The following is a 227,843-nucleotide window of genomic DNA, read 5'->3' on the forward strand; positions in this document are numbered from 1 at the left end:
GTGTCGGCGTAGACGCCGGCCGCGGCCCGGTTGGACGCGACGATCACCCGCGCCCGGATCACGGCCGGTCCTCCGGTCGGACCCACTCGCCGGTCTTGCCGCCCTCCTTGCGCAGCACCCGGACCGCCTCCACCGAGGCCGCCGGGTCGACCGCCTTGACCATGTCGACCAGGGCGAGACCGGCGACCGCGACCGCGGTGAGCGCCTCCATCTCCACGCCCGTCCGGTCCGCCGTGCGGGCGGTGGCGGTGATCTCCACGGTGTCGGCGGTCAACTGCAGGTCGACGGTGACGCCGTGCAGGGCGATCGGGTGGCAGAGCGGGATCAGCTCCGGCGTGCGCTTGGCGCCCATGATCCCGGCCAGCCGGCCGACCGCCAGCGCGTCGCCCTTGGGCAACCCGTCGCGGTGCAGCAGGTCGACGACCTCGGGCGTGGTCCGCAGTCGGCCCGCCGCGACGGCCAGCCGGCCGGTCACCGCCTTGGCGGAGACGTCGACCATGCGGGCCGCGCCAGCGCGGTCGACGTGGCTGAGCTGCGCGGGTTCGGTCACGGTCGTGAGCCTATCGGTGCGGTACGACGGCCTGGTGCTCGGAAGGAGCGGCGACCGAGTGCCGGCCGCGCCGGGGTGCTGTCGACGCACCGGCGGTACGCCGCTCCTCCCTCACCAACCCGCCGCCGAGGTCGCTGGGGGGACCTGGCAGCGGGCGAGTGTCGACGACCCGGTTCTGCCCACGGGCAGAACCTCCCCCGTTCGCCGATACGGCCGAGAAGCTACCGGGCCAGGCGATAAGAAATCGATAAGAGCCGTTCGGGCAGGTCAGTGGCCCACGTTCAGGGCGTTGTCACCCAGTTCGGCGAGGCGGCGCTCGGCGTCGAAGCACTCCGGCACGCCCATCCGGCGGAAGATCGCCAGGGCCCGCTCCCAGTGCCGTCGCGCCTCCGCCGGGTCGACGTGGGCAAAGTACTCGGCAAGCCCGGCCAGGGCCCTGCCCTGCTCGTGCGGGTGCGCGATCCGGGTCGCCAGCCGCAACGCCGCCTGGTGCATCTCGACCGCCTCACCGTCCCGCCCCTGGGCTCGCAAAGTACGACCGAGTTCGTTCAACGCCGCCGCCTCGACATGCCGTTCCCCCGAACCGACCGCCAGTTGCCGAGCCACCTCGTGCTCCTGCTGGGCATCCGCGAGACGGCCGAGGCCCCGGTAGGCGATCCCGAGGTCGTTGCGCACCTCCGCCTCGGCGTATCGGTGGCCGGTCCGGTCACGCAGTGCCAACGAGGCCATGAGGATCCGGATCGCCTGAGGAACGTCGCCCATACGCAGGCGTACCGCACCGATGTGGCTGAGGGCGTTGAGGATGTGGAAATCGTCGGAGTTCGTCCGGGCCCAGGCCAGGTGCAGGCGATGCATCCGCAACGACTCCTCGTAACGTCCCAACGTCGTCAGCGCTATGCCAAGGTTTGGCAGCACCATCGGCGCCCCGACGTTGCCGTAACCCTTGTAGTCACGCAGGCTCTCCAGACCAACCGCCACCGCCTCGGTCAGGTTGCCGCTCCACCAGTAGACCGCGGCGAGGTTGGCGCGGTACCGCGCCGTGTTCAAACGGTCCCGCGAGTTGCGCGAGATTGAGACGGCACGGGTCAGGTGGTCCAGTGCTCCCCGGTTGTCGCCGGTTCTTACGTAGGCGGAGGCCAGGTAGTTGTTCATCAACGCCATCGCGTCAACGTCCCCGGTGGCCTCCGCCGCTGCCAGCGCGTGCCGGTGGGTCAGGATGATGTCCTCGAAGTACCCACGGATGTAACAGAAACGCCAGAGGGCGCGGGCGAGTCGCCAGGAGTGCTGGTGAAAGCCCGACTCGTGCGCTGAGACCACCAGTGTCACCAGGTCCGCCCGCTCCGCCTCCAACCAGTCAACGGTCCGTTCACCGAGGGCCTTGACCAGCTCCAGCCGTGCGGACGGGGGCGAAGGGATCTGCGCTCTGACCCCGGGCTCCAGCGACTCGGCGACCCTCAGGGCCACCTCCAGCGTGAAATCGAAGAGATGACCCAGTGCCATCCTCCGGTCGCTCGGAGAATCTGAGCGGGAGCAGAGCTCGACGCAGTACTGGCGGACGAGGTCGTGCAGCCGGTATCGCCTGGAGTCCAGATCCTCCACCAGGTTCCGGTCTACGAGTTCGTCGAGAGCCGCGTGAGCTTCCGCCACCGTCAGGCCGGTTAGCGCTGCGACGGCCGGCGGGCTGAGCCGAGTGCCGGGATACAGACCCAGTAAGCGAAAGACTCGCCTGATCGACTCCGGGAGAGGCTCGTACGAGGCAGCGAAGGCAGCAGCCACGGTGCTCTCCCCCTGGGCCAGATGTGGCAGCGCTGGCGCACCTCCGGCCATCTGTCCGGCAAGATCCGCCAGCCGCCAGCCACGCCGATGGGCCAGCCGGGCTCCAGCCAGCCGGATCGCCAGTGGGAGGTGGCCGCATCGCCGGACCACCTCGGCGGCCGCCTCCGGCTCGGCCTCAACCCGGTCTTGGCCCACGCTGAAGGCCAGTAGATCCACGCTCTCCTGGGGTGTCATGACCGGCAGGGTCTGCGACGGCCCGATGTCCGGGTGGGCGAGTCGCCGTCGCGACGTCACGAGCACGACGGTGGTCGGCTCGGTCGGCAGGAGGGGCAGGATCTGATCGCTGCTGGCGGCGTTGTCGAGAACGATCACGGACCTTCTGCGGGCCAGCTCACGCCGCCACAGCTCGACTCGGGCGTCGAACTCGACCGGAACCCGCTCGGCCGGTACGTCAAGCTGACGAAGCAGGGCGACCAGGGCGGTGGAGGGCTCCACCCGGTTCCTCTCACCGTGCCCGCACAGGTCGATGTACAACGTGGCATCCGGGTATCGCTCGGACAACTGGCGAGCCAGGTGCACAGCGAGGGCCGTCTTACCACTGCCGGCCATGCCGTCGATGATGTGCACGGCCGGGACGCGATCCTCCACCCGCCGCGTCTCCGCCAGCAGGCTCGACAACACGTCCTCCCGACCGACGAAGTCGGTCACCGCTCGGGGGAGATGATCCACCGGGTCGGGTCGCCGTGATCCGTGGGGCATCGGGACACCCGCCGGAGCGGGTGCGCTCGGGGCGGAGAGCTCACCCCGGGCAGCCGGCTGGGATACGGAGCTGTTCGCCGGGTGCCGAGGCAGAGCCACCGTGACGATCGTGCCGTAGAGACTTTGCATGTCGGTCCCCGGGTCGACTCCGAGTTCCGCCGCCAGCCTCGTCCGGATCTCGTCGTAGACGATGAGCGCTCCTGCATGATCGCCCCGCTCGTAGAGCGCCCGCATAAGGAGGACGTACGCCGGCTCCCGCAGAGGGTGACGCACGACGACCTCTCGCAGCATCGGGATCGCCAGGTCGTCCCGTCCCGACCTCAGCTGTACGTCGGCGAGGAGTTCCACGGCCAACAACCGCTCCTCTTCGGCGGCCACGGTGCGCGCGGTGAGCACGGGCCCGAGCGGGATGCCGGCGAGCATCGGCCCCTGCCACCGCGCCACGGCACGCCCCAGCAGTTCCAGGGCGCGGTCCGGACGGCCGACCGTCAGGGCTTCCCGACCTGCGCGGCGTTCCATCTCGAAACGGAATACGTCGATCAGATCCGGCCTCAGGACGAGTCGGTAACCCGTTTGCTGCCGGACGATGACACCCCGGCCGGACTCGAAAGTCTCGAACGTCCGGCGCAGATTGGCGGCGTAGCTACGGACATTCGCAACAGCAGAAGGCGGCGGGCCGGCGGGCCACAACTCGTCGACCAGGTCGTTCAGTGTCACCAGTTGACCAGGCTGGACTGCGAGCATCGCAAAAACGGCCTGCTGTTTGGGTGTACCAAGGTGCACCTTGCGCGCGGGCACTTGCACCGAGAGGCCGCCCAGAAGTTGAATCTCCACTCGCCCCCCTGCTCCAGCGGAGTATTCAGTCGCTCACGCGACGAAGCTTACGGGCACCGAACGTAACGGGCCGATGCCAACCTGACGGGAACGTTCATCGATGGCAAACGACCCAGCCTGGCCAGCGCGCCGCAGGATGCCTACTGCAGGTTGCGGCTTTCGTACCCCAGCGCAAGCTGCAGGGGTACGCCTAGTTCCGGCCGGGCCATTGATTGCGCCTGCCCCGGCATTCCAGACGAGCACCACGCCCAACAGGTTGTTACCTCTGGCCGAACTCCAGATGCTGCAACAGGGGGGAAGCCGTCAGACTGGGGAGAATACGCAGACACAACCCATCGGATTCCAACCTAAGGCGGTGAGCAACGGCTCCTGATGGAAGTGTGAACCTCAACGGTGCGCTCAGGAGTGCGGACAGAACGTTACAAACCGTCTCCCAGTTGGCTAATGTTGCGCATAGAGACATATGACAGCCTGTACCGGGTTATATCTCCACTAGGCTATCCCCGTCAGCAAGTCGGTGCATTAATGGCGAATCCCTGAGTCGCTACTAATGCCTGAATGCTCGGGAGGTAGTCATGCGCGGCAACGAGTGGATGTGACAACGAGCGGGCCTGCCGCTGGCCCTTCGTCGTGCGCTACGGTGCCAGGAGCGAACCGGGCACCCTCGGGAGCGGCATGCCTTCCCAAGCGCAACACGACCAAGAAGATCATCGACGACTGACTCTGATCATTGGCGTCATCGTCGTTACGGCTGCGGCGGTCTGTGCACTGTCCCTGGTGGGAGCTTTCTCCGATCCACCGGCAACCGTTAACGAAGTCGCCACCGTCGTAGCACTCATCTCCATGATCGCCGTTGCCACCATGGTCAAGGCAAGGGTGAGAATCCGATCGACCACACACTCGATCACCTGGAATGAGGCGGCGATCGTCGTCGGGGTGGCAGTCGCTCCGGCGTCCTGGGTCGTGCTGTGCACGGCAGCTGGGGTGGCAGTGGCTTTCGCGGTCCTGCGTCTACCGGCGATCAAAATGGCGTTCAGCATCGGGAAGAACGCCCTCGTCGCCGCCGGTGCCGGGCTGACCCTCGTGGCGCTGGACTGGGCATGGCCCCCCTCGAGACTCATCGACCTTGTCGGCCCGGTAGCCCTCGCATACCTGACCGCCACACTGCTCGACGAGATCATCGCGATCCCGGTCATCGCGATAGCGTCCGGTAGCAGCGTTCGTCAGCAGTTCCGCGCCAACTGGGACCTGCGGGGCGTCGGTTCGGCGCTGCGGTTCCTCGTCGCCGTCTGCACCCTGCTCCTCCTTCGGGCGGACCCACGACTCCTGGTGGCCGTTCCGCCGCTCGTGCTCAGCCTGCACCTGGCCTACTCCACGAGAATCCGTTCCAGGACCGAGCAGCAGGCGTGGCAGCGCCTCGCCCGCACCACCGACGCGCTCAACGTGGTCGACCTCGACAACGTTCTCACCACCGCCGTCACCCAGGCCGCCGAGCTGTTCTCCGCCGACGAGGTCGAGATCGAGCTGCGCGACGGCGGCCGCACCGTACGCGGCGGCACCGGCGGCATCACCTTCGACGGCCCGAGCGGCACCCCCACCGACGTGGACGGCACCATCGTCCCCACGCCGCTGGAGGGGCACGACCGCTCAGCCGACATCGGCGTGCTGCGGCTGCGCTTCCGTGGCCCGGTGCAGCTCTCCGAGCGGGAGCAGTACACCCTGCGGACCTTCGCCTCCGCGCTCTGCACGGCGGTTCGCAACGCCCAGGCGTACGCCGAGCTGGCCCGGGTTGCCGACGAACACGCGTACGCGGCCGCGCACGACGCGCTGACCGGCCTGGCCAACCGGCGGCATCTGCTCGACCAGGGCACCGAGCATTTGAGCGCCCGGCACGCCGACGGTGTGACCGCGCTCGTGCTGATCGACCTCAACCACTTCAAGGAGGTCAACGACACGCTCGGGCACGCCGCCGGCGACCAGGTGCTGGTGCAGGTCGCCGAACGGCTGCGGGGCGCCGCCCAGGGTGGCGACCTGGTGGCCCGCCTCGGCGGCGACGAGTTCGCCGTCCTCCTGCGCGGGCTGCCGGCCCCGGCGGTGGCCGCGCACCGGGCCGAGGCGCTGCTCGCCACGTTGCACGAGCCGTTCGAGCTGGACGGCATGCGGATCAGCGTCGAGGCCAGCGGCGGGATCTCCGCCGCCCCGGCCAGCGGCGGCATGGCCGAGCTACTGCGCCGCGCCGACGTGGCGATGTACCAGGCGAAGCGGGCCGGGCAACGGATCTCCACGTACGCCCCCACCCGGGACACGGCCGACCTGGGCCGCCTCACCCTCGGCGGTGACCTGCCGCGGGCGGTCGCCGACCACGAGTTCGTCGTCAACTTCCAACCGATCGTCGACCTGGGCACCGGCGAGGTGACCAGCGTTGAGGCGCTGGCCCGCTGGCACCACCCCACCCACGGCATGATCGATCCGCTGCGTTTCCTGGAGGCGGTGGAGCGCTCGGGTCTGCTGCCGGCCTTCGCCGAGGCGATCCTCGACCAGGCACTGATCGCGGCGGCCAGCTGGCGCGACGCCGGCTTCGACGTGCCGGTCGCGGTCAACGTGTCCCCGCGCAGCCTCCTCGACGCGCGGTTCCCCGGCTCGGTGCTGGCCCGCCTGCGCGCCCACGACCTGCCGCCGGACCGGCTGGTACTGGAGTTGACCGAGACGTTGACGCTCAGCCAGCTCGACGTGGTCGACCGGGTGCTGAGCCGGCTGCGCGAAGAAGGCGTCCGGCTGGCGCTGGACGACTTCGGCACCGGCTACTCCTCACTCTCCCTGCTCTCCCGGATCCCCGTGCACGAGCTGAAGATCGATCGAAGCTTCGTGACGACGATGGAGAGCTCGGCGGAGGCCGCCGCCGTCATCCGCTCCACCCTCGACCTGGGCCGCAGCCTCGACCTCGACGTGGTGGCCGAGGGGGTGGAGAGCGAGCCGCAGCGGCGGGCCCTCTGGGAGCTGGGCTGCGCCGCCGGCCAGGGGCACCTGTTCGCCCGGCCAATGCCGGCCGGCACCCTGCTCGCCGCATTGCAGCGCGGCTCGGGTGGACGCCCGGGCACCCTCGCACCGCCCCTGCACGACGCCGGCGCGGTGATCCGACTGAGCCAGACCCGCCGCCAGAACGGCCGCGGCCGACCCGACCGCGTTCCGCACCTCCCCGCCTGACCCGACGGCCGGCCAGGGTGGTCTGCCAGACTGGCGCGCGTGATCGCCGACGCCCCGACCACCCTCCGTCGTCACTGGCGCAGGGTCGACTCCGCCGCCGACGGTCTCACTCTCGACCTCGGCCTTTACGCCGTCTCGGCCGTCTTCGCCGCGATCACCGCGGCCACCTCGACGCTGCTGCCGCACCGCGCCTGGGGCGGGATCGCCGCTGTGGGCTACCTGGTCGCGGCGGTGGCGGTGGGCGTCCAACTCCTGCTGCGCCGGCGCACCCCTCCCTCCCGGCTGGTAGGTCTGCCGGCCCGCTGGGCGGTCACCGGGTTCGCCTGGGCGAGCACTGCGCTGCTGCCTCTGCTGTGGCAGAGCATCGAGCGGGCCACCGGACGCACTGACCGGGCGCAGGAGGAGGTGCTGGTCGTGGAGCAGGCCGGCAACCGCCTGCTGGAGCACGGCACCCCCTACCTCGGACCCGACGCGATAGCCGCCCTACCGCCCGGCGAGCAACTGCTCGGCTACACCCCGTACCAGCCGGGCATGGCGATGTTCGGCCTGCCCAGGGCCCTGGTCGACACCTGGTGGACCGACGCCCGGGTCTGGTTCGCGGTGGGCACCGCGCTGGCGCTCGCCCTGGCGGTTGCCGCCCTGCGCGCCGCGCCAACCACCGCCCGCCGGGCACAACCGGCCACCTCCGCCGACACGGCTCACCGGCGGAATGCCGCGCTGCTGCGAGGCGTGCAGGCCGCCACCGTCCTGCCGATCTGCGCGCTCACCCTCGCCACCGGCGGCGACGACCTACCCGTACTCGCGCTCTGCCTGCTGGCCCTCGCGCTCGCCGCCGCCGACCGCCCCGGCCGGGCCGGCCTCGCGGTCGGCCTGGCCGGCGCGCTGAAGCTGTTCGCCTGGCCGGTCGCCCTGGTCCTGATCGTCTGGGGGCTCACCCGGCGGGCCGGCACCCGGGTCGCCGCCGGCGCGATCGGGCTGCCCGTCGCGGCGCTGATCCCCGCCCTCCTGGTCGACCACGACGCGCTGACCGAGAACGTGCTGCGCTTCCCGCTCGGCCACGGCCTGGTCACCAGCCCCGCGCAGTCCCCGTTCCCCGGTTACCTGATCGCCTCCGGGCTGCCCGCCGGCCGGCTGATCGCCGCCGCGCTGCTGGTCGCGGCCGGCCTGGCCATCGCCGTCCGGCTCGCCCGCCGTCCGCCCCGCACCGCCGTCGCCACCGCGCTGATCTGCGGGTACGGACTGCTCGTCGCGATCGCCCTGATGCCCACGACCCGGTTCGGCTACCTGCTGTACCCGCTGGCCCTGCTCACCTGGGCGCCCGCCCTGCACCGCGAGCCCGACGCGGCGACCGTCCCGATGCCCGGTGAACTGTCCGGTCGGACCACTTCGGCGTAACTGCCGGGCAGAACGACGCGGCAGGGCGTAGACCTGAAGGCATGACCACCTACCGCGACCGGGCCGAGGCGGGCCGGGTGCTCGCCGAGCGGCTCACCGCACTGATCGGCGAACCGGACGTCGTCGTCCTCGGTCTGGTCCGCGGCGGCGTACCGGTAGCCCGGGTCGTCGCCGAACGGCTCGGCGCACCCCTGGACGTGCTGGTGGTCCGCAAACTCGGCATGCCATGGGCCCGGGAGGTCGCGTTCGGTGCGCTCGGCCCGGGCGGCGTGCAGGTGCTCAACGACGCGGTGGCCGGCCGGCTCAGCAGCGAGGACATCGCCGAGGTCAGTCAGCGGGAACAGGCCGAGTTGGAGCGCCGGGAGCGGCTCTACCGGGGCGGTCGCCCACCGCTGGACCTCAACGGACGAACCGCGGTGATCGTCGACGACGGGCTGGCCACCGGCGCGACCGCGCGAGCCGCCGTGGAGGTCGCCCGCCACCTCGGGGCCCGCCGGGTGGTGGTCGCGGTCCCGGTCGGCGCGCAGGAGGCGTACGAACTGCTGGCCGCCGAGGCCGACCAGGTCGTCTGCGCCCAGCGCCCGCCGGATTTCGGCGCGGTGAGCGTCTACTTCGAGGACTTCCACGAGGTGTCCGACGACGAGGTGATCGAGTCGCTTACCGCGACCGCGTGACTCGACCGGGTACCTTCGGATGATGAGTCTCACCTGTCCCAAGTGTCATGGAGAAATGCGTCAGTACGAGCGCAGCGGCGTCGTCATCGACCAGTGCGGGGAGTGCCGAGGCATCTTCCTCGACCGCGGCGAGTTGGAGAAGCTGTTCGAGGCGGAGGCCAACTGGAGCCGCCAGCAGGCCGGCGGCGCCCCGCCGCAGCCCGCGCAGCAGCCGGGCGGCTACCCGCCGCCACACGCCCCGGCACAGCACCAGCCCGGCTACGGTGCCGTTCCCCCGCCGCCGCCCCCGCCCGCCCACGGCTACCAGCCGGCCCCGGCGTACGGCAGTCACGGTCAGCAGCACCAGGGCTACCACGGTCACTACCGTCAGAAGAAGCGCAAGGGCTTCCTCGACGAGATGTTCGGCTGAGCCGAGACCGTCAACCCGCCCGGGCCGATCCACGGGTCGGCCCGGGCGCATCGCCCACCGCCACCGTCGCCAACGGTTGGCGGGCGGAAGGGTCCGTGCGAGGCTGCATCGCATGACCGCGATCCAGCCGCACGAGGCGCTGGCTCAGGCGTACGACGGGATCACCGCCGTGGTCGACGGCCGGGACGACGCAGACCTGCAACGACCCACCCGCTGCCAGGGCTGGCTCGTCGCGGACCTGCTCTTCCATCTGCTCGGCGACGCGCAACGAGCCCTGGTCGCACTGGCCAGCCCTGCCGCCGGCCCCGCCGACGTGGACGACGTGAGCTACTGGCGCGGCTTCCCCGCTGGCGGCGTTGACGACGGCCGGCACGCCTGGTGGGTCCGCCGAGCGGCCGCCGCCTTCGACCGGCCGACCGGGATCGTCCAACTCTGGGCGGAGACCGCCCCGGCGGCGGTCCGGGCCGCCAGGGCGGCCGACCCGACGGGGTACGTGGCCACACAGGGCCACGTGCTGCGCCTACCGGATTTCCTCGCAACCCTGACCACCGAGGCCGTCGTGCACCACCTGGACCTGACGCCGGAACTGCCCGGCGCGCCGCCGCCCGGCCCACTGGCGGTACGGGTCGCGGTGACCGCCGTGGACGGCCTGCTGAGCGACGACACAGTGCGCCCCACCGGCTGGGACGACCACGAGTTCCTGCTGAAGACGACCGGCAGGCTCCCGCTCACCGATCGGGACCGGTTGGAGCTGGGCGAGTCGGCCGGCTGGTTTCCGCTGCTCGGCTGATCGCCGCGGGATGTGCCGCGCCGATCAGACGATGGCCATGTCGACGAAGCGGGACAGGTGCAGCTGGGCTGCGACGGTCACCGTGTCGGTGGGGCCGTTCCGATGCTTGGCGATGATGAAATCCGCCTCGCCCGCCCGCGGCGACTCCTTGTCGTAGTAGTCGTCGCGGTGGAGCAGGATCACAACGTCCGCATCCTGCTCAATTGATCCCGATTCACGCAAATCGGACAACTGAGGCCGCTTGTCGGTGCGCTGCTCGGGGCCACGGTTCAGCTGACTGACCGCGATGACCGGGCACTCGACCTCCTTGGCCAGCAGCTTCAGGCCACGGGAGAGGTCCGCGACCTCCTGCTGCCGGCTCTCGGTGCGCTTCGGCGAGGTCATCAGCTGGAGATAGTCGACCACGATCATCTTGAGGTCGTGTCGCTGCTTGAGCCGGCGGGCCTTGGCCCGAATCTCCATCAGGTTCATGCTCGGCGTGTCGTCGACGAAGAGCGGTGCCTCGCTGATCTCGCCCATGCACCGGGCCAGCTTGGTCCAGTCGTCGTCGGAGAGCTGCCCGCTGCGCAACACGTGCAGCGGCACCCGTGCCTCGGCGGAGAGCAGTCGCATGACGATCTCGACCTTGCTCATTTCCAGCGAGAAGATGGCGGCCGCCTGGTTGGCACGGATAGCAGCGTGTCGGGCGAAGTCCATACTTGCCGTGCTGTTATGCGTCGGGATCATGGCCCGGCCGGCCAGATACAAGTGATCGTCGTTGTCGACGGTCACGCACCGCACCGGCACGCTGGGAACCGGCCGGACGTCCACGATGAAGCGGCTCCCCGTTCGAGCGGTACCCTCCGCCCGCCGGCGCGCCGCGTGCGCCTCCTGCTTTCGGGCAAGCCCGAAGACCTCGTCCGTGGTCGTGAAGTTCAGGTTGTACGCGACCGACGTATCCAGCTTGCGCCCCCTGACCGCCTTGCGACTGACCGAGCAGCGGTAACCCAGACTGACGATCAGCTCGTACACACCTGCGGCCAGCCGCTCCGAGGTGGTGGTGAACTGCGCGTTCCCCGTGCTGGTAACAGTCCCGTCGGTGTCAAGCAGTCCCGCAAGCAGGGATCGGCGCTGCCCTTCGGACGCGCGCAGATAGGCACCGGGTATGTGCTTGAAGTTCAGAACTCCCAAGTTGCGCAGGCTTCGTGACAGGGAAGAAGGGCGGTTTCCGCATGCCACGCAGCCATTTCGACGCCTGTCGCAGACCGGGCAGCTCTTGGGCAGGATCGTGTAGAGGGTCGAGACAACGCTTGACTGCCTGATCTCGAAGCCGTCTTCTTCGATGCGCCGGAGGATACCGGGGTCAACGGTCGTGATCCGGCTGTCAGCGCTGGTGCCGTCACCCAACCAGGCGCCGAGAGTGTACGGCGGGATCGGGAGGAATCGATCGGGGAGGTTGAGGGGGGCGGCGTTAGCGACCGCGTGATTGAGGCGACGGTCTGCCGTCTCCGTGCGCAGCGTCGCCCGAATCTGCTCGGTCGTAAAGACGTCCCGCTGCACGTTGTCAGCGAGGTTAAAGGTCCACCGCTCAACTCGGTCGAGCAAGCTCCCATAAAGCGCTCGGGCGGGATACGCGCGCGCGGGCCGCGCACCTGGCCTGCCGCGCATCGTGTAGGAAACTCCCTGCGGCGTCTCGCGGGCGACCCGATGGGCCGTGTGCACAAGCTCCGCCCCAATGGAGCTAGCCAACTCGTGGATGGTGACGGTGTCCGTGGTCGAGGCGGTTGTGGCGGCGGAGCGCAGTCGTTCGACGGTCTCCGGGCGCCAGTGGTTGCGACGCCTGACGTCGCCCGCTCTGCGGCTCGCGCGGGTGGTGGTTTTCCACAGATGCTCAGCGTCGGCTACGAGGACTGACCCGTCGGAAAACTCGACCTCGTAGCAAGGGCGGTCGTGACGCACCTCGAAGGCGTGCGTGACCGTGGTGGGATGCCCGTTGGCGCCGATGAGCCTGTCGCCGACCTTGACGTCACCCATCGTGGTCCAGCCATCCGGAGTCGGCAGCGGGGTATCGAGCGCGAGCGCCTTTCCGAGACCGGGCCTGCCCGCCACGATGATCAACTGACCGGCGTGCAAGCCGTTGAGCAGCCGGTCCAGGTCGGTGAAGCCGGTCGGGACGCCGGTCATCATCCCGCCCTGCGCCCCCACGGCCTCGATCTCGTCCAGCGTGGGCTGCAACATGTCGGCCAGGACCGCGAAGTCCTCGCTGACCCGGCGTTCGGTGACGTCGTAGACGGCCTGCTGGGCGAGGTCCACGACGTCGTCGACGTCGCGGCTGCCGCCGTTGGCCGTCCCGTAGCCGAGCTGCACGATCTTGGTGCCGGCCTCGACCAGCCGGCGCAGCACCGCCCGCTCGCTGACGATCCGCGCGTAGTACGCGGCGTTCGCGGCGGTGGGCACGCTGGCGATGAGGGTGTGCAGGTAGGGCGCGCCGCCGATGCGGGCCAGGTCGCCCGAGTCGGTCAGTGCGGCCGCCACCGTGATCGGGTCAGCCGGCTCACCCCGGCCGTAGATGTCCAGGATGATGTCGAAGATGGTGGCGTGCACGGGCCGGTAGAAGTCGTTGGTCTTGAGGATTTCGACGACGTCGGCGATGGCGTCCTTGGAGAGCAGCATGCCGCCGAGGACGCACTGCTCGGCCGCGACATCCTGCGGCGGGGTCTTGTCGAACTGGCCGTCTCGCTGCGCAGGCGGCTGGCCGCCGGAGCGTGGCTCCGCCCGCATGTCGTCGGTGACCGACACGGGTCCCCCCTCCACTGCGCCGGATCCGATCCCAGCTCTATCGCCGGGGTACGACATTTCCGTCCGACCGGGCCGGTCGATCGGGGGGCATCGCGCCGGCGGTCGGGGGCCAACCATACGGACCCCGAGGTCAGCGACTCAACAACGCCGGTGGACGAGCCTCGGGACAACCTGTGGATGCTGGTGGGCAAGCATGTGCGCAGTGTGTGCACAGGCTGTGGACAACTGTTGGGGAATTCTCGGCCACACCTCGCTGACCTGGGGTTATGTGATCCCCAGCCTGTGGAGGAGAATATTTCGGTCGGGCCTGTGACACGATCGTCCCGTACTATCTCCAGCGAACGGCTTCACCTGGACAGCGGATTCCGCTTTCGGTTCAGAAGGGTCACACTCCGGCCGTGAGTTACCGGGACTGGGAGCGCGGGGAGGGCAGCCCGCGCGAGCGCCAGCCGACCACCTCGTGGGGTGAGCCCGCGCCGCCACTTCCGGTCGACCCGTACGACGAGGACGGGCGCTATCGCACCTCCAGTCGGCGGCGCGCGTTGGACCGTGGGCAGGATGAGCCGGTGGACGCCTACCTGCCCCGGTGGGCGCTGGAGTCGGGGGTCCGGCACGCGGACGGCGCTGGCCGGCACGCCGCGCCGGACGACGAGGTCGAGCCTGAGCGGCCGGGTTCCGGGGCCGGTTGGCGAGCCACTGATACGACGGGCAGCCGGCGACGGGTCAGCGAGACGAGTTGGCGGGAGCGGCCGGCGATCGGTGCGGCGCCCGATTCGGATCACACCCAGGAGTGGACGCTCGACCGTCCGCAGGAGCAGGGGTACGCCGGGCGCCGGCGCGCCAACTCGGCGGCGGAGGAGGAGCCGGTCTCCGGCGCGGTCCCGGACCGCCGTCCCCGCCGTGCGCCTGCCGGCCGTCCCCAGGTGATCTGGTCCGGCGGTGACCTGGAGGCCGCTCCGGCCGAGCCGGCGCCCCGACGGGATGCGGACCGGCCCACCCGGCGCAGCCGCCGGGCTGCGGAGGAGTCCTGGTCCCGGCCGGCGGTCGACCCGTGGGAGCGGGGGCCCGAGCGGGCGGTCGAGCCCGAGCCGTCGTACGCGCCAGCGGTGGACCCGTGGGACGCCTCGGGCGTGCACGCGTGGCCGCCGGCTGCCGGTGCGGACGACACGGACCTGAGCGGGCAGTGGTCGCAGGCGGAGAGCATCGGTGGTTGGGAGCGGTCCGACCGCACCGGTCAGTGGGAGCGGTCCGCGATCGAGGACGACCAGTGGGATCGGACGCTGCCGCCACGCTCCGACCGGTCGGTGGCGGCGGAGGGTTGGCCGAGCCGGGCCGAGGGGTTCTGGTCCGGCACCCGACTGGCTGGTGATGACCCCCGGTGGATGGATCCGGCGACGTCGGCACCCCGGTCTCCGGTGGTCGGGTACACCGCTCCGCGCCCGCGCAGCGCGCCCGTACCGCGTGGTGGTGGTCCACGGCGTCGGGCGGACCAGCCACCGGTCGGCACGGCATCGGTACGTCGGCGGGTCGAGTCGGCGGCCTCGGGCGCGTGGGCTCGGCGCCTGGAGGACGACCTGCTCGACCCGGATCCGGGTGGGCCCTTCCGGCCGATGCTGTACACCGCCGCCTGTTACCTCGTGCCGGCGATGCTGATCTTCGTCTGGCTGTTGACTCTGGACGGCCAGGCGCCGGCCGGCTGTGTCACCGACATCAGTGGGGGTGGGTGCGACTCGCCCCGGTCGCGTGCGTTGGAGTCACTGCTCGCTGGCTCGCCGCGCTTCGGGTTGGCGCTGGTGAGCAGTCTGGTGGTGGCGGTGCTGCTGCGTCGGGTCGGCACCACGTGGCGCTCGGCGACCATCGCGGTCGCCGCTGCGGTGGTGGGCGGCGGTCTCTCCACGGTGCTGATCAGCGCGGTGACCGGTCAGCCGATCGGCTGACCAGGCGCGGGTGCCACGACGGGTACGCACGAAGGCCCGTACCGAGCGATCGGTACGGGCCTTCGTGGTGGTGTCGCTGGCGTCAGCCCTGAACGACGTTCAGGTTGAACGACGCGGTCACCTCGGGGTGCAGCTTGATCTTCACCGGGTAGCTGCCGGTCGACTTGATGTGACCGGGCACCTCCAGCCGGCGCCGATCGAGGACCGGGCCGCCGGATGCCTTGACGGCGTCGACGATCTCGGCCGGAGTGACCGAGCCGAAGAGCCGCCCGCCGTCGCCGGCGCGGGCCTTCAGGCTGACCTTGAGACCCTCGAGCTGACCCTTGACCTCGTTGGCGTGGTCGAGGTCGCGGATCTCGCGGGCCCCGCGGGCCCGCTTGATGACCGTGACCTGCTTTTCCGCGCCCTTGGTCCAGGCGATCGCGAAGCCCTGCGGCAGCAGGTAGTTACGGCCGTAGCCGTCCTTGACCTCGACGATGTCGCCCGGGGCACCGAGGCCGGACACTTCCTGAGTCAGGATGATCTTCATATCGGTGCCTCCTCTCAGCGGGTGGTAGCCGTGTACGGCAGGAGCGCCATCTCACGGGCGTTCTTGACCGCACGGGCGATCTGCCGCTGCTGCTGCGAGGTCACGCCGGTCACCCGCCGAGCGCGGATCTTGCCGCGATCGGAGATGAACTTGCGCAGCAGCGCGGTGTCCTTGTAATCGATATAGGTGATCCCGTCCTTGTCGAGCGGGTTCACCTTCTTCTTCGGCTTGCGAAGTGCCGCAGCCTTGGCCATTGCACGTGCTCCTGGTTTGCGATCGCGGGCGCTCGGCGCCATTAGAACGGAGGCTCCTCGTCGAAGTTGCCGCCCGAACCGGCACGCGCGGGAGAGGGTGCGGCCGAAGCCCAGGGGTCGTCGAAGTTGCCTCCGCCGCCACCCTGGCTGCCACCACCGCCACCGCCACCGAAGCCGCCGCCACCGCCGCCGGAGCGGGACATTTTCTGCACCTTCGCCGTGGCGTAGCGCAGCGACGGGCCGATCTCGTCGACCTCAAGCTCGATGACCGTGCGCTTCTCACCCTCGCGGGTCTCGTACGACCGCTGACGCAGCCGACCCGAGACGATCACGCGGGCGCCCCGCTGCAGCGACTCGGCGACGTGCTCCGCCGCCTGACGCCACACGGTGCAAGCCAGGAAGAGCGGCTCGCCGTCCTTCCACTCGTTGGTGGTCTTGTCCATGAAACGGGGCGTCGAAGCGACCCGGAACTTGGCGACCGCCGCACCGGACGGGGTGAACCGCAACTCGGGGTCATCGGTCAGATTGCCGATGACCGTGATGGTGGTGTCTCCTGCCATGACCATCTCCTCGCGCACTCAGCGTCTCGTCGTACAGGCTCCCAGAGCCGTACGACAGAGCCGCGGAGGCTGATCCGGGCGAACCGGGTTGAATGCTTAGCGCATCTCCGGCCGGATGACCTTGGTGCGCAGCACGGACTCGTTGAGCCGGAGCTGACGGTCCAGCTCGGCCACGGCGGCAGGCGTGGCCTGCAGGTCGACGACGGCGTAGATGCCCTCGGCCTTTTTGTTGATCTCGTACGCGAGGCGCCGGCGGCCCCACACGTCGGTCTTCTCAACCGAGCCACCCGCGGTCCGGATCACGTTCAGGTACGTGTCGAGCGACGGGGCGACGGTGCGTTCCTCGAGGCTGGGGTCGAGGATCACCATGATCTCGTAATGACGCAAGACGTGCTCACCTCCTGTGGGCTAAGCGGCCACGGTCCTTCCGTGGCAGGAGGTCGTGCGTCGCTGCCCGCACGCGCCGGGGGAACCCGGCCGGACGCGGACAACCTGACCAGGATACCCGGTCCGAACGATCATGCCCGGGGTGGTCGGGTCAGCGCCCGGACGTGCCGACGGGGGCCCACCGTTCCGACCGTCACCGGTCGGTGGTGGACCCCCGTCAACGAGGCCGCGGGGCGTCCCGTCCGCATTCCTTGGGTGGGACCTGGGGAGGAACGACCACACCGATGAGGTTGGACCGAAGACGCCCCGCGGAGCTTTATCGTGTTGTTATCTGACGATACAACAGCTCTCGTACCTTGCCGGGGGAAAAAGCACAAATTTCCGAGATTCTTCATCGGTCGGAATCTGGTGTGTCGAGGGATCTCCCCCCGCCGCGCCGGGCCGCGCGGCGGGGGTGACCTCGCTGTCGGTCCGTCGGCCCCGGCTGCCGTTCGCGGCGCTCGCGCCGACGGCGGTACCGGGCGCTGGCCGCCGGTTCCATCCCATCAACGATCGTCGGTCCGTCCGGTGACGCGGCCAGCGTCCAACACCGCACCGGCCATCGCCCCACCCGTCGGGGTCGCGACGTAGGCTCGCTCGCATGCGTATCGGAGCCCATGTCGATTCGACCGACCCGCTGGCGGAGGCGGCCGCCCGGTCCGCCGACACCGTGCAGTTCTTCCTCTCTGACCCACAGGGGTGGAAGGCGCCCAAGCCGCGGGAGGACGCAGAGCAGCTACGCGCGGCCGAGATCGATCTCTACGTACACGCGCCGTACGTCATCAACGTGGCCACCCTCAACAACCGCATCCGGATCCCCAGCCGCAAGCTGCTGCTCGGGCACGCGAACGCCGCCGCCGCCATCGGCGCCAAGGGCGTGATCGTCCACGGTGGGCACGTCAACGCCGGCGACGACCTGGCCGTCGGCTTCGACAACTGGCGCAAGACATTCGCGTACGCGGCCGACTCCGGCGGCTTCGGCGTCCCGGTTCTGATCGAGAACACCGCCGGCGGCGACAACGCCTGCGCCCGCCGGTTGGACGCGCTGGCCCGACTGTGGGACGCCATCGGTGACCACGAGGTCGGCTTCTGCCTCGACACCTGCCACGCGTACGCCGGCGGTGAGGAGTTGCTCGGCCTGGTCGACCGGATCAAGGCGATCACCGGGCGGATCGACCTGGTGCACGCCAACAACTCCAAGGGCGCGTTCAACTCCGGCCAGGACCGGCACGACAACCTGGGCGGCGGGACGATCGACCCGGAGTTGGTGGTCGCGGTGATCCGCGCGGCCGGAGCGCCGGTGGTCGTCGAGACGCCGGGCGGCGTGACCGGTCAGGCCGCCGACATCGACTTCCTCCGCCAGCAGTTGGGCTCGGCAGCATGACGACCGGACAGCCCGGGACCGGGAGCGCCCGGCCCACCCCCACCGGGGACACCCACATCCGACCGGCCACCCCGCCCGCCACCGGCACCCCCACCCCGGTCGTCCGCACCGCCGGCACGGCGTCCAACACAGCCACCTCGGGCGCCGTCGGCAACGTCGGGGCCAAGGACGGCGGCACGGACGCCGGGGCCAAGGACGGCAAAGCGGACGCCGCCTCCCGCATGGCCAGCGCGCCTTCGGACGCCGTGGCCGAGAACAACACGGCCAAGGACGACGACGTGCGGGCGGACGCCGCTCCCGACACCAGTGCCAAGGCCGCCACCGCGACGGACGGCGCATCCAAGCCCGATCCCGCCAAGGGCGAGACCGCCAAGGGCGAGACCGCTAGGGGCAAGACCGCTAGGGGCAAGACCGCTAGGGGCAAGACCGCTAAGGGCCAGACCGCCAAGAGCGAGACCGCCACGGAGGATGCCGCCAAGGATCCCTCCGAAAAGGACGACTCCGGGAAGAGCGAGGCGGCGGGAGATGGCGACGGCGAGGGGAAGCCGGTAGGACCTGAGCGTTGGGATGCGTTCGCGTCCGCGCCGGAGCCGGTGGCGACCCGCCGCAGCCGGGCGGCCCGGGCCGTCGGCCGGTTCCTGATCCACGAGTGGACCCTGGCCACCCTGGGCGCGCTGGCGCTGGCCGTGCTGATGACCTGGCCGACGCTGCGCTACCCGCGCTACACCCTCCCGCAGGACTACTGGGACCCGAGCCTGCAGGCCTGGCAGATGGCCTGGTCCGGGCACATCCTGCTGACCGACCCGGCGCACCTGTGGCAGTCCAACACGTTCTTCCCCGAGCTGTGGAGCTTCGCGTTCTCCGACACGCTCCTCGGCTACGCCCCCGCCGGGATGCTCGGCAGCGGCCCCGAGGACGCGGTGCTGCGCTACAACATCATGTTCGTGCTGGCGCACGCGCTCGCCACGCTCGGGGCGTACGCGCTGGCCCGGCAGCTCGGTTCGGGCCGGATCGGCGCCGCGGTCGCCGGGGTCGCCTACACCTACGCGCCGTGGTTGCTGGCCCAGGCCGGGCACCTGCACGTGCTCTCCAACGGCGGCATTCCTCTGGCGTTGGCCATGCTGGCGCGCGGGCACGGCTGGTCGCTGCGGCACGGCTACCGACCCGAGCGTCGGCACGACGGCTGGGTCTACGCCGGCTGGCTGGTGGCGGCCTGGCAGCTCACCCTCGGCTTCGGCATCGGCCTGCCGTTCGCATACTTCCTGGCCGGCGCGATCGTGGTCGCCGCAGTCCTCTTCTACGCGCGGCGGCTCCGGACCGGCCAGGCCCTGCCGTTCGGTCGTCGGCTGTTCGTCGCCGACCTGGTCGGCGGAGTGCTCTTCGCCGGGGTGGGTCTGCTGATGGCGATCCCGTTCTTCAAGGTGACCGAGCTGCACCCGAACGCCGAGCGCACGGTCGCCGACATCAGCATCTTCTCTCCGCCGGCGTCCGGCTTCGTGACCGCGCCCGCCGAGTCACGGATCTGGGGCGGGCTGCACGAGGGCGCCCGGGCGGCGCTGCCGTGGCACCCCGAGATGACCCTCCTGCCCGGCTTCGTGCTCTACGCGTTGGCCGCAGGCGGGCTGTTCTTCTCGGTCTGGCGACTACGGCACCGGCTGCTCCTGCTCGCCGGGGTGCTGGTGACCATGGCCTTCGCGATGGGCACCCGCTTCTTCGACGGCACTTTCACCTACATCCCGCTCTTCGAGCACGTGCCGGGCTGGAGCGCGCTGCGTACCCCCGGGCGGTTGATGCTCTGGACCACGCTGCTGCTCGCCCTGCTCGCGGCGGGTGCGGTCACCGCCCTCACCGACCGGGTCCGCGAGCTGGCCGCGCAGCGGATCCCGTCCTGGCCGGGCCCGTGGCTGCGGCTGGCCACCCTGTTGCCGCTGCTGCTGGTCACCATCGAGGGTTTGAACACCACCCCGCATCCGGTGGTGCCGACCCAGCCGGCCGCGCTCCGCACGGCGGAGGGGCCGCTGCTGGTGCTGCCCAGCAACCAGAGCCTGGACCAGCATGTGATGCTCTGGTCGACCAGCGGCTTCCCGGACGTGGTGAACGGCGGCAGCGGCTTCACCCCGCGCCAGCTCGACGACGTTCGCCGGGTGAGCCAGTCGTTCCCCGACCAGACCAGCGTCGACTACCTGCGCACGCTCGGCGTCCGCACGGTGGTGCTGCTGCGCGGGCAGGTGCCGGGCACGCCGTGGGAGATCACCATCGACACGCCGGTCGAGTCGCTGGGCATCACCCGGCAGGAAATCGACGACGCGGTGGTCTACCGGCTCTGACGCGGTTACGTACCGGGCGGGTTTGCGGGGGAGCCCGCGCGGTTCAGGTGGTGGCGGCGGGTTCGGGTGCGGGCTTGTTCGCGGGACGGCGCCATCGATCCAGCCAGGGCTCGTCGGGCGCGCCGTCGAGCACGCCGCCGTCCGGATCGTCGGCATAGGTGGCCCGTACCGCGTCCCGCTCGGGGTGCAGGATCTCCTGGACGACGAGCACGCAGAGCACCACCACGGTGGCCAACCGCAACGTCGATGCCAGCACGAACACACCCTCCGGGAACACTGGTCGGCTGGTCGCCGCGCCGAGCAGCTCACCGTAGAAGGCGACGAAGTAGCAGATCTCGGCGAACTGCCAGGCCAGGATGGCGCCCCACTTCGGCCGGGCCAGCACCACCAGCGGCAGCAGCCACAGCACGAACTGCTGGGACCAGACCTTGCTGAAGATGAGGAACGCGGCGACGACCAGGAAGGCGAGCTGGGCCAGCCGCGGTCGGCGTGGCGCGCGCAGCGCCAGGACGGCCACGCCGAGGCAGGCCAGCCCGAAGAGGGCGTACGAGATGGTGTTGAGGGTGGGGATGTTGACGTTGAGCCACTCGAACGGGCCGAGCCGGGTGGGGTCGCCGCCAACCTTGCCATCCAGGTAGCGCCCGATGTACCAGAGCGTTCCCCAGTCAATGGGCCGGGTGCTGTTCAGCTCGAAGAACCGGTCCCAGTTCTCCGGGTACGCCAGCGCGGCCGGCAGGTTCACCAGCACCAGGGCGGCAATGGCGCTGCCGACGGCGATGAGCGCGGCGCGTAGCCGGCCGGCCCGCAATGCCAGCACCAGGATCGGGCCGAGGATGAACAGCGGCCAGAGCTTCGCCGCGCCGGCGAGACCGAGCAGCACGCCAGCCAACGCTGGCCGTTTCCGAGCCCAGGCCAGCAGGCCGAACGCGGCCAGCCCGATGGCGAGCAGGTCCCAGTTGACGGTGGCGGTGAGCAGCAGCGCCGGGGCGAGCGCGAACAGCGCGGCGTCCCAGGGTCGTCGGCGGCGCAGCGCAAGGATCACCGCCACGGTGGCGACCGCGAGCGCACCCAGCACCAGTGCGTTGAGGTTGTAGAACCATTGACCCTGGTTGATGCTGGGGTCGCCGTCGCCGAGGGCGTGCACCGGCAGGCCCAGCGCCCCCATGAAGTACCCGGTCAGCACGGGATACTCGACCGGGTGGTCACGGTAGGGCACCTTGCCCTCGTTGAGCCCTTCGGCGTAGTAGAGGGCGAGCACGTCGGTGTAGCAGAACCGGGTGTACTGCTCGTTGTTCTGCCAGGCGCCGTCCTGGCACGGCGACTTCTGCACCCAGTGCAGGGCGAGGGTGAGGCAGGCCAGAGCCAGCACGATCCGGACGGCGGTCCAGAACCGCCGCTCCCCGCCGGCCGGCCGGTCCAGCGCCGTCGCGTGGTCGCCCAGCGGCCCGCCGATTACGCCGGAGATGCCGCGGACGAACCCGTCGGAGCGGGACGGGTGGTCGGTGGTTCCGGCGTCGTCGATGCCGGGCGTCGACTGGGTGCTCATGAAGAGGCATCCTGCCGTACGACCGGGGTGCTCGTCCCGTCCCGGCGCGCCAGATCCGGGTACGGAAACGCCGCCGCCGGCCGGACAGGTCGTCCGGCCGGCGGCGGCGTCGTGGAGCGGGGCGGGTCAGTCCCGATTGGTCGGTGGCAGGCTGGGCAGTAGCCCGCCACCGTTGCCGCCGCCGTTGTTGCCACCGTTGCCGCCGCCGTTGTTGCCGCCGTTGTTGCCGTCGGTGCGCGGGCAGAACGGGTTGGTCAGCGGGTCACAGGTCGGCGGGCCGGGCAGACCCGGCAGACCTCCCGGCGGGGTCGGGGGTGGCGGTGCCGCCTCGCCGTTGCCGGAGTTCGCGTCGCCGATATTCGCCGCAGGCGGGAAGTCGAGCTTGTCCTTGCCCTTCAGCGCCTCGTCCATGAACCGCTCCCAGATGTCACCCGGGAGGTTGGAACCGCTGACCTTGCGCTTGTCCTTGAGGATGAGTGGCTTCCGGTCCTTCACGTTGCCCACCCAGACCGCCGTGGCCAACTGCGGCGTGTAGCCGATCATCCAGGCGTCGCCGTTGTCGGAGCTGTCGCCCTTGAGTTCCCAGGTGCCGGTCTTGGAGGCGGCCTTGCGGCCGTCATCGAGGCGGTGGTTGACGGCGGCCGGATAGTCCTTCAGCACCGACGTCACGTCGGCCACCACGTCCTTGTCGATGCGTGGCTGGGAGTCGAGCTTCTCGCTGCCCTTAGTTATCTTCTCCCACTCGCCGGTGTTCGGGTTCTGCTTCTCCACCGAGTAGAGGAAGTGCGCCTTGTTGTAGACACCCCCGTTGGCGAAGGTGGCCACACCGTTGGCATGGTCCAGCACCGTGATCGGGTACTGGCCGTAGCCGACCACGTTGAAGAACGGCTCCGGCGTGATGGCCTTCGGGTCGGCCTTGGTCAGGTCGTACGCCTTCGCCGGGTTGGTGTCGGTGCGCCACATGGTGGTGACGCCGGCCTGCTTGGCCATGTCCACCACCTTGTCGGCGCCGATCTCTTCAGTGACGTGGTAGAACGGCACGTTCAGGGACTTGAGCGTGGACACCTTGAGCGTGCAGGAGTTGCCGCAGGAGGGGTTGTCGACGCCGGCGTTGCTGACCTTGAACTTGGTGCCCTCCGGGGTGAATGCCTTGCCCTTCCACCGGGACTCGAGCGCCTTGTCGGCCTTGAGCGCGGCCGCCAGGGTGTAGATCTTGAAGCTCGAGCCGGGCGAGTGACCGCCGCTGACCGCCCCGGTGGAGTCGGTGTTCTTGCCGGCGTAGTCGGTGCCCGTGCCGTTGTCACCGCCGTAGTAGGCGACCACCCGACCGTTTCGCGGGTCGACCGCGACCACTGCGGCCATGAGGTTGCTCGGCTGGCCGGCCAACTCGGAGCCCTTGGCCTTCCGCTGGGCCGTCTCGACCGCCGCCTGCTGCATCTTGGTGTCGATGGTGGTGCGGATCCGGTAGCCCCCGGCCATCAGCGCCTGGGAGCAGAGCGGCTTGGTGTCGGTCACCTGCGTCTCCTTGTCGACGCAGATGCCCCTGTCGCGCATCTCCTCCCGGACGTAGTTGATGACGTTGCCGTACGGCGTGTCCACGCCGAAGTCGACGCCGATGCCGCCCTTCTTCGGGGCCTTGATGTTCTTCGGATAGGCGGCGGGCCGCTCCGGCTTGCCGGCCACGCCCAGCCAGCCCTCCTTGACCATGCCCTCGATCACGTAGTTCCAGCGATCCTGGGCGGCGGTCGGGTTGATCGCCGGGTCGTACCCCTGGTGGGAGGAGCTCGGCTCCGGCTGCTTGATCAGGGCGGCGAGCACCGCACCCTCGTCGGGCTTGAGCGCGCTCACCGACTTGCCGAAGTAGGTCTGCGCCGCCGCCTCGATGCCGTAAGCGCCCCGGCCGAAGTAGATCACGTTGAGGTAGTGCTGCATGATCTGCGGCTTGGTGTACTCGTCGTTCAGCTTGGAGGCGAGGATCGCCTCCTTCACCTTCCGGGCGTAGGTGTCGTCCTTCAGGTTGTCGTAGGCGTTGCGCGCGTACTGCTGGGTGATGGTGGAGGCACCCTGCTTGTCGCCGCCGGAGAGGTTGTTCCAGCCGGCTCGGGCGATGCCCTTGTAGTCCACACCCGAGTGCCGGTAGAAGTTCCGGTCCTCGGCGGCAGCCACCGCGTCCTGCACCCACTGCGGGATCTGCTCGATGGTGACCAGGGTGCGGTTCTGATCGCCCACCTTGGCAATCGGAGTCTTGTTGTCGAACGCGTACAGGGTGGTCGCCTGCGGCGGGGTGATCTCGTCGGGCAGCACCACGTTGGTCGAGTAGTAGGTGAACCCGACCACACCGACACCGGCGAGCATGATGAAGACCGCGAAACCGGCGATCAGCAGGTTCATCCGCTTGCGCTTCTTCGCTCGGGCCGCCCCAACCGGGTCACCCGCACCGCGACCGCCCCGACCACCACGACCTGGACCGTTCGGCCCACCAGGGCCACCCGGGCCGCCGGAGACCGGTGAGACGCTCGCCCGCGCGACCGCGGCCCGGCCGCCCACCGAGGCGGAGCCGACGCTGGCCCGGCCCGCCGAGGCGGCGCCGACGGACGCCGCGCCGACCGTGGCCCGACCCGCCGGTGCACCCGGTGCCGGGGACACGGGCACCGAGGCCCGGCCGGCGCCGGCGCGACCCACACCCGGTGCCGGGGACACCGGCACTGAGGCCCGCCCGGCCCGGCCTGGCGTGGCCGAACCGACTGAGGCGGACCCGGCGGTGGTGCCGCGCGGCGGGACCGAGGCCGAACCACCAACCGAGGCCCGCCCACCGGCTGCCCGCGGTGTCACCGAGGCGCGACCGGGGGATGCCGGGGCCTCCGAGGCCGACCAGCCACTCCCGCGAGAGTCACCGCCCGGTCGGCGGTACGCGTCGTCCACGCCCCGTCCGGGGTCGCCGTCCGGGCCCGGGTACTGGGCCCGCCCGCGCGCAGAACTGGGATCGCCGTACGAGTTCATTCCTCACACCCTGCCGGTCGCGGTGGGGCGCGACTGCGCCGCCACCGGGTTGCCGTGAGTTGCTTCACCCGGGACGCCGGCACGGGGGTGCCGGTTCACCGGGGTCATTGCAGTATCAATCGGGCCAATCAGACCAACGAGCGGTCGGCCGTCCCGGGTCATGTCTACGGCCCCGGGGCCGGTCCAACCAGCTGAGATCACCGTTGCGCCTCTCGCCTCCGCCGACCGGTGCCTCCGGCACCTGCCGCGTCCTGCTCGCCGTCGCCGTCGCTGCTGAGACCGTCCCGACCGAGCAGGTACTGCTCGACGAGATGGTTCCAGTCACAGCCGAGGCACACCTCCACCACGAAGACCTGGAACTCACGCAGCGTCATCGCCAGCACGGGCAACTCGGTCAGTGTCCGAGCTTGGCCGGCGGACTGCTTGAGTTCGTCACCGTAAATGTAGTGGACGTTGGTCAGGTTCTCGCTGCGACAGATGGGGCAGCGTCGGTCGGTCGGCTCGCCGTGGAACCGGGCAGCGTTCTTCAGGTACGGGGATGCGTCGCAGACGTCGTACGTGCCGACCCGGCCGGCCAGGAGCTCACGCAGCACCGCTCGCTTCTGAAGCGAGTAGTCGACGACCTGGCGCTGCGTACGCATGCGGAGAAGGGTACGCGGTCCGGCTCGACCAGGCGACCACGGTCACGATCCGTGACAGCAGCATCTCGAAACGAGGGTTTGCCCTGACCCCCGCGACCCGCTAACGTGCGATGTATCGGTCCGATACATCGCGGCGGTTACCACTCCGCGCCGGGGGTAAAGAGAGGATGGCGTAGTGCTCGAGTTCGCCATCCTCGGCCTCCTGCAGGAGTCTCCTATGCACGGCTATGAGCTGCGCAAGGAGCTGACCGCCAAACTCGGCGCGATCCGGGCGGCGATCAGCTACGGCTCGCTCTATCCGACCCTGCGCAGGTTGCAGGCGGCCGGATGGATCACCGAAGCCGCCGAGACACCCGCCACCGCCGAGGAGGTTCCCGCGCTGACCAGCCGACGAGGTCGGGTGGTCTACAAAATCACCGCGGAAGGCAAGGAACGCTTCGCCCAGCTGATCGCACAGGCCGGGCCCGAGACGTACGACGACACGGGCTTCGGGGTGCATTTCGCGTTCTTCGCCCGGACCGACCAGGCGACCCGCCTGCGCATTCTGGAGGGTCGCCGCCGCAAGATCGAGGAGCGTCGCGAAGGGCTTCGTGACGTGCTGGGCCGGGCGGCCGAGCGCCTCGATGCGTACACCCTGGAACTACAGCGCCACGGCCTTGACGCCTGTGAGCGCGAGGTCCGTTGGCTGGAGGAGCTCATCGCCAACGAGCGCTCCGGCCGAGCCCCGACGGTCCCGAACATCGGGACGGCCGGCGGCCGACGAGAAGACAACAGCCCGCCTCCGCCTGGAGAGACCAGGAATGAGCGGCCGTGACAGAAAAGAAGGAGGCAGACGCTATGGGCTCCGTCCGCGTCGCCATCGTCGGTGTGGGTAACTGCGCCTCGTCCCTGGTTCAGGGCGTCGAGTACTACCGGAATGCCGACCCGAACGACCGCGTCCCGGGTCTCATGCATGTCGCCTTCGGCGACTACCACGTCTCCGCCGTCGAGTTTGTCGCGGCGTTCGACGTGGACGCCAAGAAGGTGGGCATGGACCTCGCGGAGGCGATCGTCGCCAGCGAGAACAACACCATCAAGCTCTGCGACGTGCCGCCGACCGGCATCAGCGTGCAGCGCGGTCCGACCTTCGACGGTCTGGGCCAGTACTACCGCGAGATCGTCGAGGAGTCCGACGCCACTCCCGTCGACGTGACGCAGGCACTGCGCGACGCGCAGGTCGACGTCGTCGTCTGCTACCTGCCGGTCGGCTCCGAGCAGGCCGCCAAGTTCTACGCCCAGGCAGCGATCGACGCCGGCTGCGCGTTCGTCAACGCCCTGCCGGTCTTCATCGCCTCCGACCCGGAGTGGGCGAAGAAGTTCGAGGACGCTGGCCTGCCGATCGTCGGTGACGACATCAAGAGCCAGGTCGGTGCCACCATCGTGCACCGCGCCCTGGCGAAGCTCTTCGAGGACCGCGGCGTCGAGCTGCTGCGCACGTACCAGCTCAACTTCGGCGGCAACATGGACTTCATGAACATGCTGGAGCGCAAGCGGCTGGTCTCGAAGAAGATCTCGAAGACCCAGTCGGTCACCTCGCAGATCCCGCACGAGATGAGCAAGAGCGACGTGCACATCGGCCCGTCGGACCACGTGCCGTGGCTGGACGACCGCAAGTGGGCGTACATCCGCCTGGAGGGCCGCTCGTTCGGTGACACCCCGCTCAACGCCGAGCTCAAGCTCGAGGTGTGGGATTCTCCGAACTCGGCCGGCGTCATCATCGACGCGGTCCGGGCCGCGAAGATCGCGCTGGACCGGAAGATCGCCGGCCCGATCCTGTCGGCCTCGTCCTACTTCATGAAGTCCCCGCCGGTGCAGTACGCCGACCACGACGCCCACCAGGCCGTCGAGGAGTTCATCGCCGGTGAGGTCGAGCGCTGACCCGCTGAGCACCAAGCACGGCCGAGGGCCGGGTCCGTACGGACCCGGCCCTCGCCGCGTTCACTGCCTCGTCGCCGCGTACGGCGACCGGCTCACTTCCAGCTCGGCGCCGTGGTCATGGCCTTGGCTGCCCGCTTCGCCTTGAGCTGCTCGGGCGACTCGGCGCCGCGCGCCATCGCGCCGGCGGACATCGGCAGGATGCCCGGGTTGACCGAGCCGACGCCGACCACGAACGCCACCACGTCGATGATGATGTGAGTGGTCCGGGCCGCGTAGACGGAGATCCAGTCCTGCTCGTAGCCGATGCCCGACATGAACGAGTTCGAGATCACCTGGTTGGTCAGGTAGTTGATCGTCGAGAAGTTCGTTGGGCGCGGGCCACCGTACGGGAAGATCTGCACGAAACCCGAGGCGACCGCGGTGGTCACGGTGAGGTTGCCGAAGAGGGCGTCCCCGAAGTGGACGAAGTCGCTCAGGTCGACGTGGATGGTCTGGCCGTCACGCAGGCGACCCGAGCTGTCCAGGGTGGTCGACGAGGCGTTCCTGATCCGCGTCCGCGACGATGCCGAGCGGGTGTCGATGAGCCGCTGCGGCGTGATCGGGACGATCTGGTTCGAGTTGCCGGTGGTGTGCACGTAATCGAGGTACCTGACGCCCTGGAAGTCGGCGACCACCTGAAGGTTGCCGTAGGCGTCCATGCCAAGCGAGCCGCCCAGCGAGTCGGGGTGCAAGTAGTCGCCGCTCGGCGTCAGCCGCAGCGCCGGCCGGGCCAGCACCGCGCCATCCACGTCGGTGGTGGTGCTCGTGTTCCCCAACTGCAGGGTGGGGCCAGCCGCAGTGCTGGTCAGCGTGGTGGTGGTGGCACCGGCGGCGTTGTTCGCGCCCTGGACCACCGGGTCACCGGGTGCGGCCTGAGCTGGCGCGGCGACGGCGGCGCCGACCACGGTGGTGCCGGCGACGCCTGCGGCGACGGTGCCAGCGCGGCGCAGCAGCCGGCGGCGGTCGACGGTCTTGTCCTGCTTTTCGGTCATCGGTCCCCCGCAAAGTCGGTGAAATGACGCCCGATCATGACGGTTGCGGAGGGGTGTCCGCATCGACCGATCGGACGATAAGCATGGCTCGGTTCGATTCGGCGGACGGGTCGGTCAGGACCATGCCTGTTGCAGGGCCACCCGGGCCTCCAACTCCAGCAGGTGCACCTTGCGCGGCAGGCCACCCCCGAAGCCGACCAGCCGACCACCGGCGCCGACGATGCGGTGACACGGGACGATGACCGGGATCGGGTTCCGGTTGCAGGCCACGCCCACCGCGCGGGCCGCCCCGGGGTCGCCGACCCGGCGCGCCACCTCGCCGTAGGTCAGCGTCTCGCCGTAGGGGATCAGGGTCATCTCCCGCCACACCGCCCGCTCGAAATCCGACCCGCGGGGGATCGACACCGGGACGGTGAAACCGGTCAGCTCACCGGCGAAGTACGCCCGCAGCTCGGCGATGGCCTGCCGGGACAACTCGTGGTCGGGCTCGTCGGCCGCCGCGTCGACCCGGCCGAAGTGCGCGCCGCAGACACTCGCCCCGTCGCTGGCCACGGAGAACTCGCCGATCGGTGAGTCGAGCACGGTCCAGCGCATCGACCCATTGTCCCCGACCCCGGCCGTGGATGGCCAACCCCGACCACCACCGTCTCGCCGCACGCCAGTCCACGCCGGCCCGGTGTCGCTGCGGGCCGCCGCAGAACCGGCCGAGCGGTAGATCATCTTCGCGTCCGGCCGAGCCGTTGGACGTTGCGCGACGTCGATACCGTGCTGGTCGTGGCCACGGGGACGCTCATCTTTCTGATCATCGGCGGTGCGGGCGTCGGGGTGCTGGCGCTCGCCCTGCTCGGCACCGAACTGTTCCACTTCGGGCACGCCAACGTCGACGGGCCGATCTCGACCGAGACGGTCGCCGGCTTCGCCGGGGCGTTCGGGTTCGGCGGGGCCATCGTCAACGAACTGGTCGGTGCGCGTACGCCGGGCATGATCGCGGGCGCGGCGGCCGGTGGCCTGCTCGCCGCAGTGCCCACCGGCTGGCTGGCGTCCCGGCTGAGCCGGGCGGCCCGGAACATGCGCACCGACCCCACCCCCACCCGGGACGACCTGGTCGGCGCGCTCGGCCTCGTCGTCACGCCGGTGCCGGTCGACGGCTACGGCGAGGTCCGGGTACGCGTCGCCGGCCAGCCGGTCAAGCTCAACGCCCGCGCCGACCAGCCGATCCCGGTCGGCGCCCAGGTCTTCGTCGTGCAGGCGCTCAGCGAGACCAGCGTGCACGTCGAGACCTACTGACTCCTCTTCGCAGACAGGACTCCTTATATGCCCCTGTTAATCGCCATCGGTGGCGCGGTCCTCCTCATCCTCATCCTGGTGTTCTTCGTGCTCTCCCGGATCAAGGTGGCCGGGCCGAACGAGGCGTTCATCGTCACCGGCCGCAAGGGCCGCACCACGCAGACCGCCGACGGTGGCCGGTCGACCGACATGTCCGGTCAGAAGGTCGTGCTGGGCGCCTCGGTGTTCGTGCTGCCCGTGGTGCAGAAACTCCAGTCGCTCGACCTGTCCAGCCGGCGGATCGACGTCGGCATCCGGGGCGCGGTGAGCAAGCAGGGCATCCGCACCGACCTGCACGGCGTGGCGATCGTCAAGGTCGGCGGGACCGAGGACGCGATCCGGGCCGCCGCCCAGCGGTTCCTGCACCAACAGGACGAGATCGACAACTTCACCCGGGAGGTGCTGGCCGGCGCGCTGCGCTCGATCGTCGGCCGGCTCACCGTTGAGGAGGTGATCCGGGACCGGGCGGCGTTCGCCAGCGCGGTGGCCGAGGAAGCCGAGCACTCGATGACCAACCAGGGCCTGGTGCTGGACACCTTCCAGCTCCAGGACATCCTCGCCGAAGGCTCCTACCTGCAGGACCTGGGCCGGCCCGAGGCCGCCCGGGTGCTCAAGGACGCGGCGATCGCCGAGGCGCGGGCCCGGCAGCAGGCCGAGCAGGAGCGGCTGCTCGCCGAGGAAGCCATCGCCGAGGCGAACCGGAACCTCTCCCTCAAGCAGGCCGGCATCCAGGCGGAGATCGACGCCGCCAAGGCGAAGTCGGCGGCGGCCGGGCCGCTCGCCCAGGCGGAGCGGGACCAGGCGATCCTCTCCGAGCAGCAGAAGGTGGCCGAGCGCAACGCCGAACTCAAGCAGCGCCAACTGGACACCGAGGTGCGCAAGCCGGCCGACGCCGCCCGGTACAAGGTGGAGCAGGAGGCCGAGGCGGCCCGCAACGCGGCGGTGCTGCACGCGGACGCACAGCGGCAGTCGGTCATCGCCGCCGCGCAGGCCTCCGCCGAGCAGGCCCGGCTCACCGGTGAGGGCGAGCGGGCCCGGCGCGCCGCGCTCGCCGAGGCGAACGCGATCGAGGGTGCCAAGGAGGGTGAGGCCGAGCAGCGCCGGCGCTCCGCGATCGCCGAGGCGGTCGAGCGGGAGGGACAGGCCGAGGCGGCTGCCATCCTGGCGAAGGGCCAGGCCGAGGCGGACGCGATGGCGCGTAAGGCCGAGGCGTTCGCCACGTACGGGGAGGCGGCGGTGCTGGACCTGCTGGTCAAGGTGCTGCCGCAGGTGGTGGAGGCCGCCAGCGCTCCGATCGGGGCGATCGACAAGATGACCGTCATCTCCACCGACGGTGCGTCGTCGCTGACCAGGTCGGTGGCCGGCAACGTGGCCCAAGGGCTCCAGCTCGGCAGCGACCTGACCGGGGTCGACCTGGCGGGCCTGCTGGCCCGGCTCAGCTCGGCGTCCACCCCGGTCGGCAACAGCACCTCGGCCGGCAAGGGCACCGCCTCGGTGGACGGGACGGCCGTCGAGACGCGCTGACGCCGTTACGCCGACGGGCGCCGCTCCCGCGATCGGGGGCGGCGCCCGTCGTACGGGTCAGCTCCGGTCAGTCGACCAGGCCCTCGGCGCGAGCCCACCGCAGCAGCTCCGCCTCAGCGGCGTCGCGGTCCAGCGGGCCGTGCTCCAGGCGCTGCTCCTTGAGGTGCTTCCACGCCCGCCCCACCACCGGTCCCGGCGGTACGCCGAGCAGCTCCATGATCGCGTTGCCGTCGAGGTCGGGGCGGACCCGGGCCAGGTCCTCCTCGGCCTCGATCCGGGCGATCCGCTCCTCCAGCGCGTCGTAGTCGGCGGCGAGTTGGGCTGCCTTGCGCCGGTTGCGGGTGGTGCAGTCCGAGCGGGTCAGCTTGTGCAGCCGGGGCAGCAGGTCTCCGGCGTCGGCGACGTAGCGACGCACCGCCGAGTCGGTCCACTCGCCCCGCCCGTACCCGTAGAAGCGCAGGTGCAACGCGACCAGCGCTGTCACCTTCGCCGTGACCTCCTTGGGGTACCGCAGCGCCTTCATCCGGGCCTTGGTGAGCCGGGCGCCGACCACCTCGTGGTGGTGGAAGCTGACCCGGCTGTCGGAACCGACCGCCTTGGTCGCCGGCTTACCCACGTCGTGCATGAGGGCGGCCATCCGCAGGATGAAGTCGCAGCCGTCCTCCTCGAAGGAGACCGCGTTCTCGACGACCGTCAGCGTGTGCTCGTAGACGTCCTTGTGCTGGGCGTGCTCGTCGATCTCCAGCTTCAGCCCGGTCAGCTCCGGCAGGAACCGCTCGGCCAGCCCGGTGTCGACCAGCAGCCGCAGCCCGGTGATCGGGTCGGCGCCGCAGAGCAGCTTGGTGAACTCGTCGCGGATCCGCTCGACGGTGATCCGGTCCAGGTCGGCGGACATCCGGCTCATCGCCGAGTGCACGTCCGGGTGCACGGCGAAGCCCAACTGCGCGGCGAACCGGGCGGCCCGCAGCATCCGCAGCGGGTCGTCCCCGAACGACTCACCGGGGGTGCTGGGGGTACGGATCACCTTGGCGGAGAGATCATCCAGCCCGCCGTGCGGGTCGGTGAACCGGTGCTCCGGCACGCTGACCGCCATCGCGTTGATGGTGAAGTCGCGGCGCTTCAGATCCTCGGTGAGGTTGGTGCCGTACACCACCACCGGGTTGCGGCTGACCTGGTCATACGACTCGGCGCGGAAGGTGGTGATCTCCAGCCGGAGGCCGTCGCGCTGAGCCCCGATGGTGCCGAACTCCCGGCCGGTCTCCCAGATCGACTCGGCCCAGCCCTTGATGATCCGCAGCGTCTCGTCCGGGTGCGCGTCGGTGCAGAAATCGAGGTCGTCCCCGAGTCGGCCGAGCAGGGCGTCCCGTACCGAACCGCCCACCAGGTGCAACTCGTGACCGGCGCGGACGAACCGGCGGCCCAACTCGTCGGCGACCGGGGAGACCCGGAGCAGTTCGGCGACGGCGTTGCGCTGCGCAGCGGTGAGTTCGCGGCGGTCGGCGGCGTGGGAAGCGGAGGCGTCGGACATGGGATCGCCAGCCTATCGGGCAGGGCCCGCATCCCGTCCGCCGGGCGCGGGTAACGGGTACCGGTTGACTATGGTCTGTGACGTGCGGGTCGGTGCCCGGCTCGACGTACCCCTTGGAGGCTGGAGATGAGCGGCGGGCTCTACCGCAGCGCGAACGCCGCGCACGACGGCGGGCCCGGGGCCGGCGGGCGCCCGGGGGACGGCGCCACGTTCATCTCCGCCGAGCCGCTGAACCAGCCGGCCATGGAGTCGACCGCGCCGCCGCAGGAGCAGGTGGCCGAGGCGAGTGCGGCGACCAACAGCGCGGTGATGGCGATCGGCAGCCTGGTCAGCCGGGGCACCGGCTTCCTGCGCACGCTGGCTCTGACCGCAGCGCTCGGCGGCGCGCTGGTCGGTGACGCGTACACCACCGCGCAGATCCTGCCCGGCATGGTCTACGAGTTCCTGCTCGGCGGCATTCTCACCAGCGTGCTGATCCCGGTGCTGGTCCGCCGGCGCCGGGCCGACGCCGACGGCGGCCAGGCGTACGCCCAGCGGTTGCTGACCCTCGCGGTGCTGACCCTCGCCGCGGCGGCGGTGGTAGCGGCGACGTCCGCGTCGCTGCTGACCAAGCTCTACGCCAGCGACAACACCGGGGACGAGTACCAGAGCCTGGTCACGGCGCTGTCGTACCTGATGTTGCCGATGATCTTCTTCACCGGCCTCAGCGCGCTGATCAGCGCGGTGCTCAACACCCGGGGGCACTTCGCCGCGCCGATGTGGGCGCCGATCCTGAACAACATCGTGGTGATCGCCACCGCGGGGTTGTACATCGCGATCTTCGGTGCGGAGATCATCCGCCCCGAGCAGATGACCACCGGCCGGATCCTGCTGATCGGCGGCGGCACGCTGCTCGGTGTCGCGATCCAGGCCGCCGGGCTGCTGCCCTCGCTGCGCAAGGTCGGCTTCCGCTGGCGGTTCCGGTTCGACTTCCGCGCCCTCGGGCTGCGCGAGCTGGGACGCCTCGGCGGCTGGATGTTCTGTTACGTCGCGGTGAGCCAGGTCGGCCTGATCGTCCTGTTCAACCTGCTCAACCGGGCGGGCAAGGAGAACGCCGCCGGCCCACTCATCTACAACAACGTGTTCCTGCTGCTGATGATGGCGCACGGCATCATCGCCGTCTCGATCATCACGGCGCTGATGCCCCGGATGAGCGCGGCCGCCGCCGACGGTCGGTACTCCGACGTCGCCGCCGACCTGTCCCGGGGCACCCGCACCGTCTCGGCCGTGCTCGCACCGATCGCGGTCTGCTACGCGGTGCTGGCCACTCCGCTGGCCGTGGCGCTGTTCCGCTACGGCGCGTTCAGCGACGAGAACGCGGCGGACACCTCGCTGGTGCTGCTGCTCGCGGCGCTAGCGCTGGTCCCGTTCGCGATCAGCCAGCTCTTCACCTTCGCCTTCTACGCCCTGCCGGACACCCGCACGCCAGCGCTGATCAACATTCCGGTGGTGGCGTTGCGGATCGGCGTGCAGGTGGTGCTCTACGTCGCCTTCGCCGCCCACTTCGCCGCAGCCGGCATGATGATCGGCAACGCCGTCTCCTATCTGGCTGCGGCATTCGCCTCCGCGTGGCTGCTGCGGCCCCGGATCGGGCGGATCGGGATGGGCGCAATCCTGCGCACCCTCGGCCGGGTGGCGGTCGCCGCGTTGGGTTCCGCGCTGGTCGGGTTGTTGGTGGTGAGCCTGCTGCCCGGTGGCGACACGCCGAGCTGGATGCAGGCCGTGGTGCAGCTCGTGATCGGCGGCGCGGTGATCGGCGGGACCTACCTGGGGCTGGCCACGCTGCTGCGGATCGGGGAGATCACCGAGGTGGTCGGCATGGTCCGCCGCCGACTCGGTCGCTGAGCGCAACAGTCCACACACGAAGAGTTGGCGTTGTACGGACCGTAACCGCGGATCATCAGGGCTGGGGACGCGCTTGTGGATAACTCCGCGATTCGCCGGTCAGCAAGCGGATCGGCCTGTGGATAACCAACCGTACGGCTGAGCGTGCCGGTCCGTTCGGTGGGAACATGGCGGTTGGCGGGAGCGCCACCCCGGGGCTCGGCCCCGGCGTCGGTCACTTGCGGTGAAGCCGTAGATTGGCTAGTACATGTGCCAGCAACGTGGCTGACAACGGTCGTAACCGGACGACTCTCCCGACTCCCGGCACCCCGCCGGGCACGGCGGGAAGATGACATGTCGGAGAGACGGGCAACCCGGGTAAGGTCGCTCTCGACGGGTACGGCAGGCGCCGACGCTGCGCGTCGACACCGGTCGGCCGGTTCCTTCGACGGCAGAGCGGGAAGCCACATGCCCAGCAGTTCGGGTCCATCGATCGGCACGATCACCGAGGGAGGACGGGTGACCCAGGTCGGCGAGGGTCAGGAGGCGGACGAGAGCGCTCCGCCGGTCATGACCTTCGGTGCTCCCACGGCCGGTGAAATCCTCGCCGAGCGGTACGAGTTGGTTGAGCACATCAACAACGACAGCGCGGGTCGGCTGGTCTGGCGCGGAGTCGACGTTATCCTGCGCCGCCCCGTCGCGGTGGTGTTGCGCTACCCGGGTGGCGACTCCGCCACCGAAATGCTCCAGGCCGCCGTCGCGGCCAGCCGGGTCATTCACCCCAACCTGGTCGGCGTCTACGACGCGATCGACGAGGCCGAGCGGGCGTACGTGGTGCGCGAGTGGGTGGACGGTCAGTCCCTGCGCGACCTGGCGACCGAAGGTCCGCTGGACCCGGCCCGGGCCACCGCGATCGGCAACGCCGTCGCGAGCGCCCTCGCCGCGGTGCACGCCACCGGAATGGTGCACGGCAACGTCCACCCCGGCACGGTCATGATCAGCGCCGAGGGCCGGGTAGTGCTGGCCGACGCGCGCACCGACGGCGCCGACAGCCAGGAGAACGACATCCGGGCGGTCGGCGGCATCCTCTACTTTGCCCTGACCGGGCACTGGCCGCACGCCGAGGCACCGCTGCGCGGCGCCACCGCCGGCCACGGCCGGGCCGCCATCCCGGACGCGGTCCGGGACGCCAGTGGCGGCATCGCGGCACCCCGCCAGGTCCGGGCCGGCGTGCCCGCGTACCTGGACGACCTGACCATGGACCTGCTCGACGCCGAAATCGCGCCGCCGTCGTCGGACGTGCTCGCCGCCGAGCTGGCGCGGCTGGACGTGCCGGCCGAGGAGGAGCACTACCTCGACAACAGTGGGCCGCTGCGGTTCGCCGCCGACACCGAGGAAGAGCCGTCTCCGCTGGCCGCGGCGGGCGGTCGCAAGGTCGCCGTGGGCATCGCCGGCCTGCTGGCGGTCGCCCTGGTCGGTCTGCTGATCGGGATCAGCGCGCTGGGCGACGACAAGGAGCCGCAGAACAACGCGGCGGCCACGCCCACCTCCACGGCCCCGGCCGGTGAGACGACCCCGGCCGCCGCCACGGTGCGCAAGTTGACCGTGAAGGGCGTCCGGATCATCGACCCGGACAGCAAGAACCGCAGCGAGGTCGACGGCGCCAACAAAGTCATCGACGGTGACGAGGACAAGGGCTGGGAGACGGAGACGTACAACCGCCCCAACTTCGGCAACATCAAGAAGGGCATGGGGGTCTGGCTCGATCTCGGCGAGCCGCACAGCGTCAAGTCGGTGCAGGCGGTGCTCTCCGGGACCGGTGCATCGGCCCAACTGCTCTCCGGCACTGCCAACCCGCCGTCCACGTCCAGTGGCGACAAGCAGCTCGTCGCGGGCTACAAGACGCCGATCGGGCAGCCGTTCGAGGAGCACGACGGCACCACCATGACGTTCAACGGCTTCGACGCCGACCAGAAGTACCAGTACCTGCTGTTCTGGATCACCGAGCTACCCCCGTCCGAGGGTGGCTTCAAGCTCGGGGTGCAGGAGATTACGGTCCAGGGTTCGTGAGCCGGGCAGCACAATCCGGGCACCGCATCCGCTGGACGCGGTGATGAACGGGCGCGACGCCGCAACGGACCTGGAGTTGCTGCGCGCCCACGTCGACGGGGACCGGGACGCCTTCGCGGTGCTGTTCCACCGGCACCGTGACCGGCTCTGGGCGGTGGCCCTGCGGACGCTCGGCGACCGCGAGGAGGCCGCCGACGCACTCCAGGACGCCCTGCTGTCCGCGCATCGGGCCGCCGGCCGCTTCCGGGGTGACTCGGCCGTCACCACCTGGCTGCACCGGATCGTGGTGAACGCCTGCCTGGACCGGATCCGACGCCGGCAGGCGCACCCCACCGTGCCGCTGCCCGACGGCACCCGGACCGAGGGCGGGTCGCGCACCGGGGGCGTGGAGCCGGCCGCACCGGCACAGGACCACGACACCGCGTTGGTCGTCCGCGAGGCGCTTGCCGCACTGCCCATCGAGCAGCGCGCCGCCCTGGTGCTGGTGGACGTGCAGGGCTACCCCGTCGCCGAGGTGGCCCGCATCCTCGGTGTCGCCGAGGGGACGGTGAAGAGCCGCTGTGCCCGGGGCCGGGCCCGGCTGGCGGTGCTGCTCGGGCATCTCCGCCCGGCCGCCGGCGTGGCGACGCCATCGGCCCACCCGGGCCCGACCGGCACGGTCGCAGACGTGCCCGGCGTCACCAAGGGGAACCCCCGCCCTGCGGAGGGCGTCGGATCGGGGTCGGGCCGGTTCCGGCGGGACGCCAATCAGGAGGACACGTGACGACCGAGGGGTTCAGGGAGGTCGACGACGACCTGCTCGCTGACTACCTCGGCGGGGCGTTGGACGGCACGTCGCAGCAGGCGGAGGTCGCTCGGCTGGTGGACGCGGACCCGGCGTGGGCCCAGGCGTACACCCTGCTGGCTTCTGCGGTGACGGAGGTTCGCGCCGACCTCGCCCGGTGGGCCGAGCCGTCCCCGGAGCTGCCGGCGGCGCTCGCCGAACGGCTCGCCGCCGCGCTGGCCGCGGCGGACCCGCTGCTCGACGGCGCAGCGGCCGACGAGGACACCACCGGCGGTACGCCCACGGTCGGGCCGGATCCGGACACCGCCACTCGGGTGGTCGTTCCGGCACAGGGCGGCAGCGGTTCCGGCCGCCGACCCAACGGCCCCTCCCCGACCCAGTCGGGGGGCGGCACACCCACCGGTCCCGGTCGCCGGCGGCGACGCTGGGCCCGGCGCGGCGCGCCTGCGGTGGCGGTCGCGGCCGTCGCCGTCCTCGCGGTGGGGCTGGGGCTCAATCAACTCTCGATGAACGCCTCGGACACTGCCGGCACCAGCGTCCTGAACCAGCCGGCCAGCGCGCCCGAGGGTGCGGCGGCGGCCGGTGCGGTACGCACCACCGGGCCTGCACTGCGCAGCGGTACGGACTACACGCCGCAGACGCTCGCCGATGCCGATGCCGAGCCGTCCGACGGTCAACGGACCAGCAGTGCTCCGGACGGGCAGCCCGGGGTGGCGGCCGAAGGTGGCCGTCGACCCACGCCGGGCGGCCTGGACCAACTGGCCCGGTTGACCGACGAAGCCGCGCTGACCACCTGCCTGGCCGACGTGGCCGCCGAGCACGGCGCCGCCCCGCTGGTGGTCGAGGTGATCGACTACGCGGAGTTCCGGGGCGAGCCAGCCCTGGTGATCCGGTTCACCGACGCGGCCGGGGGCCGTTGGGCCTGGGTGAGCGGCCCGGAGTGCGGGGTCCCCGGGTCCGGCTCGGACAAGCGGTATTCGGCGCGGGTAGGGTGAATCCGCGGTCACTGGCGGGATGACCGTCCACGTGACCTGACCCACCGGATGCCCGTCTCGGGAATCCCCGGTTCGTACGATGACGTTCTGGAAGTCAGTTCCGGCGACCCTAGGCGTCGGACTTGGATCGGCATCGGTGCGCGCCGAAGCCGAACACACACAACTCGGGAGACGGCAGTGGACGAGGTCCGCAACCTGATCATCATCGGCTCCGGGCCGGCCGGTTACACGGCGGCCGTCTACGCCGCCCGCGCCAACCTGAAGCCGCTGATCATCGAGGGCGCGCAGTCGGGCGGCGCGCTGATGACCACGACCGAGGTGGAAAACTTCCCCGGCTTCGCCGACGGCATCCTCGGCCCCGAGCTGATGGACAACATGCGCAAGCAGGCCGAGCGGTTCGGCGCCGAGTTCCTCACCGACGATGTGACCCGGGTCGAGCTGGTGGACACCGGCGACGCCGGCGCCGACGCGGTGAGCACCGTCTGGGTCGGCGAGACCGCCTACCGTGCCCGCGCCGTCATCCTCTCGACCGGTTCGGCCTGGCGCCCGCTGGGCGTCCCGGGCGAGCAGGAGTACCTCGGCCACGGCGTCTCCTCGTGCGCCACCTGTGACGGGTTCTTCTTCCGCAACCAGCACATCGTGGTCGTCGGCGGCGGCGACTCGGCGATGGAGGAGGCCAGCTTCCTCACCCGCTTCGCCGAGTCGGTCACCATCATCCACCGGCGCGACTCGTTCCGGGCCAGCAAGATCATGGCTGACCGGGCGCTGAACAACGAGAAGATCAAGGTTGAGTGGAACAGCACCGTCGAAGAGATCCTGGGCGCCGACGGCAAGGTCAGCGGCGTACGGGTCCGCAACGTGCACTCCGGCGAGACCAAGGTGTTGGACGTGACCGGCGTCTTCGTGGCCATCGGCCACGACCCCCGCAGTGAGCTCTTCCGCGACCAGGTCGAGATGGACGACGAGGGGTACGTCAAGGTCCAGGCCCCCAGCACCCGGACGAGCGTGCCCGGTGTCTTCGCCGCCGGCGACGTGGTCGACCACACCTACCGTCAGGCGATCACCGCGGCCGGCACCGGTTGTGCCGCCGCGCTCGACGCCGAGCGGTTCATCGCGACGCTCAGCTGAAACAACGAACACATCCCGGAGGAGGGGCATAGTGGGAAATACCAAGGCGGTCACGGACGCGAGTTTCGTCGCTGACGTGCTGCAGGCCGACAAGCCGGTTCTGGTGGACTTCTGGGCCGAGTGGTGTGGGCCGTGCCGCAAGGTGTCGCCGCTGCTCGAGGAGATCGCGGGCGAGATGGGTGACCAGGTCACCATCGTCAAGCTCAACATCGACGAGAACCCGGAGACCGCCCGGGCCTACCGGGTGATGTCGGTGCCGACGCTCACCGTGTTCAAGAACGGCCAGCCGGTGCAGTCGATCGCTGGCGCCAAGCCGAAGGGCGAGCTGGTCCGGCTCATCGAATCGGCCCTCTGACCAGCAGGAACTTCACCGAACCCCGTACCCGGTCGCCGGGTGCGGGGTTCGCTGTCTTCCGGGCCCACGCCGTCGGGAGTTTTTCCAGGCCGAGCCACCTCGCCGCCCCGGAACGCATAGCCTCAAGCCTGGGCCGCCCGGCCAGCCAGCATCGTGCAGAGGGGGTCGTGCGTGCGTCCGATCCGATCCGGTGACCGGGGAGCCGCGGTCACGGAGATCCGTACCATCCTCACCGGCCTCGACCTGCTCACCTCCACCGCCGACCCAGCCGTCGACGAGTTCGATCTCGACACCGAACGTGCGGTCCGCGCGTTCCAGCAGTCCCGCGGGCTCAGCGTGGACGGCCGGGTCGGGTCGGAGACCTGGTGCGCCCTGGACGCCGCCCGCTGGAGGCTCGGCGCCCGCACCCTCTACCACGCGGTCCCCGAGCCGCTCACCGGCGAGGACGTCCGGTCGCTCCAGGAGCGACTGCTGGAGATGGGGTACGACGTGGGCCGGGCGGACGCCATCTACGGCATCCGGACCTCACGGGCGGTCGCCCAGTTCCAGCGCGAGGTCGGTCTCACCCCGGACGGCTCGTGCGGGCCGCACACCATGAACGCCCTGCGCCGGATCGGCCGCAAAGTCGTCGGTGGCCGCCCGCAGTGGCTGCGCGAGTCCGACGCGATCCGGCAGTCCGGGCCGGCGCTGGTCGGCAAGACGGTCGTCATCGACCCCGGCCACGGCGGCACCGACCCGGGCATGGTCGTACCGGACGGGCCGCTGCGCTGGACGGAGGCCGACCTGGTGCACGACCTGGCCAGCCGGCTGGAGGGGCGGCTCGCCGCGTCCGGGGTGCGGGTGCAGCTCACCCGGGGTCCGGCGCCCGACAGCTGCCTGCCGGACACCGACCGCGCGCTGCTGGCCAACTCGCTCGGCGCCGACGTGTTCATCTCACTGCATCTGGACGGGCACGCCAACCCGGACGCCGAGGGCGTGGCGACCTACCACTACGGCACCAACAACGGTGTGACCTCAGCGACCGGCGAGCGGCTGGCCGGTCTGGTGCAGCGGGAGATCGTCGCGCGGACCGGGCTACGGGACTGCCGTACCCACGCCAAGACGTGGGACCTGCTGCGGCTGACCCGGATGCCGGCGGTACGGGTCGAGGTCGGCTACCTCACCTCGCCAGCGGACCGCGCCCGCCTGATCGATCCCCGATTCCGGGACCGGGTGGTGGAGGCGATCGTGGCTGCGGTGCAACGGATGTACTTCCCGATCGAGCTGGACGTGCCGACCGGCTCGATCGATGTGAGCGAGCTGCGGGCGGTGGTGACCGCCGGCACCGTGGTCGACTGAGACCGGTCGACACGGCGCTGCCGGCGGGCTCGGTCAGCCGCCCGTGGAGCGGGTTGCCGGGGCGGGGCGGACCGGACGGAGCAGGGTGTCCGGGCTCATCGAGCCGAGCAGCTTCTCCAGCGCGTACTCGACGTCGGACTTCCAGCTCAGCGCGGTGCGCAGCTCGAGCCGCAGCCGGGGAAACCGCGGATGCGGACGTACGGTTTTGAAGCCGACGGAAAGGAAGAAATCAGCCGGCGCTACGCAGCCGCCGGCAGGGTCGTCCGCATCGCCGAACTTGGCGTCGCCGAACGCCTCGATCGCCTTGATCCCCCGCTTGGTCAGGTCCCGGGCGACGCCCTGCACCAGCATCCGACCCAACCCGCCGCCAGCGAACGCGGCAACCACGTTGGCGGTCATCAACAGCGCCGCGTCGGCGGAGACCGGGGAGGTGGGGAAGGCCATCGAGCGGGGCACGTAGGCGGGCGGGGCGTACATCACGAAGCCCGCCGGCATCCCGTCGACGTACGCGAGCTTGCCGCAGGAGCCCCACTCCAGGAGCGTCTGGGAGACCCACGCCTCCTTCTCCAGGCCCGGATCCCCGGCAGCGCAGGCCCGGTCGGCGGAGACCGGATCCAGCTCCCAGTAGACGCACTGCCGGCACGGGCGAGGAAGGTCTTCCAACGTGTCGAGGGTCAGGCTGACCAGACGTCGCGACATATGGCGCATCCCCACAATAGGCTCGGTGGTAGACCGGCATGGAACGACAGCGCCGCCTTCCTGCCCCCGACGAGCGATCGTACGCCGCCGATCGACGGTACGGGAGGGGACGCGCAGATGCCCACCGCACCGGGGGACAGCGGGGATGGTCCGGGATGTGGGCGGTCCGTCTCCGCAGGCCGGCAGCCTGGCTCCGGCGGGCTAGGATCGACAATCGGTGTCCCCGCCGCCATGGTCGCCAGCGTCCGGGGTACCCGGGGCGGGAGCCACCCGAGCAGCGATCGAGGTGAGGTCATGACCGGCACGACACTCGACGACTACACCGACCGGTACGCCCGGCGGGTACGCGGGATGACCGCCTCCGAGATCCGAGCACTCTTCGCGGTGGCCAGCCGGCCGGAGGTCGTCTCGCTCGCCGGTGGGGCGCCGTACATCGCCGCCCTGCCCCTCGACGCGGTCGGCGAGATGCTCGGCCGGCTCGGCTCCGAGCACGGCGTGACCACCCTCCAGTACGGCATCGGTCAGGGCACCCTCGAGCTGCGCGAGCGGATCTGCGAGGTGATGGCGCTCTCCGGGATCGACGCCGGATGCGGCGCCTCACCCGAGGACGTGGTGGTCACCGTGGGCGGGCAGCAGGCGCTGGACCTGGTGGCCCGGCTCTTCCTCGACCCGGGTGACGTGGTGCTCGCCGAAGGGCCGACGTACGTCGGCGCGCTCGGGGTTTTCCAGGCCGCGCAGGCGCAGGTGGTACACGTCCCGATGGACGCCGACGGGCTGATCCCGGAGGCGCTGGAGACGGCCATCGCCGACCTGGGCCGGGCGGGCCGGCGGGTGAAGTTCCTCTACACCATCCCCACCTACCAGAACCCGACCGGCGTGACGCTCAGCGAGGAGCGCCGGGAACGCGTCCTCGACATCTGCGAGCGCGCCGGCCTGCTGGTGGTCGAGGACGACCCGTACGGCCAACTGGGGTTCGAGGGCGAGGCGCCGGCGCCGTTGCGCGCCCGCCGCCGGGACGGGGTCTTCTACCTCAGCACCTTCTCCAAGACCTTCGCTCCCGGGCTGCGGGTCGGCTGGATCCTGGCGCCGCACGCGGTCCGCGACAAGCTGGTCATCGCCAGCGAGGCGCAGATCCTCTGCCCCAGCGGCTACGCCCAGGCCGCGGTTGCCACGTACCTGAGCACCATGCCGTGGCGGCAGCAGCTCAAGGTCTACCGCGAGGTGTACCGCGAACGCCGGGACGCCATGCTCGACGCGCTGGCCGACCTGATGCCGGAGGGCACCAGCTGGACCACGCCGGCCGGCGGCCTCTTCGTCTGGGCCACCCTGCCCGACGGTCTCGACTCGAAGGCCATGATGCCGCGCGCCGTCGCCGCCAGGGTCGCCTACGTGCCCGGCACCGGCTTCTACGCCGATGGCACCGGCACCGGCACCATGCGGCTGAACTTCAGCTTCCCGCCGCCCGAGCGGATCCGTGAGGGCGTTCGCCGGCTCGCCGGCGTGATGGAGCAGGAGATCGCGATGCGCCGGGTCTTCGGGTCGCCCGGCGGCGCCGCCGGGCGACGTGGCAGGGCCGGTTCCGACGTGCCAGGACCCGACTTGGCATGATGCCGGCATGGGTACGACCGCTGCCGAGCGCTTCCTCGTGATCGATTCCCCCGTCGCGTCCGACCTGCACGTGCTGGTACTCGCCGGCGGGCTCTCCTACGAGCGGGACGTGTCGCTGCGTTCCGGTCGGCGGGTGCTCGACGCGCTGCGCGCCGTCGGGGTGGAGGCCGAGCTGCGGGACGCCGACGTGGCGCTGCTGCCGGCGCTGGCCGCCGACCCGCCGGACGCGGTGGTGATCGCACTGCACGGCGCCACTGGCGAGGACGGTTCGCTGCGCGGCGTGCTGGACCTGTGCGGCATCCCGTACGTCGGCTGCGACGCCCGGGCCTCCCGGCTCGCCTGGGACAAGCCCTCGGCCAAGGCAGTTCTCCGCGAGGCCGGCATCCCCACTCCGGACTGGGTGGCCCTGCCGCACGACCGCTTCTCCGAGCTGGGTGCGGTGGCCGTGCTGGACCGGATCGCCGACCGGCTGGGCCTGCCCCTGATGGTCAAGCCGGCGCAGGGCGGCTCAGGGTTGGGCGCCGGGGTAGTCCGGGACGCCGCGTCGCTGCCGGCCGCGATGGTCGGGTGCTTCGCGTACGACTCCACGGCCCTGGTGGAGCGCTACGTGCCCGGCATGGACGTGGCGGTCTCCGTGGTCGACCTCGGTGACGGACCTCAGGCGCTGCCGCCGGTGGAGATCGTGCCCCGTAACGGGGTGTACGACTACGCCGCCCGTTACACCGCCGGGCGGACCACGTGGCACGCCCCGGCCCGGCTGGACCCGGAGGTAGCCGCCACGGTGGCCGACGTGGCTCTCGCCGCGCACACCGCGCTCGGCCTGCGGGACCTCTCCCGGGTCGACGTGATCGTGGACGCCTCCGGTCAGCCACACGTGCTGGAGGTCAACGTCTCGCCCGGCATGACGGAGACATCGCTGCTCCCGCTCGCCGTACAGGCGGCCGGCCTGGACTTCGGTCGACTCCTCGGCTCCCTCGTGACCCGGGCCGCCACTCGCCGCACCACCACCTGATCTCGGCGACGCCGCACTCAACTGCCCCGCTGCGAGACCGACTGACCTGGTCATGAGGTTGGCGGGCAGCACACCCCCGGCGACCGCCGCCAACCTCCTGGCCAGGCCGACGATCAGCGGGTGGTGCGCACGTCCTTTGGTGCGCTACGGCCGTCAGTGGAACGGATATTGGCCGCCGGAGTGGCGGGCGGGGTGTCGACTGCCGCTGCCGTAACGGTGCGGCTGTCGGGGGCGGTCGGGTTTGCGGTGTCGTCCGACGGGCCGGAGTCAGTCGAGGCCGGTTTGGCGGCGTCGTCCCCGGAGTCGAGCACTGAATCCGCGGCCGGCATGGCAGCCGGGGCTGCGGCCGCGGGTGTCGGGACGATGCCGGCCGTGGGCGCGGCTGCGGGACCAGTCTCAGCGTCCGTGCCGCCGTCTGCAGGATCGGTGTGCGGGGTGGATCCGGGCGCCGGCTCGGGGATCTCCTCTGCCGCCTCGATGACCGAAACGGCCTCCGCCTCGGCTGCGGCGGCGTCCGCAGCGGCCGACTGGGCCAGCAGGCTTGACGGTGCCTGCCACTGGATGCGGGGCGGCTCAGCGAGCGGCCGCCCACCGAACTCAGCGAGCCAGGCGGCGACGAGCGCCAGATTTTCCCGCCACTGCGCCTCGGAGATCGGCGGCAGGATCGAGTCCCACAGAGACAGGAACGTGCCCCGCAGCTGAAGTCGGCCGTACGGCCGGGCGAGGAACCACATGTGCAGGTGGGCTGAGCCATCGCCCCACCGGTTGACATGCACCCGCGCCACGCCGTCCAGGGAACGGATGGCCCGCTCCAGACGTACGGTCATCACGCCCAGCTCGGCGGCGAGCAGGTTCGGCAGGTCACCCAGATCGAGGTGGGTCCGGGATTCCAGGATGAGCACCATGGGCAGGCCGGTGGGACGGTCCATGGCACGTACGCGCCACCGCTCTCCCACCCAGATGTAGGCGTCGTCGGGCGCATTGCAGGCGGTGCATTCCCGGAGGCCCTCGCCCTTGCGTGGCGGTTCGACCGGGACCGGATCGTCGAGCTGCTTCACGCGGAGGTCACCCTCGAAGGGGAACGAGGGCCACTGGGTGAAGTCCGGGACTGAGGGAGGGGTGTCGTGCACGACGCTGACCCTAACCGAGTCTGGCACCGCTGTCCCCACCTGTTTGATCGGTCTGGGCCACCCGGATCAGTGTTCATCGTCGATCGACGTACGGGGCACGGCCGCCACGATCCGGCGATATCCACAGGCTGCCGAGATCCTCAACACAGGCCGTCATCCACAGGCTGGCACCCGCTTTCACGCGGTGTTTCACGTGAAACGGGGTGTGCCTGTGGACAACCGGTGTGGATAACTTTTCGGCCCGTCAGTCGTTGCCCGAAAACCGCTCGGAGGTGCTGGCGAGTGACTTCGCCGACGTCGGCGTCGGGTCGGATGCCCGAGAGCCGATGGCGAGTTGGAACCGCACGGCAACCGACCCGGATCGGCGACGTTGGCGGGGTGCCGGAGAAGGCTTGGTCTACGGCGACCTGGAATGAGGCGGAGCCGCTGGCGCCCGGCCGTGGGGACACGCTCGGCGCCGGGGTGGCTCTGGCGGCAGGTCGTGATGAGCTTGCTCCGGTGTCCGCTCGCCAACAGGGAACGGGTTCGCCGGTGAGGCTCGCGCCTGTTCGGGTCTGCCCCGCCCTGCTCCCGCTCGCCGGTCGGCACTGGCCACAACTTCAGGGATGTTGTGGCATCGCGAGAGGTGGAGGCCACAACATCCCTGAAGTTGCGCGGATCTTGGCCTGGCGCGGCGGACGTGGGGCGAACGAGCGGGCGCGGAAGGACAACGGGGGTGCCGTTGCTGGGCGAGTCTTGCGACCTCGAACGGTCGGGGTCCTCGGGCGCAGTCCTCGGGCCGTCGCGGGCCTCGGGCTGTCGCGGGCCTCGGGCTGTCGCGGGCCTCGGACCTGTCACGGGCCTCGGACCGTCACAAACCTCGGGCCGTCACGGGCCTCGGACCTGTCACGGGCCTCTGGTCGTCTCGCACCTCGACTTGCCTGATCGATGCGCGCTGCCCTTCCCGAACGCCACGGCCTCGGACGGACACGCGGGCTTGGGCTCAGGCGGCGCCTTGCGGAAGACGCGGAGGTACCGGGCGGGGCGGAAGGTTCCAAGAGGCGCGAGCGGGCGGGCGGCGCGAACCGGCAAGCCGTCGGCGCGACCCGGCGGAGAATGGCGGGCGCTGAGCGCGCGCGCTGGCGGGACGTGTCGGTGTGACCCTCAGGCGCAGCGGAGCTCAGCCGGCGGGGTACCGACGCGCCGAGTCAGAGGCGCAAAGCTGGTCGCAGAGATGGAGTCCTAGAGACCGAGCGACGCGTGGGCGAGTCGCGGAGACAAGCGACGCATGGGCGGCAAGGCGGCCGGCGGGCCCGCCGGTTCCGGCACGACCCGCCCGGTCAGCACAGCCCCGCCGGTTCCAGCACGGCCCACTGAATGGCCGCACGTGGGCACGAGGCGCGAAGGGCCGGCGCGCGAAGGGCCGGCGCGCGAAGGGCCGGCACGCGAAGGGCCGGCACGCGAAGCACGCGGGTGAGGCAAGCGGGTAAGGCAAGCGGGTAAGGCAAGCGGGCGCGGCGCTGGGCACGTCGGGGCCGACCGCGAGGAGGTGACAGCACCACGGCGGCTACTGCAGAGGACAGGTCGACAGCCACAGCGACGATCAGGCCCGCTGGGCGGTTCGGCCCACCAAGACCACCAGACTCGGCGTCCAAGGCGGCAGCGGCCCGCTGAGCGGCGCGCAAGGCACCCTCCGCCGCCTGCCACGACGGCCCGGACGCAGTCGACGGTTTCACGTGAAACGGAGGCTCGGAACACCCCAGCGGGCGGCCAACGGAGATGGCGGGCCGTCCGGCGGCCGCGACGCGTGGTGGCGGAGGTCGGCAGCCCGCCGAGGTCGCCCGACGGGACCACACCCGTTTCACGTGAAACCAACGGGCCCGGATGCAGAACGGCCGCGCATCCCGAGGGGAAGCGCGGCCGCAGAAGGCGGGGCGATCAGTCCCCGGCCTCCTCCTGTTCCACTCCGATGATCCCGACGATCCGCTCCAGGTCGTCCACCGTCGCGAACTCGATCGTGATCTTTCCCTTGCTCCGGCCGATGTCCACCTTCACCCGGGTGTCGAACCGGTCCGACAGCCGGTCGGCGAGGTCGGTCAGGGCGGGCGCGTGCGGCTTCTGGCGCCGCTTCGCGGCCTGGCCCTTCGCCGGTCCGTCGTTCAGCGCCAGGGCCACGATTTCCTCGGTCGCCCGGACCGAGAGGCCCTCGGCCACGATCCGCAGCGCCAACTGCTCCTGTGCCTCCGCCTCGTCGAGGCTCAGCAGGGCGCGGGCGTGGCCCGCGGACAGGATCCCGGCGGCCACCCGGCGCTGCACCTGCGCTGGCAGGTTCAGCAGCCGAATGGTGTTGGAGATCTGCGGTCGGCTCCGACCGATCCGGCGGGCCAACTCCTCGTGGGTGGCGCCGAACTCCTCCAGCAGCTGCTGGTACGCGGCGGCCTCTTCCAACGGGTTCAGGTTGGCCCGGTGGATGTTCTCCAGCAGGGCGTCGCGGAGCATGGCGTCATCCCGGGTGTCCCGGACGATCGCCGGGATGTTCTCCCGCCCCACGGCCTGAGCGGCTCGCCACCGCCGCTCGCCCATCACCAGCTCGTACTTCTCGTCGTCGAGCTGCCGGACGACGATGGGCTGGAGGAAGCCGACCTCCTGGATCGAGGTCTTCAGCTCCTCCAGCGCGTCCTCGTCGAAGACCTGGCGGGGCTGCTTCGGGTTCGGCACGATCGCGTCGACCGGGATCTCGGCGAACCGGGCTCCCGGCACCGGGCTGAGCGTCGACTCCGGCTGCGCCGCGGTGCCGGTGGGCGTCGCCACCGGTACGTCAGCGACCGTTACATCGTCCACATGCCCGTTCTCCGGATCGGCCGTCACGGTGCCGGCAGCACCCGACGGCGGCCCGGTCGGGATGAGCGCCCCAAGGCCTCGACCCAGACCGCCCCGAGGACGGTTCTTCATGCCACGCCTCCCAGCGATTCGTCCGCACTACGCATTCCGGCCCACCGGCTCCTTGACGCCCCGCTCGGCGATCTCCTGGGCGGCCTCGAAGTAACTCGTGGCGCCCCGCGAACCGGGATCGTAGGTCATCACCGACTGGCCGTAGCTGGGTGCCTCGGACACCCGGACGTTACGGGGGATGACCGCCTGGAGAACCTTGTCGCCGAAGTGGTTCCGGACGTCCTGCTCGACCGCGTCCGCGAGGCGGGTACGGCGGTCGTACATGGTCAGCAGGATGGTGGAGACATCGAGCTTGGGGTTGAGGTGTTGCCGCACCAGGTTGATGTTGTTGATCAGCTGGTTGAGCCCCTCCAGCGCGTAGTACTCGCACTGGATCGGGATCAGCACCTCCTGCGCGGCGACCAGGGCGTTGACCGTGAGCAGGCCGAGCGAGGGCGGGCAGTCGATGAAGACGTAGTCGAACTGCCCCGGGTAGGCGGCGATGGCCCGGTCGAGGCGCGACTCCCGCGCCACCACCGACACCAGTTCGATCTCCGCGCCGGCCAGGTCGATCGTCGCGGGTACGCACCAGAGGTTGGGGATGCCCTCGACCGCCTGCGCCGCCTCGGACAGCGGCATGCTGTTGATCAGGCAGTCGTAGACGTCCGGGATGCCGGTGTGGTGCGGGACGTTGAGCCCAGTCGACGCGTTCCCCTGTGGGTCGAGGTCCACCACGAGCACCCGGTTGCCGTGCAGGGCGAGCGCCACCGCAAGGTTGACGGTGGTCGTGGTCTTGCCCACGCCGCCCTTCTGGTTAGCGACGCACATGACCCGGGTCCGGTCCGGTCGAGGCATGGTCACCTCGCCACTGGGATTCAGGATCTGCACGGCGCGCATCGCCTCCATAGCCAACGGTGGGTCATCCTCTTCGCGCGTCGGGGTTTCACGTGAAACGTACGTGGGGTCGGCCGCCACTGCGGCCAGCGAGTCGGCCGACGCGATCGGCACGTCGTCGACCACTGGCGTGGCGTCCCGGGCTCCCGCCGCGGTGGGCTGTTGCGGAACGGCCGGTTCGAAGCGGACCGCCGCGGCCGTGTTCCGCCGACCCGAGGTCGACCGCACCTCTGCGGAGTTGGCCGGACGGGCCGACCCGTCCGGTGCCCGACGAACAGCGGTCGGATCCGGGGTTTCCCGTCCGGCCGCCTGCCCAGCGGGGTCGTCGCGCAACACCAGCGGATCGCTGTCCGCCGGCCGAGGCGACGACCCGGGCGCGCCGGGCGACCAGCTTGGGTAGTCGGTTTCACGTGAAACAGAGTCGCTGGTTGACCCGGTCACGCGTGGATCGTCGTACCTGCCGTCGTCATGCACCTGTCATCCCTGCCCGCTTCGGATGGTCGGTCCGCGCCCCGGTCAACTTGGCCGCACCCGCGCTCGCACTCCGGAGCGTACGGCCCCTCGGGAGCGGTCGGAGACCTTCGACGCCGCCGCCCGCTCCACACTATCGACGCGCGATCAGCCTACGGCGGACGGGCGCGGCCGGTCCACGTCGGGTTCTCATCCCCTCGTCCATCCGTACCGGTACAACGAGGAAACCCACCGGCCGGACGCCCGATGGCGCGAAGCGTCAGCGGCGGCGGGGGCGTCCGGTCCGGGATCGCTTGTTGGTGGCCGGACGGGGACCGATCATCCGTTCACGGACGACCTCCACCACGGTGGTGGGTGGGTCGATCACCCCGACGCCGCAGAGGTGCAGGGCCGGTTCCCCACCGCCGAGCCGTGCCACGACGTCGGCGTGCTCCTCGATCTCCGTTGCGGCGGATGACCCCTTGAGCGCCAGCAGCCGCCCGCCGCGCACCGCCAGTGGCAGGCTCCACGCCGCCAGCCGGCCCAGTGGCGCGACGGCGCGGGAGGTCACCACGTCCCCGCTGATCGGCTCCCGGCCGCTCGATCCGGTGGCCGCCTCGTCGGCCCGCCCCCGGAACACCCGCACCGTCCGGGTCAGGCCGAGTCGCTCGACAACCTCGATCAGGAACGACGTCCGCCGGGCGAGCGGCTCAATCAGGGTGACCGTCAGGTCGGGGCGCGCGATGGCCAGGACCAGACCGGGTAGACCGGCACCGGAGCCGACGTCGAGCACGGTCGCGTCGGTCGGGATCCGCTCGGCGACCGCGGCGCAGTTGAGCAGGTGCCGGTCCCAAATCCGGGGCGCCTCCCGGGGGCCGATCAGCCCTCGGAGCACCCCGTCGGTGGCCAGCAGCTCGGCGTACGCGGCGGCCACGTCGAGTCGATCGCCGAAGAGGGTCACGGCGGCCGAAGCCAGGTCGGGCGGCAGCGCCGCGTCGGCCGGCGACGGGGTGCCGCCACCCGCGCCGTCCCGCGCGGTGTCGGTGTCGGTGTCCGGGGTTTCGGGCCGGACAGCGGACGGCCCGGGCGGCGTGCCGCCCGGGCCGGTCACGGCGTCAGCCGTGTTGTCGTCGTGGGTCACCCGGTCAGTCCGCCGGCCGTACGACGATGCGCCGGCTCGGCTCGACGCCCTCGGACTCGCTCTCCACGCCGGACATGGCGTTGACCACGTCGTGCACGCACTTGCGCTCGAACGCGGACATCGGCTCCAGCCGGACCGGCTCGCCGTACTCCTTGACCTTCTCGACAGCGTTCTTGGCGACCGCGGCGAGCTCCTTGCGGCGACTCGCCCGGTAGCCGCCGACGTCGAGCAGCAGGCGGCTCGGCGTCCCGGTCTGCCGGAAGACGGCGAGCCGGGTCAGCTCCTGGAGCGCCTCCAGGGTGGCCCCGCGCTGACCAACCAGGTTCTGCAGCCCGGAGCCGACCACCTCGACCACGGGGCGGCCGCCGGCGACCAGCTCGTCGATGTCGCCGTCGTAGTCGAGGACGTCGAGCAGCCCCTCCACGTAGTCGGCCGCGATCTCGCTCTGCCGGAACAGGTCGCCCTCGCCTGCCGCCTTCTTCGTACCGCCGCCGGCGGTGGCCTCGGTGTCGTCGTCGGTCTCCGGCTCGTCGGTCTCGGCGTCGTCGTCCACCGCGAGCGGCGCGGTCTCCTCCTCGTCCAGGGACTGTTCGGCGTGGGGGATGCTGGTCTCGGTCACGGTCTCATCTCCGTACTCGCTCGGCCGGACCGTCGGGTCCGCTGGTTTCCCGGGGCCGGCGGGAGGTCGCCGGTGCCCACGGGCACGTCTGTACGGGCAGTGTCGCCCGTGGCCGCGTCACGCGCGGTCGGTTCCGTCCGGCGCCGGCCATACGGCGGCTGCGCGGTGCGGAACGGGCCGCCGCCGGTTGCCCGACGACGGCCCGGACGAGTCAGCCCTGCCGCTTGGCGGGGCGGCTCTTCTTCGGGTTCACCGGCTTGGCGCCCGGCTTCGGCGCGGCCACCTTGGGCGCGGTCGCCTTGACCGGCGCCTGCGGGGCCGACTTGCCGCGCCCGAACAGGCCACCGGACTTGGCGGGCTGCACGGGGTTGCGGACGCCAGCGGGGCTGGTGGTCTTCTTGGCGGTCACCGGCGGCGGGAACTTGCGCAGCACCCACTGCTGCTGACCAAGAGTGAAGAGGTTGTTGGTGACCCAGTAGATGATCACGCCGATGGGGAAGATCGCGCCGGAGATCAGCAGCGACAGGGGGATGCCGTAGAGCATCAGCCGCTGGATCATCCGCTGCTGCGGGTCTTCGGCCCAGCCGGTCTTGAGGATCATCTGACGGCTGGTCAGGTAGGTGGTGCCGATCATGATCAGAACCAGGATGCCGGCAATGACCTTGACGGTGGTGCCGTTGGCGCCGAGGCGGGCCAGCTCGTCGGCGGTGGAGCCGAACTTGCCGGCGATCGGGGCGGTGAAGAGCTTCGCCTGCGAGGCGCTCTCGAACTGGTTGACGGTCCAGCCGTAGAGGTCCTTGCTCTGCTTGGCCGGGTCGAGCCGACGCAGCACGTGGAAGAGGCCGAGGAAGACCGGGATCTGAAGGAACATCGGAAGGCAGCCCATCAACGGGTTGGCCTTCTCCTTCTTGTAGAGCTCCATCATTTCTTTCTGGAGCGTCTCCCGGTCACCCTTGTGCTTCTCCTGCAGCTCCTTGACCTTGGGCTGCAACGCCTGCATCGCCCGCTGCGACTTGATCTGCTTGACGAAGACGGGGAACAGGATCACCCGGACGGTGACCACCAGGAAGACGATGGACAGGATCCAGGCGAAGTTGGTGCCGATCACTGCGCCGACCGGTACCCCAATGGCGTCCCAGGCAGAGTGCCAGGTCAGCAGGATCCACGAAATCGCGTAGTAGATCCAGTCGAGACTCAATTCGGGGCTCCAGTCACATCAGCACGGCGGCGGCCGCCCGGTTCCGGTACCGGGTCATGTCCACCAGGGTGAAAGGGGTGGCAGCGCAGCAGACGCCGCACCGCCAGCATGGCTCCCCGGAGCGCGCCGTGCCGGGCTACCGCCTCCTGGGCGTACGCACTGCACGACGGGTAGAACCGACAGCGGGCCGGCAGTGCCGGACTTATCCACCGACGGTACGCGATGATGGGCGCAATCAGCACCCTGGCACCGGTTGACGTCGGGCGCGGGGCGGTCGGGTCGGCGCTCATCGGGACCGCCGCTCTCGGGGCGACCGGGCAACCGCGATGGCGGCGTCCAGGTCGGCGGTGAGTCGGGGGTACGACGCCTCGGCCGCGGCGGGTAGCGCTCGGACGACCAGGGTGCTGCCGGCGGGCAGGGCGGCCAGCCGCTCCCGTACCAGCGCTCGCAGTCGGCGCCGGACCCGGTTGCGGACCACCGCGTTGCCAACGGCCTTGGACACGACGAAGCCGGCGCGGGCCGGCACGGAGGGCTGCTCCGTACCGATATGCCGCGCCGGCTCCGGCGAGGTCGGTGTGGTCAGGTCAGCGGGCGACGGCACGGTCAGGTGGACCACGACGGCGCCTCGTCCGGCGCGTCGGCCACCACGGACCGCTGCGGCGAAGTCAGTACTGCGCCGCAGTCGCTGTGCGGCGGCCAGCACGACTGCCCACGTCCCCTGGACCGGCCCGATCGGCTCAGGCCGACAGGGTGGTGCGACCCTTGGCGCGGCGGCTCGAAAGGATGGCACGGCCGGCACGGGTGCGCATGCGCAGCCGGAAGCCGTGGGTCTTCGCGCGCCGGCGGTTGTTCGGCTGGTAGGTGCGCTTGCTCACGTCAGGCTCTCCGTTTTCGTACGCGCCCCGCGCGACGGAATCGCCGGGGTCGTGGGGTGGTCCAGGCCACCTCGACGGTGGCCCCCGATCGGTGCTGCCCGGCGGAGCGGGACCTCGGCGATGCGGGAATGCGACCGCGGACAGCAAGCACTCATCACCCTAGCAGAGGGCGAAATTGCGGCCGCTCCAGCCTACGCAGGGGTGCAATGACCGTCAAACACCCCGCACCGGTGGTCATTGGGACGCGCCCGGGACCGAAGGGGCGGTTTTCGCTGATGCCGAGAAGGACCCGGCCGCGTCGCCGGTTGATGGCGCAGGGACAACGCTGTTACCGTGCCCGATTGCGGTGAGCGTCGGATGCTCCGGTCGTCGCGCGCAGGCAAGACCGGACAAGCTAGTGAATCGTTCGGCACGGTGAACCCGCTTCAGCGCCCATTCAGGCAGGGGCAGGTCCCACCCGCGTCCGGCGGGCGGCCACTATCGGTCGGTACACAGGTTGTGGATAACCTGTGGACGACCACTGGTCAACCGTCCGGGTGGGTGATGTTCCACCCGCGCACGCGGCGGGCCCGGGACGGCCGGCTGGCAGACAGCGGCGGCGGCCGGGAGCAGAGGCGAGGGGGTGGCACGACGGTGGCCGGTACGACCGACCTTGCCGCGGTGTGGTTAGCGGCGACCGACGAGCTCGCCGACGAGATCATCTCCGCGCAGCAGCGTGCCTACCTCCGACTGACCCGGCTGCGGGCGATCGTCGAGGACACCGCGTTGCTCTCCGTCCCGGACGCGTTCACCCGGGACGTGATCGAGTCACGGCTGCGCCCGGCGATCACCGAGGCGCTCACCCGCCGGCTCGGCCGGCCGATCCAGGTGGCGGTCACCGTGCGGGTGCCCGAGGACGCCGCGGGCCGCCCGGCCGGGACCGTCTATCGCAGCGCCCCTGAGCCGGGGCCGGTCGACGTCGAGGGTTCGCCTGCCGGGCCGTTCGACGACGACCCTGCCGGACGGCCGCATCCCGAGGGGCTCATCCCCGAGCAGCAGCACCCGGCGCGTACGTCCGAGCCGGGTCCGCCACAGGCGCCGGCCGGTCCGCCCCCCGCGTCGAGCCTCGACGGGCACCGGTCGGGGCTGATCCCGGCCAGCCGGGACGGGCAGGAGGCGCTGTTCAGCGCCGCGTTCGTGGAGCCGCAGCGGTCGCCCAGGTCGGGCCCGGACCGGCGCGGCTACGACGAGCAGACCGCCCGCCTGGACTCGCCCGGCCCGGACACGCGGCCCTACGAGCCCCGCTACCGGGAAGACGCGGCGTCGCCGCGAGACCAGCACGTGATCCGTTCGCTGCCCCGGGACAGCGGAACAGACAGTGGCCCGGGCCGCAGTGGGGTGGATCACCGAGCGGGTGGCCGCGACGATCGCCGGCTGCCCGGCACCGACACCGGCGGCAACCGGCTCAATCCGAAGTACATGTTCGAGACGTTCGTCATCGGTTCGTCCAACCGGTTCGCCCACGCGGCGAGCGTGGCGGTGGCCGAGTCGCCGGCGAAGGCGTACAACCCGCTGTTCATCTACGGCAGCTCCGGGCTGGGCAAGACGCACCTGCTGCACGCCATCGGGCACTACGCCACGACGCTCGGCAACGCGCGGTCGGTGCGGTACGTCTCGACCGAGGAGTTCACCAACGACTTCATCAACTCGCTCCGGGACGACAAGACCAGCGCGTTCCAGCGGCGCTACCGCGACGTCGACATCCTGCTGATCGACGACATCCAGTTCCTGGAGAACCGCGAGCGCACGCAGGAGGAGTTCTTCCACACCTTCAACACCCTGCACAACGCCAACAAGCAGATCGTGATCACCTCGGACCGGTCGCCCAAGCAGTTGGCGACGCTGGAGGACCGGCTGCGGACGAGGTTCGAGTGGGGTCTGCTCGCCGACATCCAGCCTCCGGATCTGGAGACCCGGATCGCGATCCTGCAGAAGAAGGCGGCGCAGGAGCGGCTCTACGCCCCGCCGGACGTGCTGGAGTTCATCGCCTCCCGGGTGTCGAACTCGATCCGGGAACTGGAGGGCGCGCTGATCCGGGTGACCGCGTTCGCCAGCCTGACCCGGTCGACCGTCGAGCTGTCGCTGGCCGAGGAGGTGCTGCGGGACTTCATCCCGGACGGCGCCGGCCCGGAGATCACAGCGGACCAGATCATGGTCTCCACGGCCGACTACTTCGGGGTGAGCCTGGAGGACCTGCGCGGTCAGTCCCGCTCCCGGGTACTGGTCAACGCCCGCCAGGTGGCCATGTACCTGTGTCGCGAGCTGACCGAGCTGTCGCTGCCCCGGATCGGGCAGGCGTTCGGGGGCCGGGACCACACCACGGTGATGCACGCCGACCGCAAGATCCGCCAGCAGATGGCCGAACGGCGCTCGCTCTACAACCAGATCGCCGAGCTGACCAACCGGATCAAACAGAACACCTGAGGGGTACGCCAGCCGAAACGACGGCGCGCGCCCCGGGACACGCCCGGCCGGATCTCCGGCCGGGCGTTCTTTTTGTCTCCGGCGGTGCTCTGGCTTGACCCTCGACATGGTCTAGACCACAGGATCGACGCCGTGTCCGCCTTGATACTCACTCGTTGTCCACAGCTCGTTGTCCACCGTCGGTGGATAACTACGGTCCGTCCTCCGCCGGTTACCCACAGGCTGTGGAGAAACCCTGTGTACGACGTTGTGGATGGCTGGGGACAACGCCGACGTTATCCACCGGCAACCGTCGCCCTGTGCACGACCTGTTGAAGGTTCTGGGGATGACGGCAATGGTGATCTTCTTGGTGGTCCACAGGCATGGGGAGAAAGTCGGTGGATTACCGGTGGACAACCGGTGGACAACGGTGGACAACCAGGCGCCGCGGCCGGCCTGTGGACGCAGAGGGCGGTTGTACCCCCGGTTCTCCACAGCTAAATCACCGGTGGATAACCTGTCTGAGCTGCGCAGACCCGAGTTCTCCACAGTTTGCACAGGTGCGATGAAGACGATGAGTTATCTCTTCTAAGAGAACAAAAACCAATCATCACCGTTGGGCTTTCTGTGGATCGGGCCGAGCGCTGCCGGATCAGCCGGTCAGCACCGACACGAACCACGGGGTCGGGCGCACAGCCGATGCCCCCGCGCCCTAAGGTGCGATGGGTACCCGCACGGTTGGGCGGGACGGTAAGCAGCGGTCGGCATGAGAGAGTTGTCGCTGACGTCGACGCGGAGGCATTGATGAAGTTCCGAGTAGAGCGCGACGCGCTCGCTGAGGCCGTGGCCTGGACCGCGAAGAGCCTGCCCAACCGGCCATCCGTACCGGTGCTCGCAGGGGTGATGCTCCGCGTCACCGACGGCAACCTGCGGGTCTCCGGGTTCGACTACGAGGTCTCCAGCCAGGTCACCGTCGAGGTGCAGGGTGACGCCGACGGCGCCGCGCTCGTCTCCGGCCGCCTGCTCGCCGAGATCACCAAGGCGCTGCCGGCCAAGCCGGTGGACATCGCCGCGGTCGGCGCCCACCTCGAGTTGGTCTGCGGCAGTGCCCGGTTCACCCTGCCCACCATGCCGGTGGAGGACTATCCCGCGCTGCCCGAGATGCCGCAGAGCGCCGGCACGGTCGACGCCGCGGCGTTCGCTACCGCGGTCGCCCAGGTGGCCATCGCCGCCGGCCGCGACGAGACGCTGCCGATGATGACCGGCGTCCGCGTCGAGCTCGCCGGCAGCACCCTGTCGATGCTCGCCACCGACCGCTATCGACTGGCACTGCGTGAGATCCAGTGGCGGCCGGACGACCCCGAGGTGAGCATCAACGCCCTGGTGCCGGCCCGCACCCTGAACGACACCGCCAAGGCGCTCGGCCCGCTGGGCGGCGAGGTCACCCTCGCCCTCGCCCAGGGCGCCGCGGGCGAGGGCATGGTCGGCCTCGCTGGCGGCACCCGGCGCACCACCAGCCGGCTGCTCGACGGTGCCAACTACCCGCCGGTGCGCTCGCTCTTCCCGGCCACCCACAACGCCGACGCCCGGGTGTCGGTCAGCACCCTCATCGAGGTGGTCAAGCGGGTCGCGCTGGTCGCCGAGCGGACCACCCCGGTGCTGCTCAGCTTCAGCGCCGACGGCCTGGTGGTGGAGGCCGGCGGTTCCGAGGAGGCGCGGGCCAGCGAGGCGATGGAGGCCACCTTCACCGGTGACGCGCTGACCATCGGGTTCAACCCGCAGTACCTCATCGACGGCCTGGCGAACCTGGGCTCGCAGACGGCCGTGCTGTCGTTCGTCGACGCCTTCAAGCCCGCGGTGATTTCGCCCGCCGGTGAGGATGGCGAGGTCATCCCCGGGTACCGGTACCTCATCATGCCGATCCGCGTGTCCCGCTGATCGCGCCCAGCGATACCCAGATCCACGGAGGTAGGAACACATGCAGCTCGGCCTGGTAGGACTCGGCCGGATGGGCGGCAACATGCGCGAGCGGTTGCGGGCGGCCGGCCACGAGGTGGTCGGCTTCGACCACAACGCGCAGCTGAGCGACGCGCCGACCCTCGCGGACCTGGCGGAGAAGCTCGAGTCGCCGCGTGCGGTGTGGGTCATGGTTCCCGCCGGCGTCACCGACGCCACCATCGATGAGCTCGCCGGGGTGCTCGGCGAGGGCGACATCATCATCGACGGCGGCAACTCGCGGTTCAGCGACGACGCCCCGCGGGCCGAGCGGCTCGCCGAGCGCGGCATCGGCTACCTGGACGTGGGCGTCTCCGGCGGCGTCTGGGGCCGGCAGAACGGCTACGCGCTGATGGTCGGCGGGGCCGAGGAGCACGTCGAGCGGCTGATGCCGATCTTCAACTCCCTCAAGCCGGAGGGCGAGTTCGGCTTCGTGCACGCCGGGCCGGTCGGCGCCGGGCACTACTCCAAGATGGTGCACAACGGCATCGAGTATGGCCTGATGCATGCCTACGCCGAGGGCTACGAGCTGATGGCCGCCTCCGAACTGGTGACCAACGTGCCGGGTGTGTTCAAGTCCTGGCGGGAGGGCACCGTGGTGCGCTCCTGGCTGCTCGACCTGCTGGACCTGGCGCTCGACGAGGACCCGGAGCTGGCCGAGCTGAGCGGCTACACCGAGGACACCGGCGAGGGCCGGTGGACGGTCGACGAGGCGGTCCGGCTGGCTGTGCCGCTGAACGTCATCACCGCCTCGCTGTTCGCCCGCTTCGCCTCCCGGCAGGACGACTCGCCCGCCATGAAGGCCGTCGCCGCGCTGCGCCAGCAGTTCGGCGGCCACGCCGTCCACAAGCGCTGAGCGGTATCCACACCCTGTGTACGTTCACCGGCTGGAACTGGTCGACTTCCGCTCGTACGAGCGGGTCGCCGTCGACCTCCAGCCGGGGGCGAACGTCCTGATCGGCGCCAACGGCGTCGGCAAGACCAACCTCGTCGAGGCGCTGGGATACGTGGCGACCCTGGACTCGCACCGGGTCGCCACGGACGCGCCACTGGTCCGGATGGGCGCCAGCTCGGCGGTGATCCGCTGCGCGGTGGTGCACGACGGCCGGGAGCTCCTGGTCGAGCTGGAGATCGTGCCCGGCAAGGCCAACCGGGCCCGGCTGGGCCGCTCGCCGGCTCGGCGGGCCCGCGACGTGCTCGGCGCCCTGCGACTGGTGCTCTTCGCTCCGGAGGACCTGGAGCTGGTCCGGGGCGACCCGGCCGAGCGTCGCCGCTACCTGGACGACCTGCTGGTCAACCGGCAGCCCCGGTACGCCGGCGTGCGGGCCGACTACGAGCGGGTGGTCAAGCAGCGCAACGCCCTGCTGCGTACCGCGTACCTGGCTCGTAAGACCGGCGGGTCCCGGGGTGGTGACCTCGGCACCCTCGCGGTCTGGGACACCCACCTGGCCCAGCACGGCGCGGAGCTGTTGGCCGGTCGGCTGGAACTGGTCGCCGCGCTGACCCCGCACGTTGCCAAGGCGTACGACGCGGTGGCCGCCGGTCGGGGCGCGGCCGCCATCGCCTACCGGCCCTCGATCGAGCTGGCCGAGCCGACCACCGATCGGGCCGCGCTGGCCGAGGCGTTGACCGCGGCCCTCGCCGCGTCCCGCTCGGCCGAGATCGAACGGGGCACCACCCTGGTCGGCCCGCACCGCGACGAGTTGGCGCTGACCCTCGGCCCGCTGCCCGCCAAGGGGTACGCCAGCCACGGCGAGTCCTGGTCGTTCGCGCTCGCGCTGCGACTGGCCGGGTACGACCTGCTGCGCGCCGACGGTATCGAGCCGGTGCTGGTGCTCGACGACGTCTTCGCCGAATTGGACACCGGCCGCCGGGAGCGGCTGGCGGAGCTGGTCGGCGGGGCGAGCCAGCTGCTGGTCACCTGCGCGGTGGACGATGATGTGCCGGCCGCCCTGCGCGGCACCCGCTACCAGGTCAGCGAGGGGACGGTACGCCGTGTCGGATGAGCCGGGCACCAACCGAGGCGACGCTGGCCGGGGTGACCGGCGGGCCAGCCCGGGCGACGCGGCTGCCGCGCGTACCCCTGGATCGAAGGCGGCCGGGGGCGGTACGGACGGCGGGCAGGCGGATGCCGCCAGCGGGCCGGAGCTGGCCCGGGCGGTGCTCGACGCGGCGCTGTCCCGGCGGCAGGCGGCGGCCCGCGCGCGGCGTACCCCTGGCGGTGGCGGGAGCGGCGACGGCGACTCGGGGCGGCGGCTGCGCGGCTACTCCGGCCCGGGCCCCGACCCGCGCGACCCGCAGCCTCTCAGCGCGGTGTTGAACCGGCTCGTGAAGGCGCGTGGCTGGCAGCAGCCGGCGGCCGAGGCCACGGTGTTCGGTGCCTGGGAGCGGGTGGTCGGCGCGGAGGTCGCCCAGCACAGCCGGCCGGTCAAGCTGGAGAACGGCGAGCTGACCGTGGAGGCCCGCTCGACCGCCTGGGCGACCCAGCTGCGGCTGCTGGCCGGCTCGCTGCTCAAGCAGATCGCTCGCGAGGTCGGCCACAACGTGGTGCGCAAGCTGCACATTCACGGCCCGGCCGCGCCGTCCTGGCAGAAGGGGCCGCGCCGGGTGCGTGGCCGAGGGCCGCGGGACACCTACGGCTGAGCGGGCGTCTCAGCTCCGCCGGCCGGCCTCCCGGGCGGCGCGCTTCCGTTCGCGCTGTTCCCTGGTGTAGCGCTTGCGCTCTTCCAGGTCGCGTTTCCACAGCTCGCGGGCCTCGGCCGAGCCGCCCTGCACCGCGCCCTCGACCTCGGGCGGGCCGGCCAGGTGCCGGAACGCCCAGCGCATGAAGCGGCCGCCCTCGCCGGGGGACCTGGTGGCCGCGCCGTCCTCGCTCATCTGCCGCCCTCTCCTGCGCCTTCATTCACCCGTCACCGCGGACGGACGGTTGGGACACCAATGGTTGGCGTACCAACTATCTGTACGATAGCGATCATGCATGGGGAGGGCAACCGATGAGCGAACGACCGGACGGCGTCGACCCGCTGGCGCTGGAACAGCAGGTCTGCTTCGCCCTCTCGGTGGCGGCGCGCAGCGTCGTGGCCGTCTACCGGCCGCTGCTGGAGCCGATGGGGCTGACCCATCCGCAGTACCTGGTCATGCTGGCGCTCTGGCAGCACGCGCCGCTGTCCGGCCGCGACCTCAGTCGCCTGTTGCAGCTCGACCCGGGCACGCTGTCACCCCTGCTCAAGCGGCTCGAAGCAGCCGGCTACCTGCGCCGTGAGCGCGACGCCGCCGACGAGCGCAGTCTCGCCGTCACCCTCACCGACAGCGGCACGGCGCTGCGCAGCCGGGCGGAGCTGATCCCGGCCGCGATCGTGCAGCGGCTCGGGCTGCCCGTGGAGGACCTGCAACACCTGCACGCCGTGCTCACCCAGGTGATCGCTGCGGCCAACCGGCCCGGCGGTGGTGACCCGCCCACCCCGGACCCCGGGGTGAGCGGTCAGGCGTCGGCGTAGACCGCGAAGCCGCGCTCGGCGCAGCGCCGGTAGAACGCGGCGAGCACGCCCAACTCGGCGCAGGTGAAGTTCCACTGCGGCGGGTCGCCGCTCTCGTCGCGGAGCGCGTCGAGTCGGCTCTCCAGCCAGCGCAGCTGCTGCTCGGCCAGCCGCCCGTCGCCGAGCAGCGAGCGCAGCACCGTGCTCACCGACTCGAAGGTGACCGCCTCGCCGTGCGGGCGGTGGCCGGCCACGAAGCGTTCGATGCCGCCGGCGATCCAGGCGCAGCCGTCCGGGTCGATCACCGGGTCCTCGTCCTCGGCCGCGGCGTCTGTGGCGTACAACACACCTTCCAGGCCGAGCAGCAGATCCACCAACTCGGTGTACGCGGTCGCCCGGACGGTGCCGGTCTTCGCGATCAACTCGGCCAGAGCCGCTGTCGGCGCGGAGATTCGCGGCAGGTCGACGATCTCGCCGAAGTCGACGAACTCGGCCGGCGCGACCGGATCGTAGAAGCGGCCGGTACGCGGCCAGTGCACCGCGACGTTGTCCAGCCCCATCTGTCACCTCTTAAAGAGCACGTGTCGGGTCGATTGGGTCGATCGTCCCGGTTCCAGCCCGTAAAGATCAAGGCCGCTGCCGGGGCGCCGCAAACGTACGGCACGGGCGGTCCGGCCGCGACCCCCGACCCGCCCGGCCGCGGGTCAACCCGTTCGGGGGCGGCGCGTCCGATCGGAGCCTGGCGTGTGGGGGGAGTCGTGGGCAATGGGGTTCTGCCGGCTACGGCTTTCTCAGCCGCCTCGTTGAGGGTGCCGAGTGGTGGTTCTGTCCTCCGGGCACAGTAGGATTGACGGTGAGACGAAGACCCGGTGCGGAGCGAGGGACGGGGCCGGTGGCCCCAGAAACATTCTCCACGTCGGGTCGAGCCGATCGCGATCCGCGGGCAACCGCGGCGACCGGCGCGTTCGACCCGCTGTCCGGAGGTCTCCGGCACCGGTCCGCGCGCCGACGTCGCGTCCTGTCCGCCGAACCCGCGCCCGAAGCGCCTTGCCGGCGCAGACGACGCGAGAAAGTGGCCGAGGGTGGCAGCGCAGGACAAGCAGGAGTACGGCGCGGAGTCGATCACCGTTCTCGAGGGGCTGGAGGCCGTCCGCAAGCGGCCCGGTATGTATATCGGGTCCACCGGCGAGCGCGGTCTGCACCACCTCGTCTGGGAGGTCGTGGACAACGCGGTCGACGAGGCGCTGGCCGGATACTGCGACACCATCGACGTGGTGCTGCTCGCCGACGGCGGGGTCCAGGTCACCGACAACGGCCGTGGCTTCCCGGTCGACCTGCACCCGAAGCTCAAGAAGCCGGGTGTCGAGGTCGCGCTGACCGTGCTGCACGCCGGTGGCAAGTTCGACGGCAAGGCGTACGCGGTCTCCGGTGGTCTGCACGGCGTCGGCGTGTCGGTGGTGAACGCGCTCTCCACCCGGATGGCCGTCGAGATCCACAAGTCCGGCTTCGTGTGGCGGCAGCAGTACAACAACTCCAAGCCCGGCCCACTGGACAAGGGCGAGCCCACCGACCGCACCGGCTCGACGGTCACCTTCTGGCCCGACGCCGACGTCTTCGAGACGGTCGACTTCGACTTCCAGACCATCTACCGGCGCCTCCAGGAGATGGCCTTCCTCAACCGTGCCCTCCGCATCCACCTGCTCGACGAGCGGGTGGCTGAGGAGGAGGACGGCCGGCAGCGTGAGGTGACCTTCTTCTACGAGGGCGGCATCGCCGACTTCGTACGGCACCTCAACGCCTCGAAGAGCCCGATCCACAAGACCGTGGTCGAGTTCGGTGCCGAGGAGGAGGGCATGTCGCTCGAGATCGCCATGCAGTGGAACGAGTCGTACGGCGAGTCGGTCTACACCTTCGCCAACACGATCAACACGCATGAGGGCGGCACCCACGAGGAGGGCTTCCGGTCCGCGCTGACCAGCGTGGTCAACCGGTACGGCGCCGACAAGAAGCTGCTCAAGGGCGACGAGAAGCTCTCCGGCGAGGACATCCGGGAAGGGCTCGCGGCGATCATCTCGGTCAAGCTGGCCAACCCGCAGTTCGAGGGGCAGACCAAGACGAAGCTCGGCAACACCCCGGTGAAGAGCTTCGTGCAGCGGGTCTGCAACGACCGGCTGGTCGACTGGTTTGACCGCAACCCGGCCGAGGCCAAGATGATCATCACCAAGGCGTCCCAGGCGGCGCGCGCCCGGATCGCCGCACAGCAGGCCCGCAAGCTCGCCCGGCGCAAGTCGCTGCTGGAGTCCGGCTCGATGCCGGGCAAGCTGGCCGACTGCCAGTCCACCGACCCGCGCGAGTCTGAGGTGTTCATCGTCGAGGGCGACTCGGCGGGTGGCTCGGCCAAGCAGGGCCGGGACCCGCGGACCCAGGCGATCCTGCCGATCCGCGGCAAGATCCTCAACGTGGAGAAGGCCCGGATCGACCGGGTGCTGAAGAACAACGAGGTCCAGGCGCTGATCACCGCGCTGGGCACCGGCATCCACGACGACTTCGACATCGAGAAGCTGCGGTACCACAAGACCGTGCTGATGGCCGATGCCGACGTCGACGGCCAGCACATCCAGACGCTGCTGCTCACGCTGCTCTTCCGTTTCATGCGCCCGCTGGTCGAGCTGGGGCACGTCTACCTGGCCGCCCCGCCGCTCTACAAGATCAAGTGGAACAAGAAGGGCGACGACGCCCAGTACGCGTACTCGGACCGCGAGCGGGACGGGCTGATCGCGCTGCGCCAGCAGAAGAAGCCCAACGCCAAGCCGGATGACATCCAGCGCTTCAAGGGCCTCGGCGAGATGAACTACCCCGAACTGTGGGAGACCACGATGAACCCGGCAACGCGTACCCTGCGTCAGGTCACGCTCGACGACGCGGCAACCGCCGACGAGTTGTTCAGCGTGCTGATGGGTGAGGACGTCGAGGCGCGCCGGTCGTTCATCCAGCGCAACGCCAAGGACGTCCGGTTCCTGGACATCTGACGGAGCACGGTGGGTCGGTCGGGCCACACCCGACCGACCCACCGATCCACAGAGTTATCCACAGCTTGGCCGGTATCCACAGCCGTTATCCACAGCACGAAAACGACTCTGAGTCTGATAAGGGTATACAGTGACCGATTCACCCGAGTCCACACCGAACGAGCCCGAGGTCCCCGAGGTCCTCGCCGCCGTGGTCGCGCACGACCGGATCGAGCCGGTCGGGCTCGAGGTGGAGATGCAGCGCTCCTACCTCGACTACGCGATGAGCGTCATCGTCGGTCGAGCGCTGCCGGACGTCCGGGACGGCCTCAAGCCGGTCCACCGCAAGATCCTCTACGCGATGTTCGACTCCGGCTACCGGCCGGACCGGGGCTACGTGAAGTGTTCCCGGGTGGTCGGCGACGTGATGGGTCAGTTCCACCCGCACGGCGACTCGGCGATCTACGACGCTCTGGTCCGGATGGCGCAGCCCTGGTCGCTGCGGTACCCGCTGGTGGACGGCAACGGCAACTTCGGCTCGCCGGGTAACGACCCGGCCGCCGCCATGCGGTACACCGAGTGCAAGCTCGACCCGCTGGCCATGGAGATGCTGCGGGACATCGACGAGGACACCGTCGACCTGCAGGACAACTACGACGGCCGGGCCAAGGAGCCCACCATCCTGCCGTCGCGGATCCCGAACCTGCTGGTGAACGGCTCCGAGGGCATCGCGGTCGGCATGGCCACCAAGATCCCGCCGCACAACCTGCGCGAGATCGGCGCGGCGGTGCAGTGGTGCCTGGAGAACCCGGAGGAGGACGAGGAGACCACCCTCGAAGCCCTGCTCGGCATCGTCAAGGGTCCGGACTTCCCGACCCACGGCCTGATCGTCGGCACCACCGCCATCCAGGACGCCTACCGCACCGGTCGCGGCTCGATCCGGATGCGCGCTGTCGTGGAGGTCGAAGAGGACAAGCGCGGCCGGCCCTGCCTGGTGGTCAGCGAGCTGCCCTACCAGGTCAACCCGGACAACCTGGCCGAGCGGATCGCCGAGCTGATCAAGGAAGGCAAGCTCGCCGGGATCGCCGACATCCGCGACGAGTCCTCCGGACGTACCGGAATGCGGATCGTGCTGGTGCTCAAGCGCGACGCGGTCGCCAAGGTGGTGCTGAACAACCTCTACAAGCACACCCAGCTCCAGGAGACCTTCGGCGCCAACATGCTGGCGCTGGTCGACGGGGTGCCGCGCACGCTCAACCTGGCGCAGTTCATCCGCTACTACGTCGAGCACCAGATCGACGTGATCCGTCGGCGGACCGCGTTCCGGCTGCGCAAGGCCGAGGAGCGGGCGCACATCCTGCGTGGTCTGGGCAAGGCACTCGATGCGCTGGACGAGGTGATCGCCCTGATCCGGCGGTCGCCGACCGTGGACGACGCCCGGCAGGGCCTGATCCGGCTGCTGGAGATCGACGAGATCCAGGCGACCGCGATCCTGGACATGCAGCTGCGCCGGCTGGCCGCCCTGGAGCGGCAGCGGATCGTGGACGACCTGGCCAAGCTGGAGATCGAGATCGCCGACCTCAAGGACATCCTCGCCAAGCCGGCGCGGCAGCGGCGGATCGTCTCGGAGGAGCTGGGCGAGATCATCGCCAAGTGGGGCGACGAGCGTCGCACGAAGATCGTCCCGTTCGACGGCGAGGTCTCGATGGAGGACCTCATCGCCCGGGAGGACGTGGTCGTCACGATCACCCGGACCGGGTACGCCAAGCGGACCAAGGTCGATCTCTACCGCTCACAGCGGCGCGGCGGCAAGGGCGTCAGTGGCGCCACGCTGCGGCAGGACGACATCGTCAGCCACTTCTTCGTATGCTCAACCCACGATTGGATTCTGTTCTTCACGAACAAGGGCCGCGTGTACCGGGCCAAGGCATACGAGCTGCCGGAGGCCAGTAGGGTAGCCAAGGGCCAGCACGTGGCCAACCTGCTCGCATTCCTGCCTGACGAGCAGATCGCGCAGATCATCGAAATCCCGAACTACCAGGTGGCCCCCTACCTGGTACTGGCCACGAAGAACGGCCTGGTGAAGAAGACGCGGCTCGAGGAGTTCGACTCCAACCGTTCCGGCGGCATCATCGCGATCAACCTGCGCGATGAGGACGAGCTGGTCGGTGCTGCGTTGGCTGCGCCGGACGACGACCTGCTGCTGGTCTCCAAGAAGGCGCAGGCGATCCGGTTCAGCGCCTCGGACGAGGCGTTGCGGCCGATGGGTCGGGCCACCTCGGGCGTGATCGGCATGCGTTTCACGGACGATGACGTCCTGCTGGCCATGGAGGTCGTTCGGGAGGGCCTGGACGTTCTGGTGGCCACCAACGGGGGATACGCGAAACGTACCCCGATCGAGGAATACCCGGTGCAAGGCCGGGGAGGTAAAGGCGTGCTGACTGCGAAGATCACCGAGCGGCGCGGTGGTCTCGTCGGCGCGGTTGTGATCGACCCGGACGACGAACTGTTCGCGATCACAAGCAACGGTGGTGTCATCCGGACTCCGGTGAAGCCTGTACGCCGTACGCGTGACCGGAACACAATGGGGGTCAAGCTGATGGACCTCCCGGACGGCGTGACTATCGTGGCGATTGCTCGCAATGCCGACGAGCCTGACGAACAGGACTAGTTGAATGACGGAGACACAGGCGAAGTCGGGGAACACGGGGACCTCGGCCAACCCGGTCGACGAGGAGGCCGCCAAGGGCGGCACACCAGCGACCGGCCGCGCTGCCGTGGGCCGGGCGACGGTCCCCGCCGACGCGCCTGCCCCGAAATTCACCCGGGCTCCCGGCATGACACCACCGCCGGACCAGCCCGGCGAGGACGGCGGGTCGGCCGACAAGTCCGAGGCCTCCGCTCCCGAGGCTCCGGCGTCCGCCGGCACACCCCCGGTGGCGGCCCCGGCCCCGGCCCGTCCGACGACCACCCAGCCGATCAACGTCCGGGCCGGTCAGGCGGCGTCGACCGGGAGCACGGGCACCCAGCCCCGGATCACCCCCGGCATGACCCAGCCGCAGCCGGACCCGGGGCGTACCGCCACTGCCGGCCGCCCGGCCAGCGGCGGTGGCCTGCCACCGGGCATCGGCAACGCGTCCGCCGTCGGGGCGGCCCGGGTCGGCGACGCGGTACGCGCCGCGCGTACCTCGGTCAGCTCGGCCGCGTCCCGCGGACCGCGCCGGGCCCGGCTGAACCTGAAGCGGATCGACCCGTGGTCCGTGATGAAGTTCGCGTTCGCCGTCTCGGTGGTGCTCTTCATCGTCGTGGTGGTCGCCACGTCGGTGCTCTACCTGGCGCTGGACGCGATGGGCGTGTTCCAGAGCGTCAACGACAGCCTGAGTGACCTGGTCAACGCCGGCGGTGGGCAGAGCACCGACGGTTTCCAGATCACCGCCAAGGGCGTGATCCTCAGCTCGGCGCTGATCGGCCTGGTCAACGTGGTGCTGTTCACCGCGCTGGCCACGCTGGGAGCGTTCGTCTACAACGTCTGCGCCGACCTGGTCGGCGGGATCGAGTTGACCCTCGCCGAGCGGGACTGAACGATCGGAGCGCCGGGGCGCCGCGAATAGCGGTCGCTCCGGCGCTCCGCACTCGGGTAGGTTCTGGAGGCGTCGACGACCCGGCTCGCAGGCCGGACCCCGATTTGGGGCCGGCCGAGCGGATGGGTTAATCTTGCTCGTCGCAACGCGGGGCTATAGCTCAGTCGGTTAGAGCGCAGAGCTGATAACTCTGAGGTCGATGGTTCGATTCCATCTAGCCCCACCGCATGTCGTCCGACGGTAGTCGAGCTTGAGGGGTTGCCCCATGTTCAAGAAGCTGCTGATTCTGGCTGGCGTCGTCGGCGTGGCCGCCGTCGTGTTCAACAAGGTCAAGGCGTCCAACGACGAGCGTGCCCTGTGGCACGAGGCGACCACCGCGCCCGACCTGCGCTGAGGTCAGGCCCGGCGCCGAGCGATCGGCGACGCCGCCCGCTCACGGGGCCCTAGCTCAACTGGCAGAGCACTGCCTTTGCAAGGCAGGGGTTAGGGGTTCGAGTCCCCTGGGCTCCACCAGCACTTTTCTTGGTTGATCTCGGTCCCGAGTACAGCCAAGCGGTCACGCCGTCCGCTCCTGGCCGAAAACCCGATCGATGGCTGAGGCAGCCTGACGAGCCCTCGCCGGCAGAACGTGGCCGTAGGTGTCGGCCGTCATTCGGATCGTGGAGTGCCCAGGCAGCTCCATTACTGTGCGCAGCTCCTCGCCTTGGTCGAGCAGGAACGTGGCGAACGCGTGCCGCAGGTCGTGACGATCTTCGACTGCCCGACGAGGAGATCCGCCCACATCCAGACCGCCCTAGATCGACCACCACACGTACATGTGCTGATCGGGAACGCAGACCTTCCGTGCCAGGTCACGAAGCCCGAGCACCGTGTCGTCGAGCTCACCTGGCTCCCACGGGCCAACCCATTCCTCCGCAGTCGCCCAGCGCGCCGCGACCGCTGCAATCCTCATGTCCGGCAATGCGGCCAGTGCCTGGACGAAACCGTCCGCGATCTGTACCAGGCCGGACGTCTGCTCCTCGGACAACGCCATCAATTGGTCGGAGGCATCGAACCGGTCGAGGTCGTACGGCAGCCGGTGGCCCTCCGGAACCGGCGCATCCTCGATGATCGCCCACAGGATGCTGCCGAGTACCGCCGGCTCCACCCACTTCATCTCCAGCGTCGGCACATCCTTGCCGGCCGGTCCCCACTCGGCGAGGGTCATGGCCCGCTCTGGGCTGGTAACGAAGTAGTCGGTGATCATGCCCACGACGGAGAACATACGCGAGGGGCTTGATAGAAGCTGCCCACGAGCGACGCGCGACCCGACCCGGTGATCTTTTCCTATTCCTCAGGCTGTTATGGGCAGCCGCCCACGGGCCAGTAGCCGCGAGGTCCAGCGGTCACGAGCGGGCACAGGTGGTAACCGGACCGGTCGCCGCGAGCAGGCGTTTCGCGCATTGCGATCGGTTGAGCGCGCTCTTCCAAACTGACGGTGCGATGCCGTTCAGCGTGGGTTCCGCTCAGGGCTTGGTCAACTCGCACCAGAGCCGCAGCGCCCGGTGCCGAATGATCTCGGTACGTTCAGGCGCATCTTTGAGGGACTGCAACGTGTCGCGGAACGGAGCGGCTGGGTAGCCGTCCTCAAGCCAGCCGAGTGCGAGGCTAGCCCAGTAGTCGGACCAGCAGGACAGGGCGTAACGGACAAGGTCATCCCAAGGAGGCCGATCGGAGGCTTGGTCGATGCTGAGGGTTGTGATGTCCTCGTGGCGCCGCTCCAAGAGTGGTAGCAGCGACTGGATGTTCTTTGCTGGTGTCCAGTGGCGGCCGTCGTTTGTCGAGAGGACTATCCAGTGCCCTCCAGGGTCAATGCCCAGCCTCAGTTCGTGCTTGCCGATCGCCATCACCACGCGGTTGCCGTCCGCCATCAGGTCATTGTCCAGGCGTCGCAGTACGTGGCTGTACAGCCATCCGTACAGCCAAGCGGTCACGCCGTCCGCTCCTGGCCGAAAACCCGATCGATGGCTGAGGCAGCCTGACGAGCCCTCGCCGGCAGAACATGGCCGTAGGTGTCGGCCGTCATGAAGCTCTCCGCGCCCACCGCAAGGGGCCTAGCGGCAGTCGGCGGAGCGTGAGCGCACGGATCTGCCGATGACAGCGCGCCGTCCATCCATGGCCGTCGGGGCTCCCCCGGGCCGTGGCCCGCAATTCCCTGCAGCAGGGGGAAGGCCATGGCATTATCGTTCGCCATGTGGGCCGACGACCCGAGGATGACCTTGCCGTTCCGCTGGAACTTGGTGACACCGGATCGACTGGGTTCGCTCTTGGACGGGGATTGCCGCCCCGATTTGTGGTTTGCGGCAGAGTTGGTGGATTGCTCGGCCAGGGTGTTAGCCCGTTCCGGTGGCGGCGCGTTGCACTTCGTCGGACGCTCGATGGATTCGATGTACGACCTGCTTACTGGAGTGCTGGCCGAGGACCCGAGGTTGATACGGTTGCCATTCAGCAGGTCTTCAGAGGGTTGGGTGCCGTGTGATGAGTGGCGCGACGAGGCTCGCGTCATCCTGACTCGATGTGGCGTGACGCCGTTCCGCCTGGCCCGCACCGGCGATCCTGTCTCGTTCGTCGACATTGTGTCCACCGGCAGGACGTTCGAGAGCCTGTATTCGCTGCTCCGCGACTGGGTCGAGGAGCAGCGGGAGCCGTGGGACGTCGTGCGCCGAAAGATTCGTTTCATCGGGGTCGTCGCCCGTGGTAAGACGAGTCCGAAGACGCGACGTTGGCAGCAGCACGCAGGCTGGACCGCGGACTTGCCGTCCGGCGCGGTCAGCAACGTATCGATGGATCCGTCGGTATATTCCTATCTGGCGGAGCGGCAGGAGAAGCTGACAGCGAGCTTCGGTCCGAGCCTTCGCGAGGAGGTCGGAATCCGACGCGACAGCCGCGTTCGATATGCCTTGGCGGAGGCCGTCGCCTTGGTGGCCCACGGCCGACGCCCCGAAACCCTGGCGACGTTGATCCGGAACCTGTCGACTCAAAAGCCATACCCGAAAACGTGGCTCGCCACGCTCACTCATGCGTGACGCTGCTTCGTCGTAGGTGCCGCTTCGCTCAGCGGCCGTTCGCGCTCAGCACACCGTGCACGCTCATGCCACGATCCGCGCGCTATGCAGCGTCACGCCGAGGTGGCTCGGTTGCCGTCCGGACGTGCCGATGACAATGCACTCGAGACGGCCGACGAAAGCGCTTCGGGGCAGTCAAATCGGGGCTGAGGTCGGTAGGGTGCCGTCGATGGGGTACCGGCCATCCCCGGATGTAGTCCTCGGCGTGACCCAAGTGACATCTACCGATTCGAAGGAAGCCCGGCATGAGCAGCCCACGCGAAACTTTCCTCCGACTGGTGAACGGTGTCTGCGACGGTCCGTACGAAGACTTGGCCGACCTATACGCCGAACAAACCCATGTCACGCATCCGTTCCACCCGCTCAACCCGCCGCCGCTGTGTAGCCGCAGCGAACTGCACGAGCACTTCACCGCGCCGCCTCCGGTCGCCCGGACGCTGAACCGTAAGCCGGTCGACGTGACGATTCATGAAACCGCGGACCCAGAGGTGATTGTCGCCGAGTTTGCCTATCAGGGGCGGGTCGCCGAGACAGGTGAGGCATTCACGGTGCCATGCGTCTTCGTGATGCGTATCCGCAATGGGCTCATCATTGAGTCCCGAGACTACATTGACCACGTCGCCAGCGCGCGGGCTTGGGGTCAACTCGACAGCCTTTTGACCGCACTCCGTCCGCAAGAAAGCACCACCATCGAGGGCGCAGCCCGACCCTGATTCACGCCCGACGCCCTGCGCACTCATCTGCCGCGATCCGCGCGGACGTCGCTGACCAGTTGGCGGACGACGTCGCAGACCACAGCGGCCAGGACGCGGTCGGCCAGGGTGGCCGCCAGGTCAGGACGTTCTCGAGCGAGTTCCAGGCGTTCATGCCCATCGACCTGACCGGACCAGAAAGCGAGGTGCCGATGAGTGAGTCGGCCGATCTGGACGCCCTGCGACGGCTCATGTCGCCGCCGGCGGACGGTGGTACGAGGGTCGACTGGGACGCTCTCGCCGCGTCCTGGGGCAGGCCGTTCCCGCCTGACTACCAGCGCTTCATGGAGGTCTACGGCGCTGGTGCGGTGCAGAACTACCTGTCGATCAACAAACCGGAAGCCAACGTCCCGCTGTCCGAGGCGCAGCGGGACGGGATGGTGATCGAGACGGCGAACGCCGAGGCTGACTGGGAGACCGAGGACAAGGCGCCCGAACTGGAAGGCACCTCTCCGGTGTTGATCAACTGGGGTGTCGACGCCACCGCCGACATGTTGTGCTGGGATGCCTCGGACGGCGATCCAGCCAAGTGGCCGGTCGTGGTCTACAAGCGGAACGGCTCGCTGTGGAGCCGCTACGACTGCGGCATGGTGGAGTTCCTCGCCCGGGTGCTGCGGGCTGACTTTCCCGAGTGCCCCCTCGGCGGCCTGTTCCTATGGGGCGTCAGTGAGGCGGCCTTCGAGAAGAGGGGCGGCTGACCGCGTCCCTGCTCCTGCACGGGAGGGTCTGCCGAAAACCCGATCTTGCGATCAACCTGACCCTTTGCGGTTATCGGGTGGGTGGAAGGAACTCGTCTCCCGTCCGTGGCGGTGTGCGAACCGTAGGACGGAGTCCGCCCATGGTGTTTCAGGTGGGCCGCTGACGTGTCGTAGCGATCTCGGCGTGGTGGTCGACGGCCCAGTCGGCCAGCGCGGAGAGCGGCTCCAGAAGGCTGACGCCGAGCGGCGTCAGCCGGTATTCGACGCTCGGCGGCACCGTCGGAAACACTTCACGTTCGACCAGGCCGTCACTCTCCAACGTGCGCAGCGTCCGGGTGAGCATGCGCGGGCTGATGCCCTCCACCGCCCGATGCAACTCGTTGAACCTGTACGGACGCCGGCCGAGCAGGGTGATCAGCAGCAGCGTCCACTTGTCGCTCACCCGCCGCAGCACGTCGGTGACCGGACAGCGCTCGTACTCGCCGATCGGAACGGGATTCGGCAACCGGTGGTTGTCCAGCGAGGCACGCACACCGGTGTCCCTTGTGGTCATGAAAGTGCCTTCTTTCGCTCCACTGGCCGTCTGCCCAGGATGAGCACGTCAGTGAAGAACGGTAACGGGGGGGCGACATGGGCGTTGTGGTGGTCAGTGGGGGCACGAACGGAATGGGACGTGCGTTGGCCCGCGGGCGGGCCGAACGCGGCGACCGCGTCCTGGTGCTCGGGCGCAACCGCGAACGCGGCGAGGCGCTCGCCGGCAGCGCTATCGACTTCCTTCCCGTCGACCTCTCCAGCATGGCCGAGACTCGGCAGGTCATCGAGCACATCCTCACCGAGTACCAGGTCGTGGACGCGCTGGCGCTGTTCGCCAATGCTCAAGCGCCGCGTCGCATCGTGACCGGCGAAGGCCTGGAGCGCACGTTCGCGCTCTACTACCTCAGTCGCTATCTGCTCAGCTTCGGCCTACGTCCGGCCCTGGACCGAGCTGCCGCACCGGTGATCGTGAACGTCGCTGGCGTCGGGGTCACCAAGGGCGGCGTGCGTTGGACCGATCCGCAACTGGCCTCGGGCTACTCCATGATCACCGCACAGTTGCAGGCCGGTCGAGCCAACGACCTGCTCGGCGTGGGCTTCGCCCAGCGGTCCGGCAGCCGTGCCCGATACGTGCTCTACCATCCCGGTTTCACCAAAAGCGGCGACCGTAGCCCGCTTCCGCTCGTACTCCGTGGGCTGCTGGCGGCGGCGTCGGTGGCGGCCCAACCCATCGCGGACGCCGTAGCGCCGATCCATCGGTTCCTGGACACGCCACCAGCCGCGCCGCTGACCGCCGTTGACCGGGACAAGCGACTCCCGCTCAGTTTCCCCACCCTCGACGCCGGGAACGCCGAGCGGTTGATGGACCTCACAGAAACGCTGCTCACCTGAAGCTCACCTCTCCCGTCCGCACGTCTCCGGCCCCGCGGCTCCCGACGAGCAGATCCGATTAGGACTGACGGCGCCCAAAGATGATCCCGCCGAGCGAGCTTTCTGCCGAGGTGAGAGTCATCTGTGCCTCGACCGTGAATCCGCCTTCGCGCAGCCATGCCGACACTTGGTCGGGCTGGCGACGGTGCACGTGAACCTTCATCGGGTGCCCGCCGTAGCCCTGCGTCTTGAGCCGTGATTCGTCGCCGACGTGGAAGCTGAGCAGCAGCGGGCTGCCGGGACGCAACACTCGCCGGAAGTGCGCGATGACGGAGCCGACCTGGCTGTCGGGGATGTGGATCAGCGAGTACCAGGCGATCAAGCCGGCGACCGAACCGTCATCCAGATCGAGGTCGGTCATGGAGCCCACCTCGAACCGTAGACCCGGATGATCACGCCGAGCCACATCGATCATTCCTGGCGATAGGTCAATTCCGAACGCCTCAACGCCGAGCTCATGCAGGTGGGCGGTGATGCGCCCTGGTCCACAGCCCACGTCCGCGACGGGCCCGCCACCAGCGGCGTGAACGAGGTCGGCGAACAAAGCCAGGGTCGCTCGTTCGTAGGGCGTTTCGGCCAGGAGGTTGCGCAGCAGGTCTGCATAACTGGCAGCGACTGTGTCGTAGGAGATGCGAGTGTCTGCTAACCAGCCGTCATCGTTCATGACGGCGACGCTAGATCAGGGACCAGACGGGCGATCCACGGGCCGGTAGCCGTGACGCGTAACGCGCTGGTCATCATCCTTGAATGGATGAACAGCCAGCCCTCGTCACCCTGCACCTGTACTGCCGGGTCGATGTGATCGTCACCGACCCCGCGGCCGTGATCGGTCACGCGGTCGCCGAGCTGCGCGCGGCCGACATCGACTGGTCCACCGAGGAGGATGACCTCGACACCGCGGTCGGCGAGTTGCAGACCGACCTCGCCGGCTCGCTGGCGAGCGTGGTGGACATCGGTCGGCTCGGCGACGGCGTCCCCGGCGTGGAGTTCCGGGGCGGCCTCTGCTGGGCGGAGCACGGCCCGCCCCGCGACGCTTTCCACGAGCGTGGGGATGGGGGTGATGTCTCCCGTCAAGCGTGATGACTCTGAGGTATCAATATGACTCTGGGTATCGCGCTTCCGAGTGTGGATGTGTCGCCATAGCCTGGACCGTCCGCCGGCGGCCAGGAGGGCGGTGCGACGGTCAGGCGGGCGGGGCGCCCGTGGACCCGCCCGCCCCGCCGTCGTCCGCCGCCGGCCGCGCCGCGGTGTCGGGCCGGGCCTGCGGCAGGTGCTCCACCAGCTTGGTGAGTGCGCCGTTGGCGAAGGTGGCGCCGAGCGCTGATCCGGCCCCGATGGTCCAACCGACCGGTCCGATCGGCGTGCAACCGAAGAACTGGCTCAACCCCGGTGTCTGCACGACCACGACCAGCGCCCCCAGCGACGCCGCCGTGGAAGCCAGCACCGCCGGGCTGGTGCCGCCAGCCAGGACCGTCTGGCCCAGCTGGGTGCCGACCAGGGAGACCAGCGCGACCGTGCCCGCCCGCCGACGGCGGCCGGTGTACCGGGCCAGCGTCCAGCCGGCGGTGGCGCCCAGCGTGGTGGCAGCCGCGCGCAGCCCGATCTCCTTGGTGAGGGTCTCGCCGAGCGACGCGTCCGGGCCCTCCCGGAGCAGGCTTTCGGTGCGGTCCGAGGCGGGCGGGCGGATCGCGATGGCCAGCGCCGGAGCCAGGTCGGTGAGCAGATTGACCAGGAGTAGCTGCCGTCCGGTGAGCGCGGAGCGGCCGGTCGCCGCGGCGGTGAGCACGCTGAATGCGATCTCGCCGAGGTTGCCGCCAACCAGGATGCTGAGCGCGTGCCGCACCGACGACCACATCGCCCGACCCTCGACCAGGGTGGCGATGATGGTCTCCAGCCGGTCGTCGGTGACCACCAGGTCGGCGGCGGCCCGCGCGGCCGGGGTGCCTCGTTGACCGAGGGCGATGCCCACGTCGGCCAGCCGGATCGCCGGGGCGTCGTTGGCGCCGTCGCCGGTCATCGCCACGGTCCGCCCGCACTTCTGCAACGCCTGGATGATCCGAACCTTGTGCGTCGGGGTGCAACGGGCCACCACGTCCGTGCGGACCAACCGCTCGGCGAGTGCCTCGTCGTCCAACTGGTCGAGCTCGCCGGCCGTGACCACCCGCTGCTCGTCGTGTTCGCTGATGGTGGCGGCGATGGCCTCGGCGGTCGCCGGGTGATCCCCGGTGATCATGATGGTGTGCACGCCGGCCTGCCGGATCCGGCGTACCGCCGGGGCGGCGCTCTCCCGGACCCCGTCCGCGAGGGCCAGGAAACCCACGAAGGTCAGCCCTCGGACGTCCCCGTCGGTCACCTTCGGGTCGTCCACCTGGCACTCGGCGACGGCCAGGATCCGGTGCCCCGCCCCGGCCCGGTCGGCGAGCACCCGGTGCAGCTCCGCGCGGCCGGCGTCGTCCAGCGGCTCCTGGCGGCCGTCGGTGCGCCGGGCCGAACAGCGCGGCAGCACCGACTCCGGGGCGCCCTTCACGCTCAACAGCAGGTGACCGTCGGTCTCCCCGACGCTCGCGTGGTACCCGCGGGACGGCTCGAACGGCAGCCCGCCGGCAGCCTGCCAGCCATGGGCACCGGTCTGCTCCACCACCCCCGCCGCCGCGGCACCCTTGCGGACCGCGCGGTCGGTATGCAGCGCCAGTTCCTCCGGGTTGGCTGCGGCAGGGGTGGCCCGCAACGCCGCGGCCAGCGTCATCCGGAGCCGATCGTCGAGCCGGTCCACCGGGGCGTACCGGTCGGCCACGCCGTCGCCGACCCCGGCGAGCAGCAACTGGCCCTCGGTGAGGGTGCCGGTCTTGTCGAAGCAGAGCACGTCCACCCGACCGAGCGCCTCGATGGTGCGCGGGTTGCGGACCAACGCGCCGTGCTCGGCCAGCCGCCGGGCGGCGGCCAGCTGTGCCGCGCTGACCAGGAACGGCAACCCCTCCGGCACCGACGCAACGGCGAGGTTCGCGGCGGTCGCCGCCGTCTCGACCAGGGGTACGCCCCGGAGCAGACCCGCGCCGGCCACCGCCACCGCCGAACCGGCGGCCAACGGGATGGCAAGGCTGGTCAACGAACCAAGTCGGGCCTCCACCCCACTGCTCGGAGGCGCCTGCCGGACCAGCGCCAGGCTGCGCCCGGCCTCGGTGTCGGAGCCGGTGGCCACCACCACGGCCGTGCCGTGCCCGGCGGCGACGGTGGTGCCCTCGTACAACATCGAGCGCCGGTCGGCGACGGCGGCGGCGACCACCGGTCGGTCGGTCTTGGCGACCGGCAGAGACTCGCCGGTCAGCGATGACTCGTCCGCCTCCAGCCCCACCGATTCCAGCACCCGACAGTCGGCGGGCACCGAGTCACCCGGCTCGACGGCGATGACGTCCCCGAGAACCAGGTCCTCGGCGGCGACCACCCGCTCAGCGCCGTCCCGGCGGACCCGGGCGGTCACCGCCGAACGGGACAGCAGCTCCGCCAGCGACCGTTCGGTGTTGCGCTCGTGCACCGCCCCGATCATGGCGGACCCGCCGACCACGCCGCCCACCAGCGCGGCGTCGACCAGCGAGCCGAACGACGCGGAGAGCACCGCCCCGGCGGCCAGCACCGGGGTGAGTGGGTTGGCCAGCTCGTCGACGAAGGCGCGCAGCAGGCCACCGTTTCCGGGTGCCTCGCCGCCGCTCGCGCCGTGCCCGTCGCGGCGACGCTGCGCCTCCGCGTTGTCCAGGCCGTCCGGCCCGGTGCTGAGCCGGTCGAACACGGCGCCGACCGGCATCAGGTGCCAGGCGGTCGCCACCGGTGCCGGAGTGTCCGACTGGTCGGGCAGCCGCCGGGCCCGCCACACGCCGTGTGCGAAGGCCAGCCCGGCCGCGCCGTTCACCGCGACCAGCGTTCGGACGGGCAACTGGGTTGGTGTGGCGGTGAACGCGCCCAGCGCACCGAGACCGGTGCCGGCCAGGCCCAGCCGGATGTTCTGCCCGGTCATTCGCCGGGCCACTCCGGTCGCCTCGACCATCAGAGCAGCCACCCGCAAATCCGCGCCGACCAGCAGGTGCGCTCCCCATGGAGGCAGCTCCTCCGGTCTGAACATCCCGAGGCCGCAGTCGGACGCACCGAGCGCCGGTCGGTCGGAGGACACCAGCATCACCACGGCGCCGTCGCGCTGCAACGCGCGTATCGACTCAGTCAGCTGGTCCCCGCCGGGCAGCATCGCGTCGGCGAAGCCGTACCGCTGCTCGTCACCGCCGGCCACGACCAGCCGCAGGCCGGCGTGGCGGGCGGCGGCCGGCACGCCGTTGACGCCCGGCGCGGGCTCCGGCTCGACGCGCAACAACGCGACGAGCCGGTTGTCGTGGACCAGGCCGAGTAGTTGGCCACCCGCCGCTCGCAACCGTTCCCGGTCCGGGATGTCACCCGGGTCGTCGGCGGGCAACTGGTCCAGCGGTCCGAGCCGCCAGCCGTCCACCGCCCGCGAGCCGGCCGGATCAGCCGGGTCGAACAGCGCGAACGCCCGCTCCGCCACCTGGTCGACGTCCGCTCCGGGCACCGGGGCGAGGTCGGCCAGCACGCCCCGGTCCGAGCCGAGCACCGCGGCGTCCAGCACCAGCGTGTCGATCCGGTCCAGTTCCCGCAGCACGCTGCGGTCCATGGCGATAACCCCGCGTCTGGCCAGGATCTGGCCGAGTTGGGCGGCGTACCCCTCGCGTCCGCTGCCTGGGGCCTTGGGCAACGCGGACAGGCCCAGCGCGGCGGCCCGCTTGTGCCCGGCGAACGGCACCGCCGCCGCAGCGGCTGCCGCGCCGGCGGCCAGCGACCGGTTGATGTACCGCTCGACCGGGCCGTCCGGCTTCGGCCGGGGGCGGTCGTTCCCCAGCCAGCGCGCGGTGGCGCGCTCCGGCTCACCGGTCAGCTGTGGCTCGGCCCGCTCCCACGCGGAGAGCTGGGCCCGCGCCTCGCCCCACTGCACGATCCGTTGGGCGCCGTCCACGACTATCCCCGCCCAGCCGCCCGCCAGACCCTGCACCACCGCTTCGGCGAGCGGAAAGAGAATGTCGGCGCGAGGGTCGGCGCGCAGCCCTCGGCTGGCGAACGCGTGCAGCTTCGGTTGCAGGTCCACCGCGCCGAGCAGCCCGACAACCTCTCCGGGCACCGGCGCGAAGGGCAGGATCCGGGTGGCCGCCGAGATGGTCAGGCCCAGCGCGTCCGAGGCGAGCCCTCCGAGGGTGCGTGGCGTCCGGGGCCCGTCCTCCGGTGGGTGTGGCGGCGGGATCTCCGGGTCAGGCTCGTGGTCGCAGGTCTGCTCGACCCGGGCGATAGTGGCGATCAGGTCGCGCAGCTTCGGCTCGGGATCCTGCACAGCGACCACCACCCGGCCGGACGGGGCGTTCACCCGGGCCCAGGCCACTCCGGGCACCTGCTCCAGCGCGCCCTCCACCTGCCGGGCCAACCGGTCGCCGCCGTCCTGGCAGACGCCGTGCACCTCGATGTGGTGGCGACCAGGTCGGGACCAGATCCGACGCCGGGTCAGCCCGGCCGTCCGGGCCAGCCGGGTCGCAGCCGAGCCCACGGTCCGGGACGCCTCGCTGACCAGGTGCGGCACGCCGATGGACGGCAGGAGGCGGCCGACCGCGCGACCCGCCGCCGTCATCGAGGCGTACGGCTGGACGGACGCCGGCCCGACTCCCTGCTGATACAGGTCCTGCCCTTGGCCATCTCGTCCTCCCACCGCCTCGCGTCCGGCGGCCTGGCTTCCCGACCTGGCATCCGTTATGCCCTCGGAGCAGGGGAACTTTCCGTCGTCGCCGTCGGATGGACGGGGGTGGGCGGTGGGATCCCCGACGAGAGCCGCGTCACCCATGATTGACATGAATCCGGGTTGAGGTCGCAGGCTCGGTCCATGCTGAGCCCATCCGCCACCGTCGTATCGGCCCCTCCGGGGTTGTTCGCACCCCGACTGCGGGCGATGACGGTGGGCAGCGTCGCGCTGATCTCGCTGCTCGCGTTCGAGGCGCTGGCGGTCGGCACGGCGATGCCGACCGTCGCTCGCAGCCTGGACGGGCTGGCGCTGTACGGGATCGCGTTCGGCGGCTCGTTCGCCGCGGGCGTGCTGGCCATGGTGATCTCTGGAATCTGGTGCGACGCACGAGGACCCCGGGCGGCGATGTGGCACGGCGTCGCCTGGTTCGTGGTCGGGCTGCTGATCGCCGGGACCGCCCCGGTGATGGAGGCGCTGGTCGTCGGCCGCGTGGTGCAGGGGTTCGGCTCCGGGCTGCTCTCGGTGGCGCTCTACGTGATCGTCGGGCACGCGTACCCGGAGGAACTGCACCGGCGGATCTTCGCCGCGTTCGCGGCGGCGTGGGTCGTCCCGTCGTTGGTCGGGCCGGCGCTGGCCGGCCTGATCGTGGAGCACCTGGGCTGGCGGTGGGTCTTCCTGGCGGTGCCGGCGGTGGCGGTGCCGGCGGTGCTGCTGGTCCACCCCGGCCTGCGCTCACTCGAACGGAGTGCGCCGACCCGGCCGCCGGCCGGCGCCGTGGCCCGGATCGGCTGGGCGTGCGGGGCGGGGGCGAGCGCCGCACTGCTGCACATCGGGGGACAGCAGCGCGGCGCGGCCGCCCTGGCACTGATCGCGCTCGCCGTGACCGGCCTGCTGGTCTGCGCCCCGCGCCTGCTGCCGGCCGGGTTCCTCCGGGCGGCCCGAGGGCTGCCCACCGTGATCGGGCTGCGGGGTCTGGCCTCGGCGGCGTTCGTCGGCGCCGAGGTCGTCATCCCGTTGATGCTCTCCCGGGAGCGAGGTCTGTCGCCGACCGCCGCCGGGCTGGTCCTCACCGTCGGCGCACTGGCCTGGTCGGTGGGCTCCTGGGTACAGGGCCGGATCCCGTTGCCGGCCTCCCGCGCCAGCCTGCCCCGAGCCGGGTTGAGCTGCATCACGGTCGGTACCGCCACGGTGGCGCTGGCCGTCTGGCCCGAACTGCCGGTGGCCGTCGCCGTGCTGGGCTGGGCGGTCGCCGGCCTCGGCATGGGGCTGCTCTATCCGTCGTTGTCGGTGCTCACCCTGGAGTTGTCCGCCCCCGGCGAGCAGGGCCGCAACAGCTCCTCGCTGCAACTGGGCGACTCACTCTTCGCGGCGACCGTGCTGGCGCTCACTGGGGCGGTGCTGGCGGCCGGTAGCGCGCCGGGCCCGGCCAGCTATGCGGCGACGCTGGTGGTCGCCGCCGGCCTGGCGCTGCTCGGTGCGCTGCTGGCCGGCCGGGTGGTGGTGGGCGGGAGCACGCGGCTGGGCGGGTGATCCGCAGGTTCGGCGGCGCCTGGCCCCGGTCGGCCGGGAGGATGGCGGGCGATGAGTTTCCTTGCCGTCCTGCCACTGGCCGTGGTGATGGTCGCCGGGACCCAGTTGGTCGTAGCGGTCTTTCTCGCCTCGTCCGACCGGCCCCGCGCGGCGTCGCTGGGCTTCCTCGCCGGTGCCGGGCTGGTGGTCGCCGTCGGGGTGACCGTGAGCTGGTTGCTCACCCGGTTGGTGGGCGGCGTGGCCACCGACGCCAGCGCCGTCGCCGGCCGGGTCGATCACGGCCCGGCCATCGACCTGGTGGTGCTCGCCGTGCTGCTCATCCTGGCCATGGTGGTCTGGCTGCGTCGGCACCGGTCCGGGCCGCCGCGGTGGCTGGGGAGGATCGGGCACGCCGACCCGGGCCAGGCGCTGCAGCTGGGCGCGCTGCTCTTCGTGGTGACGCCCACCGACGACCTGACCATGGCCGCCGTCGGGGCGAGCGTGGCCCGGCACAATCTGCCGTGGTGGCATCTACTGCCGTTCGTGCTGCTCACGGTGACCTTGCTGGCGCTGCCGCTACTGGCGTTGCTGGTGCTCGGGCATCGCGCCGCGAGGGTGCTGGCCCGGATGCGTGAGTGGGCCGAGGGGCACGCCTGGGTGGTCAACGAGGTGCTGATCGGGTTCTTCGCGTTGCTGACCGTGCTGGACCTGGTTCGTTCGGGGTGAGCCGCCGCACAACCGGTCACGGGTCGGCGCGGGGTGCCGTCATCTCCGGGTGGGCCCAGAGGCGGCGCGGACCGGGCGTCGGACGGATCGGTGGGCCGGCGTATGCCGTGGTTCGCGGCGGGACGGGAGGACGGGATGAGGGTTCTGGTCACCGGGGCGGGCGGCCACCTGGGCCACGCGGTGCTGGCCCGGCTGCGCGACGACGGGGTCAGCGTCCGGGCCACCAGCAGGCGGCCGCGTACCGGCTCCGGGGTGGAATGGGTGGTGACCGACCTGGCCACCGGGGACGGGCTGACCGAGGCGGTGGCCGGGATGGATGCAGTGCTGCACCTGGCCTCCTCGCCCCGGGGCCGGCAGACCTACCAGGTGGACGTGCTCGGCACCCGTCGGCTGGTGGTCGCGGCCGGCGCGGCGGGCGTCCAGCACCTGGTCTACACCTCGATCGTCGGAGTGGACCGGGTGCCGATCCCGTACTACCGGCACAAGCTCGCCGCCGAGCAGGTGATCGCGGCCGGCCAGGTGCCCTGGTCGGTGCTGCGGGCCACCCAGTTCCCGCAGTTCCTGGACGACATGCTGACCGCCAGCGCGCGGCTGGGGCCGGTGATCGGGGACCGGGCGGTGCTCGCCCAGCCGGTCGACCCGGCCGAGGTGGCGGCCCGGTTGGCGGCCCGGCTGGTCGCCGGCCCGCTGGGCTCGATCGAGGAGTACGGCGGGCCGCAGGTGCTCCGCTTCGACGAGGCGGTCCACGCCTGGCAGCAGGCCCGGGGTGCACGCCGACCGTTGCTGCCGGTGCGAATCCCCGGCCGCCTCGGCCGCGAGCTGCGCGCGGGTGGCCTGGTCACCGAGGCGTTGCCCCGGGGCGTTCGCACCTGGGCCGACCACCTCGCTGACACGTACGGGGGACCCCAGCAGAGATGAGAGGAAACCGGGTTCACATTCGCCTTACGGTGACGCCATGTTCGCTGTCGTTATCACCGTCATTCTCTACGTCGCCGGTTTCGTCTTCCTCTACGGCGTGATCCGGCTGGGTGTCCGGCACGCGCTGGAGGACCTGGAGTTGCAGCGGGCCAAGGCCCTGCGGGCCGAGGAACTGGCCGCTTCCCGTGACCGCACCTTCCTGCGCGAGAACGCGTTCCTCGCCGGTAGCTGAGCCGCCGGTCGGTTCGGCACGGACGGGTGGTCCGCGTGCCGGCTCGGGAGTCGCCAAGCGGTTCGGGCGTGGCGGGTGCGAGGATCGCACCCGTGATGGGAACGCTGAAGACCGAACCGGCCCGTGCCCGCCTCGACCTGCTCGCCCCGCCGGTGGCGACGGCCATCTCCGAGTGGCCGGCCGACGCGCCGGTGGACGTCGACGACGTGCTGGTCGCGCCGATCGACGCCGACCTCGCCGACACCGCCGCCTTCTGCGCGGCGTACGAGGTGGGGTTGGATGTGTCGGCAAACTGCGTCGTGGTGGCCGGCAAGCGCGAGGGTGTTGTCCGCTACGCGGCCTGCATCGTCCTGGCCACCACCCGGGCCGACGTGAACGGGGTGGCCCGTAGGGCGCTGGATGTTCGCAAGGCGAGCTTCGCCCCGATGGACGACGCGGTCGAGTTGACCGGCATGGAGTACGGCGGGATAACCCCGATCGGGCTGCCGGCGCAGTGGCCGATCCTGGTTGACGCGCGGGTGATCGCCACACCACACGTGATCATCGGTTCAGGCGTACGGCACAGCAAGATCGCGCTGCCCGGGCCGGCGCTGGGTGCGCTGCCCGGAGCGCAGGTGGTGGAGGGCCTGGCCAGGCCGGCCTGACCGGGCATCGACATCGATGCTGTTGCACGTGAAACATCACGTCGGTCGATGCCGGGGTGCCGTGGTCGGTCGCGGCCTGATCAGTGCGAGTGCGCCGCCGATTCGCGCTGCTCGACCTCGGCGAGCGCAGCGAGCAGCGTCTGCGTCTCCTGGGCGCCGCTGACCGCGTACTTTCCGGCCAGCACGAAGGTCGGCACGCTGGTGATGCCCAGGTCCCGGGCGGCGGCCAACGCGGCGGTGACGTCTGCGGTCCGCTGGTCGGAGTCGAGGAACCGGCGCACGTCGGCGACGTCCAGGCCGATCCCGCCGGCCACCGTGGCCAGCGCGTCCCGGGAGCCGACGTCGACGCCCTGGGTGAAGTACGCCTGGTAGAGCGCCTCGACCATCTCGGCCGCCAGGCCGTGGTCGGTGGCGTAGGAGACCAGCCGGTGCGCCTCGAAGGTGTTCGCGGTGACCGCACGGTCGAAGTCCAGCCGCAGCCCGTCACCCGCCGCGACCTCGGTCACGTGGGCGAACATCTGCCGCGCCCGCTCCGCACCGCCGAACCTGGCGGCCATGGCCTCCAGCAGCGGACGGGGCTCGGACACCGCCGACGGGTCGAGCTGGAACGGCCGGTAGCGGACGGTCACCTCGCCGTCGTAGCTGGCGAGGGCCTCCTCCAGCCGACGCTTGCCGATGTAGCACCACGGGCAGACGACGTCCGCGTAGATCTCGATCTCCATGATCGGTGCCAACTCCCAGCTCAGCCGAGTTGTTCCCGGACCTGCCGCTTGAGCCGGCCCAGGATCGCGGTGCCACCGCGTATCCGCAGCGGGCTGATCGCCTGTGCCAGCCCCATCCGCTGGTAGAGGTCGTCCGGCACGGCCAGCACCTCCTCGGCGCTCGCGCCGGCCAGCCCTTCGGCGAGGATCCCGGCGAACGCCCGGGTGGTCGGCGCCTCCGGCGGGCAGTCGAACAGCGTCTCGACGGTCTTTTCCGGCGTCACCCGGGCACGCAGGAAGAACGCCGTCTGGCACTCCGGCACCTGCTCCATGCCCTCGCGCTCGACGGCGTCGACCGAGAGCGGCGGGATGACGTCGGCGTACTCGAGCAGCATCTCCAGCACCAGGTCGCGCGGCGCGGCGGCGAATTCGTCGACGATCTCGGCCAGTCGGGCCGGCATGTCAGCCATGTGTCGAGGCTACCGCCGTTGGTAAGGGCCCCTTCCCGCTACCCGAGGCGATCAGAAGGGGCCTTGTTTGCGGTTCAGACGGTGGGAGACTGCTCGCTGATCTCGCTGAGGGCGCTGGTGGGGTCGAGCTGCATGGCCAGGTCGCCGAGCGAGACGATCCCGACCAGCTTGCGGTCGGTGTCGCAGACCAGCACTCGCCGGATGCCCCGGTCGCGCATCAGCGTCGCCGCCTCGCCGGCCGTGCAGTGCTGCTCGATCATGACCACCTCGCGGGTGACGATCGAGCCGATGGTGGTGGCAGTCGGCGAGCGGTTCTCGGCCACCGCCCGGACCACGATGTCCCGGTCGGTGAGCATGCCGGCGAGGCTGGCGCCGTCGGTGACCACCACGTCGCCGATGTCCGCCTCCTTCATCACCCTGGCCGCCTCGTCCAGGGTGGTCTCCGCCGACAGGTACACGACCTGCTTGGTCATCACGTCGCTGACCCGGTAACTGGTCATGAGAGCCTCCGAAGACGTTTGCACCGATCGAACTGCGGTACCCCGTGACGCGGTCGCTACACCAGGTTCCCACGTTCGCGGCGTACCTCGTGGACCAGTCGTTCCACCAGACCGTCCACGTGCATCTCGGTGCGCCCGTCGCCGGACCGCTCGCGCAACTCGACGTACCCGTCGGCCAGTCGGCGGCCGACCACGACGGCGCGCGGGATGCCGATCAGCTCGGCGTCGGTGAACTTGACCCCGGCCGAGACGTGCGTCCGGTCGTCGACCAGCACCCGCAGGCCGGCGGCGTCGAGCCGCCTGCCGAGCTCCAGCGCCGCGTCGAGTTGCGGTCCCTTGCCCGCCACGATCAGGTGTACGTCGCACGGCGCGACCGCCGCCGGCCAGACCAGCCCCCGGTCGTCGTGATGCTGCTCGGCGATCGCCGCGACCGCCCGGGACACCCCGATGCCGTAGCAGCCCATGGTCGGCCGGACCGGCTTGCCCGCCGGGCCGAGCACGTCGACCGCGAACGCGTCGGTGAATCGGCGGCCGAGCTGGAAGATGTGCCCGATCTCGATGCCCCGCCGGATGGTCAGCTCGCCGCGGTCGCAGTCGGGGCAGGGGTCGCCGGCCCGTACGTCGGCCGCCTCGATCGTGCCGTCGGGCGTGAAGTCCCGTCCGCAGACCACGTCCGTCGCGTGCCGGCCGGGCTCGTTCGCCCCGGTCAACCAGGCAGAGCCGGGCACCACCCGCGGATCGACCAGGTAGCGGATGCCCAGCTTGTCGAGCAACTGCGGCCCGATGTACCCGCGAACCAACTCCGGATGCTCGGCCCACTCCTCGAAGACGGCCACCTGGGCCGGGTGCAGCGCGGCACCGACCCGCTTCAGGTCGACCTCCCGGTCACCCGGCAGCCCCACCACCAGCGGCTCGGCCCGCTCCGCGCCCGGCTGGCGCACGCTCAGCACGACGTTCTTCAGGGTGTCGGCGGCGGTCCAGCCGTCCCGGCCGCCCAGTCGGCGGGCGTTGGCCAGCTCCACCAGGCTGGCGATCGTCGGGGTCTCGGGGGTGTCGTGCACCTCGACGGCCGGCTGCGCGGCCGGATCGCCGGCGGCCGGCGCCCGGGTGATGACCGCCTCGGTGTTCGCCGCGTAGTCGCAGGCGGTGCAGCCGACGAAGGTGTCCTCGCCGACCGGCGTCGCGGCCAGGAACTCCTCCGACGCCGAGCCGCCCATCGCCCCGGACATCGCGTGCACCACCGTGTAGTCCAGCCCCAGCCGGTCGAAGATCCGCCGGTACGCCGCCCGGTGCCGTCCGTACGCGTCCCGCAGCCCCTCCTCGTCCAGGTCGAAGGAGTACGCGTCCTTCATCAGGAACTCCCGGCCGCGCAGCAGACCGGCCCGCGGCCGCGCCTCGTCCCGGAACTTCGTCTGCACCTGGAACAGCGTCACCGGGAAATCCCGGTACGAGGTGAACAGGTCCTTGACCAGCAGCGCCGCCATCTCCTCGTGGGTGGGCGCCAACAGGTGCTCGGCGCCGCGCCGGTCGGCGAGGGTGAAGATGTCGTCGCCGTACTCCGCCCACCGGCCACTGGTCCGGTACGGCTCCGCCGGCAGCAGCGCCGGGAAGTGCACCTCCTGGTCGCCGATCGCGATCAGCTCGCCACGTACCACCTCGGTGATCCGGTCCAGCACCAGCTTGCCCAGCGGCAGCCACGTGTACCCGCCCGGTGCGGCGCGGCGGATGTAGCCGGCGCGCAGCAGCAACCGGTGGCTCGGCACCTCCGCGTCGGCCGGGTCCTCGCGCAGGGTTCGCAGCAGCAGGGTCGACATGCGTAGCAGCATTCGCGCAGCCTAGAGCCGTCGCGCCGGGACGGCGATCCAATTCGTTCCCGTGCGCGGCACGACTGTCGGGTCGGCGAGCGGCCGGAGCCGGCGAGCCTCCGGGACATGCAGATCATCAACGCGCTCGACTGACCGTCGGGGTGCGCGGGGTGGCCCGTACCACGGGGACGGGCCACCCCGTGTGTGACCAATGACCTCCGCCACGTCGTCCAAATCGGGGCACCGCCCACCGCGCCCCCGGTGACAGACTGGTCGCCGCAGGCAACGAGTGGCGTGAGGGAGGCGCGGGTGCGCTGGCGCAGTTATGTCGCGGTCGGGGACAGCTTCACCGAGGGTATGGACGACGCCTACCCGGACGGCACCTACCGGGGTTGGGCGGATCTGGTGGCGACCCGGCTCGCCGCCGAGGCGGGTCCCGACTTCCGCTACGCCAACCTGGCCATCCGGGGTCGGCTCTTCCCCGGTGTGGTCGCCGAGCAGGTGCCCGCCGCCGTGGCGATGAAACCCGACCTGATCAGCTTCGCGGCCGGTGGCAACGACGTGCTGCGCCGCACCTTCGACCCGGACGCACTGGTCGCCCGCTTCGACGACGTGGTCCGGCAGCTGCGCTCGGGCGGCGCGGACGTGCTGCTCTTCCGGTTCGCCGACGTGATGGCCCGGCTGCCCGGGCAACGCCTCGTGGCCCCCCGGGTGGAGCTGCTCAACCAGGCAGTCGGTGAGACCGCCGAGCGGCACGGCGCCATCCTGGTCGACCTGTACGCCGACGACACCTTCCTCAACCCGATGCTCTGGAGCACCGACCGGCTGCACCTCTCCGCTGCCGGGCACCGGCGGGTCGCCGGGCAGGTGCTGAACGCACTCGGGGTGGGCTGCGACGAGGAGTGGCTCCTGGTCCCGCCGCACCCGGCGCCGTCGCCGTGGCTGGCCGCCCGTGCGGCCGACCTGCGCTGGGCCGGTCAGCACCTGGCGCCGTGGATCAAGCGGCGGCTGACCGGTCGCTCCTCCGGCGACACCGTCACCGCCAAGCGCCCGCTGCTCGGGCCGATCGTCGACTGAGCGTGCTCACCCTGCACACCGCGCCGCTGCTGCGGCTCACCCCCGACGGCGAGCCGGTGCCGGACCACGCCGTGGTGGTCAGCGGCGACCGCATCGAGGCCGTCGGTCCGCTCTCCGAGTTGAGCGGGGCGTACGCCGGGGCGCGGGTCCGCCGCTGGCCCGGCACGCTGGGCCCGGGGCTGCTGCACGATGGCCCGCTGCCGGCGGCGCCCACCCCGCGCGAGCGGGTGTACGCGTTGCTGCGGCGAGGAGTGACGGCGGTGCTGGCCGAGCATCTCGCCGACCCGGCGCTACGGGCGGCCGTCGACCGGAGCGACCTGGCGGTGCTGCCCGCTGCCGTCGCGTCGGCGCTGAACCCGGGCCGGCGCGCCGACCTGGCGGTCCATGACGCCGACGGTGCCTGCCTGGTCACTGTGGTCGCCGGTCGGATCGCCCACCGTCGCGCCTGACCACCGTGACGTGCCCCCCGCCACATCCGCGGCTCCCGATCCCCGATGGCCGGCCGCCAGGTCGAATCGCGGCGTAACTTGGGGATCATGTCTGTGCCGAGCGATCCTGATCCCCGCCTCCAGTCGTACGCGGACCCGCAGCGGCTGGTCACCACCGAGTGGCTGGCCGAGCACCTGGGCGACGAGGGCCTCGTGGTGGTCGAGTCCGACGAGGACGTACTGCTCTACGAATCGGGTCACATCCCCGGTGCCGTCAAGGTCGACTGGCACCTGGACCTGAACGACCAGGTGACCCGGGACTACCTGGAAGCCACGAGCTTCGCTGAGATGTGCGCCGCCAAGGGCATCGGCCGGGGCGACACGGTGGTCTTCTACGGCGACAACTTCAACTGGTGGGCCGCATACGCCCTCTGGGTGTTCTCCCTCTTCGGCCACGCCGACGTGCGGCTGCTCGACGGCGGCCGGCAGAAGTGGATCGCCGAGGGGCGTGAGGTGACCCGTGACAAGCCGGCCCGCCCCCGCGCCGACTACCCGGTGCCGCTGCGCGACGACACGCCGCTGCGGGCGTTCCGCGAGCAGGTGATGGCGCACATCGCCGTGGGTCGGCCGCTGGTCGACGTCCGGTCCCCGGGCGAGTACACCGGCGAGATGCTGCACATGCCGGACTACCCGCAGGAGGGCGCGCTGCGCGGCGGGCACATCCCGGGTGCGGTCAACAAGCCGTGGAAGTCCGCCGCCAACGAGGACGGCACGTTCAAGTCCTCCGACGAGCTGCGCGCGATCTACGCCGACCAGCTCGGGCTCAGCCCGGACGACGACGTGATCGCGTACTGCCGGATCGGTGAGCGGTCCAGCCACACCTGGTTCGTGCTGCGGCACCTGCTGGGCTACCCGCAGGTACGCAACTACGACGGCTCGTGGACCGAGTGGGGCAACCTGGTCCGGGCTCCCGTCGCAAAGGGCGACCAGCCCGGCGGCCTCGCCGCCTGACCGGCACTGCCGCCTGACCCCCTGAGCACCTGTCCCCGCGCGACCATCCGGTTGCGCGGGGACAGGTGCTCAGCCGGCCAGCGCCACCATGCCGGTCAGGTCGCGGACCACGCCGGTGACCTCGCCGGTCTCCGGGTGCCAGCGCACCAGGCCGCCCGGTTGCAGGCGGAGCAGGACGGCACCGCGGTTGTCCCAGCCCAGCACCTCGCAGCAGCCCTTCCACCGGTCCCGGCCCAGGTCGAGCACGTGGGCCACCGCACCGGTCCGGGCGTCCAGTACGGCCACCCCCTCGGCACCGTCGATCTCGCTGCTGGTGATCCACGCCGAGCGGGCCAGGCGTTCGCCGTGCAGCCAACCCCGGCCGTAGAACTCGTTGACCTGGTACGGCGCCGGCAGCACGGCACCGGTTACCTTCTGTTCGGAGCGGATCGTGCCCTCGCGGGCGGTCCGGCTGCGCAGGATGAGGTTGTCCCGCATGCCGCTCACCTCGACCAGCGCCGCCTCGCGGCCGGCCGCCGGGTCGGGCGCGACCAGGTCCCAGAGCGAGACGTCGAGCTCGCTGGCCGCGCCGGAGACCCGGTCCACCGCGTACGTCCGGTCGTCGCCGCCGACCAACACCCGGTCGTTCGCCCAGACCACCAGTTCCAGGTAGCCCTGAAGCGGGATGCGACGCACGGTCGCCGTGGTGAGGTCGACCATGATCAGCTCGTTGGTCTGCGCGAATGCGGCCGACCGGCCGTCCGGCGACAGCACTCCCGACTTCAGGGCGGGCGCCTGGTTGCCGCCCTCGTCCCGGGTGGGCGCCGGAGTCACCACGTCGAGACTGCGCACCACGCCGTCGTCCCCGAGCACCCGGACGGGGCCGTCCGCGCGGTACTCCTCGAAGTCGATCGGCTGGAACAGCGCCAGTGCCCGTTGGACCGGCCGGGCGGAGAGCGGCACGGTCGCCGGGTCACCGAGCCGGGACAGCGGATCACGCGGAAAGGTCAGCTCGGCGGGGGCGCGCACCACCGGCCCGGCGTGGCTGGGCACGACGGTCGGCGCCACCGAGTGGTCCGGCGGCGAATCGGCGGGCGGTCGCATCGCGGCCACCGTGCCGCCACCGATCAGCGCCACGGCCAGGGCCGCCGCGCCGACGGACCGTCGGGTACGCCGGGTACGCCGGGCCCGCTCCCAGCCGGCCACCGCGGGGTGGCTGGGCCGGACGTCCTCGACGCTGACGGTCAGCAGTTGACGTAGGTCCTGCTCGTTCACGGGTTCACCTCCAGGCCGGTGGCCAGGTCTCCGGGAGCAGCCGGGACCTCGCCCGAGCGGGCGTCCCGAGCCAGGTCCGGGGCCACCTCGCGGAGCCGGCGCAGCGCCGCGTGGCACTGGCTCTTCACGGTGCCGACGGTCACCCCGAGCGCTTCGGCGGTGGCGACCTCGGTGAGGTCCTCGTAGTAACGCAGTACCAGCACGGCCCGCTGCCGGGGTGGCAACTGGCCCAGCGCGTGGTGCATCGTCAGCCGCAGCGTGCCGTCGCGGTCGGGCGCCACCTGCTCCGGCGGTGCGGCGCTGAGCCATTCCCGACGCCTGCGACGCCACCACGACACCGCGTCCCGGTACAGGATGGTTCGCACGTACGCGGCGGGGTCGCCGTCGCGTACCGAGGTCCAGCGCAGTGCCAGCTTCAGCAGCGCGTCCTGGAGGAGGTCCTCGGCCTGGTGCTGGTTGCCGCAGATCAGGTAGGCCGCACGCAGCAGCCGGTGCTGGTGGCTCTCCACGAAGGCGAGGTAACCCTCGCGCCCGTCGTCCGCCGCCGGTCCCATCCGCCCACCTCCCGGCCGTCGCGTTCCCGCGTCACCTGCCAGACGCACGGGGAGGGGGAAAAGGTTGGGTCAGTTCTCCGGCAGCCCGGTCAGGTAGCGCTGGAGGGTCGGTGCGATCCAGGAAACCAGCTCATCCGGATCCATGTCCACCATGGGCGGCAGACGGACGATGTAGCGGGTGAAGGCGAGGCCGAGGATCTGGCTGGCCACCAGGCCGGCCCGGCGTGCGGTGGTTGCCGGGTCGGTGCCGAAGGTGGCCACGGTCGCGATGAGCTGGCCGGCGAAGATGTCGCGCATGCGCTCGGCCGCGCCCGGATTGGTGCTGGCGGTACGGAGTAGTGCCGTCAGCGTCTCGTCGCCCTCCCACCGGGTGAGGAAATGCCGGATCAACATCTCGCCCAGTTGCCCGAGCGGCACGGCGGTCAGGTCGGGCAGGCGTAGGTCGAACTCAGCCGCCGCCGCGAACAGCCCCTCCTTGTTGCCGTAGTAGCGCATCACCATCGACGGGTCGATCCGGGCGTCGGCGGCGATGGCCCGGATCGTGGCGCGTTCGTACCCATCGGCGGCGAACCGTTCGCGAGCGGCCCGCAGGATCGCCGCCCGGGTGGCGTCCGAGCGGCGGGGAGGGGTCGGGCGGGCGGGCGCCGTCATGTCAACGACCGTATGCCAACGACTGTTGACTCACAATGAGCGGCGACCTAACGTTGCCAACAAGTGTTTGCCAACACGTGTTGGCAACGATCGTTCCGGAGGTGGCCATGCTGCCCACGAGTACGGACGTTCTGGTGGTGGGCGCCGGCCCCACCGGTCTCGCCACCGCGCTGACGCTGGCCCGACGCGGGGTCGAGGTGACCGTGCTGGACCAGCTGGCCGACCCGCCGTCGACCTCCCGCGCGGCCGTCGTACACGCGTACACCCTGGAGGTGCTGGACCGGATCGGCGCTGCGGCGCCGTTGGTGGCCCAGGGGGTGCGAGCGCCGCGCTTCACCGTCCGTGACCGGGACCGGGTGCTGCTGTCGGTGCCGTTCCACCAACTGCCGTCCCGTTTTCCCTACGCGCTGATGGTCTCCCAGGCGGTCACCGAGGCGGTGCTCACCGAGCAGTTGGCCGACCTCGGCGTCCGGGTGCGACGGCCGTGCCGGCTGACCGGCCTGAGCCGGAACGGCCACGGGGTGCTCGCGCAGATCGACGGGGAGGCGCTGCGCGCCCGGTTCGTGGTCGGCGCGGACGGCCTGCACAGCACGGTCCGGCGGTTGGCCGGTATTGGCTTCACCGGCCCGAGCGACGAGGAGTCCTTTGTGCTCGCCGACATCCGGGTGCACAGCAGCCTGCCCCGCGACGAGGCGGCGCTCTTCCTCGCCCGCTCCGGGCCGCTGATCTGGGCGCCGCTCCCGGACGGGGTGGTCCGGCTGGTCGCCGCCGTGCCGACGGCCCCGGCCGAGCCGGATCCGGCCTACCTCCAGGCATTGCTCGACGAGCGCGGCCCGGCGCGGCGACCCGACCGGGTCACCGAGGTGCTCTGGGGTTCCCGGTTCCGGGTGCACCACCGGATCGCCGACACGTTCCGGTCCGGGCCGGTGCTGCTGGCCGGCGACGCCGGACACGTGCACAGCCCCGCCGGCGGGCAGGGCATGAACCTCGGCATCTGCGACGCGGTGGCCCTCGGCACCGCGCTGGCCGACGTGCTGGACGGCGGCCCGGAGACGCTGCTCGACGACTACACCGCCCGGCAGCGCCCGATGGCGGAGGACGTGCTGAGCTTCGCCGCCGGGCTGACCCGGCTGGCCACCCTCTCCCCGGCCCGCCGGCCGGTCCGTGACGTGCTGCTCCGGCTGCTCGGTGTCGTGCCGCCGGCCCGTCGGCGGATCGCGCTGCGCCTGTCCGGGCTGTCCCACCGGGAACGGACGCCGGGCTAGGCTGCGCCCGTGGGTCAGGTCTGGCGGGACTGGGGCGATGTCCTGCGCGCCGTGCTGGCCGGGCTGCCGCTGTTGGTCCTGGTCACCGCCGCCCTCGCCCGGCTGCGCCGGGACGCGCCGGCCGGTCAGGCGTGGCGACGCAGCATCGCCGAGGTGGGCGCGGTCGCCGGCACCCTGCCCTGGGTGTGGATGATCCTCACCCCGCGCGACGCGCCACGGCAGGTCAACCCGGTGCCGCTGCGCGACCTGGCCGACCTGCTGACCGGACCGCCGACGACCGCGGTGGTTCAGGTGGTCGGCAACCTGCTGGTCTTCGCCGCCCTGGGCTTCTTCGCCCCGGTACGCCTCGCCGCGCTGACCAGCGTCGGTCGGCTCTTTCTGCTCGGCGCTGCCGGTTCGCTGCTGGTCGAGTCCCTCCAGTACGCGCTGGACCTCGGCCGCGTCTCCTCGGTGGACGACGTGCTGCTCAACGCGACGGGTGCGGCGCTGGGCGGGCTGCTGTCCCGCCGCTGGTGGGCGCGTCAGCCGGCGGCACCGGCCGCAGTGTCCACCACGCAGCGAGGGTGACCAGCGCGAACGTACCGGCCGCCGCACCCGCCACCGGCACCGTTCCGTACGCCGCGGCGACCAGCCCGGCGAGCGCCGCGCCGACCGGTGCGGTGAGCAGCCCGACCATCCGCTGGGCGGCACCCACTCGACCGAGCAGCCCGGCCGGCACGTGCCGCTGCCCGTACGACGCGCACAGGCTGTTCCACACCACGGTGCCGGCGGCGAAGACGGCCAACGCGAACGCGCCCGGCACCGGATGCCGGGCCAGCGCGAACCCGGTCAACGCGACGGTCTGCGCGGCGAGCACCGCGCACAGCGCGGGCACCGTGCCGAACCGGGCGGCGAGCCGACCGGCCCCGAGCGCCCCTGCCACGCCGCCGAGAATCGCACTGGCGGCGAACAGCCCGTACCCGGACGGCGGCACCCGCAACACGTCCAGCGCGTAGAGCACCAGCACCGCCAGCACGCCGCTGATCGCCAGGTTGCACGCCGCCGCCAACAGGGTGACCCGCCACAGTGTCCGGTGCGCGCGCAGCCACCGCAGCCCCTCGACGATCTCGCCCCACACCGACCCGCGGCGCGCTCCCGTCGCCAAGCGGGGAGCGGATGTTGGGGTGAGGGCCAGCACGAGCAGGGCGGCCACGGCGAAGGTGACGGCGTCGATGGTGAACGGGAGGGCGGGGGCGACAGCGAAGAGCACGCCGGCGGCGGGCGCGCCGAGGAAACCACCGGCCACCGCGGTACCCGCCTGGAGCCGGCCGTTAGCCCGGGGTAACGCCGCCGGAGGCACCAGTGCGGGAAGCAGCGCGAACGAGGCGGAGTCGAAGAGGGTACCCAGCGCGGCGAGGAGGAACGCGGCCACCAGCAGCACCAGAATGCTGGCCCGGTCGAGGGCGACCGCCGCGGCCAGCACCCCCACCACGGCCGCGCGGACCCCGTCCACCAGGGCCATCGTCCGCCGCCGGTCCCAGCGGTCCGCGTACACGCCTCCGAGCAGGCCGAAGAGCAGCGGCGGTAGCTGTCCGGCCACGGTCACCGCCGCGATGATCCGGGGGTCGCGGGTGAGCGTCGCGGCCAGCAGCGCCAGCGCCGGCGTCCGCAGCGCGTCGCCGAGCCGGGAGGAGACGGCGGCGGACCAGAGCAGCCGGAAGTCCCGACCGAGAGCGGAGGAGGTCATGCCGGTGACCGTGCGGGTTCGACCGGGTCGAGAGTCAAGCCGCCCGGGCGAAAGGGGGACGCGCTCGTCGGTGATCATCGGTACGGTGGGCGCCGGCATCCGGACCGGGGAGAACTCAGGCGTGGACCACACCTTCCAGGTCGACCTCCGTGGCGTGGTCGATCTGCTCAGTCATCACCTCTACGGCAGCCCGCGGGTCTACGTCCGCGAGCTGCTGCAGAACGCGGTGGACGCGATCACCGCCCGGCGTGCCGCCGAGCCGGACGCGCCCGCGCTGGTCCGCATCGAGCCGCCGGACATCACCGGCGACGGCACGCTGCGGGTGCACGACACCGGCATCGGCCTGACCGAGGCGCAGGTGCACGAGCTGCTGGCCACCATCGGCCGCAGCTCCAAGCGGGACGAGCTGGGCTTCTCCCGGCACGAGTTCCTCGGGCAGTTCGGCATCGGCCTGCTCTCCTGCTTCCTGGTGGCCGACGAGATCCAGGTGCTCACCCGGCACGGCGAGCACCCCACGGTCCGCTGGACCGGGTACGCCGACGGCCGCTACGCAGTGACGGTGGCGCCGCCGGAGGCCGCCCGCGCCGAGCCGGGCACCACCGTCACGCTGGTGCCCCGCCGCGACGCCGACCAGTGGCTCACCACGCCGACCGTCACCGACCTGGCCCGGCTCTTCGGGTCGCTGCTGCCGGTCACCGTCCGGGTCGGCGACGTGGTCACCACCACCGGCGAACCGCCGTGGCCGACCACGCCGGGAGCACCGGTCGACCGCGCGGCGCTGATCAGGTACGCCCGGGAGACGCTCGGCGTCGACCCGTTCGACGTGCTGCCGCTGGCCGTACCGGAGGCCGGGCTGACCGGTGTCGCTGTCATCCTGCCCACCCCGGTGAACCCGGCGGCCCGAGCCGGGCACCGGGTGTACCTCAAGCGGATGCTGCTCACCGAGAACGCCGACGGGCTGCTGCCGGACTGGGCGTTCTTCGCGCACTGCGTGGTGGACGCCAGCGAGCTGCGCCCCACCGCCAGCCGGGAGGCCCTCTACGAGGACACCCTGCTGACCGAGACCCGGGAGGCGCTCGGCGACCAGGTACGCGGCTGGCTGGTCCGGCTGGCGCGGCACGACCCGCACCGGTTGGCCGAGTTCCTCCAGGTGCACCACCTCGGCGTGAAGGCGCTGGCGCTGCACGACGACGAGATGCTCCGGCTGGTCGACCGGTGGTGGCCGATGGACAGCAACGTCGGCACGCTCACCCTCGCCGAGTTCCGGGAGCGCTACGGGGTGCTCCGCTACGCGGCGAGCCTCGACGAGTTCCGCCAGCTCGCCGCCGTTGCCGCCGCACAGGACCTGGCGGTGGTCAACGCCGGCTACACGTACGACACCGAGCTGATCGAGCGGCTGCCGGTGGTGGACCGCTCGGTGCTGATCGAGCGGCTGGAGCCGAGCGACCTCACCACCCGCTTCGAAGGCCTCGACCCGCACGTGGAGCTGGCGCTACGGCCGTTCCTCACCGCCGCGCAGCGAGCCGTCGAGCGCTCCGGCTGCGAGGTGGTCATCCGGGCGTACGACCCGGTCTCGCTGCCGGCGCTCTACCTGGTCAGCCGGTCCGCGGCGTTCAACGACCAGCTCGCGGCCAGCCGGGACCGGGCCGACGAGCTGTGGGGCGGGGTGCTCGACGCGCTCGCCGCCACCGCGCCGCCGGACCGCCCGCAGTTGGTGCTCAACCACCGCAACCCGCTGGTCCGCCGCGTCACCACGCTGACCGACCCGGAGCTGGTCGGGCTCGCCGTCGAGGCGCTGTACGGGCAGGCGTTGCTGCTCGGCCACCATCCGATCCGTGCGGCCGATGCCGCGCTGCTGAACGATTCCTTCCTCGGCCTGCTCGGCCGGGCCGTGCCGGGACAGGAGTGAGCATGGGCGACGAGGATCTGTGGCGGGTGCTGCGCGGCATCGGCGACATGCCGCACGGTGCGGGGCAGATCGCCGCGCTGGAGCAGCTGCTGCGTCGGGCGGACGCCTCCGACGACCGGCACCTCGCCTTCGCCACCCGAATGGAGGCCACCACCGGGTACATCTACGGCGGCGAGTCGGCGAAGTCCTTCGTGTCCTTCTCCTGGTGTCTGGCCGAGTTCGACCGGGACCCGCAGCCCTATCACCAGCGCCACATGCACCAGCTGCTCTGGCACTTCAAGTCCATGGTGTCCGGTCTGCTGAAGTTCCCGGAGGTGCCGCTGGACCGCACGTACGCGGTGCTGGACGACATGGAACGGCGCTATCGGGCTGGTGGGCACAGCCTGCAGGCCGTCCACAAGCACCGGTTCCGGGTCGCCTCCCACGTGGGCGACGCCGAGGCCGCCGCGCACTGGTACCGGCTCTGGCAGACCACCCCACGCGACGAGCTCTCCGACTGTGCCGGCTGTGACCCGACGAGCCAGGTGGCCTACCTCGCCGACGCCGGGCGGGACGCCGAGGCGGTGGCGCTGGCCGAGCCGGTGCTCGCCGGTCGGCTCACCTGCAGCGAGCAGCCGCAGGCGATCCTCACCGCGCTGCTCCTGCCGTACGTGCGTATCGGGCGGGGTGAGTCGGCGCGGGACGCGCACCGGGAGGCGTACCGACGGCTGCGCAGCAACCTCGCCGACCTGTGGGACATCGGCGACCACATCGAGTTCTGCACGCTGACCGGCAACGAGGCGCGGGCGGTGGAGCTGGTCGAGCGGCACCTGGACTGGTTGGACCGGCCGCCGTCGCCGGCTGCCGCGATGCACTTCGCGGCGACCGCTGCCGCCGCCCTGCGCCAGGCCGGTCGGGTCGGCGCGTCGTCCGTGTACCGACGGGCCGCCGAGGGCCAGCCGGCCGGGGAGGTGCCGGTGTCGGCGCTCGCCGACGAGTTGGCGGAGACCGCGACCGGGCTGGCCGCCCGCTTCGACGCCCGCAATGGCACCACCCACCAGTCGGAGTGGATCGCCCGGCGGATCGCCGTGCGGCCGGAGGGCGAGCACCTGCCGCTCTCCGCGAGCGTCCGTCGTCGCCCCGACCGCCCGACCCGCCCGGCTGGGGCCGAGCCGGCGGTCCCGCTCGACCAGGGTGCCGCACCGACCGTGGCCGACCGTGGCGGCCGGCCGCGGGCCGGTGCCAGCGAGCCGACGGTGACCCTGCCCGCCGGTGCCGGAGCGGACGAGCTGCTGGACCTCGCCGAGGAGAGTTGGGGCCGGCACGATCGGGCCACGTTCCGGGCGGCGCTGGTGGCCTACGACGACGGGTTCAGCGCCGCCGACCTGGCACCGCGCACGGTCGCCCACCGGATGGCGTTGCGGGCGGCCGAGCGTGGCGACCAGGACGACATCGACGGTGCGATCGAGATGAACCGGGCGGCACTGGACCTGTACCGGGAGGCGGCCGAGGAGTTGCCCGCCCAGGTGGTTGCCGGGCGGCTCGGCGTGCTGTTGACCCGGGCCGACGAGGGCGCCGAGGAAGGGCTGACGCTGGTCCTTGCGGCCGCCGAGGCGTTGGACCAGCTCGGCGACGCCCGGCAGCGGGCCGCCGGGCACGACCGGGTAGCGCTGGCGCTGCTGCATCGGGAACGGTGGGCGGACGCGCTCGCCGCGCTCGACCGGGCGCCAGCCGATGCGGGTGGCGACCGGCACCTGGCGGCCCGGATCGCGTTGCACCGGGCACACCTGTTGGAGCAGCTCGATCGCTTGACGGAGGCAGGCGCGGCCGCCGACGAGGCCCGCCGGATCGGCCGTGAGCTGGGCGTCGGCGAGCTGGTCACGGCAGGCTGCCTGACGTACGCCAGGACGGTGGACGACCCGGCCGACGCGGTGAGTGCCTGCGACGAGGCGTTGCGGGTGGCGCCGGCGGACGCGGAGCTGCCGGTCCGGGTCGCCCGGGCGCGCGCGCTGCTCGCCACCGGCCGGGCCGCCGATGCGGTGGACGACTTCGTCGAGGCGGTGACGCTCTGCGTGGAGCGGGGTGCGGAGGGGGACGCTTTCCTGCGCTGGGAGTTGGCGAACGCGTACCGGATGGTGGGCCGGCTCGGCGAGGCGGCCGAGGTCGCCGAGGAGGCTGTTCTCGGTCTGGACCGGCTCGGCGCCCAGGCGCAGGCGGACCGCTGCCGGCACATGCTGGCCGGTGTCTACGCCGGGCTCGGCGAGATCGATCCGGCGCTGGCCCTGCTGGAGCAGTTGGCCGGCAACCTGGACGGCCCGGACAACCTCCCGCTCCGCGCGCAGGTGCTGGAGGAGGCGGGCGGGATCCTCTACGACGCCAACCAGGACGCGGTGGCCGCCGAGCGGTTCGCCGCCGCCGCGACGGCGTACGGACTGGCCGACCTGCCGCTTGACGAGCTGCGGGCGCGCCGGCGGGAGGCGTACGCCTGGTTCTGGTCCTATGACATTCCGGAGGCGGTACGCGCCATCGAGGTGGTGGACGGGTTGGCGGCGACGTTGGCCGGGCAGCCGGAACAGTCGCCACCGGTGACGTACGAGCTGGCGATGGCGGCCGAGGCCGGAGCTCGGGTGCTGACCGAGGATGATCGACTGGACGACGCGCTGGACCGGCTCACCGGGGTGCCCGACCGGTTGCGGTCGATCGAGGCGTTCGGGGAGGCCACGCAGGTGGAGATTCTCGTCGGTGAGCTTTTGCTGCGTCTGGACCGTCCGGCCGAGGCGGAGCCGCTGCTGCGCCGGGTGCTCGGCGGGCTTCCGGCCGACTCCCGGCCGGTCCGCCAGACGGCCTGGCTGCTGGCCCGTGCGCTGGACCTGCTCGGTCGGCCTGAGGAGGCCACGGCGCTGCGGACGGAGCACAACGTCGACCCGGACGACTGACCCCGCCGGCGGGTCGCCCTTGCGAGCAGGTCGGGGAGGGGGCAACCGCACCGGAGGTGTGAGTAACCGAGCGGTAACCACCGCTCCACCGGAGGCAGATCGCGGTCTAGGCTTGCCCGGTGACGGTGGAGCAGCAGGCACGGGGTGCGGCGGGCGCGGGCCGGCGTCGGTCCCGCAAGGACGAGATCCTGGAGATCGCGGTCGGTCTGTTCGCCGCCCGCGGCTATCACGGTGTGTCGATGGACGACATCGGCGCGGCGGCGGGGGTCACCGGTCCGGCGCTCTACCACCACTTCGCCGGCAAGGAGGCGATGCTGGCCGCCGCGTTGATCCCGGTCAGCGACGGGCTGCTGGCCGGTGGGCGGGAGCGCGCCGCCGGGCACCCGGATGACCCGCGAGCTGCGCTGGAGTCGCTGATCGACTTTCACGTCGAGTTCGCGCTGGCCAACCCGGCGGTGATCGCGTTGCATCTGCACGAGCTGGACCGCCTGCCCGACGAGCCGCGGCGACGGATCCGCCGGCTGCAACGGCTCTACGTCGAGGAGTGGGTGACGGTGCTCACCGCGCTGCACCCCGGCATGCCCGACGGGGAGGCGCGGGTGCTGGCGCACGCCGCGTTCGGCCTGATGAACTCGACGCCGTTCCTCGGTGGCGAGGTGGACCGCCGACGCCGCGCCGAGCTGCTGCGCGACGCCACCCTGGCCGCGCTGCTCGCCTGAGCCGACTCGTCAGTAAGGCACCGGTCGTGGTTCCCTGACTACCGTCCCAACCCCTGGACGCTGGGAGGAAACATGATCGAGTCACTGCTGGTCGCCAATCGGGGCGAGATCGCCCGCCGGATCATCCGGACCGCCAAGCGGCTCGGTATTCGCGCGATCGCGGTGTACTCGGAGGCCGATGCCCACCTGCCGTTCGTCGCCGAGGCGGACGAGGCGGTCCTCATCGGTCCGCCGAACCCGGCGCAGAGCTACCGCAACACCGAGGCGATCCTCGCCGCCGCGAAGGCGACCGGTGCGCAGGCCATCCACCCCGGCTACGGCTTCCTGTCGGAGAACGCCGAGTTCGCCCGTACCGTCGAGTCGAGCGGTCTGATCTGGGTCGGTCCCGGCGCGGACGCGATCACCGCGATGGGCGACAAGATCAACGCTCGGAACCTGATGGCGGCGGCCGGCGTTCCGGTCGCGCCTGGCACCACCGACCCGGCCGCCGACCTGGACACGGCGGTGGCCGCCGCCAGCGAGATCGGTTACCCGGTGATGGTCAAGGCCGCCGCCGGTGGCGGCGGCATGGGCATGGGTGTGGCCGTCGACGAGGCCGCGCTGCGCACCGAGTACGACAAGGTGCGCGCGTTCGCCGAGCGGATGTTCGGCGATGGTTCGGTGCTGATCGAGCGGTACTTCCCCCGGGTGCGCCACGTCGAGGTGCAGATCCTCGGCCTGGCCGACGGCCGGGTGGTGGCCCTCGGCGAGCGGGAGTGCTCGGTGCAGCGGCGCAACCAGAAGCTGGTCGAGGAGTCTCCGTCCCCGGCGGTCTCGCCGGAGCTGCGTGAGCGTTTCCTGGCGGCCGCGGTGCGCGCCGGTGAGGCGGTCGGCTACCGCAACGCCGGTACGGTGGAATGCCTGCTCGAGCCGGAAACGAACGAGTTCTTCTTCCTGGAGATGAACACGCGGCTGCAGGTGGAGCACCCGGTGACCGAGTACGTCTACGGCGTCGACCTGGTCGAGGAGCAGTTGCGGGTGGCGTCGGGGCTGGCGCCGACCTTCGACCCGGACGCGCTGACCCCGCGCGGGCACGCCATCGAGATGCGGATCAACGCCGAGGACCCGAAGCGCTTCCTGCCCGGGCCGGGTGTGGTCCGGACCTGGGTGGAACCCGCCGGTGAAGGGGTCCGGGTGGACTCCGGCTACACCGAAGGCAACACCGTCACACCGTTCTACGACAGCCTGATGGCCAAGTTGATCGTCAGCGGCGACACCCGCGAGCAGGCGATCGCCCGCGCCCGCACGGCCGTGGCCGGCTTCCAGATCGAAGGCCCGAAGAACAACCTCCCCTTCTTCAAAGAGCTCCTGGAGAACGAGGAGTTCCTCTCCGGCGCCTACGACACCGGCATCGTCTCCCGCATGCGCTGACCCCCGACCCTGTTGATCAAGAGGTTTGCGTCAGGATCCCGGCCACGGATGACGCAAACCTCTTGATCAACGCCGGCGGTGGCGGGAGTGGCATGCTGGGGGAACTTCAGCACAGCACGACGTCACAGTGAGGTGACCCCTTATGGCGGACCTGCCGGATTTCGTCTCCATTCGCGAGGTTGGGCCACGGGACGGGCTGCAGAACGAGGACCCGATCCCGACCGACGCTAAGGTGCGCCTGCTCGACGCGCTCTCCGGCACCGGCGTACGCCGGATCGAGGCCGTGTCGTTCGTGCACCCGAAGGCGATCCCGCAGATGGCCGACGCCGACGAGTTGTGGCAGCGGGCGGTGCGGGCCGACGGGGTGCGCTACTCGGCTCTGGTGCCGAACACCCGGGGCGCCCAGCGGGCACTCGCCGCCGGGTTCACCGAGATCGAGGTGGTGGTCTCGGCCAGCGACACGCACAACCGACGCAACGTCAACCGGACCACGGACGAGTCACTGGACGACATCGCCGAGTTGATCGACCTGCTGCACGGAGCCTCCGCGCGGGTCGAGGTGATCGTGGCGACCAGCTTCGGCTGCCCGTACGAGGGGGACATCGACCCGGAGCGGGTGGCCGGCATCGTGGACCGGGTGGTCCGCGACGGCGCGGACCGGGTGGCGTTCGGTGACACCACCGGCATGGGCACTCCGCGCCGGGTCCGCGAACTGCTGACCGCGGTACGCGACCGCAACGCGAACGTGCCGGTGCTGCTGCACTTCCACAACACCAGGGGTACCGCGTTGGCCAACCTGCTGACCGCGCTGGAGTTGGGGGTGACCGAGTTCGACGCCAGCGTGGGCGGCCTGGGCGGCTGCCCGTACGCCCCGGGGGCCAGCGGCAACCTGGCCACCGAGGAGGCCGTGCACATGCTGCACGACATGGGCATCGACACCGGCATCGACCTGGCCGCCCTGATCGAGGCGGCCGAGTTGGCCGAGCACCTGCTGGGCAAGAAGCTCCCGTCCGGGGTGCTGCGCGCCGGCCCCCGTACCCGGTTGACGCCGATGCCGAGCTGACCGTTCAGGAACGCGGGGAGGGGCCGGCATCGTGCCGGCCCCTCCGTCGTGTCCGGTCGATCAGCCCACCGGGGTGAGCACGCTCGGCCAGCTGTCGCGGAAGATGTCCGCTCCGGCGCGGTCCGTGCTGCGCTCGGTGGCGAGGGTGCCGGCGAAGAGGTTGGTCACCCGGTTCGCCTCGGCGGTGCTCGGGTACGGGTTGGTGCAGCTGGTGCCGGCGCTGCCGCCGGACATCAGGAGCGAGCAGTTCCCGTTGTAGTTGTCCGGCAGGCCGAGGATGTGCCCGATCTCGTGGGTCATGATTCGCAGCACGCTGTACTGCGCGGCCTGCTGGGTGTCGATGTAGACCCGGCCGTTGCCGAGGCTGGTCCGGACGGCGTACGAGCCGCCGCCGGTGATCCGGTAGATCCGGAGGTTGGAGCCGCAGTTCGCCGAGAGCGTCAGGTTCGACGTGGCGTTGTTCCAGATCGAGGCGGCCTGGTTGGCGGTGCTGGCGTAGCTTCCCGCCTGGCTGGTGTTGTAGCAGATGGTCATGGCGGCGGACGCGGGCGACGGGTTGGCGACCGTGACGCCGAGGGTGGTGAGTGCCGTCGCGAGCAACGCGACCGCGAGCCGATTGAGTCGTGAGGTCATCGCTGACTCCAATCCGGGAGGAGGGGGTGTCAGGAGCCTAGCGACATACATCTATGTACTTCAATGCTTCTTTTGAAGGCGCGGCCGGGAGGTGGCCTCGCCCGCCGTCCGATCCGCCCAGCGGGTCGCCGAGCGTCGCACGGATGCGATAGCCTAACGATCGTTCAGTTCATTGCGGCGAGGGAGTCAGCGTGACGCTCGACGGTGAGGCGCTGGAGCAGCTCCGCAAGCGCGTGCGGGCCGGCGGCGCGGAGAAGTACCACGCGGCGAACGCCGCCAAGGGCAAGCTCTTCGCCCGGGAGCGGGTCGCGCTCCTGGTCGACGAGGGCTCCTTCGTCGAGGACGGCCTCTACGCCAACGCACTTGCCGACGGGCTGCCCGCCGACGGCGTGGTCACCGGCACCGCCACCATCGACGGCCGGCAGGTCTGCCTGATGGCCAACGACTCCACCGTCAAGGCCGGCAGTTGGGGCGCCCGCACCGTCGAGAAGATCATCCGGATCATCGAGCGGGCGTACGGCGCCAGCGTGCCGATGGTCTACCTGGTCGACTCGGCCGGCGCCCGGATCACCGACCAGGTCGACCTCTTCCCCGGCCGGCGCGGCGCCGGCAAGATCTTCTGGAACCAGGTTCGCGCTTCGGGCTCGATCCCGCAGGTGTGCGCGCTTTTCGGCCCGAGCGCCGCCGGTGGGGCGTACATCCCGGCGTTCTGCGACGTGGTGGCCATGGTCGAGGGCAACGCCAGCATGTACCTCGGCTCCGACCGGATGGTCGAGATGGTCACCGGCGAGAAGACCACCCTGGAGGCGATGGGCGGGGCAAAGGTGCACACCGCCGAGTCCGGCGTGGGGCACTTCCTCTGCCAGACCGAGGCCGACGCGCTCGACGTGGTGCGCCGCTACCTGTCGTACCTGCCAGCCAACTGGACCCAGGCGCCGCCGGCCGCCGAGGCGGTGGCCGCGCCCGCGAAGGCCGACCTGGCCGCGCTGGTGCCGGCCAGCGAGCGGCAGGCGTTCGACATGCGGCGGTACGTCAAGGGCCTGCTCGACGAGGGTTCCTTCTTCGAGATTCAGGCGCTCTGGGCCAAGGAGCTGACCATCGGCTTCGGCCGGCTGAACGGCGAGGTCGTCGGCGTGGTCGGCAACAACTCGATGTTCAAGGGCGGCGTGCTCTTCGTCGACTCGGCCGACAAGGCAACCCGGTTCGTGCAGCTCTGCGACGCGTTCAACGTGCCGCTGCTCTTCCTCAGCGACGTGCCCGGCTTCATGGTGGGCAGCGCCGTGGAGAAGCAGGGCATCATCCGGCACGGCGCGAAGATGATCACCGCGATCTCCGAGGCGACCGTGCCGAAGATCTGCGTGGTGGTCCGTAAGGCGTACGGCGCCGGCCTCTATGCGATGGCCGGGCCCGGGTTCGAGCCGGACGCCACCATCGCGCTGCCCAGCGCGAAGATCGCGGTGATGGGGGCCGAGGCCGCGGTGAACGCGGTCTACGCAAACAAGATCGCCGCCATCCCGGATGCGGACGAGCGGGCCGCCTTCGTGGCCGCGAAGCGCGCCGAGTACGAGCAGGACATCGACGTCGTCCGGCTCGCCAGCGAGCTGGTGGTGGACGCCATCGTCGAGCCGCAGGACCTGCGTACCGAGCTGGTGCGCCGGTTCGCCGCAGCGCGTACCAAGGATCGGCAGTTCTCCCGGCGCCGGCACGGCGTCACCCCGGTCTGACCCGACGACCGACCGAACGGCCACAGCGAACCGTCCCGGCGTCACGAGCGCCCGGCGGCCCCGTCCACACAGGAGGATGAGATGGACTTCCGGCTCACCGACGAACAAACGGCGCTGCGGGAGAGCGTGCGGGACTTCGCCCGCGAGGTGGTCGCACCGGTCATCGCCGAGCACTACGAGCAGCACACCTTCCCGTACGAGGTGATCCGGCAGATGGGCAAGATGGGCCTGTTCGGCCTGCCCTTCGGCGAGGAGCACGGCGGCATGGGCGGCGACTACTTCGCGCTCTGCCTCGCCCTGGAGGAGTTGGCCCGGGTCGACTCCAGCGTGGCGATCACGCTGGAGGCGGCGGTCTCGCTCGGCGTGATGCCGATCTACCGGTTCGGCACCGACGAGCAGCGCGCGACCTGGCTGCCGAAGCTGCTCAGCGGCGAGGCGCTGGCCGGTTTCGGGCTCACCGAGCCGGGCACCGGGTCGGACGCCGCCGGTACCCAGACGCGGGCGGTGCTGGACGGTGACCACTGGGTGATCAACGGCTCGAAGGCGTTCATCACCAACTCGGGCACCGACATCACGGCCCTGGTCACCGTCACGGCGGTGACCGGCACGAACCCGGACGGCTCGAAGGAGCTGTCGACCATCATCGTGCCCACCGGTACGCCGGGGTTCACCGTGGCGCCGGGCTATTCCAAGGTGGGCTGGACCGCCTCGGACACCCACGAGCTGACCTTCGACGACTGCCGGGTGCCGGCCGCCAACCTGCTCGGCGAGCGGGGCCGGGGCTTCGCCCAGTTCCTGCAGATTCTCGACGAGGGCCGGATCGCCATCGCCGCGCTGGCCGTCGGCCTCGCCCAGGGCTGCGTCGACGAGTCGATCAAATACGCCAAGGAGCGGCACGCCTTCGGCCGGCCGATCGGTGCCAACCAGGCGATCCAGTTCAAGATCGCCGACATGGAACTGAAGGCGCACACCGCCCGGCTGGCCTACTACGACGCCGCCGCCCGGATGCTGGCCGGCGATCCGTTCAAGCGGCAGGCCGCCATCGCCAAGCTGCACGCCAGCACGATCGCGGTGGACAACGCCCGGGAGGCGACCCAGATTCACGGCGGCTACGGCTTCATGAACGAGTACCCGGTGGCCCGGTTCTGGCGGGACTCCAAGATCCTGGAGATCGGCGAGGGCACCAGCGAGGTGCAGCGCATGATCATCGCGCGCGATCTGGGTCTCTGACCGGTCCCCGAGCCGGCCGGCGCCCGATCGGCCGGTCGCTTCGGGTAGGGGTGCCTGTTCGGCTGTCGGATATCGGCGAGGGGGCGTCGGCAGCCCGACGTTCGACTGCCGATGGTGGGAGTCGATCCGTACTCTTCGTGCCCATGACTCCCGATCATGATCGGTCGCGGAGCCCGGCGGGCCGTACCGGGCTGCCGGACCTGCTCCGTGGGCACCGGCGTACCGCCGGCCTGACCCAGGCCGAGCTGGCGTCCCGGGCCGGCGTGGGCGTGCGGACGGTGCGTGACCTGGAGCGTGGTCGGTCGGTCCGGCCGCAGCGCACCACGGTTGAGCTGCTCGCCGCAGCGTTGGACCTGACCGGCGCCACCCGGGCGATGTTCCTGGCCGCGGCCCGCAGCACCGCCAGCGGTGAGCCACCCCAGTCGGATGTCACCCCGGTGGCGCTCGCGATCACCGGCAGCACCGCGTCGACTGCCGAGCCCGCCGGATCCGGCCCGCAGGTCGCCCTTCCACCGCCGGTCGCGCTGATCGGCCGCGACCGCGATGTCACGGAGTTGGCCGGGATGCTGACCGCGGAGCGTGGTCCCCGGCTGGTGAGCCTGGTCGGGCTGGCCGGGGTCGGCAAGACCGCGCTCGCGCTCTCCGTGGCGCACGCGGCAGCCGGTGCCCACTCGGGCGGCGTGGCCGGGGTGCTGGTCGGCGAGGGCTCGGACGGACCGGATGTGCTCGCCGCCTCGATGGCCGTGCTCGGCGCGGCCCGGCTGCCGGAACTCGTCGCCCGGCTCGCCGGCCGGCCGGCGTTGTTGGTGATGGACGCGGTGGAGCGCGCACCGGGCCCGGTGGCCGAGACGCTGCACCGGCTGACCGGCGTGCTGCCCTCGCTGCGGGTGTTGGTCGCCGGGCGGCATCCGGTCGGGCTGCCCGGCGAGCGGGTCTGGCCGGTGGCGCCACTCGACGTGCCGCCGCCGGGCGCCGAGCGGCGTGGGCCGGCCACGCTCGGGTCGTGGCCGGCGGTCGCGCTGTTCACCGCCCGTCTGGCCCAGGTCCGTCGGGAGCCTCCCACCGCGGACGAACTGCCTGCTCTGGCCGCACTGGTCCGCCGGCTGGGCGGGCTGCCGCTGGCCATCGAGCTGATGGCCGCCCGGGGCAGGATCCTCGACCTCACCGAGCTGCTTGACCGGTACGGCGACCGGGTGCTCGACCTGGCGACCCCCGCCGACCCGGCGGTCCATCCCGGCTGGGACGGGCCCGACGCGACGGTCCGCCGCTCGGTCGGCGCGGACGACACCGGGGCAGTCGTGGCGGTGACCCTGCGGGACGCGGTGGAGACCAGCTACCGGCTGCTCGCGTCGGACGAGCGGGCCGCGCTGCGCAGGCTCGCCGTGTTCGGTAACCGCTGGTCGGTGGAGTTGGCCGAGGAGATGCTCGTCGACGAGGCCGACCGGGACGGCGCGGCGGCGATCGATCCCGTTTCGCTGTTGGACCGGCTCGTCGAACTCGGCCTGCTGAGCGTGCGCGGCACCGGGCCGTACCGGTTTCGGCTGCTTGACGCGGTACGCGACTTCGCCGCCGAGCAGGCGGCCGGCGGCGGCGAGCTGCCCTCCATCCGGCGTCGGCACGCGGTGGTGGTCGCTCGACTGGTGGCGCGGACCGCCACCGATCTGGTCGGTTCGCGGCTGCCCGAGGCGTTGCACCGGCTGGACGAGGTGACCAGCGACATCAGTTCGGCGCTGGCCCACGCCGCAACCGACGATCCGGTGACCGCGCTCCGTCTGGCGGCCTCCCTGACCCGCTGGTGGCGGTTTCGTGGCCGGGATGTCGCCGGCCGGCAGTGGCTGCGCCGGTTGTTGGCCGATCCGCGGACCGTCGACGCCGATCCCGTCCTGCGGGGCTGGGCCGCCCTCGGGGTGGCCCGGCTCGCTGCCGAGCACGGCGCGGGCGCCGACGAGCTGCCGACGGCGCGGGCCGCGTTGGACGCGTTCCGGCAGGCCGGCGACGTCAGTGGGGAGTTGGAGTCGCGGATCGTGCTGGGCGCGCTGCTGATCGGCGTTGGCCGGCGCGACGAGGCCCGCGAGCAGGCCGAGACGGTGCTCCGGCTGGCCGGCCGCAACGGCCGGATCCGGGACATGGCGGTGGCCCAGAACAGCCTCGCCTGGCACGAGATCCGGGTCGCCGACCTGGCTGCGGCGCACCGCCGGCTGGCCGCGGTGGACCGGCTCGCCGCCGAGTGCGGGGAACAGCGGCTGCGGGCGCTCTCCTGGGCCAACCGGGCCGAGGTCGTCCGCCTCGAGGGTCGGTACGCCGACGCGGTGGACCAGGGCCGACGGGCGGTGGCGGCGTTGTCCGAGCTGGGTGATCCGCGGCACCGCAGACGGGTGCTCGGCACGATCGGGTTGGCGCTCGCCCAGGACGGTCGCGGTGACGAGGCGGCCGAGGTGCTCACCGAGTTGCGCGCCGACGCCGCCGAGCTGGGAGTAGGCGTGCGGTCGCGGCCGCCAGCGGAGCGGGCCGGACCGCCGCGACCGCGTCTGCATGGTGCGGTGCCGGCCGGGGTCGGCCCGAAGGCGGCGATCTGTGCGTTGATCGAGGGAAACCTGGCGCTGCACCGGGGTGACCGGGAGTTGGCGGCCGAGTGGTTCGCCGCCGCCGCCGAGGTTGGTCAGGACCGGCGGGACGCGGTGGAGGCGCTGGTCGGGCTGGCCGCGAGCACTGCCGACGCGGCGATCCTCGACCAGCTCGACCGGGTCTGCCAGGAAAGTGGCATCCGCCTGCTGCCGCAGGAGTCGGAACTGCTCTACGCGCTGACCGCCACCCGGGGCGGGCCCGCCGAGCGGTAGTCGCGGCGGGTTGCCGGGTGGAGAGTGGCGCGGGCGAAAAGCCCCCTTTGTTGCTACCCCTCGCTGTTCGCCCGCGCCGTCACCCCCCGGTGAATCCCCGGTGGACGAAAGCCTGCCACCGCGATCGAGGCGGAAAGCCTGTTTCGGGCGGCATGTCGGGGTGGCAAGGTCAGTTCTGCCGGTCTTTCTGCCGGTAGCGCCGACACCGCTCCCGGTCGGTCGCCGACTGCCAAACGGGCGGCCGGCGACGGTCAGTGGGCAGCGCCGTCGACGGCGGCGATCTCCTGCTCGGTGCTGCCAGCGGTGGCTCCCGGATGCACGGCGTCACGGACCCGGCGCAGGCCGTCGAGCAGGGCCGCCAGAGCCTCGGGGTCGAGTTGCCCGGTGAACCACTGCTCGATGATCCGTAGGTGCCCGGGCAGCGTCTCATCCAGCCGCCGCATGCCAGCGGCGGTTACCACGGCGAACGAGCTGCGGCGGTCGGACGGGCAGGCCCGGCGGGTGAGCAGCCCGTCGCGTTCCATCCGGTCCACCACGCGGGTCACCCCGCTGGTGGACAGGGAGGTCTGCGCGGCGAGGTCCGACATCCGCAGTTGGTTGCCCGGTGAGCGGGCCAGTCGGGTGAGCACCTCGAACTCGACCACGGAGAGGCCCTGCTCGTCGAGTTGGGCAGCGAACCGGGCCGACAGACCGGCATGCACCTCGTAGAGCAGGCCGACGGCGGTGATCCGGGGGTCGTCGAAGACGTTGGTCACTCGTTCATCGTACCAGTACTTGACAGGGGGAATGTTGTTGCGGTTATATTTGCTCAAGCAGTCGTTGGGCTACTAAACATTCTCTGGAGGACATCAGCATGACCAGCAGCATCGATGCGGTTACCCGCGACTGGGACGGCCTCACCATCCCGACCCCCGGCACCTACGCGCTGGACGTCGCGCACAAGCGGGTCGGCTTCGTCGCTCGGCACATGATGGTCAGCAAGGTCCGTGGCGAGTTCAACGAGGCGACCGCCACCATCACCGTCGCCGAGGACCCGCTGCAGTCCTCGGTCGCTGCCACCATTCAGGGTGCCAGCATCGACACCACCCAGGCCGACCGGGACGCGCACCTGCGCAGCCCCGAGTTCCTGGATGTCGAGAACTTCCCGACCCTGGAGTACCGCAGCACCGGGGTCAAGTCCCGTCGTGGCAACGAGTTCGTGCTCTCCGGTGAGCTGACCATCAAGGGCGTCACCCGCCCGGTCGAGCTTGAGGTCGAGTTCGAGGGTGTCGGCCGCAGCCCGTTCGGCCAGGACATCTTCGGCTTCTCCGCGAGCACCGAGATCGACCGCGAGGAGTTCGGCCTGACCTGGAACGTCGCGCTGGAGACTGGCGGCGTGCTGGTCAGCAAGAAGATCAAGATCGAGATTGAGGGCGAGGCCATCCGCCAGGCCTGATCCTTCGGATCGCCGGTACGCCGGGCCCGCGCCGTACGTCGGCGCGGGCCCGGCGTCGTCTCCGTCGACCTCGTGGGAATTGTCACGAGTTGTTCGCACGGCTACCGGGTCCGGCCAGGCGCCGACGGGGTACAGATGGCGCCACGAGCGCGTCTGGCTCCGGTTGGTGACGGATCACCCGGCGCCGGCCTCTGGCCCCGGCCAGGCAAGCGCTCTTAACGTGGATGGTTCACACTGCGCTTTCCGGGACGGCAGGATCCCGACCGCGCCGGCGTCGGGAGGACACATGGGCAGGGACGTCTCGCAGGGCGCCTTCTCCCGGGAGGACCGCGTCCGCTACCGGCAGAAGGTCCGGCGCTGCCTAGACGTCTTCGCGCTGATGCTGGACGACTTCGGCTTCGACGCCGACCGGCCGATGACCGGGCTGGAGATCGAACTCAACCTGGTCGACTCGGCGGCCGAACCGGCGATGCGCAACGAGGAGATCCTCGCCGACATCGCCGACCCGCTCTTCCAGACCGAGCTGGGGCAGTTCAACCTGGAACTCAACGCCGAGCCCCGGCTGATCGAGGGCACCGGCTTCGCCGACTACGAACACGACCTGCGCGGCAGCCTCTCCCGGGCCGACGAGCGGGCGGCCAAGTCCGACGCGAAGATCGTCCTGGTCGGCATCCTGCCCACCCTCACCGAGGGGCACCTGGTCGAGGACAACCTCTCCACCAATGAGCGCTACCGGGTGCTCAACGACCAGATCGTCGGTGCCCGGGGCGAGGACATCGAGCTCGACATCCGCGGCGTCGAGCAGTTGCGGACGCACACCGACTCGATCGCCCCCGAGGCCGCCTGTACCAGTCTCCAGTTCCACCTCCAGGTGGCGCCGGACAGCTTCGCCGACTACTGGAACGCGTCGCAGGCCATCGCCGGGGTGCAGGTGGCGATCGGGGCGAACTCTCCCTTCCTGTACGGCCGGCAGCTCTGGGCCGAGACCCGGATCGCCCTCTTCGAGCAGGCCACCGACACCCGTCCGGACGAGCTCAAGGCACAGGGCGTACGCCCCCGGGTGTGGTTCGGAGAGCGGTGGATCACCTCGATTTTCGACCTGTTCGAGGAGAACGTCCGGTACTTCCCGCCGCTGCTGCCGATCTGCGAGGACGAGGACCCGGTGGAGGTGCTGCACGCCGGCGGTGTGCCCCAGCTCGGCGAACTGCGGCTGCACAACGGCACGGTCTACCGCTGGAACCGCCCGGTCTACGACATCATGAACGGCCGCCCGCACCTGCGGGTGGAGAACCGGGTGCTGCCGGCCGGCCCCACGGTGGTGGACATGCTGGCCAACGCGGCCTTCTACTTCGGGCTCGCCCGCGGCCTGGCCGAGGCGGAACGGCCGATCTGGAGCCAGCTCACCTTCAGCTCCGCCGAGGAGAACTTCCACGCCGCCGCCCGGCGCGGCCTGGACGCCGTGCTGCACTGGCCCCGGGTCGGCGATGTGCCGGTCACCAAGCTGGTGCTGGAGCAGTTGCTGCCCACCGCCGCAGCCGGCCTGGACGGGTTCGGTGTCGCCCCGGCGCAGCGCGACCGGCTGCTCGGCATCATCGAGCAGCGCTGCCGGACCGGCCGCAACGGTGCCGTCTGGCAGACCGAGGCGGTCTGGGCGGCGGAGCGGCACCGGGGCATGGACCGGCCCGCCGCGCTGCACCACATGGTCCAGCGCTACGCGGAACTCCAGCGCGGCAACGAGCCGGTGCACACCTGGCCGGTCGACTGACTCCGCGCGCCCAGCTCGCCCACCGCGTTGGCGGCTCGCCGCCGTCGAGGGGGCTCAGTCGGTGGCGGGTCGCCCGGACCGTCGCGGCGACCTGCTCCGTCGGCCACCCGTCGCCGCACCCTCCGCCGAGCCACCGTCCGCGGAATCGGTCGGATCGGCGAGGTCCGGGTCCGTGCGCGGTGCCGGCACCCGGGGTACGCCGGCGGTGCCCCGCTTCCGCGGAGCGGCCTCGGTCACCGGGGGTACGGCGCCGGCAGGGACCTTTCCGCGCCCGGTGGTGACCTCTGCCGAAGGGCTGACCGCCGCCGGCTCGGACTCGGCGGCCCGGGGCGAGCCGGGCTCGACGACGGTGTGCGGGCCGGCTGCGCCGGCCGCGTTCCGGTTCCGGTCGGCCCGCTCGGCGAAGACGGCGATCAGCACCGAGCCGCCGATGCCGGCGATCACCGCGTACGGGGCGATCAGTTGGGTGGACAGCTGTGCCGGACCCAGTGCCGACCAGCGCGGCACGGTGGTCAGGTAGGCGAGCGCGACGAGCAGTGGACCGGCCGCGCCGGAGGCCGCCGCGCCGACCCGGTGCCCGGGCGACCTCGCGGCCCGTCGGGCGGCCAGCGCGCCGATCACCAGTGCGGGAACGAGCGCCAGCAGCGCACCCGGCCAGTAGAGCTGGTCCCCGATCCAGTATCGAGGGTGATCCGGGTCGAGCTGCCAGGTGCCGAGCTGGGCGCCGGTCAGCCCGCGTCCGACGCGTACCCCGTCGATCACCGAGACCACCGCGAGCAGCCAGAGCCAGGCGGCCGTCGCGGTCACGTTCAGCGCGGCGGTACGGGAGCGCAGCGCCCAGACCGCGACGAGCACGCCGATCAGGATGCCCAGTCCCGCGTGTACGGCGGCCACCCGTTGCGGGGCCCCGGTGTCGGCGCCCATCGCGACCCGCGCAGGTACGGAGACCAGCAGCACGGTGACCAGCCCGCCGATCCCGGCACCGAGCGCCAGGGCGATCCGTCGCAGCAGGCCCCCGTCCTCGTTGGGCAGGGCCTCGGACGCCCGCGCCGACCGGTCGCCCGTCTCGGCCGCTCGGTCCGTCGTCGTGGGGCCGCTGTCGTCGACCGCAGTCGGACGCCCGGTCGCGAGCGCCGCCCGGTCCGGCCGGGCCGCCTGGTCCGACCCGTCCGCCGGTCCCGGCTCGGGCACGGCGGGAGGCGTCGGCTCCGTGTCGGTCACCCTCGGATCGGCCACCGGCGGCACGGCCCGCTGGTGCAGCCGCTGCGCACAGACCGCACCCAGCACGGTCGAGCTGGCGGCGAGCCAGGTGGCCCAGGCGAGGCCGTCCGGCCATGCCGTCTCTGTGGCTCCGGCATCGGTTGGCGTCCAGGTGATGACGCCGAGCCCGTAGCCGAAGCCCAGTTGCGCGGCGCCAGCGCCGGCAGCGACCCCGATCGCCGTCGCGATCGATACTCCCCAGCCCCGTCTGGCCATGCCGGGCAGCGTAGCGTCCCGTCGTCGGCGCGGCGAGTCGCGACGACCCGCCGGGGTTGGCCGGCGGCGCAGCGTGTTGGGCGGCGACGGGTACGGTCGCCGGTGATGAGGCGGTGGGCGGTATGACGGACGCGAACACGGGTCGGCAGGATTCCGCTGGCGACCGGGACGACGGCGGTCCTGGACGGACCAGCGTGCTGCTGGGTGGCGGCCTGGTCGCCGTGCTCCTCGCCGCCGTCGGTGCGACCGGCGGCTGGCTGCTGGCCGGCGGGGACGACGGATCTCCGTCGGATCCGCTGGCGGTGACGACCGCGACCGGTGCGCCGACCGACCAGGCCACCGCACCCCGGCCCAGCACCGGCCGGACCACGCCCTCCACCCCCCGGACCTCCGGCACTGCGACGAAGGGGACCGGGCTGACCGTGCCACCGGTCGTGGGCACCGACTTCGTGCAGGCCCGGGACATGTTGCGCAAGCAGCGGCTGGGCTGGCGGTTGGTCTTCGGCACGGGCACCGGTCGTACGGTCGAGAGCAGCTCGCCCGCCGTGGGTACCGAGGTCGCCCGGGGCGCCACGGTGCAACTCCGCGTGGCCGGGCCCGCGCCGGCCGCCGAGGTGCCCGATGTGGTCGGCGACAACTGCTCCGATGCCGCCGACGACCTGGTCGACGAGGGGCTCTACCCGAGCTACCGCAGCGGACGCAGCGGAAAGGTCAGCCGGCAGGAACCGGCCGAGGACGGCCCGGCCCGCTGGAACGACAAGGTCAGCATCTGGTGCGGGACAGCAGCGCCACCCACCCAGGCGAGCCCGGAACCCACCCCCTGATCCCCGGCCCAGCGATCGACCATCACCACCGACCGCTTCGTGGGTGCCAGAGATCGGGGCGTCCGACCGCCGACACCGGTTCGGGCCGGGCGGTTCGGGCCGCTGATACCCGCCGATGACGGTGCGGGCGGTTAGGTTGACGGTCGAGGGCCATGGCGCCGGCCCGGTTCGGGAAAGGACGGTGCGATGAGCGACGACCGCCAGGGGCCGCCCACCGGGGACCACGACGACGACCGGACCCGACCCCTGCCGCCCGCCGCCGACCGGCCGGAGCCGCCACAACCAGCCGAGCCCGCCACCCCACCCCGCGCCGCGGCGCCGGACGAGACCGTGACGCACGACCGCACCGCGCAGCCGGACGAGACCGCGCCGCAGGACCGCACCGCGCAGCCGGACGAGACCGCGCCGCAGGACCGCACCGCGCAGCCGGACGAGACCGCGCCGATCGACCGCACCGCGCCGGCCGGCCCCGCCGCCGACCAGACCATGCCGATCGACCGCTCCGCGCTGCCGCAGCCGGGCACGCCGGCCGACCGCACCACACGGATGCCCCCGGAGCGGTCGACCCCGCCACCGTGGTCCGGGCGGGCGGAGGTGCGGGCGCCGCGACCGGCTGAGCCCGCCGGCGAGTGGTACGCCGAGGAGCAGGGTGGCCGCCGCTGGTGGCTGCCGATCCTCTGGGGCGTGCTCGCGCTGTTGTTCGCGGGCCTGCTCGGAGCCGCCCTCTGGGTGGTGCTCGCCGCGCAGGACGACAACCCGGACGACTCGCGGACCACGCCGTCACTTCCGCCGGCCAGTGCCACCACTGCCGCCCCGACCAGCGCGGCCCCCACCTCTGCGGCGCCGACCAGCCCGGCGACCACCGCGCCGGCCGAGGTACCGGTGCCCCCGCTCACCGGGCTGCCGCAGGCAACCGCCGAACGGCTGCTGGACCGGCTCGGTCTGACCTACCGGGTGGTGTACCGCGCGTCCGAGTTGCCGCCGGGGATGGTGGTGGGCACCGAGCCGGAGGCCGGCACGACGGTGCCGACCGACGAGGAGGTGCTGCTGGTCGTCTCCCAGGCCCGGCCCTCGACCGGGGCCAGCCCGACCGCGCCGAGCCCGACGGTGACGAACACGCCGTGACGGGTGCTCACCACATTCGGCGGCGCGTGCCGACCATGCCGAGGCCGGCCAGGGAGATGGTGAGGCCGAAGATCCCGGACCAGAACAGTGAGCGGCGGACGTCCGCGGCGGTGTCCTGGGCGGGAGCCGCCTCGGTGATCGCCTGCCGGCCGTCGGACTGACCGCCGGCACCGGCGCCAGCCGCAAGGCCGGTCGGCTCGGGGCCGTCTTCGAGGGCGTCGGCACCGATCCAACCGGGTTCGTCCACGGGCGGATCGGCGTCGACCACGGTGATCTCCGGTGCCGGCACCGGAGTGGTCAGCCGGGTCGACGACAATGCTGGGTCGCGGACCAGGACCACGAGTGCGGTCACCGCCCCGAGCAGGGCGAGCAGTCCAACGGCGTAGGCGATACGGGAGCGGTGATGCCGCCGCAGGGCGGGCTGATTGACCATGACCATCCCAGGCTCAGGGCCCTGGACGCGCGGGTAAAACGGTGCCGGGGTGGGCGTACCAATTCTATGGCGATGGCACGCCCACTGGCGGCGGATCGCGGTGGTCAGCCCACCCGGACCGGAGTACGGATGACGGGTCGCCGGGTCCGTACGGTGTGCGGACGGGGCTCCGGTGCGGACTGCACCTGTTGCAGCCCTTCCCGCTGGACGAAGATCGACCGTCGGGTGACCGCGTCGCCCGCGCTGTTCAATTCGTAGCCGTCGAGCCAGAGCCAACCGTCGTACGTCGGCCAGTCGAGCACCCGGATCACCCGGTACTTGATGGGCCTGAGGAACTGGACACTCGCCGCGCGAGTCACGTGCAGTACGTCACCGGAGCGGGGAAGCACATGGGCTCCTGGGGAGGTCGGCCGGCGGGGTGCCGGCGGTGACTGATCGGGGGAACGTCACGGCCCGGTGACGGGGTCTCGCCTCGTGGACCGGTGTTGCTTATGGTGGTGGTCGGGCCGTACTCCGCTGGTGGCGTGCCGCCACCCGACCATCACCCGGCTGCTTCCGGGAACCGCGCCCGCCGCCGCAGCTTGCCGGCGTGCAGCGGCGGGGTCATCACCCGGAGCAGGTCTCGGTGTCGCTGGCCGGGCCCACGTCGCGTCGGCTCTCCCCGGATCGGTGGGATCACCACACCGGGGGACCGGACGGAGACGCTGAGTGATCCGTGCCATACGGACAGAGTGCATCAGGGACGTGCTACATGCAAGTTGCACGTCGACTTTTGCCGATACGTGAGTTGCTCATGTAAAGCGGCGCTTGAAGCCATCCGCGTCCGGACGGCACACTGAGGGCCGGTTTCGCCCGTCGCGGCCGGCCGATGACCGGCACCACCCCCTTGCCGCGAACGCTCGCCGGTCGACGGTCGCGCCCCCGGCGGGTGGCAGCCAGTGGCGCGTCGACCGGAGGTAGCCCGAGTGGGGTCGAGCAGCCAGCGGCGAGGATCAGTGACGCAGTGGTTGCGCCATGAGTGAGCGGCGCAGTCCGACCATCCGGCGGCGGCGGCTCGGTGCCGAGCTGCGCCGTCAGCGGGAATCTGCCGGGATCACCATCGAGGTGGTCGCCGAGCAGTTGGAGTGTTCGGCGTCGAAGGTCTCGCGGATCGAGACCGGGCACACCACGGCCACCCCGCGCGATGTGCGCGACATGCTGCGGATCTACGGCGTGGTGGGTGCCGAGAGCGACGAGCTCGTGCAGATCGCCCGGGAGGCCCGGCAGAAGGGCTGGTGGCACCCGTACAGCACGGTGCTGGTCGGGGCGTACGTCGGGCTGGAGGCCGCGGCGAGTTCGATCCGGGCGTACGAACAGCAGGTGGTGCCCGGCCTTTTGGAGACCGAGGAGTACGCCGGGGCGATGATCCGCGCCGCCCGGCCGGACTTCACGGCCGATCAGGTACATCAGCGGGTGCGTGTCCGTCTGGGCCGTCAGTCGTTGTTGACGCAGGACGATCCGGTCGATCTGTGGGTGGTGCTCGATGAGGCGGTGGTAAGCAGGCCGGTGGGCGGGGACGAGGTGATGCGCGGCCAGCTCAAACGGCTGGTCGAGGTTGCCGAACTGCCGAACGTGACGTTGCAGATCCTGCCCTTCGAGGTGGGGGCGCACGCCGGCATGGACGGGACCTTCACGATCCTCAGCTTCCCCGAGCCCGGTGATCCGGATGTCGTGTACGCGGAGAACGCCACGGGTGGGCTCTTCCTGGAGAAGAGCGACGAACTACAGAAGTACAGTTTCATCTTCGATCACATCCGAGCTGCGGCCATTCGTCCGGAGGAGTCCGTCGCACACATCGCAAAACTGGCAGAGGAGCCGTTGTGGAAATGGCGACCAAGGGGTTCCCCGTGGACCTGACGCAGGCAACGTGGTTCAAGAGCTCGAAGAGCGGGCCGAACTGTGACAACTGCGTGGAGGTGGCGTACGTGACCGGGGCGGTCGGAGTACGGGACTCGAAGGACAAGGCCGGCCCGGCCCTGATCTTCGCCTCGGGTGACTGGCACGCCTTCGTCGCCGGCACCAGGGGTGGTGCGTTCGGCTCGGCCTGACCGCGCGGTCAACGGAGTCCCCGTCCGGTCTCGACCGGACGGGAACCTTCCCGTGTCCGCGCGCCGGGCTCGGGTGGCCGCGCTGCCGGCAGGGTCGGCGAGGTTCCGTCGGGATTCCCGTCGCCACAGCGGGTCCGTCTCGTTGAACCGGTCGGTACGGCGCTGGTCGACGACCCGCCGCACCGCTCCGCAACCGAGCGAGGTAGGCGAGACGGATGACGACGATCGGGTCTGACAACCTCACCAACGGTCCGGGCAAGCCGGAGCGGTTCGGTGGGAAGTACCGCGGGGCGCGTCGGGACACCGTGCTGACCGAGGTGGTCTCGACCGACCAGGAGATGAGCGGGCGGGAGGCGTCGGCGACCGAGGCGGCAGACCCGCCGCTCTCCCTGCCGTCGCTGGACCCGAACCCGCTGGTCGAGCCGTCCTTCCCGCCGACCGGCTGGCCGATGGAGCCCACCGGATCGTTGGCTGACCACCCGTTGCTGCGTGGCCTGCTGATGGAGTTGCCGCCGAAGGGCAGCGTGCCGCCCCCGGGCTGGCTGGACCGCTGGTTCGAGGCGACCCGGGCGATCCTGGAGTTGCTATACGTGCAGGGGCCCGGCCGCTCGCGCTGACCGTTCTGCGTCCGGCCGGGCGCGTTCGGCGAGCCGGCTGTGCCGTAGCGCGTGCCGGACGCCGATGGCGATCACCACGAGCGCGCCCACGGTGATCGCCGGCCCGGTGACGCCCGGTGTGGCGAAGAGGCCGGTGCCGCTCGCCGCGACCAATGCGGGCACCGTCAACACACCGGTGACCTGCAACGGTAACCCGATCAGCGGGTGGGCAGCGGCGGCCCGAAGGCCGTACGGCGCGGGCGTCTCCGGCGCGGTGGCGAACGCTCCCGCGCCGGCCCAGAGCCGGCGCACCCGGCGTACGGTGCAGACCGCCACCACGAGGGCGGGAATCCCGGCGATATCGAGGGCGGCGGCGGCCTGGTCGGCCGAAGTGTTTCCGGCACTGAACAACCCGGCCGCAAGCACGGTCACCGTGAGCGTCAGGCCCACGAGGGTCAGGATGAGCAGGTGTCCAGCGCGTCGGCGCAGTGCGCGGGCGCGGTCCAGCCGGGGCAGGCCGTCCGCGACCACGCCAGCGGCCAGCCACAGGATCGCGATCGGCAGCAGGGCGGCGAGGGGGCTCTCCATGCTGGTCAGCCTTTCCGATCGCGGCCGTCCGCGAATCCGGGCGCAGCCCGCGTTCGTCCCGGATGCCGTCCCCGTAGGGGGCATCCTTTCCGCGTTATGAACGATGCGACATGTTTATCTTCATCACTGCGTTGGCCTACTCTCGGAAAGATCGGCCGTCATGGATCTGAGCGGAACCCGCGTCGGGCGGCTGCCGGTCGGAGGGAGGTAAGAGATGCGTCTTGCCCACAGGTCCGTACTCGTTGGGGTGGCCACACTGACCGTGTTGGCCGCTGCCACACCCGCCCTAGCCGCCGAACCGACCGGAGCCATCCGGGCGGCGGGTGGGGACACGGCCGTCGCGGACAGCTACATCGTCGTCTTCAAGGACACCGCCGTCAGCCGGGGCACGGTCGGCGACAACGCGGAACGGCTGGTCGGCCGGCACGGCGGCACGGTGGCCCGCACCTACGGCGCGGCGCTGCGCGGCTTCGAGATCCGGGTCGGCGCGAAGGCCGCCGCACGGATCGCCGCCGATCCGGCGGTGGCGTACGTCGAGCAGAACCACACCGTCTCGATCGCCGGCACCCAGACCAACCCGCCATCCTGGGGCCTGGACCGGATCGACCAGCGGAACCTGCCCCTGAACAGCTCGTACACCTACCCGAACACGGCGTCGAACGTCCGCGCCTACGTCATCGACACGGGCGTGCTGTACGGGCACAACGACTTCGGCGGGCGGGCCGTCTCCGGCTTCGACGCGGTGGACGGCGGCTCCGCCGACGACTGCCACGGCCACGGCACGCACGTGGCGGGCACGGTCGGTGGCTCGGCGTACGGGGTGGCCAAGGGCGTCCAGATCGTCGGCGTCCGAGTGCTCAACTGCCAGGGCAGCGGCACCAACGCCCAGGTGGTGGCCGGTATCGATTGGGTGACCGCGAACGCGGTCAAGCCGGCGGTGGCGAACATGAGCCTCGGTGGTGGCGCGAACAGTTCGATCGACACGGCCGTTACCAACTCGGTCAACTCCGGCGTCACGTACGCGGTCGCCGCCGGCAACGGCAACGCCCTCGGCGTCCGGCAGAACGCCTGCAACTACTCCCCGGCCCGGGTCGCCTCCGCGATCACCGTGGGTGCGACGCAGAACAACGACGCCGCAGCGAGCTTCTCCAACTTCGGCACCTGCGTCGACATCCTGGCCCCGGGTGTCAACATCACCTCGGCCTGGTACACCAGCAGCAGCGCCACGAACACCATCAGCGGCACCTCAATGGCATCGCCGCACGTCGCCGGGGCCGCGGCGCTCGTGCTCTCGGCGAACCCGTCGTGGAGCCCGCAGCAGGTCCGGGACAATCTGGTCAACAACTCCACGCCGAACGTGGTGACCAACGTCGGCACCGGCACGCCGAACCAGCTGCTCTACGTGGTCAACGGCACCCCGCCGGCCAACGACTTCTCGGTATCGGTGTCGCCGACCTCCGGCTCCACCGCGCAGGGCGGCTCGGTGACGGCCACCGTCGGCACGGCCACCACCGCCGGCTCCGCCCAGTCGGTCAGCCTCTCCGCCAGCGGCCTGCCGGCCGGCACGACCGCGTCGTTCAGCCCGTCGACGGTGACCTCGGGCGGCTCGTCCACCCTCACCATGGCCACCTCGGCGAGCACCCCCGCCGGCAGCTACCCGGTCACGATCACCGGCAGCGGCGCGGCGGGCACCCGCACGGCCACCTACACGTTGACCGTGACCGGTTCGGGTGGCGGCGGCTGCTCCGGCACCAACGGCACCGACGTGGCGATCCCGGACGCTGGTGCGGCGGTGACCAGCTCGATCACCATCGCCGGCTGCGGCCGGAACGCCTCGTCGGCCTCCACGGTGGCGGTGAACATCGTGCACACCTACCGCGGTGATCTGGTCATCGACCTGCTCGCTCCGGACGGCGGCGCGTACCGGCTCAAGAACAGCGGTTTCGACAGCGCCGACAACGTGATCGCCACGTACACGACCAACCTGTCCGGTGAGGCCGCCAACGGCACCTGGCGGCTTCAGGTGCGCGACGTGTACGCGATCGACACCGGCTACATCAACACCTGGACCCTGACCCTCTGACCTTGTTCCCACGGCCGAGGCCCCACCTGGAACACCGGGTGGGGCCTCGTGCCGTACGGATCGGGCTCAGACCGCGAAGGTGGCCGGCCGCTCGGTGGCCGGGGCCGGCGGGCGGGCCTTCCACAGGCCGGTCTTCTGCGCGGCGAGCCGGGCCAGGTAGGCCGGGTTGAGGATCACGTAGCGGCGCCAGAGCCGCTTCGGCTCCAGACCGAGCCGCCAGAACCACTCCAGGCCGGCGCGCTGCATCCACGGCGGCGGCTGGCGCAGCAGACCGGCGTGGTAGTCGAAGGCCGCGCCGACCGCCATCAGCGGCATGTCGAGCAACGGCCGCATGGCGTACGCGAAGACCTCCTGGCGCGGGCAGCCGAGCCCGACCAGGACCAGTCGGGCGCCGCTGGACCGGATCCGATCGGCGATCTCGGCGTCCTCACCGGGCTGGACCGGGCGGAACTTGGATGGCTCCACCCCGGCGATCTTCAGCGCCGGGAACATCCGCTCCAACGCGGGGATCAGCCTGGCCAGCGTCTCCTCGGTCGAGCCGTACAGGTAGACCGGCAGGCCCTCGTCGGCGAAGCGGGAGAGCACGTGCAGGGTCAGCGTCGGCCCGTAGACCCGGTCGGTGAGCCCGGCGTGGTGCAGCAGGTTGAGCGCCCAGCGCACCGGCTGCCCGTCCGGGGTCACGACGTCGAAGGAGTTGAGCCGTGCGTTGTGCGCCCGGTCCAGCACACCGGTCATCACGCCGTGCACGGCCAGTGCGGTCAGCGCGAATGGACGCCGCTCCTGCGCCGCGGTGACCACCGCCTCGGTCGCCGTGGCGTAGTCGGTGGCGTCGACCAGGACGCCGAGTACGTTGCGCTTCGTCTGAGTCGTCATGGCTGGGGCACCCACTTGTCCACGTTGGCCTCGTAGATCTCCCGCAGGATCATCGGTACGTCGTAGGTGATCTTCCAGTCCGGGTACTGCTCCTCGAACCGGGCCATGCTGCTGATGTACCACTGGTGGTCGCCGGTGCGGGCCTGCTCGACGTAGTTGATCTGCGCCTCGCGGCCGGCGATCTCCTCGGCGATCCGGAACGCCTCGATGTGCGAGGTGTTGGAGTGCCGACCTCCGCCGAGGTTGTAGACCTCCGCCGAGCGTGGCGCCCGGAAGAACGCCTCGAATGCGGTCAGCACGTCACGCGAGTGGATCGCGTCGCGGACCATCTTGCCCTTGTAGCCGTACAGGTTGTATGTCCGGCCCTCCATGACGCAGCGCATCAGGTACGCCAGGAACCCGTGCAGCTCGGCCGCCGAGTGCGCCGGGCCGGTCAGCGTGCCGCCCCGGAAGCAGGCGGTCTTCATGTCGAAGTAGCGCCCGTACTCCTGGACCATCACGTCCGCCGCGACCTTGGAGGCGCCGAAGACCGAGTGCAGCGAGTTGTCGATCGACATGTCCTCGGTGATGCCCTGGTACCAGCGGTGATCCTCGGGCAGCTCGTACCGGGTCTCCAGCTCGATCAGCGGCAGGCTGTTGGGCCGGTCGCCGTAGACCTTGTTGGTCGAGCAGTGGATGAACGGCGCGTCGATCGCGTGCCGCCGGGTGTTCTCCAGGATGTTGAGCGTGCCGCCGGCGTTCACGTCGAAGTCCGTGTACGGCTCCTTGGCCGCCCAGTCGTGGCTCGGCTGCGCGGCGCTGTGGATCACCACGGCGATGTCCGAGCCGTACTTCTTGAACACCTGCTCCAGGCCGTCCCGGTCCCGGATGTCCACCGAGAAGTGGGTGTACGCGCTGCCCAGATCCCGGCGCAGTCGCTCCAGACTCCAGGAGGTGGAGCCGTCCTCGCCGAAGAAGTACCGGCGCATGTCGTTGTCGATGCCGACGACGTCCAGACCGAGGCCGGCGAAGTGCCGGACCGCCTCGGAGCCGATCAGACCACCCGACCCGGTCACCAACGCGACACTCACACGCCACTCCTGGTCCATCGGAGGCAGAATCCTTCGGAGCATAGCTTGACGCCCGGCACGCCCCGATATGACGGAAGGGCCCCGCATTCTGCGGAGCCCTCGTCGGTGGTGGGGATGGGGGGAGTTGAACCCCCACGCCCTTTCGGGCACACGGACCTGAACCGTGCGCGTCTGCCATTCCGCCACATCCCCGTGGCACAACCCGGAACACATTAGCCGCCCCGGACCCGCTGTCTCCAGCAGGCCCCGGAGATACTACGCTGTCCCAGGTGCTCGCCACGAGCGGTTACCGTTCGTGGCGGACGAAAGACTAGCACGGTAGTCCCGGCCCATCCGAACGGGCCGGTAGCAGGCGGCCGAGCGGCGTGTGAGCTGCGCGCGCGCCGGCCGGATACCATCATGTCCTCGGGACCCGAGGAGGAGCCGGTGAGCGTGCTGCAACGCTTCGAGAAGCGTCTGGAAGGCCTGGTCGAAGGGGCTTTCGCCAAGGTCTTCAAAGGGGTGGTCCACCCCGTGGAGATCCTCAACGCCATGCAGCGGGAGGCCGAGGCGCACAAGGCGATCCTGGCCGGTGGGCGCACGTTGGTGCCCAACCGCTACGTGATCGATCTCTCGCCGTTCGACCACAGTCGGCTGGCGCCGTACGCCGCCGCGCTGGCCCAGGAGTTGGCCCAGTCGCAGGCGGAGTTCATCGGCGAGCAGGCCTGGACGGTCTACGGCGACGTGATCGTCGAGATCGAGCGGGGCGAGGGCCTGGACACGGGCATGTTCCGCGTCACCGCCGAGGTCTACACCGGCGGCGAGGTCGCCCCGGTGTCGGCGCCCGGCTACGACGCCGGCCCGCCGGCCTACCCCGCGTACGACCAGGGTGGTGGCTACGGCCCGCCGCCCGGGCACGGTGGCACCCGCAACGTCCGGTTGGTCTCGGGCGACGGGCGCACCTATCCCCTCCAGATGGGGTCGACGGTGATCGGTCGCGGCGACCAGGCCAACCTGCGCCTGCCCGACGTCGGCATCTCCCGGCGACACGCCCGGCTGGATTTCGACGGCGGACAGGTCGTGCTGACCGATCTGGGGTCGACCAACGGCACCATGGTCAACGGCCAGCGGGTCTCCGCCGTCGCCCTCAACCCCGGCGACATGGTCCAGCTCGGCACCACGACGCTGACCTTCCGCGTGGACGGCTGACCCGCCTTGCCGGAACTGGTCATCACGGTTGCCCGGTTCGGGTTCCTGATTCTGCTGTGGATCTTCGTGTTCACGGTGGTCGGGGTGATCCGCCGGGACCTCTTCGCGGGTGCCCGGTCCGGTCGTCTGGTGGCCGCGCCGCGCGCGGTGGGCGCCTCGACGGGGCAGGCGGCCAAGCCGGCGAAGGTGAAGCGGGGCCGCGCGGCTCACCAGCTGGTGGTGACCGCCGGTCAGCTGGCCGGCACTCGGATCACTCTCGGTGAAGCGCAGATCACCATCGGTCGTGCCGAGGATTCCACCCTGGTCATCACCGACGACTACGCCTCCGCGCGGCACGCCCGGCTCGTGCCGCGCGACGGGCAGTGGTTCGTCGAGGACCTCGGCTCGACTAACGGCACGTACCTAGATCGCGCTAAGGTCACCGGACCAACCCCCGTCCCCCTCGGCGTGCCGATCCGGATCGGCCGCACTTCCCTCGAATTACGGCCATGACTCTGACCCTGCGCTATGCGGCCCACAGCGACCGCGGTCTGATCCGAGACGGCAATCAAGACTCCGTCTACGCCGGACCGCGGCTACTCGCCGTTGCCGACGGCATGGGCGGCATGGCCGCCGGTGACGTCGCCAGCAACATCGTCATCGGTGCCATGGCGCCGCTCGACGAGGACGTCCCAGGGGACGCTCTCGTCGACGCGTTGCGTTCGGCCGTGGGCACCGCCAACCAACAACTCCGCGACACGGTGGAGGCCAACCCGCAGTTGGAGGGGATGGGCACCACGCTGACGGCGACCCTCTTCTCCGGCAGCAAGCTGGGGATGGTCCACATCGGCGACTCGCGGGCCTATCTGCTGCGTAACGGCGAGTTCGCGCAGGTCACCAAGGACGACACGTACGTCCAGATGCTCGTCGACGAAGGTCGGATCAGCGCCGAGGAGGCGAGCAGCCACCCGCAGCGGTCGCTGCTGACCCGGGCACTGGACGGCCGGGACATCGACCCTGAGTACTCGGTGCGCCAGGTGCTGCCCGGCGACCGGTACCTGATCTGCAGCGACGGCCTCTCGGGCGTGGTCAGTGCCGACACCATCGGCGAGACCATGCGTGAGTACACCGACCCGCAGCAGTGCGTCGAGCGGCTGGTGCAGCTCGCGCTGCGCGGCGGCGGTCCGGACAACATCACGGTGATCATCGCCGACGCCACCGATCACGACATCGTCGAGGCGACCCCGATCGTTGGCGGCGCCGCCGCCCGCGACCGGGGCATGGCCACCTCCGCCGACGACTCGACCCCGGCCGCTCGGGCTTCGGCGCTCTCCGCGCCCCGCCCGTCCGTGCCCGAGGAGCCGGCGGCCGCGGACGACGAGCCGGAGCGGCCGAAGCGCCGACCGGTGCGGACCACCGCCATGGCGCTGGCCCTGCTGGTGATCATCGGTGGCGGGGTCTTCGCGGGCTGGACGTACACCCAGCGGCAGTACTACGTGGGTGCCACCGAGGAGGGGCAGGTCGCCGTCTTCCGGGGCATCCAGGGTCAGATCGCCGGGATGGACCTCTCCAGCGTGCACCGCACCAGCGGCACGCGGCTGGACGACCTCACCGTGGCGGCGCAGGACACCGTCAAGGTGGGCATCCGGGCCAAGAGTGAGCCGGACGCCGAGCGCCAGCTCGCCGAGCTGACCAGCGACACGCCGAGCAACCCCAACCTCAAGCCGATCTGCCCGGCCGACCCGACCGCGGTGGGTGGCACGCCGACGCCAACGCCGACCCCGAGCCCGGTCGGGGCGACCCCGACGCCGAACGGCAGCCCCAGCGCCGGCGCGTCGGCGACCCCGAACGGGGTCGTCAGCGCGAGCCCGACAACCGGTGCCACCGCCGCTGTCGGTGTGACCGGTCCGACCACCACACCCGACGCCACGCCCTCCGACTCGGCCCCGCCGGCGCTCGACCCGGCCGGTTGCCGGTCTCCCGAGTGAGCGTCGGCTGAGATCCCGAGGAATCCCACCCGTGACCGTAGCGGCCACACCGGCACCCTCGCCCGCCTCCACGGGCGGGCAGTCCGGCGTACGCCTGGCCCGGTCCCGACGCAACGCTGAGCTGTCCCTGCTGCTGCTCGCCATGGTCCTGGTGGCCGCTTACGGGGCGACCGTCGAGGCGAACCTGCTGGACACGGTCACCCCGGACTTCTGGATGCCCGCCGCCGCGCTCGGCGCGGTCTTCCTCGGCCTGCATCTGGTCATCCGGTTCCTCGCCCCGTTCGCCGACCCGGCGCTGCTGCCGGCGGTGGCCCTGCTCAACGGCCTCGGGGTGGGCTTCCTGCGCCGGATCGACCTGGGCGAGGCCGCCCCGGTCGACCGGGAGAGTCTGGCGATCTTCGCCGGCATCGGCGGGCGGCAGCTGGCCTGGACGCTCGCCTCGGTGATCCTCGCCGCCGGCCTGCTCGCCATCATGCGTGACCACCGTTCGGTCTCCCGGTACGCGTACACCCTGGGGTTGGCCGGCATCGTGCTGGTGATGCTCCCGGCGGTGCTGCCGAGCAGCATTTCCGAGATCAACGGCGCCAAGCTGTGGGTCCGGGTCGGTGGCTTCTCCATCCAGCCGGGTGAGTTCGCCAAGTTGGCGCTGCTGGTCTTCTTCGCCTACTACCTGGTGCGCAAGCGCGAGGTGCTGTCGCTGGCCAGCCGGCGTTTCCTCGGCATCGACTTCCCGCGCGGGCGCGACCTCGGCCCGGTGGTCGTGGTCTGGCTGATCAGCCTCCTGGTGCTCATCTTCGAGAAGGACCTGGGCACGTCGCTGCTCTACTTCGGCATGTTCGTGGTGACGCTGTACATCGCCACCGAACGGGTCAGCTGGCTGCTGATCGGCCTGGTCCTCTTCTTCGGTGGCGCCTACCTCGCCTACGTCCTCGGCGAGATGGTCGGTGGGCCGTTCGCCAACTTCTACGTCCGGGCGGAGATCTGGCTGGATCCGTTCGCCGACCCGACCGACAAGGGCTACCAGCTCGTCCAGGGCCTGCTCGCCCTGGGCACCGGCGGGCTCTTCGGCGCCGGGCCGGGCGGCGGTCAGCCGGAGATCCTGCCCGAGGTGCAGAACGACTTCATCTTCGCCGGCATCGGTGAGGAGGTCGGCCTCTTCGGGCTCTCCGCGCTGCTGGTCGTCTACCTGCTGATCGTGGAGCGGGGGCTGCGTGCCGCGCTTGCGGTGCGGGACTCGTTCGGCAAGCTCCTCGCCGGCGGTCTCGCGTTCACCCTCGGCCTGCAGGTCTTCGTGATCGTCGGCGGGATCAGCGGGCTCATCCCGTTGACCGGTCAGACCACCCCGTTCCTGTCCGCCGGTGGTTCGTCACTCATGGCGAACTGGCTGCTCATCGCGGTTCTGCTGCGGGTCTCCGACGGAGCCCGTCGGCCGGTCACCGGGGCTGGCGGCAAAGCCGCCCGGCCCGCCGGCGGCCCGCCCGAGCAGCTGCACGGTGCCCCCACGGAGGTGATCAAACCGTGAACGCACCCCTGCGCCGCGTCGGCGTCGTCGTCATGGTCCTGTTCGGCCTGCTCTTCGCGAATCTCAACTGGGTTCAGGCCTACAAGGCCGACGAGTACCGCACCAGCGACTACAACGGCCGGGTCCAGGTCGCCGAGTATGACCGTAAGCGCGGCAACATCGAGGCCGGCGGCACGGCGCTGGCCACCAGCAAGGAGACCACCGGCAAGCTGAAGTTCCTGCGCACCTACCCGGGCGGCGCCAAGTACGCGCAGGTGCTCGGCTACAAGCCGGTCACCCTGGCCGACACCGGCATCGAGCGGGTGGAGAACGACTTCCTGGCCGGCACCAGCGACCAGTTGTTTGGCGACCGGTTCAAGGACATGTTCACCGGCGACCAGACCGCTGGCGGCAACGTGCTGCTGACCCTCTCCAAGCGGGCCCAGGACGTGGCGTACGACCAGATGCGCAACAACCAGCAGGGGGTGAAGAGGGGCGCGGCGATCGCCATCGACCCGCGCACCGGGGCGGTGCAGGCGCTGGTCTCCATGCCCAGCTTCGACCCGAACCCGCTGGCCAGCCACAACACCAACGAGGCGGCGGCGGCGTACAACAAACTGGAGCAGGACCCGGACGGCCCGCTGAAGAACCGCGCGCTCGGCGAGACGCTGCCGCCGGGCTCCACCTTCAAGATCGTGGTGGCCGCGGCCGCGCTGGAGAACGGCATCAGCAAGACCACCCCGATCGCGGCCGGCTCCAGCTACACCCCGCCCACCTCCGGCGAACCGATCCGCAACGCCGCCCCGTCGATCTGCCCGGAACCGCAGGTCACCCTGCTGGAAGCGGTCACCGAATCGTGCAACACCGGCTTCGCCCAGCTCGGCGTACGGCTCGGCGCCAACACCATCAAGGAGAAGGCCCGGCAGTTCGGCTTCGAGCAGGACGACCTCACCGTCGGCCAGCTCGGCGAGGACGGTCTGCCGACGGCGGCCAGCCGGACCGGCAGCATCCAGAACGCCGACGGCGGGGATGACCCGGCCGCGCTCGCCCAGTCCTCGATCGGCCAGCGGGACGTCCGGATGACCCCGCTGCAAGGTGCCATGATCGCCGGCGCGGTCGCCAACAACGGCAGCCAGATGCGGCCGTACCTGGTCCGGCAGCTGCTCGCCCCGGACCGGACCACCAGCTACTACACTGCCAAGCCGCGGGAGCTGCGCCAGCCGGTCAGCGACCAGGTCGCCCGCGATCTGCGCGAGATGATGGTCAGCGTGGTCCAGAAGGGCACCGGCCAGAAGGCGGCGATCAGCGGCTACACGGTCGGCGGCAAGACCGGCACCGCGCAGTCCGCCCCGGACCGGCCCGACCACGGCTGGTTCATCGGCTTCGCGCTGGACAAGAACGGCACCCCGGTCTCCGCGGTGTGCGTGGTTCTGGAGCAGGCCGGCAGCGGCGGCAGCGCCGAGGCGGCCCGGATCGGCGGCCAGATCATGCGGGCCGCCATCGCCGACCCCGGGGGCCGCTGACATGCTCAGCCCCGGCGTCCAGCTCGGCAACCGCTACCGTCTCGACGAGCGGATCGCCAGCGGCGGCATGGGCGACGTCTGGCGCGGCACGGACCAGGTGCTCGGCCGCACGGTCGCGGTGAAGAGCCTGCTCCCCGCGCTGCTCGACGACCCTGACTTCGCCGAGAGGTTCCGCGGCGAGGCCCGGACCATGGCCACCATCAACCACCCCGGCGTCGTGGACGTCTACGACTTCGGCAACGACCAGCAGATCGCCTTCCTGGTCATGGAGTACGTCGAGGGCGACGCCCTGTCATCCACGCTGAGCCGGGTCGGCCGGCTCACGCCAGCCCGGACGATGGCACTCGTCGCGCAGGCGGCGGACGCCTTGCACGCCGCGCACGAGAAGGGCATCGTGCACCGCGACGTGAAGCCGGGCAACCTGCTGGTCCGGCCGAACGGCACGCTCGTGCTCACCGACTTCGGCATCGCCCGCTCCGACCTGGTCGGCCAGCTCACCGCCGCGGGTTCGGTGCTCGGCACCGCCTCCTACATCTCACCGGAGCAGGCCACCGGTGGGGTGGCCACCCCGGCGTCCGACGTGTACGCGCTCGGCGTGGTCGCCTACCAGTGCCTCGCCGGGCGGCGACCGTTCGAGGGCGACAACGCGCTCGACATCGCCATGCGGCACGTCCGGGAGACGCCCCGGCCGCTGCCCGCCGACATCCCGCCGCAGGTCCGGTCGGTGGTGGAACGGGCGCTCGCCAAGGATCCGGCCGCCCGCTGGCCCAGCGCCGCCGCCCTCGCCGGGGTCGCCCGCCAGCTCAAGGCCTCGCTCTCCCAGCAGGCCAGGGCCGGCGGCCACCCCGGGCCGGTCTCCGGGGCGCCGTCCTCGCCCGCCGCGCCAGGCCGGGCCCAGGTGCCGCAGTCGCAGCACCTTCGCCCGCCGGGCGCTCCGCACCGCCCGCCGGCCGGGCAGCGACCGACCGCGATCGCGCCGGCCCAGCAGCCCCGCCCCACCGCCGTCGCGCCGGCCGTCCCGCACGCCCGGCCGCCGGTCGCACCGACCGGTTACCCGCGCGGTGCCGCGGCGGTGCCGCCGGCGCAGACCCGGCAGGAGCACCCGCCGGCGTACGCCCGGCAGGCCGGTCCGGCGCCGTCACCCGACCCCCGCCGGTCCCGGCCCGGGATGGTGCTTCTCGCCATGCTGCTGGCCGTACTGGTCCTGGTCTGCTCCGGCGTGATTTCCTACAACCTGCGGAAGCAGACGCAGGCCGGCGAAGCCGGTGCGCTGGCTCCGTACACCGCGACGTCCGGCGCGCTGCGGCTCGACGGACGCGACGATGCGACCCGGACGTCGTACCGTCTTGAGGTACGGCTCCAGCCGGGCGACGGCGGGACGACGACGAGCGAAGGACGACAGACGCGATGACAGCGCAGGCCCGCCTGCTCGGTGGCAGGTACCAGGTCGGCGAGCTGCTCGGCTACGGCGGCATGGCCGAGGTGCACCGCGGTCGCGATCTCCGGCTCGGTCGGGACGTCGCGATCAAGATGCTCCGCACCGACCTCGCCCGGGACGCGACGTTCCAGATGCGGTTCCGTCGGGAGGCGCAGAACGCCGCCTCGCTCAACCACCCGGCGATCGTGGCGGTCTACGACACCGGCGAGGAGACCGCGCCCACCGGTGAGACGCTGCCGTTCATCGTCATGGAGTTCGTCAACGGACGGACCCTGAAGGAGGTGCTCGGCGCCGAGGGCCGGTTGCAGCCCCGCCGGGCGCTGGAGATCTGCGCCGACATGTGCGCGGCGCTGGAGTTCAGCCACCGGCACGGCATCATCCACCGGGACATCAAGCCGGGCAACGTCATGCTGACCCAGACCGGCCAGGTCAAGGTGATGGACTTCGGCATCGCCCGGGCGCTGGCCAGCGGCGCGACCACCATGACGCAGACCAGCGCGGTGATCGGCACGGCGCAGTACCTCTCCCCGGAGCAGGCACGCGGCGAGGCCGTGGACGCGCGTTCCGACGTGTACGCGGCCGGCTGCGTGCTCTTCGAACTGGTCTGCGGGCACCCGCCCTTCGTTGGGGACAGCCCGGTCAGCGTTGCCTACCAGCACGTGCGGGAGACGCCGCCGACGCCGAGCGACATCAACCCGGACGTCACCCCGGCGGTCGACGCCATCGTGCTCAAGGCGCTGTCGAAGAACCCGCTCAACCGCTACCAGAGCGCCGGCGAGATGCGCGCCGACCTGCTCCGCGCCGCCGCCGGCCGGCCCGTGCTGGCCACCCCCGTGCTGCGCGAGGCGGAGACGGTGGCCATGGCTCCCGCTGGCGGCGGGGGCGGCTATCCGCCGGGTGGCGGTGCGCCGCCGACCCGGCAGATCCCGGCCCGGGTGGGCGACCCGCGCCAGCGCAAGGCGTCCTCCTGGCTGATCGCCATGTTCAGCGCGGTCGGCGTGCTCGCGGTGATCGCCCTGGTCGCCGCCCTGCTCTGGAGCCAGCAGCAGGGCAAGGACCTGAAGTCGGTCCCCACCCTCACCGGCAAGAGTCAGGAAGCCGCGATCACGGAGATCAGCAACGCGGGCTTCCAGCCGCAGGTGGGCGAGGCGGTCCAGAACGCCACCTGCACGAAGGGCGCGGTGGCCGGCCAGAGCCCGCAGCCGGGCACCCGCCTCGAGCCGGCTAGCACGGTGACCATCCAGATCTGTGGCGGCAAGCCTGACGTGAAGATCCCCACCGGCCTGGTCAACTCCCAGATTGAGAACGTTAAGTCCCAACTTGAGGATCTGGGGTTGGTGGTCGAGGAACGTCCGGTGGACAACCCGGCGCAGAAGGGCATCGTCATCAAGCTGACCCCGCCGTCGGGAACGACCGTCGCCCAGGACAGCAAGGTGACTGTCGACGTGTCCCGGGGCAACGTTGGCAAGGTGCCCAACGTGATCAACTCGACCCGGGACGAGGCTGCCCAGGAGCTTCGCGAGGCGGGTTACAAGGTCTCTTTCCGCGACGGTGACGAGGTGCCGGCCGACCAGGCCGGGCGGGTCCAGAAGCAGAGCCCGGATCCCGGCACTGAGCTGGCTCAGAACAAGACGGTGACCATCGAGATCGGCATCCCGGAGAAGGTCGACCCGACGCCGACCGGCACGTCGACGCCGACGCCGACGCCGACCGGAACGCCGAGCGGCAACGGGGGCGGCTCCGGTCTGCCGTTCCTTCCCCCGCCGAGCCGGCTTCCCGAGGAGTAGGCCGGGTGTCTCCGAGCCCATCGGTATGAGTGTCGCCGGCTCTCCCGGTGCCGCCCGGGTGAGCCGGTGGCCTCGACGCCTCAAACGCGCGGCCGTACTGGGCTCGGTCGCGCTGCTTCTCGCCAGTCTTCCGTGGCTGTGGACGACGATCGCCGCACGCGGCCATGTGTACGACGAGGCCGACGCGCCGGCCGCCGACGTCGTGATCGTCCTCGGCACCGCCGTGGCGCCCGATCGACGTCGACCCGGCGACCGGCTGGCCGGCCGGCTGGAGACCGCCGCCGAATTGGTGACCAGCGGACGGGCCCGGGTGGTCCTCGTGTCGGGCGACGGGGGCGGTACGTCAGGTGACGAGCCGGCCGTGATGACGTCGTACCTGACGGAGCTCGGTGTCGATCCGCGTCGCGTGGTGGCTGACCCGTTCGGCCTGGACACCTACGACAGCTGTGCCCGGGCGCGCGAGGTGTACGGCGTCGAGCGGGCCCTGATCGTGACCCAGTCCTACCACCTGTCCCGGGCAGTGACGCTGTGCCGACATCTCGGCCTCGACGTCGACGGAGTGACCGCTCGCTGCACCGGCTGCGGGCCGGTCCTGCTCGTCGAGAAGTCGGTCCGGGACTACTTCGCCAGTGGCAAGGCTGCGTGGGACGCTGTCCGGCGCAGGCCGCCCGCGGTCCATTCACCCGTCAATCCGGCCGTGCAGGACGCGCTGAAGGGCTGACCGGGCCGCACATCCGGCCCGGGAGTGGCCGGCCGGCGTGGCCTCAGGCGGTGGCGAAGGCGGCGCGGCGGCGGGCGTCGACCTCGGCGGCGAGTTCCGGGGCGCGTTCCAGCGCCTCCCGGTAGCCGCAGGCGGCGAGCCAGTTGGCCAGCATCAGGTGGCCGCCCTCGGTGAGCACCGACTCCGGGTGGAACTGGACGCCCTCGATCGGCAGCGTCCGGTGCCGCATCGCCATCACCACGCCGGAGCCGGTCCAGCCGGTGACCTCCAGCTCGTCGGGGAGCGTCTCGGGCAGCACGGCCAGCGAGTGGTAGCGGGTGGCGGTGAACGGGTCGGGCAGCCCGGCGAGTACGCCGACGGAGTGGTGCCGTACCTCGGAGGTCTTGCCGTGCAGCAGCTCGGGGGCGCGGGTCACGGTCGCCCCGAACGCCTCGCCGATCGCCTGGTGGCCGAGGCAGACGCCGAAGATCGGTAGCTCGCCCGCGTACTCCCGGATGACGTCCAGGCAGATGCCGGCCCGGTCGGGGCTGCCCGGCCCGGGTGAGAGCAGGATGCCGGCCGCGCCCATTTTGCCCACCTCGGCGACGTCGATCTCGTCGTTGCGGCGGACCTCGCAGTCCACCCCGAGCTGGCCCAGATACTGCACCAGGTTGAAGACGAACGAGTCGTAGTTGTCGATCACCAGGACGCGCATGGTCACCTGTTCGGGGAGGATGGCGCGGGGTTGTTCTGGTCGGTGTCGTAGGGCAGATCGTGCTCGTCGCTGGCCGGGGTCTCCCCGGTCACCGCGTCACCGCCGCCCGGGTCTCCCGGGACGCCGGAGTCCTGGGTGACCTGCACATCGTCGAAGGGCAGCAGTGGCTCGGCCCACGGGAAGGCCACATACCAGAGCAGGGCCACCGCGGCGGCGGCGAGCAGCACCGAGCCGGTCAGCTTGCCGGCCAGGCCGAACGGCAGTTTGCGCCAGATGAACGCGTACATCGGTCAGCCCCCCAGCTCCGCCGGGCGGCCCGCCGACTTGGGTTGGGTCCGGTCCAGCTCGGCGTGGATGATCAGGCGCTGGTAGTTGTCGAACTTCGGGTTGCAGGTGGTCAGGGTGAGCATCCGCTTGGTCGGCTTCTTGTCCGGTTCGCCGGGTACCGGGGCCACCACCTCGACCTGGGTCGGCTTGACGATCCTGGACTGCGACACCCGGTAGACGTACCAGTCGGTCTTGCCCTCGACCACGATGGCGTCGCCGTCGTTCAACTCGTCCAGCCGCCAGAAGGTGGCCCGGTTGCGGTGGCCGGCGACGGAGAAGTTGCCGACCTGGCCGGGCAGCGCGCTGGTCGGGTAATGGCCTGGGGCGTACCGGATGTCGGCCTGGGTGACGCCCTCGACGACCACCCAGTTCTTGTCGAGCTTGGGGATGTAGAGCCCCGCGATCGGCTTGCCGCGCACCGGTGGTGACGGTTTGACGCTGGGGGTGGCGGCTGACGGGACGACCGTCGGGTCGTCGGTCGGGCCCCACGCCTGGGCGAGCTCCTGGCTGAGGTCGTTCTGGTGGGCGTCGACGATGGCCGACTTGCCCCAGACCTCGTAGCCGGCGAAGAGCAGCACCACCAGGCCGAAGGTGATCAGGACTTCGCCGGTGACCCGGATGCCGGAGCGCAGTCGGGAGCCGAGCGACGGGCGGGTGAGCTCCGAGTAGACGCTCTTGTAGCCCTCGCCGGTCTGGTGCGGCCGGAGTTGGACCACCCGCTCGCCACGTCGAGGCCGGGGCGGCTCGGCGGCGCTGTCCTCGGCACCGGCCGGCTCGTCGGGGGTCGCCGTGCGGGGGACGGCACCCATCAGCGCGGTGGAGTCCATGGCCGGCGGGCGGGTCGAGGGCCTGGCGGGCACGGCCGGGATCAGCTGGGTGGCGGCCGGGTCAGCGGCGCGATCCGGTGCGGCCGGAGAGACCGGGGCTGCCGGGGAGCCGGTCGCCCGCGCGGGACCGGGGCCGACCTTGGGAATGAACGCGGTCGGCGCGTCGCCACCCGACGGGGCCGGGCTACGGGGCGCCGCCGGCGGGGTCGGGGTAGCGGGGGTCGGCGGCCGGGTCGGGGCGTTGCCGGGGGCAGCCGGCCGGACCGGTCCCTGGCTGGGTGTGGTCGGTCGACCGGGGACGGCGGGAGGATGGCTGGACCCGCCGCCGGGCGAGCCGAGCCCAGCGGCTGCGGCACCGGGCCAGGGCGGCGGGGCTTCGGCGCCCGGGTGGCCCGGGGCACGCTGCGGGTCGGGTCGGGTCGCGCTCGGCTGGGCCGGGCGCTCGCTGCGCGGAGGGTGCTCGGTGCGGCTGGCCGGCGGCCGGGCCGACCGGTCGTCCCGGGAGGAAGGACCGGCGGCACCCGGCGGCTCGGGGCCGGCCGGCGGTCGGGTCGCGCGGGATCGGGTGGGCAGCACGGGATCGGGCCAGTTGCCGGTGGCGCCAGGCCGGCCCGGTGTCGGCTCAGGCTGGTCGGGCGTCGGCTCAGGCCGGCCCGGTGTCGGCTCGGGCCGGTCGACCTTGGGCAGGAACGCCGTCGGCTCGTCGGCCTGGTCCCGGTGTCGCCCGTCGCGCCGCTCGTCCGGGCCGCTCATTCGGGCACCGTCGCCGAGCGCAGGGCGGTCGAGTCCTCGAACGCCGGGACTGTCACCGTGGAGGCGAACTCCTTGTAGCCGAGCTGGTAGTCGTCGACTGCGTCCTTGAACAACCGGACTCCCTCAGAGCTGGCGAGGGCCTGCTGGAGGGCAGCGGGATCGCCGATTGCTACGATCTTGAACGGGGGGGAGTACACCCGACCATGTAGCAGCAGGGTGTTACCGACGCAGCGTACCGCGCTGGTGGCGAGCACGCGGACGTTCATGATTGACATGGCCTCCGCTCCGCCTGCCCAGAGCGCGTTGACCACGGCCTGTACGTCACCCTGGTGCACCACGAGGTCGTCGTTGCTGGCGTCCGAGGGCGTCTTGTCGCTGCGGCGCGGAGCGTCGTCCAGCTCCACCGTCACCCCGGTGCCGGTCAGCGCGGTGAACCCGGCAGCCTGGAGACTGCCCACGCCGCGCTCCTGCTGGGCCTTGATCGGCCCGTCCGAGTCGGCCAGCGCGTCGGTCCGTTGCTCGACCTCGCCGCGCAGTGTGGCGGCACGTCGCTCGCTCGCCGCCACCTGCTCGCGGCGGTCCTCGATGAGTTGGTTGAGCTGGGGCCGCCGGTCCTCACGCAGCGCGGTGCCGCCGGCGGTGGTCGCGGTGGTGGTGAAGAGCAGTCCCGCCGCGGCGGCGATCAGGGGCACCCCGATCGACCAGCCCGGTCGGCGTTGACGCCGCCGCCGGGGCAGCAGTCCGGCGCCGGCCCGTCGGAGGACCTTCTGCCAGGAGGCTGCGCCGGATGTGTACTCCACCGAGCGTTCCTTCCGCGTGTCGGGGATCGTCCGCCCCGGCAGGGGCCGGTGATCCGAACAGTCCCGCCTTTTTCGGTCACTCCGTGCACCGGCCTGACCCCATTCGTGGTCGAGGCGGGCGTTCGGGACTACGCTAGCTTTCGAACATTATTGGCCATGGACCGTCGCCCCTGCGCCCGGTTGTCAGGCCGGACGAGGTCGTCACCCCCTCTGGAGAGCGTCGTGCCCAAGTCTCAGGTCCGCAAGAAGAAGGTGTACACCCCGCCGACGGACGTTCGTCCGACGACGGCGGCGTCGACGCGCAAGCCTAGCCCGGTGTGGCTGCCGGCCACGGCGGTCGCCTTGATCGTCGTCGGCATCGGTTGGCTGGTGGTCTACTACCTCTCCGAGCAGCAGTACCCGGTCGCGTCCTGGCAGTACTGGAACCTCGCGGTGGGCTTCGGCGCGATGGTCGCCTCGCTGGCGCTGCTCTCCCGCTGGCGCTGAGCCGGCTCGGCGCCGCCGCGCCGGCGGATCCACGTCACCCCGTCGAACCCCTGCCCGGCAAGACCGGGCGGGGCACCCTATGGTGTCCGCAGGGCGGCGTGGCCTACTGCGAGATGACTCACGTTACCGATGGGTAACCTTGCGCGTAGGCTGCACTGCATGACCGAGCGGAGCGAGGTCATCGACCGGTCCGGTCGCAGGTGCGGCAGCGGCGCGACGCCGACCCCGTCCTGACCCGGCCCCGGTCGCTGAACCGCTGGACAGGCAGCAGACCGGGAGGCCAACTCGATGGGCAGCGTCCAGATCGTCACCACGATCCTCGCGGCCGCCATCACCGCCGTGGCGGTGTGGCTTGCGGTACGTGCGGTCATGAAGATGGTGGCAGTCATCCGGCTCGGGCAGCCCGCGCCGGAGCGGTTCGCCGACAAGGCCGCCCGTGCGAAGACCATGCTGGTGGAGACCGCCGGCCACACCCGAATGCTCAAGTGGGGCGTGGTGGGTGCGGCGCACTGGTTCGTGATGGTCGGCTTCATCGTGCTGTCGCTGCTGGTGCTCGAGGCGTACTTCGAGGTGGCAACCACGGATGGCGGGTTGCCGATCATCGGGCACTGGACCATCTTCGGTCTGGTCACTGAGATCATCGGCGTGCTGGGCCTGGTCGGGATCCTGGTGCTGATGGCGATCCGGCTGCGCAACCGGCCGAACCGGCCGGGCGGACGGTCCCGGTTCACCGGATCGACGATGTGGCAGGGCTACTTCGTCGAGTGGATCGTGCTGCTGGTCCTGATCTTCGGGTTCGTGATCCGGGGCTTCAAGGTCGCCACCGACCACTTCGAGTTCCCGTTCTGGGCCACCCCGTTCAGCCACGCGGTCGGCGCGGTGCTGCCCGACTGGGCGGACGGGGTCAGCGTCGCGGCTGCCATCAAGATCATCATTTCGATGACCTGGCTCATCGTCATCTCGCTGAACGTCACTATGGGTGTCGCCTGGCACCGCTTCCTGGCGTTCCCCAACATCTTCTTCAAGCGGGAGCCGGCCCGGCCGGCCGGCTCCGGCCTCGGCGCGCTGCGCCCGATGACGAGCCAGGGCAAGCCGCTCGACTTCGAGGAGGCCGACCCGGAGAAGGACCAGTTCGGCGTCGCCCAGGTCGAGCAGTTCAGCTGGAAGGGTCTGCTGGACTTCAGCACCTGCACCGAGTGCGGTCGCTGCCAGTCGCAGTGCCCGGCCTGGAACACCGGCAAGCCGCTGTCACCCAAGCTGCTCGTGCTGAGCCTGCGGGACCACGCGTACGCCAAGGCGCCCTACCTGCTGGCCGGCGGCGGCAAGGACCTGACCGGCGAGGAGAAGGCCACCGCGGCGCAGCTCGCGCACGTCGACGTGCTGGCGCTGGCCGAGGCCGACCGCCCGCTGATCGGCACCGCCGAGGAGGGCGGCGTCATCGACCCGGATGTGCTCTGGTCCTGCACCACCTGTGGCGCCTGCGTCGAGCAGTGCCCGGTGGACATCGAGCACGTGGACCACATCGTCGACATGCGTCGCTACCAGGTGCTGATCGAGTCGAGCTTCCCCTCTGAGGCCGGCGTCATGCTGCGCAACCTGGAGAACAAGGGCAACCCGTGGGGCGCCCCGCAGAACACCCGCGAGGACTGGACCAAGGGCCTCGACTTCGAGGTGCCCCGGGTCGGCGAGGTGGACGACTTCGAGTACCTGTTCTGGGTCGGCTGTGCCGGTGCGTTCGAGGACCGGGCCAAGAAGACCACCCGCGCCGTGGCCACCCTGCTCAACGAGGCGGGCGTGAAGTTCGCGATCCTGGGCGAGGGCGAGACCTGCTCCGGCGATCCGGCGCGCCGGATCGGCAACGAGTTCGTCTTCCAGATGCTCGCCCAGCAGAACGTGGAGACGCTGAACGAGGCGTTCGAGGGCCGGGAGAAGGCCAAGCGCAAGATCGTGGCCACCTGCCCGCACTGCTTCAACACCCTGGGCAACGAGTACGGCCAGCTTGGCGGCGAGTTCGAGGTGGTCCACCACACCCAGCTCCTGGCCCACCTGGTGTCCACCGGCAAGCTCACCCCGGTGCAGCCGGTCGACGGCGGGGTCACGTACCACGACCCCTGCTACCTGGGTCGGCACAACCGGGTCTTCGCGGCTCCCCGAGAGGTGCTGGGGGACGCCATCGAGGGCGAGCTCACCGAGATGCCGCGTAACAGCGAGCGCTCCTTCTGCTGCGGCGCCGGCGGTGCCCGGATGTGGATGGAGGAGAAGATCGGCAAGCGGATCAACGTGGACCGGGTCGAGGAGGCCATGGCCACCGGGGCGAAGACGGTCGCCGTCGGTTGCCCGTTCTGCTCGACGATGCTCAGCGACGGGGTGAACGGTAAGGGCGCCGGGGAACAGGTCGAGGTCATCGACGTGGCCACCGTGCTGCTCCGCTCGGTCAAGCCGGAGCAGCCGCAGGGCGAGAAGGAGGCCACGCCGGTCGCCGGCTGAGGCCCGTACCCCCCTGGGTCGAGATGGTCGACGGCGGCGGCACCCACGGGTGCCGCCGCCGTCGTGTAAGAATCTCGCCGAGGTGAGGCGAACATCGACGGCCTACTCTTGACCACGCTGCTGCCCCTGGTCGGTTTCGTTGCGCTGACCGCCGGCAACGCGTTCTTTGTCGCGGCCGAGTTCGCGCTGGTGACCGTCGATCGCTCGGAGATCGACCGGCGGGCCGCAGCCGGCGACGAGGCCGCCCGGAGAGTACGCACGGCGCTGCGCGGGCTGTCCTTCCAGCTCTCCGGGGCGCAGCTCGGCATCACCATCACCGCGCTGCTCACCGGCTACCTGGCCGAGCCGGCCCTCGCCCGCATCTTCACCCCGCTGCTGCGCCCGGTGGCCGGCGACGACAGCGAGCGTTACACCCCGTTCCTGGCGTTGGCCCTGGCCACTCTGATCTCCATGCTCTTCGGCGAGCTGGTGCCCAAGAACGCGGCGCTGGCCCGGCCGATGCCGGCCGCCCTGGCCACCGCCGGCCCGATGCACACCTTCTCCCGCACGTTCGGCTGGGTGATCCGGGGGTTGAACGGCTCCGCGAACCGGCTGGTTCGGGCGCTCGGCGTGGAACCGCAGGAGGAACTGGCCAGCGCCCGCTCGCCGGAGGAACTGGGCCTGCTGGCAGCGATCTCGGCCCGGGCCGGCGCGTTGCCGACGGACACCGCGATGCTGCTGCGCCGCACCATCCGCTTCGGTGACAAGCGGGCGGCCGAGGCGATGACCCCCCGGGTGGACGTGGTGGCGCTGCGCGCCACGGCCACCGTGGCCGAGTTGCTTGACCTGTCCCGGCAGACCGGACGAACCCGGTTCCCGGTGTACGAGGAGACCCTGGACCTGGTCACCGGCGTGGCGGGGGTGCCGGACGCGCTGGGTGTGCCGCTGGGCGAGCGGGCGTCGACCATGGTCGGCTCGGTGGCCCGCGAGCCGGTGTACGTGCCGGAGAGCCTCGACCTGGACGGTGTGCTGGCCGCGTTGAAGGCGGCCGGTGCGGACCTGGCCATCGTGGTCGACGAGTACGGCGGCACGGACGGCGTGGTGACCGTGGAGGACCTGGTCGAGGAGTTGGTCGGGGAGATCGCCGACGAGTTTGACCCGGCCAGCGTGGACGACACCGGTCCGGCGGAGCTGACCGTGCCGGGCGGGGAGCGCACCGTGCTGGTCGACGGGGTGCTGCGCTCCGACGAGTTGGCCGAGCAGACCGGTTTCCGGCTGCCCGAGGGGCCGTACGAGACGCTGGCCGGGTTCCTGATGGCCCGCCTCGGGCACATCCCGCTGGCCGGTGAGACGGTCGAGGCGGGTGGCTGGGAGTTCACGGTGGTGGAGGTGGAGCGGCATCGGATCGAGCAGGTACGGGTGCTGCGCCCAGCGGAGCCGGACGGCGATGACTGAGCTGCTGGTGACCGTGGTGCTGTTGCTCGGCAACGGGTTCTTCGTGGGCAGCGAGTTCGCGCTCATCGCGTCCCGGCGGACGGTGATCGAGCCGTTGGCCGCCGACTCGAAGCGGGCCCGCTGGGCGCTGTCGGCGATGAACCAGATCCCGCTGATGATCGCCGGCGCGCAGCTCGGCATCACGGTCTGCTCACTGGGCCTCGGCGCGATCGCCGAGCCGGCGTTGGCCCACCTGCTGGAGACGCCGTTCCACGCGGCCGGTCTGCCCGAGCGGGCGGTGCACCCGGTGGCGTTCGTGCTGGCGCTGGGCGTGGTGGTCTTCCTGCACACGGTGGTCGGCGAGATGGTGCCGAAGAACATCACGCTGGCCGGTCCGGAGCTCTCCGCGCTCTGGCTCGGCCCGGCCATGCTGGCGTTCTGCGTGGCCACCAAGCCGCTGCTGCTGGCGATGAAATGGGCGGCCCGCCGGGTCCTCGCCCTCTGGCGGATCGAGGCGTCCGAGGCGGTGAAGACGGTGTTCACCGCCGAGGAGTTGGCCGGGCTGGTCTCCCAGGCGCGTACCGAGGGGTTGCTCGACGCCGAGCAGCACGCCCGGATCACCCGTGCGCTGGCCATGCACAGCCGGACCGCGGCGGATGCGTTGCAGCCGTGGTCGACGGTCGTGACGGTGGCCGAGGACGTCTCACCGGCGTCGCTGGAGGTGCTGGCGACCCGGACCGGCCGATCGCGGTTCCCGGTGGTGCAGCGGTCCACCCGCCGGGTGCTTGGTTTCGTCCACGTCAAGGACGTGCTCGGGTACGCCGGGCAGGGTCGCCGGGCGCCGGTTCCGGCGCAGGTGTACCGGCCGCTGGCGGTGGTGCCGCCGGAGCGTACGCTGGCCGACCTGCTGCTGGCCATGCGCCGCGAGCGGCGGCACATGGTGCTCGTCAGCGACGGCCGGCGCCCGCTTGGCGTGGTCACGCTCGACGACGTATTGACCGCGATCGTTGGCTAATCTGTGAGCACCCTTAGTGTGCAAGCGGTTGCGCGACAGTAATGGTGACGCCGCGCGCCTTGATTCCTCTCCGGCGCTTCCCTAATGTGAGGCACCGACCGCTGTGGGTCCTCTGCCTCGGCCCTTCCCTCACGCGAGGCGCCCGGCGGTCGGTTGCAAAGGAGTCGGTGCCGGTGGCAACCATGCCCCCTCATCGTCACGCCCCGGGGTTGTCCGTTCGGCCGGGCGGTCTGCGCCGGGTCGCCCACCGTCTGCTCGTTCTGGTCGCCGCCGCGTCGGTCGGCGCCGGCCTGCTCGCCGCGCCGGCGCAGGCCGCACCCACGGCCGACGAGATCGAAGCGCAGATCGACAAACAGTGGGAGCAGTTGGAGCCCACCATCGAGCAGTACAACAAGGTGCGAGCGCAGCTGAAGGTCAACCGGAAGAAGTCGGGGGACCTGCAGAAGAAGATCGAGCCGTTGGCGCTGCAGAGTGAGTTGGCGCTGAACCGCGTCGGTGACCTCGCCTCCCGCTACTACATGTCGGGCCCGTCGCAGGACATCGGCGCGCTGCTGGTCAGCGCCAAGCCGGACACGCTCACCGAGCAGCTCACCATCCTCGACCGGCTGGCCGCGCAGGAGCGCAAGGAGGTCGAGGGCGTGCTGGCCGTGCGGGACAAGTACGACGGTGAGAAGCAGAAGCTCGACACGCTGATCGTCACCCAGACCAAGCAGCAGAACGAGCTGGCGGCCAAGAAGAAGCAGATCGACGCCGAGATCAAGCGGCTCGAGGCGTCCCTGCCGAAGACCACGGTCAAGACCGAGGGCTGCCCGACCATCAGCGGTGTGGTCAGCGCGGCGGCCCGCACTGCGATCAAGACCGCCTGCGGGAGGATCGGCAAGCCGTACGTCTGGGGTGCCACCGGCCCGAACTCGTTCGACTGCTCGGGCCTGACCCAGTACGCCTACAAGGCGGCCGGGATCAGCCTCACTCACCACACGGGTGCCCAGTGGAACGAGGGCAAGGCCATCTCGCGGGCCGACGCCCGCCCCGGTGACCTGGTCTTCTTCTTCAGCGACCTGCACCATGTCGGCCTGTATCTGGGCAACGACATGATGGTGCACGCGTCCCGCGCCGGTAAACCGGTGATGGTGGCCAGCATCAACTACATGCCGGTCGCCGGGTTCCGCCGACCTGGCTGATCCCCACCAGGCACGACGACGGCCCCCGGTCACCGACCGGGGGCCGTCGCGGTTCTCAGCGGAGCGCGCCCATCGGGGACGGCAGCAGCTGCACCGTCGGCGAGATCGACGTACCTGATCCGGTGGCCGAACTGGATCTGCGCGTAGCGGTTCTCGCCGCGGATCACCGTCCAGTCGCCCGGCGAGGAGCCGTCGAACGTGGTGGCCCGGTAGTACTCGCCGGCCAGCACCGCGCCGACGGCGTACCGCTGCCCGGCGGCCAGTGTGTACTGCAGCGGCGAGATCGCCTGGTAGGGCACCCCGGCCGGATACGCGGCCTGCTCCGGGTACGCCCGCCCGTACACCGGGATGGTGGCTTGTCCGGGCTTCGGCGTGGCCACCACGCCGACGGTCCAGCTGGCGGTCGGCGCGGACGCCGGGTTGTGGAACCAGGCCCGCTGCCCGAGGTACCAGATCGCCGTCCAGTCGCCCTGCCGCCCCGCGAGCGCGTACGTCTGCCCGGCGGATGCCCGGGCGCCGTGGTCCGACACGGCCATCGTGTTCGGGGTGCCGTCCGGGCGGAGCGCGACGTCGTTGACCAGCGGCGCGTCCGCGGACGGTGCGCTGCGCAGCACCACCGACGAGGAGCCGCGCGGCACGCAGGGCACGCCGGCGGTGACGCAGCCGGTGAACGCCGGCTGGTTGGTGGCGTAGTCCGGGCCGATCCGGTCCAGCCCGGTGGCCGGGGTGCCGGTGTCCAGCCGAGGCGCGTGCAGCAGGTCGAAGTAGTGCGTCCAGTCCCAGTACGGGCCCGGATCCCAGTGCATTCCACGCACGGTCGAGGCGACGGTGTCGGGCACGTTGTCGTGGCCGATGATGTGCTGGCGGTCCAGCGGGATGCCCAGTCGCAGCGCGAGATGCCGGACCAGCTTCGCCGAGGTCCGGTACATCGCCTCGGTGTACCAGGTGCCCTGCGCCGCGAAGCCCTCGTGTTCCAGACCGATCGACTTGGCGTTCACGAACCAGTTGCCGGCGTGCCAGCCGACGTCCTTGGTCTTCACGTGCTGGGCGATGTGCCCGTCGACCGAGCGCAGCGAGTAGTGCCAGCTCACGTAGGTCGGGTCCTGGACGAGTTGCAGGGTGGTCGCCCAACTCGCCTCGGTGTCGTGGATGACGATGTACTCGATCTTCTGCCGCGCGGGCCGGTCGGAGAGGTCGTGGTTGCCGTAGTCCCCGTCGCCGAATGCCTCGTAGGGCGCCGGGATCCACTCGCAGGAAATGGTGCGGGGACATTCCAGCCCGTCCGGGCGGGCCAGCCGGCGCAGGCCCAGCCGGCCCAGCCAGGAACGCTCGGGCTGCACCGCGCGGGCCGGCAGTGTGATCCGCTGGCCGTCGTCGGTCACCCGGGACTCGCCGGCGCCGATGGTGGTGAAGACCTCGTCGGCGAAGGCCGCCGCGGCGTCGGCGCTGTCCGCGCCGGCGTAGCGGGCCACCGCGCCGTACCAGGCCGCCGGGTCGGTGTCGGCACCGACGGGCGCGCCAAGCTCCCGCTGGTACGCCCCCAGCAGCGCGGCCCCACCCCGGATGTTGACGCCCGCATCGGTGCGCAGTGCCTCGGGGGCGGCGCCGGTCAGCGCGGCGGCGGCGTCCACGGTCTGCAACGCGGCGGCGGGCGGCGCGGGGTCCTCGGCCGGCCGGGGCGCTTGCACCCTCGCGGGGCGGGAGTCGTCGCCACGCGGGTCCTCGGTGCCGGCGTCGTGGTGGCCGCCGGGTAGGGCGGCCACGTGCCGGGCGTCGGTCAGGTGCATCGGGCCGTAGCCGCCGCTGGTGCTCGGTGTGCCGGCGTTGCTGTCCCAGCGGGACTCCAGATAGGAGACGCCGAGCAGCACGACGGTCGGCACGCCGTACTCGGTCGCCGCGGCGGCGTACTGCTGCTGGCGATCGGCGGTGGGCGCGGCGGCGGCCGGGTCCGAGGGTAGCGGCACCGCGGTCGCGGCGGCGACCACGGCGGCGGCGAGTAGTGCGCGCCGGCCGGTCGACAGGGTTGAGTGGTGCATCGAACCCCTAGACGAGTAAGTCCTAATGCTGGTCAGTGGTCGTAGGCGATCAGGGACCGGGTGACGGGTTGGCCGGTGCTGCGGTTGTGCCAGATGGCGGCGGTCAGGGCCAGGAGGCGCTGGGCAACGCGGGCGCCGACGCCTTCGATGCTGCGAGCGCCGTGGAGTTCCAGGTCGAGTTGGCTTTTCAACGTGTGGTTGACCGATTCGATGAGTTGCCGGATGGGTTTGAGTAGGTGTTCGTCGGGGCGTGGGGTGCGGTTGCGGTATGACGGCCGTAGTAGCCGTAGCCCGCGTTCGGCTAGCCAGCGGTCCAGCTCGGCGGAGACGTATCCCTTGTCGGCGATGATCAGCGGGCTGGGACGGCCATCCAGCAGGTCCGGGTCGTGTTCCAGGATGGCGGTGAGGACCTGCCGCTCGTCGAGTTTGGGGTCGGCCAGGGCCCAGGTGATCGGCAGCCCGGCCGGGGTGCAGATCAGGTGCAGGCGCAAGCCCCAGAACCAGCGTGAGTGTGAGGCGCAGTAGCTGTAGCCGGCCCAGCCAGCCAGCCGTGAGCGTTTGACCGTGGGGCGGGAGCGGGCGCACTCGACGGGGGTGGAGTCCACCAGCCACACCTCGTCGGTCCACAGGTCGGTGTCCGCGGCCACCACCCGGATCGCTCGCTTCAGCAGGGGCAGTGCCGCGCGTAGTCGCTTGTTGTACCCGGACTGGCCCGGCAGGTAGGGAAACGCCCCGGGCAGATGCGCGGGTACGAACCGGAGCCAGCGAGCCTCGGACCGCACTCCGAGCAACACCTGCGCCACGGCCAGCGTCAGCAGTTCGGCATCGGTCAGCTTCGGTGGCCGACCGGCCCGGGCAGGCCGCCCGAGCCAGTCGTCGATCTTCACGTACAGTGCGGTTAGAAGGGTGTTGATGTCTGTCGTCACAAACGGATCATCAACACCCTTCGCTGCGCCCGCAGCCCCATCAGGGTTAGGACTTACTCGTCTAGATATCGCGGGTGCAGGTGAGGTCACCTTCGCGCCGCCTGGGAGCTCGCGTCAATACATCTCCATCTATCGAAGTGTTCGGAAAGAAATCTTCGCGTACGGTCCGTGACCCCTTCCAATCGGTACGGAGTGTCACGGCCCCACGGGTTGCGGATCGGTAACAGCCGTCTCTACTCTGGTCATTCGTCGGCCCGATAGCAGGTCCGCCCAGCCCGGGTGGTGACGGACCGACACCGCCGAGTCGCTTCCGAGCGAACCGGGGACCCAGGTTTTCCCGGGGTGAATCCGCGGCCATCGCGGTAGGGCGCCAACTTCCCGCCCGAACCCGTCAGCTAACCCGGTAGGCGGTCAGGAAGAAGGAGTACGGAACCCGGTGGCACTCCATGCCCCGCGGCCGTCGTCCGAGCGGTCGGCGTCAGCCGGCCCGGTGTCGATCGTGCCGCGCTCACGCTGGTCCCGCTTCACCACCGCTCTCGCCGCACTGGTCGGCGTCGCCGTCGTCCTGGCCGGCAGCGCCACGGCGGCCCACGCGGACCCGTCCGTCGCCGAGATCGAGCGCCAGATCGACGCCGACTGGAACAAGCTCGAACCGATCATCGAACGGCACAACGCCACCCGGGCCGACCTGGCCGTCAAGCGCAAGCAGGCCGACGCGCTGGCCGCCCGGATCGCCCCACTGGAGCGCCAGGTCGACGCTGCCATGGACAAGGTCAGCGCCCTCGCCGTCCGCGCGTACAAGGGCGAGAACGTCTCCACCGTCAACGCGGTGCTGGGCAGCCGGTCGCCCAGCGAGGTGGTCGGGCAGCTTGAGATGCTCGACCGGTTCGCGCACAACCAGCAGCAGGACGTCCGGCAGGTCGCCGACCTGCGCGACGAGTTGTCCCGGCAGAAGGCGCCGCTGGACGAGATGGTGACCCAGCTGACCCGGACCGAGGCCCAGTTGGCCGCGAAGAAGAAGCAGATCAACGAGGAGATCGACCGGCTGCAGAAGCTGCGCCTCAAGGTGTACGGCAACGGCGGCGGCGGTCCGCTGCGTCCGGCGCCCTGCCCGGCCAGCTACCCCGGCGGCGGTGCCGGCGTGGCCGTGAAGTTCGCCTGCGCCCAGATCGGCAAGCCCTACGTCTGGGGCGCCGAGGGCCCGAACTCGTACGACTGCTCCGGGCTGATGCTGGCCGCCTGGGCCAAGGCGGGGGTGTCGCTGCCGCACAACGCCGCCCAGCAGAGCCGGGTGACCAAGGACGTCAGCAGGGCCGACCTGCGCGCCGGTGACCTGGTCTTCTACTACAGCGACATCCACCACGTCGGGATGTACGTGGGCAATGGCTGGGTTGTGCACGCCTCGCAGGCCGGCCAACCCGTCAAGATGAAGAAGGTCGACGACGGCCCGATCCACAGCTACGGCCGCCCGGGCTGATCCCGGATGATCGGGGGCCCGTCGCGATCCGTCGCGGCGGGCCCTCGTCGTCTGTCCGTCGTGCCCTACCGAGTCAGCGGGTGGGCCAGGCGCGCCAGTTCTGCCAGGCGCGGCTCGGCGTCGGCCCGCGCTGACCCTGGTAGCGCGAGCCGTAGACCACCGAGCCGTACGGGTGCTCGGCCGGCGAGGAGAGCCGGAAGATGCAGAGCTGCCCGATCTTCATGCCCGGCCAGAGGGTGATCGGCAGGTTCGCCACGTTCGACAGCTCCAACGTCACGTGACCGGAGAAGCCCGGGTCGATGAACCCAGCGGTGGAGTGCGTGAGCAGGCCGAGCCGGCCCAGGCTCGACTTGCCCTCCAGTCGGCCGGCGAGCTGGTCGCCGAGCGAGATGACCTCCAGCGTCGAGGCGAGCACGAACTCCCCCGGGTGCAGCACGAACGGCTCGCCGTCCGGCACCTCCACCGCCGAGGTCAGGTCGTCCTGCTGCATGGCGGGGTCGATGTGCGTGTAGAGATGGTTGTTGAAGACCCGGAACAGCCGGTCGAGTCGTACGTCGATGCTGGACGGTTGGACCAGGGTGGGCTCGAACGGCTCCAGGCCCAGCGTGCCGGCCTTGATCTCGGAGACCAGGTCGCGGTCGGAGAGCAGCATCGGACCACCATAGCGGCGTTGGCGGTAACGGCCGGATCCGGTGCCGGTGACCAGCGCGTCGAGGTCGCTACTCGTACATTTGTTCGATAGAATGCCTGCATGGCTTCCTGGTCCGATTTCGCCGCCGACGAGCCCCGACTCGCCGACGGGATCCGCGTTCTCCTCCAGCAATACGGGCCGGGCTTCGGCTACCTGGCCACGGTCCGCGCCGACGGCGGGCCCCGGGTCCATCCGGTCTCCCCGGTCATCACCGACGACGGGCTGTTCTGCTTCATCGTCGACTCGCCCAAGCGTCGCGACCTCGAACGGGACGGCCGCTACGCGCTGCACTCGTTCCCCCCAGAGGAGAGCGACGACGAGGCGTACGTGGCGGGGCGCGCCTGGCCGGTGACCGACCCGGCCCGGGTGGCCCAGTTGGCGCGCAGTGCCCGGGCGGCCCCGCAGGTCGACTGGCGGCTGTTCGAGTTCACCGTCGACGTGGCGATGCTGGCCCGCCGCGAGCAGCACAGCGCCGGTGTCCCGGGTGGCGCTCCGGGTGGGCCGGCCGTTCAGGTCTGGCTCGACCCGCACGCCCCGCCCGCGGCGTCCGAGCAGACCGCCTTACCGCAGAGCCGCCCGGTCCGTCGCAGCCGTGACGTCCAGCGATCGGCCGCCTGACCGCGGCCCACCGACCCGGTCCTGGGGAAAGACGCCGGTGCCGGCTCCGTCGTGACGGAGCCGGCACCGGTGGTACGCGGGAGAGCTACGCCGCGCGGTACGCGGCCAAGGGGTGATCGTCCGTGATCCGTGCGGCGAGGCCGGTGCGGTGGACCGGCGCGCGGGGGTACCTGGGTGCACGGGTTCGGTGACTCGGGTACAGTGGTGCCGCTTGCGGGTGTAGTTCAATGGCAGAACATCAGCTTCCCAAGCTGACAGTGCGGGTTCGATTCCCGTCACCCGCTCCAAGCGATAGGCCCTGGTCAGGACGTGAGTCCCAGCCGGGGCCTTCGACGTTCCAAGGTCAACGATCATGTCGCGTGCCATTGGCGTGCCATTAGCCCCGGTCATCCCTGGCCCCCGTCAAGGTTCGCTGACCGCTTCTTGCCCTTCTTGCCGCCCGACTTCTTGCCGGGCTTGTCCTCGGCCTCGCCCGAGCCGTCGGCCGACTTCTTAGCCTTCGTCCGGTCGACCCGCATCGCATCGTGCAGCGCCTGGGCGAGGACCCGATCCGCCATAGCCGTGGCGTGCTGGTAGATCAACGCGGCCTGGGATGAGTCGTGCCCCATCCGCGCCATCAGGTCGCGAGTGCTGGCCCCGGTCTGCGCGGAGAGAGTGTTACCGGTGTGTCGCAGATCGTCGAAGTGCAGATGCGGTTGCCCGGTCCGCCCGACGGCCGCCTTCCAGTCGATCAGCCACCTACGCCAAGGCCATCGAACGGCTCTGGAACGAAGCCGTCATCGGTGAAGACGCCCGGCGAATCATCGTCCGAGCGGCTCAAGACCTGCAGCGTCGGTTCATCGTCGGCCCGTAGGCTCCCGGCGTGACCGTCCATGACATTGCCGCGCGGCTGCCCTCCATCGACGTGTTGCGCGAGCGGTGCAAAGCCCTGGCAATGCTCGACGCGATCGTCGGGGGCGACTATTACGCCTACGACCGCGAATGGGGCGAGGACGAAGCGGCGTCGATGCGCAACGGCAGCGGCGAGGAGTACGACGTCGTCTTCAACGCCGATGGCGTATTCATCCGGGGTGTCCACCACGAGTCGTCGATGTTCACGTACACAGACGGTCGGCTGTGGCCGGGCCTCCTCGATGGACTGCCTGAGCAGTTCCAGGCGCAGGTGCACGAGCCTGCGTTCTGCCGCCAGGACGGCACTCTCGATGCCACCTTCGTGCTGTGGCGGCGCACCTACGACGAGCGGTGGCACGCTGGCGACGACATCGACTTTTCACCTGCCGACGACGATGAGGTTGACCCAGACGGCTCTTGGCTGCTCGGCATCCTCTGCGACGACATCGTCGCGGAGTACATCGAGCACGCCAAGGATGTTTACGAAATCGGCCTGGATCCAGCTGCGGTTGAACAAATCGTTGCGTTCCGTCCACTGACCGACGCGGCGGTCCGCGCGCTCAACCCCGAAGTCGAACTGGCCGACCTGCGCGAAAAAGCAGAGGAGTACGGCTACCCGACCACGGCGTAATACCCTGCTCCACCCACACGAACTTGCCGCGACTGCAGTCCTGTCACCTTAGAGCGTGTTTTGAAACTCAGGACGTCCCGGTGATTCTCGCCAGTCGCCGGGACATCAGCATGATCATCGCGATGTAGACGATGGTCTCGTGGTGGTCGGGCCGGCGTTCGTAGTCGCGTACGCAGCGCCGGTAACCCAGTAGCCATCCGAACGTGCGCTCCACGACCCACCTGCGGTGCAGGACCACGAAGCCCTTGTCCGTGTCGCTGCGTTTGACGACCTCGACCAGCATTTTCAGTACCTCGCCCGCCCAGGTGACCAGGCGCCCGGTATAGCCGCCATCGGCCCAGCAATGCCGGATCGTGGAGACCTTCTCGCGCGTCAGCGCGAGGAGCCGGTGTGCGCCATCACGGTCTTGGACCCCGGCGATCGTTACGAGGACCATCAGCAGCAGCCCGCCGGTGTCCACCGCGATGTGCCTTTTGCGGCCATTGATGCGTTTACCTGCATCGTAGCCGCGGCTGGACCGGGCCACGGTGTCCGCGCCTTTGACCGACTGCGAGTCGATGACCGCAGCGGTGGGCAGCGGATTGCGGCCTTGGGCAACCCGGACCCGGTCACGCAACATATCGTGGATCAACTGCCAGGTGCCATCACGGCGCCAGCGCACGAACCAGCCGTACACGCTCTGCCAGGGCGGGAACTCCGCCGGGAGCGCCCGCCAGGCCAGGCCACCACGGACCAGGTAGAAGATTGCATCCAAAATCCGTCGACGGTCATGCGTTTCGGGCCGCCCACCCCTGCCCCGTGTATTGCCCGGCGGCGGAAGCAGCCCAGACAACACACTCCACTGCGCGTCGGTGACCGTCGACGACGGATACACCCCGCAGCCCGGCGGAACCGTGGAAACCACATCGTGGGCCGGGCATGACAGACACCTGCAGGTAGGCGAACATGACATAGGAACTCCTGGTCGGATCGGGTATCAACAACCACGGACCTACCAGGAGTTCTCCTACATCAATGCACGAAACGCCGACCGACTCACAAACATGACCTTCTACTCGCCATGCCATGCTGATGCCCACACCTCGCCAGAGCTTCAAATCACGCTCTAACAGTTGCAAATGGTGTCAGCTCGCTCAGCGGCTGCCGGAGATCACCAGCATTTCGCACGGTCCGGTGAACCCCTCTGATCCGTCGAATTCGGAAAGGGCGGACGCAATCTCAGCCCACGCTTCCTCCCGCTCGGCGGCGGGCAGGCCGGAGAGCATCTGATGTAACGCGCCGAACGACTCCCGCTCGAACCGGGCGCATTCGGCCGCCGACGCGAGCCGTACTGGTGACGGGATCGTCTCTATGGTGATGTCGCGGAAGCCGGCCCGTGCCAGGGTCTCTTGCGCGACTTCGGGACTGCCCAAGCTGAACGGGCCTGGCTGCCCAGGCATGGGAGGCGGCAATGCGGCGCGCCTGCGGATGATCCCGATGGGTACCGAGAAGAAGCCGTTGCGGTCGGCGGTCGAGTAGACCACGGCTGACACCCTCCCACCCGGGCGCAGCGCGTTGCGCATGCAGGCCAGGGCGGCCTGCTGGTCCGGGAAGTAGATCAGGCCGACCCGCGAGATCACGGCGTCGAAACCCTCATCTGGTACCTGAAGACACTCGCCGTCGGCTTCCTGAACGGCGATGTTGTGCACGCCTGCGGCCGAGGCTGCCGTCATCGCATAGTGCAGGATCGCGGGAGCGATGTCGGTGGCCAGGACATGCCCGGTCGGTCCGGCACGGCGGGCTGCGGCGATCGACTGCCCACCCGCTCCGGCTGCGACGTCGAGCACCCTGCTCCCGGTCGTGATCTTAGCGGCGTCGAGCATGCGGGTGGTGGCCTGGCCGAGCCAGGCCTCGATCGTGGGTCCCCACCGGTGCCACGCCTCGGCCGCCTCCTGCCATTGCTGGCGGGTGGTGCTCTTGTAGACCTGTGGGTCAAATGTTGTCGTCATAACCTGTACGCGCCAGAAACCCCACTGTTCCCGCTAGATCCGGCCTGGCGATAATGGACGGGTGCCATTTGTCGGCCGCACCGCAGCCCTGGCCGTCCTGCACGAGGCGGCCGGTCAGGGACGAAACCTCGTCCTGGTGACGGGGACTGCGGGCATGGGCAAGACCGCTCTGCTCGTGAAGTTCGCCGAAGAGTACGGCCGGAATGACATTTTGTGGGGTACCTGCTGGGGTGACGCGCCCGCGCTGTGGCCGTGGACGCAGGCGGTGCCGCAGCTGAAAGATCTGGCACGGATCGAGGACCGGCTGGAGCTGTTCGACGCGATCAGCCGGTGCATCACCAAGACGGTCGTCATCCTCGATGATCTACAGTGGAGCGATCCGTCAAGCCTGGCCCTCATTCGGTACCTGATGGGCGCCCCGCATCTCCACAGGCTCCTCATCCTCGGCGCATATCGCGATGATGAGGCCAATGCGGACCTTGCCGCCCTGAGCACGGCTGCGCAACGCCTGCCGCTGCGGGGGCTCGCCCGCTCGGAGGCAGACGAGCTGATCGAAACCGCTGCGAAGCCGTGGGCGGATTCGATATATGAGCGCAGCGGCGGCAATCCGTTCTTCCTCAGAGAGCTAAGCCAAGTCGTGGCCTCTGGCGGAGCCGTTGCCGGAGTGCCTCGCGCTATCCGGGAGGTGGTGTCGCGGCGGCTGGCCCGCCTGTCCGGCGGGTGCGTGCAGACTTTAGAGGCGGCGGCTGTGGCTGGGCCGCGCCCGCTGCCTGACGTGCTGGCCGAGGCGCTGGGAGTCCCGCCGACACAGATTGCCGAGCACATCGAAGAGGCTGCGGGCGTGCTGAGCCTGGCGGGCTTCGAGCATGACCTTTACCGCGAGTCGATATACGCCTCGCTGTCGGCAAGCCAGCGCGTCGAATTGCATCACCGGATTGCCCAGGCCCTGCTACGGCGGCGTGAACGCGGGGCCCACGTGCACCCGGCCGAGCTTGCCGGGCACTTTGCGCTCGGCGTCGCGGCTGGCGGGCCTGAGCCGGTGCTGCGGTGGGCGCTGTCCGCCGCTGCCGCCGACCGCGCACGTTTCGCCTTCGCTGAAGCCGCCGGACATCTCGCCAGGGCGCGCGACGCCGCCGTCGCCGCGGGGGTGGCGCTGTCCAAACCAGACCTCGTGAATATGCTCGCCGTCGAGGCCGCTGACCGCCTGCGGGCCGCAGACCCGCGAGCCGCGCAGGAACTCCTCACCCAGGCGTGGGCGCTGGCGTCCGAAATAGGCGATCCAGAGCAGCTCGGCATGGTGGCGCTGGGCATCGAGCGGATCGGGGCGCGCTTCGCCATGCCACGCCACGACCTCATTGCGGTGCTGGACCAGGCCCAGGCCGTGCTGCAAGGCACCGAAACCGCGATCGAGGCGCAGGTCACGGCCGGGCTGGCACGTCAGCTTCAGCATTCCGTGCCCAGCGAACGGCCCCGCGCCCGCCCGCTGGCACAGCGCGCCGTGGAAATCGCACGGACGCTCGGGGATCCGGCCACACTCGCCGACTGCCTGCTAGCCGAGCATGACTGCCTGTGGGCTCCCGGCACCGCGCCGCAGCGCCTGCCCATCGCCCGGGAGATTGCCGTACTGGCGCAGCTGGCGGCCGACTCCGAACGCCACGCCCAGGCGCTACTGCTTGTCGCGAATGCGCTGCTGGAGACAGGTTCGCCGGCCTTCCGCCCGGCGCTGGCCGAGTACTTTCATCATGGTGGGCAGTTGCGCCAGGCCCGGCAGCAGTACCTACTGCGAACGAGGGAAGCGGCACTGGCCATTTTGGACGGCGACGCCGAACGGGGCGAGCAGTTGAGTCGCGAGGCAGCCGCGATGGGAGAGGCGATCAGCGACCCGGACGCTGGCAACGTCGCGATGTCCCAACGACTCGAACTGATCCGGCTTAGCGGTGATCCCACAGCGCTTCGCCAGTTCGCGGCCGAGGCTGTCCGCTGGTGGGTCGGCGTACCGGCGCATGCCCACGCGGTCGCTGCGGGTTTCCTGGCCCGAGCCGGCGATCTCGACGAGGCCCGCCAGGAGCTGGATCTGGTGCGTTCCCTGGGGGAATGGCGGCTGGATCGCTCCTATCTCTGGTCGGTCTTCATGGGGGAGATGACCGAGGCGGCCGTGCGGTTGCACGACCGTCCGTTTTGCGCCGAGTTGCTGGCTGAATTGCTACCCGTGGCCGATGCGTGTGCCGTGAACGGAGCGCTGATCTGCTTTATGGGCGCGAACGCCCACCGCATCGGCCAACTGTATGCCGCCCTCGATCAGCCCGCCCAGGCCAGGCAATGGTGGCAGCGAGCGCTGCAAACCCACCGCGCTCTGGGAGCCAGAGCGTGGGAAAAGTCCTCACGTGAGGCGATGGGCGACGACCGGCCGGTCTTCGTCCAAGACGGGCAGCTATGGCAGCTTTCCTATGAAGGGCGGTCGGCGATCGTGCGAGACGCCAAAGGCCTCCGCGATCTCGCCACACTCATTAGCCGCCCCGGCGTGGACATCTCCGCGGTCGACTTGGCCGCCGCCGCTGTGATCGACTCCGCCGGGCCTATCCTGGACCGCGCCGCCCTCGCCTCCTACCGCCAGCGGCTACGCGACATCGACGAACAACTCACAGCCTCCCGCGATGACATCGGACGTCATATGCGCTTAACCGATGAACGGGAGACCCTTCTGGCCGAACTGCGCCAGGCAACCCGACCCTCCGGTGAGTCACGCAATCTGGGCATGACCACCGCGGAACGTTGCCGCAAGGCAGTCACCGCACGGATCAGAGACACCATCAGCCGGATCAAGCCCGTGCTGCCCGAACTCGCCGTTCACCTGGACCGCAGCATCCGCACCGGCCTATCCTGCCGCTACGACCCAATCACCACGGATCAAGCAAAGGCATGAGCAAGCGCGCACTCGACTCAAGATCTCGCAACGGTGCGGGCCGACGACGTTTAGCACGTCTCGCAACGTCAAACGCAGCGACACGGACAAGGGCTTCGTGGTCCTGCACCGCAGGTGGGTCGTGGAGCGCACGTTCGGATGGCTACTGGGTTACCGGCGCTGCGTACGCGACTACGAACGCCGGCCCGACCACCACGAGACCATCGTCTACATCGCGATGATCATGCTGATGTCCCGGCGACTGGCGAGAATCACCGGGACGTCCTGAGTTTCAAAACACGCTCTTAGGTGAGGGCTGAGGCCAAGCGCTCGAAACGCCCGTCAAGCATCTGCTGGGACGCGCCGTTCCGCCGCTAGACACCGGTGCGCCCAAGTCGCCCGGCGGGCAATCAACTCGCTTCCGCTGCTCCTTGAAGAGCTACAACCGGTCGGCGATGCGGCGCCTCAGTGGATCCACCGCGTCAAGCGCCTGCTCAGCAGCCTCAGCCGACCCCCGGCCTGATCTCATGATCTCCTCCAGTGCCGACTCGGCGGCTGCCACGTCCTTAACGAAGGCCGAGTCGGCCAGAGCCCGGGCCGTGGCGAAGAGCAGCGCATGCACGTCGACCACGGTGGCCCGTCGGTCGAATAGCCGGTCGAACGCATCGAGGAGCGCCTCAAGGAGAGGCAGTTGATCTGCCGAGGTCATGCTTCAAGATCCTATCGATCCGTCGCCCAAAGCAGGGTCTGTGGTGTGCCATTAGCGTGCCATTGGGCCAGGACAGCAGGGGCCAGCCGAGGCCACGAGAGACCGCCGGGACCAGGCCGCCAATCCAGCAGACGGCCGGAGATCGACAATTCCAAGCTGACAGTGCGGGTTCGATTCCCGTCACCCGCTCCAGCGAGAAGGCCCTGGTCAGGACGCGAGTCCCAGCCGGGGCCTTCGACGTTGCTGCGGCCAGCAGCGCCCGGCGGGCCATCCACGGCCACTAGCCAAGCTTCTTGCCCTTGGCCTTGCCCTTGGCCTTGGCCTTGGCCTTGGCCTTGGCCTTGGCCTTGGCCTTGGCCTTGGCCGTGTCCGAGGAAGCCGCCGCCGGCTTCGTGGCCTTCTTGCGCTCCTCCCAACCCATGCACTCGCACCGTGAACACCGCGCTGCCACGATTGCTGCTGTGGCTGATCCTGTCCCGAGATGGCGGAGTGTTCTCCTGGCCGAGGTCATTACGAAGATCGAAGCCGAGCTGGACCGAGCATGGGAAAGCTTGCTGCACGATCTCGACATCGACCCTGCCTCCCCGGACGAAGCCGAGCTGGCTTGGCTCGTGGCGAACAACCCGGCGGATCAAGAGTGGCGGACCGTGGACGCTGCACTTGATCGCTTGGTCTGTCCCGACTGCAGGTCCAGGCTGACCAAGGGACCGGCCGCGTGCGAAACGTGCGGCTTTTACCAGGGAATGCGGTTTGGAGCGCGAGAGGTGGACCGACCACACGTCCCGCCTGGAAACGAACACGCGCTGAGGGTCGCGGCTGCTGTAGCTCGCACTCGTGGCCGCTACTCGCCAAGGGCCCGCGTCGGCTACGAACTCCTGCTACCCGATCTCGTTGCCGGCACGCTGCCCACCACGAGGCAGGCTCAGGCCGCCAAGGCCCTGATCAACAAGTTGACAGAAGATGAGTGTGATCGCGTTACCAGCCTCGCCGAGGTTGAGGAGCTGGCACACGACCGCTGATCCCGTCCCCCTGACCGGGTGACCGATGCCGGTCGTGCAGCTGTCGTGCCCGCTACCTGCTCGATTCTTTGAGAAAGGCGCTAGGTCAGGAGCCGGATATGCGGTGCCTCGTGGCTCTCGATGATGGGCGCGGAACAGTGTTCGCAGGATCCGGAGGCTGGTCGGACGAGGTTCGTCTGGGTGGAGAGTTCCCCTGACTCCTGCTGCTCTGGGCAGTAGTAGCCGAGGTAGTGCCGGACCCAGGGGGTTCGGGTGATGGCGGCGGCGGGTTGATCTCTCTTCGCGTCGTGGAAGGGGGCCCACCAGTAGTCCACCACCGCTCGCAGGCGGGTTTGCTCACCTTCGATCGTGTGGTCGAAGGCGGCGATGCGTCCGGCGGTGTAGTGCTGAGCGGTCTCCTTGTCGCCCGAGCAGACGGCCCGCTCCGCTCCCAGCTCGAAGATCGTGGTGCGGTCGACGCGCTGGCAGACGAAGCAATCGAGGCTCAGCGCAAGCCTGCCCCGCCAGTGGAGGTTGTGGAAGGGCGAAGCCGGGAGGGCCAGGACGGTCTTGACTTCAATGGATCGGAGCACGGGGGGATCTTGGCATGTGCTGTAGAGGTAGGTCGGCAGGTTAGGGCTTCCGCCCTACTGTCCCTGCATGGGATACGTCATCGGCTTCCTCCCGCCAGGTCGAGACGATGACGGCCAGGGCGACGAACTGCGACCACTTCACCTCACGAACGAGCAGGAAGCTGCCTGGCGACGGATCGTCACGCGGGCACAGCAGGAGACTGGCCCAGCTAAGGAAGATCGGTACCCGACGCACCTTGAGTTGTGGCTCAAAGACCCCGCCCTGGGGCGTCGGACAACACGTGGGCGGCCTGGTGGAGGGGCGAGACGAGCACTCGACCGGTTGAGTCTGCTCTGACCAGGCGATGACACTGCTGAGAGCGATCGTGGTTGTTCCCGCTGGGCACCGACACCGGCTAATGTCCGGCTTGGAGGTGGTTCCGTGTTCACCGAGGCTTTTCCGATCGTGACTACGACCGACCTACCAAGGCTGATCGCGTTCTATCGCGATGTCGTCGGCTTCGAGCTGACCTACCGGTTCCCGGAGGACGGCGCTCCTGAGTTCGTCGCACTGCGCCTGGGCAACAGCGAGCTGGGCCTGGCCGCCGACCCGAAGGCCGGCGGCCCTCCCCTCGCGCACCGCTGGGAACTGTGCGTTTACGCCGACGACTGCGACGCAGCCGTGGCCGTGCTGCGTGCGGGCGGCGCAACAGTTACCGAGGAGCCGGTCGACCAGCCGTGGGGTGAGCGGTCGGCCCGGGTTACGGACCCCGATGGCAACAGGTTGCTGGTGCTGTCACGCCTGTAGGCGCCCTCGTGTTGACACTCCATTGCACGGGATCGTGTGCCGGGATCAGTTGAAGGGCAGGTCCGGCGAGAGGGACCGGTACCACAGCGAGGGGGCACAGCAGCAGAGGGCGATGAGAGCCACGATGGCGACGATGGCGATTCCGCTGAGGCTGCTGATCGCCAGGATGCTTCTGACTACGCCTTGTCTGCCAGCTTCTTTGTCAGCGCCCGGCATGAGTCGCTCCAGGGTCCACCATGTCGATCAGCTCACCACGCCCGCTGCGCTGTCCCTGCGCCGGGCTGCCACCCGCGTGCCAGGATCGCCGTCTCACACCGGTCGCTGAGGGTCACTCCGTCACCGTCGGGCCGCCGCCGCTGCCCCGATCATCGAGCACGAGCGGAGCGCGACCACCCACCGTGTACCGGATGTGGGTGACCTGCGGCGTGTGGAGGACGCGGGTCGGCATCAGCTCGATCGCCTCCTTCTCGTCGAGGTCGAGGTCCGCGTCGAACAGCCGTAGACCGGTACCGAGCACGACCGGTACGACGTGCAGCTCCAACTCGTCGAGCAGGCCGGCCTTGAGTACCTGCCGCACCATGCTGCCGCCTCCGGCCACGGCGACGTCCTTGCCGCCGGCTGCGGCGCGCGCCTGCTCGACGGCGCTGGCCACACCATCGGTGACGTAGGTGAAGCTGGTGCCACCTCCGCGCAGCAGGGGCTCGCGTGGGCGGTGCGTGACGACGAAGACCGGTGCGCGGAACGGCGGCACCTCGCCCCAGGGGATCTCACCGCCGTCGGCCATCCGCCGCCCCATCACGTACGCGCCGGCCGCCCCGAAGGACTCGGCGACCACCTCGGAGTTGGTGTCCTGTTCTCCGCCGGCAAAACCTTGCCGTTCGCGCCATGCCATCGCGTTGGTCGCCCAGCGGGTGACCCGGAAGAATCCGGCGCTCTCGGCCGAATCCATCCAGTTGCCGTCGCCGCTGAAGCGGGGGCCGGCGTAGAACCCGTCCACCGACACCGACAGTTGAGCGGTCACCTTCGTCATCTCGTGTGGCTCCTCTCCCGTGGGGCGACACCCGGCCGGGTGCCTCTGCTCACCGATGGGTCGGTGCCAACCGAAGAATGCCTACAGGGCATCAACGTGACGGCGGTCACATCAGGTGGAGCGGGGCAACTGCCCCAACCGATTCGACTTGATCAACTGGCGAGAAAGGTGGCGTCGGGGCCGGAACTCGGCCACACGCCCCGCTCAAGCTGCTCCAGGGTCGCCATCCCGGTCAGGCTGCGTGGGACCACCCTCGGCTGGCCCACCAGGGTGGCGGCCATCCCTCGGCAGGTACCACAGCTCGGCGTGATCGGGGCCGCGCCGCCAGCGCATGCGGGACACCTCATCCGGGCGGGGCGTCCAGTCGCGGTAGGGCGCGAAGGCCAGCCGCCAGGCGATCACCGCGAATATGTAGATACCCGGGCCGACCAGCCACAGCAGGGCATCGCGTCGCCGGTAGGAGGCGCGTGGCGCGAGCCAGGCGGTCACCGCAACCGGCAGCGCGATCATGCTGAAGTCGGCCATCGGCCCGTCGCCGAATCGGGCCTCGGCCAGGTCGCGAATGACCAGGGACGGCACGATCACCGCGAGCACGATCGCTGCCGCGCAGACGGTACGCGGCCGTCGGCCCAGGGGCGCACGGGCAGCGGCAGGATCGACGGACATGGTTGGGATGTTATTGGCCAGCCGGAATGGTGGAACTACGACTTCCGGTCCGTGATCGCCGCCTCTATTCGCAGACCGATGCCGGTCAGGATGAGGAAGGCGGCAACGATGTGCGGCTTGAGCCCGTTGTAGCCGGACGACATGGTGAGCAGCGACGTCATGAAGCCGGCCACCAGCGACACGGTGCCGAACGCTCGTACCGTGTCGACCCGTTGCGACCGTAGATCCACAGCGGAACGGTAGCGAAGAACCGGCGCCGCTGGCGCCCCGCCGGGGCCGGGCGGCCACTCGTGATCCACGGGCAGGGCCTCGAATCAGGTGGTGCGTGTCCCCGACCCGCCGGTACCGTCCGTGCTCCCACGAACCCGAACGGAAGAGGCGAGATGAGCAGCGGTGGCGGTACGACGGTGCTGTGGCGCCCGACGGGGCCGGCCGAGTTGGAGCTCGTACGCGGGTCGGGGTGGCGTGAGTGGCCGCCGCGCCTGCCGGACCAGCCGATCTTCTATCCGGTGCTCAACGAGGAGTACGCGGTGATGATCGCCCGGGACTGGAACGTCCCCAGCTCGGGCGTCGGCTATGTGACCCGCTTCCACGTCGAGTCCGAGTTCCTGCGCCGCTACCCGGTACGACAGGCGGGTGGCAGGACGATCCTGGAGTTGTGGGTGCCGGCGGAGGAGTTGGCCGAGTTCAACGCCCACATCGTCGGCCTCATCGAGGTCGTGCGCGAGTTTCGGTAGCGCCCCGACCACCTGCGGCTGCAAGTTCGGCCGACGCCTCTGGAGCCCTGGTGTGACGTGCGCGGCCGCAGGCTGGCGCGGCTAGGCTGGCGATCATGCGGATTGGCATCGTGATCCTTCCGGACCAGCGCTGGGCGGAGTCGCAGCGTCGCTGGCGGCAGGCCGACGAGTGGGGCTTCGACCACGCCTGGACGTACGACCATCTGGGCTGGCGGGACCTGGTGGACGGGCCGTGGTTCGACTCGATGACCACGCTGACGGCTGCTGCGACCGTTACCTCCCGGATCCGGCTGGGCACCCTGGTGGCGTCGCCGAACTTCCGGCACCCGGCCGCGTTCGTCCGGCAGATCACCACGGTGGACGACGTGTCCGACGGTCGGCTGCTGCTGGGGCTGGGCGCGGGCGGCATCGGGTTCGACTCGGCGGTGCTGGGCGGCGAGACGTTGCCGCCGCGCCAGCGGGTCGACCGGTTCGCCGAGTTCACCGAGCTGCTGGACCTGATCCTGCGGGAGGACGGCACCACCTGGCGCGGCGACTGGTTCGCCGCGGTGGACGCGCGCAACAACCCGGGCAGCGTGCAGCAGCCCCGGGTGCCGTTCGTGGTGGCCGCCAACGGGCCGCGGTCGATGCGACTGGTGGCCCGGTTCGGCCAGGGCTGGGTGACCACCGGCACCGAGGCCGACGACGTGGACGGCTGGTGGGACACCGTGTCGGCGCTGTCCGCGCGGATGGACCGGACGCTGGATGAGGCCGGCCGCGACCCGGCCACACTGGACCGCTACCTGTCGCTGGACGCGGCGCCGGTCTTCTCGCTCAGCAGCGCGCAGTTCTTCGCCGACCAGGTCGGCCGAGCAGCCGACCTTGGCTTCACCGACGTCGTGACGCACTGGCCGCGGGCCAGTAGTTGGTACGCCGGTGACGAGGCCGTCCTGGCGGACGTGGCGACCCGGCTGCTGCCGGAGCTGCGCGGCTGAACCGGTAGCGCCAGCGGCGGGGACACAGCGCCAGCGGCTGAGCCGGTAGCGCCAGCGGCCCTGCCGGACCGTCAGAGGCGCAGCGATCAGGTGCCGAGGTCGCCGCTGGCCACGCCGCCGGAGACCAGCCGCAGCCGGAGACAGACGATCGGAGTGTCGTCGTCGACCGGGGTGCCGAGCCGCGCCCAGTAGGCCGAGTGGCCGGCCCGCCACTCCTCGATCGAGCGGTCACCCTCGCCCTCGGAGCGGGCGAAGTCCCACGGCACGTCGGCGAAGCGGACCACGTCGACGCCGGTGATCTCCACGACGCCGGCCAGTGCGTCGTCGTCGTCGACCAGGGCCAGCCGTTCGCCGACCTGCTCCAGTTCCTCGCCCTCTTCGGCGTACTCGGCGAGCCGACCGGCCGTGGCGGTCTTCACGCCGGCCAGCACCAGGGTGTTCAGGGTCGCCCGCAGCTCGCCGGGGGTGCCGAGGGCGAGCGCGCGCAGTTCACCGATCCGAGGCCACATCCTGCCGAGGCTAGGCCAGCGCGGCCCGCGCCGCCGCCGCATTACGCCCGCCCTGTCAGATCAGCTGCCCGGCGTAGCCGGCGGCGGCGAGCAGCCGGCCGTCTCCGGTGGCGGCGTGCGCGTCGAGCACCGCGTCGGCCAGCTTGACCACGTGCGCGTCACCGTGCCGGGCCGCGCGGTCGAAGACCTCCGCCGGGGTCGCGGCCGGCACGGTCGGCGCCGTGATCCCGTCCGCTGTGGCGTACACCGAGATCACGGCCGCCGTCGCGGCCCAGGCCGCGGCGAGGCTCGGCGCCCACAGCGCCCGATCCAGTGCCGGCAGGGTACGCAGCACCGCCGTCGGCGCGGTGACCGCGTGCACCAGCATGACCGGCGCGGCGTGCCCGAAGCGCAGGTAGTCCAGGCCGGCCCGGTGCACCAGCGTGGTCAGCTCCCGTTCCGCCTCGGCCGGGGTCCGCGCGGGGCGCAGCGCCGCCAGCGCCGGCTCCCATCGGGGTACGCCCGACAGTTGGCCCAGCCGGTCCCGGATGCCCCCGGAGCGGTCCTCGATCCGGGGCAGCGCGGCCAGCGCGGTGGCCACGTCCAGGCCCTCAACGTCCGGCCCGGTGGGGACACGCGCCGGGTCGAGGAGCCGGTCGGCGCCGGGGACCGACTGCCAGCGGGCCGCCCAGTAGCCGAGGGCCTGGCCCAGCTCGGTGAGCCGCTGCGGGTTCTCCTCGGCCGAGTCGAGCGCGCGTACGGCGTGCCCGACCCGGATCACGCCGTGGGTGGCGCCGGCGGCGATTCCGGGCAGCAGCCGGGGCCACCAGGTGCCGAGCACCTCCCGCCACGGGTGCTCGCGCAGTTCCCGGTCGAAGTAGGCCAGCCAGTCGCCAGCCCGCTTCGGGTCTCCCAGCGCCGCCCGCCAGTCGTCGAGGGGGCGCAGTCCCCGAGGCAGTTCGTCGAGGCGACCGAGGTAGTCGTCGAGCCAGCGGTGCACCCGCTGCTCGTGCCCGTGTCGGGCCAGTGCCTCGACCGCCATCGGCCCGTGGTTGGACAGCCAGCCCTCGTATTCGGGGCCGGTGCGGTGCAGCCGTTCGTACGCCTCGTCGAGAATCCCATTACTCATGCGTCGATCGTCTGACCTGAACCGAGGTTCAGGTCAAGCCGGCAGATCCGCACCGGCGATCAGGCCGGTGATCCGCAGTTCGGTGGCGACCTCGGGCGGGCAGTCGACGGCCACCACGGAGGCGCCCAGCACCTCCGCGCCGCGCGCCGCGCAGATGTCGTAGAGGGCGTGGATCTGCGCCCCGGTGCGCACCCAGTCGTCCACCACCAGGACCCGGTCGCCGGGGCCGAGGTGTCGGTCCCGCACGGCCAGGTCGACCTGCCGGCCCCGGTAGTCCGGCGGGCTCTGCGCCCAGGTCAGTGGCCCGGCGGGGAGCCGCCCGTCGCCGGGCTTGTGCGCGGCCACGAAGCCGACACCGAGGGCGGTGGCGGCCAGTGGCCCGAGCAGCAGCCCGGTGACCGCCGGGGCGAGCACCACGGTCGGCCGGGCGGTCCGGTACGGCGCCACGAGGGCCGGTCCCAACTCGGCCAGCACCCCCGGGTCCCGCCACCAACCGGAGATGTCGCTGACCAGGTGGCTGGTGCCCGGCCCGGGGTCGATCCACCGGAACAGGGTGGTGAGGCGTTCGGTCAGGTCACCGGGCATTCGTCCATCCTGCGGTACGCGTGCCCGGCAGTTCGGCACCCGGACCGGCCGGCCCATCCCGACTCGGATGATCGGCTACACGTACCATGGCAAATGCGGGCATATCCCAATGATCACGTTGACTTCGGAAGTGCTTCTCTCGTTACGGTCCGACCCGGTTTGTTCAGTCGACGAAAGGACCGGGCCGGTGGCTGGTAGGCACTCCCGTACCCGCATCTTCTCCTCTCCGGCGGGCATCGCGGCCACCGCGGCGGTCGGCGTCGCCCTCGCCGTCGGGGGCACCGTCGGTGCCGTGCAGCTGACCTCGGGCTCCGCGCAGCCGGGGCCGGCCGCCATCGAGTTCGCCCCGACCGTCGCCGCCAGCAGTCTCGCCCCCAGCTCGCCGGCCGCCTCCCCGAGCGCCAGCGCCTCGCCGAGCGTGACGGCCAGCCCGTCGGCCAGCCGGTCGCCGCAGGCCGCCTCCCGGAACAAGGCCCGCACCGCCGCGCCGAAGCCGAGCCCGACCGCGAAGAAGACCACGGCGGCGCCGAAGGTGCTGGACAGCGGCTCGTGCGGCGCCTCCTTCTACTCCGAGGGGCAGCTCACCGCCAACGGCGAGTCGTTCAACCCGAACGAGCTGACCGCGGCGCACAAGACCCTGCCGTTCAACACCAAGGTCCGGGTGACCAACCCGAACAGCGGCAAGTCGGTCGTGGTGCGGATCAACGACCGCGGCCCGTTCATCGACGGCCGCTGCCTGGACCTCTCCCGGGCCGCGTTCGCCACCATCGCCTCGGTCGACGTGGGCGCGCTCACCGTCAGGTACGAGGTACTCGGCTGACCGGCGTGGCTGACGCCGATCTGGCCGAACAGCCGAGCCGGGCGGACAGAACCTCCTCGGACGAGGGGCCAGGTTCATTCAACCGTTCACGCGGATCAGGCATGCTGTCCCTCGTACCCACGCGACTCCTCCAGTCGGGCCGTCGCCCGCTGAGCCCCGGATCCCGCGCCGGCCTCGGCGCGGCCCTCGTTCTGCTCGCGATCGTCTCGGCCGTGGAGTTGGCGGACGGTCGCCCGGCGCACTACATCGCGTTGCTGGTGGGCGCCCCGTTCCTCGCCGCCGCCCTGGCATCCTGGCCGGTGGTGCTGGGAGTCGGCACCGCAGCGACCCTGATCGGGGCCGGCTTCGCCGTGGTCGAGCCGAAGATGTTCCTGGTCACCTCGGTCAACGTGCTCGCGGTCGCGCTCGCCACCGGGCTGGCCGTGGCGGTGGCGTCGGTGCGGCAGCGGCAGACGGAGCAGATCGGTGAGCTGTCCAAGCTCGCCTCGGTGGCCCAGCAGGCGGTGCTTCGTCCGCTCGGCCCGCAGGTCGGCACGCTCTCGGTGGCCGGCCGCTACATCTCCTCCACCGCGACCGCTCAGATCGGCGGCGACCTGTACGAGGCGATCGACACGCCGTACGGGGTTCGCATGATCATCGGCGACGTGCGCGGCAAGGGCCTGGACGCCGTCCGGCTGGCCAGTATCGTCCTCGGTTCCTACCGGCACGTGGCCTACGAGCGGGCCGACCTGCGCGCCGTTGTCGCCGATCTGGACCGTGCGGTGGCCCGCAACGTCGGCGACGAGGACTTCGTGACCGCGGCGCTGGTGGAAGAGCGCGGCGGCACGCTCACCATCGTCAACTGTGGACATCCGCCGCCGCTGCTGCTGCGTCGGGGCGCGGTGATCCCGCTGGAGCCGCCGGCGCCGGCGCCCCCGCTCGGGTTCATGCCGGTGGTCCGCCCCCGGGTGGAACGCCTGGAGCCCGGTGACCGGCTGCTGCTGTTCACCGACGGTCTCGGCGAGGCTCGACGGGATGGCGAGTTCTTCCCCACCGTCGACCGGGCCTGGCGGCTGCTCGGCCACGGCACGGTCGCCGATGGCCTGGCCTCGCTGGAGGCTGCCCTGGTCGAGTGGGTGCACGGCCGGCTCGACGATGACATCGCGCTGGTCCTGATGGAGTACGTGGGCGCGCGGACCGGTGTGGCGGCGGCTGTGCCGAGCTGGGAGGTCGGCGCCACCGAGAGCTGACCGCCGACGCGTCCGCCCCCGGTTCGGGGCGAGTGTGTAATGGCCGTCACTTACGTGATCCGCTTGTCGCTGCCTACCCGCGAGTAATACAGTCGGGGTTACTGATCGGTAACACCTGTCCGGAAGCGGGGCCAGCGAGCATGACCCACTACAAGAGCAACCTGCGGGACCTTGAGTTCAACCTGTTCGAGGTCTTCGGGGCGGACCAGGCGTTCGGCCAGGAGCCGTACTCGGAACTCGACGCCGACACCGCCCGCAGTTTCCTCTCCGAGCTTGACCGCCTCGCCCGGGAGGACCTGGCCGCCAGCTACACGGACAGCGACCGCAACCCGCCGGTCTTCGACCCGGTCACGCACACCGCGCCGCTGCCGGCGTCGTTCAAGAAGTCCTACCAGGCATTCATGGACTCCGAGTTCTGGCGCCTGGACCTGCCGCCGCACCTGGGTGGCACCAACGCGCCGCGCGCCCTCTGGTGGGCCCTCGCCGAGCTGGTGCTCGGCTCGAACGCCCCCATCTGGATGTACGCCTCCGGCCCGTCCTTCGCGCACGTGCTGGAGGTCGAGGGCACCGAGCAGCAGAAGCGGTGGGCCAAGCTCTTCATCGACAAGCAGTGGGGCTCCACCATGGTGCTCACCGAGCCGGACGCCGGCTCGGACGTGGGTGCCGGCCGCACCCGTGCCATCCAGCAGCCGGACGGCACGTGGCACATCGAGGGCGTGAAGCGCTTCATCACCTCGGGCGAGCACGACCTGAGCGACAACATCGTGCACTACGTGCTGGCCCGCCCGGTGGGCGTGGAGGGCGTCGGTGGCCCTGGCACCAAGGGCCTGTCGCTCTTCGTGGTGCCGAAGTACCACTTCGACGAGAACACCGGCGAGCTGGGTGAGCGCAACGGCGTCTACACCACCAACGTCGAGCACAAGATGGGCCTGAAGGTCTCCAACACCTGCGAGTTGACCTTCGGCGAGCACGGCGTACCGGCCAAGGGCTGGCTGCTGGGCGACAAGCACGACGGCATCCGGCAGATGTTCATGATCATCGAGTATGCCCGGATGTTGGTCGGCACCAAGGCGATCGCCACCCTCTCCACCGGCTACCTCAACGCCCTGGAGTACGCGAAGAACCGGGTGCAGGGCGCCGACCTGGTCCAGCAGACGGACAAGACCGCGCCGCGGGTCACCATCACCCACCACCCGGACGTGCGCCGCTCGCTGCTGCTGCAGAAGTCGTACGCCGAGGGTCTGCGTGCCCTGGTCCTCTACACCGCCACCTGGCAGGACAAGGTCGCCATCGCTGAGGCGGCCGGTGACGAGAAGGCCACCAAGTTGGCCAAGCGGGTCAACGACCTGCTGCTGCCGCTGGTCAAGGGCGTCGGCTCGGAGCGCGCGTACGAGATGCTCGGGCACGAGGCCCTGCAGACCTTCGGCGGCTCCGGCTTCCTCCAGGACTACCCGCTGGAGCAGTACGTCCGCGACGCCAAGATCGATACCCTGTACGAGGGCACCACCGCCATCCAGAGCCTCGACCTGATCTTCCGCAAGATCGTTCGGGACAACGGCAAGGCGCTCATGGCGGTCGCCAGCGAGATCCAGGAGTTCATCTCCTCCGAGGCGGGCAACGGCCAGCTCAAGGAGGAGCGGCAGGCGCTCGGCAAGGCGCTCGTCGAGGTCCAGAACATCCTCGGCGTCATGACCGGCTGGCTCGGCGAGGCGCAGGCTGGCGACACCCGCGCGCTCTACAAGGTCGGGCTGAGCAGCCGGCGCTTCCTGCTGGCCATCGGCGACCTGGTGGTCGGGTGGCTGCTGCAGAAGCAGGCCGACGTGGCGCTGAAGGCGCTGGCCGGCGAGGTCTCCACCACCGACAAGGCGTTCTACACCGGCAAGGTGGCTGCCGCCCGGTTCTTCGCCCGTGAGGTGCTGCCGCGCATCGGCGCGGACCGGCGGATCATCGAGGGCGCCGACCTCGACATCATGGACCTCCCGGAAGAGGCCTTCTGACCGTGCCACGGCACGACTGAAGGTTCCGGGTCGCACCACCCGGCACCGACACCAACGGCCGGCGGGGCAATTGTCCCGCCGGCCGTCGGCATGTCCGGGTCGGGCCCGTCCGTGGGAACCACTCCGGAGCCGTCTGCGCTTCCGTGCCGTGGTCCCGTCCCGTCCCGGTGGCAGCGGCGAATGCCGGGGTCGCCGGAGGGCCGTCCGTCCCGTATTCGGCGCGCCCCGGTCGGGTAGGTGGCCGGCGTGGCGGGTAATCGTCGCGTGTCCACGACAGAGAACGCCCAGAGCCACCGCACGGGGGAGTGCAGCGCACATGGGTGTAGGAAGCGGCATCTTTCTCATCGCGATCGGCGCCATCCTGACGTTCGCGATAAGAGCCAACGTCTGGTGGATAGACCTGCGGGCGGTCGGCTGGGTGTTCATCCTGGCCGGGCTGGCCGTGCTGCTGACCACGCTCTGGTTCTGGCAGGACCGGCGCAAGCGGGCCCGGACCCTCATCGTGGAGGAGAACAGGCTCTCGCATCCGACGGCGATGATGCCGCCGCCGCCCGACCCGCCGCCGCCGACCGCACCACCGTCCTGAGCCACGTACGACTGAGCCACCCGCCGACCATCGACGGGTGGCTCAGTCGCGTGCGGTGTGACGAGCGGTGATCGGTGCCCCTGCCCGGTCCAGCTCCGCCCAGCCGAGCGTGGTGCGGTGCACCGCCAGCTCGGCGGTGCGCAACCCCTCCCCGTCCGTCCCGTCCGGGTCGAGGAGCGCGGAGAGCAGCGAGATGCCCGGATTGTGGGCGATCAGCAGCACCGTCCGGGCCGCCGGGTCGACGGTGCGGACCAGCGCCAACAACTCCTCGGGGTGGGCGTCGTACGCGCCCGGCTCGTAGTGGACGGTCGGGCGGGGACCGGCCGGCCCGCCCTCCGGCGGTGAACCGGTCATCCCCATCGCCACCCCGTGCCAGGTCTGCCGCGTACGTCGGACCGTCGAGCAGATCACCACGTCGGGCAGTAACCCGTGGTGAGCCAGCCAGGCGCCGGCCGCCGCCGCGTCCGCGCTCCCCCGTGCGGTGAGCGGCCGCACGGCGTCGTCCGTACTGTCGCTGCCCTGCTCGGCTTTCGCGTGCCGGAGCAGCACCAGTGTCCGTGTCTCGGCTGGGGTGTCCGTCATGCCCTCAGCTTGCCCGATTGGCGATCTCCGTGCCGGGGTAAGTCGATGGGTGCCGCACCCCTACCGACGGCGGCGGCGGGCCGTACGCCAGGTTAGAGCCGAGGAGCGAGACATGGGCATTGGTGGCAGCATCTTTCTGATCGCGCTGGGCGCGATCTTCGCATTCGCAGTGGAGGCAGACCTGGGCTGGCTGAACCTGGCCGTGGTCGGCTGGGTGCTGATGCTGGCCGGTGTCGCCGGCCTGCTCGCCACCGTCTACTTCTGGAACAGCCGCCGCCGCACGGTGGTCGCCGCACCGGTCCGTGGGGACCGCGTCGCGGCCGACCGGGTGGTGCCGATCCAGGATGACCAGGTCATGCGGGAGTACCGCGAGGTGCGCCGGCCGGGCCGTCCGATCTGAGTCCCGCACGCACACTCCGGGGTCCCGCAGCGTCGCGGGGCCCCGGCTCGCATGTGCCAGGTCCCGGCTCGCGCCGTGGTCGGGCTCGCGCCGTGGTCGCCGTGCGGTCAGGCGAACAGTGCGAAGTAGATCGCGATGTGGTGGCAGAGCGCGGCCAGCAGGGTGCAGGCGTGGAAGAACTCGTGGTGACCGAAGACGGTCGGCCACGGGTTGGGCCGGCGGAGCGCGTAGAAGACCGCGCCCACGCTGTAGATCGCGCCACCGACGATCAGCAGCACCAGGGCCGCGACGCCGCCACTGTGCAGGATCTCCGGCAGCATGGCCACCGCCACCCAGCCGAGCGCCAGGTAGAGCGGTGCGGAGACCCAGCGCGGCGCGTGCGGCCACACCAACTTGAGCGCCACGCCGGCCAGTGCGCCACCCCAGACCAGGGCCAGCATCAGGGTGGCCTGTCCCGGCGCGAGCAGCTGTACGCACAACGGCGTGTACGTGCCGGCGATGAACACGAAGATCATCGAGTGGTCCATCCGGCGCATCACCTGGTAGCCGCGCTCCGACCACACCCGACGGTGGTACAGCGCGCTGGTGCCGAAGAGCCCGCAGACGGTCAGGCTGTAGATGACGCAGCTCACCAGGGGTGCCCACCCCGGGCGGGTGGCGGCGATCGAGCAGAGCACGATGCCGCTGGCCAGGGCGACGAAGAAGGCGTACGTGTGCAGCCAGCCGCGCATCCTGGGCTTACCGATGTCGACCGGCTTCAGTCGGAGCGGAGCGGAGGTGGTCACGTCTCCAGGTTACGGCACCGTAGGTTACTTTCAAGTAGTCGGCCTGGTGACGCCAGGCACCGTCGCCGTGAACACCTCGCCGGTACGACATCGGCGAGGATGAGCGGATGCGGATCCGACCCGTCGGGGCGCACGCCCTGCTGCTCGACTGCACCGCCTCCACCGGCGCGCCCGAGGCTGCCCTGGTCGAGGCGTGGCGAGCCGAGCTGTGGCGGCGTCGCGAGCAGGGCGAACTGATCGCCATCGAGATCGTGCCGGCGGCCAGCACCATCCTGCTCGACGGCGTACCCGATCCGGCCGCAACGGCCGAGTTGCTCTCCCTCTGGGCGCCGACGGTCTTGACGGCCGCCGCCGCCAGCGACCGCGCCTGTGCCGGCAGTGGCGCTCGCGACGGCTGCGGCGACGTGGGCCGGGCGGGCGACGGTGGAGAGGTGGTCGTCCCGGTCGACTTCGACGGGCCGGACCTGCCGGCGGTCGCCGAGCACTGGGGGGTCGACGTGCCGGCCGTGCTGCGGCGGCTGACCGGCACCCCGTTCCGGGTCGCCTTCTGCGGCTTCGCCCCCGGCTTCCCGTACCTGACCGGGCTGCCCGCCGAACTGGCGCTGCCCCGACTGGCCACCCCCCGCGCCCGGGTGCCGGCCGGCTCGGTCGCCCTGGCCGGCCCGTACGCCGGCATCTATCCGGGCGCGTCCCCGGGCGGCTGGCTGCTGGTCGGCCGGACCGACCTGGTTCTTTTCGACGTGCACGCCGACCCGCCGGCCCTGCTCGGCCCGGGGACCCCGGTCCGGTTGGCGGCGGCGTGACCCGGCCCGCCGAGATCGAGGTGCTCCGCGCCGGCCCGCTCACCACCGTGCAGGACCTGGGCCGGCCCGGCTGGGCGCACCTGGGCGTACCCCGGTCCGGCGCCCTCGACCCGGCCGCCCTGCGGCTGGCCAACCGGCTGGTCGGCAACCCGGAGCGTGCCGCCGGCCTGGAGATCACCCTGACCGGCTGCGTGCTGCGGCTCACCCGGGCCACCACGGTGGCGGTCACCGGCGCCGAGGTGCCGGTCCGGGCCGGCGACCGACCCGGCGACGCTGGACGCCCGCTCACCGTGCCGGCGGGCACGGTGCTGCGGATCGGCCCGGCCAGCCGGGGCGTACGGAGTTGGCTGGCCGTGGCGGGCGGGATCGACGTGCCGCCGGTGCTCGGCAGCCGGGCCACCGACACCCTCTCCGGGCTCGGCCCGCCCCCGCTGCGTGACGGCGACCGGCTGCCGCTCGGCGAACCGCTCGGCGAACCCGCGCCGGTGGACCTGACCGTCAGCACCGCACCCCCGCCGGAGGTGCACCTGACGCTGCGCCCCGGCCCCCGCGACGACTGGTTCACTCCGACCGCGCTCGACCGGCTGCTCGGCACCGCGTACACCGTCAGCCCCGTGAGCAACCGGGTCGGCGCGCGGCTCGCCGGCGCGCCGCTGCCCCGCGCGGTCGCCGGCGAGTTGCCCAGCGAGGGCATCGTGCTCGGCGCGGTGCAGGTGCCGGCGGACGGACAACCCCTGATCTTCCTCGCCGACCACCCGACCACCGGCGGATACCCGGTTATCGGGGTGGTCGCCGACGTGACCCCGCTCGCGCAGGCCCGGCCAGGTACTACCGTCAGATTCCATGGACCTCAACGCTGACCTGGGCGAGGGATTCGGCATCTGGCGGCTCGGTGACGACGAGGCGCTGCTGGACCTGGTCACCTCCGCCAACGTCGCCTGCGGCTTCCACGCCGGCGACCCGTCCACCATGCGGCGGGTCTGCGAGGGCGCGGCGCGGCGCGGGGTCGCGGTGGGCGCGCAGGTCGGCTACCGGGACCTGGCCGGCTTCGGCCGGCGGCGCATCGCGTACGACTTCGCCGAGCTGCGCGACGAGATTACCTACCAACTGGGCGCGCTCGACGCGTTCTGCCGGCTGTTCGGCACAGGGGTCCGCTACCTCAAGCCGCACGGGGCGCTCTACAACGTGGCCAGCACCGACGAGGCGCAGGCGGCGGCGGTGGTCGCCGCGGTCACCGGCCACGACCCCGAGATGCCCGTGCTCTGCCTGCCCGGCTCGGTGCTCGCCCAGCTCGCCGTCGGTGCGGGCCTGCCGGTCGTCGCCGAGGGCTTCGCCGACCGCGGCTACCTGCCCAACGGGGCACTGGTGCCGCGCGGCACACCCGGCGCGCTGATCACCGACGCGGAACAGGTGGCCAACCGGGCGGAACGGATGGCCACCGAACGGACCGTGGTGGCGGTGGACGGCACCGTCATCCCCTGCCCGGTGGACTCGATCTGCGTGCACGGGGACACCCCCGGCGCGGTCTCCGCCACCGAACTGGTCCGCGCCACGCTGATCGACGCCGGCATCCCACTCGCCCCGTTCGCGTGAAACGAAGGGCCCCTTGGACAACGGATTCCGTCGTCCAAGGGGCCCTGCCCAACAGCTAGGCGTCCAGGCCGCGCAACACGAGCGGGAGCCGGGCCGCCCCGCCGTCGACCACTCGGACCGGGACGCCCCAGTCCTGCCGGGTCAGATGGCAGGCGGCGTGCTCGACATCCGCGTCACAGGTCGCCGCCTGGGCGGTCACCTGGAGCACCCCGCCGGTGACCTCGCCGTTGAGCACCAACCGGCGGGACAGCTCGGTGCCCGTGCCGGCGCCCTCCACCAGCAGCTCCGGCGGGGACGCGGAGACCACCAGCCGGGTCGACGGCCCGTACGTCTCGTCCAGCTTCTGCCCGGGCGCGGGGGTGAAGACGATGTCCAGGGTGACCTCGCCCGCCGCGATGTCGGTCGGCTTCCGCTCGGTGCGGTGCCGGGGGCCGTCCACCGTGCTGGCGCCCGCCGCCGACAGCGCACCCGGGGCGAGCCGGGTCAGCCGGTGCGCGGCGGACTCCACCACCAGCACCTCGCCGGCGGGGGTGAGCACGAGATCGCTCGGCTCGGCCAGCCCGTCGGCGACCGTGGACACCTGGCCGGTGGCTGGATCGAAGCGGCGGACCGCACCGTTGTAGGTGTCCGCGATCAGCACCGAGCCGTCCGGCAGCGCACACACGCCCAGCGGGTGCTGGAGCAGCGCCGACTCCGCCGGCCCGTCCACGTGCCCGAAGTCGAACAGGCCCTGCCCGACGGCGGTGCCGAGCTCCCCGTTCTCGACGTACCGGACGGCGCTGGTCTCGCTGTCGGCGATCCAGAGCCGGGCGCCGTCGGCGGAGACGGAGAGCCCCGACGGCTGTGCCATCCACGCCTCGGCCAGCGGGCCGTCGCGCAGCGCCTCGACCGTGGTGCCGGCGTACATGCCAGCGGTCCGCTTGATCGGATCGAACCACCAGAGCTGGTGGATGCCAGCCATCGCGATGATCAGCTTGTCGTCGTACCAGGCCAGGTCCCACGGGGACGAGAGGTCCACGGCGAGCGCGTCGTGCGGGTGGTCGTCGACCGTGGCCCGCCACTGCCGGCCGCTACCGGCGACGGTGACCACCTCGCCCGACGCCAGGCGTACGCCGCGCAGCAGGTGGTTGACCGTGTCGGCGACCACCAGGTCGTAGCCGGCCACCTCGGCGACCTGCGTGGGCAGCAGGCAGAGGCCCTGCGGCTCGGAGAAGGTCGCCGCGCCGGCCGGCCCGTCGGCCCGGCCCCGCTCGCCCGAGCCGATCCGGCGCACCGGTGTCTCACCGTCGGGGGCCACCTCGACCAGGGAGTGCCGGGCCGAGTCGGAGACCAGCAGGTTGCCGTCCGGCAGCAGCACCGCCTTGCCCGGGAAGCGCAGCGTGGTCTCCGGCGCGGGTGGCGGGACGTACGGGCCGTCGCCCCGGTGCAGGGTGCCCTTGGCCTCGTGGGTGGCGATCAGCTCGTCGATCAGCCGGGCCAGCCCCTCGGCGTGCCCCTCGCCGGCCATGGTGGCCACCACGTACCCCTCGGGGTCGATCACCGACAGGGTCGGCCAGGCCCGGGCCGCGTACTGCTGCCACATGTCCAGCTCGGGATCGTCGAGTACGGGGTGGTGCACCCCGTACCGCTCCACGGCGGCGGCCAACGCGTCGGCGTCCTTCTCGTGCTCGAACTTCGGCGAGTGCACGCCGATCACGACGAGCACGTCGCCGTACTTCTCCTCCAGCGGGCGCAACTCGTCGAGCACGTGCAGGCAGTTGATGCAGCAGAAGGTCCAAAAATCCGCCAGGACGATCTTGCCGCGCAGGTCGGCGAGCTTGAGATCGCGTCCACCGGTGTTCAGCCAGCCCCGACCGCGCAGCTCGGGGGCCCGTACTCGTGCGCTCATGACCCCATCGTGCCTGACCATCGGCTCACGGTCGGCCAGAGGGGGCGAGCCGCCGAGATCCAGGCCACCCCCGCGAACGACGACGGCAGGGCCACGGATTCCCGTGGCCCTGCCGTCGGTCGATCTACTTGGTGGCCGGCTTGAGGCAGAGCACCCGGTTGGTGCCCTCGCCGGGCAGCACCACGTGCGGCTGCGTCGTGTCGGTGCACTTGTCCTTCGCGTCCACCTTGGAAACGATCGTGAACGCGCCGGCCTCGCCGCAGTCCGCCGCCGAGGCGCCCTGACCGGACTGCTTCACGCACGTGCCGACCGCCGGGTCGAAGCTGGGCGCCTCGTTCCCGCCGCCGAACTTGCCGAGCAGCATCAGCAGGCCGAGCGGCACCGCCAGGATGAGCACCGCCGCGATCAGCACCGCGGCCAGCACCCGACCGTTACGCACCTTCGGCACCGGTGGCTCTGCCTTCGGCTCCTCAGCGTCCGGCTTGAACGAGTCGAACCGGCCCTGGTCGGACTCGCTGGCCTGCTGACCCCAGGCCGGCGCGGCCTGCTGCGGCGCCGACGGGAAGGCCGCCGCGAAGTTGGCGCCCGGTGCCGGCTCGGTGCCCGGCCCGCTGCCGAAGCCCGGTCCGCCGAAGCCGGGTCCGCCGAAGCCCGGCGTGCCGTTCACCGCGGCGGTGCCGGCGGCCGGAGAAGCGGGGCCGAACCGGTCGGCCGGACGCTCGGCACCGGACTGCGGCCGGACCCCGTTCACCGGCCGGTTGTTCCCGGGCGCGTCGACGAAGGACGGCACACCGGGCGGGAACGCCGGCGGCGCGGACGCCGCCTCACCGAACCCGTTCGGAGTCGCCGGCCGGTCGTCGAAGCGCGGTTCGGCCGGGGAGTCGCCGCCCCAACCGGGGCTGGCCTGCCGGTCAGGGCCGTTCTGCCAGTCGGGTGCCGCCTGGCGGTCGGAGCCGTTCTGCCAGTCAGGTGCTGCCTGGCGGTCAGGTCCGTTCTGCCAGTCGGGTGCTGCCTGGCGGTCGGAGCCATTCTGCCAGTCAGGTGCCTCCTGGCGTGCCGGGCCGTTCTGCCAGTCCGGTGCGCTCTGGCGCTCGGTGCCCGGGTCGGCCTGGAACGCCTCCGGCGCTGCCTGCTCCGGCTCGGATTGCGCCGGACGGCCGTACACCCGGGGCTGTGGCGCGGGCGCGCCGGCCGGCCGGATGGCCTGGTCGGTCGGGGGCATCACCCGGCTGGCCAGTGGCACGGAGGCGCTCGCCGAGGCCCGGCCCACCGCGCCGGCCGCCGACTCGGCCTCCGGCACCGGTACGACCGCACGGCCCGCTCCGGATTCCGGAGAGGTACGCGGGGCGGGCACCACCGCAGCGCCTGCCGAAGCCTCCTCGGCCCGGCCCCAACCGGCCGGCTCGGCCTCGTACTGCGCGGGGGCGTCCGGCTGCTCCCGCTCGGCGTACGCCGGCTGCTCGGCGTACGCCGGCTGCTCGGGGATCGCGGCGAACTGGGCGGGTGGCGCGTAGTCGACCGGCGGGGCGGCGGCCAGGCTGGCGCCCGGTACGCGCTGCTCCTGTGGCGGCAGTGGCACCGCGTTGGCCGGCGAGATGCCCGGCGCGGGCCCGGGCTGGTAGGCCGGTGGCTCGTCGCCCCGGTCGGCCTCCCAGCCACCGCGGGACTGGGCGGAGGCCTCCGCCTCGGCGCGACCCCACACCTCGCCGGGTGCCCACGGCTGGGTGGCCGGCACAGCGGCGCTGCCCTGGGCGGCATTGTCCGGGGCGGCGGCCCAGGCGGGCGTCCCGTCGTTGCCCGGCACGCTGGCGCTGGCCCGCGCCGGGGTGCCGGCCTGCTCCGGGGTCCATCCCGCCTGCTCCGGCCGTTCGGCCGGCTGGTCCTGGGCCGAGAGCACCCAGTCCGGCTGCTGCGGGCGGCTCTCGGCGCCACCCCAGGCGGCCGGCTGCGCGGCCTCGTCCTGCTTCACGTCAGCGCCGTCGCCCCACCCACCGGGCTGCGCCTGCTGCTGCTGTGCGGCCCAGCCGCCGGAGCGGCCCGGGTCGTCCTGGCTGGGCCAGTTTGCCGCCGGTGCCGGCACCTGGGCCGCGCCACGTGCCGCGGCCGGCTCGGCCTGCCCCCAGCCGGGGGCCGGCTGCTCGGTCTGCTCGGCGGCCTGGCCCCAGGTCTGGGGGGACTGCTCGGCCGGCGTCCACACCGGCTGGTCGTCGCGCGCGGCAGCGCCGGTGGCCCAGCCGCCGGAGGCGGCCGGGTCGTCCTGCTGACCGCTGCCGCCGGACCAGCCGCCGGCCTGCGCGGACTCGGGCTGCTGTGACTCGGCGCCGCGCCAGTCAGCGGCGGGTGGGTTGGCCTGCGCCGCCCCGCCCCAGCCGCCGGAGCGGGCCTGGTCGTCCTGCGGGGAGTCGGTGCTCCAGCCGCCGGAGCGGGCTGGGTCTTCCTGAGCCGGCCAGGCGGCGGTGGCCGGCGGCACCTGCGCGGCACCCCGCGCGGCGGCGGGCTGGGCCTGTGCCCAGTCGGGCTGCTCGGGGGCAGCCGCGGCCCAGGTGGGGGCACTCTGCTCGGCTGGCGTCCAGCCCTGCTGCTGCCCAGCCCACGGGGCGGGCTGCGCGTGGTCCGGTGCGCCCCCGCTGGCGGGCCAGGCGCCGGGCTGCTGCGGCGCCTCGTTCGCACCACCGCCGGTGGCCCAGGCGGGCTGTGCCGGGTCGGAGGGCTGCGGCGCGGCGCCGGAACCCCAGGCGGGGTTCGGCGGCTGCTCCGACTGGGCCGCCCAGGCCGGTGCCGATGGGTTCTGCCGGGTCGGCGGTGGGGGCGCCCAGCCAAGGTCGGGGCCGGCGGCGTTGTAACCGTTGTCCGGCTGCGCCGGGCGGTCGCCGTACGGCGCCGGTCCGCCGGCGCCCGGTGACACCTCGTCCGGCTCCTGGCCGGGGCGGTGCGGGCCCTCGGACGTCATGGGTGCGCCTCCTCCATCACATGTCGGCCGCCGGTGCCGATCGGTCTCCTCGGCATGGCTGCCGGCTTCACCGGCGTACTGCCGTGCCGGCTCCCCGCACGGTATCCGGTAGCCGCACAGCGCGTCCAAGGAGCACCGGTCGTCACTCCGCGTTGCCGGTCGGTGTCGAGCAGCTTCTATCGGATCGGCATGTGCCGGGCCAGCGGGCGGTGACCGAAGCCCACCGTACCGGGCGCTGCGGCAGGGCGGAATCCCGGTGCCGAGGCGCGGTGAAACGCCGATGGCCCACCCGGCTCGCCGGGTGGGCCATCGATCTGGAGGAGGTGAGGAAAGTGGTGGAGCGTCAGCTCATGTGACGCTGGGCGATGACGAGGAGTTCGTCGCGGACCGCCGGCGAGCTCGCGGACCGCAGCGCGTGCTCGATGGCACGGGCGCGGCGGGTGGCGTCGCGGTGGTTGCGGATGCGCTCGATCATGCTCATTGGTGGGTCCCCCTGGCTATTCGGTTGTCAGCCCTTGATGGCTCTATTTAACCTCAGAACCGGGTCAACTTCCATCGATTATTAGGTGAGCTGGGACACCTGCCTAACAATCAAAGGCCAGAGGGCCTGGTGGCCGACGGTTTCGTTTGCTGAACGGACACGGCCGGTGTGCCAGGGATTAACCCGTGGCACACCGGCCGTGGCCTGGTGTTCGGACGGTCAGGTCCAGGCGAGCAGCGCCGCCTCCGGGTCAGCGAGGAAGTCGCCGATGTCGCGCAGGAACTTCGAGCCCAGTTCACCATCGATGATCCGGTGGTCGAAGCTCAGCCCCAGCGTGGTGACCTGACGCACCTTGACCTTGCCCTTGTGCACCCAGGGCATCTCCCGCACCGCGCCGAAGGCCAGGATCGCCGACTCACCCGGCGGCAGGATCGGCGTGCCGGTGTCCACCCCGAACACCCCGACGTTGGTGATGGTCAGGGTGCCGCCGGACATGTCCGCCGGCGAGGTGCGCCCGGACTTCGCCGTCTGCACCAGATCGGTCAGCGCGTCCGCCAGCTCGCGCAGCGAGAGCCGGCCGGCGTCCTTCACGTTCGGCACGATCAGGCCGCGCTCGGTGGCCGCTGCGATACCGAGGTTGACGTACTCCTTGACCACGATCTCGTCGCCGGCCCAGGTCGAGTTGACCATCGGATGACGCTTGACCGCCAGCAGCACGGCCTTCGCCACCAGCAGCAGCGGCGAGACCCGGACGTCGCGCCACTCCCGCCGGTCGCGCAGCCGGTCGAGCGCCTTCATCGCCCGGGTCACGTCGACGGTCAGGAACTCCGTCACATGCGGGGCGGTGAACGCCGAGCGGGACATGTTCTCGGCGGTGAGCTTGCGTACCCCCTTGACCGGGATGCGCTGCTCGCGGTCGGCGCCGAAGCTCGCGGCGCTCGCGGCCGCCGACGTCACCGCGATCGGCTCGGCCGCCGCCACGGCCCCGCTCGCCGCCTGCTGCACGTCCTCCCGGGTAATCGAGCCCAGCGGACCCGAACCGGTCAGCGTGCGCAGGTCGACGCCGAGGTCCTTGGCGAGCTTGCGCACCGGCGGCTTGGCCAGCACCAGCCCGCCGGCCAGCGGAGCGCCCTGGCCGTTCTGCCCAGGCGCCGGCACGGCTGCCGGCTGTGGAGCCGGCGCGACCGGCGCCAGCGCGGGCGTCGCCTCGGCCTGCGCGGGGACGCCACCCTTGCGCGGGCGGCGCTTCGCGGAGGTGGTGCGCGGGCCGTAGCCGACCAGCACCGCGGTCCGGCCACCCGGGGCGGGACCGCCGATCAGGCCGGGCTCCACCATGCCCTCGGCCGGTGCCACCTCGACCGCGGCCAGCGAGGCCGCCGACGGGGTGGGCAGGGAGCCGCCGGGCGTGGCCGTGGTCGACGGCTCGGCCAGCGGGCCGGCGCCCGGGTCGGTGTCGATCGCGATGATCGGCGTGCCGACCTCGACCGTGGTGCCCTCCGGGTGGAAGATCGCGTGCACCTGCCCGGCCCACTTCGCCGGGATCTCCACGGCCGCCTTGGCCGTCTCCACCTCGACGATCGGCTGGTTCAGCTCGATGGTGTCGCCGACCTTGACCAGCCAGGACAGGATCTCGCCCTCGGTCAACCCCTCACCCAGGTCGGGCAGGTTGAATTCCTTGATCCGGGACATGCCGCTCACCAGCCGAAGGAGCGGTCGACGGCGTCGAGCACCCGGTCCAGGTCGGGCAGGTACTCCTCCTCCACCCGGGCGGCCGGGTAGGGGATGTCGAAGCCGGTCACCCGCAGCACCGGTGACTCCAGGGAGTAGAAGCACTCCTCGGTGATCCGCGCGGCCAACTCGGCGCCGAGGCCGATGTTCGACGGCGCCTCGTGCACCACCACGGCGCGGCCGGTGCGCTTCACCGACTCGTACGCCGCGGTCAGGTCCAGCGGGGAGAGCGAGCGCAGGTCGATGACCTCCAACTCCCGGCCGTCCTCGGCGGCGGCGGTCGCCGCCTCCAGGCACGTCCGCACCATCGGCCCGTAGGCCAGCACGGTGACGTCGGTGCCGGGCCGCACCACCCGGGCCGAGTGCAGCGGGTACGCGTCGGCCAGCGGCGCGTCCAGGTCGACCGGACCCTTCTCCCAGTAGCGGCGCTTGGGCTCCAGGAAGACGATCGGGTCGTCCGAGGCGATGGCCTGCTGGATCATCACGTACGCGTCCTGCGGGTTGGCGCAGGACACCACCTTCAGGCCGGCGGTGTGCGCGAAGTACGCCTCCGGCGACTCGGAGTGGTGCTCGACCGCGCCGATGCCGCCGCCGAACGGGATCCGGATCACCATCGGGATGTTGAGCTTGCCGCGCGAGCGGTAGTGCATCTTCGCCACCTGCGACACGATCTGGTCGTACGCGGGGTAGACGAAGCCGTCGAACTGGATCTCGCAGACCGGACGGTAGCCGCGAATGGCCAGGCCGACCGCGGTGCCGATGATGCCGGACTCGGCCAACGGGGTGTCGATCACCCGGTCGTCGCCGAAGTCCTTCTGGAGCCCGTCGGTGATCCGGAAGACGCCGCCGAGCTTGCCGACGTCCTCGCCCATGATGATGACCTTGGGGTCGTTCTCAAGGGCGCGGCGCAGACCGGTGTTGAGGGCCTTGCCGAGGGTGAGCGTCTCCGTGGCCATCAGTGGGCGCTCCCCTCGAACGACTCCATGTAGCGGCTGAACTGCGTGCGCTGCTCGTCGAGCAGCGGAGACCCGTTGGGGTAGACGTGGTCGAACATCGTCACCGGCTCCGGGTTGGGCATGGCGAGCACCCGCTCGCGCAGGTGCACCGACTCGCGGCGGGCCTGCTCGTCGACCTCGGCGAAGAAGTCGGCGCCGGCGATCTGCTGCTTTTCCAGGAAGGCCTTGACCCGGGCGATCGGGTCCTTGGCCTGCCACGCCTCGACCTCGCTGGCGATCCGGTAACGGGTCGGGTCGTCGGAGGTGGTGTGCGCGCCCATCCGGTAGGTGTACGCCTCGATCAGGCTCGGGCCCTGCCCGTGCCGGGCGTTGTCCAGCGCGGTACGGGTGACCGCGTAGGTGGCCAGCACGTCGTTGCCGTCCACCCGGATGCCGGGGAAGCCGAAGCCGGCGGCCCGCTGGTAGAGGGGGATGCGGGTCTGCCGCTCCAGAGGCTCGGAGATCGCGTACTGGTTGTTCTGGCAGAAGAAGACCATTGGCGCGTTGAACACACCGGCCCAGACAAATGCCTCGTTGACGTCACCCTGGCTGGTGGCCCCGTCGCCGAAGTAGGCGATCACCGCTTCGCCGTCGTCGGTGCCGGTCTTGCCGTCCATGGTGATGCCCATGGCGTAGCCGGTCGCGTGCAGGGTCTGCGCCCCGATCACGATCGTGTACATGTTGAACTTGAACTCGTTCGGGTCCCAGCCGCCCTGGTCGACGCCGCGGAACAGGCCGAGCGGCATGATCGGGTCGATGCCCCGGCAGTAGAGGACGCCGTGCTCCCGGTAGGTCGGGAAGGCCATGTCCTGGGTCCGCAGCGCGCGCCCGGAGCCGACCTGGGCCGCCTCCTGGCCGAGCAGGCTGGCCCAGATGCCCAGCTCGCCCTGCCGCTGGAGCGCGGTCGCCTCGGCGTCGAGCTTGCGGACCAGCACCAGATCGCGGTAGAGCCCGCGGTACTCCTCGTCGGTGAAGTCGACGCGGTACTCGATGCCGTCCGGCCCGATGACGCTCTCGATCCGCTCGCCTTCGGGGGTGAGCAGCTGCACCAGCTCGGGATTGCCAGCCGCGCTCTTCCTGGAGCGGGGTGCCGCCCGCCTGCTGCGGGTGGTGCCCCCGGGGTCGCCCTTTGCCATCCGTCTCTCCCTGTCATGTCTGCGTCGGCACCGGGGGGTCACCCGGCCGCGCAACTCGTGCGCCTGTCCGGCTGCTGCCGGACCGGTTCCTGGCGGCCGCGCCTAGCCCCGGTGGGGGTTGCCGCGCGGCGTGAGCCGGATTCTGGCCGAACCCGGTTCGGGAGCGCCGGCGCTCAACCGCGCCTGCCGCGAGGGTGCGCGGAGGTCACGGCTGCGTTGCCGTCGTGCTCCATATTCGCAGAGCAGGTGAGCGCGCCCACAGTACGCCCGCCCCGCATTCCGACCGCCCACCCTTTGACGTCCTTTGTCGCCATGATGCCGCGACGCGGGCGCTAGGCGGTCCGGCGACGGTTCGTCATCGTTCGGTCATCTCCGCGTGTCGACACGCGGTGGAGGTTGGCTAACGCAGGGTAACTAGGCGAGGCTGATTACCGCAGGATCGTGCTGATCGGGTGATTTGCCGGTGTTTTTCAGCCGACGGTGTCCGTCCGCGTCCTTCCGAAGCCGACGACAAGGGGTGTGCGGTGCACGAGCCAGGTGACGGTCCCGGCACACCGGCGCTCGGCCTGCACCGGTCGCCCGGCGGCTACCGCCCGGTGGTCGGCGCGCACCGCGCCCCCGGCGCCGGCAGCCCCTCCCGCGGTTACCTGCTCACCGTCGCGCTGCTGGCCGGCACCGCCTCGATGCCCATCCTCGCCGCGATCAGCGCGGGCTCGGCAACGTCGGGCAGCACCGCGCTACCGGACAGCAGCACCCCCTTCATCCCCACTCCGTCGGTCGGGCCGGTGGTGATCCCGCTGCCGATGACCAGCCAGCCGGCACTTCCGCCACCCGCCACGCCCAGCGTCGGCCCGACCGCCACCGATGGCTGGCTGCCCGCCGCTCCCCGACGTGTCCCGGACCGGCCGGGGCCCGCGCCGGCTGCCGCCAACGCGGAGCCCGCACGTCATGCGGTACCGCCGCCAGCACCGAGGCCCACCCGGAGCAGACCGCCGTCCCCGTCCCCGCCCAGCCCGTCGCCGGTGCCGTCGCCGACCGGTTCGCCGACCGACCCGCCGGACCCGACCCCGAGTCCGACGCCGAGCCCGACGCCAACCGTGCCGGCGACGCCGACCGAGACCGATTCCTCGACCCCGACCGCATCGCCGACCAGCACACCGTCCGTACCGGCCAGCACGCCCACACCGACCGCCACCCCCGGTGCATCGGGCAGCCGGCCCAGCCCGACCGCCCGTCCACGCCCACGGTGAGCCGGTCGCCGCTGGCCGGACCGACGCACCCCACGGTGTCCCCGGCGGTACGGTGACGATCAGGCGCGACCGAGCCGGTGCCGGCGGTGGTCGGCGGTAGGCGCGTACCGGAGGGGGTGGCGTGGGCGGCGGTGCGGAACTCCGCCCGGTCACCACCCGGCCCGGCCCCGGGCTGCGGGTCGCCCGGCTCGTCACCGAGCTGACCGCCCCGGCCGTGCTGGTGTCGCTGCTGATGGTCGCCGTGAGCTGGCACAGCGCCCGGCGCGCGAGTCACGGCCTGGCGTGGGGCCTGCTCGCCACGCTCTTCGTCACCGGCATTCCGTTCGCCTACATCGTCGGCGGGGTACGCCGCGGCCGGCTCACCGACCACCACATCGGCCGTCGGGAGCAGCGTCGGGTGCCGCTACTGGTCGGCCTCGGCTCGGTCGCCGCCGGGCTGGCCCTGCTCGCCGTGCTCGGCGCGCCCCGCCCGCTGCTGGCGCTGGCGGTGGCCGGGCTGGTCGGTCTGGTGGTCGCCGTGTCGGTGAGCCACTGGTGGAAGATGTCGATCCACTCGGCGGTGGCCGCCGGCACGCTGGTCATCCTTGCGCTGACCTTCGGTGCCCGGCTGCTCTTCGCCGCGCCGCTGCTGGCCGTCGTCGGCTGGTCCCGGGTGCGGCTGCGCGACCACACCGTGCCACAGGTGCTGGCTGGCGGTGTGCTCGGCGCACTCATCGCCGGGCTGGTCTTCGGCCTGCTGCGCTGACCGCGCCTGCCGCGCGGAGACTGGGCCTGCTGTGCGGAGACCGGGCCTGGCACCCGCCGGGCGGCGAGAATGCCGCCCGGCCGGGATGCCGTCAGGCGCCGTCGTCGGCGAGGCGGTGCCGGTTCGCCTCGATCCAGGCGTCGAGGGCGGCCGGGTCGTCCGGGTCCACCCCGTCGGCCATCAGCTGGGCGACGGCTGCGGTGGCCGGGCTGCGCCGCTCACCGGTGGAGTAGAGGCGGGCGAACTCCGGCACCATCTCCTCGATCGCCTCGTCGGTGCGCGCGGCGGCCGACTCGGGCAACCCGCGCTGGCGCGACGCGTACCGGGCCCAGGCGCGCAGGACCCGGGGCAGCATCGCCGCGTCGTCCATGTCCAGCACCGCGCGGCGGTGCACCCAGTCGAGCAGGAACAGCCCGGACACCGCGGGGCTCCACCGCATCGGGTCAGCGTCCGGGAAGGTCGCCGAGTGATCCAGCAGCAGACTCAGGCAGAAGTGCAGCGAGGCCAGCTCCGGGCCGTCGACGGTGTCCAGCCCGAACCGGGTGGCCTCCGGCGCGGCCAGGAACCGCCGGACCAGGTCGGTGCGCTCAGCGGCGGAGAGCGGCTCGACCTCCGCCGGGCCGGTCGGGTCGGCGGCGGTGGGCAGCACCGCCAGCCGGAGGCCGACCAGCGCGCGGTCGGTGGAGAGCGAGCCCTCGCCGGGTAGCTCGCCCAGGTCGTCGGTGACCGCGAGATGCCGGGCCACCTCGCCGCGCAGCCGGGCCGGGTCCTCGGTGCGGAACCAGGTCAGCTCGTCGTCCGCGCACATCTGCCGGACCTGGTCCAGGATCCGTTCCGCTGGCCCGCCGACGAAGATGTCCTTGGTGATCCCGATGTTGTGGTCCACCAGGGCCACCAGCGCGTGTTCGGGACCGCCGGCCTCGTCGTCGTAGGCGAAGGTGGCGAGGTAGGAGGTCTGGTCGCCGTACACATCGCCGTACGCCCAACTGCCGGTCAGGTGCACCCGGCCGAGCTGCTCGGCCCAGGCCGGTGTCTGGCTGCCCGGGCGCACCCGCTCGGTGCCCTCGGCGTCCGGGACGAGCGCGGCGAAGACCTGCCGGATGGTGGTTGCCGCGGCGATCCGGCGGCGGGTGGTGGCGGCGAGGAACCCGGTGACGAACTCCCGTACGGCGGTGTCGCGGTCGGTCTCCGCGATCGCGTAGACGCTGCCCAGCAGTGCGCTGCCCAGCATCTCGGCGTCCAGCGCGGTATCCAGCTTGGTCACGTCGCGTGCGGCGTGCAGCACCGCGTCGTAGGGGGTCTGAGGCGTGGCCATGCTCCGACCCTACGCCGCCCGAGGGGTACGCAGAGCGCTAGCGAGCCGTGCGGAGGGTCAGCGGCGGGCGGCGTCCCGCAGCGCGTCGCGCGCCTGCGCGTACGAGGCGAGCACGATCCGCACCGGGGCGAGCACGTACTCCTCGCCCACCTGGGCGACCTCGGCCGTCAGCCGCTGCTCAGCGCGGGCTCGGGCCCGGCGGCCCGCCCAGCGCACCACAGGCCGGGTCAGCGCCGCCACCAGCAGCCCGGCCAGCAGCCCGCCGAGCAGCAGCAGGGTGGGCAGTGGCACCTGCCCGACCATCGGGCTGTCCAGCGCGGGCAGGCCGAGCACCCGCAGCGCGTAACTGAGCACCAGCCAGCCCAGCCCGACCACGGCAGCCAGCGTGACCAACCACTGCACGCCGCCGACCAGCCGCCACCAGAGCGGTCGACGGTCCAGGCCGAGGTCGGTGCTGGCGATCTTGCGGTCCAGCGCGTCCGGCAGGTCGCCGAGGCGGGACCGGGCGGCGGCGGTGACCGCGGTCGGCCAGGCGGCGGGCAGGTCGGCGGCGGCCCGGTCGGCCACCGCGCGGATGGCCAGGCCGAGCGCCGAGCGTTGGGCGGCCGTCGGGTCCGGTACCGAGGTCGCCGCGACCAGGCTCTCCGCCGGGTCGGCCCGGTCGCCGGCCGGGCCGGGCAGGTGCAGCCGGCGTAGCGGGTCGGGCCGCAGCCGCCGCCAGCCCCGGACCACCGGCCAGCCGGTGGCGGAGCCGGCCCGGTGCCGGTACGCCTGCTCCACCGCCTCGGTGACCGCAGGCACGCCGGCCGCGCCGGCCAGTGCCCGGTTCAGGCCGTTGACGGCCGCGTCGTCCGGTCCGCCCGCCGGCCGGGCCGAGCCGACCAGCTCGTCCAGCGTGGCGACCACCGTGTCGACGTCACCGGCGAGCCGGCGCAGCGCCGCCTGCCGCCCGGCGACCGTCTGCTCCAGCGCGGTGCGCAGCCCGGCCATCCCGGCCGGGTCGATGGCGGTGGTGGCCAGCAGTGGCACGCCGGTCAGCCCGTCGGCGTCGAGCAGGCGGCGCAGGTCGTCCAGGACTCGGGGCAGTTGGGCCGTGGGCAGCCGGTCGGCCTGGTTGAGCACGACCAGGGTGACGTCGCGGTGTCGGTGGAACTCGCGCAGGTAGCTGTCGTGGATCACCCGGTCGGCGTACTTCTGTGGGTCGACCACCCAGACCACCTGGTCGACCAGGCCGAGCAGCCGGTCCACCTCCAGTCGGTGGGACCGCTGCACCGAGTCGAAGTCGGGCAGGTCGAGCAGGATCAGCCCGTGCAGCGCGGTCTCGTCGTCCGCGTCCAGCGCGCTCTCGCGGACGAAGCGGTGCCGGGGCAGTACGCCGATCCAGTCGAGGAGCCGGTTGGCGCCCTCCAGCGGCCCCCACACGCAGGCGTGCGCGACACCGGTGGTCGGCCGGCGGACCCCGACCGGCGAGAGCTCCAGTTGGGCCAACGCGTTGAAGAGGCTGGACTTGCCGCTGCCGGTGGCACCGGCCAGGGCGACCACGGTGTGGTCCCGGGACAGGGCGAGCCGGGTGCCGGCCCGCTCGATCAGTGTGTGCGCGGGCACCAGCTCGGCGTCGGGCAGCAGGCCGTCCGCCGCGGTGAGGAACCGGCGTACCCCCTCCAGGCGGGCGATCAGCGCGTCGGGGTCGACCCGCCGGTCGCCGCGGAACGCCTCGCGTACGCGGCCGGCGATGTTGCTCACCGGGAGCCCTCCTCATTCGCGGCAGGCAGTGTGTCGCCGCCGGCGGCCAGGCCGCTGCGGTGCCGGGCCAGCTCGACCCGGCCGGCGGCCCGGCGCAACCCGTCGCCGGCCTCCGCGGCGGGGCGGGCGTCGGCGGTGCGGGTCAGGAAGCGGTCGGCCTCCGTGTCGAGCAGCGTCCGCACCCGGTCCAGCAGGTCGGCGCGGGCCTTGGCGGCGAGGGTACGCACCGCCTGGTCGCCGAAGATCGCCTGGAGTACGGCCTGCGCGGCGACCGTGGTGCCGGCCCCGGTGGCCACCTCCAACCCGGTCGGGATGAACGCGGTGGAGGCGAACACGGCGATCATCACGGCCAGCCCCGTGGCGTTCACCGCGTACGCGGCGGTGCGGGCCACGAACCGTTTGTCGCCGCCCTCGACCCGGACCAGCTCCAGCACGCCGCGTTGCCAGTCCCGGACCATTCGCTCGGCGCGTTCGGGTAGGTCGTCGCTCGGGTGGGCGAGCGCCGGTTCGAGCAGCCCGGCCCCGGCCGGATGCGCCTTCCACCCGGTGTGCGCGGCTTCGGCAGCCTCGGAGGCCACCCCGCGCAGCAACGTGACAAGCTGCGACTCGATGGCGTTGCGCAGTTCGGTGGCGGGCGCCGGTCGGCCGGTGACGGCGGCCACCACGCGGTCCCGCAGCCGCCCGATCCGCGCCTCCAGGGTGCGGAAGAACTCTCCGGTGCCGACGAACTCCTGCCACCGGGCGAGCACCTCACCGCGGAGCAGCCGACCGTCCTGCAGGCCCTGCTCGACGGTCCGCTCGGCGCCCCGGTAGGCGGCCCGGACCCGTTCGTCCAGCCCGTCGGCGGCGGCGACCTGTTCGTCGGCGGCGTCGGCCAACTCTTCGACGGCCGGGTGCAGCGCGGCCAGCGCCCCGTCCAGGGTCTGCCGGACGACCGCCGCCCGGGCGTCGGCGTCGGCGGCCAGCCGGGCGAACCAGTCGGCCAGCGGTGCGGTGACCCCCTCGGGCAGCAGCCCCTGGCCGTCGACCCAGGTCTCCGGCAGCACGAACAGCGGTGCCCGGCCGAGGTCCTGCGCGGCGAGCATCTCGGCCAGATGCGCGGCGATCTCGTCGCTGGCCTCCGCGGGCACCCGGTCCAGCACCATGGCAATCACCGCGCCCCGGGCCCGGGCGCTGCGCAGCAGCCCCCAGGGCACCGCGTCGGCGTACCGGGCGGCGGTGGTGACGAAGAGCCAGAGGTCGGCGGCGGCCAGCAACTGGCCGGCGAGTGCCCGGTTGGCGTCGACCACCGAGTCGATGTCCGGCGCGTCGAGGAAGGCCAGCCCGGCGGGCAGGGCCGGGGCGGTGACCAGGTGCAGGGCGCGGGGATCTTCGCTCGGCTCGGTGGTGCGGGTCAGCCCGGGCAGCAGCTCACCCTGCCGGAACCAGGCCGCGTCTGCCGGGTTGCAGACCAGCACCGGCGAGCGGGTGGTCGGCCGGAGCACGCCGGCGGCGCTGACCCGGGCCTTGACCAGGCTGTTGACCAGGGTCGACTTGCCCGCGCCGGTGGAGCCGCCGACGACCACGAGCAGTGGCGCGTCGAGCCGGGCGAGTCGGGGCAGCAGATAGTCGTCGAGCTGGTCGGTGAGGGTGGTGGCAGTCTGCCGGGCCGAGGCGGCGGAGGGCAGCGCGAGGGGGTACCGGGTGGCGCCGATCGCGGCCCGGAGACCCGTCAGCGCAGCGGGGAGGCTGTCGTCCCCGGTGGTGGCGGGCGGCTCCTCCGCGGCGTCCGGCGGGCCGGTGCGGGCTGCGACGGCGGGCGCTCCGGAACGGGTGGCGGAATCGCCGGGCGTCGTCACCGCTAAAGCGTGCCCGACCGATGCAAGGGAAGACAACCGGACGGTAATAACGGCTGGGTTGCGTCGGGTCGGCTCAACCCAACTTGACGATTCGCCGGGGCGTGGCACTATTGAGTCAAGTTCACTCAACTTGTGGTGTGGTCCGCTGCGGGCGGTGCCCGCCAGCAGCCCACGGGCGATGCCCGTCACCTGCACAACCTTACGAAGCGAGGAAGCGAAGATGGCACGTGCGGTCGGTATCGACCTCGGCACGACGAACTCCTGCGTCAGCGTTCTCGAGGGCGGTGAGCCCACCGTCATCGCCAACGCTGAAGGCTCGCGGACGACCCCGTCGATCGTCGCGTTCGCCCGCAACGGCGAGGTGCTCGTCGGTGAGGTCGCCAAGCGCCAGGCGGTGACCAACCCGGACCGGACGATCCGGTCGGTCAAGCGCGAGGTCGGCACGAACTGGTCCGTCGACATCGACGGCAAGAAGTACACCCCGCAGGAGATCTCGGCCCGGACCCTGATGAAGCTCAAGCGGGACGCTGAGGCGTACCTGGGTGAGCAGATCACCGACGCGGTGATCACCGTCCCGGCCTACTTCAACGACAGCCAGCGCCAGGCCACCAAGGAGGCCGGTGAGATCGCCGGCTTCAACGTGCTGCGGATCGTCAACGAGCCGACCGCGGCCGCCCTGGCGTACGGGCTGGACAAGGGCTCCAAGGAGCAGACCGTCCTGGTCTTCGACCTCGGCGGCGGCACCTTCGACGTGTCGCTGCTCGAGCTGGCCGAGGGCGTCATCGAGGTCAAGTCGACCAGCGGTGACAACCACCTCGGCGGCGACGACTGGGACCAGCGGATCATCGACCACCTGGTGAAGACCTTCCGTGGCGAGCACGGCATCGACCTGGGCCAGGACAAGATGGCCCTGCAGCGGCTCCGTGAGGCCGCCGAGAAGGCCAAGATCGAGCTGTCCGCCGCCACCACCACCAACATCAACCTGCCGTACATCACCGCCGGCGCGGCCGGCCCGCTGCACCTGGACGTGACGCTCAGCCGCGCCGAGTTCCAGCGGATGACGCAGGATCTGCTGGACCGCTGCAAGGGCCCGTTCGAGCAGGCCGTGAAGGACGCCGGGATCAAGATCTCCGACGTCGAGCACGTGATCCTGGTCGGCGGTTCGACCCGGATGCCCGCCGTGACCGACCTGGTCAAGCAGCTCACCGGCCGCGACCCGAACAAGGGCGTCAACCCGGACGAGGTCGTCGCCGTCGGTGCCGCCCTGCAGGCCGGCGTGCTCAAGGGTGAGGTCAAGGACGTCCTGCTGCTCGATGTGACCCCGCTGAGCCTGGGCATCGAGACCAAGGGCGGCATCTTCACCAAGCTGATCGAGCGCAACACCACGATCCCGACCAAGCGCTCCGAGGTCTTCACCACGGCGGACGACAACCAGCCGTCGGTGCTGATCCAGGTCTTCCAGGGCGAGCGGGAGATCGCGGCCTACAACAAGAAGCTCGGCACCTTCGAGCTGACCGGCCTCCCGCCGGCGCCGCGTGGCGTGCCGCAGATCGAGGTCGCCTTCGACATCGACGCCAACGGCATCGTCAACGTCCACGCCAAGGACCTCGGCACCGGCAAGGAACAGAAGATGACGATCACCGGCGGCTCCTCGCTGCCGAAGGACGACATCGAGCGGATGCGCCGGGACGCCGAGGAGCACGCGGAGGAGGACAAGCGCCGCCGCGACGACGCCGAGACCCGCAACGTGGCCGAGGCACTCCAGTGGCAGACCGAGAAGTTCCTCGCCGAGAGCGGCGACAAGCTGCCCAGCGAGAACCGGGAGCAGATCAACGAGGCGCTCGGTGAGCTGCGTGGCGCCCTCGGCGGTCAGGACATCGAAAAGATCAAGTCGGCGCACGAGCGGCTCGCGCTGGTCTCCCAGCAGGCCGGTTCGCTGCTCTACTCGCAGCAGGCCGAGGAGGGCCAGCAGCCCGGCGGCGAGGCCGGCCCGGGTGCGACCGGTGCGACCGGCCCGCAGGCCGGCGCCGCCGGTGGCGCTGCGAGCGGCGCCGACGACGTGGTCGACGCGGAGATCGTGGACGAGGACGGCAAGAAGTGACCGTCGGCCTCCGACACGTATCCACGCCGAAGGGGATGAGGTAGCCGCATGACGCAGAAGCCACGAGCCGCCGACCCGGGCGAGACCGGGTCGACGCCGGGTGGCTCCGCGCCCACCGAGCCGGCCACCGGCGACGGGGAGCGGGACGTCATCCGCAACAACCGCAAGCTCAGCGACACGACGGAGCCGGAGGGCACCGCCGCCGACGCGGGGAGCGACGCCCCCGCCGACGGCCTGGTCGAGGACGCCGAGATCGTGGTCGACGAGATCGAGATCGAGGCGACCTCGGTCGACGGCCCCACGCCGGCCGGTCCGCCGGTGGTGGACGCCCCGGCGCAGCCGGTGGGCGGCGGCGGCACCGGCACGGCGCTGGGCGCCGAGCTGGAGGCGCTCCGGGCCGAGCTGGACGAGCGGACCCGGGACCTGCAGCGGGTGTCGGCGGAGTACGCCAACTACCGCAAGCGGGTGGACCGGGACCGCAGCCTGGTGCAGGAGCAGGCGACCGGCTCGGTGCTGGCCGCGCTGCTGCCGATCCTGGACGACCTGGACCGGGCCCGGGAACACGGCGACCTGGTCGGGCCGTTCGGCACGGTGGCGGAGCAACTCACCACCGCGCTGGGCAAGTTCGGCCTGACCGCCTTCGGTGAGCAGGGCGACCCGTTCGACCCGACCCGGCACGAGGCGGTCGCGCACCAGACCTCGGCAGAGGTCAGCGAGCCGACCTGCGTGCAGGTCATGCGGCGCGGCTACCAGCTCGGTGAGCGGCTGCTGCGCCCCGCGCTGGTCGCGGTAGCGGATCCGGAATAGTGCGAGACAGTGACCGGGCCGTCCCGTCCGCCGCAATGCGGTGGGCGGGACGGCCCGACCACGACGGTAGGAAGGGGGTGGACCGGTGAGTTCGAAGGACTGGCTCGAGAAGGACTTCTACGCCGTGCTCGGCGTGGACAAGGCCGCCTCCGCGGATGACATCAAGAAGGCGTACCGCAAGTTGGCGCGGGAGTCGCACCCGGACCACAACCCGGGCGACCCGAAGGCCGAGGAGCGGTTCAAGGCCGCGTCCGAGGCGTACAACGTGCTGTCGGACACCGGCCGTCGCCGGGAGTACGACGAAATGCGTTCGCTGTTCGGCTCGGGCGCGTTCCGGCGCAATGCGCGGGGTGCGGGGCCGGGCGGCGTGCCCTTCGACGTCTCCGACCTGTTCGGCGGCGGGGCCGAGGGCGGTGACCGTCGCTTCGGCGGGGCCGGCTTCCAGGACCTGTTCAGCTCGATCTTCTCCGGCGGCCAGGGCGGTGGGCAGGCCGCGCCGCGCGGCCCGGCCCGCGGTCGGGACGTGGAGACCGAGGTGGCGCTGGACTTCGGCGACGCGGTGCGCGGGGTGACTCTGCCGCTGACGCTCCGCGCCCCGGGCGTCTGCGACACCTGCCACGGCAACGGGGCCAAGCCCGGCACCCAGCCGCGCACCTGCCCGTCCTGCCACGGCGCCGGGGTGACCACCCGCAACCAGGGGTCGTTCAGCTTCTCCGAGCCGTGCCGCACCTGCCAGGGCGTCGGCACGGTGGTCGAGGAGAAGTGCCCCGAGTGCCACGGCAGCGGCGGGGTCACCAAGACCCGCACGCTGAACGTGCGCTTCCCCGCCGGGGTGGCCGACGGCCAACGGATCCGGCTGGCCGGGCGGGGCGAGCCGGGTGAGCGCGGCGGCCCGGCCGGTGACCTGTTCGTGCACGTCAAAGTCCGGCCGGACGAGCTGTTCGGGCGTACCGGCGACGACCTGACGCTGACCGTGCCGGTCACCTTCGCGGAGGCCGTGCTCGGCACGGACCTCCGGGTGCCCACGCTCGACGGCGCGGTGACCCTGCGGGTCCCGCCGGGTACGCCGAGCGGTCGGGTGCTGCGGGCTCGGGGCAAGGGCGTGGTCCGCCGCGACGGGCAGGCCGGCGACCTGCTGGTCACGCTGGACGTGGTGGTGCCGGCCCGGTTGTCGGACGAGGCGCGCACGGCGCTGGAGGCGTTCGCCGAGCAGAGCCCGCCAGCGGCACGGGAACATCTCGACGCACGGGTGCGTCGGATCAGTTAGTCCGGTGGGATGGACGCGGAGGTGAGCGGGATGTCGGGCGAGTTCCTCGGTTCGGGTGACCCTGCCTACGAGGCCAAGGTGCTGATGATCTCGGTCGCGGCACGGATGGCGGGGATGCACCCACAGACCCTTCGCCAGTACGACCGGCTGGGGCTCGTGCAGCCCGGCCGGGCGGCCGGCGGCGGGCGTCGGTACAGCGTGCGCGACGTGGTGCTGCTGCGCGAGGTGCAGCGGCTCAGCCAGGACGACGGGATCAACCTGGCCGGCGTCAAGCGGATCATCGGGCTGGAGCAGTTGCTGGAGCAGGCGCAGCAGCGGGTGGCCCGGCTGGAGGCGGAGTTGGACGCCGCGTACCGCCGGGTGGCCGAGCTGGAGTCGCTCGCCCGCTTCCCGGGCCGGGATCTGGTGCCGACCAACCGCACCTCCACCGCGCTGGTGGTCTGGCGTCCCCGCCGCCTGCCCGATCGCTGACCCGCTCTTCCGGTCCCTTCTCCTCGGCCCGGCCCGCTCCGGTTTTCCGGCGCGGGCCGGGCCGTTCCGGTTAGCCTGTCGACACGGGTTCTATCGGCTTAATTCGGACCTACCGGCATAGCAGGGGGAGCGATGGCGGAGCCGGCGAAGGAGATGGCCCAGCAGACGGAGGACCGGCTCGAAGACCTGGCCGACACCATCCGCGAGAAGTTCGACAAGGTGACCGAGGGAAGCTTCCGGGACCAGATCACCGAAGGGCGGTTCGCCGACCAGGTCGACCACGGCGTCGACCAGGGCCGGGCCGAGACCCAGCGGAAGCAGGACTGACCGGTAACCGACGTGCGGGCCGGGACCCACGGGGGGTCCCGGCCCGTTCGCCGTCCTGAAGTGCGGGCCGGGACGCAGTGACGCCTGCGGTGGGGGTCCCGGCCCGTTCGCCGTCCTGAAGTGCGGGCCGGGACGCAGTGACGCCTGCGGTGGGGGTCCCGGCCCGTTCGCCGTCCTGAATGCGGGCCGGGACGCGGCCTCAGCCGAGGCGGCGGTTTTCGCGGACCAGGCCGCCCTCGCACCAGTCCCGGTAGGCGAAGAGGTCCGGTCGGGCCAGCAACACCCGGCCGTTGTGCGCCCAGATCTTCATCAGCTCGTCGCCGTCGCGCTCCGCCTGCTCGACCAGCTTGCGGAAGCGGCGCTTCGGGTGCGCGCGGAAGTTCGTCCGGATGCCGTCGGCCGCGTAGATGTAGAGGCAGTGCAGCGCGAAGCGGCGGGCCGGACAGGTCGAGTCCATCGCAAGCTCGAAGAGCGTCAACACCAGCCGGTCACCGGAGACCAGGAGGTCCCAGTCGGGTGGCATGGAAGCCAACGGCACCGAATCGGGCTGGTACGCCCAAGCTCGTAACTCCGCCGGAGTCGGATCGACGGGGTTAGCGAAGCCGTGGAACGTCGACTCCTGCACGCTCACCGGCCAACCTTCCGCTCTCGCCCGCGTCGGCACTGGCCGTCCGCGAACCCTGGCTGCTGGGGCGAAACGGTAACCCGCCGTCGGGTGCTGCGGTAGCCCTCGTTGGGAGCAATTCAGCAACCGTTGGCCTGGCCGGGCGAACTGGATGGTCGAGCGGACACGAGCACCGCCGCCGCCGTTCAGAATGCGGGAAACGGCGGCGGCGACGCGTCAGTCGTGAATCGGAACCGGCTCCCGCCGCTGGGCCGCCGCGCGGGTGCGCAGCCACCGCTTGAACCACGGGAAGTCGGGCAGCCGGGCCAGCATCGGCCCGGTCACGACGGTGATCAGTACGTACGCCGTCGCCAGCGCGGCCAACCGTGGCTCGACGCTGCCGGAGGCCACCGCGAGCCCGGCGATGACGATGGAGAACTCACCGCGGGGTACGAGTGCCAGGCCGGCACGCCAACGACCGGGTTCGGCGATGCCGACGCGACGGGCCGCGAGGTAGCCGGTGAGCGTCTTCGTCGCCATGGTGACCACGGCCAGCGCGAGTGCCGGCAGCAGCACCGGCGGGATGTCCCGTGGATCGGTGACCAGCCCGAAGAAGACGAAGAACACCGCGGCGAACAGGTCCCGCAGCGGGGAGAGCAATTGGGTCGCGTGGTGCGCCACCGGGCCGGAGAGCGCGATGCCGACCAGGAACGCGCCGACCGCCGCCGAGACCTGGAGCTTCGCCGCGAGGCCGGCGATCAGCAGGGTCAGACCGAGTACGCCGAGCAGCAGCGCCTCCGGGTCCTTCGCCGACAGGGCGGACGAGATCAGATGGCCGTACCGAATGGCGACCACCAGCACGAGCAGCACCGTGCCCACCGCGACGGCGAGCGCGATGCCGCCGCCGCGCAGGCCGGTGCCGGCCAGCACGGCGGTCACCAGCGGCAGGTAGAGGGCCATCGCCAGGTCCTCGATCACCAGGACCGAGAGGATCACCGGCGTCTCCCGGTTACCGAGCCGGCCCAGGTCGGCGAGGACCTTGGCGATCACCCCGGAGGAGGAGACCCAGGTGATGCCGCCGAGCACCAGGGCGGCCACCCAGTCCCAGCCGAGCAGCAGGGCGAACGCCGCGCCGGGCAGCGCGTTGAACACGCCATCGATCAACCCGGCCGGGGCCGCCGAACGGAGGTTGCCGACCAGTTCGTTGGCTGAGTACTCCAGGCCGAGCATCACCAGCAGCAGGATCACGCCGATCTCGGCGCCGACCGCGAAGAACTCCTCGCTGGCGTTGAGCGGGAGCAGCCCGCCGTGCCCGAACGCCAGCCCGGCGAGCAGGTAGAGGGGAATGGGTGAGAGGCCAACCCGGCGGCTGAGCCGGCCGAGGACCCCAAGCAGCAGCAGCAGCGCGCCGACTTCGACGAGCAGAGTTGTGGATTCGTGCATCCGCCTCAGCCGTCCGGGTCACTGTCGGCGAGGATGGCGGACACGCCGTCGAGACCCTTGCGGGTCCCGACAACGACCACCACGTCGCCGGCTGCGAAGCGGAAGGTGGGAAGCGGCGAGACGATAACCTCGCCGTCGCGCAGCACCGCCACGATGGAGGCGCTGGTGCGGGTACGCGCCTTGGTGTCACCGAGCTGCCGGTTGACGTACCGCGACCCGGCCGGGATGGCGAACTGCTCGGTGAGCAGACCGGCGGCCTGTTCGCGCAGCCCGGAGAGCTGGCCGAGCATCAGCGACGCGCCGAGGATGTCGGCCAGCGCCTCCGCCTCGTCGTCGGTCAGCGGGATGTCCGCCTGGCAGGAGTCGGGATCGTCGGGGTCATAGAGGACAAGATCACGACGGCCATTGCGGTGGGAGACGACGCCCAAACGGCGTCCGGACTCCGTCACCAGATCGTGGCGTACCCCGATGCCTGGTAAGGCGGTCTGCTCGACACGTACTCGCACCCGCCAAGGCTACCGCTTCGTGAACCGGGCTTAGATCTTGGTCGAACTCGGCCCGTCCAAGGGCCGTTTCCTTCCAGGATCTAGGGCTTGTCGCTGACGTACGTGCCCTTGCCCTGGTGGCCCTCGATCAGGCCCTCGGCTTGCAGGATCAGCAGAGCGGAACGGACCGGCTCGGCGGACACGCCGTAGTGCGCGATCATCTCGCGCAGCGAGGGCAGCTTGTCGCCGGGCGCGTATTCGCCCGAACTGATCTTGTCGCGAATGTCCTGTGCGATGCGTTGGCGGTCCGAGACTCGGGGCATGGGGCAACTCCTGGTAGGCCCCAAGATCCTCCCATGCGTGTGGCCGGTCGGCCAACACTTCGCGTGCTAAGCATGGTCACTGGTTGTCTTGCAATGCTTTGCATTGTATGTTGGCCGTGCGGGCGCTTGGGAGTGGAAAGCCTGGTAGGCAACCGGCCCTCGGCCTGGTCGTCCGCATTGGCTGGCACGGTCGCCCGCTCGGCCGTGCCAGCAGCCATCCACCAGAGAGGGTGATGCCATGACGTGTGAACCGACGGCCGTGCGACTCCAATGAGCGGGCGTTTTGTCATCCATCTGCCGGTGGCCGCGCCCGACCTGGCTCGCGCCAAGATGCTGGGTCGGACCGCCGGCCGGTCGCTGGCCTTCCTGGCCCGGATCGACCTCGGTGGGATCACCGTCTCGACCGAGGACGACCAGGGGGTACGACACTGGGTCTTCTGCGATCGGCGGCTGGACGGTGGTCGCCGTTGCGTGCTGCGAGCCGACCACGAGACTCCCTGCACCGCCCGCCTGCCCCGTCGAACCGGCCGGTGATGTCGTAACCGTTTCAGCTCGACAGGCGCCGGACGCGCCGGTGCCCGCCCCGACGGAGCGGAGCGGGCACCCGGGCGCGACTGGTCAGCGAAGGCTGGCGAAGAACTCGCGGATGTCGGCGACCAGCACATCGGTGGCCTGGTGGGCGGCGTAGTGGCCGCCGACGTCTCCGCGGCCGTCGACGTCCGTCTCGTACGCCGTCCACCGGACGATGTTCGCGTGGTCCCGGTCGGCGAAGCGACGGATGGACTGGAAGTCGCCGGGGAACATGGCCAGCGCGGTCGGCACGGTGGTCGGGTCGGTCGGCGGCTGGCCGGCGTGCGCGTCCTCCCAGTAGAACCGGACCGCCGAGGCGGCCGTGCCGGTGAACCAGTAGACCGCCACGTTGGCCAGGATGAAGTCGGCCTCCAGGCTCTCGTCGAAGAGTTGGGCGTTCCAGGCCAGCAGCCCGACCGGCGAGTCGGCCAACCCGAACGCCAGGGTCTGCGGCTGCTGGCTGTGCACCTGGTTGAAGGAGAACTTGTTCTCGTAGAACCACTGGAGGTGCTCAAGCGCCGCCTGGTCGGCCTCGGAGAGCCCGGCGAACTCGGCCGGGTCGCCCGAGGGGAACGAGAAGAGCTGGGTGACGTGCACGCCGAGCACGTGCTCCGAATCGGTTCGGCCCAACTCGGGCGCGATCATCGAGCCGGCGTCGTTGCCGATGGCGCCGTAGCGGTCGTACCCCAGTCGGTTCATCAGCTCGGCCCAGGCGCGGGCGGTGCGGTACCGGTTCCAGCCGGCGCTGCGGGTCGGGCCGGAGAATCCGAAGCCGGGCAGCGACGGGATGACCAGGTGGAAGGCCGGCGCGTCCGGTGCGGTCGGCTCGGTGAGTGGGGCGATCACGTCCAGGTACTCCAGCACCGAGCCGGGCCAGCCGTGGGTGAGCACCAGCGGGGTGGCGTCCGGGCGGGACGACCGGACGTGCAGGAAGTGGATCTGCTCGCCGTCGATCTCGGTGACGAACTGCGGGTGGGCGTTCAGTTGGGCCTCGACGGCCCGCCAGTCGAACCCGTCCCGCCACCGGTCGGCGAGGGCGCGGACCCGGTCGTTGCTCATCCCGTACGCGTCGCCCGCGCCGGGGAGGTCGGCGGGCCAGATCGTGCGGCCCAGTCGGTCAGCCAGGTCGTCGAGGGCGGCCTGCGGGATCTCGACGCGGAACGGGCGGATCGCGGTGCCGGTCATCTCGGAACTCCTTCGGAACGGAATGTTTCGTTCTGCAATCAGAGTAGCAGACCGGAACGATCCGTTCCACTGTTAGTCTGGAGTCATGCCGACTCCCCCCGGAAAGAACGACGTGCCGCTGCCCGGCCGCCGTGCCCAGGCCGCCCGCAACGACGAGGTGATCCTCGAAGCCGCCCGCGCGGTCTTCCTCGAGGACCCGAAGGCCCCGATCGCCGCCGTCGCCGAACGCGCCGGCGTCGGCATCAGCGCCCTCTACCGGCGGTACGCGGGCAAGGAGGACCTGCTGCGTCAGCTCTGCCACGACGGGCTGCGCCGGTACATCGCGGTGGCCGAGGCGGCCCTCGCCGAGCCGGACGACTGGGCCGCGTTCGCCGGCTTCATGGCCCGGGTGGTCGACGCCGATGTGCACTCGCTCACCGTCCACCTGGCCGGCACCTTCACTCCGACCGAGGAGATGGGTCGGGCCGCGACGCGCGCCAACGAGCTGGCCACGGTGCTGTTCGAGCGGGCTCACGCCAGCGGGCGGCTGCGTCCGGACGTGGTCGTACAGGACCTGGGGCTGGTGCTGGAGGCGTGCGCCGCGGTGCGCGTACCCGATCCGGAGCGGACCGGGCAGTTACGCCAACGCCAGCTCGCGGTGCTGCTGGCCGGCCTGTCGACGACGCCGGACACGGATCCGCTGCCCGGCCCGCCCCCGGCGGCCGGGGAGTTCGACTGGCGGTGGCGCCGCCCGGAGTGATGGGCGTCACAGCGCTAAGGTTGAGCGGAATACGCTCAACTCTGGTTGTGTCCAACCCAGTGGACAACGCCGATCCGGGGGAGCCCATGAACACCGAACGCCTCACCACCAAGAGCCGCGAGACCATCACGGGTGCCGTCGCACTGGCCAACCAGCGCGGCCACGCCACCGTGGAGCCGTGGCACCTACTGCTGTCCCTGCTGGACACCGACGGCTCGACCGCCGCCGGCCTGCTGCGCGCCGTCGGGGCCGACCCCGCCGAGCTGCGCCGGGCCGCCCAGCGTGCGGTCGACGGCCTGCCCGCCGCGCGGGGCTCCAGCATCGCCGAGCCGACCCTGGCCCGAGAGTTCGTCAACGCCATCGGGGCCGCCGAGCAGATCGCCCGGCCGCTGGGCGACGAGTACACCTCCACCGAGCACCTGCTGGCCGGCCTGGCCCGGGTGGGCGGTGCGGTGTCCGGAGCGCTGAAGTCAGCCGGCGCCACCGAGGAGGCCCTGGTCGCCGCGTTCCCGACCGTCCGGGGTGGGGACCGGCGGGTCACCACCGCCGACCCGGAGCAGACCTACCAGGCATTGACCAAGTACGGCGTCGACCTCACCGCCAGCGCCCGGGACGGCAAGATCGACCCGGTGATCGGCCGGGACTCGGAGATCCGCCGCGTCATCCAGGTGCTCTCCCGGCGTACCAAGAACAACCCGGTGCTGATCGGCGAGCCCGGCGTCGGCAAGACCGCGATCGTCGAGGGCCTGGCCCAGCGGATCGTGGCCGGTGACGTGCCCGAGTCGCTACGCGACAAGAAGCTGATCTCGTTGGACCTCGGCGCGATGGTCGCCGGCGCGCAGTACCGCGGTCAGTTCGAGGAGCGGCTGAAGTCCGTGCTGGAGGAGATCAAGAACTCCAACGGGCAGGTCATCACGTTCCTCGACGAGCTGCACACCGTGGTCGGTGCCGGCAAGGGCGAGGGCTCGATGGACGCCGGCAACATGCTCAAGCCGATGCTCGCCCGCGGTGAGCTGCGCATGGTTGGTGCCACCACGCTGGACGAGTACCGCGAGCACATCGAGAAGGACCCGGCGCTGGAGCGTCGCTTCCAGCCGGTGCTGGTCGGCGAGCCGACCATCGAGGACACCATCGGCATCCTGCGCGGGCTCAAGGAGCGCTACGAGGTGCACCACGGCGTCCGGATCACCGACGCCGCACTGGTCGCCGCCGCGTCGCTGTCGAACCGCTACATCACCGACCGGTTCCTGCCGGACAAGGCGATCGACCTGGTCGACGAGTCCGCGTCCCGGCTCCGGATGGAGATCGACTCCCGGCCGGTCGAGGTGGACGAGATCGAGCGGGCGGTCCGCCGGCTGGAGATCGAGGAGATGGCGCTGGCCAAGGAGCCGGACGCCGCCTCCGCCGAGCGGTTGGTGCGGCTGCGCCAGGAACTGGCCGACAAGCGCGAGCAGCTCACCGTACTCTCCGAGCGCTGGCAGACGGAGAAGAGCCACATCACCAAGCTCTCCACCGCCAAGGAGGAGCTGGAGCGCCTGGGTGGCGAGGCCGAGCGGGCCGAGCGCGACGGGGAGTTGGAGCGTGCCGCCGAGCTGCGCTACGGCCGGATCCCCGCGCTCAAGGTCGAGCTGAAGCAGGCCGAGGAGGAGCTGGCCCAGCTCCAGGCCGACGGCGCGATGCTCAAGGAGGAGGTCGGCGCGGACGACATCGCCGCGGTGGTCGCCTCCTGGACCGGCATTCCGGCCGGCCGGCTGCTGGAGGGCGAGACGGCGAAGCTGCTCCGGATGGAGGAGTCGTTGGGCGGCCGGGTGGTCGGCCAGGTCGAGGCGGTGGGTGCGGTCTCCGACGCGGTGCGCCGGGCCCGGGCCGGTGTCGCCGACCCGGACCGTCCGACCGGCAGCTTCCTCTTCCTCGGCCCGACCGGGGTCGGCAAGACGGAGCTGGCCAAGGCGCTCGCCGAGTTCCTCTTCGACGACGAGCGGGCGATGGTCCGCATCGACATGAGCGAGTACGGCGAGAAGCACTCCGTGGCCCGCCTCGTCGGTGCCCCGCCCGGCTACATCGGCTACGAGGAGGGTGGCCAGCTCACCGAGGCGGTGCGCCGCCGGCCGTACTCGGTGGTGCTGCTGGACGAGGTGGAGAAGGCCCACCCGGACGTCTTCGACGTGCTGCTCCAGGTGCTCGACGACGGTCGGCTCACCGACGGTCAGGGCCGCACGGTGGACTTCCGCAACGCGATCCTGATCCTCACCTCCAACCTCGGGTCGTCGGTGATCGGCGATCTGACGCTGGGCGAGGAGCAGCGTCGGGAGGGGGTCCTCGCGGTGGTCCGCTCGCACTTCAAGCCGGAGTTCCTCAACCGGCTGGACGACATCGTGGTGTTCGCCGCGCTGCGCGGGGACGATCTGCGCTCCATCGTGGACATCCAGCTGGACCGGATGCGGCGGCGACTGGCCGACCGCCGATTGGCACTGGACATCACCGAGTCCGCGCGTCAGTGGCTCGCCGAGCACGGCTACGACCCGATCTACGGCGCCCGCCCGCTACGCCGCCTGGTCCAAACGGCGATCGGCGACCAACTGGCCAAGGCCCTCCTGTCGGGCACCATCCGCGACGGCGACACGGTAAAGGTCGACCTGACCACCCCCACGAACACCCTCACGGTAACCCCCGCCTGACCAGCGCGGTGATCAAGAGGTTTGCGTCATCGAGATGTCTTCTCATGACGCAAACCTCTTGATCAACAGGGTGAGGTGGGGGCGGGCGGGGAAAGGATGGGGTCATGTTCGGGATCGGGAAGAAGTGGGAACGGGAACTGGACGCCGCCGTCGACGAGTTGGTGGGGGCCGACACGCTCGCCTTTGGCGGGGTTGGCATCGCGGGCACAATGCTGCCCGTGACCGAGGCTTACCAGCGGGTCTGGGCCGCTCTCGACGACCACCCCGAGGAGGTACGACGGCAGCTCGACCGGCTGCTGGCCGAGGGCTCACCCGCCGGTAGGGCGTACGCGGCCACGCTGCTGGAGCGGATCGACCCGGCGACGGCCCGGGCAACCTGGACGTCGCTGCGGGACGACCCGACCGAGTTCACCACCTTCGTCGGCTGCGTGATGGGTCGCACCACCCTCGGCGACTACGCCACCCAACGACTCGCCGCAGCATGATCCGTTCGCCGATCGGAGCTACCCGATCGGCCCTGCCGACCGCCGACGGCCCACCGCGCGTTGAGCTATCGGCCACAGCACGAGCCTCCCGGGTGCCGAGGGTTGTTACCGTCTGCGCCGACGTACCTGGGGAGGTGGTCGGGTGGACGCACCGGTGATGTACCTGGTGGCGGCGGTGGTCGTACTCGCGGTGGTCGTGATCGTGATCGTCGTGCGGGCCCGTCGGCGGGCGACGGCCCGGCCCGGCGGTGCGCCACCCCGCAGACGGCCCGAGCGCGGCCGGGTGGCGGAGTCGCCGCGCGGCGGCCCGCACCGCCTGGCCCCGGGCGACCGCGTGCGGATCCACGACCAGGAGTACGCCGTGAGCGGCACGATCCGCCTGGTCGAGGGGGACTGGAGTTGGGTGCAGCACCTGCTCGACGACGCCTCCGGCACCCGGCACCGTCTCTCCGTGGAGGACGGCCCCGACCTGGAGTTGGTGCTCTGGACCGCCGAGCCTGGCGCGACCGTCACCCCCGGCGCCCCGACCATCGACCTCGGCGGCCGGCGCTACACCTGGGCCGAGACCGGGCAGGCGCGCTACACCGCCATCGGAGAGACCGGGCTGCTGCCGGCCGGGACCATGCGTTACCACGACTACCAGTCCGGCGGCGACGCGCGGCTCTCCTTCGAGGCGTACGGCGAAGAGGGCTGGCGGGTGGCCCGCGGCGACCTGCTCGACCCCGCCGACCTGACGATCCAGCCCGCTACCGACGACCGCTGAGCGCGACCCCGACGGGCGCGCCGGGGTCGTCACGGCATGCCAGAGTGGCCGGTTGTCGATACGGTGTGGGCGCGATCTAGGGAAGGAGAATCGTGGTCGATTCCCAGAGCACGCCGGCCCGCCAGCGGCCATCCATCGTGACGATTTCCAGCTACCTGCTTTTTCTGTTCCTGGCGTGCCAGGTGATCAGTCTTGTCCTCACCCTCGCCACCGCCGGCAAGACCCGTGACGCGCTCCGTGAGGCGTACGAGGGCAGTACCGCCGAGGGCGCCGACCAGGTGGCGGATGTCTTCTACGCCATCGGCCTCGGCAGCAGCATCCTGCTGCTCCTGCTCGCGGTCGTGCTGGGCGTGCTGGCCCTGTTCAACAACCAGGGCCGCAACGGCGCCCGGATCACCACCTGGATCGTCGGCGGCATCATGGTCTGCTGCGTGGGTGGCAGCCTGCTCAGCGGCGCGGCCGGCAGCCTCACCACCGGTGGGGACACCAGCGGTGACATGCCGAGCGCCGAGGAGATCCAGCGTCGGCTGGACGAGGCCCTGCCCTCCTGGCTCACCCCGGTCAGCATCCTGCTCGGCGTGATCAGCCTGCTCGCACTGCTCGCGGCGCTGATCCTGCTGGCGCTGCCGAAGGCCAACGAGTTCTTCCGCAAGCCCGCCGTGGGCTGGGAGCCGCCGACTCCGGGCGCCAGCTACCCGGGCTACCCGCAGGCGCCGGGCCAGCCCGGCTACCCGCAGGCCCCCGCCGAGCCGGGCTATCCGTCGACGCCGGGTTACCCGTCGACGCCGGGTCAGGCGCCCGGGTCGGATCAGCCGGGCTACCCGCCGCCGCCCTCGACGGGCACGGCCGGCACGGACCGGCCGGACGACACGCCGCCGGCCGACCGCCCCGGACAGAACCCGCCGTCGACGAGTTGACCGCTCGATAGCCACGACACCGACGATCCCTCCGATAGGTTGCAACCCGACGCCTACCGGAGGGATTCGTCGTGTCGTACCCGGAATCGGCACCGGTCCGCCGGCCCGCCGTGGTCCTGCTGGCAACGGCTGTGCTGCTGGTGATGGCGGTCGCCGCACTCGCGTACACCGTCGTCGACCTGGCGGTGCTGGGCCGGACGGTCGACGCCTTCCGCTCCGCCGCCCGGGACACCTCGGCGAGCGCGCAGCAGATCGACGACGTGGTGACCCTGCTGCGAGCCTCCGCGGCACTGTCGGCGGTGGTGGCCGCGCTCTCCGCGCCAGTGCTCGCCGGCCTGGCCCTCGGGCTGCTGGCCGGTCGATCCGGCGTCCGGGTGGCCACCTGGGTGGTCTGCGGGCTCGGTCTGCTCGCCGGCTGTTGCAGCGTGGCGGTGGTCATCGGTGAACGGGCCGCACCACTGCGGTTGGGCGACGGCGAGCGGGCGACCGCCGAGCTACTGGGCCTGATCGGTGACGCGTACCCGTCGTGGTGGATCCCGTTGAACGCGGGGCTTTCGGTCGGACAGTGCCTCGGTTACCTTGTGGTAGCTACGCTGCTGACCCTGCCAGCGGCGAACGCCTGGTTCCGTCGGCACCGCCCGACGACGCCGACCGCACCGACCGTTCCACCCCGGTTCCCACCCGCCCCGCACCAGCCGCTGCCGGCGCCGCCCACGCCCCCGTACCCGCCCAGGTGAGGACCCGCCCGTGACGCTCGACCCGACGACCGCTGAGCGACGGGCCCTGATCACCGGCGCCACCGCCGGCATCGGCGCGGCGTTCACCCGCCGATTGGCCGCCGACGGTTGGCACCTGGTGCTGGTCGCCCGGGACGCGGGCCGGCTGACTGAGTTGGCTGCCGAGTTGGGCTCCCGGTTTGGCCGCGAGGTGGAGACGATTTCGGCGGACCTGTCCACGGACGACGGCTGCGCGACCGTGGAACGGCGCCTCGCCGACGGAAGCCCGGTGCACCTGCTCGTCAACAACGCCGGGATCAGCCTGAACAAGCCGTTCCTGCGCTCCTCCGCCGAGGACGAGGCACGCCTGCTGCGGCTCAACGTCCACGCGGTTATGCGGCTGACCCTGGCGGCGCTTCGTCCGATGACCGAACGGCGGGATGGGGCAGTGATAAATGTCTCTTCGGTTGCCGGATTCGGCACGGTGATGCCCGGGTCGACCTACTCGGCCAGCAAGGCGTGGGTCACCAATTTCAGCGAGTCCGTCGGCCAGTCGACGCGCCCGTTCGGCGTCCGGGTGATGGCCCTCTGCCCTGGCTACACCCGCACCGAGTTCCACGAGCGTGCCGGCATCAACATGTCGAAGACGCCGGAGTGGATGTGGCTGCGGGCCGAGGATGTGGTCGACGAAGCCTTGCGTGACCTGGGCAAAGGCAAGTTGGTCAGCATCCCGGCGTGGAAGTACAAAGTGGCCGTCGCCGGTCTGCGCCTCGCGCCGCGCCGGCTGCTCCAGGCGGTCGCCCGGGACACCCGTGGCCGGATAGGTCGCGACGAGAGCTGAGCCTCCACGGGCCGGCCGGTCCGCGGGCACTGTCGCCGGGAGGTTGGCGCGCCGCAACTGGCACGGTCGCTGAGCGTAGTCGAACATCGCCAACCGTCGGTCCCCCGGCGGGCTGATCAGGGTGGACCCCACATACGGCGTTCAGACTTGCGCAGTAATCTCTATCGCCATGGGGGACCACGACGACCTGCGTAAATTCATTACCGACCTGGCTGTGGTCCACGGACGGGTCGTGCTCTCCTCGGGGCGCGAGGCAGACTGGTACGTCGATCTGCGGCGTGTCACGCTCCATCACCAGGCCGCCCCGCTGGTCGGTCGGGTGTTGCTTGACCTCACCGCCGATTGGGAGTTCGACGCCGTCGGTGGGCTCACCCTGGGCGCGGACCCCGTCGCGCTCTCGATGATGCACGCCGCCGCTCCAACCGGTCGGGCACTGGACGCCTTTGTGGTGCGCAAGGCGGGCAAGGCCCACGGTCTACAGCGGCGGATCGAGGGACCGGAAGTGGCCGGCCGTCGCGTGTTGGCGGTGGAGGATACGTCCACGACGGGTGGAAGTGTGTTGACGGCGGTCGAGGCGCTTCGTGAGGCCGGAGCCGAAGTCGTGGGTGTGGCGGTTATTGTTGATCGAGGCGCCGGCGACGCGGTGCGAGCCGCCGGATTGCCGTACCGGGCGGCCTATACGTTGGCTGACCTCGGCCTTGTGGCGTAAAAGTTTGCCGATTCGGATCTGCTGATATGCAGGCGGATCGATGCTGCTGGTGGAAGGATGGAATACGTGGGAACTGCGTTGGCCGAAATGACTATGCCTCAGATCTCGCCGCTTGCCGGCGAGCCGATCGAACGTGCCGATGCCGAGCGTCTCGCGGGGGTCCTCAAGGCCCTTGCCGATCCCGCCCGGTTGCGGCTGCTCAGCCTGATCCAGTCGGCCCCAGAGGGCGAGGCGTGCGTCTGTGACCTGACGGCGCCGCTCGGCCTCTCTCAGCCGACGGTCAGTCACCACCTGCGTATCCTCACCGAGGCCGGCTTGCTGGAGCGGGAGAAGCGCGGTGTCTGGGCGTACTACCGGCTGGTCCCGAGTGCGATCGCGACGATCGCCGACCTGCTGACCCCGCCGCGTAAGCGGGCCACCAAGAAGGCCCGCTGAAGTAGGCACTGCACACCGTCCCGCGTTGGGATGGTGTCCGGTGGCGAGCCAGGGGTGGCGCCATCGGTGAGTGACACCTGCTCGTCCTCGGCCGCACCGCCGGAGGCCGGGTCCGACATGCCGACGGCCGACCCCCTCACCAGGGGGCCGGCCGTCGTCGTACCTCGGATCAGCGCTCCTGGCCGTGCTCCGGACGCCGACGGTCGTGCGGGTGCTCGTCGTGGTCGAACGTCTCGCGGACCGCTTCCACCGCGCCAACGGCGCTGGCCGTCGCGACCACAGCGACCGCCTCGCCGCGCTTGCGGGCCCGACGGTCGCGGAGGAACTCGAAGAAGATCGGCAGCACCGAGATCACGATGATCAGGGCCACCACCGGCAGGATGTAGTGGTCGATCTTGTCGCCGATGGCCTGGTAGATCTGCTCGGCCAGCAGGTAGCCGATCAGCAGGATGCCGTCCACCCAGAGCACCGCGCCGACGATGTTCCAGAGCAGGAACTTCCGCGCCGGCATGCCCAGAGCGCCGGCGACCGGGTTGAGGAAGGTCCGGACGATCGGGATGAAGCGCGCCAGCACCACGGCCTTCGCCGGGCCGAACTTCTGGAAGTAGTACTCCGCCTTCTCCACGTACTCCTTCTTGAAGAGCCGGGAGTTCGGCCGCTCAAACATCCGCCGGCCGTACCGCGCGCCGAGCCAGTGCCCCAGCTGGGCACCGACGATCGCGCAGATCGGCCCACCGATCAGCAGCCCGGCCAGGGAGAGTCGGGTGCCGTCGCCGAAGATGGCATCCGCGACCGGCGACGAGGCCACCCCGGCCAGGAACAGCAGCGAGTCGCCGGGGAAGAAGAAGCCCACCAGCAGGCCGGTCTCGGCGAAGAGAATCACCCATACGCCGATCAGCCCGAAGGTCTGCAACAGCTCCTTGGGATCGAGCGGGTTCAGGGCGACGCTCTCCGCGAGCGCGCGGGTCTTCTCAGCTGTGTCCACGGCCACAAAGGGTACCGAAGGCTGGGCCTCGTAATGCGCCGGACCGCCCCCACCACCCGACGGCGAATCCTGCGTGCCACAACGACGGTGCCCCGCCGACCGAATGGTCGGCGGGGCACCGGTGGTGCGGGGTGGATCAGGCGACGAAGCGGGTCCGGCGGCGCTTGGCCACCAGGTAGCCGCCGACGCCGGCGGCGAGCAGCAGCGCGCCGATACCGGCGATCAGGCCGGTGGACTGACCGGTGACCGGAAGGCCGCCGCCGTCACCGTTGTCGCCACCGCCGTTACCGCCACCGCCGTTACCGCCGCCCGCGGAGGTCGGGTTGATGACGATCTTCGCGGTGTCGTTGCTCTTGTTCGGGTCACCGGTCAGCGCGGTGGTGATGGCACCCGTGGCGTCCGGGACGACCTTGTCGATCCGGAGCGCGAACTCGTACGAGGTCTCGTAGTCCTTCCCGGTCTCGAGGACCTGGCAGGCGTACTCCTTGGCGCCCGGCTCACCCCAACCTGCGGTCCACGGGTCCCATTCCTTCTCCGGCACGAATGGCACGCAGTCGTACGGAGCCTCGATCACCGTCGTGTCGGCCGGGACAGACACCCGGACCGGCAGGTCCTCGAGCCGGATGCCCGGCGTGCCCTGGCCCTGGTACTCGAGCACAGCCGGCCCCAGGTTGGTGAAGCTCGGCGCGACGGTGACCACGTCGCCCTTCTTGCCACTCGCGGTCACGCCCTTGGTCGCCAGGTCCGCCTGGTTGTCGCCGGTCACCCGGACGGTCCCGACGGTGGTGCTGTTCATCTTGTCCACGTCGGTCTGAGGCACCCGCGCCGCCTGCATCGACTGCGCGACGAGACGAAGCTCCTTGCCCTTGCCGGGCTTGACGTCGTCCAGGAACCAGTCCTTGAACGCCAGGTTCCAGTCGTCCGTGGTCCACCAGTCCAGCTGGACCGGGAACTTGGCGCCCGTACGTGCCTCCGGGGCCACCTTGATGGGCAGGTCCCCGGAGAGCTTGTACGACTTGCCGGGCTCGATCTTCGTGTCGAACGCGCAGAAGGCGGTCATGCCCCACTCGTCAGACTTGCAGTTTGAGAAGTCCCCGCCGTAGGCGGCGAGGTATTCGGCCTGCACGACCAGGACGGTGCCATCGACGGTGGTCTCACCAGCGTTGCGTACCACGCCCGGCAGGCCCGCGCTGCCACCCGGAGCGCCGCTGGTCTCGACGGTCGGGTCGCTCACCAGGTCAACGCCTTCGGCGATGGTGATGTCGGCCGTCGCCTTGGCCGTCTTGCCGCCGGAGGTGATGCTGATCGCCAGGGGACCCTTCTGCCCCGGCTTCGCGTCGTCCTTACCCGTGACCATGTAGTCGAAATAGGGCGAGTTGCCATCTTCGATGTCGGTTTCGCAGTGCAGCTTGGTCGGCGATACGTCGCACGTCCAGCCCCACGCCGGCTCCAGAGTGGCGAAGTCCGCGACCGCGGAGAGGTCGATGTCCACGGAGGTGCGACCGAACTTCGGCTCCGCCTCGCTGTCGGTGTGCGTAGCGTAGAACCAGCCGTAGTCCAGGTGGCCGGGTGCGACGAGCAGGTCGTGCGTCGAGATCTCGAAAGGGGCCTCAGCCGCGACGGCCGGGCTGGCGGAGGCAGCGACGAACGCGCCTGCTACGCCCAGTCCGGCGAGCCAGCGCCGGGTGGAGTGGGTGAGCATGAAGGGGTTCCTCCAGAGGGAGATTCAGGTGCAGCCTGCGGATCTTAAGGAAACCCACAGGTTGGCCGCCGCCCCGATCGCCGCTCATCCGGGAGGACCAGCCGAAAGGCTGAACAGCATCACCGCAACGTTCGGGCCGTCCGCTCCCGTCATCTGAGCAGGAGCCCGGGAGGTGCAGTGACGTACGAGGAGTTCGCGGACACGCGACTTGCCCCGCTGCTGCGGTACGCGGTGATGCTCACCGGCGATCCGCATCAGGCGCAGGATCTGGTGCAGGAGACGATGGTCCGGGTCCAGCTCAACTGGCGACGGGTCGCCCGGGCGGACTCACCCGAGCGCTACGTGCGCCGGATGCTCACCAACCAGTACGTCGACTGGCGGCGCGGCTCGTGGATGCGCCGGGTGCTGCTGCGCGGGGAACCCGACGAGGCGGTGCCGGAGCCAGCCGACCATGCCCAGTCCGCCGTGGACCGGGACCAGATCTGGTCCTGGCTGTCCCGGCTGCCGCGCCGGCAGCGGGCCACCCTGGTGCTGCGCTACTACGAGGACCTGCCCGACGCCGAGATCGCCGACATCCTCGGCTGCGCCGTCGGGACCGTACGTTCGTCCATCTCCCGGGCCCTGGCCACGCTTCGGGCCGAGTACGTGGAGGCCTGTTCATGATCGAGGACGACCTGCGTGCCGCCTTCGCCCGGCACGAGCCGCTGACCCCGCCGACCGGCCCGCTGCGGGCCACGATCGACCGGCTGGCGAACGGCCGGCGGCGGCGCCGCCGACGGTGGCAGACCGGTGGTACAGCGCTGGCCCTGCTCGGCGTACTGGGGATCGGGGTGCCCCTGTTCACCCCGGAGCGCTCCGGGCCACCGCCAACCGCCGATCTGCTCGGCGAATCGAGCCGGCCGGTGGTGACGGGTGCGCTGAACATCCTGCTGCTCGGCATCGACGGCGACGGGCGGGAGGTATCGCGAGCAGATTCGGTGCTGTTGGTGCACATTCCGTCCGACCAGAGCCGCCCGTACCTGGTCTCGTTGCCGCGTGACCTGGGGGTGCCGATCCCCGGCCACGGGACCGACAAGCTGAACGCCGCGTTCGCGTTCGGTGCCGGGTTCACCCGGCCGGACATGTCCAAGGGCTACGAGCTGACTCGACGTACGGTCGCCGAGCTGACCGGGGTACACGTGGATGCCGGCGTGGTGCTGACCTACCCCGGGCTGCGCAAGCTCGCCGACGCGGTAGAGGGCGTGCCGGTCTGTCTGCCCCAGCAGGTGCGCTCCGTCCACACCCGGCGGATCTTCTCGGCCGGCTGTCAGCGTCTCGACGGTGCCGCGTCGGTCGACCTGCTTCGCCAGCGGCGTGGGCTACCCGAGGGCAGCCTGGACCGGGACCGTAACGCCCGGCTCTTCGCCGCCGGGCTGGTCCGACAGGCCACCGACCAGGGCGTGCTCACTAACCCGGTACGACTCTCCACGCTGTTGGGAACCGTCGGCCCGGAGCTCCTGGTGTCACCCGACCGAGCCGCCGTGCTGGACTTGATGCGGCTCGTGCCCACGCTGCGATCGGTCGAACCGATCGGGCTCAGCCTGCCGGTTACGGAGCCCGCCGGGCCGCCTTATCACCTGATCGCCGATCCGAAGCTCGCCCCGGAATTCCTGACCGCGCTCCGTGAGGATCGGCTCGGCGACTGGGCGGCCCGCCACCCGGAGCGGGTCGACCGCTGAAGCTCGCCGCGTGCGGCGTCAGCGGTAGTCGTCCTCGTCTCCGCTGACCACCCGGGCCTGCTCCATGGCGTCCCAGTCGCCGACCTCCAGGCCGCGGTGCGGCTCGGCGTCGGTGTCGTCCGGGCCGACCACTGCGGCCTGCTCGACCGCGTCGGCCGGCTCCGCCTCGGGGTCGCGTTCGTCCGCGTCGAGGTGATCGCCGGGGGTGAAGTCCTCATCGGGCTGACCCATCGTCCCTCCCGGGGGCTCGGTGCACGGTTCCCACCCACCGTACGGGGTGTGCCGGTGCCGCGCCTGGAAGCCGAGTCGGCGGAATCTCCCCTGGGCGACACGACCCGGTGCCAGGATGGGGCGGTGGGCTTCCTCATCCGGCTGGCGATCACGGCGGTCGCGTTGTGGATCACCACGCTGATCGTGCCCGGGGTCGACGTGCACGGCCGCTCGGGTGGCAACACCGTGCTCACGCTGATCGTGGTGGCGCTGATCTTCGGCGTGATCAACGCGGTGCTCAAGCCGATCATCAAGGTGGTCGGCTGCGTCTTCTATCTGCTGACCCTGGGCCTGTTCGCGCTGGTGGTCAACGCGCTGCTCTTCCTGCTCACCGACCGGATCGCCCGCGGGCTGGACCTGCCGTTCCAGGTGGACGGTTTCTGGGCGGCGTTCTGGGGAGCGATCGTGATGACTGTGGTCACCTGGCTGATCAGCGTCATCGTGCCGGACAACCTGGACAACCGGTGAGCGGATCCCGGCCGGAACCCGGGTCGGTTGTTCCGGCGCACCTCACCTACGGGATACTTCCGGGCGGAGGACAGCGCGGTCCGGCGCACAAATGAACAACAGCGGCCAGCACGGCCGAGAGTGGTAAGTAAGGAGCGTTCGACATGCCCATCGCTTCCCCCGAGGCTTACGCGGAGATGCTGGACCGCGCCAAGGCTGGCCGGTACGCGTACCCCGCGATCAACGTGACCTCCTCCCAGACGCTGAACGCGGCGCTCAAGGGCTTCGCCGACGCGGAGAGCGACGGCATCATCCAGGTCTCCACCGGTGGCGCCGAGTACCTGTCCGGCCCTTCGATCAAGGACATGGTCACCGGCGCGGTGGCGTTCGCCGCGTACGCGCACGAGGTGGCCAAGAAGTACCCGGTCAACATCGCGCTGCACACCGACCACTGCCCGAAGGACAAGCTGGACGGCTTCGTCCGGCCGCTGATGGGCATCTCGCAGGAGCGGGTGAAGCGCGGCGAGCAGCCGCTGTTCCAGTCGCACATGTGGGACGGCTCGGCCGTGCCGGTGGCGGAGAACCTGCAGATCGCCTCCCAGCTCCTCGACGAGGCCGCCAAGGGCAAGATCGTCCTTGAGATCGAGGTCGGCGTCGTCGGTGGCGAGGAGGACGGCGTCGAGAACGCCATCAACGACAAGCTCTACACCACCGTCGAGGACGGCCTGGCCATGGTCGAGGCGCTCGGCCTCGGCGAGAAGGGCCGCTACATGGCGGCGCTGACCTTTGGCAACGTGCACGGCGTCTACAAGCCGGGCAACGTCAAGCTCCGCCCGGAGATTCTCAAGCAGATCCAGGACGCGGTCGGCGCGAAGTACGGCAAGGACAAGCCGCTCAGCCTGGTCTTCCACGGCGGCTCGGGCTCCCTGCTGAGCGAGATCCGCGAGGCGCTGGACTACGGCGTGGTGAAGATGAACATCGACACCGACACCCAGTACGCCTTCACCCGGCCCGTCGCCGACCACATGCTGCGCAACTACGACGGCGTGCTGAAGATCGACGGCGAGGTCGGCAACAAGAAGCAGTACGACCCGCGTACCTGGGGCAAGGCCGCCGAGGCCGGCCTGGCCACCCGGGTTGTCGAGGCGTGCGAGCACCTGCGTTCCACCGGCACCACGATGTCCAAGTAACGACGTTCCCACCGACGGCCGGCTCCCCTCGGGGGCCGGCCGTCGTCGTTTCGTCAGGCCGGCGCGGTGAGCAGGCGGACGGCCTCACGTACGTCGTCGGTCAGGTGGATCGTCGACGACAGGTCGCCGAACGGGGAGGCGGCCAACAGCGGACGCAACAACGCCTGCACCGGCAGCTCCTGGGTCCAGTACGCGCGGTCCAGGAAGATGTACGCCCCGCTCGCCCCGTCGGTGCCGTAGTAGGTCTTGGTGGCGGCCTGGAACACCTCCTGCACCGTGCCCGCCCGTCCCGGAGCGAAGACGATGCCGCCCCGGGCGAGCCGCAGGATGGTGTCCTCCCGGATCGCGTTCGAGAAGTACTTGGCGATCCGCCCCGCGAACAGGTTCGCCGGCTCGTGCCCGTACAGCCAGGTCGGGATGGCCAGCCCGCCGGCCCGCGCCCATCCCGCGTCGGCGCCGCGCTGCCGGGGCACGCCCGCGTACCGCTGCCGGATCTCCAGCGCCGTGGCGGTGTACCGGTGGTGGTCGGTGAAATCGGGCGCGGTGGCCAGCAAATCGATCGCCGCGGTCAACTCCGCCGCCGGTTGGTCCGCCAGGTAGGCGCCGAGGTTCGCCGCCTCCATCACCCCGGGGCCGCCGCCGGTCACCACCAGCCGGTCGGCCCGCGCCAGCTCCCAACCCAGCACGGCCGCCATCCGGTACGCCGGGCTGCCGCGCCGCACCGCGTGCCCGCCCATGATTCCCACCACCGACTGCGGCCCGTGCCCGGCCAGCCAGGCGCGGGTGGCGTCGGCCAGCGCGTTGTCCACGCCGTGGTCGTGCAGTCGCTGACCGAGCGCCTCCTTGACGTCCGGCAGCGCGCCGCCGTGCGCCCGGTAGTGCTCGTACACCCGGGTGTCGTACATCCCGGCGAACCCGCCCTCGGCGAACCCGGCGGCCAGCTCCTCCGGGGTGTAGAGGTGCGTCGGCTGGGTCGGGTAGGGCAGCCCGGAGAACGGGGGCACCACGTTCGCGCCGCGCCGGACCAGGTCGGCGCCGACCTCCCGGGAGGCGAACCGGCAGCCGACGAAGAGGGTGCCGGTGACCTCGACGCCGGTCAGGTCGGGGGCCGGGGCGAGGTCGAGGCGGAGCCCCTGCACGGTCAGCCCGGTCAGGCGGCCGGTGGCCAGGCGCTGGTCGAGCTCGTCGCGGGTCTGGATCTCGTTGGCGTGCAGGTGCGGCTCGATGACGTCCGCGGGAGGTGGGGTCGGCACCGGGCCATCCTGCCCCTCCGGCGGGGGCGGCCAAACCCCGGGCCGGAGGCGGAAACGACAGGAGCCCGGTGGTCGTGGCCACCGGGCTCCTGCTTAACCGGGTCCTGGGGAGGCTCCGGACCATTAGTTGTAGTGGAAAACACCTGGCGGCGGCATAGGCCGCAGGCGTGACCAACTCCTCAGCCGTTCAGCCGAACGCGTTGGCCGACCCGCTCGCGTGCCACCCCACCCAGCGGGTTGAATGGGGCGATGCAGAACCTTTTGCCAGAGCCACCGGCCACGCTCCTCCCCGTGAACGACGAGGCTGACGCCGCCCTGGCCGGCGCCGAGGCGGTCGGCACCGATGAGGCGTACGCCGAGGTGGCGGCCCGCTTCCCGACCTACAGTGCGGCCTGGGCGGAGCTCGCGGCGCGGGCGTTCGCGCAGGGCCAGGTGGTGACGGCGTACGCCTACGCGCGCACCGGCTACCACCGTGGCCTGGACCAGTTGCGCCGCAGCGGCTGGAAGGGCCACGGCCCCGTGCCGTGGTCGCACGAGCCGAACCGGGGCTTCCTCCGGTGCCTGTACGTGCTTTCCCGGGCCGCGGACGAGATCGGCGAGGCCGACGAGGCGGCTCGCTGCGCCCAGTTCCTTCGCGACTGCGACCCGGCGGCGGCGGACGCGCTGGCCAGCAACTGACACCCGTCCCGACGGCCGGTCCGGGTCACGCCCGGGCCGGCCGTCGGCGGGTTACAACCCCTCGGCGACCGCAGCGGCGATCTTCAGCCAGGCGTCGCGGGTGGCCGAGGAGAGCCCGCCGTACCGGATCGGCTCGCCGCTGTCGATGAGCCGCTCGTACGGGGCCAGCAGCACCGCCCGGGTCCGGGCGGCGAAGTGCTCCTGGATGGCCGGCAGGTCGATCTCCTTGCGGGACGGCGGCATCGACACCACCGTCACCGCCTGCCGGACCAGCCGTTGCCGGCCGCTCTGCTCCAGATGGTCGAGCATCCGCGCGGCGGTCTCCGCCGAGTCGTTCCGCGCCGACATGGTGACGACCAGTTGGTCGGTGGCATCCATCGAGGCCTGCCAGTTCTGCGCGCGGACGTTGTTGCCGGTGTCCACGAAGATCAACTTATAGAACCGGCTGACCACCTCACGGATCTCGGCGAACGCGGCCGCCGTGAGCATCTCGCCGCCGGTGGCCGACTCGTCCGAGGCGAGCACGTCGAACATTCCCTCGCCTTGCGAGCGGACGTACTGCGACAGGTCACCGACCCGACCGTGCGCGCCCTGGAACTGACCGAGGTCACGCAGCATGTCCCGCACCGTGCGCGAGTGGAAGTCCTGCTGGGCACGCATCCCGAGGGTGCCCTGGGTCTCGTTGTTGTCCCAGGCCAGCACGTAGCCACCGCGCTTCTGGCCGAACGTCATCGCGAGCAGCAGGATGGCCACCGTCTTGCCGGCGCCGCCCTTCGGGTTGACCACGGTCACCTGCCGCAGCCCGCCGAAGTTGCGGCGCACCATCTCGATGTCCCGCTTGAGCTCCTGCTCCTGCCGCCCGGGAGCGAGCCGGAGCAGCCCCATCTTGTTGACCACCGCGCGCACGCCCATGGTGGCCACCGGGTCGGCGGGCCGTACCTGCCGACGCCGGGCGAAATCCTCGGCGGTCGGTGCTGCGGTGGTCTCCGGTGTCCAGGTGGCGTCCGGATAGCCGGTGGACGGCACCCGGGTCACCCCCTCGGCCTCCTGGTACTGCTGCGGCGGCCCCGGCGTGGCCCCGGGCGTGCCCTGCTGCCAGGGCGGCGGGTACCAGCCCGGTGACGGCGGGAACGGCCCCGGCGGCGGGGCCACCGGCGCACCCTGCTGCGGCAATGGGTTGCTCTGCGGCGGACCGCCGAACTGGGTCACGTCCGGTGGTGGCGGGATCGGCGCCGGTCCGGCCTGGCCGGGAACCCCAGCGGCGTACGTCTGCCCCGAGTACGTCTGCCCGGAGTAGGTCTGCCCGGGGTACGTCTTTCCGGGGCCGGCCTGCGGGGCGGCGGGGCCGCCGGGGTGCGATTGCTGCGGACCGGGCGGAGCGGGGATCGGCGGCAACGCGTTGGCGGCCTCGTCGTGGGCCGGTCCGGACGCGCCGGCCGGCCGCTGCGGCGGAAGCGCCCAGGGCGATTCGGTGGTCGGCCGCGCCGGCGCCACGGAGGGTCCATCCTCCCCGGTGCCGGTGCCGGTGCCGGTGCCGGTGCCGGTGCCGGTGCCGGTGCCGGTGCCGCCATCCGAGGTCGCCGCCGGACCGGCCGCCGCGGGGTCGGCGGTCGCGGGGTCGGCAGGCGTCCTGCTCTCGACGGGCACGGCGGCTGCCGCCGGGCGGTCCAGGGAGAACGGCTGGTCCAGGTCGACGCCGCCCGGCACGATCGGCGGGGCCGGGACGGCTGGAGGATCACCGGCCTGCGTCGCTGCCACCCCGGCCGCCGGTGCGGCTGCCCACGGCGTGGCGCCGGCCGCCCCGGACGCGGTACTCGCTGCCTCGGGCGCGCTGTTCGTCGGCGCGGAGGCGGTGCTCGCCGGGCTGCCCGGCGTTGCGGTGCTGCCCGGCGTTGCGGTGCTGCCAGGCGTTGCGGTGCTGCCCGGCGTTGCGGTGCTGCCCGGCGTTGCGGTGCCGCCCGGGGTCTCGGTGGTGCTGCTCGCGGGATCGGACGCTGAACCGGCCGCCGGGCCGGCGGTGCCGACCACTGCGCCGTTCGGGGCGGGGCTGGTAGCCGGCGGGCCAGGCAGGGCATCGGTGGTCGACGGCGAGGGCGAAGTGTCGCCGGCCGTCGGGCCGGGAGCGTCGGGTGTCGGCGGGTCGGCCGGCGGCGTCCAACTCGGCTGCGGCGGGGCCCAGCCCGGCGCGGCGCCGGACGGGCCGGTGACTCCCCAGCCGCCGGGCGGCGGCACGGCACCGGTGAGCGACGGGTAGTCGGACGGCGACGGCGGGGTCGCGGCCGGGGCCGGGGATTGCCAGGGGACCGGCGGACCACCCGTCGACGGTGCGGCCACCGGCGGCAGCACGGTCGACGATTCCGCGGCCGACGACGGGGCACCCCGCTGGTTGGCGACCGAGGCCCATGGCGGTGCCACGTTGCCCGCGCCGGAGTCGGCTGGATCAGGTGGCCAGAGTGGTTCGATGTCCCGCTCCGGCACCGGCTGCTGGCCGGGCACCTGCGCCCGGTCGGCTTTCTCGTCCATTACGGCCTCCCCAGTCCTCCTGCGAGGATAGGCCCACCGGCCGAGGAGGGCCGGCCGGCGCAGCCGGGGTCAGATCGACCAGACCGCCCAGGCGCCCGGCTCGACCCACCAGGACCGCTTCCGGGTCAGCTCGCCCTCGACGCCGTCGTCGAGGTAGGGCACCTTTCCCTCCCTGGGCAGCACCGACACGGCCCGCCCGCGAGCCCGCCGCACCTCCAGGCGTACCCGTTTCCTGCCCAACGCCGAGCGGACGACCACCGGCACGGCCACCGCGACCTCGACCTGGCCGTCGGCCGGATCCGGCGCGGCCAGGAGCGTCACGTCGTCGAGCGTCGCGTACCCGCCGGCGTTGCCGATCGCGCAGGCCAGCAGCGGTTCGTCGCCGTCGGTGAGAATGGCGTCGTCCACCTCCACGCGGGCCCGCCAGTGCAGCGGCCGACCGGCGTCGTCGGCGGCACCGAGCAGGGCCCCGTCCAGGGTCACCGAGCCGCCGTCGTTACGCAGCAGGTCCAGCCGGCGTGGCGTGCCGTCCAGCACCGCGGCGGCCACCGCCGCCGGGTCGCGGGGCAGCCCGAGCTGCGCGGCCAGGTCCCGGTGGGTGCCGCCACGCGCCGGGTCGAGCGGGAGTACGGCCACCGGCGGCAGGTCGGGCAGGGTCCGGTCACCGGGCAGGTCCGCCGGTCGGCGGCTCGGCGCTGGTGCGTACCGCCGGACCAGCCGGCGCAGCACGGCGCGCAACTGCGCGTCGCTCGCCGTGGCGACGACCAGTCGGGTCTTGCCGTCCGGGTCCGGCCAGGTGAGGCCGTCCGGGCGGGGCGGGCCGTCGAGCCGCGCCAACACCTCGTCGATCTCCGCGTCCGAGCGGGCGGTGACCGTCTGCACCCGCGCGCCCCGGGCGTTCAGCGCGTCGGCGCAGGCCAGCACCGGTACGCGGGGTCGCTCGGTGACGCACCGGTCGGCGTCGCCCTGGGTGCTTTCGCCGGGACCGGTGCCCCCGGTCGTGCCGGTGTCGGCCCCTGTCGCCGGGTCAGCTTCGGTCGCGCCGCCGCAGCAGGCCCCGCCGCTGCCGCAGCCCCCGGGAGCGTCCCGCTCCGAACCGAGGGTGAGCAGCACCACGTCGTACACGGAAGGAGCCTCCTGCCTCTCGCCGCGACCGCTGCCGGCCACGCCGTCACTACTTGTTAACCTGACACCCCGGGCTCGCCAACCGGTCGCCACCTGGCACCCGAGCCTTCTGGAGGCGGAAAAGATGCCAGCGATCGTGCTCCTCGGCGCTCAGTGGGGCGACGAGGGCAAGGGCAAGGTTACCGACCTGCTGGGTGAGCGGGTCGACTACGTCGTGCGCTACTCCGGTGGCAACAACGCGGGCCACACGGTGATCACCCCGGATGGCCAGAAGTACGCGCTTCACCTGATGCCATCCGGCGCGCTCTCGCCCAACGCGATGATCGTCATCGGCAACGGTGTGGTGGTCGATCCGAAGGTGCTGCTCGCCGAGATCGACGGCCTGGCCGAGCGTGGCGTCGACGTGTCCCGGCTGCGGATCTCCGGTGACGCGCACCTGATCATGCCGCACCACCGGGCACTGGACCGGGTGATCGAGCGCTACCTCGGCTCGTCCCGGATCGGCACCACCGGCCGGGGCATCGGCCCGGCGTACGGCGACAAGGTCGCCCGGATCGGCATCCGGCTCCAGGACCTGCTCGACCCGGGCATCCTGCGCAAGAAGCTGGAACTCGCACTGCGCGAGAAGAACCAGATCCTGTTCAAGGTCTACAACCGCAAGGCGATCGACCTTGAGGCGACGGTCGAGGAGTACCTGGAGTACGCGGAGCGGCTCAAGCCGTACATCGCGGAGACCCGGGCGATGCTGTGGGACGCCCTGGACCGGGACGAGACGGTGCTGCTGGAGGGTGCCCAGGCCACCATGCTGGACATGGACCACGGCACGTACCCCTTCGTGACCTCGTCCAACCCGACGGCTGGCGGCGCCTGTGTGGGCGCCGGCATCCCGCCGACCGCGATCAGCAAGGTGATCGCGGTGAGCAAGGCGTACACCACGCGGGTCGGCGCGGGCCCGTTCCCGACCGAGCTGTTCGACGCCAACGGCGATCACCTTCGCAAGATCGGCGCGGAGTACGGCACCACGACCGGGCGGGAGCGCCGGTGTGGGTGGTTCGACGCGGTCGTCGCCCGGTACGCCTGCCGCCTCAACGGCGTCACCGACCTGGTCATCACCAAGCTGGACGTGCTCACCGGGCTGCCCAAGGTGCCGATCTGTGTCGGCTACGAGATCAACGGCGAGCGGGTCGACGACATGCCGATGAGTCAGACCGACTTCCACCACGCCAAGCCCGTCTACGAGGAGCTCGACGGCTGGTGGGAGGACATCACCAAGGCCCGCACCGCTGACGAGCTGCCGGAGAACGCCCGCCGCTACATCGCCCGCGTAGAGGAACTCTGCAACACCAAGGTGAGCGTCGTAGGCGTAGGCCCCGGCCGCGACGAAAACGTCCTCCTCCACTCCCTCCTCCCCTAATCCGAAAACTGAGGGTGGGTGGGCGCGCGGCAGCGTCCGGCGGAGCCGGACTCGGTGTGGTGGTGCGGTCAGGCTGCGGTGGGTAGGTGGGTGCGTTCGGCGGTGACGGTGTAGCCGAGGGCTTCGAGTTGTCGGATGTGGTTGCGGGCGCGTCGTTCGGGGTTGACGCGGGTGTCGTAGAAGTCGGCGCCGAGGTCGTGGAATGTGGCCTCGGGGTCGTGGAGAAGGTGCCAGATGATGATGAGGGTGGATCGGCCGACTGCGACGATGGCGCGTTTGGCGCCGCGTCGGCGGGCGATGCGGCGATAGCGCTCGCCGAGGAAGGTGGGGGTGCGGGCGGCGCTGACGGCGATCTGGCCGAGGACGCGGGCCAGGTAGGGGTTGCCGTGGCTGGTGGAGCCGCTGCCTTTCTTGCGGCCTGCGGATTCTTTCACGGTGGGTGAGAACCGGGCCCATGAGGTCAGGTGGGCCGGGGTTGGGAAACGGCTCATGTCCACGCCGATTTCCGCGATGATCGCCCGCGCGGCCACCGGTCCCACGCCGGGGATGTGCTCAAGCCGGCTGGCCGCCTGCGCGAAAGGGGCGATGCAGACCTCGATCTGCGTGTCGACGTCGGCGATGTCGGCCTCGATCGCGTCGACGCGGGTGAGCATCTTGCTCAGCAGGAACGCGTGATGGTCGGTGAACCGACCGACGAACGCCTCTTCCAACATGCTGATCTTGCGGCGGAGGCTGGACCGGGCCAGTTGCGCGAGCTGGCGCGGGTCGCGTTCACCGGCGATCAACGCCGCCATCATGGCCCGCCCGGAAGTGCCGAAGATGTCGGAGGCGACCACGGACAGCTTGATCTGCGCGTCTTCGAGGAGCTTCTCGGCCCGGTTCTTCTCCGCTGTCTGCGCGGCGACGAGATCGACTCGATAGCGGGTCAGGTCGCGCAGCATCCGAATCTGCGGCGGCGGCACGAAACTCGGCCGCAGCATCTGCCGCTCGGCGACCTTACACAGCCACACCGCGTCCAACCGATCGGTCTTGGGTCGTCCCGGCAGGTGTTTGACATCGCGGGCGTTGACCAGCCACGTCTCGAACCCGGCTGCTTCCAGCAGATAGAACGCCGGCTTCCAGTAGTCGCTGGTCGCCTCCATCACCACCCGGGTCACACCCAAGCTGCGCAGCCGCTCGGCCATCCGCCCCAGCGACCGGGTCATCGTCGAGAAGGTCTCGACCTCCTGCACCCGCCGACCCGGTCTGTCCGGGTGGGGCAGCCGCACACAACACACGAGCGAGGACTTACCGATATCCAGCGCGGCGATCCGCTCGATGATCTCCTCGCGCTCCTGAGTCTCCTCCAACACGTGACCCTCCCTGCCCGCGCCGAACCCGCCAACGGCGTCGCCCGCGGTGACCACAGAGGGACAGCGAATCTAATCCTCGTGCTCGAAGCAACAGTGAAGGGCCCATCAGCGTGGCCACCAGCATCCGACTAACCCACGGCCTGAACCGAACCAAGGAGGCGACGACGTCAGCGGGCGACCCCACCACGGCACCACCAACCACCGGCACAGCGCAACAGGCGAGAACAGTTTTCAGCCCGGAACGGGCCACCCAACAGGGAGACGGAGACTAACCCCCGGGGTTGGCCTCACCGTCGTCGTCCCGGTGATCAAGAGGTTTGCGTCAGGATCCCGCTCGAAATTGACGCAAACCTCTTGATCAACTTTGTCCTGGCACGGTTGTCCACAGGGTGGTGGGGGTTATCCACAGGGGCTTTGGGTGGGTGGGGCCGGTGGGCAGGCTGGGGTGGTGGGACCACACCAGCTACTTTGCGACATAGCGGCCGGGCAAGACGGGATGGTCACCCTGGCGCAGGCGCTTCGCGCCGGCCTGACCAGGGATCAGGTCCGACACCTGTGTCGATCCGGCAGGTGGCAACGGCTCCTCCGTAGCTGCTTCGTACCGAATGCGAAGTTGAGCTACTCAACACTGCAGCGAGCGCGGGTTCGGGCAGCAGTCGCGAGCCTTGGCCCGGGTGCCTTCGCTGTCTTCGGCACCGCACTGGAGCTGTACGGCATCGCAGGTCTCCGCCGGGCTCCGCTGGTCCACGTTTCGGTCCCGGTTGATCGGCCACGGCCCCAACGCCCTCTGGCGCCATGGCTGATCGTGCACCAGTTGACCGTCGGCCCCGGCGACATCGCTGAGGTCGCGGGTGTCCGCGCGACCGCTCCGCTCCGCACCGTCTCGGACGTCATTCTCCAAGTTGATCGTTACCCCGCGGTCTCGGTCCTCGACTCGGCGCTGAACCAGGGCCGGATCACCTCAGCGCAACTGGCGCTGATCCCGAGCCTGATCCGCGGCAGGCGGGGCGCGGTCGCGGCGCGGGCCTGTCTGGCAGAGGCGGACGGGCGGGCGCAGTCGCCACTGGAGACGCGAACCCGATTGCGGTGCGTGGACGGCCGGGTGCCACCGGACGCCCTCCATTTGGAGATTCGCGACGACGACGGATACCTCGGCATCGGTGACCTCGGCTGGCGCGGGCCCCGGATCATCGCCGAGGCCGACGGTCGCGACGCGCACGGCAGCCCGGAGGCGGCCTTCGCCGACCGACGCCGGCAGACCCGTCTGGTCAACGCCGGCTGGACCGTCCTCCGCTTCACCTGGTCGGACACCCTCCGCCCGGACTACATCCCGTGGACCGTCCGCCAGGCGATCGCCGCCGCCCGGCGCCGTTGACCATGAAGTTATCGCCATGACACGCCGAGACGGCGGGCAACAACTTCATGATCACCGGCTGTCGCCGGCGGGCGGGGGTGGGGGCAGTAGGATTTCGGGTCGTGCGGGTTCTTCTGGTGGGTGGTGGGGGGCGGGAGCATGCGCTCGCGCTCGGGTTGGCGGCGGATCCGGCTGTCACGGCGCTGATCGCGGCGCCTGGTAATCCGGGGATCGCCAGCGTGGCCGAGGTGCGGGCGGTCACTCCGACCGACCCGGCCGCCGTGGCCGCGCTGGCCGTGGAGACCGCGGCCGACCTGGTGGTGATCGGGCCGGAGGCGCCGCTGGTCGCCGGCGTCGCCGACGCGGTACGCGCCAAGGGCATCGCCGTGTTCGGCCCCTCGGCCGAGGCCGCCCGGCTGGAAGGGTCCAAGGCGTTCGCCAAGGACGTGATGACCGCCGCCAACGTGCCGACCGCCCGGGCGTACGCCTGCACGGACGAGGAGAGCACCGCGCGGGCGCTGGATGAGTTCGGCGCGCCGTACGTGGTGAAGGACGACGGGCTCGCCGCCGGTAAGGGCGTGGTGGTCACCGACGACCGGTCCGCCGCGTTGGCGCATGCGCGGGAGTGTGGCCGGGTCGTGGTCGAGGAGTTTCTCGACGGCCCGGAGGTCAGCCTGTTCGTGGTCACCGACGGCGAGGCGGCGCTGCCACTGCTGCCCGCACAGGACTTCAAGCGGATCGGCGATGGCGACACCGGCCCGAACACCGGCGGGATGGGCGCGTACGCACCGCTGCCCTGGGCCCCGCCCGGCCTGGTCGACGAGGTCATGCGCGACGTGGTCCACCCCACCCTGGCCGAGATGCACCGCCGGGGCACGCCGTTCGCCGGCCTGCTCTACGTCGGGCTCGCGATGACCGCCGCCGGCCCCCGCGTGATCGAGTTCAACGCCCGCTTCGGTGATCCGGAGACCCAGGTGGTGCTCGCACTGCTGGAAACCCCGCTGGGCGGGCTGCTGCACGCGGCGGCCACCGGCACGCTGGCGGAGCATCCGCCGCTGCGCTGGCAGCCCGGCGCCGCGGTCACCGTGGTGCTCGCCGCGCAGGACTATCCGACCGCACCGCGCACCGGCGACGTGATCACCGGCGCGGACCGGCCGGGCATCATCCACGCCGGCACCGCCCGCCGGGCCAGCGACGGCGCGTTGCTCTCCGCCGGCGGCCGGGTGCTCTGCGGTACGGCCACCGGCGCCGACCTGGCAGCCGCCCGGACCGCCGCGTACGCGCTGGTGGACGGGGTGGAGCTGGCCGGCTCGCAGCACCGCACCGACATCGCCGCCGCCGCGGTCGACGGCCGGATCACGATTCCCGGCTGAACCCGGGCAACCCCCGGCCGCCTAACCGCCGTTTGACCGGTGAGGTGAGGGGGTGGGTTGCCGGCCGACGTCGAGGGCTACCGCGACTATGTCGCTGCGCGCAACCGCCGCCTGGGCGAGAGTGTCGCCTTCCCGGCGACCGTCCTGGCGGTGGCTGTGTTCCTGTCCCTCGCCGCCTAGCTGGTGGAGGCGGAAGCGTCGGCGATCGGCTGGATCGCCGCCGCGCTGCCGGCGCTGGGCTTCCTGACGATGGTGAAGATCGCCCTCGGCCGCGCCGACCCCGCCCCACCCGAGCGCACCGCCCGGCCCACGCGGGTCGCCCCAGGACCGCCGCTGATCGTCGAGGCCGGGGTCCCGGACACCCGCGAGCCGGTCCCCGCACCGCCACTGCCGGTCCCCGCGAACACCGCCCCGGTCCGGGACTTCACCACCGCAGTCCCCGCCCCGGCGGACCAGGACCCGGCGGTCCCGGACCGACGGGCCCACGACCCGACTGTCCGGGACCGGGGTCCGGAGATCGCCGCGCTGGTCCCGGCCGCCCGGACCGCCGCCCGCACCCTGACCGCCGAGGGGACACCGCTGTCCCGCAAGGCCCTCGCCCAACAGTTGCGCGCGGACGGACGCCAACTGTCCAACGCCACCGCCTCCACGCTCGTGCGCGTTCTGCGCGCCGAGACCACCCCACCCGCGCCGGACCTGTCACACCGGGAGGCGGCGTGACAGAACCACAACCCGTCACTTCTGTCAGACCGAGCCGTTCCCGTGAGACCAACACACGCGTCTGTCAGGAAACCCGCCTCCTGACAGAACCTGACTCGACCTGGCACAGCGACCACCAGCCCGCCCGCCCGCGGCAGGGCGACCAGTGCACGCCTCGCCATCCATCCCGCATTCCGATCCTCGAAGGAGCAACAAGCATGCTGACCCAGCTCAGCGGCCCCCCACCCGCGCCACCAGGGCCGTCGCCAACGTGAGGCGCACAACCTTCCACGCCATCGTTTCAGTGGACCCGGTGTCGCCGGCCGTGTCGACGTCGGTGTCGATGCCCGTTGCACCGTCCGTCTTGATACTGACCCCCGAACTAACCCCCGGCACTCGCTCACAGCCCAGGTCAACCCGACTCTCATCGCTCCTGATCGGCTCCAGACACACCCTCATGTGTGGGGTGTCCCCCCAGGGGCCGCCCATGCGTAAACCGCTACCGGCTGCGGACCCGCTGCTGCGTCTACAGGCCAGCATCACCGCCCGCGACGACCGCCTCCTCGGCTGGCTCTACGACCATGGAGTCCTCACCACCGATCAGATCGGCGCCGCACTGTTCCCGTCCCTGGACTTCGCCCAACGCCGACTACGCCGCCTCACCGTCCTGCGGGCGACAGACCGGTTTCGACCCAACCGGGCCTACGGCGGCTCCTACCCGTACCACTAGTCCTGGACCAACTCGGCTACGGACACGTCCGCGCCCAACGTGGCCTTGGTCCACCCCGCCGGGACCAGGCCCGCCGCCGCAAGCAATCCCTCACCGGCCGGCCGGACCTGCCGCACCTGCTCGGCGGCAACCAGGTCTTCATTGACCTCGCCGCCCACGCCCGCACCGACCCCGACACGGCCCTGGACCGGTGGCAGCCCGCGTCCGCCTTCCACGAGCCCGGGGTGTTCTACCGCAGAGGCAGCAACCCGGGAAATTTGGTCCACGGACCGAGCGGGCTGACTCGCCCGGACGGTGCCGGGGTGTGGATCGAGCACGGACGGTCCGTGCCGTTCTTCCTCGAGTACGACACAGGCCGCGAACGCCTCGACATCCTCACCGAGAAAATTGCCAAGTACGAACGGCTCTTCGCCTTGAGCACATGGACGTGGCCAGTGCTGTTCCACCTACCCTCCGCCCGCCGTGAGGCGAACCTGCACCACCGCCTCGCCGGCACCGGCCTGGACGCGGTCATCGCCACCACTACCACCGAGCTGCGCCTCGCACTCGGCGCCAGCCCCGCCGAGCAGGTTTGGCAACTGACCGGCGGCAGCACCGGCCGC

General features: G+C 71.2%; 210 protein-coding genes, 4 tRNA genes, 2 pseudogenes and 1 riboswitch (2 of these 217 running past the window's edge). Of the genes and pseudogenes, 123 read left to right on the top strand and 93 right to left on the bottom strand.

Features of this window, described 5'->3' with window-relative positions:
* The 3 genes from OG470_RS07070 to OG470_RS07080 form a co-directional block, all read right to left on the bottom strand.
* Nucleotides 1-62, bottom strand: the 5' end (the start) of a protein-coding gene (locus OG470_RS07070) for a MogA/MoaB family molybdenum cofactor biosynthesis protein (protein WP_328421943.1). 409 nt of this gene lie to the left of the window's left edge; the window shows 62 of its 471 coding nt (coding positions 1-62); its start codon is at nt 60-62; its stop codon lies off the left edge, out of view.
* Entirely contained in the window at nt 59-550 is a 492-nt protein-coding gene (gene moaC / locus OG470_RS07075; RefSeq protein WP_328421945.1) for a cyclic pyranopterin monophosphate synthase MoaC, read from the bottom strand. The genes OG470_RS07070 and moaC overlap by 4 nt, the downstream gene beginning before the upstream one ends.
* A 267-nt stretch (nt 551-817) precedes the next feature.
* The gene (locus OG470_RS07080; RefSeq protein WP_328421947.1) at nt 818-3,829 is read right to left on the bottom strand and encodes an AfsR/SARP family transcriptional regulator; all 3,012 of its coding nucleotides are present in this window, start codon (nt 3,827-3,829) and stop codon (nt 818-820) included.
* Between the two features lie 765 nt (nt 3,830-4,594).
* Here OG470_RS07080 and OG470_RS07085 point away from each other — a divergent pair.
* From OG470_RS07085 to OG470_RS07105, 5 genes are all read left to right on the top strand, one after another.
* Nucleotides 4,595-7,123 carry a putative bifunctional diguanylate cyclase/phosphodiesterase gene (locus OG470_RS07085; RefSeq protein ID WP_328421949.1) on the top strand — a complete coding sequence of 843 codons (2,529 nt, stop codon included), beginning with the start codon at nt 4,595-4,597 and terminating at the stop codon, nt 7,121-7,123.
* Nucleotides 7,124-7,165: 42 nt separating this feature from the next.
* Nucleotides 7,166-8,518 carry a glycosyltransferase family 87 protein gene (locus OG470_RS07090; RefSeq protein ID WP_328426189.1) on the top strand — a complete coding sequence of 451 codons (1,353 nt, stop codon included), beginning with the start codon at nt 7,166-7,168 and terminating at the stop codon, nt 8,516-8,518.
* A 41-nt stretch (nt 8,519-8,559) separates the two neighbouring features.
* On the top strand, nt 8,560-9,192 hold the full coding sequence (locus OG470_RS07095) for a phosphoribosyltransferase (protein ID WP_328421951.1): 633 nt from the start codon (nt 8,560-8,562) through the stop codon (nt 9,190-9,192).
* A gap of 19 nt (nt 9,193-9,211) precedes the next feature.
* The gene (locus OG470_RS07100) at nt 9,212-9,601 is read left to right on the top strand and encodes a zf-TFIIB domain-containing protein (protein ID WP_328421953.1); all 390 of its coding nucleotides are present in this window, start codon (nt 9,212-9,214) and stop codon (nt 9,599-9,601) included.
* A gap of 112 nt (nt 9,602-9,713) precedes the next feature.
* Nucleotides 9,714-10,391 carry a maleylpyruvate isomerase N-terminal domain-containing protein gene (locus OG470_RS07105; protein WP_328421955.1) on the top strand — a complete coding sequence of 226 codons (678 nt, stop codon included), beginning with the start codon at nt 9,714-9,716 and terminating at the stop codon, nt 10,389-10,391.
* Nucleotides 10,392-10,415: 24 nt separating this feature from the next.
* Here the strand turns inward: OG470_RS07105 and dnaB are convergent, their stop codons facing one another.
* A complete protein-coding gene (gene dnaB, locus OG470_RS07110; RefSeq protein ID WP_328421957.1) occupies nt 10,416-13,184 on the bottom strand; it encodes a replicative DNA helicase in 2,769 nt (922 codons plus the stop codon).
* Nucleotides 13,185-13,567: 383 nt separating this feature from the next.
* On the opposite strand from dnaB, the gene OG470_RS07115 reads away from it, so the two are divergent.
* Complete coding sequence (locus OG470_RS07115) at nt 13,568-15,106, top strand: hypothetical protein (RefSeq protein ID WP_328421959.1); 1,539 nt, start codon at nt 13,568-13,570, stop codon at nt 15,104-15,106.
* Nucleotides 15,107-15,188: 82 nt separating this feature from the next.
* Here OG470_RS07115 and rplI read toward each other — a convergent pair whose 3' ends face one another.
* The 4 genes from rplI to rpsF form a co-directional block, all read right to left on the bottom strand.
* Nucleotides 15,189-15,635 carry a 50S ribosomal protein L9 gene (gene rplI, locus OG470_RS07120; protein ID WP_328421961.1) on the bottom strand — a complete coding sequence of 149 codons (447 nt, stop codon included), beginning with the start codon at nt 15,633-15,635 and terminating at the stop codon, nt 15,189-15,191.
* A 14-nt stretch (nt 15,636-15,649) separates the two neighbouring features.
* Nucleotides 15,650-15,889: a 30S ribosomal protein S18 gene (gene rpsR / locus OG470_RS07125; protein WP_013289355.1), complete on the bottom strand. Its 240-nt coding sequence runs from the start codon at nt 15,887-15,889 to the stop codon at nt 15,650-15,652.
* Between the two features lie 41 nt (nt 15,890-15,930).
* Entirely contained in the window at nt 15,931-16,467 is a 537-nt protein-coding gene (locus OG470_RS07130) for a single-stranded DNA-binding protein (protein WP_201749186.1), read from the bottom strand.
* 78 nt (nt 16,468-16,545) lie between these two features.
* Nucleotides 16,546-16,836, bottom strand: coding sequence for a 30S ribosomal protein S6 (gene rpsF / locus OG470_RS07135; RefSeq protein WP_007073791.1), 291 nt, complete (start codon nt 16,834-16,836; stop codon nt 16,546-16,548).
* A 640-nt stretch (nt 16,837-17,476) separates the two neighbouring features.
* On the opposite strand from rpsF, the gene OG470_RS07140 reads away from it, so the two are divergent.
* Together OG470_RS07140 and OG470_RS07145 are read left to right on the top strand one after the other, a co-directional pair.
* The gene (locus OG470_RS07140; RefSeq protein ID WP_328421963.1) at nt 17,477-18,259 is read left to right on the top strand and encodes a deoxyribonuclease IV; all 783 of its coding nucleotides are present in this window, start codon (nt 17,477-17,479) and stop codon (nt 18,257-18,259) included.
* Nucleotides 18,260-18,480: 221 nt separating this feature from the next.
* Entirely contained in the window at nt 18,481-20,586 is a 2,106-nt protein-coding gene (locus OG470_RS07145; protein ID WP_442931181.1) for a hypothetical protein, read from the top strand.
* A gap of 43 nt (nt 20,587-20,629) precedes the next feature.
* On the opposite strand, the gene OG470_RS07150 is transcribed toward OG470_RS07145, so the two are convergent.
* Nucleotides 20,630-22,132 carry a glycosyltransferase family 87 protein gene (locus OG470_RS07150; protein ID WP_328421966.1) on the bottom strand — a complete coding sequence of 501 codons (1,503 nt, stop codon included), beginning with the start codon at nt 22,130-22,132 and terminating at the stop codon, nt 20,630-20,632.
* Nucleotides 22,133-22,258: 126 nt separating this feature from the next.
* Nucleotides 22,259-24,523 (bottom strand): transglycosylase domain-containing protein, encoded by a 2,265-nt coding sequence (locus OG470_RS07155; RefSeq protein ID WP_328421968.1) that lies wholly within the window; start codon nt 24,521-24,523, stop codon nt 22,259-22,261.
* Nucleotides 24,524-24,527: 4 nt separating this feature from the next.
* Between OG470_RS07155 and OG470_RS07160 the strand changes: the two genes are divergently transcribed.
* On the top strand, nt 24,528-25,190 hold the full coding sequence (locus OG470_RS07160; RefSeq protein WP_328421970.1) for a hypothetical protein: 663 nt from the start codon (nt 24,528-24,530) through the stop codon (nt 25,188-25,190).
* Nucleotides 25,191-25,329: 139 nt separating this feature from the next.
* On the opposite strand, the gene OG470_RS07165 is transcribed toward OG470_RS07160, so the two are convergent.
* Nucleotides 25,330-25,773: a DUF5318 domain-containing protein gene (locus tag OG470_RS07165; RefSeq protein ID WP_328421972.1), complete on the bottom strand. Its 444-nt coding sequence runs from the start codon at nt 25,771-25,773 to the stop codon at nt 25,330-25,332.
* 175 nt (nt 25,774-25,948) lie between these two features.
* Between OG470_RS07165 and OG470_RS07170 the strand changes: the two genes are divergently transcribed.
* Both OG470_RS07170 and OG470_RS07175 read left to right on the top strand, forming a co-directional pair.
* On the top strand, nt 25,949-26,587 hold the full coding sequence (locus OG470_RS07170; RefSeq protein ID WP_030331823.1) for a PadR family transcriptional regulator: 639 nt from the start codon (nt 25,949-25,951) through the stop codon (nt 26,585-26,587).
* Between the two features lie 23 nt (nt 26,588-26,610).
* Complete coding sequence (locus OG470_RS07175) at nt 26,611-27,690, top strand: inositol-3-phosphate synthase (RefSeq protein WP_328421975.1); 1,080 nt, start codon at nt 26,611-26,613, stop codon at nt 27,688-27,690.
* 92 nt (nt 27,691-27,782) lie between these two features.
* On the opposite strand, the gene OG470_RS07180 is transcribed toward OG470_RS07175, so the two are convergent.
* Both OG470_RS07180 and OG470_RS07185 read right to left on the bottom strand, forming a co-directional pair.
* On the bottom strand, nt 27,783-28,721 hold the full coding sequence (locus tag OG470_RS07180; protein ID WP_328421977.1) for a hypothetical protein: 939 nt from the start codon (nt 28,719-28,721) through the stop codon (nt 27,783-27,785).
* A gap of 114 nt (nt 28,722-28,835) precedes the next feature.
* Nucleotides 28,836-29,315 (bottom strand): methylated-DNA--[protein]-cysteine S-methyltransferase, encoded by a 480-nt coding sequence (locus OG470_RS07185; RefSeq protein ID WP_328421979.1) that lies wholly within the window; start codon nt 29,313-29,315, stop codon nt 28,836-28,838.
* Nucleotides 29,316-29,486: 171 nt separating this feature from the next.
* Between OG470_RS07185 and OG470_RS07190 the strand changes: the two genes are divergently transcribed.
* Both OG470_RS07190 and OG470_RS07195 read left to right on the top strand, forming a co-directional pair.
* Nucleotides 29,487-30,008 carry a hypothetical protein gene (locus tag OG470_RS07190; RefSeq protein WP_328426191.1) on the top strand — a complete coding sequence of 174 codons (522 nt, stop codon included), beginning with the start codon at nt 29,487-29,489 and terminating at the stop codon, nt 30,006-30,008.
* Nucleotides 30,009-30,035: 27 nt separating this feature from the next.
* Nucleotides 30,036-31,571, top strand: coding sequence for a flotillin family protein (locus tag OG470_RS07195; protein ID WP_328421981.1), 1,536 nt, complete (start codon nt 30,036-30,038; stop codon nt 31,569-31,571).
* Nucleotides 31,572-31,638: 67 nt separating this feature from the next.
* Here OG470_RS07195 and OG470_RS07200 read toward each other — a convergent pair whose 3' ends face one another.
* Nucleotides 31,639-33,099: a CCA tRNA nucleotidyltransferase gene (locus OG470_RS07200; RefSeq protein ID WP_328421983.1), complete on the bottom strand. Its 1,461-nt coding sequence runs from the start codon at nt 33,097-33,099 to the stop codon at nt 31,639-31,641.
* A gap of 126 nt (nt 33,100-33,225) precedes the next feature.
* Between OG470_RS07200 and murJ the strand changes: the two genes are divergently transcribed.
* From murJ to OG470_RS07235, 7 genes are all read left to right on the top strand, one after another.
* Entirely contained in the window at nt 33,226-34,983 is a 1,758-nt protein-coding gene (murJ, locus tag OG470_RS07205; RefSeq protein ID WP_328421985.1) for a murein biosynthesis integral membrane protein MurJ, read from the top strand.
* Nucleotides 34,984-35,430: 447 nt separating this feature from the next.
* On the top strand, nt 35,431-37,032 hold the full coding sequence (locus tag OG470_RS07210; protein WP_328421987.1) for a protein kinase family protein: 1,602 nt from the start codon (nt 35,431-35,433) through the stop codon (nt 37,030-37,032).
* 43 nt (nt 37,033-37,075) lie between these two features.
* The gene (gene sigM / locus OG470_RS07215; RefSeq protein ID WP_328421989.1) at nt 37,076-37,795 is read left to right on the top strand and encodes an RNA polymerase sigma factor SigM; all 720 of its coding nucleotides are present in this window, start codon (nt 37,076-37,078) and stop codon (nt 37,793-37,795) included.
* Nucleotides 37,792-38,811, top strand: coding sequence for a hypothetical protein (locus tag OG470_RS07220; protein WP_328421991.1), 1,020 nt, complete (start codon nt 37,792-37,794; stop codon nt 38,809-38,811). Before sigM ends, OG470_RS07220 begins: the two co-directional genes overlap by 4 nt.
* A 177-nt stretch (nt 38,812-38,988) precedes the next feature.
* Nucleotides 38,989-39,939, top strand: a complete 951-nt coding sequence (gene trxB / locus OG470_RS07225) for a thioredoxin-disulfide reductase (RefSeq protein WP_328421993.1) — start codon at nt 38,989-38,991, stop codon at nt 39,937-39,939.
* Nucleotides 39,940-39,970: 31 nt separating this feature from the next.
* Nucleotides 39,971-40,294: a thioredoxin gene (gene trxA / locus OG470_RS07230; protein WP_007453873.1), complete on the top strand. Its 324-nt coding sequence runs from the start codon at nt 39,971-39,973 to the stop codon at nt 40,292-40,294.
* A 171-nt stretch (nt 40,295-40,465) separates the two neighbouring features.
* Nucleotides 40,466-41,632: an N-acetylmuramoyl-L-alanine amidase gene (locus OG470_RS07235; RefSeq protein WP_328421996.1), complete on the top strand. Its 1,167-nt coding sequence runs from the start codon at nt 40,466-40,468 to the stop codon at nt 41,630-41,632.
* Nucleotides 41,633-41,665: 33 nt separating this feature from the next.
* Here the strand turns inward: OG470_RS07235 and OG470_RS07240 are convergent, their stop codons facing one another.
* On the bottom strand, nt 41,666-42,331 hold the full coding sequence (locus OG470_RS07240; protein WP_328421998.1) for a GNAT family N-acetyltransferase: 666 nt from the start codon (nt 42,329-42,331) through the stop codon (nt 41,666-41,668).
* A gap of 294 nt (nt 42,332-42,625) precedes the next feature.
* Here OG470_RS07240 and OG470_RS07245 point away from each other — a divergent pair, with 294 nt between their 5' ends.
* Nucleotides 42,626-43,939, top strand: a complete 1,314-nt coding sequence (locus OG470_RS07245; RefSeq protein WP_328422000.1) for an aminotransferase-like domain-containing protein — start codon at nt 42,626-42,628, stop codon at nt 43,937-43,939.
* A 7-nt stretch (nt 43,940-43,946) separates the two neighbouring features.
* Nucleotides 43,947-44,951 carry a D-alanine--D-alanine ligase family protein gene (locus OG470_RS07250; RefSeq protein ID WP_328422002.1) on the top strand — a complete coding sequence of 335 codons (1,005 nt, stop codon included), beginning with the start codon at nt 43,947-43,949 and terminating at the stop codon, nt 44,949-44,951.
* Between the two features lie 113 nt (nt 44,952-45,064).
* On the opposite strand, the gene OG470_RS07255 is transcribed toward OG470_RS07250, so the two are convergent.
* From OG470_RS07255 to rpmH, 9 genes are all read right to left on the bottom strand, one after another.
* Nucleotides 45,065-46,081 (bottom strand): hypothetical protein, encoded by a 1,017-nt coding sequence (locus tag OG470_RS07255; protein ID WP_328422004.1) that lies wholly within the window; start codon nt 46,079-46,081, stop codon nt 45,065-45,067.
* Between the two features lie 1,917 nt (nt 46,082-47,998).
* Nucleotides 47,999-49,012 carry a ParB/RepB/Spo0J family partition protein gene (locus OG470_RS07260; RefSeq protein WP_328422006.1) on the bottom strand — a complete coding sequence of 338 codons (1,014 nt, stop codon included), beginning with the start codon at nt 49,010-49,012 and terminating at the stop codon, nt 47,999-48,001.
* Between the two features lie 27 nt (nt 49,013-49,039).
* Nucleotides 49,040-50,011 (bottom strand): AAA family ATPase, encoded by a 972-nt coding sequence (locus OG470_RS07265; RefSeq protein WP_442931182.1) that lies wholly within the window; start codon nt 50,009-50,011, stop codon nt 49,040-49,042.
* Nucleotides 50,012-50,615: 604 nt separating this feature from the next.
* Nucleotides 50,616-51,476: a 16S rRNA (guanine(527)-N(7))-methyltransferase RsmG gene (gene rsmG, locus OG470_RS07270; RefSeq protein WP_442931060.1), complete on the bottom strand. Its 861-nt coding sequence runs from the start codon at nt 51,474-51,476 to the stop codon at nt 50,616-50,618.
* 4 nt (nt 51,477-51,480) lie between these two features.
* Nucleotides 51,481-52,095 carry a Jag family protein gene (locus tag OG470_RS07275; RefSeq protein WP_328422009.1) on the bottom strand — a complete coding sequence of 205 codons (615 nt, stop codon included), beginning with the start codon at nt 52,093-52,095 and terminating at the stop codon, nt 51,481-51,483.
* A gap of 211 nt (nt 52,096-52,306) precedes the next feature.
* Nucleotides 52,307-53,293, bottom strand: a complete 987-nt coding sequence (gene yidC, locus OG470_RS07280; protein ID WP_328422011.1) for a membrane protein insertase YidC — start codon at nt 53,291-53,293, stop codon at nt 52,307-52,309.
* Complete coding sequence (gene yidD, locus OG470_RS07285; protein WP_328422013.1) at nt 53,290-53,583, bottom strand: membrane protein insertion efficiency factor YidD; 294 nt, start codon at nt 53,581-53,583, stop codon at nt 53,290-53,292. Before yidD ends, yidC begins: the two co-directional genes overlap by 4 nt.
* On the bottom strand, nt 53,580-53,996 hold the full coding sequence (gene rnpA, locus OG470_RS07290; protein ID WP_328422015.1) for a ribonuclease P protein component: 417 nt from the start codon (nt 53,994-53,996) through the stop codon (nt 53,580-53,582). Before rnpA ends, yidD begins: the two co-directional genes overlap by 4 nt.
* A 34-nt stretch (nt 53,997-54,030) precedes the next feature.
* Nucleotides 54,031-54,168 carry a 50S ribosomal protein L34 gene (rpmH, locus tag OG470_RS07295; RefSeq protein WP_007453904.1) on the bottom strand — a complete coding sequence of 46 codons (138 nt, stop codon included), beginning with the start codon at nt 54,166-54,168 and terminating at the stop codon, nt 54,031-54,033.
* 633 nt (nt 54,169-54,801) lie between these two features.
* Between rpmH and dnaA the strand changes: the two genes are divergently transcribed.
* The 5 genes from dnaA to OG470_RS07320 all read left to right on the top strand — a co-directional run bounded on the left by dnaA (nt 54,802) and on the right by OG470_RS07320 (nt 61,249).
* Nucleotides 54,802-56,631 carry a chromosomal replication initiator protein DnaA gene (gene dnaA, locus OG470_RS07300; protein WP_328422017.1) on the top strand — a complete coding sequence of 610 codons (1,830 nt, stop codon included), beginning with the start codon at nt 54,802-54,804 and terminating at the stop codon, nt 56,629-56,631.
* A 784-nt stretch (nt 56,632-57,415) separates the two neighbouring features.
* Nucleotides 57,416-58,549 carry a DNA polymerase III subunit beta gene (gene dnaN / locus OG470_RS07305; protein WP_328422019.1) on the top strand — a complete coding sequence of 378 codons (1,134 nt, stop codon included), beginning with the start codon at nt 57,416-57,418 and terminating at the stop codon, nt 58,547-58,549.
* Nucleotides 58,550-58,589: 40 nt separating this feature from the next.
* Entirely contained in the window at nt 58,590-59,462 is an 873-nt protein-coding gene (gnd, locus tag OG470_RS07310; RefSeq protein ID WP_328422021.1) for a phosphogluconate dehydrogenase (NAD(+)-dependent, decarboxylating), read from the top strand.
* 16 nt (nt 59,463-59,478) lie between these two features.
* The gene (gene recF, locus OG470_RS07315) at nt 59,479-60,612 is read left to right on the top strand and encodes a DNA replication/repair protein RecF (RefSeq protein WP_328422023.1); all 1,134 of its coding nucleotides are present in this window, start codon (nt 59,479-59,481) and stop codon (nt 60,610-60,612) included.
* A complete protein-coding gene (locus OG470_RS07320) occupies nt 60,602-61,249 on the top strand; it encodes a DUF721 domain-containing protein (RefSeq protein WP_328422025.1) in 648 nt (215 codons plus the stop codon). Before recF ends, OG470_RS07320 begins: the two co-directional genes overlap by 11 nt.
* A 9-nt stretch (nt 61,250-61,258) precedes the next feature.
* Here the strand turns inward: OG470_RS07320 and OG470_RS07325 are convergent, their stop codons facing one another.
* Complete coding sequence (locus tag OG470_RS07325; protein ID WP_328422027.1) at nt 61,259-61,483, bottom strand: hypothetical protein; 225 nt, start codon at nt 61,481-61,483, stop codon at nt 61,259-61,261.
* 116 nt (nt 61,484-61,599) lie between these two features.
* Between OG470_RS07325 and OG470_RS07330 the strand changes: the two genes are divergently transcribed.
* Nucleotides 61,600-62,103 carry a MarR family winged helix-turn-helix transcriptional regulator gene (locus tag OG470_RS07330; RefSeq protein ID WP_328422029.1) on the top strand — a complete coding sequence of 168 codons (504 nt, stop codon included), beginning with the start codon at nt 61,600-61,602 and terminating at the stop codon, nt 62,101-62,103.
* Here OG470_RS07330 and OG470_RS07335 read toward each other — a convergent pair.
* Nucleotides 62,088-62,642 carry a hypothetical protein gene (locus OG470_RS07335; protein ID WP_328422031.1) on the bottom strand — a complete coding sequence of 185 codons (555 nt, stop codon included), beginning with the start codon at nt 62,640-62,642 and terminating at the stop codon, nt 62,088-62,090. The genes OG470_RS07330 and OG470_RS07335 overlap by 16 nt on opposite strands.
* Before the next feature lie 522 nt (nt 62,643-63,164).
* Here OG470_RS07335 and gyrB point away from each other — a divergent pair.
* From gyrB to OG470_RS07365, 6 genes are all read left to right on the top strand, one after another.
* Nucleotides 63,165-65,111 carry a DNA topoisomerase (ATP-hydrolyzing) subunit B gene (gyrB, locus tag OG470_RS07340; RefSeq protein ID WP_328422033.1) on the top strand — a complete coding sequence of 649 codons (1,947 nt, stop codon included), beginning with the start codon at nt 63,165-63,167 and terminating at the stop codon, nt 65,109-65,111.
* 130 nt (nt 65,112-65,241) lie between these two features.
* A complete protein-coding gene (gyrA, locus tag OG470_RS07345; protein ID WP_328422035.1) occupies nt 65,242-67,761 on the top strand; it encodes a DNA gyrase subunit A in 2,520 nt (839 codons plus the stop codon).
* A 4-nt stretch (nt 67,762-67,765) separates the two neighbouring features.
* On the top strand, nt 67,766-68,671 hold the full coding sequence (locus OG470_RS07350) for a DUF3566 domain-containing protein (protein WP_328422037.1): 906 nt from the start codon (nt 67,766-67,768) through the stop codon (nt 68,669-68,671).
* A 149-nt stretch (nt 68,672-68,820) separates the two neighbouring features.
* A tRNA-Ile gene (locus tag OG470_RS07355) sits at nt 68,821-68,894 on the top strand.
* Between the two features lie 42 nt (nt 68,895-68,936).
* Nucleotides 68,937-69,065 (top strand): DLW-39 family protein, encoded by a 129-nt coding sequence (locus tag OG470_RS07360; protein ID WP_208869723.1) that lies wholly within the window; start codon nt 68,937-68,939, stop codon nt 69,063-69,065.
* 43 nt (nt 69,066-69,108) lie between these two features.
* Nucleotides 69,109-69,184 (top strand) — tRNA-Ala (locus tag OG470_RS07365).
* A gap of 43 nt (nt 69,185-69,227) precedes the next feature.
* Here OG470_RS07365 and OG470_RS07370 read toward each other — a convergent pair.
* The 3 genes from OG470_RS07370 to OG470_RS07380 all read right to left on the bottom strand — a co-directional run bounded on the left by OG470_RS07370 (nt 69,228) and on the right by OG470_RS07380 (nt 70,644).
* Nucleotides 69,228-69,452, bottom strand: coding sequence for a tyrosine-type recombinase/integrase (locus OG470_RS07370; protein ID WP_328422041.1), 225 nt, complete (start codon nt 69,450-69,452; stop codon nt 69,228-69,230).
* Between the two features lie 12 nt (nt 69,453-69,464).
* The gene (locus tag OG470_RS07375) at nt 69,465-69,923 is read right to left on the bottom strand and encodes a hypothetical protein (RefSeq protein WP_328422043.1); all 459 of its coding nucleotides are present in this window, start codon (nt 69,921-69,923) and stop codon (nt 69,465-69,467) included.
* 253 nt (nt 69,924-70,176) lie between these two features.
* Nucleotides 70,177-70,644: a hypothetical protein gene (locus OG470_RS07380; protein WP_328422045.1), complete on the bottom strand. Its 468-nt coding sequence runs from the start codon at nt 70,642-70,644 to the stop codon at nt 70,177-70,179.
* Nucleotides 70,645-70,884: 240 nt separating this feature from the next.
* On the opposite strand from OG470_RS07380, the gene OG470_RS07385 reads away from it, so the two are divergent.
* The 3 genes from OG470_RS07385 to OG470_RS07395 all read left to right on the top strand — a co-directional run bounded on the left by OG470_RS07385 (nt 70,885) and on the right by OG470_RS07395 (nt 73,225).
* Nucleotides 70,885-71,736, top strand: coding sequence for a hypothetical protein (locus OG470_RS07385; protein ID WP_328422047.1), 852 nt, complete (start codon nt 70,885-70,887; stop codon nt 71,734-71,736).
* Nucleotides 71,737-72,020: 284 nt separating this feature from the next.
* Entirely contained in the window at nt 72,021-72,488 is a 468-nt protein-coding gene (locus tag OG470_RS07390; protein WP_328422050.1) for a nuclear transport factor 2 family protein, read from the top strand.
* Nucleotides 72,489-72,547: 59 nt separating this feature from the next.
* Nucleotides 72,548-73,225, top strand: coding sequence for a hypothetical protein (locus OG470_RS07395; protein WP_328422052.1), 678 nt, complete (start codon nt 72,548-72,550; stop codon nt 73,223-73,225).
* Nucleotides 73,226-73,373: 148 nt separating this feature from the next.
* On the opposite strand, the gene OG470_RS07400 is transcribed toward OG470_RS07395, so the two are convergent.
* The gene (locus OG470_RS07400) at nt 73,374-73,778 is read right to left on the bottom strand and encodes a winged helix-turn-helix transcriptional regulator (RefSeq protein WP_328422054.1); all 405 of its coding nucleotides are present in this window, start codon (nt 73,776-73,778) and stop codon (nt 73,374-73,376) included.
* A gap of 77 nt (nt 73,779-73,855) precedes the next feature.
* Between OG470_RS07400 and OG470_RS07405 the strand changes: the two genes are divergently transcribed.
* Nucleotides 73,856-74,650, top strand: a complete 795-nt coding sequence (locus tag OG470_RS07405; RefSeq protein ID WP_328422056.1) for an SDR family NAD(P)-dependent oxidoreductase — start codon at nt 73,856-73,858, stop codon at nt 74,648-74,650.
* A 58-nt stretch (nt 74,651-74,708) separates the two neighbouring features.
* Here the strand turns inward: OG470_RS07405 and OG470_RS07410 are convergent, their stop codons facing one another.
* Nucleotides 74,709-75,353, bottom strand: coding sequence for a class I SAM-dependent DNA methyltransferase (locus OG470_RS07410; protein ID WP_328422058.1), 645 nt, complete (start codon nt 75,351-75,353; stop codon nt 74,709-74,711).
* An 83-nt stretch (nt 75,354-75,436) separates the two neighbouring features.
* On the opposite strand from OG470_RS07410, the gene OG470_RS07415 reads away from it, so the two are divergent.
* A complete protein-coding gene (locus OG470_RS07415; RefSeq protein ID WP_328422060.1) occupies nt 75,437-75,769 on the top strand; it encodes a hypothetical protein in 333 nt (110 codons plus the stop codon).
* 103 nt (nt 75,770-75,872) lie between these two features.
* Here OG470_RS07415 and OG470_RS07420 read toward each other — a convergent pair whose 3' ends face one another.
* Nucleotides 75,873-80,360, bottom strand: coding sequence for an HAD-IC family P-type ATPase (locus tag OG470_RS07420; RefSeq protein WP_328426195.1), 4,488 nt, complete (start codon nt 80,358-80,360; stop codon nt 75,873-75,875).
* Nucleotides 80,361-80,609: 249 nt separating this feature from the next.
* Here OG470_RS07420 and OG470_RS07425 point away from each other — a divergent pair, with 249 nt between their 5' ends.
* From OG470_RS07425 to OG470_RS07445, 5 genes are all read left to right on the top strand, one after another.
* Entirely contained in the window at nt 80,610-81,998 is a 1,389-nt protein-coding gene (locus tag OG470_RS07425) for an MFS transporter (protein WP_328422062.1), read from the top strand.
* A 51-nt stretch (nt 81,999-82,049) separates the two neighbouring features.
* A complete protein-coding gene (locus OG470_RS07430) occupies nt 82,050-82,703 on the top strand; it encodes a GAP family protein (protein ID WP_328422064.1) in 654 nt (217 codons plus the stop codon).
* A gap of 135 nt (nt 82,704-82,838) precedes the next feature.
* A complete protein-coding gene (locus tag OG470_RS07435; RefSeq protein WP_328422066.1) occupies nt 82,839-83,621 on the top strand; it encodes an SDR family oxidoreductase in 783 nt (260 codons plus the stop codon).
* Between the two features lie 37 nt (nt 83,622-83,658).
* Nucleotides 83,659-83,853 (top strand): hypothetical protein, encoded by a 195-nt coding sequence (locus OG470_RS07440; RefSeq protein ID WP_328422068.1) that lies wholly within the window; start codon nt 83,659-83,661, stop codon nt 83,851-83,853.
* A gap of 95 nt (nt 83,854-83,948) precedes the next feature.
* Entirely contained in the window at nt 83,949-84,497 is a 549-nt protein-coding gene (locus tag OG470_RS07445; protein ID WP_328426197.1) for a YbaK/EbsC family protein, read from the top strand.
* Between the two features lie 80 nt (nt 84,498-84,577).
* Here OG470_RS07445 and OG470_RS07450 read toward each other — a convergent pair whose 3' ends face one another.
* The 4 genes from OG470_RS07450 to OG470_RS07465 all read right to left on the bottom strand — a co-directional run bounded on the left by OG470_RS07450 (nt 84,578) and on the right by OG470_RS07465 (nt 87,994).
* On the bottom strand, nt 84,578-85,219 hold the full coding sequence (locus OG470_RS07450; RefSeq protein WP_328422070.1) for a DsbA family oxidoreductase: 642 nt from the start codon (nt 85,217-85,219) through the stop codon (nt 84,578-84,580).
* Nucleotides 85,220-85,239: 20 nt separating this feature from the next.
* Nucleotides 85,240-85,668 carry a SufE family protein gene (locus OG470_RS07455; RefSeq protein WP_328422072.1) on the bottom strand — a complete coding sequence of 143 codons (429 nt, stop codon included), beginning with the start codon at nt 85,666-85,668 and terminating at the stop codon, nt 85,240-85,242.
* Nucleotides 85,669-85,742: 74 nt separating this feature from the next.
* Nucleotides 85,743-86,168 carry a CBS domain-containing protein gene (locus OG470_RS07460; RefSeq protein WP_328422074.1) on the bottom strand — a complete coding sequence of 142 codons (426 nt, stop codon included), beginning with the start codon at nt 86,166-86,168 and terminating at the stop codon, nt 85,743-85,745.
* Between the two features lie 56 nt (nt 86,169-86,224).
* Nucleotides 86,225-87,994: a proline--tRNA ligase gene (locus tag OG470_RS07465; protein ID WP_328422076.1), complete on the bottom strand. Its 1,770-nt coding sequence runs from the start codon at nt 87,992-87,994 to the stop codon at nt 86,225-86,227.
* 288 nt (nt 87,995-88,282) lie between these two features.
* Between OG470_RS07465 and OG470_RS07470 the strand changes: the two genes are divergently transcribed.
* From OG470_RS07470 to OG470_RS07480, 3 genes are all read left to right on the top strand, one after another.
* A complete protein-coding gene (locus OG470_RS07470; RefSeq protein ID WP_328422078.1) occupies nt 88,283-89,050 on the top strand; it encodes an SGNH/GDSL hydrolase family protein in 768 nt (255 codons plus the stop codon).
* Between the two features lie 2 nt (nt 89,051-89,052).
* Nucleotides 89,053-89,499, top strand: coding sequence for an imidazolonepropionase-like domain-containing protein (locus OG470_RS07475; RefSeq protein WP_328422080.1), 447 nt, complete (start codon nt 89,053-89,055; stop codon nt 89,497-89,499).
* 87 nt (nt 89,500-89,586) lie between these two features.
* Nucleotides 89,587-90,489: a sulfurtransferase gene (locus OG470_RS07480; RefSeq protein WP_328422082.1), complete on the top strand. Its 903-nt coding sequence runs from the start codon at nt 89,587-89,589 to the stop codon at nt 90,487-90,489.
* A gap of 69 nt (nt 90,490-90,558) precedes the next feature.
* Here OG470_RS07480 and OG470_RS07485 read toward each other — a convergent pair whose 3' ends face one another.
* From OG470_RS07485 to OG470_RS07495, 3 genes are all read right to left on the bottom strand, one after another.
* Nucleotides 90,559-91,743 (bottom strand): hypothetical protein, encoded by a 1,185-nt coding sequence (locus OG470_RS07485; RefSeq protein ID WP_328422084.1) that lies wholly within the window; start codon nt 91,741-91,743, stop codon nt 90,559-90,561.
* Nucleotides 91,740-92,297 carry a SigE family RNA polymerase sigma factor gene (locus OG470_RS07490; RefSeq protein WP_328422086.1) on the bottom strand — a complete coding sequence of 186 codons (558 nt, stop codon included), beginning with the start codon at nt 92,295-92,297 and terminating at the stop codon, nt 91,740-91,742. Before OG470_RS07490 ends, OG470_RS07485 begins: the two co-directional genes overlap by 4 nt.
* A gap of 69 nt (nt 92,298-92,366) precedes the next feature.
* A complete protein-coding gene (locus tag OG470_RS07495; RefSeq protein ID WP_328422088.1) occupies nt 92,367-92,948 on the bottom strand; it encodes a TetR/AcrR family transcriptional regulator in 582 nt (193 codons plus the stop codon).
* Nucleotides 92,949-93,055: 107 nt separating this feature from the next.
* Here OG470_RS07495 and OG470_RS07500 point away from each other — a divergent pair, with 107 nt between their 5' ends.
* Together OG470_RS07500 and OG470_RS07505 are read left to right on the top strand one after the other, a co-directional pair.
* On the top strand, nt 93,056-94,213 hold the full coding sequence (locus OG470_RS07500) for an FAD-dependent oxidoreductase (protein WP_328422090.1): 1,158 nt from the start codon (nt 93,056-93,058) through the stop codon (nt 94,211-94,213).
* Between the two features lie 9 nt (nt 94,214-94,222).
* On the top strand, nt 94,223-94,780 hold the full coding sequence (locus OG470_RS07505) for a VanZ family protein (RefSeq protein WP_328422092.1): 558 nt from the start codon (nt 94,223-94,225) through the stop codon (nt 94,778-94,780).
* On the opposite strand, the gene OG470_RS07510 is transcribed toward OG470_RS07505, so the two are convergent.
* Nucleotides 94,680-95,939, bottom strand: coding sequence for an MFS transporter (locus tag OG470_RS07510; RefSeq protein WP_328422095.1), 1,260 nt, complete (start codon nt 95,937-95,939; stop codon nt 94,680-94,682). The genes OG470_RS07505 and OG470_RS07510 overlap by 101 nt on opposite strands.
* Before the next feature lie 121 nt (nt 95,940-96,060).
* Between OG470_RS07510 and OG470_RS07515 the strand changes: the two genes are divergently transcribed.
* From OG470_RS07515 to OG470_RS07535, 5 genes are all read left to right on the top strand, one after another.
* Complete coding sequence (locus OG470_RS07515; protein WP_328426199.1) at nt 96,061-97,848, top strand: HSP90 family protein; 1,788 nt, start codon at nt 96,061-96,063, stop codon at nt 97,846-97,848.
* A 2-nt stretch (nt 97,849-97,850) separates the two neighbouring features.
* Nucleotides 97,851-100,763: a hypothetical protein gene (locus OG470_RS07520; RefSeq protein ID WP_328422097.1), complete on the top strand. Its 2,913-nt coding sequence runs from the start codon at nt 97,851-97,853 to the stop codon at nt 100,761-100,763.
* A gap of 119 nt (nt 100,764-100,882) precedes the next feature.
* The gene (locus OG470_RS07525; RefSeq protein ID WP_328422099.1) at nt 100,883-101,482 is read left to right on the top strand and encodes a TetR/AcrR family transcriptional regulator; all 600 of its coding nucleotides are present in this window, start codon (nt 100,883-100,885) and stop codon (nt 101,480-101,482) included.
* A gap of 72 nt (nt 101,483-101,554) precedes the next feature.
* The gene (locus OG470_RS07530) at nt 101,555-102,892 is read left to right on the top strand and encodes an acetyl-CoA carboxylase biotin carboxylase subunit (protein WP_328422101.1); all 1,338 of its coding nucleotides are present in this window, start codon (nt 101,555-101,557) and stop codon (nt 102,890-102,892) included.
* A gap of 142 nt (nt 102,893-103,034) precedes the next feature.
* Entirely contained in the window at nt 103,035-103,955 is a 921-nt protein-coding gene (locus OG470_RS07535; protein WP_328422103.1) for a hydroxymethylglutaryl-CoA lyase, read from the top strand.
* Nucleotides 103,956-104,015: 60 nt separating this feature from the next.
* Here the strand turns inward: OG470_RS07535 and OG470_RS07540 are convergent, their stop codons facing one another.
* The gene (locus tag OG470_RS07540) at nt 104,016-104,588 is read right to left on the bottom strand and encodes a snapalysin family zinc-dependent metalloprotease (RefSeq protein WP_328422105.1); all 573 of its coding nucleotides are present in this window, start codon (nt 104,586-104,588) and stop codon (nt 104,016-104,018) included.
* A gap of 191 nt (nt 104,589-104,779) precedes the next feature.
* On the opposite strand from OG470_RS07540, the gene OG470_RS07545 reads away from it, so the two are divergent.
* The 3 genes from OG470_RS07545 to OG470_RS07555 all read left to right on the top strand — a co-directional run bounded on the left by OG470_RS07545 (nt 104,780) and on the right by OG470_RS07555 (nt 110,379).
* Nucleotides 104,780-106,312, top strand: coding sequence for an acyl-CoA carboxylase subunit beta (locus tag OG470_RS07545; protein WP_328422107.1), 1,533 nt, complete (start codon nt 104,780-104,782; stop codon nt 106,310-106,312).
* A gap of 81 nt (nt 106,313-106,393) precedes the next feature.
* Nucleotides 106,394-107,542, top strand: coding sequence for an acyl-CoA dehydrogenase family protein (locus OG470_RS07550; RefSeq protein WP_328422109.1), 1,149 nt, complete (start codon nt 106,394-106,396; stop codon nt 107,540-107,542).
* A gap of 143 nt (nt 107,543-107,685) precedes the next feature.
* Entirely contained in the window at nt 107,686-110,379 is a 2,694-nt protein-coding gene (locus tag OG470_RS07555; protein ID WP_328422111.1) for an ATP-binding protein, read from the top strand.
* Between the two features lie 251 nt (nt 110,380-110,630).
* Here OG470_RS07555 and OG470_RS07560 read toward each other — a convergent pair whose 3' ends face one another.
* Nucleotides 110,631-111,134 (bottom strand): MarR family winged helix-turn-helix transcriptional regulator, encoded by a 504-nt coding sequence (locus OG470_RS07560; RefSeq protein ID WP_328422112.1) that lies wholly within the window; start codon nt 111,132-111,134, stop codon nt 110,631-110,633.
* A gap of 98 nt (nt 111,135-111,232) precedes the next feature.
* Here OG470_RS07560 and OG470_RS07565 point away from each other — a divergent pair, with 98 nt between their 5' ends.
* Both OG470_RS07565 and OG470_RS07570 read left to right on the top strand, forming a co-directional pair.
* Nucleotides 111,233-111,814 (top strand): YceI family protein, encoded by a 582-nt coding sequence (locus tag OG470_RS07565; protein WP_328422113.1) that lies wholly within the window; start codon nt 111,233-111,235, stop codon nt 111,812-111,814.
* 286 nt (nt 111,815-112,100) lie between these two features.
* Nucleotides 112,101-113,579, top strand: coding sequence for a glutamate--cysteine ligase (locus OG470_RS07570; RefSeq protein ID WP_328422115.1), 1,479 nt, complete (start codon nt 112,101-112,103; stop codon nt 113,577-113,579).
* Nucleotides 113,580-113,633: 54 nt separating this feature from the next.
* Here OG470_RS07570 and OG470_RS07575 read toward each other — a convergent pair whose 3' ends face one another.
* Nucleotides 113,634-115,055: a hypothetical protein gene (locus tag OG470_RS07575; RefSeq protein WP_328422117.1), complete on the bottom strand. Its 1,422-nt coding sequence runs from the start codon at nt 115,053-115,055 to the stop codon at nt 113,634-113,636.
* Nucleotides 115,056-115,177: 122 nt separating this feature from the next.
* Here OG470_RS07575 and OG470_RS07580 point away from each other — a divergent pair, with 122 nt between their 5' ends.
* The gene (locus OG470_RS07580) at nt 115,178-115,879 is read left to right on the top strand and encodes a PASTA domain-containing protein (protein WP_328422119.1); all 702 of its coding nucleotides are present in this window, start codon (nt 115,178-115,180) and stop codon (nt 115,877-115,879) included.
* 186 nt (nt 115,880-116,065) lie between these two features.
* Nucleotides 116,066-117,004, top strand: a complete 939-nt coding sequence (locus tag OG470_RS07585; RefSeq protein ID WP_328422121.1) for a PASTA domain-containing protein — start codon at nt 116,066-116,068, stop codon at nt 117,002-117,004.
* Nucleotides 117,005-117,011: 7 nt separating this feature from the next.
* On the opposite strand, the gene OG470_RS07590 is transcribed toward OG470_RS07585, so the two are convergent.
* Entirely contained in the window at nt 117,012-117,437 is a 426-nt protein-coding gene (locus tag OG470_RS07590) for a hypothetical protein (RefSeq protein WP_442931063.1), read from the bottom strand.
* 104 nt (nt 117,438-117,541) lie between these two features.
* The gene (locus OG470_RS07595) at nt 117,542-117,826 is read right to left on the bottom strand and encodes a hypothetical protein (RefSeq protein WP_328422125.1); all 285 of its coding nucleotides are present in this window, start codon (nt 117,824-117,826) and stop codon (nt 117,542-117,544) included.
* Nucleotides 117,827-118,451: 625 nt separating this feature from the next.
* Here OG470_RS07595 and OG470_RS07600 point away from each other — a divergent pair.
* From OG470_RS07600 to OG470_RS07610, 3 genes are all read left to right on the top strand, one after another.
* Complete coding sequence (locus OG470_RS07600) at nt 118,452-119,333, top strand: helix-turn-helix domain-containing protein (protein ID WP_030487606.1); 882 nt, start codon at nt 118,452-118,454, stop codon at nt 119,331-119,333.
* A complete protein-coding gene (locus tag OG470_RS07605; RefSeq protein ID WP_328422131.1) occupies nt 119,303-119,524 on the top strand; it encodes a DUF397 domain-containing protein in 222 nt (73 codons plus the stop codon). The genes OG470_RS07600 and OG470_RS07605 overlap by 31 nt, the downstream gene beginning before the upstream one ends.
* A gap of 215 nt (nt 119,525-119,739) precedes the next feature.
* Nucleotides 119,740-120,141, top strand: a complete 402-nt coding sequence (locus tag OG470_RS07610; RefSeq protein ID WP_328422133.1) for a hypothetical protein — start codon at nt 119,740-119,742, stop codon at nt 120,139-120,141.
* On the opposite strand, the gene OG470_RS07615 is transcribed toward OG470_RS07610, so the two are convergent.
* Entirely contained in the window at nt 120,109-120,708 is a 600-nt protein-coding gene (locus OG470_RS07615; RefSeq protein ID WP_328422135.1) for a hypothetical protein, read from the bottom strand. The genes OG470_RS07610 and OG470_RS07615 overlap by 33 nt on opposite strands.
* A 214-nt stretch (nt 120,709-120,922) precedes the next feature.
* Between OG470_RS07615 and OG470_RS07620 the strand changes: the two genes are divergently transcribed.
* Nucleotides 120,923-122,791, top strand: a complete 1,869-nt coding sequence (locus OG470_RS07620) for a S8 family peptidase (RefSeq protein ID WP_328422137.1) — start codon at nt 120,923-120,925, stop codon at nt 122,789-122,791.
* Nucleotides 122,792-122,857: 66 nt separating this feature from the next.
* Here the strand turns inward: OG470_RS07620 and OG470_RS07625 are convergent, their stop codons facing one another.
* The 3 genes from OG470_RS07625 to OG470_RS07635 all read right to left on the bottom strand — a co-directional run bounded on the left by OG470_RS07625 (nt 122,858) and on the right by OG470_RS07635 (nt 124,926).
* Nucleotides 122,858-123,664, bottom strand: coding sequence for a WecB/TagA/CpsF family glycosyltransferase (locus OG470_RS07625; protein ID WP_328422139.1), 807 nt, complete (start codon nt 123,662-123,664; stop codon nt 122,858-122,860).
* Complete coding sequence (locus OG470_RS07630) at nt 123,661-124,776, bottom strand: NAD-dependent epimerase/dehydratase family protein (RefSeq protein ID WP_328422141.1); 1,116 nt, start codon at nt 124,774-124,776, stop codon at nt 123,661-123,663. The genes OG470_RS07625 and OG470_RS07630 overlap by 4 nt, the downstream gene beginning before the upstream one ends.
* Nucleotides 124,777-124,840: 64 nt before the next feature.
* Nucleotides 124,841-124,926, bottom strand: a tRNA-Leu gene (locus tag OG470_RS07635).
* A gap of 207 nt (nt 124,927-125,133) precedes the next feature.
* On the opposite strand from OG470_RS07635, the gene OG470_RS07640 reads away from it, so the two are divergent.
* The 8 genes from OG470_RS07640 to OG470_RS07675 are packed head-to-tail and all read left to right on the top strand — an operon-like array spanning nt 125,134 to nt 134,859.
* Nucleotides 125,134-125,922 (top strand): DUF3662 and FHA domain-containing protein, encoded by a 789-nt coding sequence (locus OG470_RS07640; protein ID WP_328422143.1) that lies wholly within the window; start codon nt 125,134-125,136, stop codon nt 125,920-125,922.
* A 6-nt stretch (nt 125,923-125,928) separates the two neighbouring features.
* Entirely contained in the window at nt 125,929-126,414 is a 486-nt protein-coding gene (locus OG470_RS07645; protein ID WP_074315675.1) for an FHA domain-containing protein FhaB/FipA, read from the top strand.
* Nucleotides 126,411-127,889: a protein phosphatase 2C domain-containing protein gene (locus tag OG470_RS07650; RefSeq protein WP_328422147.1), complete on the top strand. Its 1,479-nt coding sequence runs from the start codon at nt 126,411-126,413 to the stop codon at nt 127,887-127,889. The genes OG470_RS07645 and OG470_RS07650 overlap by 4 nt, the downstream gene beginning before the upstream one ends.
* Before the next feature lie 31 nt (nt 127,890-127,920).
* Nucleotides 127,921-129,411, top strand: coding sequence for an FtsW/RodA/SpoVE family cell cycle protein (locus OG470_RS07655; RefSeq protein WP_328422149.1), 1,491 nt, complete (start codon nt 127,921-127,923; stop codon nt 129,409-129,411).
* Nucleotides 129,408-130,913, top strand: a complete 1,506-nt coding sequence (locus OG470_RS07660; RefSeq protein ID WP_328422151.1) for a peptidoglycan D,D-transpeptidase FtsI family protein — start codon at nt 129,408-129,410, stop codon at nt 130,911-130,913. The genes OG470_RS07655 and OG470_RS07660 overlap by 4 nt, the downstream gene beginning before the upstream one ends.
* A gap of 1 nt (nt 130,914) precedes the next feature.
* The gene (locus tag OG470_RS07665; protein WP_328422153.1) at nt 130,915-132,324 is read left to right on the top strand and encodes a protein kinase domain-containing protein; all 1,410 of its coding nucleotides are present in this window, start codon (nt 130,915-130,917) and stop codon (nt 132,322-132,324) included.
* A complete protein-coding gene (gene pknB, locus OG470_RS07670; protein ID WP_328422155.1) occupies nt 132,321-134,138 on the top strand; it encodes a Stk1 family PASTA domain-containing Ser/Thr kinase in 1,818 nt (605 codons plus the stop codon). Before OG470_RS07665 ends, pknB begins: the two co-directional genes overlap by 4 nt.
* Nucleotides 134,139-134,163: 25 nt before the next feature.
* Nucleotides 134,164-134,859: a SanA/YdcF family protein gene (locus OG470_RS07675; protein WP_328422157.1), complete on the top strand. Its 696-nt coding sequence runs from the start codon at nt 134,164-134,166 to the stop codon at nt 134,857-134,859.
* 43 nt (nt 134,860-134,902) lie between these two features.
* On the opposite strand, the gene OG470_RS07680 is transcribed toward OG470_RS07675, so the two are convergent.
* Genes OG470_RS07680 through OG470_RS07695 form a run of 4 tightly spaced genes read right to left on the bottom strand, consistent with a single transcriptional unit; the run spans nt 134,903 to nt 138,260 of the window.
* Nucleotides 134,903-135,553 (bottom strand): aminodeoxychorismate/anthranilate synthase component II, encoded by a 651-nt coding sequence (locus OG470_RS07680; RefSeq protein WP_328426201.1) that lies wholly within the window; start codon nt 135,551-135,553, stop codon nt 134,903-134,905.
* A gap of 2 nt (nt 135,554-135,555) precedes the next feature.
* Entirely contained in the window at nt 135,556-135,840 is a 285-nt protein-coding gene (locus tag OG470_RS07685) for a hypothetical protein (protein ID WP_328422159.1), read from the bottom strand.
* Between the two features lie 3 nt (nt 135,841-135,843).
* A complete protein-coding gene (locus OG470_RS07690; RefSeq protein WP_328422161.1) occupies nt 135,844-137,460 on the bottom strand; it encodes a class E sortase in 1,617 nt (538 codons plus the stop codon).
* A complete protein-coding gene (locus OG470_RS07695; protein ID WP_328422163.1) occupies nt 137,457-138,260 on the bottom strand; it encodes a DUF881 domain-containing protein in 804 nt (267 codons plus the stop codon). Before OG470_RS07695 ends, OG470_RS07690 begins: the two co-directional genes overlap by 4 nt.
* 222 nt (nt 138,261-138,482) lie before the next feature.
* On the opposite strand from OG470_RS07695, the gene OG470_RS07700 reads away from it, so the two are divergent.
* The 5 genes from OG470_RS07700 (at nt 138,483) to OG470_RS07720 (ending at nt 144,842) form a co-directional block, all read left to right on the top strand.
* Nucleotides 138,483-138,746, top strand: coding sequence for a cell division protein CrgA (locus OG470_RS07700; RefSeq protein WP_328422165.1), 264 nt, complete (start codon nt 138,483-138,485; stop codon nt 138,744-138,746).
* Between the two features lie 288 nt (nt 138,747-139,034).
* On the top strand, nt 139,035-141,233 hold the full coding sequence (locus OG470_RS07705; RefSeq protein ID WP_328422167.1) for a (Fe-S)-binding protein: 2,199 nt from the start codon (nt 139,035-139,037) through the stop codon (nt 141,231-141,233).
* Nucleotides 141,234-141,341: 108 nt separating this feature from the next.
* Nucleotides 141,342-142,667, top strand: coding sequence for a hemolysin family protein (locus OG470_RS07710; RefSeq protein WP_328422169.1), 1,326 nt, complete (start codon nt 141,342-141,344; stop codon nt 142,665-142,667).
* Nucleotides 142,660-143,661, top strand: a complete 1,002-nt coding sequence (locus OG470_RS07715) for a hemolysin family protein (RefSeq protein ID WP_328422171.1) — start codon at nt 142,660-142,662, stop codon at nt 143,659-143,661. The genes OG470_RS07710 and OG470_RS07715 overlap by 8 nt, the downstream gene beginning before the upstream one ends.
* Before the next feature lie 167 nt (nt 143,662-143,828).
* Complete coding sequence (locus tag OG470_RS07720) at nt 143,829-144,842, top strand: C40 family peptidase (RefSeq protein WP_328422173.1); 1,014 nt, start codon at nt 143,829-143,831, stop codon at nt 144,840-144,842.
* Nucleotides 144,843-144,871: 29 nt separating this feature from the next.
* Here OG470_RS07720 and OG470_RS07725 read toward each other — a convergent pair whose 3' ends face one another.
* Entirely contained in the window at nt 144,872-146,878 is a 2,007-nt protein-coding gene (locus OG470_RS07725; RefSeq protein WP_328422175.1) for an N-acetylmuramoyl-L-alanine amidase, read from the bottom strand.
* A 32-nt stretch (nt 146,879-146,910) separates the two neighbouring features.
* Nucleotides 146,911-147,804, bottom strand: a complete 894-nt coding sequence (locus tag OG470_RS07730; protein ID WP_328422177.1) for an IS982 family transposase — start codon at nt 147,802-147,804, stop codon at nt 146,911-146,913.
* A gap of 287 nt (nt 147,805-148,091) precedes the next feature.
* Nucleotides 148,092-148,228, top strand: a riboswitch (cyclic di-AMP (ydaO/yuaA leader).
* Between the two features lie 75 nt (nt 148,229-148,303).
* Between OG470_RS07730 and OG470_RS07735 the strand changes: the two genes are divergently transcribed.
* Nucleotides 148,304-149,281, top strand: a complete 978-nt coding sequence (locus OG470_RS07735) for a C40 family peptidase (RefSeq protein ID WP_328422179.1) — start codon at nt 148,304-148,306, stop codon at nt 149,279-149,281.
* A gap of 73 nt (nt 149,282-149,354) precedes the next feature.
* Here the strand turns inward: OG470_RS07735 and dcd are convergent, their stop codons facing one another.
* On the bottom strand, nt 149,355-149,933 hold the full coding sequence (gene dcd / locus OG470_RS07740; protein WP_328422181.1) for a dCTP deaminase: 579 nt from the start codon (nt 149,931-149,933) through the stop codon (nt 149,355-149,357).
* Nucleotides 149,934-150,032: 99 nt separating this feature from the next.
* On the opposite strand from dcd, the gene OG470_RS07745 reads away from it, so the two are divergent.
* Together OG470_RS07745 and OG470_RS07750 are read left to right on the top strand one after the other, a co-directional pair.
* Nucleotides 150,033-150,590 carry a pyridoxamine 5'-phosphate oxidase family protein gene (locus tag OG470_RS07745; protein ID WP_328422183.1) on the top strand — a complete coding sequence of 186 codons (558 nt, stop codon included), beginning with the start codon at nt 150,033-150,035 and terminating at the stop codon, nt 150,588-150,590.
* Nucleotides 150,591-150,803: 213 nt separating this feature from the next.
* Nucleotides 150,804-150,877: transfer RNA gene (locus tag OG470_RS07750), tRNA-Gly, on the top strand.
* A 99-nt stretch (nt 150,878-150,976) separates the two neighbouring features.
* Here the strand turns inward: OG470_RS07750 and OG470_RS07755 are convergent.
* A complete protein-coding gene (locus OG470_RS07755) occupies nt 150,977-151,198 on the bottom strand; it encodes a hypothetical protein (RefSeq protein ID WP_328422185.1) in 222 nt (73 codons plus the stop codon).
* Nucleotides 151,199-151,452: 254 nt separating this feature from the next.
* Here OG470_RS07755 and OG470_RS07760 point away from each other — a divergent pair, with 254 nt between their 5' ends.
* Nucleotides 151,453-152,112 (top strand): hypothetical protein, encoded by a 660-nt coding sequence (locus tag OG470_RS07760; protein WP_328422187.1) that lies wholly within the window; start codon nt 151,453-151,455, stop codon nt 152,110-152,112.
* A 67-nt stretch (nt 152,113-152,179) separates the two neighbouring features.
* Here the strand turns inward: OG470_RS07760 and OG470_RS07765 are convergent, their stop codons facing one another.
* Nucleotides 152,180-152,986, bottom strand: a complete 807-nt coding sequence (locus tag OG470_RS07765) for an IS5 family transposase (protein WP_328422189.1) — start codon at nt 152,984-152,986, stop codon at nt 152,180-152,182.
* Nucleotides 152,987-153,245: 259 nt separating this feature from the next.
* Nucleotides 153,246-154,100 (bottom strand): class I SAM-dependent methyltransferase, encoded by an 855-nt coding sequence (locus OG470_RS07770; RefSeq protein ID WP_328422191.1) that lies wholly within the window; start codon nt 154,098-154,100, stop codon nt 153,246-153,248.
* 61 nt (nt 154,101-154,161) lie between these two features.
* Between OG470_RS07770 and OG470_RS07775 the strand changes: the two genes are divergently transcribed.
* Both OG470_RS07775 and OG470_RS07780 read left to right on the top strand, forming a co-directional pair.
* Nucleotides 154,162-157,023, top strand: coding sequence for an ATP-binding protein (locus OG470_RS07775; RefSeq protein ID WP_328422193.1), 2,862 nt, complete (start codon nt 154,162-154,164; stop codon nt 157,021-157,023).
* A 22-nt stretch (nt 157,024-157,045) separates the two neighbouring features.
* The gene (locus OG470_RS07780; protein ID WP_328426203.1) at nt 157,046-157,291 is read left to right on the top strand and encodes a transposase; all 246 of its coding nucleotides are present in this window, start codon (nt 157,046-157,048) and stop codon (nt 157,289-157,291) included.
* Between the two features lie 150 nt (nt 157,292-157,441).
* Here OG470_RS07780 and OG470_RS07785 read toward each other — a convergent pair whose 3' ends face one another.
* Complete coding sequence (locus tag OG470_RS07785) at nt 157,442-157,711, bottom strand: hypothetical protein (protein WP_328422195.1); 270 nt, start codon at nt 157,709-157,711, stop codon at nt 157,442-157,444.
* 280 nt (nt 157,712-157,991) lie between these two features.
* Nucleotides 157,992-158,132, bottom strand: coding sequence for a hypothetical protein (locus OG470_RS07790; protein ID WP_328422197.1), 141 nt, complete (start codon nt 158,130-158,132; stop codon nt 157,992-157,994).
* A gap of 40 nt (nt 158,133-158,172) precedes the next feature.
* Here OG470_RS07790 and OG470_RS07795 point away from each other — a divergent pair, with 40 nt between their 5' ends.
* Nucleotides 158,173-158,730, top strand: a complete 558-nt coding sequence (locus OG470_RS07795) for a hypothetical protein (RefSeq protein ID WP_328422199.1) — start codon at nt 158,173-158,175, stop codon at nt 158,728-158,730.
* Nucleotides 158,731-158,810: 80 nt separating this feature from the next.
* Here the strand turns inward: OG470_RS07795 and OG470_RS07800 are convergent, their stop codons facing one another.
* Complete coding sequence (locus OG470_RS07800) at nt 158,811-159,302, bottom strand: hypothetical protein (RefSeq protein ID WP_328422201.1); 492 nt, start codon at nt 159,300-159,302, stop codon at nt 158,811-158,813.
* Nucleotides 159,303-159,723: 421 nt separating this feature from the next.
* Here OG470_RS07800 and OG470_RS07805 point away from each other — a divergent pair, with 421 nt between their 5' ends.
* Complete coding sequence (locus OG470_RS07805; protein WP_328422203.1) at nt 159,724-160,089, top strand: VOC family protein; 366 nt, start codon at nt 159,724-159,726, stop codon at nt 160,087-160,089.
* A gap of 328 nt (nt 160,090-160,417) precedes the next feature.
* Here the strand turns inward: OG470_RS07805 and OG470_RS07810 are convergent, their stop codons facing one another.
* The 3 genes from OG470_RS07810 to OG470_RS07820 all read right to left on the bottom strand — a co-directional run bounded on the left by OG470_RS07810 (nt 160,418) and on the right by OG470_RS07820 (nt 162,015).
* Nucleotides 160,418-161,119, bottom strand: coding sequence for a dihydrofolate reductase family protein (locus OG470_RS07810; RefSeq protein WP_328422205.1), 702 nt, complete (start codon nt 161,117-161,119; stop codon nt 160,418-160,420).
* Between the two features lie 204 nt (nt 161,120-161,323).
* Nucleotides 161,324-161,785: a hypothetical protein gene (locus tag OG470_RS07815; protein WP_328422207.1), complete on the bottom strand. Its 462-nt coding sequence runs from the start codon at nt 161,783-161,785 to the stop codon at nt 161,324-161,326.
* A 35-nt stretch (nt 161,786-161,820) separates the two neighbouring features.
* The gene (locus tag OG470_RS07820; protein WP_328422209.1) at nt 161,821-162,015 is read right to left on the bottom strand and encodes a hypothetical protein; all 195 of its coding nucleotides are present in this window, start codon (nt 162,013-162,015) and stop codon (nt 161,821-161,823) included.
* Between the two features lie 153 nt (nt 162,016-162,168).
* Here OG470_RS07820 and OG470_RS07825 point away from each other — a divergent pair, with 153 nt between their 5' ends.
* Both OG470_RS07825 and OG470_RS07830 read left to right on the top strand, forming a co-directional pair.
* Nucleotides 162,169-162,522 (top strand): hypothetical protein, encoded by a 354-nt coding sequence (locus OG470_RS07825; protein WP_328422211.1) that lies wholly within the window; start codon nt 162,169-162,171, stop codon nt 162,520-162,522.
* A gap of 95 nt (nt 162,523-162,617) precedes the next feature.
* Nucleotides 162,618-163,496, top strand: coding sequence for an LLM class flavin-dependent oxidoreductase (locus OG470_RS07830; RefSeq protein WP_328422213.1), 879 nt, complete (start codon nt 162,618-162,620; stop codon nt 163,494-163,496).
* Between the two features lie 86 nt (nt 163,497-163,582).
* On the opposite strand, the gene OG470_RS07835 is transcribed toward OG470_RS07830, so the two are convergent.
* From OG470_RS07835 to OG470_RS07845, 3 genes are read right to left on the bottom strand one after another with little or no spacing between them, the layout of a single operon-like run.
* Complete coding sequence (locus OG470_RS07835) at nt 163,583-164,005, bottom strand: ASCH domain-containing protein (protein ID WP_328422214.1); 423 nt, start codon at nt 164,003-164,005, stop codon at nt 163,583-163,585.
* A 55-nt stretch (nt 164,006-164,060) separates the two neighbouring features.
* Nucleotides 164,061-165,113 carry a questin oxidase family protein gene (locus OG470_RS07840; protein WP_328422216.1) on the bottom strand — a complete coding sequence of 351 codons (1,053 nt, stop codon included), beginning with the start codon at nt 165,111-165,113 and terminating at the stop codon, nt 164,061-164,063.
* 33 nt (nt 165,114-165,146) lie between these two features.
* Entirely contained in the window at nt 165,147-165,698 is a 552-nt protein-coding gene (locus tag OG470_RS07845) for a phosphoribosyltransferase family protein (protein ID WP_328422218.1), read from the bottom strand.
* A gap of 187 nt (nt 165,699-165,885) precedes the next feature.
* Between OG470_RS07845 and OG470_RS07850 the strand changes: the two genes are divergently transcribed.
* From OG470_RS07850 to OG470_RS07865, 4 genes are all read left to right on the top strand, one after another.
* On the top strand, nt 165,886-166,518 hold the full coding sequence (locus OG470_RS07850) for a septal ring lytic transglycosylase RlpA family protein (RefSeq protein WP_328422220.1): 633 nt from the start codon (nt 165,886-165,888) through the stop codon (nt 166,516-166,518).
* Between the two features lie 101 nt (nt 166,519-166,619).
* A complete protein-coding gene (locus OG470_RS07855; protein WP_328422222.1) occupies nt 166,620-167,747 on the top strand; it encodes a PP2C family protein-serine/threonine phosphatase in 1,128 nt (375 codons plus the stop codon).
* Nucleotides 167,748-167,887: 140 nt separating this feature from the next.
* Complete coding sequence (locus tag OG470_RS07860; RefSeq protein ID WP_328422224.1) at nt 167,888-169,744, top strand: acyl-CoA dehydrogenase; 1,857 nt, start codon at nt 167,888-167,890, stop codon at nt 169,742-169,744.
* Nucleotides 169,745-170,060: 316 nt separating this feature from the next.
* A complete protein-coding gene (locus OG470_RS07865) occupies nt 170,061-170,330 on the top strand; it encodes a DUF6458 family protein (protein ID WP_074315731.1) in 270 nt (89 codons plus the stop codon).
* Between the two features lie 42 nt (nt 170,331-170,372).
* On the opposite strand, the gene OG470_RS07870 is transcribed toward OG470_RS07865, so the two are convergent.
* A complete protein-coding gene (locus tag OG470_RS07870; RefSeq protein WP_328422226.1) occupies nt 170,373-170,912 on the bottom strand; it encodes a SixA phosphatase family protein in 540 nt (179 codons plus the stop codon).
* A 112-nt stretch (nt 170,913-171,024) separates the two neighbouring features.
* Between OG470_RS07870 and OG470_RS07875 the strand changes: the two genes are divergently transcribed.
* Nucleotides 171,025-171,312: a DUF6458 family protein gene (locus OG470_RS07875; protein ID WP_328422228.1), complete on the top strand. Its 288-nt coding sequence runs from the start codon at nt 171,025-171,027 to the stop codon at nt 171,310-171,312.
* Nucleotides 171,313-171,419: 107 nt separating this feature from the next.
* Here the strand turns inward: OG470_RS07875 and trhA are convergent, their stop codons facing one another.
* Entirely contained in the window at nt 171,420-172,097 is a 678-nt protein-coding gene (trhA, locus tag OG470_RS07880; protein ID WP_328422229.1) for a PAQR family membrane homeostasis protein TrhA, read from the bottom strand.
* A 107-nt stretch (nt 172,098-172,204) separates the two neighbouring features.
* On the opposite strand from trhA, the gene OG470_RS07885 reads away from it, so the two are divergent.
* From OG470_RS07885 to OG470_RS07895, 3 genes are read left to right on the top strand one after another with little or no spacing between them, the layout of a single operon-like run.
* Complete coding sequence (locus OG470_RS07885; RefSeq protein ID WP_328422231.1) at nt 172,205-172,900, top strand: 5-oxoprolinase subunit B family protein; 696 nt, start codon at nt 172,205-172,207, stop codon at nt 172,898-172,900.
* The gene (locus OG470_RS07890) at nt 172,897-173,760 is read left to right on the top strand and encodes a biotin-dependent carboxyltransferase family protein (protein WP_328422233.1); all 864 of its coding nucleotides are present in this window, start codon (nt 172,897-172,899) and stop codon (nt 173,758-173,760) included. The genes OG470_RS07885 and OG470_RS07890 overlap by 4 nt, the downstream gene beginning before the upstream one ends.
* On the top strand, nt 173,744-174,493 hold the full coding sequence (locus OG470_RS07895) for a LamB/YcsF family protein (RefSeq protein WP_328422235.1): 750 nt from the start codon (nt 173,744-173,746) through the stop codon (nt 174,491-174,493). Before OG470_RS07890 ends, OG470_RS07895 begins: the two co-directional genes overlap by 17 nt.
* 55 nt (nt 174,494-174,548) lie before the next feature.
* Here the strand turns inward: OG470_RS07895 and OG470_RS07900 are convergent, their stop codons facing one another.
* From OG470_RS07900 to OG470_RS07935, 8 genes are all read right to left on the bottom strand, one after another.
* On the bottom strand, nt 174,549-176,381 hold the full coding sequence (locus OG470_RS07900; protein WP_328422237.1) for an NHL domain-containing thioredoxin family protein: 1,833 nt from the start codon (nt 176,379-176,381) through the stop codon (nt 174,549-174,551).
* 124 nt (nt 176,382-176,505) lie between these two features.
* Nucleotides 176,506-179,331, bottom strand: coding sequence for an LppU/SCO3897 family protein (locus OG470_RS07905; RefSeq protein ID WP_328422239.1), 2,826 nt, complete (start codon nt 179,329-179,331; stop codon nt 176,506-176,508).
* A gap of 343 nt (nt 179,332-179,674) precedes the next feature.
* Nucleotides 179,675-179,812: a hypothetical protein gene (locus OG470_RS07910; RefSeq protein WP_328422241.1), complete on the bottom strand. Its 138-nt coding sequence runs from the start codon at nt 179,810-179,812 to the stop codon at nt 179,675-179,677.
* A gap of 219 nt (nt 179,813-180,031) precedes the next feature.
* Nucleotides 180,032-181,501 (bottom strand): dihydrolipoamide acetyltransferase family protein, encoded by a 1,470-nt coding sequence (locus tag OG470_RS07915; RefSeq protein ID WP_328426206.1) that lies wholly within the window; start codon nt 181,499-181,501, stop codon nt 180,032-180,034.
* Between the two features lie 5 nt (nt 181,502-181,506).
* Complete coding sequence (locus OG470_RS07920) at nt 181,507-182,496, bottom strand: alpha-ketoacid dehydrogenase subunit beta (protein ID WP_328422243.1); 990 nt, start codon at nt 182,494-182,496, stop codon at nt 181,507-181,509.
* Nucleotides 182,496-183,671, bottom strand: coding sequence for a pyruvate dehydrogenase (acetyl-transferring) E1 component subunit alpha (gene pdhA, locus OG470_RS07925; protein ID WP_328422245.1), 1,176 nt, complete (start codon nt 183,669-183,671; stop codon nt 182,496-182,498). Before pdhA ends, OG470_RS07920 begins: the two co-directional genes overlap by 1 nt.
* Before the next feature lie 643 nt (nt 183,672-184,314).
* Nucleotides 184,315-184,533, bottom strand: coding sequence for a hypothetical protein (locus OG470_RS07930; RefSeq protein WP_328422247.1), 219 nt, complete (start codon nt 184,531-184,533; stop codon nt 184,315-184,317).
* 84 nt (nt 184,534-184,617) lie between these two features.
* Nucleotides 184,618-184,866, bottom strand: a complete 249-nt coding sequence (locus OG470_RS07935) for a hypothetical protein (RefSeq protein WP_328422249.1) — start codon at nt 184,864-184,866, stop codon at nt 184,618-184,620.
* A gap of 176 nt (nt 184,867-185,042) precedes the next feature.
* On the opposite strand from OG470_RS07935, the gene OG470_RS07940 reads away from it, so the two are divergent.
* Nucleotides 185,043-185,666: a phosphatase PAP2 family protein gene (locus OG470_RS07940; protein ID WP_328422251.1), complete on the top strand. Its 624-nt coding sequence runs from the start codon at nt 185,043-185,045 to the stop codon at nt 185,664-185,666.
* Nucleotides 185,667-185,757: 91 nt separating this feature from the next.
* Here OG470_RS07940 and OG470_RS07945 read toward each other — a convergent pair whose 3' ends face one another.
* Genes OG470_RS07945 through OG470_RS07955 form a run of 3 tightly spaced genes read right to left on the bottom strand, consistent with a single transcriptional unit; the run spans nt 185,758 to nt 190,562 of the window.
* Nucleotides 185,758-186,981: a hypothetical protein gene (locus OG470_RS07945; protein ID WP_328422253.1), complete on the bottom strand. Its 1,224-nt coding sequence runs from the start codon at nt 186,979-186,981 to the stop codon at nt 185,758-185,760.
* A gap of 57 nt (nt 186,982-187,038) precedes the next feature.
* Nucleotides 187,039-188,724: a GTPase gene (locus OG470_RS07950; protein WP_328422255.1), complete on the bottom strand. Its 1,686-nt coding sequence runs from the start codon at nt 188,722-188,724 to the stop codon at nt 187,039-187,041.
* Nucleotides 188,721-190,562 (bottom strand): GTPase domain-containing protein, encoded by a 1,842-nt coding sequence (locus OG470_RS07955; protein ID WP_328422257.1) that lies wholly within the window; start codon nt 190,560-190,562, stop codon nt 188,721-188,723. The genes OG470_RS07950 and OG470_RS07955 overlap by 4 nt, the downstream gene beginning before the upstream one ends.
* Nucleotides 190,563-190,782: 220 nt before the next feature.
* Between OG470_RS07955 and dnaK the strand changes: the two genes are divergently transcribed.
* The 5 genes from dnaK to OG470_RS07980 all read left to right on the top strand — a co-directional run bounded on the left by dnaK (nt 190,783) and on the right by OG470_RS07980 (nt 195,535).
* Nucleotides 190,783-192,663, top strand: coding sequence for a molecular chaperone DnaK (dnaK, locus tag OG470_RS07960; protein WP_328422259.1), 1,881 nt, complete (start codon nt 190,783-190,785; stop codon nt 192,661-192,663).
* A 48-nt stretch (nt 192,664-192,711) separates the two neighbouring features.
* Entirely contained in the window at nt 192,712-193,470 is a 759-nt protein-coding gene (gene grpE, locus OG470_RS07965) for a nucleotide exchange factor GrpE (protein ID WP_328422261.1), read from the top strand.
* 85 nt (nt 193,471-193,555) lie between these two features.
* Nucleotides 193,556-194,737, top strand: a complete 1,182-nt coding sequence (gene dnaJ / locus OG470_RS07970) for a molecular chaperone DnaJ (RefSeq protein ID WP_328422263.1) — start codon at nt 193,556-193,558, stop codon at nt 194,735-194,737.
* A gap of 30 nt (nt 194,738-194,767) precedes the next feature.
* Nucleotides 194,768-195,208: a heat shock protein transcriptional repressor HspR gene (locus OG470_RS07975; RefSeq protein WP_328426208.1), complete on the top strand. Its 441-nt coding sequence runs from the start codon at nt 194,768-194,770 to the stop codon at nt 195,206-195,208.
* A gap of 132 nt (nt 195,209-195,340) precedes the next feature.
* Nucleotides 195,341-195,535, top strand: a complete 195-nt coding sequence (locus OG470_RS07980) for a hypothetical protein (RefSeq protein ID WP_328422265.1) — start codon at nt 195,341-195,343, stop codon at nt 195,533-195,535.
* 199 nt (nt 195,536-195,734) lie between these two features.
* Here the strand turns inward: OG470_RS07980 and OG470_RS07985 are convergent, their stop codons facing one another.
* The 4 genes from OG470_RS07985 to OG470_RS08000 all read right to left on the bottom strand — a co-directional run bounded on the left by OG470_RS07985 (nt 195,735) and on the right by OG470_RS08000 (nt 198,390).
* Nucleotides 195,735-196,166 carry a hypothetical protein gene (locus OG470_RS07985; RefSeq protein WP_328422267.1) on the bottom strand — a complete coding sequence of 144 codons (432 nt, stop codon included), beginning with the start codon at nt 196,164-196,166 and terminating at the stop codon, nt 195,735-195,737.
* A gap of 210 nt (nt 196,167-196,376) precedes the next feature.
* Complete coding sequence (locus tag OG470_RS07990) at nt 196,377-197,582, bottom strand: cation:proton antiporter (RefSeq protein ID WP_328422269.1); 1,206 nt, start codon at nt 197,580-197,582, stop codon at nt 196,377-196,379.
* Between the two features lie 5 nt (nt 197,583-197,587).
* Nucleotides 197,588-198,088 carry a cation:proton antiporter regulatory subunit gene (locus OG470_RS07995; protein WP_328422271.1) on the bottom strand — a complete coding sequence of 167 codons (501 nt, stop codon included), beginning with the start codon at nt 198,086-198,088 and terminating at the stop codon, nt 197,588-197,590.
* 80 nt (nt 198,089-198,168) lie between these two features.
* Nucleotides 198,169-198,390 carry a winged helix-turn-helix domain-containing protein gene (locus OG470_RS08000; RefSeq protein WP_328422273.1) on the bottom strand — a complete coding sequence of 74 codons (222 nt, stop codon included), beginning with the start codon at nt 198,388-198,390 and terminating at the stop codon, nt 198,169-198,171.
* 270 nt (nt 198,391-198,660) lie between these two features.
* Between OG470_RS08000 and OG470_RS08005 the strand changes: the two genes are divergently transcribed.
* A complete protein-coding gene (locus OG470_RS08005; protein WP_328422275.1) occupies nt 198,661-198,924 on the top strand; it encodes a hypothetical protein in 264 nt (87 codons plus the stop codon).
* 84 nt (nt 198,925-199,008) lie between these two features.
* Here OG470_RS08005 and OG470_RS08010 read toward each other — a convergent pair whose 3' ends face one another.
* Nucleotides 199,009-200,145 carry an epoxide hydrolase family protein gene (locus tag OG470_RS08010; RefSeq protein ID WP_328422277.1) on the bottom strand — a complete coding sequence of 379 codons (1,137 nt, stop codon included), beginning with the start codon at nt 200,143-200,145 and terminating at the stop codon, nt 199,009-199,011.
* 85 nt (nt 200,146-200,230) lie between these two features.
* Between OG470_RS08010 and OG470_RS08015 the strand changes: the two genes are divergently transcribed.
* The 9 genes from OG470_RS08015 (at nt 200,231) to OG470_RS08055 (ending at nt 208,428) form a co-directional block, all read left to right on the top strand.
* Entirely contained in the window at nt 200,231-200,884 is a 654-nt protein-coding gene (locus tag OG470_RS08015; protein WP_328422279.1) for a TetR/AcrR family transcriptional regulator, read from the top strand.
* A gap of 86 nt (nt 200,885-200,970) precedes the next feature.
* Nucleotides 200,971-203,562 (top strand): ATP-dependent chaperone ClpB, encoded by a 2,592-nt coding sequence (gene clpB, locus OG470_RS08020; RefSeq protein WP_328422281.1) that lies wholly within the window; start codon nt 200,971-200,973, stop codon nt 203,560-203,562.
* A gap of 104 nt (nt 203,563-203,666) precedes the next feature.
* Nucleotides 203,667-204,047: a hypothetical protein gene (locus OG470_RS08025; protein WP_328422283.1), complete on the top strand. Its 381-nt coding sequence runs from the start codon at nt 203,667-203,669 to the stop codon at nt 204,045-204,047.
* A gap of 142 nt (nt 204,048-204,189) precedes the next feature.
* A complete protein-coding gene (locus tag OG470_RS08030; RefSeq protein WP_328422285.1) occupies nt 204,190-204,810 on the top strand; it encodes a DUF4178 domain-containing protein in 621 nt (206 codons plus the stop codon).
* 92 nt (nt 204,811-204,902) lie between these two features.
* Complete coding sequence (locus OG470_RS08035; protein ID WP_328422287.1) at nt 204,903-205,727, top strand: hypothetical protein; 825 nt, start codon at nt 204,903-204,905, stop codon at nt 205,725-205,727.
* A gap of 71 nt (nt 205,728-205,798) precedes the next feature.
* Nucleotides 205,799-206,464: a hypothetical protein gene (locus tag OG470_RS08040; protein WP_328422289.1), complete on the top strand. Its 666-nt coding sequence runs from the start codon at nt 205,799-205,801 to the stop codon at nt 206,462-206,464.
* Nucleotides 206,465-206,474: 10 nt separating this feature from the next.
* Nucleotides 206,475-207,284, top strand: a complete 810-nt coding sequence (locus OG470_RS08045; protein WP_328422291.1) for an SDR family NAD(P)-dependent oxidoreductase — start codon at nt 206,475-206,477, stop codon at nt 207,282-207,284.
* Nucleotides 207,285-207,453: 169 nt separating this feature from the next.
* Nucleotides 207,454-207,993, top strand: coding sequence for an orotate phosphoribosyltransferase (gene pyrE / locus OG470_RS08050; RefSeq protein WP_328422292.1), 540 nt, complete (start codon nt 207,454-207,456; stop codon nt 207,991-207,993).
* A gap of 57 nt (nt 207,994-208,050) precedes the next feature.
* Nucleotides 208,051-208,428, top strand: a complete 378-nt coding sequence (locus OG470_RS08055) for an ArsR/SmtB family transcription factor (RefSeq protein ID WP_007454255.1) — start codon at nt 208,051-208,053, stop codon at nt 208,426-208,428.
* A gap of 169 nt (nt 208,429-208,597) precedes the next feature.
* Here OG470_RS08055 and OG470_RS08060 read toward each other — a convergent pair whose 3' ends face one another.
* Both OG470_RS08060 and OG470_RS08065 read right to left on the bottom strand, forming a co-directional pair.
* On the bottom strand, nt 208,598-209,419 hold the full coding sequence (locus tag OG470_RS08060) for a DedA family protein (RefSeq protein WP_328422293.1): 822 nt from the start codon (nt 209,417-209,419) through the stop codon (nt 208,598-208,600).
* Nucleotides 209,420-209,549: 130 nt separating this feature from the next.
* Nucleotides 209,550-211,115 (bottom strand): LPXTG cell wall anchor domain-containing protein, encoded by a 1,566-nt coding sequence (locus tag OG470_RS08065; RefSeq protein WP_328422295.1) that lies wholly within the window; start codon nt 211,113-211,115, stop codon nt 209,550-209,552.
* A gap of 177 nt (nt 211,116-211,292) precedes the next feature.
* Between OG470_RS08065 and OG470_RS08070 the strand changes: the two genes are divergently transcribed.
* Both OG470_RS08070 and OG470_RS08075 read left to right on the top strand, forming a co-directional pair.
* Complete coding sequence (locus OG470_RS08070; protein ID WP_328422297.1) at nt 211,293-211,778, top strand: SigE family RNA polymerase sigma factor; 486 nt, start codon at nt 211,293-211,295, stop codon at nt 211,776-211,778.
* Complete coding sequence (locus OG470_RS08075) at nt 211,775-212,833, top strand: LCP family protein (RefSeq protein ID WP_328422299.1); 1,059 nt, start codon at nt 211,775-211,777, stop codon at nt 212,831-212,833. Before OG470_RS08070 ends, OG470_RS08075 begins: the two co-directional genes overlap by 4 nt.
* Nucleotides 212,834-212,851: 18 nt before the next feature.
* On the opposite strand, the gene OG470_RS08080 is transcribed toward OG470_RS08075, so the two are convergent.
* Nucleotides 212,852-213,064, bottom strand: a complete 213-nt coding sequence (locus OG470_RS08080) for a hypothetical protein (RefSeq protein ID WP_328422301.1) — start codon at nt 213,062-213,064, stop codon at nt 212,852-212,854.
* Nucleotides 213,065-213,187: 123 nt separating this feature from the next.
* On the opposite strand from OG470_RS08080, the gene OG470_RS08085 reads away from it, so the two are divergent.
* On the top strand, nt 213,188-213,571 hold the full coding sequence (locus tag OG470_RS08085) for a phage holin family protein (protein ID WP_328426210.1): 384 nt from the start codon (nt 213,188-213,190) through the stop codon (nt 213,569-213,571).
* Nucleotides 213,572-213,714: 143 nt separating this feature from the next.
* Nucleotides 213,715-214,740 (top strand): class II fructose-bisphosphate aldolase, encoded by a 1,026-nt coding sequence (gene fbaA / locus OG470_RS08090; RefSeq protein ID WP_328422303.1) that lies wholly within the window; start codon nt 213,715-213,717, stop codon nt 214,738-214,740.
* 53 nt (nt 214,741-214,793) lie between these two features.
* Here the strand turns inward: fbaA and OG470_RS08095 are convergent, their stop codons facing one another.
* On the bottom strand, nt 214,794-215,993 hold the full coding sequence (locus tag OG470_RS08095) for an LOG family protein (protein WP_328422305.1): 1,200 nt from the start codon (nt 215,991-215,993) through the stop codon (nt 214,794-214,796).
* A 249-nt stretch (nt 215,994-216,242) separates the two neighbouring features.
* Between OG470_RS08095 and OG470_RS08100 the strand changes: the two genes are divergently transcribed.
* A complete protein-coding gene (locus OG470_RS08100; protein ID WP_328422307.1) occupies nt 216,243-216,671 on the top strand; it encodes a DUF3151 domain-containing protein in 429 nt (142 codons plus the stop codon).
* A 51-nt stretch (nt 216,672-216,722) separates the two neighbouring features.
* On the opposite strand, the gene OG470_RS08105 is transcribed toward OG470_RS08100, so the two are convergent.
* Both OG470_RS08105 and OG470_RS08110 read right to left on the bottom strand, forming a co-directional pair.
* Entirely contained in the window at nt 216,723-219,194 is a 2,472-nt protein-coding gene (locus OG470_RS08105) for a chromosome partitioning protein (protein ID WP_328422309.1), read from the bottom strand.
* A gap of 69 nt (nt 219,195-219,263) precedes the next feature.
* Entirely contained in the window at nt 219,264-220,319 is a 1,056-nt protein-coding gene (locus tag OG470_RS08110; RefSeq protein WP_328422311.1) for a hypothetical protein, read from the bottom strand.
* 124 nt (nt 220,320-220,443) lie between these two features.
* Here OG470_RS08110 and OG470_RS08115 point away from each other — a divergent pair, with 124 nt between their 5' ends.
* Nucleotides 220,444-221,733, top strand: coding sequence for an adenylosuccinate synthase (locus OG470_RS08115; RefSeq protein WP_328422313.1), 1,290 nt, complete (start codon nt 220,444-220,446; stop codon nt 221,731-221,733).
* Between the two features lie 68 nt (nt 221,734-221,801).
* Here OG470_RS08115 and OG470_RS08120 read toward each other — a convergent pair whose 3' ends face one another.
* Nucleotides 221,802-223,085, bottom strand: a complete 1,284-nt coding sequence (locus OG470_RS08120; RefSeq protein ID WP_328416230.1) for an IS110 family transposase — start codon at nt 223,083-223,085, stop codon at nt 221,802-221,804.
* Between the two features lie 448 nt (nt 223,086-223,533).
* On the opposite strand from OG470_RS08120, the pseudogene OG470_RS08125 reads away from it, so the two are divergent.
* From OG470_RS08125 to OG470_RS08150, 5 genes and pseudogenes are all read left to right on the top strand, one after another.
* Nucleotides 223,534-223,671: pseudogene (locus OG470_RS08125) on the top strand (type IV toxin-antitoxin system AbiEi family antitoxin domain-containing protein); the annotation flags it as partial.
* 228 nt (nt 223,672-223,899) lie between these two features.
* Nucleotides 223,900-224,460, top strand: coding sequence for a hypothetical protein (locus OG470_RS08130; protein ID WP_328426875.1), 561 nt, complete (start codon nt 223,900-223,902; stop codon nt 224,458-224,460).
* A 101-nt stretch (nt 224,461-224,561) separates the two neighbouring features.
* A complete protein-coding gene (gene purD / locus OG470_RS08135; protein WP_328422315.1) occupies nt 224,562-225,812 on the top strand; it encodes a phosphoribosylamine--glycine ligase in 1,251 nt (416 codons plus the stop codon).
* A gap of 183 nt (nt 225,813-225,995) precedes the next feature.
* Nucleotides 225,996-226,532, top strand: coding sequence for a hypothetical protein (locus OG470_RS08140; protein WP_328422316.1), 537 nt, complete (start codon nt 225,996-225,998; stop codon nt 226,530-226,532).
* 466 nt (nt 226,533-226,998) lie between these two features.
* A pseudogene (locus tag OG470_RS08150) lies at nt 226,999-227,843 on the top strand (replication-relaxation family protein); it runs 93 nt beyond the window's last position.

The sequence above is a fragment of the Micromonospora sp. NBC_00389 genome (assembly GCF_036059255.1).
Taxonomy (GTDB): Bacteria; Actinomycetota; Actinomycetes; order Mycobacteriales; family Micromonosporaceae; genus Micromonospora.

Excerpts from the sequence above, each read along its gene's own strand:
- OG470_RS07100 (WP_328421953.1), top strand. The coding sequence starts at position 9,212 with ATGATGAGTCTCACCTGTCCCAAGTGTCATGGAGAAATGCGTCAGTAC.
- rpsR (WP_013289355.1), bottom strand. The coding sequence starts at position 15,889 with ATGGCCAAGGCTGCGGCACTTCGCAAGCCGAAGAAGAAGGTGAACCCG.
- OG470_RS07450 (WP_328422070.1), bottom strand. The coding sequence starts at position 85,219 with ATGGAGATCGAGATCTACGCGGACGTCGTCTGCCCGTGGTGCTACATC.
- OG470_RS07430 (WP_328422064.1), top strand. The coding sequence starts at position 82,050 with ATGAGTTTCCTTGCCGTCCTGCCACTGGCCGTGGTGATGGTCGCCGGG.
- OG470_RS07770 (WP_328422191.1), bottom strand. The coding sequence starts at position 154,100 with ATGACGACAACATTTGACCCACAGGTCTACAAGAGCACCACCCGCCAG.
- OG470_RS08080 (WP_328422301.1), bottom strand. The coding sequence starts at position 213,064 with ATGGGTCAGCCCGATGAGGACTTCACCCCCGGCGATCACCTCGACGCG.
- OG470_RS07790 (WP_328422197.1), bottom strand. The coding sequence starts at position 158,132 with ATGGGTTGGGAGGAGCGCAAGAAGGCCACGAAGCCGGCGGCGGCTTCC.
- OG470_RS07260 (WP_328422006.1), bottom strand. The coding sequence starts at position 49,012 with ATGAAGAACCGTCCTCGGGGCGGTCTGGGTCGAGGCCTTGGGGCGCTC.
- OG470_RS07155 (WP_328421968.1), bottom strand. The coding sequence starts at position 24,523 with ATGAACCTGCTGATCGCCGGTTTCGCGGTCTTCATCATGCTCGCCGGT.
- OG470_RS07900 (WP_328422237.1), bottom strand. The coding sequence starts at position 176,381 with ATGAGCGCACGAGTACGGGCCCCCGAGCTGCGCGGTCGGGGCTGGCTG.
- clpB (WP_328422281.1), top strand. The coding sequence starts at position 200,971 with ATGAACACCGAACGCCTCACCACCAAGAGCCGCGAGACCATCACGGGT.
- OG470_RS07650 (WP_328422147.1), top strand. The coding sequence starts at position 126,411 with ATGACTCTGACCCTGCGCTATGCGGCCCACAGCGACCGCGGTCTGATC.
- OG470_RS07920 (WP_328422243.1), bottom strand. The coding sequence starts at position 182,496 with ATGGCCACGGAGACGCTCACCCTCGGCAAGGCCCTCAACACCGGTCTG.
- OG470_RS07535 (WP_328422103.1), top strand. The coding sequence starts at position 103,035 with ATGGCGGACCTGCCGGATTTCGTCTCCATTCGCGAGGTTGGGCCACGG.
- OG470_RS07885 (WP_328422231.1), top strand. The coding sequence starts at position 172,205 with ATGCGGATCCGACCCGTCGGGGCGCACGCCCTGCTGCTCGACTGCACC.
- OG470_RS07615 (WP_328422135.1), bottom strand. The coding sequence starts at position 120,708 with ATGGAGAGCCCCCTCGCCGCCCTGCTGCCGATCGCGATCCTGTGGCTG.
- OG470_RS07410 (WP_328422058.1), bottom strand. The coding sequence starts at position 75,353 with ATGAACGATGACGGCTGGTTAGCAGACACTCGCATCTCCTACGACACA.
- OG470_RS07150 (WP_328421966.1), bottom strand. The coding sequence starts at position 22,132 with ATGAGCACCCAGTCGACGCCCGGCATCGACGACGCCGGAACCACCGAC.
- OG470_RS07865 (WP_074315731.1), top strand. The coding sequence starts at position 170,061 with ATGGGTGTAGGAAGCGGCATCTTTCTCATCGCGATCGGCGCCATCCTG.
- OG470_RS07830 (WP_328422213.1), top strand. The coding sequence starts at position 162,618 with ATGCGGATTGGCATCGTGATCCTTCCGGACCAGCGCTGGGCGGAGTCG.
- OG470_RS08010 (WP_328422277.1), bottom strand. The coding sequence starts at position 200,145 with ATGACCGGCACCGCGATCCGCCCGTTCCGCGTCGAGATCCCGCAGGCC.
- OG470_RS07910 (WP_328422241.1), bottom strand. The coding sequence starts at position 179,812 with ATGAGCATGATCGAGCGCATCCGCAACCACCGCGACGCCACCCGCCGC.
- OG470_RS07755 (WP_328422185.1), bottom strand. The coding sequence starts at position 151,198 with ATGGGGCACGACTCATCCCAGGCCGCGTTGATCTACCAGCACGCCACG.
- OG470_RS07990 (WP_328422269.1), bottom strand. The coding sequence starts at position 197,582 with ATGCACGAATCCACAACTCTGCTCGTCGAAGTCGGCGCGCTGCTGCTG.
- OG470_RS07785 (WP_328422195.1), bottom strand. The coding sequence starts at position 157,711 with ATGACCTCGGCAGATCAACTGCCTCTCCTTGAGGCGCTCCTCGATGCG.
- OG470_RS07200 (WP_328421983.1), bottom strand. The coding sequence starts at position 33,099 with ATGTCCGACGCCTCCGCTTCCCACGCCGCCGACCGCCGCGAACTCACC.
- OG470_RS08005 (WP_328422275.1), top strand. The coding sequence starts at position 198,661 with ATGAGCGGGCGTTTTGTCATCCATCTGCCGGTGGCCGCGCCCGACCTG.
- pknB (WP_328422155.1), top strand. The coding sequence starts at position 132,321 with ATGACAGCGCAGGCCCGCCTGCTCGGTGGCAGGTACCAGGTCGGCGAG.
- OG470_RS07550 (WP_328422109.1), top strand. The coding sequence starts at position 106,394 with ATGGACTTCCGGCTCACCGACGAACAAACGGCGCTGCGGGAGAGCGTG.
- OG470_RS07500 (WP_328422090.1), top strand. The coding sequence starts at position 93,056 with ATGCTGCCCACGAGTACGGACGTTCTGGTGGTGGGCGCCGGCCCCACC.
- OG470_RS08065 (WP_328422295.1), bottom strand. The coding sequence starts at position 211,115 with ATGCTCACCCACTCCACCCGGCGCTGGCTCGCCGGACTGGGCGTAGCA.
- OG470_RS08075 (WP_328422299.1), top strand. The coding sequence starts at position 211,775 with ATGATCGAGGACGACCTGCGTGCCGCCTTCGCCCGGCACGAGCCGCTG.
- OG470_RS08115 (WP_328422313.1), top strand. The coding sequence starts at position 220,444 with ATGCCAGCGATCGTGCTCCTCGGCGCTCAGTGGGGCGACGAGGGCAAG.
- OG470_RS07175 (WP_328421975.1), top strand. The coding sequence starts at position 26,611 with ATGGGCTCCGTCCGCGTCGCCATCGTCGGTGTGGGTAACTGCGCCTCG.
- OG470_RS07495 (WP_328422088.1), bottom strand. The coding sequence starts at position 92,948 with ATGACGGCGCCCGCCCGCCCGACCCCTCCCCGCCGCTCGGACGCCACC.
- OG470_RS07685 (WP_328422159.1), bottom strand. The coding sequence starts at position 135,840 with ATGTACGCGTTCATCTGGCGCAAACTGCCGTTCGGCCTGGCCGGCAAG.
- fbaA (WP_328422303.1), top strand. The coding sequence starts at position 213,715 with ATGCCCATCGCTTCCCCCGAGGCTTACGCGGAGATGCTGGACCGCGCC.
- OG470_RS07570 (WP_328422115.1), top strand. The coding sequence starts at position 112,101 with ATGGGCAGGGACGTCTCGCAGGGCGCCTTCTCCCGGGAGGACCGCGTC.
- OG470_RS07875 (WP_328422228.1), top strand. The coding sequence starts at position 171,025 with ATGGGCATTGGTGGCAGCATCTTTCTGATCGCGCTGGGCGCGATCTTC.
- dcd (WP_328422181.1), bottom strand. The coding sequence starts at position 149,933 with ATGCTGCTCTCCGACCGCGACCTGGTCTCCGAGATCAAGGCCGGCACG.
- OG470_RS07425 (WP_328422062.1), top strand. The coding sequence starts at position 80,610 with ATGCTGAGCCCATCCGCCACCGTCGTATCGGCCCCTCCGGGGTTGTTC.
- OG470_RS07585 (WP_328422121.1), top strand. The coding sequence starts at position 116,066 with ATGAGCGACGACCGCCAGGGGCCGCCCACCGGGGACCACGACGACGAC.
- OG470_RS07840 (WP_328422216.1), bottom strand. The coding sequence starts at position 165,113 with ATGAGTAATGGGATTCTCGACGAGGCGTACGAACGGCTGCACCGCACC.
- OG470_RS08100 (WP_328422307.1), top strand. The coding sequence starts at position 216,243 with ATGCAGAACCTTTTGCCAGAGCCACCGGCCACGCTCCTCCCCGTGAAC.
- OG470_RS07945 (WP_328422253.1), bottom strand. The coding sequence starts at position 186,981 with ATGGCCACGCCTCAGACCCCCTACGACGCGGTGCTGCACGCCGCACGC.
- OG470_RS07210 (WP_328421987.1), top strand. The coding sequence starts at position 35,431 with ATGCCCAGCAGTTCGGGTCCATCGATCGGCACGATCACCGAGGGAGGA.
- OG470_RS07600 (WP_030487606.1), top strand. The coding sequence starts at position 118,452 with ATGAGTGAGCGGCGCAGTCCGACCATCCGGCGGCGGCGGCTCGGTGCC.
- OG470_RS07185 (WP_328421979.1), bottom strand. The coding sequence starts at position 29,315 with ATGCGCTGGACCGTGCTCGACTCACCGATCGGCGAGTTCTCCGTGGCC.
- pyrE (WP_328422292.1), top strand. The coding sequence starts at position 207,454 with ATGGGGGACCACGACGACCTGCGTAAATTCATTACCGACCTGGCTGTG.
- OG470_RS07980 (WP_328422265.1), top strand. The coding sequence starts at position 195,341 with ATGGCGGAGCCGGCGAAGGAGATGGCCCAGCAGACGGAGGACCGGCTC.
- OG470_RS07715 (WP_328422171.1), top strand. The coding sequence starts at position 142,660 with ATGACTGAGCTGCTGGTGACCGTGGTGCTGTTGCTCGGCAACGGGTTC.
- pdhA (WP_328422245.1), bottom strand. The coding sequence starts at position 183,671 with ATGGCAAAGGGCGACCCCGGGGGCACCACCCGCAGCAGGCGGGCGGCA.
- OG470_RS08055 (WP_007454255.1), top strand. The coding sequence starts at position 208,051 with ATGGAATACGTGGGAACTGCGTTGGCCGAAATGACTATGCCTCAGATC.
- OG470_RS07240 (WP_328421998.1), bottom strand. The coding sequence starts at position 42,331 with ATGTCGCGACGTCTGGTCAGCCTGACCCTCGACACGTTGGAAGACCTT.
- OG470_RS07435 (WP_328422066.1), top strand. The coding sequence starts at position 82,839 with ATGAGGGTTCTGGTCACCGGGGCGGGCGGCCACCTGGGCCACGCGGTG.
- OG470_RS07390 (WP_328422050.1), top strand. The coding sequence starts at position 72,021 with ATGAGCAGCCCACGCGAAACTTTCCTCCGACTGGTGAACGGTGTCTGC.
- OG470_RS07385 (WP_328422047.1), top strand. The coding sequence starts at position 70,885 with ATGGCATTATCGTTCGCCATGTGGGCCGACGACCCGAGGATGACCTTG.
- OG470_RS07465 (WP_328422076.1), bottom strand. The coding sequence starts at position 87,994 with ATGCTGCTACGCATGTCGACCCTGCTGCTGCGAACCCTGCGCGAGGAC.
- OG470_RS08000 (WP_328422273.1), bottom strand. The coding sequence starts at position 198,390 with ATGCCCCGAGTCTCGGACCGCCAACGCATCGCACAGGACATTCGCGAC.
- OG470_RS07575 (WP_328422117.1), bottom strand. The coding sequence starts at position 115,055 with ATGGCCAGACGGGGCTGGGGAGTATCGATCGCGACGGCGATCGGGGTC.
- OG470_RS07630 (WP_328422141.1), bottom strand. The coding sequence starts at position 124,776 with ATGCTCCGAAGGATTCTGCCTCCGATGGACCAGGAGTGGCGTGTGAGT.
- OG470_RS08105 (WP_328422309.1), bottom strand. The coding sequence starts at position 219,194 with ATGGACGAGAAAGCCGACCGGGCGCAGGTGCCCGGCCAGCAGCCGGTG.
- OG470_RS07855 (WP_328422222.1), top strand. The coding sequence starts at position 166,620 with ATGCTGTCCCTCGTACCCACGCGACTCCTCCAGTCGGGCCGTCGCCCG.
- yidD (WP_328422013.1), bottom strand. The coding sequence starts at position 53,583 with ATGAGCGCCGACCCGACCGCCCCGCGCCCGACGTCAACCGGTGCCAGG.
- OG470_RS07680 (WP_328426201.1), bottom strand. The coding sequence starts at position 135,553 with ATGCGCGTCCTGGTGATCGACAACTACGACTCGTTCGTCTTCAACCTG.
- OG470_RS07815 (WP_328422207.1), bottom strand. The coding sequence starts at position 161,785 with ATGTCCGTCGATCCTGCCGCTGCCCGTGCGCCCCTGGGCCGACGGCCG.
- OG470_RS07480 (WP_328422082.1), top strand. The coding sequence starts at position 89,587 with ATGTCTGTGCCGAGCGATCCTGATCCCCGCCTCCAGTCGTACGCGGAC.
- OG470_RS07325 (WP_328422027.1), bottom strand. The coding sequence starts at position 61,483 with ATGAGCGAGGACGGCGCGGCCACCAGGTCCCCCGGCGAGGGCGGCCGC.
- OG470_RS07915 (WP_328426206.1), bottom strand. The coding sequence starts at position 181,501 with ATGTCCCGGATCAAGGAATTCAACCTGCCCGACCTGGGTGAGGGGTTG.
- OG470_RS07080 (WP_328421947.1), bottom strand. The coding sequence starts at position 3,829 with ATGCTCGCAGTCCAGCCTGGTCAACTGGTGACACTGAACGACCTGGTC.
- OG470_RS08025 (WP_328422283.1), top strand. The coding sequence starts at position 203,667 with ATGTTCGGGATCGGGAAGAAGTGGGAACGGGAACTGGACGCCGCCGTC.
- rplI (WP_328421961.1), bottom strand. The coding sequence starts at position 15,635 with ATGAAGATCATCCTGACTCAGGAAGTGTCCGGCCTCGGTGCCCCGGGC.
- grpE (WP_328422261.1), top strand. The coding sequence starts at position 192,712 with ATGACGCAGAAGCCACGAGCCGCCGACCCGGGCGAGACCGGGTCGACG.
- OG470_RS07350 (WP_328422037.1), top strand. The coding sequence starts at position 67,766 with ATGACGGAGACACAGGCGAAGTCGGGGAACACGGGGACCTCGGCCAAC.
- OG470_RS07870 (WP_328422226.1), bottom strand. The coding sequence starts at position 170,912 with ATGACGGACACCCCAGCCGAGACACGGACACTGGTGCTGCTCCGGCAC.
- OG470_RS07400 (WP_328422054.1), bottom strand. The coding sequence starts at position 73,778 with ATGACCACAAGGGACACCGGTGTGCGTGCCTCGCTGGACAACCACCGG.
- OG470_RS07455 (WP_328422072.1), bottom strand. The coding sequence starts at position 85,668 with ATGGCTGACATGCCGGCCCGACTGGCCGAGATCGTCGACGAATTCGCC.
- OG470_RS07250 (WP_328422002.1), top strand. The coding sequence starts at position 43,947 with ATGGGTACGACCGCTGCCGAGCGCTTCCTCGTGATCGATTCCCCCGTC.
- dnaN (WP_328422019.1), top strand. The coding sequence starts at position 57,416 with ATGAAGTTCCGAGTAGAGCGCGACGCGCTCGCTGAGGCCGTGGCCTGG.
- OG470_RS07825 (WP_328422211.1), top strand. The coding sequence starts at position 162,169 with ATGAGCAGCGGTGGCGGTACGACGGTGCTGTGGCGCCCGACGGGGCCG.
- OG470_RS07690 (WP_328422161.1), bottom strand. The coding sequence starts at position 137,460 with ATGAGCGGCCCGGACGAGCGGCGCGACGGGCGACACCGGGACCAGGCC.
- OG470_RS07510 (WP_328422095.1), bottom strand. The coding sequence starts at position 95,939 with ATGACCTCCTCCGCTCTCGGTCGGGACTTCCGGCTGCTCTGGTCCGCC.
- OG470_RS07540 (WP_328422105.1), bottom strand. The coding sequence starts at position 104,588 with ATGACCTCACGACTCAATCGGCTCGCGGTCGCGTTGCTCGCGACGGCA.
- OG470_RS07415 (WP_328422060.1), top strand. The coding sequence starts at position 75,437 with ATGGATGAACAGCCAGCCCTCGTCACCCTGCACCTGTACTGCCGGGTC.
- OG470_RS07705 (WP_328422167.1), top strand. The coding sequence starts at position 139,035 with ATGGGCAGCGTCCAGATCGTCACCACGATCCTCGCGGCCGCCATCACC.
- OG470_RS07195 (WP_328421981.1), top strand. The coding sequence starts at position 30,036 with ATGCCCCTGTTAATCGCCATCGGTGGCGCGGTCCTCCTCATCCTCATC.
- OG470_RS07590 (WP_442931063.1), bottom strand. The coding sequence starts at position 117,437 with ATGGTCAATCAGCCCGCCCTGCGGCGGCATCACCGCTCCCGTATCGCC.
- OG470_RS07445 (WP_328426197.1), top strand. The coding sequence starts at position 83,949 with ATGGGAACGCTGAAGACCGAACCGGCCCGTGCCCGCCTCGACCTGCTC.
- OG470_RS07725 (WP_328422175.1), bottom strand. The coding sequence starts at position 146,878 with ATGCACCACTCAACCCTGTCGACCGGCCGGCGCGCACTACTCGCCGCC.
- OG470_RS07360 (WP_208869723.1), top strand. The coding sequence starts at position 68,937 with ATGTTCAAGAAGCTGCTGATTCTGGCTGGCGTCGTCGGCGTGGCCGCC.
- OG470_RS07665 (WP_328422153.1), top strand. The coding sequence starts at position 130,915 with ATGCTCAGCCCCGGCGTCCAGCTCGGCAACCGCTACCGTCTCGACGAG.
- OG470_RS07245 (WP_328422000.1), top strand. The coding sequence starts at position 42,626 with ATGACCGGCACGACACTCGACGACTACACCGACCGGTACGCCCGGCGG.
- OG470_RS07640 (WP_328422143.1), top strand. The coding sequence starts at position 125,134 with ATGTCCTCGGGACCCGAGGAGGAGCCGGTGAGCGTGCTGCAACGCTTC.
- OG470_RS07180 (WP_328421977.1), bottom strand. The coding sequence starts at position 28,721 with ATGACCGAAAAGCAGGACAAGACCGTCGACCGCCGCCGGCTGCTGCGC.
- dnaK (WP_328422259.1), top strand. The coding sequence starts at position 190,783 with ATGGCACGTGCGGTCGGTATCGACCTCGGCACGACGAACTCCTGCGTC.
- gnd (WP_328422021.1), top strand. The coding sequence starts at position 58,590 with ATGCAGCTCGGCCTGGTAGGACTCGGCCGGATGGGCGGCAACATGCGC.
- OG470_RS07490 (WP_328422086.1), bottom strand. The coding sequence starts at position 92,297 with ATGGGACCGGCGGCGGACGACGGGCGCGAGGGTTACCTCGCCTTCGTG.
- OG470_RS07095 (WP_328421951.1), top strand. The coding sequence starts at position 8,560 with ATGACCACCTACCGCGACCGGGCCGAGGCGGGCCGGGTGCTCGCCGAG.
- OG470_RS07530 (WP_328422101.1), top strand. The coding sequence starts at position 101,555 with ATGATCGAGTCACTGCTGGTCGCCAATCGGGGCGAGATCGCCCGCCGG.
- OG470_RS08015 (WP_328422279.1), top strand. The coding sequence starts at position 200,231 with ATGCCGACTCCCCCCGGAAAGAACGACGTGCCGCTGCCCGGCCGCCGT.
- OG470_RS07460 (WP_328422074.1), bottom strand. The coding sequence starts at position 86,168 with ATGACCAGTTACCGGGTCAGCGACGTGATGACCAAGCAGGTCGTGTAC.
- OG470_RS07145 (WP_442931181.1), top strand. The coding sequence starts at position 18,481 with ATGGCCAGCGCGCCTTCGGACGCCGTGGCCGAGAACAACACGGCCAAG.
- OG470_RS07745 (WP_328422183.1), top strand. The coding sequence starts at position 150,033 with ATGGCTTCCTGGTCCGATTTCGCCGCCGACGAGCCCCGACTCGCCGAC.
- OG470_RS07330 (WP_328422029.1), top strand. The coding sequence starts at position 61,600 with ATGAGCGAACGACCGGACGGCGTCGACCCGCTGGCGCTGGAACAGCAG.
- sigM (WP_328421989.1), top strand. The coding sequence starts at position 37,076 with ATGAACGGGCGCGACGCCGCAACGGACCTGGAGTTGCTGCGCGCCCAC.
- OG470_RS07420 (WP_328426195.1), bottom strand. The coding sequence starts at position 80,360 with ATGACGGCGGCGGGTCGCGCGGTCGGCCGCCTCCTGCCGTCCATCGGC.
- murJ (WP_328421985.1), top strand. The coding sequence starts at position 33,226 with ATGAGCGGCGGGCTCTACCGCAGCGCGAACGCCGCGCACGACGGCGGG.
- OG470_RS07860 (WP_328422224.1), top strand. The coding sequence starts at position 167,888 with ATGACCCACTACAAGAGCAACCTGCGGGACCTTGAGTTCAACCTGTTC.
- OG470_RS07165 (WP_328421972.1), bottom strand. The coding sequence starts at position 25,773 with ATGCGTACGCAGCGCCAGGTCGTCGACTACTCGCTTCAGAAGCGAGCG.
- OG470_RS07605 (WP_328422131.1), top strand. The coding sequence starts at position 119,303 with ATGGCGACCAAGGGGTTCCCCGTGGACCTGACGCAGGCAACGTGGTTC.
- OG470_RS07625 (WP_328422139.1), bottom strand. The coding sequence starts at position 123,664 with ATGACGACTCAGACGAAGCGCAACGTACTCGGCGTCCTGGTCGACGCC.
- OG470_RS07565 (WP_328422113.1), top strand. The coding sequence starts at position 111,233 with ATGACCAGCAGCATCGATGCGGTTACCCGCGACTGGGACGGCCTCACC.
- OG470_RS07580 (WP_328422119.1), top strand. The coding sequence starts at position 115,178 with ATGACGGACGCGAACACGGGTCGGCAGGATTCCGCTGGCGACCGGGAC.
- OG470_RS07905 (WP_328422239.1), bottom strand. The coding sequence starts at position 179,331 with ATGACGTCCGAGGGCCCGCACCGCCCCGGCCAGGAGCCGGACGAGGTG.
- OG470_RS07975 (WP_328426208.1), top strand. The coding sequence starts at position 194,768 with ATGTCGGGCGAGTTCCTCGGTTCGGGTGACCCTGCCTACGAGGCCAAG.
- OG470_RS07555 (WP_328422111.1), top strand. The coding sequence starts at position 107,686 with ATGACTCCCGATCATGATCGGTCGCGGAGCCCGGCGGGCCGTACCGGG.
- OG470_RS07845 (WP_328422218.1), bottom strand. The coding sequence starts at position 165,698 with ATGCCCGGTGACCTGACCGAACGCCTCACCACCCTGTTCCGGTGGATC.
- OG470_RS07335 (WP_328422031.1), bottom strand. The coding sequence starts at position 62,642 with ATGGGGCTGGACAACGTCGCGGTGCACTGGCCGCGTACCGGCCGCTTC.
- OG470_RS07620 (WP_328422137.1), top strand. The coding sequence starts at position 120,923 with ATGCGTCTTGCCCACAGGTCCGTACTCGTTGGGGTGGCCACACTGACC.
- OG470_RS07610 (WP_328422133.1), top strand. The coding sequence starts at position 119,740 with ATGACGACGATCGGGTCTGACAACCTCACCAACGGTCCGGGCAAGCCG.
- OG470_RS07675 (WP_328422157.1), top strand. The coding sequence starts at position 134,164 with ATGAGTGTCGCCGGCTCTCCCGGTGCCGCCCGGGTGAGCCGGTGGCCT.
- OG470_RS07085 (WP_328421949.1), top strand. The coding sequence starts at position 4,595 with ATGCCTTCCCAAGCGCAACACGACCAAGAAGATCATCGACGACTGACT.
- OG470_RS07810 (WP_328422205.1), bottom strand. The coding sequence starts at position 161,119 with ATGACGAAGGTGACCGCTCAACTGTCGGTGTCGGTGGACGGGTTCTAC.
- OG470_RS07140 (WP_328421963.1), top strand. The coding sequence starts at position 17,477 with ATGCGTATCGGAGCCCATGTCGATTCGACCGACCCGCTGGCGGAGGCG.
- OG470_RS07895 (WP_328422235.1), top strand. The coding sequence starts at position 173,744 with ATGGACCTCAACGCTGACCTGGGCGAGGGATTCGGCATCTGGCGGCTC.
- OG470_RS07440 (WP_328422068.1), top strand. The coding sequence starts at position 83,659 with ATGTTCGCTGTCGTTATCACCGTCATTCTCTACGTCGCCGGTTTCGTC.
- OG470_RS07105 (WP_328421955.1), top strand. The coding sequence starts at position 9,714 with ATGACCGCGATCCAGCCGCACGAGGCGCTGGCTCAGGCGTACGACGGG.
- OG470_RS07405 (WP_328422056.1), top strand. The coding sequence starts at position 73,856 with ATGGGCGTTGTGGTGGTCAGTGGGGGCACGAACGGAATGGGACGTGCG.
- OG470_RS07520 (WP_328422097.1), top strand. The coding sequence starts at position 97,851 with ATGGGCGACGAGGATCTGTGGCGGGTGCTGCGCGGCATCGGCGACATG.
- OG470_RS07835 (WP_328422214.1), bottom strand. The coding sequence starts at position 164,005 with ATGTGGCCTCGGATCGGTGAACTGCGCGCGCTCGCCCTCGGCACCCCC.